Consider the following 230,686-nt stretch of genomic DNA (forward strand, 5'->3'; position numbering starts at 1 on the left):
GTGGTATCCAGGGCCAGCGACTGTATGCCGCAGGCGTCGTTGGACCCGTTGTCGATATCCGCCGTTGTGATTGAGGCATTTCCGGAAGCGTCGAGCTGTATGGTAATGTCCTGACAAATGGCAGTTGGGGCTTCATTGTCAGAAATAGTAATTGTGACTAAACATTGGGCAGTATTGCCATTTCCATCATCTACAGTCCATGTGATGGCAGTATCCCCAACGGATAGTACTTCACCAGCTATAGAGGCTGTACCATTTAAATCGTTCGTTAATGTGGCAGGACAATTATCATTGAAAGTTGGGTCAAATTCAGATCCTTGAACTGTATATTGACATACACCAGAATCAGTATTTCGAGTCGCATTTGAACACGAAATAGAAGGTGTAATATTATCCACAACGGTAACTTTTTGTTCACAAGTAGCGGTGTTTCCAGCACTATCAGTGACTGTCCAAGTCACTGTTGTTTCACCAACCGCAAAAGGCTCAGAAGCATCATTAGTTACATTAGCAACCCCGCAATTATCAGCGGTAGTCGGTGTTCCCAAGTTTACTCCAGAGGCAGTACATAATCCAGTATCAACATTTACAGTTACATCGGCAGGGCATGTAATGGTAGGATCTTCATTATCGTTTACTAAAATAATTGGGTTAGTGGATGAAGTTCTTTCACAATTGTTGGTATAGGTATCTCTGACTACTAAATTATAGGAGTTTGGACCTAATCCTGTAAAGTCAACACCCGATTGCCAGGTTGAGCCGCCATCAATGGAGTACTCGTACTGGTCTGGGTTTGTGCCAATAACATTTAATGGGCTTAAAACTGTTATGGTTTGGTTGTTGTTTCCCTGACTACAATCCGTATCAAATGTTGGCTCAGGGGGTAAAGCCACGTACATTAAAGTTACGCTACCAGTATCACAAACCGTAGTGTTAGGCGGAGGTAAACATAGTTCATAATCAAATGTAGCATCGCCAATAAAGCCAGATACAGGCACAAAAGTGTAAGTACCATCAGAGTTTAGCGTAAGGGTTCCTTCTGTGACAGGATTAGGTTCTGTTCCTGGAACAACACTATATGTAGAACCTGTTGGCTCATTATTTAAAATATTCAAATCACCCATATAGGTTTCATCTAAACATTCAATAAGTTGTTGGTCCACAGCATACTTCTGTAATAAGAAGAACTTTCCATCACCGTGGTCAGACGTGGCACCTGTGAACACAATTCTTGTAATACTTGAACCCGTAGGAGCCAATTCGTTTAAAAAGAAAAGGGCAATACCTATAGTTTGTCCATTATCGTTACATCTTCCAGATCTCCAATAGTCAGAACCGGCATTGGGCGCACCAAAAGTACACCCAGTATAGTTACCGCTATTTCTTACAAAAGTATCTCCAAGAATTTGTTCCGGGCCTCCTCCAACAGGTGTCCCCCAAACTTCAATGTAATAACAGTTGTTTCCACCGCGCTCTGTAACTGCCAAAACCCCATCGCTATTGGAGGGGATTGCAGGGCTATAAAATAGAGTTTGCTGTTGGGCATCCGTTGTTGATGTCTGGGTAAAGTCATTACAAAAACTTCTACCGTTTTGGTTTGAAGAGAAATAGTGATTCAAATTCTGATCCTGAAAAGCGTCAAGAGCGTCATTGGCCCAATTCGGGTCGTTTGAGGTTGTATGGTCCGGTGGCGGTCCTTGATTTTCAAAAATCCTATTAAAGGCATGGCCTGAGGGACCTAATCTGGTTAATTGGTAGCTGGAAGGGACAACGAACGTATTATAGTCCACCCCATTTATTTCCACCCTATCAATAGTAGCAGGGTCTGTATTAAAAGTTTGGGTATCAGACCAAAAAAATTGTACTCCTGTTTGAACTGATGGTTCCTGTACACCGATTTGAGCACTAAGCGCAAAAGGTAATACAGCAATAAGAGCAATAGCTAAAACCCTTATTTTTTTAACCGTTGAAGAAAAATTGTATTTATTTCTCATATCGTACAAAATAAATTGTGATGTATATTATTTTCAAATGCGTTACTAAATGATTTGGCATTGTAAGGTTGATCATCGAGTTTTTTAATCCATATAACCGATGATGTATTTACATATGTTAATTGTCCTTTCATGCTACATTTAGTTTGTTCATGGCCAAAACCAACAAATCCAGCAACTACAGCCTGTAGCGCTGATTCGGTAAAACAAAAAACTTTAAGCTTTTGAGGGAAAAACTGAGAGGGAAAGTAGTGGCTATAGAAGCCATTTTGTTCTGTGAAAGTTGATTTGGGGTCATTATTTTTAGGTTTATAGGTAAAACAAATAGACGTATATCTTGTATGTTTTTCAAAAAAAAATGTTAAACCACAAATATAATCGACGAAAAGAACTCATTTTTTCGATTACCGAAGTAATGTGCAATTCGTCGAACGAAGTGCGATAACTTGCTTTAAACTTGGTGGTTAGCATTCGTTTTATTTTAAAACTCTAGGTTTTTGGTTAATTTAACGTAATTTTATGAAGCAAATAAATTGAATTTTATCGATAAAAGCAACATTTTAACGATAAAAATTGCATTTAATCGAAAATTAATGAAAAAATTAATCCTCATACGGCATGCAAAATCTAGCTGGGAACACGATGTTATTGATCACAAACGACCTTTAAGCAAAAGAGGAATCAAAGATGCCAATTTAGTCGCAAAGCAACTGAAATCATTGGAGTTTACAGCTGACTTGGTTTTAATTAGTGATGCTACAAGAACGACACTTACAGCTAATATCATTCTACCAGAATTGAATATAGATAAAGAAAAAATTGTTTTAACCCATGATTTATACGATTTTTCGGGAATAAATTTAACTAAAGTGATTAAGAATTGTAAGGATCATTTAGAAACCTTGCTTGTATTTGGACATAACCATGCCGTTACTGGGTTTGTAAATGCTTACGGTAGCGCATATATTGATAATGTACCTACCTGTGGCGTAGTTGTTATCGAGTTCGATACGAATGAATGGCCCAATATTTCGTCAGGAAAAACTTTGACCTCTATTTTCCCAAGAGATTTAAGACCCTAAAAGGTTGATGAGATGAAGGTAGTTTTATTCCTTATTTCTTCCGAAAAAATTGCTAAAATATAGTTGATCGGGCTTACTATTCTCTTCGAAATAAAATATATTTGTTTGAGACTAAACAATTTTCAAAATGACGAAAGACGATAGTGTTGAAAACAGATATATTAATAGGGAAATAAGTTGGCTTCAGTTTAACGCTAGAGTACTTCAGGAAGCCGCAGATGAAAGAGTACCCTTGATAGAAAGGTTAAGGTTTCTGGGGATTTTTTCCAATAATTTGGATGAGTTTTTTAAGGTAAGATACGCCACGGTAAAGCGTATTGTTGAAGCGGGTAAAGGCGGTAAAAGCGAGCTGGGGGGCATAAAGGCAAAGGAACTTCTTGAGATTATCACAAAAATTGTTATTGACCAGCAGAATCATAGTATTGATGTACTGGATGACATTGACTCAGCCCTTAAAGACGAAAATATTTTTGTTATTGATGAAACCAAGGTGGATCGGAACCAACATGATTTTATCAAAAAATACTACAAGCAAAACATAAGTACTGGTTTGGTGACCATCATTTTAAATGATTTGGTGGTTTTGCCCAATTTAAAGGATAGTGCCGCGTATTTGGCCGTGAAAATGCAAATGGCAGATGGTTCCAAACAGTATGCATTAATCGAGATACCGCGGGCAGCAAAACGTTTTGTTGTATTGCCCAAGCAGGGCGATAAAAATTTTATCATTATGATCGATGACCTTTTGCGCTATTGTTTAGAAGATATCTTCAATATTTTCGATTACAAAACCATTTCGGCACACATGATTAAAATCACAAGGGATGGGGAACTGGACTTTGATAGTGATTTCAGTAAAAGTTTTGTCGAAAAATTATCCGATAGCGTCAAACATCGAGAAATCAGCGAACCGGTCCGTTTTGTTTATGATAAAACTATTGATAGCGACACCTTGGAATATCTTATGGAAAAAATGGGTATTGATAATACCGATAGTATCATTCCTGGAGGAAAATACCATAATAAGCGGGATTATATGGGGTTCCCAAGTTTGGGAAGAACAGAATTGCTGTATGATAAAATTGTCCCTCTTGAGGTTAAAGGCTTAAGTTTAGAGACCAGTATTTTCAAGGATATCAAGGAAAAGGACTATATGATCCATGCACCTTATCACACCTTCTCCTACGTGGTTAAATTTTTAAGGGAAGCCGCGTTGGATCCTAAAGTAACTACTATAAAGATCACCATTTACAGGCTGGCAGAGATTTCTCATGTAGCTAGTTCTCTAATCAACGCGGCAATTAACGGCAAAACGGTTACAGTTTCCATCGAGCTAAGGGCGCGATTTGACGAACAGGCCAATATTAAGTACGCTGAACAAATGAGAAAAGAGGGCGTAAACCTAATTTTTGGAGTTCCGGGTTTAAAAGTGCACAGTAAAATGTGTGTTATTGAGCGTGAGGAAAACAAAAAAATAAAGCGTTATGGATTTATTAGTACGGGCAACTTTAATGAGTCCACAGCAAAGATCTATACCGATTATACCTTGTTCACCTATAATCAGCCACTATTAAAAGAGGTCAACAAGATTTTTAATTTCTTTGAGGCAAACTATCGGGTGTATTCCTATAAGCACCTAATTGTTTCACCCCATTACACCGAAAGTACCATTTTTAAGTTGATCGATGAGCAGATACAGGAAAGTAAAAGGGGTAATGGTGGCTATATCCGGCTGAAAATGAATAGTATTTCAAATTACCCAATGGTGGATAAACTCTACGAAGCCAGTAATGCTGGCGTAAAAATTGAAATGATTGTTAGGGGTATTTGCTGTTTGGTGCCGGGGATAGAGGGTATGAGCAAGAACATAAAGGTTATCGGTATCGTTGATAAATTTTTGGAACACCCGCGTGTATATATGTTTGGAAAGGATGAAAATGTAAAAATCTATATTTCGTCGGCCGATTTGATGACGAGGAATATCCATAATAGGGTGGAGGTAAGTTGTCCTATTTACGATAATGATATCAAAAGGGAGATCATTGACAACTTCAATATTTGTTGGAACGATAATGTAAAGGCTCGATTGATAAATACAAAAACAGAAAATGAATACAGGGTTGACGATAAACCTGCATTAAGGTCGCAGATCGCTTTGTATGATTATTATTTAGACAAGCTAAAGAACTGAAATGCTATCGATTAAAAAGTATGCGGCCATTGATATTGGCTCCAACGCCGTTAGGTTGTTGATTTCAAATGTTATTGAAGAAAAGGGTAGGCCCGTTGTTTTTAAAAAGAACTCATTGGTCCGTGTTCCCGTAAGATTAGGAGCCGATGTTTTCATAAAAGGGCGTATTTCCAAAGAGAATTTCGAGAGGATGAAGGATACCATGCTGGCATTTAAATTGTTGATGCAAGCCCATAAAGTGTTGAAGTACAAGGCCTGTGCCACATCCGCCATGCGGGAATCCAAAAACGGAAAAGCGGTGGTGGACGGTATTTTAGAGCATTCTGGCATTAGTATTGATGTAATTGGTGGAGAGGAGGAAGCGGCAATTATTGCGGCCACGGACTTGAACTCATATATTGACCCAAGCAAAGTTTATCTATATGTTGACGTTGGGGGCGGAAGTACCGAATTTTCAGTTATCAATAATGGGAAGCAAATTGTATCCCGCTCCTTCAAGATTGGCACCGTTCGCTTACTTAATGATATGGTTAAAAATGAGGCCTGGATAGAGCTGGAGCAATGGATCAAGGAGCATACATGGCAGTATGAAAAGATTAACGTTTTAGGTTCCGGAGGAAACATCAATAAAATCTTTAAGATCTCTGGTAAGGCAGTAGGTAAACCTTTGACCTACTTCTATTTAACCACCTATTACAATACCCTACAAAGTTATTCCTATGAAGAAAGGATTACAGAGCTAAACCTAAATCAGGACAGGGCTGACGTGATTATTCCAGCGATGAGGATTTACCTTTCAGCCATGAAGTGGAGTAAGGCTAAACATATCTACGTTCCTAAAATTGGATTGGCAGATGGTATTATCAAAAGTATATACTATAATACCGTTTCGAGCAATACACAGTAAAATTCGGTATTTCGTCCTGTATCGGGGTGCTATTTCATTTTATCCTATATATTTGTTTCATATTTATATTTGTTTAAGCTCCAAATCTTACAAAATATGAAACTCTTATATGTTGTTAATCAGATCAATGGAACAACAGGATTAGAACGGATACTGGCCATTAAGGCCAATTATTTCATTAAGGAATTTAACTACGATATCGTGATGGTTACCCTTAATGAGGTTGAAGAAACCCCGTTTTTTGATCTTAATGAGAGTATCAAGATTATCCGACTTCCCAATAAGTCCAATCCCTTGAGCCACATTACCCAATTTGGCAAAATCAATAAAATTTTAAAGCAGGAATCTCCGGATACGGTGATTATTTGCATTGATAATATTTTCGGATTGTACCTTCCCGCTTTTCTGAAAAAGAAATACACTTATGTTTACGAACGCCATAATTCGAAACGTGTAAATTTAGGTCAGGGTGCAACATCTTTTAAAGCTAAGGTTTTAAATGGCATCAAAAAGAAATTGCTTGATAGAGGCGGTAAACATTATGATACTGTAGTTTTATTATCTGATGATCACCTAGCTGAATGGAGCCACCTGAAAAATCTGAAGGTCATCAACAACCCGCTTATTTTTTATCCCGAAACCTACGCCAAATTGGAAAATAAACGTGTTTTGGCTGTTGGAAGGCATACGCACCAGAAAGGGTTTGATATGCTGATGAAAAGTTGGGCAAAGGTTGTTGAGAAACATAAGGATTGGAAACTGGATGTTTATGGTAAAAAGGATCATGATTCAAGTTATATGGACCTGGCCAAAGCTTATGGTATTACGGATTACGTAACCTTTCACGACCCAGTCCCAAATATCATGGAGGTGTATTTGGAGTCATCCATTTATGCGCTTTCCTCAAGATATGAAGGGTTTCCGCTGGTGTTAATTGAGACCATGGCCTGCGGTGTACCTGCAGTGGCTTTTAACTGCCCATGCGGAGTAAAGGAGCTAATAACCCACGGGGAAGACGGGCTTCATGTGCCTGTGGACGATACGGATGAATTTGCTAAATCATTAATATATTTAATCGAAAATCAGGAAATTAGGACAAAAATGGGGGCTAAAGCTCGAAAAAATATTTTACGTTTGTCTCCAGAAAACATATTTCCGCAATGGAAAAATTTATTTGAACAACTGTCAGCTTAATAGAAACCCTCGCTATTACTCTGGCTTAAAAATTTTTTATTATGAAAAAATTAATACTCTTAGCTGTACTGCTTGGCTTATCAATCGAAGGGTTTTCGCAAACATATGGTGTGCGTGCAGGATATACGATTTCGAATTTGGATTTTAAGGATGCTCCGCCAATGGAGAACAAACATAGAAATAGTTTCTATCTTGGTTTTTATGGGGATTTCAGATTATCTAATTCAGTGTCTGTCGTTCCCGAGCTTCAGTTTTCTCCGGAAGGCGCAAAGGACGAAACACTACATTTGGATTTAATTCAAATGCCAGTATTGTTCAAGTTTAGGTTACACCAAAGATGGCGTTTTGGTATTGGCCCGCAGGTAGCCTTAAAATCTCATAAGGAAGGCGACATGATGCGTAATTTTCATTACTCTGCTATTGCAGGTGTGGAATTTAAACTGAATCAAATGTTTTACGTAGACGCCAGATACAGCTATGGTGTCACCAATATTTTTGACGATTTCGTGGCAGCGGAAGCAAGAAATACTAATATTCAATTAGGGGTAGGTTATCAGTTTTAACTATAAAAGTAGGAATACTGGGGTGCAAAACGTTTAACTTAGAGTTTTTTTCAGTTAGAAGTCATTATTTCTTAACAAATTTTATTGTATTTATTGTTGCGTTTCTTTCATCTGATAACTGCAAAAAATATACACCAGAATTGAGATCTTTTAGGTCAATTTGATTAAAATTTAAGGTTTTTTTCTTTGATATTAGTTTTCCGTTAAGCGTGCGGACGGTATAAGTTGGGCTTATAGAGTTTTTATGTTGAAACTCTAAAAACAGGAAGTCTTTAACTGGATTTGGGTATACTTTAACTATATTTTTTATATTGAATGTTTCAGTAGAAATAATACGTTCTGTTCCATAAACAATTCTATCTCCGTCAGAATTTGTTAGTGTTAATGTGTTTCCTTGGCTGGATAATTCAAAATTAAACGTATTTGTATCTGTATTCGATAACATCGAGTTATATAGCTCATGATAATTAGTGGTGCAATTATTTGAATTTGAGGAGTTTAATTGTAATATTGAAAGTTTGTTTTTATTTTCAACATACATATCATAGACACCGTCAAAAGTATTACATCCATCATTACCGGTAAACAAAGGTTCGTAAATAGCTAAATGTTCAGTTGTAGATAGGTTTATATATGGCGCATCAGTGGGAGGAACAAAAATTTCTTCACCCCCTGTCTCTATCTTAATCAAATACCAATCCTTATTGAATAATTGTTTATCTTCTGGCTTACTTTTTTTATAGTAGGCATAATTTCCATCTTCATCAATAAGTTTGAGTATTTGGTTGGGTCCTGAGCCAGAAACTTCAAAGAAAAAATCTTCAAGAATGATATTAAAATAAATACCTTCAAAGAATTTTGCTGGACCTTCACAGCCAGCTAAAGTCACAGATCCACTGGTAATACGTATTAAGTTATTATCAAGATTATAATTGCCCCAAAAACCTTCACATGCACCAGTACCAGAAAATTCGGTTAAATTTTCTTTGAACTCAAAATCAATCCAAATGTTAGCACTATTGTAGTAGTTGTCAAATTGTATACCCTCATAGTTGATATGATGCAAAAACCACCTGACATTAGTTGGTAAGTTTTGGCTTAGACCAGAGAAATAGACCAAGAACAAGAGTAATGTAGGGATTATGTATTTCATATGGAAAGAAATTATTCATAATTAAAGGTACGAAATTCTATCCATGTACAGTACTATTCTTACCCAATTTTTTCATTATTTCAGCCTCATATTCAAGAAGTTGTTGCCATTTTGTATCAACTTCTTTTTTATTGCCATACTTTCGGGCGAAGCCCAAAAACATGGTGTAATGATTGGCTTCGCTTACCATCAAATTTCTATAAAAAGTAGCTAACTCCTGATCTTCGAGCTCTTCCGAAAGCAATCTAAACCTTTCACAACTTCGCGCCTCGATTAATGCTGCGTATAATAATCGATGAACTAACTGTGTGGTTCTGCTACCTCCTTTTGGAAAAAACTTCATCAGTTCCACCACATATTCGTCTTTTCGGTCTCGACCCAAAGTCCAACCGCGTTCGATGATTTTATCGTGCACCATTTTAAAATGACTGATTTCCTCTTTTACAAGAGCCACCATTTCCTGAACCAATTCGGTATATTCCGGAAAGCCGACAATTAGGGATATTGCCGTACTAGTTGCTTTTTGCTCACAAAAGGCATGGTCGGTCAAAATTTCTTCGATGTTCTTTTCTACGATATTTACCCAACGCGGGTCTGTCGGTAATTTTAATCCTAGCATTGTTCAAATTCTTAAAGGTCCAAACCAAAGGTTTTCTTTAGTAGCTCAATCGAGGCGTTTTTCTCTTTTAGCTTTTCGTACTTCTCTCGGGTAGTGTAAGCATATTGAACGTTTTTTTCTTCATTGACCGTGATGGAAAGCGCTATATCATAATTATTTAGCGACTTTTTTAAATACATCATTAGCTCATATTGGGCACGTTCTAATTCTACTTTGTTGGTTTCGTTCGGGAATTCCAAATGTATCTCAGTACCCTTCAATTTAGGAGTGTCAATGGTCAAAATGGAAGCCAAATTGTGTCGGCCCTTTTCCTGAATTATTTTGGTATAGGCTTGCCAATGAGTGATTAATTCCTGTTCCGTAAAATCTTCCTTTGGGAGTTCCTCGTCATCAACAATGACTTCCATTTGGCGGATTTGGTGTTCTTTTTCTTTCTGAAGACTTTTAATGCTGATACCCGAAACATAATTCTTTTCACGGGTCAGGACTATTTTCTTAGGGGCTTTAACCTTGAATTGTTCTACAACCGCTGTATTGGATTCTTGAGGTTCATCGTAAGCCGTTTCCTTGTCGGCTGGTTCGGGTTGCTTTTCGTCTGTTTTGGGCTTGCGCTCAGCCACATTTACAGGAATAGGTTTGATACCTTTTTTCTGGAAATAGGAAGCCGGAATTATATAGTGCTTAGCCTTTTTTTTTTCGCCTTCAAACGTCAATGAGGCCAGTTGCATTAAACAGAGTTCCACCAACAAGCGTTGATTTTTGCTGGTTTTGTATTTGAGGTCGCACTCGTTGGCCAATTCGATTCCTGTGAGTAAGAATCCCTGTGAAGCTTTTTTGGATTGCTCCAAATATTTCTTTTTGATTTGATCGCCAACTTCAAGAAGCGCAATTGTACTTTGGGTTTTGCTCACCAATAAATCCCTAAAATGGGAAGCTAAACCGGCAATATAATGGTGACCGTCAAAACCTTTGGAAAGTGTTGTGTTGAATTGTAATAGCAAATCAGGAATATTGTTTTCCAAAATTAAATCCGTACTGGTAAAATAGGTCTCGTAGTCCAGCACGTTCAGGTTTTTCGTAACCGCTTGTCTGGTCAGGTTTTTTCCAGAAAAACTTACCACTCGATCAAAAATGGAAAGGGCGTCGCGCATGGCGCCATCTGCTTTTTGGGCAATGATATGCAATGCATCGTCTTCCGCAGAAACCCCTTGTTCCTCTGCAATATATTTAAGATATTCCTTAGCATCCTTAACAGTGATACGTTTAAAATCAAAGATTTGGCATCGCGATAAAATCGTTGGGATGATTTTATGCTTTTCGGTGGTAGCTAAAATAAAGATGCAGTGCTTTGGGGGCTCTTCTAAGGTTTTTAAAAAGGCATTGAAAGCGGCCTGAGACAGCATGTGTACCTCATCAATAATATATACTTTGTATTTGCCTACCTGCGGTGGAATCCGCACTTGATCGGTGAGGTTTCTAATATCGTCTACCGAGTTGTTAGAGGCTGCATCCAGTTCAAAAATGTTAAAGGCAAAATCCTCGTCATCGGTTTCCGTACCATCGCTGTTGATCATTTTAGCCAAAATACGGGCGCAAGTGGTTTTGCCCACGCCGCGTGGCCCAGTGAATAGCAGGGCCTGTGCCAAATGGTTGTTTTCAATGGCGTTGAGCAAGGTATTGGTAATAGCCTGTTGCCCCACCACATCCTTAAAGGTCTGTGGGCGGTATTTTCTGGCTGATACTACAAAATGCTCCATGGAAATTTACGTCAGTTTGAGTGATTTTCGATAGAAAATTGTATCGAAAACAAGTAAATTTTGTTCTATAATGTTTCTCGATACATTCCGAAACTTGTTTCGGAACACTCGAAATGACATCCGGAAACAAATTTAATTATCTCTTTTCAGAATTCAGAATTCAGACTTTAGAATTTGATAGGAGTTATTAACAAAGCATATTAAAACTTTTAGCTGGTTTATAATAAATTTGTAAGAAAAAATACCTATCTTCGTTTGCCGTTGGATATAAGTCATCAAAACGACGCATATCCTTAAGTTGTAGTGCACATAAATAAAACGAAATGGAAAATAAATTTAAAATATCTTTCGCAGTTATATTGATTTTAGTAATAATTGGATGTCAGAACATTGACAAAAAAGAAAAAGAGTCAGTACAAAAAAAAGTAGCCTTGATTCAATTGGAATTTGGAAAATGGAAAACACAAAATGACAGTCTTGGTGTTGAATTAGATGTTAATAATTTTGACAACTGGTTTGACTTAGTTAATAGGACTGAAAAAATTGTCTGTAATGATAGTTTGCCAAAAATAACTTTAACAACAGATAGCGAAATCAAAACCATTTATTTCAGAAACACTTGTCTAAAAGAAGGCTCAGCTAGAATTATAAAAGCTAAAAATGTAATAGGAATCTATAATAATACGATTAATAAAAATAAAGAACATGGTATTCCCTTGGATAGTTTGGCAAGTGTTTTAAGAAAAGATATTCAAAATAAAGGGAAAAACCCAGAATTGAGCGAAAGCCCGGAAAAGCTAACGATATGTATTCAATATGGCGATAAAAATGATTTTAAAAATCTACCTAACATCTTAAAACAACTTACTGCAACTTACTACCGAATCACAAATAGATCGGATTTGAAAATACTTTTAGTTGATGAAAACTACTTTAATCCACCGCCACCGGCAAAAGCTAAAATTTAAAAATACGCATCACGGCTCATACACAAAACCAGTAAACGAGCCATCCCAAAAATACAGGAAATTAATTTTAAGGTATTGAGCTAGCAAGTACCCCCGCGTTAAGGATTGAAGTGGCATCCTTTTTAAACTTTGAAAATCAAGCTTATGAGGAACGTAAATGATTGAGATTGCCACGTCGTAAACTCCTCGCAAAGACGAATTGTTTAAAAAGATATAGCGGAAAGCCTGACCCTCCCGATAGCTATCGGGAGGGTAACGCCCAAAATAAAAATTTCATTTACATCTTTAACCATCGTATTTTTGCATTTGAGTAAACCGCCCTATCGCGGTGACGATTAATGTTACCGAGGAAAGTCCGAACACCATAGTGCAGCATAGTGGTTAACAGCCACCGGCCGTGAGGTTAGGAAAAGTGCAACAGAAAGTATGTACGGGTAAGGCCGTAGTGAAATCAGGTAAACTCTATGTGGTGCAATGCCATGTATACCAGCGTTTAGGGTGGCACGCCCGATGCTGGAGGGTAGGCAGCTTGAGTGTACTGGCAACAGTGCGCCGAGATAAATGATGGGGATCGCGCCTTGGCGTGATACAGAATTCGGCTTATAGATTTGCTCGGGCATAAATAAACCCTTCTCGAATTTTCAAGAAGGGTTTATCGTTAAAATTGGTTGGTGACTAATTGAATAATTATTGCGTTTTTGGCGAATAGGACAAATCCCTTCTAATTTCACCTGTAACTTCTTCTACTTTTGTAGCGTAGTTCATGACTTTCATAAAGGTTTCCCAGCGATCTGGGCCAAGCACTTTTTTATTTTCTTCTTCCTTGGTTGCCGATTCAATGGCATCTTTGCTGGACATGGCTACCATGTAGTAATTGTCCGTGGTGCCAAACCCAGTGTGGTATATTCTGTAATAGCTTTTAGAACCTTTTGAAGCAAACATTTCTTTTACGGCTTTCATACCTTCCTTTATTTTGGCATGATCTTTTGGTAAATAGTGGATGAAGTAATAGTCCCGGTAGTCCTGGCCTTCCTGTGTTTGGGATATGCCATCTGGCATATAGCTCAGTTCTTCGTTCATTACAATGATGTAATCGTAATGGGAGTTATAACATTGGTCAAAACGATCAAACATATCTCCAAAATCTTTGCCCATGGCCTTGGCCATTTCAGCAAAGGGTCTGTCGTCCAAGTCAGCAAATTTCTCTACTGGTGAAACATAAAGATAGCGCATGTCGTCCATGGTGGCGCATAGCCAGGCCCCTGGGAAGTTGTGCTTGACGCAGGCTTCGTTAAATTCTTTAGCTATTTTCTCATACTCCATCAATTTTGAGGGCAAAACATTGTCCTGATGTACACGGTAGAATTTTTGAAATGCTTGAGAAACGTTTACAGTAAGGCAGCATAAAAATGCCAATACGATTGTCTTTTTGATAGTTTTCATAGTTTGTAATGTTTATGGTTAGTATTTCAATTTAAACCATAATCATATTACATAAAAAGAAACTGCTTTTTACGGTGAGAGAGAAGTGTCATTTGAGCGTGGGACGCTTAGGGAGATGTCTAAGGTACTAAAAAAAAGAGGGTACATCTATTAACAAATGTTAATAACCTATTCAAAAAATGAAAATACAGAACCACCATATTTTTTTTGGTAGGCAAAATTAGGAAATTGCGATAAGTCAGTGTGTTTGGAATGCTCGATGATTAAGGTGCCGTTTTCCTGCAGTAATTCATTTTGGAAAACCAGCTCGGGAATTTTGGCAAACTGTGCCTCATCAAAATTATAAGGTGGGTCGGCAAAAATCAAATTGCTTTTTATACGGGTTTGTTCCAAAAACTTGAAAACATCGCTTTTGATTGAGGAAATAGGCATTTCAAATTGTTCGGCTATTTGGTTTATGAATTTTATACAACCAAAATGTCGATCAACGCAGGTAATGCTTTCAGTACCCCTTGAGGCGAATTCATAACTGATATTTCCTGTTCCGGCAAACAAATCCAATACCGTAATCTCATCAAAATAGTACTGATTGTTTAAAATATTGAATAGGGATTCCTTAGCCATATCCGTCGTTGGACGTACAGGTAGATTTTTAGGTGCTAAAATTCTTCGGCCTTTATATTCCCCTGATATAATACGCATTAAAAGCTATTGATTAGAGTAAAATGAGAATAGTCTGTAGCAGGTTTCTTCGAATAGTTATAACCATCATTTCGTTTACCAAAACTTAAATGCCGGATATATTTGTGCGCAATTTCATAAAGTGAATCACCTTCCTCAATATTCCCCAAAAACACTAAGTCAAAAGTTTCGGGGTCGAGTTCCAGTTGCTCTGAGGTAAATAGGATATAGTAGATAAAATCTTCAGGGTTTTTGTAATCAAACGTGTTATAGAGTTTCAATTTTTCCTTGTCGAGAACAATAACTTCAAAATGGGAATCGCATACGTTTACATACATTCTTTTGGTGTCATTGCCCTTTTCCTGCTTTAGAATCTGCTCAATTAAAATAGTCGAAAAGTGCTTATAGGTAAACTCACCAAATTTGCTGTAGATATAATTGTTAATATTCACATAGGGTACGTAAACATTCATGCAATTGTTTACATCAACAGGGTCATAAGTTATAAAATCAGATTTTAATATTTTAGAATTGAACTTCAAGTAATCGGCCAAAAAATCTTCATTGAACAAAGGTTTAGGCACTAGAGTTGATAAATCATTTTCATGGATCAACTGGATATCGTCAAAAGTATTTTGAAGCGCTTCTTCACTTTCAAATAAAGCTTTCAATTGATCCAGCGCCTCAAAGGGATTCACTTTTTTGTCAAATTTGATTTCCTTTATTGAGGTAATGGTATTCGAAGTTGTGTGCAGGATACAAAAAGAAAGTCCACTCAAACTAATTTGAATGGACAGTTTATGATTGGATAGTGTGTTACTACTATTGCTCTTCTTTGGTGTCATAAAATTTAGCCCAATTCCCAGTGGTTTGTGCTTCTTCCATGGAGCCAATTCTAATGGCATCGCCTTGTACACCAACAACTGATGAGATTACCTCATTTTCAACATTGATAAGGTTTTTGTCTTGATCATGCAAAACAACTTCCTTTTTAACAAGAGCTTCAAATACTGGAATTCTAATATCGTTCTGCTCAATAAATCCTGCTTTCAGTTCAAACTTAGAACCAGGTTTTCCAACAGGAACATTCATCATTCTCTTGTATCTGTCAGAATCCTTGAAAATGGAATCTTTTACTGATTTTGTTCCTAAAGTATCAATAATAACTATGTCCTTAAAAGTCTCCACGCCTCCGTACCTTCTGGTTAATTCTTCGTCTACCACACTGGAATCCCTGCGCTGTGTCAATGTAAACTTGGCTGTGTCAATAAACTTTACTAGATTGTTAAAATCACCAGCAAATTTCCCTGTTACTTGCTTGTGTGCCAATTGTGCATCCCTGATATCCTTCAATTGATCGATGACGACTTGATAGCGCTTTTCTTTTAGCTTATTAAATTTAATTGGGCCGTAAACTGACATAAACGTGTTGTAAGCCAGAAGGCCAATCAAAGCCCAAAGAGCCAAAATTAAAACAGGTTTAAGTTTTTTCGGTAAGAACTTATCAACTAGCTTTACCAAGCCAATCGTTACCAAAATTGCACCAACGATTACTAAAATTATTTTTAACATGGTATCTTATTTCGTTAAAAGTTTATTAATGGTCTTTCGCAAATCTACAATTTTTTTTTAATGGTTAAAACCTATTCTGAACAAAAATCATTTCTATATTTGGATAATTTCTAACCTATTTTGTTGCTGAATGACATCTTCTGAATTTTATTCGCTTATAAAACAAGACTTTGCCTTTCAGCCTACCTTAAAACAAGATATTGTACTTCAACAACTTTCTGAATTTATTTTTGACAAAGCACCTGATTCACTTTATGTTTTAAAGGGTTACGCGGGTACTGGAAAAACCACTATTGTAAGCACTATTGTGACCAATTTGTGGAAAGCTAAAATGAGTGCTGTTTTATTGGCACCCACGGGAAGGGCCGCCAAAGTAATCGCAAATTATTCTAAAAAGGAAGCTTTCACTATCCATAAGAAAATATATTTTCCGAAGAAGAGCAGTGGCGGTGGTGTGAAATTCATATTGCAACCAAATAAGCATAAAAACACCATCTTTATAGTGGACGAAGCATCAATGATTCCCGATACACCGGGGGATTCAAAACTCTTTGAAAACGGTTCGCTTTTGGATGATCTGATGCAATATGTCTATTCTGGGCATCGCTGTAAACTTCTATTGATTGGGGATACTGCTCAATTGCCTCCTGTAAAACTGGATATCAGCCCGGCTTTAGATGAAAATAAATTGGCTTTGAATTACAATAAAGAAGTGAAACGCATGGAGCTGGATGAAGTAGTGAGACAGGAACATGATTCTGGTATTTTAGCCAATGCTACAGGTTTAAGGGAGGCCCTGTCCAATGAGTTTCTTGATAATTTTAGGTTTGAAATTCAAGGCTTCGAGGATATCGTTCGGTTGGTGGACGGCTATGAAATTATGGATGCCATTAATGATGCTTACGGTAATTTGGGCTACGAGGAAACTGCCATTATCGTGCGCAGTAATAAGCGGGCCAACATGTATAATCAACAGATTAGGAGCAGGATTTTATTTAATGAAAATGAACTGAGTGCGGGCGATTATTTAATGGTTGTTAAAAACAACTATTTTTGGATTAAACCAACTACAGAAGCCGGGTTTATCGCCAATGGGGATATTGTTGAAGTTCTTGAGATTTTTAGGATTGAAGAATTGTATGGTTTTCGCTTTGCGGAAGTAAAAATCCGAATGGTGGATTATCCACGTATGCGACCTTTTGAAACAGTATTGTTGTTGGATACCATTCATGCTGAAACGCCCTCGTTGTCTTATGATGATTCCAATAGGCTATATCAAGAGGTGATGAAGGATTTTGAAAATGAAACGAGCAATTATAAAAAATTTTTAAAAGTGAAGAACAACAAGCACTTTAATGCCCTACAGGTTAAATTTTCTTATGCCATTACATGCCATAAATCCCAAGGTGGGCAGTGGCATACCGTTTTTGTGGAGCAACCCTATTTGCCCAATGGTATTGATAGTGATTACTTAAGATGGCTCTATACTGCCGTAACCCGAGCCACGGAAAAATTGTATCTTATAGGTTTTAAGGATGATTTCTTTGAAAACTAGTTATTAATGATTGAAAGCGAAACTATTATCAGTATTTGTTTGGGCATTGGCTTGGCGGCCTCAGTTGGATTTAGGGTATTTTTGCCATTGTTTGCGCTAAGTTTGGCCTCCTATTTTAGTGTTTGGCAACTGAATGCTTCCTGGGAATGGTTGGTTAGTATACCTGCGTTGATAACACTTGGTGTTGCTACTTTGGTGGAAATTTTTGCTTATTTCATTCCCTATGTTGATAATCTTTTGGACAGCATTGCAGTGCCCTTAGCGGCTATTGCAGGTACCGCAGTTGTGCTATCCACAGCGGCCGATATGAGTCCTGTGGTGACTTGGGCATTGGCTATCATTGCTGGAGGAGGAACAGCAGCAGCAATTGCTGGAGGTTCGGGAACAACGCGCTTGGCATCCACCGCTACCACTGGCGGTTTGGCAAACCCAGTAGTAAGTACCGTTGAAACCGGCACCTCTGTTGTAATGTCAGTTATCTCCATCTTTTTACCCGTTGTTGCTATTATCCTTGTAGCTCTTATTTTATTTATAATTTTCAAATTATACCGCCGTTTGAAACCCAGACAAACTATAAATAATTAGTTATTTTTGAATCTGAAATTGAATACACATGAAAATAATTTCAATGATCCCCGCACGTTATAGTGCCTCAAGATTCCCCGGTAAATTGATGCAGGATTTACATGGTAAAACCGTTATTTTTCGCACATACGAGGCCACGGTAGCTACCGGTCTTTTTGATGATGTTATCGTGGTAACCGATAGCGATCTCATCTTTAATGAAATTGAAAGGAATGGAGGCAAGGTCATGATGAGTCAAAAAGAACATGCCAGTGGTAGCGACAGGATTGCAGAAGCTGTTGGACAATTGGATATAGATGTGGTAGTTAATGTACAGGGTGATGAGCCCTTCACGGACACACAGTCCTTGAGCAAATTGATTGAAGTGTTTAAGGAAGATGATAAAAAGGAAGTAGATCTGGCCTCTTTGATGGTTCATATTGAAGATGAGAAAGAGATAAATAATCCTAATACCGTTAAAGTGGTCATTGACCAATCCAATTTTGCCCTATACTTCTCCCGTAGCCCTATTCCGTATCCTAGAGATAAAGAAGTGGACGTTAAATATTACAAGCATAAAGGGGTGTATGCTTTTAGAAAACAAGCACTTTTGGACTTTTCTCGTTTACCAATGATGACTTTGGAGGCGTCAGAAAAACTGGAGCAATTACGGTATTTGGAATACGGAAAACGTATAAAAATGGTTGAAACTGATGTTCAAGGTGTTGAAATTGATACCCCTGAAGATTTAGAACGCGCCAAAAAATTATGGAAATAAACTACGACGATATAAAAGTTATCGGCTTTGATGCCGATGATACCTTATGGGTAAACGAAACCTATTTTCGCGAAGCTGAAGAAGCTTTTGCCAAATTACTTTCAGAATACGAAACGCCCAATAAGATTGATCAGGAATTGTTTAAAATGGAAATTGGGAATTTGGGACTGTATGGTTATGGCGTAAAAGCGTTTACCCTATCCATGGTGGAATGTGCCTTGGAACTTTCCAATTACAACCTACCGAGTAGAAAAATGAACAAGATTTTGGACATTGGCAAAACCATGCTGAACAAGCCAGTGGAACTTTTGGACGGGGTAGAAGAGGTCTTAAAATCGCTTTCCAAAAAATACAGGTTAATATTAGCCACAAAAGGTGACTTGCTAGACCAAGAACGGAAATTGGAAAAATCGGGGCTGACCTCGTATTTTCATCATATTGAGGTGCTTAGCGATAAGAAAGAAAACAACTATGAGAAGCTTTTAAAGCATTTGGATATCAACCCTAGTGAGTTTTTGATGATTGGGAATTCCCTGAAATCGGACGTGTTGCCTTTGGTAAATATTGGAGCAAAAGCGATTCATGTTCCGTTTCACACCACATGGGCGCATGAAGAGGTAACAGAAAAGGAGACTAATGGTAAGACTTATAAAACCCTAAATTCACTGCGGGATGTTTTGCGGATTTTACCCGAAAATCAAACCTAGATATGCGATGTAAGGAAACTTTCATTCTATTTCCACCTGTAGAATTAAAATAATATTATTTTTACCCCTTGTAAAGAAGACGGATTCATGAGCTATAAAAACTTTCCAATGGTGCCAAGAGTTGTTTTTGGCCGAGGTAGTTTCGATCAATTAGGTGAATTAATTGAACCTAAACGTTTAAATATTAATGCACCATTTATCTTCTTGGTAGATGATGTTTTTAAACTGGATGGAGAATTAACCTCAAGAATTCCTTTAGCTTATAACGACCGGATTATTTACGTTTCCGCAGATGAGGAACCGAAAACCTCACAGGTGGATGAATTGGTGGAAAGTATCATTGTAACCTCCAAAGAACGGCCATCAGGAATAATTGGTGTCGGAGGAGGTACCATTTTGGATTTGGCCAAGGCTGTTGCCATTATGTTGACTAATAACGGAAAATCTGAGGATTATCAAGGATGGGATTTGGTCAAAAATAAAGCCGTATATCACGTAGGTATTCCCACTATCTCAGGAACTGGATCGGAAGTCTCCCGAACAACTGTATTAACTGGTCCAAAACGAAAGTTGGGCATCAATTCAGATTATACACCTTTTGACCAGGTTGTGCTAGACCCAGAGCTGACTAACGGCGTACCGAAAGACCAATGGTTCTACACAGGTATGGACTGTTTTATCCATAGTGTCGAGTCTCTAAACGGGACCTATTTAAATGCATTTAGTAAAACCTATGGTGATATGGCCTATGGATTGTGCAAGGAAATCTATTTAAATGGAGGACTACCCACCAAGGAAGCACAGGATAAGTTGATGATGGCGTCATGGCACGGAGGCATGAGCATTGCCTATTCGCAGGTTGGTGTTGCCCATGCTGTGAGTTATGGGCTATCTTATTTATTGGGCACCAAACACGGTATAGGCAACTGTATTGTATTTAATCACCTAGAGGAGTTTTATCCAAAGGATGTTGCTCTTTTTAAAACTATGATGGCAAAACACGATATCCAATTACCACAGGGTATTTGTTCGGATTTAAGCGAATCTGATTTGAATATAATGATTGATGTTGCTTTGGGATTGGAGCCCTTATGGGAAAATGCGGTTGGTAAAAACTGGAAAAAAACAATAACGTCAAAAAAGCTCAAGGAACTTTATCTCAAGATGTAATATGAGGCGGAGGCTGGCTAAATTTATTTACTTCAAAATATTAGGCTGGCAAGTTGATGGGCATTACAAAACGCTTCAAAGCATTAAAAAAGCAGTAATTATTGCCGTTCCGCATACCAGCTGGCACGATTTTTATATTGGTATTTTAGTAAGAGGTGTATTGGGTATAAAGGTGAATTTTGTAGGCAAAAAAGAACTGTTTGTTTTTCCTTTTGGATTTTTTTTCAGAGCACTGGGGGGAAGGCCAATAGACAGACACAATAAGCAAAATAAAGTTCAGGCCATAGCGCAGGTGTTTGAGAGCAATGAAAACTTTAAGTTGGCCATGGCTCCAGAAGGCACGCGTAGAAAGGTTGAACAATGGAGAACAGGTTTTTACTACATTGCCAAAGAAGCCAATGTCCCCATTGTGATGTTCACCCTAGATTTTGAAAACAAAAAAAATACGTTTTCAAAACCATTTTATCCAACGAGTGATGTGGATGCCGATTTCAAATTTATGTATCGTTTTTTTAAAGGTGTTAAAGGAAAAATTCCGGAATATTCTTAAGATTATTTTGACTTATGGCATGGAGTTTGCGTTAAGTAGAATAGGTTTATGAAACATAAAGTAAACAATTCATTGTCCCTAAAAAGAAACATAGGCCGGCTAAAGAAAATTAAGCTACTACAAAACCCAAATTGAAGTAGCTTTTTTATTGCAATTACTTAGAATTATTTTAATTCTTCCAGGCCATTATCAATTAAAATTCGCAAGTGTTGTTTGTGGGCTCTTGAGGACAAGTTGCCTGACGGAGCCGCCATTGTACGAATTCGTTTTAAATTGTGTAGCGCCATAGATTTTGCCCGGTGCGTATACTTTGAGCTTTGTTTTCCATTTAGCATATCGAGAAGCATTCGCGTATATTCCAATTGAAGGTTTTGTCTAAAGGAATTCACATTACCATAAATATCTGCCTTGAAAATTGCATCGTTCAAATTACTCATCATAGTAGATAATTTATATTGATTGCCGTATAATTCAGAATCTGAAATTCTTTGCAAGGTGTTGGAGTGGAGCAGATGATTTAGAACATTCTTCTGACTTGTAAGGATTTGTTTGTGGATTTTCGGATCTTCAGGGTATGTACTGTTTAAAAAATTGGAGCCTCTTCTTTGAATGGCCAGATAATTCAGCAAGTCTTCAGCCGGTTTCAAAGCGTCTGGAGCAAAAACGTTTTGTTGCAAAAAGGTCATTGCCCGCTTTTGGTCTTCCAATTTAACAGGGATGTAGGGCTTTGTACCCCCTTCCTGACCAGCCACGGCTCTGTCCAAATAAATGCCTCCGATATATCTGCTAACCACACCCGCATAAATGCGTTTATAGATGTTGAGGATGTTATAAGCCCTGGTAAGTTCGTGATAAGATTGGCCTTCTGTGGTTAGTTTTGATTTTAAATTCTTGATCAGTCCATCAAATAATTCATATTGTATCTGTGCATAAAGAATAGGGTCATTTGATAAATCAAAAATATTGACTCGAGGGTCGATACCCTTGCCTGCGGAACGCATATCGTCACCATCATTACCAAAAACCAACTGAGGTTCTGTAGACCTATTCAATAATGTTTCACGTTCTTGGTCAGAATTAAAAGGGGTGTAACCTGCCTGAATTGCCCATATGTCATAAGGGCCAACGCTAACATCGAAAAAATGCCCTTGTTTACTAGGGTCTTTAGTCAAATTGATCATGGTATAATCCATCACGGAAGCTGTAAGGCATTTGCCTTGGATAAAGTTGGGGTCAGCCAATTCTTCGGGAGAAAACAAATGGCTTGCCTTCATGTTATGGTACAGCCCTAATGTATGCCCAATTTCATGCATCACGGTAGACGTCAGTCCTTCTTTGGTTAATCGGCTTAAATTTTCAGAATCGTTTTCGCTATGCTTGATATAGGCTTTACCAAGCAATATATTAGTGCTCATTTGCTGACCAACACTGCATGACAAGTGGTCGCTTTCAGAATTTAATGGATAGAATGAATGTTCAATTTGTACATCTGAGTGGGCTTCATCAAACAATTTACTGCTAAAATCTCTATTACTTATCATGCTGAATTCCAGCATAATGTCCGCTCCCAAAATCTCTCCGGTTTTTGGATTTACCATTCTAGGGCCATAGCCACCAAATGCAGGTTTGTGAGTTGAGGTCCATCTCAAAACATTGTATCGAATATCTCCGGCATCCCAGTCCGCATCATCTGGTTGTTGTTTAACGACTATGGCATTTTTGAAACCTGCTTTCTCAAAAGCTTTGTTCCATTCAAGCACAGCATTTGTTATAGTTTCCCGCCATTCAATTGGGGTGGTATTTTCAAGCCACCAAGTAATGGGCTTTACGGGTTCAGAAATTGCCAATTCTGGATGTTTCTTTTTGAGTTTCCAGCGATTAATTAAGTCCCTGTAAGGTGTGGGTGAAGTTGAAGTTTTATCATCGACCTCTGTAATGAAGAAACCCACTCTTGGATCGTCAAACCTAACCTCGTAGTCGTCCTCGGGCATAGAGATAAAGCAATGCAAGAACTCAATGCTTACATTCCTTGGGTCCGCAAGAGCTTTCGAGCCTTGCTGATATGTTGACGCTTTTGAGTATACATACTCCACAGCTACATTCAAGTTTTCCGGATAATTGTTAATGGCCTTTATTTTAGACTTGTTTTTGTCTAAGTTTCCTAATGTAAAAGGTTTTGGAGGGGCTTTAGGAGATTTTACAGGTTTTACTTGTTGAAAAGTCTCTGTTAAAAACAATTCATTCGGATTGATAAGATACTGTCCTTGCTTTTCATCAGAGGCTTCAATTTTTAAACTAGCAACGATTCCATGAGAAATATTAGCCCCTTTGGATTTTGATAACGCATTATTTGGGTCAAAATAAAAGGAAGTATTTTGTTTTATAAATTCAATTTTGTTGAAATGCTTCTGAATTTTGAAAACAGAGGTTGGTTGGTAGATGCCCCTGTTAAGTCGGCCAGCTTCGGTGCCGCCATTTGCAATCTGAGAAAAATAGATAAACTCCTTATCCAGTTGTTCTTTTTCAATTAGCATCTGTACAGCACCAGTTAGGGTATCTTGATAGATGGTAAATAGCCCATCAATTTTTGCACTTCCCTTAACTAAGTCCTGAATAGTTTTTTTTGAATTTTTCTTGGCCTGGGTGACAGGGGCCTCTATGTTTTGTTTCTTTTTTTTGTTCCTCCTTTGATTTTGAGCTGAAGATTTAAATGGTAAAATACTTAAAGCTAGGAGGATAGCAAAAGCAGAGCTGAGGGTTTTAAATTTGAAAGCAAGCATATTTGTATAACTAAAATTATGTCTTTATAAATGAATCCCACAAATTTAAGTATTAACCAAAAGAAGATTATAGTTTAAAATGTTAAATGAAGTTAAAATATACACATGGGAATAGAAATAGGGCAACAGATTCATATTTATAATCAATAGAAATATAAATGTTTCAATGTGTAAGTTTGGTGCTTTGTAAAATTTTCGATTACAAGGATTTGAAACTTTATTTTGAGCGATTCCAAGTTCTCGAGCTTGACTTAATGGTGTTGGGAAAATCTTTAGGAATGCTTTGTGTGACTTTACCTGTGGCAGCCCATTCCGCTCCACGCTGCAACGTTGTGATGAAACCAACACATTCCATGGAGTAGTCCATATGGCCTAGAGTGGTGTGAAAAATACGACCTTTGTGGTAGTCGATTGCCATGAGCATAGGCTCGTGTCTGCCAGTGCGCTTTTCACCGTTTTTTTTATCAGAGTAGGCAGTAGCCAAAATGGTCATGTTTTCAGCAGGCCCCCTTAGCTTTTCGTATAATTCGTCTTTGCCATGTAACCATTCATTGGGGAGCCCTTTCATTATTGGATGTTCTGGAGCCCTGGTAGTAATAACAAATTCACTTTGCTTACCGTGTTGCCCACAATTTCCTTTTGACGTATCGTATTCAATCTTGTTTTCTGAATTATAAAACACGTACGGTCCTGATTTTTCAGTTCTGCCTCCCCAGGCTCCAAGGCCTATCATTTTATTGTAGTCGTCCCAATCGCCCCATGCATTACTGGCAGCGTGAACAATAATTAGACCTCCACCACCTTTAATAAAGTTGACAAAATTCTTCTTGGTCTGCTCTGGCCAATGGGATGATTTCCAGCCTAAATTATTCACTACCACATCATATTTACTAAAATCGGGGTTAAATTTGGGATCAAATCTTGTGGAATCCAGTGAAGTCCTTTTTACGCCATCATCAAAAGGATATAATTCTAATAGCTGTTCAATGCTATCCAAGCCTTTAACGTTGTGATGAGGCCCAACCCAATTGTATAGTTTTCTGGCAATATCCACGTCAAAAAGTCCAGTCTGCTCTAAATAATCCTTCATCATAAAGGTGCTTTTTGGCCAAATACCATGATTGTTCTCACCATCGATAATCAGGGCTTTTAATTTTTCTTGTGTTTGTGTTTCTGCCGGTTTGGTGTTGTTTTTGCAACTATTTAACACAAGACAACACATCAAAAGCACTATAATCCGAAAAGGTTTCATTTAGTATGGTTTCAACAATTTCCGTTAAGATATAAAAAAGAGAAATAATTGTGCTAAGAAAAAATCCCATTCCACAGAAAAAAGTTAAACTTTTTTAGCGAACGTTTAGATTTTGCCTTGAATTTGCCCATAACCCAGCTAGGTTTGGCCACTTTTTATTTTGGTAACACTCCTGCGACCGATAAAACCCTGTTTGATGGTTTTCATATTTTGAAATAAACTAATAGCTCCTCAAATATATTTCACTTAAAACTGGATTTAAAACATTTGGTCATAAAAAAAGCACCACAAAAATGGTGCTTCGGTACTTTATATAAGTATGTCTAGAATTGGTATCTCACACCGATTCCAATATCAAAATCCAAATCATTATTGTCATAAGTGCTACTGCCAAATCCAATTTCTGGGCGAAAATCAATAGACACCAACAAAGGGAAGTCAAAGTTGTATTCAATACCCACGTTTCCAGCGGCAAACAAAAAGGTATCGGTAATATCGCCTGTCGGAAGATCAAATCTCCATGAAGACAAGCCTGCTCCCGGGCCGGCATACCAATTAAAACCGCCATCGATATTCCAAACCCATTGGTAAATACCGGTAAGTTTAACCCCTCTGAAATCAAAACCTCTTCTGGTGCCGTAGCGCCACCCAAAGTCAGCTTCCAAGCGGTTGTTTTCCTTCAAAGCTCTTTGATAGGAGATTTCTGCACCAAATGCATTACTGTCCCCTAAGCGAAGGCCAATGGCGTTTTCCGCTATTTCTTGTGCTCCTGATGTCAATGTAAACCCTAATAATACGGCTACTAATGCTATTAATTTTTTCATAAGTTTTTAGTTTTTTATCTTTCCTAATATACGTCCAATCCATACGAATAGATTATTGCGATATTGTAAAGCTTTAGCAAAAATAACGCCAAAAATGTCCCTATATTTACCCATATCCTAGAATTTTTAACGCGATGTCCTTAAAACTCTTAGAATCAAAACTTTCGGGTGAGCTATTGTATGATGACTTGATAAAAGCTTTGTATGCCACGGATGCATCAGTGTACAGAATGTTGCCACTTGCAGTAGCATACCCCAAGGATGAAGAAGATATCAAGTTGTTGATTCAATACGCCAAACAAGAGAGCACTTCTTTGATTCCGAGGACGGCCGGTACGTCTTTGGCAGGGCAATGTGTAGGAAAGGGTATTGTGGTTGATGTTTCTAAACACTTCACTAAAATTTTAAAGGTGAATGAAACCGCCAAAACCGTTACCGTGCAACCAGGGGTAGTTCGGGATGCCTTGAATAATTACCTTAAGCCCTATGGCTTATTTTTTGGGCCTAATACCTCAACCTCAAATCGGTGTATGATAGGGGGCATGGTAGGCAACAATTCCTCTGGTACAACCTCAATAAAATATGGGGTAACACGGGATAAGGTTTTAGGGCTTAAAACGATTTTGAGCGATGGGAGCGAGGTTGTTTTTGGTGAATTGTTGTCGGAGGAATTCATGAAGAAAACAAAGTTGGACACTTTGGAAGGTGAAATTTATCAATCTATTTATGATGAATTAAAGCCTAAATCTGTTCAAAAGGAAATAAATGAAAAGTTTCCAAAACCGGAAATCCATCGGAGGAATACGGGCTATGCAATAGATGCATTGATTGACACCGATATTTTTTCTGAAGGTGAGGAAAAATTCAATATGTGCAAACTGCTTTCGGGGAGCGAGGGTACTTTGGCGTTCACTACTGAAATTACTTTACAATTAGATGATTTGCCTCCTGAACATCGCATAATGGTAGCTGCACATTTTGAAAGCATTGAAAGTTGTTTGCTGGCTGTTGTGCCTGCAATGAAACACAATTTGTACACTTGCGAAATGATGGATAAAACCATTTTGGACTGTACAAAACGTAATAAAACCCAACAAGAAAACAGACGCTTTTTGGTAGGAGATCCCGAAGCTATTTTGATGTGTGAGGTAAAAGCAAATAATTTCGAGGACGTCAAAAATCAGGTCGATACATTGGTGAAGGCTTTAGAAAAATCAGGTTTAAGTTATGCCAATCCCATTCTGGTGGGTAATGACATTGATAAGGCTGTCCATTTGAGAAGTGCAGGACTTGGGCTGTTGGGCAATATTGTTGGCGATAAAAAGTCCGTAGCCTGTATCGAGGATACTGCCGTGGTTTTGGACGACTTGGCCGATTATATTGGGGAGTTCACTGCATTAATGGCAACATATAATCAAAATGCAGTGTATTATGCCCACGCCGGTGCAGGTGAGTTGCATTTGCGCCCCATTTTGGATTTAAAGCAAAAAGAGGACGTAAAATTGTTTCGAAAAATCACAAGGGATGTGGCGCATCTGGTCAAAAAATACAATGGTTCCTTTAGTGGGGAACATGGGGATGGGATAGTGCGGGCTGAGTTTATTCCGTTGATGATTGGGGAGGCCAACTACCAAATTATAAAACGAATAAAACAGGTATTTGACCCTGGGAATATCTTTAATCCTGGGAAAATCGTGGATGCCTTTCCTATGGATAAATCCTTAAGGTATGAACCTGATCGGGCAGAGCCTAAAATAGAAACCCTAATGGATTTTTCCCATTCCCAAGGAATTCTTCGTGAAGCGGAAAAATGCAATGGTTCGGGGGATTGCAGGAAGTTACCCCAATTTGGGGGTACGATGTGTCCAAGTTACAGAGCCACCAGAAACGAAAGGGACACGACCAGAGCAAGGGCTAATGCTTTGAGGGAATTTTTGACAAATTCCGAAAAGTCGAACAAATTCAACCATAAAGAATTAAAGGAGGTATTTGATTTGTGTTTGAGTTGCAAGGCCTGTGCTAGCGAGTGCCCCAGTAGTGTGGATGTGGCCAGTTTAAAGGCTGAGTTTCAGTATCAATTTCAAAAAGAAAACGGTGTTTCGTGGCGCACTAAATTGTTAGCCTATAATAATCGTTTGAATGGCACTTTAGGAAGGTTTCCAAGGTTTTCAAATTTCATATTTTCTAATGGTTTGACCTCTTCAGTTTTGAAAAAATCAATGGGAATTGCCAAAGAAAGAAGCTTACCTTTAATTTCTAACTCGAGTTTAGATAAACAGTTTAAAAGCTCTAAAATTCAATTAGTTGGAAGTGAAACAATCAAAGAAGTCTTTCTGTTTAATGATGAATTCACCAACTATTTGGATACTTCGATTGGAATTGATGCGATTCAATTATTAACTCGACTAAATTATAAAGTCACTTTAATAGAAAATGTAGAATCTGGACGTGCTTTTTTATCCAAAGGTTTGTTGGAACAGGCCAAAATAGTTGCAAATAAAAATATTTCAATTTTTAAGAATAAAGTTACCGAAAATACTCCTTTAATAGGCATCGAACCCTCCGCCATTTTAACTTTTAAGGACGAATATTTAAAATTGGCAGACGACAAAGCTTCAGCAGAAAAAATTGCCAAGCACACCTATTTAATCGAAGAATTTTTACAGAAAGAAATTGAATTGGGCAATATCGCTTCAGACCAATTCACTTCCGAACCAAAAACCATTAAATTCCATGGGCATTGCCATCAAAAGGCACTAAGTAATCAATTGTCCAGTTTTTCAGCTTTAAACCTTCCAAAGAATTATAAAGTTACCATTATCCCCAGTGGCTGTTGTGGTATGGCTGGAAGTTTTGGTTACGAAAAGGAACATTACGAGGTCAGCATGCAAATAGGTGAGCAAACCCTTTTTCCAGCCCTACGGAAATCCGGCAATGATGTCATTATTGCTGCCAATGGTACCAGTTGTAGGCATCAAATAAAAGATGGAACGGGAAGGGAGGCCAAGCACCCCATTACGATTTTAAAGGAGGCTTTGAAGTAATGTACCGTTTTTTACTTTACAGGCTACCAATAAAAGGATATGCTTTAGAGGCTAATACGGCTACCTCTTTGTTGCCCCTGTAAATCCCGGTATGTATTTCCATGCCTTTTTCTTTAAGAGTAGATTTTAGGGCCTTAAATGTTTGTTGCTCTCCTTTTCGTTGGTGGTCGTCAAAAATGATAATAAAGTCATCATCTTTATCAAAGGTTTTGGCAATTTCTACGATATCGTATCTTGAATAATTAGGACTGCCTAGGGGGCCATCAATAACATATAAATCATATTTTTTGTCAAGTAATTTTGTGATTTGTCCATAACTATTGACTTCATGGGTGTTCACCTTGGTTTTTGTTAGAGGGGCAATTTTGACCGTAGAACGTTTTGATAACGTAAATCGTTTTGAAAAGCTGTCTTTCCAATCTTCACTCTCCTCAACAATCGTATGGCTCGATAGCTTAAGTTGATTATCTAAGTATGCAGAAATAAATTTTGAGGATTCTCCAAGTCCAAACTCTACTATGGTTTTGGGTTGGTAATCGTTTAAAACCCTGTTTAATATGTAAAAAAAGGTATAGCTCCCTGCCCACCTTCCCACATTCAATGACAGGCCAGTAAGCCAATCTTTTCCTCTTATGCTGTCGTGATAAACATTTGCCCATTCAAGTTCCTCTAGGTGATAGATCATTCTATATAAGAGATCAATCACCGGAAGCTTTTTTAATTTAGTGAATTTGCTTTTTAACATTTAGATTGAAAAAAATGCATCATTAAGTACTTCAAAAATACCAGTATAAGAGGACTAATGTAGTTAATTTTCTTCAACAGGTCATGATAACCAGGGGTAAATAGACTTTCGTTATAAAAGTTAGGACGAAATTACTTTTGTGTCTTGTCAACAATAGTTATTGCCGCAATCAAATCCTTTACCTCCATTTCCTTCACATCTTCATCTGCAAAGAAAGGGGAGAGTTTGTCATGGCTGTAATTATAGATTTTCCAGCGTTTAAACTGATATTCTAAAGCGGTAAAATTTTCAACCCAATCCCCAGAGTTAAGATACATGGTTTTACCGTGTTTGTTTTCTTTGATTTCCATTTTGGGTTGGTGGATGTGACCACACACCACATAATCGTAGCCGTTTTCAATGGCGAGCTCAGCAATCACTTTTTCGTAATCTGAAATAAATTTGACGGCACCTTTCACGCCATTTTTAATTTTTTTGGAAAGGGAATACCGCTCTTTGCCCATCTTGGATAAAACCCAATTGGTCATTCGGTTTAGCAAAATCAGTAAGTCATAGCCATAACCTCCAAGTTTGGCTAACCATTTGGCATTTTGAATGGAAATATCGAACACGTCGCCATGAAAAAACCAACCCTTTTTACCATCAATGTCCAACACCAATTTATCTACAATCGAAATATTTCCAATGGTAGTATCACTGAATTTCCGCAACATTTCGTCGTGATTGCCTGTAATATAGATCACTTCAACACCATCCGCGGCAAAGTCCATAATTTTCTTAATCACCTTCAAGTGGGATTTAGGGAAATAGCGCTTGCTAAACTGCCATATATCTACAATATCGCCGTTTAAAATCAGTTTTTTGGGATTGATGCTGTTTAAGTAGGTTAATAATTGTTTTGCATGACAGCCGTAGGTTCCCAAATGCACATCGGAGATTACCGCAATTTCTACTTTACGTTTTGTTTTCAATGGGGTATAGGTGGTTGGTAAATTCGTATTTGTTCACAGTACAAATAACTATTTTTAGTATTATGTGAAGATTATCGGGCAATTAACTAATTATCAGGTTATTGTTACGCAAATGTTAAGATGAATCGTATTTTGCCTTTGTTGAAAATTAGTGTAATTCATGGCTAAAGTTTATTAAAGAAAATTCCTAGGAGCATTGCTCCTAGGTTACGGTTGAAATTGTCATTCCCATGAAAATGGGAGTCTAATTAAAGAATTTGCTCGTTTTTGTCTTGAACTGAAAATGGAAAATTGAATATATTTTTAGGTGATGCACTAGGAAGGTTCGGCAATAAATTCTTTATTTTAGCGGAAAATTTGGATTATGGCTGGAAATTCCTTTGGAAAACTGTTCAATTTGACAACTTATGGCGAATCACACGGGCCTGCTTTGGGTGGTGTTATCGATGGTTGCCCTCCGGGAATTGAGTTGGATACGGATGCCATTCAAAATGAACTCAACCGCAGGAAACCTGGCCAATCGGCAATTGTTACCCAACGCAAAGAACCCGACTCCGTAAAGTTCTATTCTGGTATTTTTGAGGGAGTAACAACTGGAACTCCAATAGGTTTCGTTATTGAAAACACCAATCAAAAATCCCATGATTACTCGCATATAAAAGATAGTTACAGGCCCAGCCATGCCGATTATACTTATGATAAAAAATACGGCATAAGGGATTATCGCGGTGGTGGGCGCAGTTCGGCGCGCGAAACGGCGTGTAGGGTAGTGGCCGGAGCTATTGCCAAGCAGGTGCTTAAGGATGTAGAAATCTACGCCTATGTATCAGGAGTCGGGACAATGAAATTGGATAAACCCTATTCGGAGTTGGATTTAACAAAGATTGAATCCAATATTGTGCGTTGTCCGGATGAAACCATGGCCTCAAAAATGGAGCAATATATCAAGGAAGTGCGTAGTAAAGGTGACACCGTAGGAGGTATTATTAGCTGTGTGGTTAAAAATGTACCGGTCGGTTTGGGCGAGCCGGTTTTCGATAAATTACATGCCGAATTGGGAAAAGCTATGCTATCCATAAACGCCGTAAAAGGTTTTGAATACGGCAGCGGTTTTCATGGCAGTACCATGTACGGTAGTGAGCATAACGATGCCTTTAATACCGATGGTAGTACAAAAACCAATTACTCTGGAGGGATACAAGGTGGTATTAGTAATGGGATGGATATTTATTTTAATGTGGCATTCAAACCTGTGGCCACATTAATTCAGAAATACGAGACTATCGACAAGGAAGGCAAAGTAGTCCAAATGCAGGGCAAAGGCCGTCACGATCCTTGTGTAGTGCCAAGAGCTGTTCCTATTGTTGAGGCTATGGCCGCTTTGGTGTTGGCTGATTTCTATTTGATCAATAAGATTTACTAGAAGTTTTGTTGAGCTCAACTTTCCTTTTGGGCATTCCAAAAAAAAAGTAATAACCTGGGTTCGATTAATATTTTCTATGTAGAGACAACCTTGACAATCTGTTGTCCGTTTAATAAGGAAAACTTTAGATCCTGCAAGGTCTCTTTTTTGACCTTGTAGGTATAAAATATTGATATCAAAATACCTACAAGGTGTTCAAAACCTTGCAGGACAAGGATAATTATTTTAAGGCCAGATTCTTAATAACCGAATCAGGGATAGTATTAACTTTAAACTCTTATCAATAGTGATATGGTTTACTACTGGCTTCACATGCTGTACATTTTTATTGGGTCCCGTCTGTTTTGGAAACCGGTTGATTTAGAAGCCGACATTAGCCGAACCAGAAGAGTAAGTCTTTTGGACTGTGAGGGATTTCGTTTTATGTCCAATGCCAAATACTTTTATTACATGGATTTAATCCGATTTGAGATCCTATTTCGATCGGATTTGTATAAAGCCACGATTAAAAAAGGGATGTTTCCGGTGTTGGGTTCACAAAAGATTATTTACAAAAAGCCGTTAAAACGGTGGCAAAAATTTAAAGTTACACTAGTGCTTGAAGGTTGGGAGGACAACTGGGCATACCATCGCCAAATATTTACAAGAAACGGGGAAGTGTATGCCATAGGCATTACGAAAGTGGGGTTTTGGAAAAATCGGGATACCCAAGATATGCGCGCCATTCTTGCAGAAAGCGGCATTACCATGAAGGACAAAGCGCCACCGACGGCTATTCTAAATCTTTTTAATAAGGATTATGATATTCTGAAAAACGCTTAAAATACTTATCTTGTTTCAAATTATATTGACTAAAGAAGTTAGAAGAGGCTTTATATGAAAAAACTAGCATTGCATTGGAAAATTATCATCGGAATGGTCCTCGGGATCATTTTTGGTTTTATTATGAACGGTATCGATGGAGGAAAAGGGTTTGTAACCGACTGGATTTCGCCATTTGGCACCATTTTTATCAATCTTTTGAAACTCATTGCGGTGCCATTAATTTTAGCTTCGCTGATAAAGGGTATTTCCGATTTAAAGGATATTTCGAAAATAAAGTCGATGGGCTTGCGTACAGTGAGTATTTACATTTGCACAACTTTGGTGGCCATCATCATTGGTTTGAGTATTGTAAATACGTTGCAACCGGGCAAGGGCATGCCACAGGATACCATCGAGAAAATCAAATTAAAATACGAAAATGATGCCGGCGTTGCTGATAAATTGATGAAAGCCTCGGCCCAAAAGGAAGCGGGGCCTTTACAAGCATTGGTAGACATTTTTCCGAGTAATATTTTTCAGTCTTTTGCCAATGCCTCAATGTTGCAAGTGATATTTTTTGCGCTATTTGTTGGGATTTCTTTATTGCTGATAGGGGAAGAAAAGGCGAAACCCTTAGTGAGATTTTTTGATTCCCTAAATGAAGTGGTCATGAAAATGGTGGACTTGATCATGTTGTTTGCGCCCTATGCCGTGTTTGCCCTTTTGGCCAATGTGATTATCGCTTTTGACGACACCGAAATTTTACTGAAACTGCTGTACTACGCACTGTGCGTGGTGGGTGGTTTGATACTTATGATTGTGTTCTATTTAATTATCCTAAGTGTTTACGCTAAAAAATCGCCCATTTGGTTTTTACAGGAAATTAGCCCCGCGCAACTTTTGGCGTTTTCTACCAGTAGTAGTGCGGCCACCCTGCCGGTAACCATGGAACGCGTGGAAGAACATTTAGGGGTAGATAAAGAAGTTTCGGGGTTTGTGCTTCCGGTTGGTGCCACGGTAAATATGGATGGTACCAGTTTATATCAGGGGATTGCGGCGGTTTTTATCATGCAAGTCATTTGGCCGGAAGGCCTAACGTTTACCAATCAATTGGTGATTATTTTAACGGCGCTGTTGGCGTCTATAGGAAGTGCAGCCGTGCCATCGGCAGGCATGGTAATGCTGGTTATTGTGCTGGAATCCATTGGTTTTCCAGCGGAATTATTGCCTATAGGATTGGCATTGATTTTTGCGGTGGACAGGCCTTTGGATATGTGCCGCACTGTAGTTAACGTTACTGGTGACGCGACAGTTTCCATGATGGTAGCCAAATCCTTGGGCAAGCTCCACGACCCACAACCAAAAGAGTGGGACGACCACTATGACGAAGTGAAGTAAATCTGAAGATGGCGGGTAGGCCCGCGTTAGGGATTGAAGAGGCATCCTTTTTAAAACTTTGGAAACCTAAATTTGTGAAGAACTTGAATGTTTGGGATTGCCACGTCGCATACTCCTCGCAATGACGGATTTTTTAAAAAGATATAGCGGAAAGCCCGACCCGCAGGGGAACGCCCAAAAAGAACTACTCTGTTGTGTTGTGATGTTTTGAAAAACTTATTAATTTTATCTCAAACCAAAAAAACGCCTTATGAATATTTGTTTTATTATGTATCCCTGGGAAAAGATCGACCCAGACAATGATACAACCTTGGCATTGATTAAAGAATGCGTTAAGCGAAAGCACGGTGTGGCCATGTGCATTCCAGCGGATTTGACGATTAGGAACAGTGTCACCACGGCCAATTGTAAGGTGATAAATAGGATGGATAAAACGCCGTCTTCCTTAAAGTCGTTTTACAACAAGGCCGAAATCAGGGAGGAGATGTTGCCCTTGGCTGGTTTTGACGTGATTTTTTTCAGGGCTAATCCTCCTTTGGACCCCATTATGCTTAATTTTTTGGATTCTGTTAAGGATGATGTGTTTATTATGAATTCCCTTGAGGGGATGCGGGAGGCGAATAACAAATTGTACACCGCGGCCTTCGGTGATGCGCACAGCAATATTATTCCGGCGACCCATGTTTCAAAAAGTAAGCGTTATTTGATTGAGCAAATAAAAGAATCTAAAGCGGATAAAATGATTTTGAAACCCTTGAACGGCTACGGTGGTTCAGGTGTGATTCTTATTGAAAAATCGGCGATGAGCAATATCAATTCGTTGTTGGATTTTTATATAAATAATAGCGACGGTACGTCTAGCTACGTGATTTTACAGGATTATATTGAAGGGGCAGATCAAGGCGATGTGCGTATTTTAATTTTAAATGGTGAGCCGGTGGGCGCTATGAAGCGGGTTCCGGGGAGTGATGACCACCGCTCGAATGTGTCGGCAGGAGGGAGCGTCCAGAAACATTCCTTGTCCAAGGAAGAAAAGGCACTTTGTAAACAAATTGGCCCTAAACTGGTTAACGATGGCCTTTATTTTGTGGGCATTGATGTGATTGGGGGCAAGTTGGTGGAAGTGAATGTGATGTCGCCCGGTGGCATTACTTACATCAATAAAGTGTACAAATTGAAAACAAAAATTGAAGAAAAGGTGATTGACTTTATTGAAATGAAAGTGATGGACAAATTGCAAGCGTTTGATAGACGAACACGATTGAGAAAAACGGTTCAGGATGCTTGATTTTGTTGGTGGCTTTCGATCAGTAGTGTTGCGAGATAGATATGAAGATTAATTTAACATCGCCAGTAGTATCGGCAGTATGGCTTTATGAGCATCAGGAGGGCGACAACCTTGTGGTGCTCGATGGTACTATTGCTAAAAGTTTTGACTCGCATACGCTCCAAATCTCTAACGCACGTTTTTTCGATATTAAGAAAAAATTTAGCGATACTTCGGATCCGTTTCCGAATGCCTTTCCTTCGGAGACACAATTTCAAAAAGAGGCGCGAAACCTAGGAATCAATAACGAAAGTGCTATTGTGGTTTATGACGACAAAGGTATGTATTCCAGCGCCAGGGTTTGGTGGATGTTCAAGGCTTTTGGATTTCATAATATTGCAGTTTTGGATGGTGGTTTCCCCAATTGGCAAAACGCTGGATATCCATCGAAATTCATGAAACCCTATGAAGGACCCAAAGGGAATTTTGAAGCTAAATTGCAATCCGGTTTCATGCAATTTTTTGATGATATTGAGTCTGCTTCAAAAACTAAAACCCATAAAATTATTGATGCAAGGTCTGCTGAACGATTTAATATGCAAGTGCCTGAACCAAGAGCTGGGTTGAGGCGGGGAACTATTCCTCATTCTGTCAATTTGCCATTTACCGATTTACTCAATAATGGCAAACTAAAGCCTAAAAAGGATTTAGAAAAAGCCTTTTACATGAGAGCCGAAAAGGACGAGAATATCATTTTTTCATGTGGTTCGGGCATTACAGCTTGTGTGCTTGCCTTGGGTGCGGAACTGTCGGGTTACAAAAATATTTCGGTGTATGACGGCTCTTGGACAGAATATGGGAGTTTGACTTCCGGAAACATGAATGACCCCAAAACTTGGACGAAGGAAGAGCTACTGGCGTACATCTTAATTTATGTGTCGCATTCCGATTTGAATGAAACTTGGAACGAAAAGGAGTATATGTTGTCTCGTGTGGATAAAAAGATTTATGAACGTATGCATAAACAATTCAAAAAGGATAACGACTATCAAAGCATTCAGAAGATTATTGAAGCGGTACAAACCCAAGATTATTTTCGAAATGACTTGGCAGATTTATTTGCGGATATCAAATTAATGGCCTTTGCGGATGGTAAATATGACCAAATGGAGCGTGCGACTTATGCCAACCTCAAAAAGATTTTGAAAGATGGATAGACTTTCAGTGGCAGAAGTCATTTCAAAAATTAAAAAGGAAGTTTGTTTTGAGGCCGTGGCTTCAGATTATTCCTTTACCATAAAAATTGAGGATTATGTGCCTTATATATGTGGGGCGGTACACGATGGTCACCAATTCCGAAAGGAACTTTGGACTAATTGTATCCATACCGAATACGAACGTTGGTACGAAGAAGATCCCGAGACCAAAAATATGGTACAGTCACACCCGATTGTAATAGCTGGTTGTGATTCACGATTTGAATATGACTTAAATCGTGCACCCGAAGATGCTGTTTTTGAAACGGCTTGGGGCAAGCAATTGTGGCATCAACCGCTTTCCGAAGACATGAAGGCCAAAAGCCTAAAAAAGCATACTAATTTTTACAAGGTAGTGCATGCCTTGGTGGAAACTGTGGAGTCTAGGTTTGGATATTGCATAGTATATGACATGCACAGTTATAATTGGAAACGTTGGGATAGGGATGTACCCACCTGGAATTTAGGAACTAGCAATGTGGACAATGACCGGTTTGGAGGAGTGATTAAAGACTGGCGTCAGAGCCTTGCCGAAATCAAATTGCCCCACGGCATTAAATCCACTTCAGGCATAAACGACACTTTTCAAGGCAATGGTTATTTTCTAAAATATGTTACCAAAAATTTTAAAAATACCCTAGTTTTGGCGACCGAAATTGCAAAGGTGTATTGTGATGAATACGAGCAGGTAATTTATCCCGAAGTGGTTAAGACTGTTGAAGAAGCGTTAAAGGTCCGTATTCCTGAACATGCGGACAAAGTATTTAAACTTTTTGATTAGTATTAACTTCTAAAAATAAAAAGTTCTGTCATTCCGCACAGCTCCGTTGAGCTTAGTCGAAGTGTGATGCGGAATCCTCACGCTCAAATTTATAGTAGATTCCTGCATTCGCAGGAATGACATGAAAAAAATATTAAATGATTGAACATAGTACAAATACAAAAATCCTACTGGAAATCGATAAGAATATCGATACTCTTGTAAAACAGATTGAGCTGTTAAGCTATGTAAACCCCATAAATATTGAAGAAGAAAAAGAACGCTTTTTTGCATCAAAGTATTTAACCGATCCTATTTTTAAATATCCAGAAATCAACTTTGATAGATTTGAATTGCACCGAAAACTGTTTACCCAACCTTTGGAACGGATAGATGACGAGGCCATTCGTAACTTATATCAGGATATCATTTATGCATATTCTGGGTTGATTCAATGTATTGAAAATGTTGGGGAGGGCAGGCCTTTTTATTTTGACAGCTTGCACTGTTTTGGAACACCGACTGAAAATGATGTCGAGAATGCCAAGTTTATCCTCCATTTTGAAGATGAAAATATGGATGAGGCCAAATTTCAGCCAAAATATAGTGCTAAGGCGTCGGAGGTGTTTTTTAAGGCATTTTCAAAACAGTATGATTTTAGTTATCAGATTGAGTTTTCAGACAAAATTTCGGCCATAGCCATGGTATTGAATAATGTGAAGACTTTGGTTCTTAATACCAATCACACCTATTCTGAAAATGAGATTGCGGTATTGACCAATCATGAAATTGGGGTGCACATGGTTACCACCATGAATGGCTTGTTGCATCCTTTAAAAATATTTTCCCATGGTTTACCGAATAACGAGGAAACGCAAGAAGGGCTTGCCGTTTTTGCCGAATATATGAGCGATAATTTAACCGTGACTCGCTTAAAGGAACTTGCTTATCGTGTGATTGCCGTGGATAGTTTGGCTAAAGGCTATCCCTTTTCCAGAACGTTTAGATTGTTGCACAACCAATACGATTTAGATAGGGAAAGAGCCTTTTATGTTACACTTCGCGCCCATAGAGGGGGCGGTTTTACCAAGGACTATTTATACCTTTCTGGCCTTAAAAAAATTTATGATTACTACCATTCCGGGAAGGACTTAAGTTTGCTTTTAACCGGAAAAGTGTCCTTGGAATATGCCGACGACATCCAATCCTTAATTGATAAAGGCTACGCTGTGCCACCAAAGCATATTACGGATGCTTATGCCGAAAATAAGAACACCAACAAAAAGGTGGATTTTATTTTACGGAGTTTGAAGTAATGGACGGCAAACATTTTGTCTGCATAGTAACAAATACATACCGTGCAACTCTGTAAATATGAGTTGCTAATAATATCCAAAGACGCTTATCCCAACACTATTTTGATAGTGAAAATGCTAAAAAGTTTTTTGCAGGTAAATATGGTTGTAACTATTTGATGTATTATGAAATTTTGATTTTTCAAATGAAGCCATTGCTCGCGAAAAAGAAATAAAAAAATGGAGAAGAGAAAAGAAGAACGTTTTGATTTCTAGCTTTAATCCGAAATGGGAAACTTTAAACAATCAACTGTTTTGGGGCTTCAGAAAATTGATTTTAAATATTCCCAGTCATTTCGACGATAGGAGAAATCACACTTCTTAGAATAATGTGATGTCTCAATCGTGCCTCATTTCGACATGACTAAGTGAAGCGGATTTTATTTTACAGAGTTTGAAGTAGGCTTAACCACGATTTTGTGATTTTTGCACATCAAAACGTTTTTCAATTCGCTCAACTGGATTCCTTTTTTTGCCAAATTCCTTATGGTAAGGTAGAGGTCCATCGAAAGGTTTGTCTACATCATCTAACATGAAATCCCTAATCCACTTATTGAGTTTTTTAAAAAAGTCTATCATTATTTTGAGGGTTTAAGACAAAATCACAAATTAACCTTTCGATACTGCGGATATTTCACCGAATACCCAAATTTATAAATTTTAGAATCCGTGGCATCAATTTTTGCTTTCCATTTCATGATGCCCTTTTTTGTATCGTATTCTGAAATGCCCGAATCGATATCATCTACTTTGATGTCCTTGTTTTGGCTAACGGGAATTCTATCCACAATCTGTACATCAATCGGTGTGTTTTTGTTGTTTTTGATTTCAATTTGATACGATCTTTCGAGGATTCTATTATTGCCGACAAAATTGGTTTTTTTGAAATTGTTGATCGGTTTTCTAGTCACCACAACATTGGGGTCAATTCCTAGGGATACTGTCAAACTATCTGTGGTGGCGTAGGGGTTTATTGCGGTAATCCCTGAATAGCTGTCCTCAAAATAGATATTGGCTTCACCTGGTAGCAAATTTAATTTTTGCCAATTGCCAATTTTCGCTGTAAGGAATACATTTTCATTGATAACCGGTGCCGTGTAATATGAAAAAGTTGCCGGTACACTGTAGTTTTCAATTTCAATCACGGTAACATCACCGTCCGAAGCAATAGTTGATAATTTTTTGATTTCGAAATTGGTATTGGTAATGCCTTCCGAAATAATATCCCCATTTGAGGTCGGGGTTCCTTTTTTGGTGGTGATTAGGATCACACCGTTTGAAGCGCTATTGCCATAAATACTTTTTGCAGATGCACCTTTCAAGACTTCAACGTTTGCAATCATATCTGGATGGATATTGCTATAGTTACTTGCGCTCGTAATTTTTCCATCAATTACATATAGTGGTTCTTCATAAGAATTTATGCTAGAGGCGCCTCTAATGTGTATTCCTGAAGCTCTTCCTTGCAGGCTTTCCGCTTTTACGGCGGAAATAGCTCCTGTTATGTTCTGCTTCTTTTTAGTTCCATATCCCACCACAACCACTTCATCCAATTGGGAAGCATCCTCTTGCAGGCTTAGATTTATAACGCTGGAATGAATAGGAATCGTTTCGGAAACAAATCCTATGTAAGATACTACCAATTCCTTGGCGCCTTTCGGATCAATTGTAAAATTTCCATCAAAATCAGATGTGGTCCCAATACTAGTGCCTTTTAGAAGAATATTTGCCCCCGGAAGTGGAATGCCCGAAGCATCGGTAATGGTTCCTGTAACGTGCCTTACAAATGGATTGTGTTTATAGTCATAGCGTTTTGTAGCATTATCTGATTTATAATTATGACTGACAAAATTCAAATATTTTGGATGCATTTCTGGTTTTAAATTGTTGGTATTTGGATCGTTGGTGGATAATGTCAATTTTATATTGTCCCAGCTTACACCGGTAGTTTGATATACGTGGGCTTTATAGTGTAGCTCCAAAGGCTTGCTAATGTCCTTAGCCTTTAAATCATAAATGGGAAACCAGCCAGCATTGGATACATTGTATTTTATTTTTAGTTGGAGCTGTTTTGAAGTATTGGAAGTCAGCTTCACCTTGATTTCACCCGTTTGGATTTTGTCGTCCACGTTCAGTTCGGTCAATTGTTTCTGTATGTCGTTGATATCTTTTTGAATGGCTTTTTTCTTTTTTAATGATTTATGCATCATATTGTTGAGTTCCGTAATACGTTGTCTGTAGTAGGATGCAAACTGTTTTAGTTTTTCCAAGTTAACCACTTCACTATTATTGCCCAACGACCTGTTTTCTTCAATGATTTTTATTTCCTGCTCAAAGCCCTCCATAAGATTGTCTTCAATTTGAATGGCATCTTTAAGCGACTCAATTTCACTTTGAAATTTTTCAACGGCTTCGGTTTTGTCTAATTTATTGATGTGATTAATCGCATAATTCAAGGATAGGATAGAGGACCCATTCAACCCCGAAATTTGAATGCTATTTTCCTTGATGTGTGGTGATAGCTTGGTGAAAGTGAATTCGGTGGTGCCTGCTGGAAGCGTAATCGTTGCGGAACGAGTAACTTCTGCGCCATCCACAAAAACAGTGACAGCTTTTACCGAAGATTTTGTTGGGTTTGTTGGGTTTCCAAAAATTATGGAAGGACCGAGCAACAATAAAAAGATAAGACATTTCATGATGGTGATATTTAAGTTTTAGGTAAAACTAGGTTCAACATCCAATGTTTAAAAACAGAAAAGAGTCAGTGAAAAGAAGTAATGAGTAAACGGTGTGTTACAACTAGGCTACTCCAAAAATTTACTCTTTAGCTCTGGGGTAGGAATCATACAGGCATCCTTTTTGCCATACCATTTGTAACGGTTTTTGGCAACAAAATCATACACCCAATTTCGAACGAAAGATGGGACAATTAAAAACACACTCAATAAATTGGTTGGAAAGCCTAGCTTTGAAGCTATTTTTAAAGCGGCAGTGCTTTTGTACGTGATGCCTTTTTCAGGAGTGTACAATAAAATGGAATCTACTTTTGAGGTGTCAATTTTGAAGTGGTCAATAATCTCTTGCCCAGCCTCACTTTGTAGGGCAGTGAACATAAACTGGTTGGTTTTGTCACGTTTGATAACGTAAAGTACAGAGGAATTACAAAGATTGCAAACCCCGTCAAATAGTATTAGTTTTTTATCTTTTGGCACACCAAATTTCATAGTGCAAAGATACGGCCTTTACAACTCACTTAAAAACTGGAATAGGTCGGTGTTTTTGTCCAAATTGAGTTTCTTTTTCAATCTGTACTTTGACTTTGAGACACTGTCAGGAAGTACATTTAGCATAGAAGCAATTTCCTTGGTGGATAAATTCATGCGTAAAAACGAGGCCAATCGCATTTCTTTTTCACTAATTTCCGGATAGATAGATTTTATCTTTTGATCAAAATTATTGTGTACCTCAATAAAATAGGATTTGAATACTTCCCAATCCTTATCCTCTGCATTTTCCTTTTTCAAGAGCATTGCCAGTCGCCTAAATACCATTTTGAACAATTCAGGTGATTCCTCAATTTTTTCAAGATTTTCCTTTAACTCCTGGATAAAAGTGTTTTTTTGAACCAAATGTAACGTTTGCGATGCAAGTTCCTTCTTCTTAAATTCCAATTTCTGTTTGTATATGGCTTCCTGTTTTTCGCGTTCTAATCTATTTTTCCGAATGTTTTGTTTGAATACCAAATAAAGTAAGATGGATAAGGCGATAAATGCAAACATACCGAAGGCATACAACCCTTTTTTAAGGGTTCCTATTTCTACCTTTTGATTCAGGTTTTGAATAGTCTTTTGTTGCAAATCTAAAGCGGCTTCCTTCTTCTCGATATCGAATAGTACCTGAAGTTCGTTTATCTTATTGGTTTTCTCAATATTGTAGATGCTGTCGCTAATGGATTTATGCTTTTCTAGATAATAAAGGGCTTTTTTGAAATCACCTGTTTCTTGATGAATTTTGTGTAGTGTCTTATAGGCCTCACTTATATCCTGATTTAGATTGTCCCTTGAAGCTATGTCAAGGGCTTGCTGTGCGTATGTTTTAGCTTTCTCATAACTCTTTTCATAGATACTAATATCGCTTAACCCCAATAGGATTGAGGCCACTGATATATGGTTATCTAAAGTGCTGGACCTTCTTAAGCCATTGATGTAATGTGTTTTAGCTTCGGTATATTTTCCAATATCAAACTTAAGGTCTCCTAGAAAACTAAGAGCGGCCACTTCCATCCCAGTATTGTTAATGGTTTTAGCCAATTTGACGGCATTTTCTAAATAAAAAGAGGCGCTATCTATATGTTTAGGAGCATTCTTGCCATAATCATAACCCAGTTCCCGGTAGGCTTTGCATAAAAAGTAATTGTCATTCTTGGTTCTATAAATTGCAATGCAGTTTCTAAAGGATTTTCGGGCTTCGGCAGATGAACCGGTTATGGATTGCACCATAGCAAGACTTAATAAAGCATCGGCATACCTCAGGGTGTCTTTGTTTTTATAGATAGATGCTTCTTTGAGTGTGTTTTTTAGCGATAACAAAAACTGCCCCTGCTCGGAGTAAATACTTCCCCTAAGACCATAAATATCTGCTATTCTCACAGTATCATTGGCCTCTATATATTTTTCATAGGCCAGATCGTTGTAGTACATGGCACTATCATATTGTACCAAATCCTTAAAATTTATGGCCTTGTTATGAAGTATCAAACCCATGGAATTGACATTGTTTGCCTTTTCAAAAAGCTTTAAGGATTGATCGTATGCAATATTGGAACTATCGTATTTGCTCATATTGGAATATGCAATTCCCAGCCTTTGGTACCCCCTAGCAATTCCGTATCCATAATTTAGTTCTTTTGATTCTGAAATGGCCATTTTGGCATAGTCCACAGCCTGCTTAGGCTCATTATAAGCGAATTGATACCAGAGGTTATCCAAAATTTCAACTCTTACCGTATCCTTTTTTGAGGATTTCAGACGTTGAAGTAAATAATCAATCTCAGTATCAGATTTATTCTGGGCAACGCTAGAAAGGCTGCATCCCATGAAAATCATTAGAAGAAATCTCAAGACCATAATCTAAAATTCTTATAAGGCATTAAGGAAATGATTCAAATCGGTATCCTTATCCAAAACCAGTTTCTTTTTCAATCGATACTTGCTTTTCAGTACACTTTCGGGCAATACATTGAGCATTGAAGCGATTTCCTTGGTGGACAAATTCATCCGTAAAAAAGAGGCCAAGCGCATTTCTTTTTCGGTAATATCTGGATACACCTCTTTAATTTTATGGTCAAAATTATTATGCACTTCCGTAAAATAGGATTTAAACACTTCCCAATCTTTATCCTCCGCACTTTCCTTTTTCAAAAGCATCACCAATCTTCTGAACTCAACTTTAAATAATTCAGGAGACCGTTTTATTTTTTCCAAATTATCCTTCAACTCTTGGATAAAAGTATTTTTTTGAACCAAATGCAGTGTTTGTGTGGCCAATTCTTTTTTCTTAAACTCGATTTCCTGTTTGTAAATAGCCTCCTGTTTTTCGCGCTCTGTCCGGTTCTTTTTTATTCTTTGTCTAAACCCAAAATATAGTAGTCCTGAAACGGCAATGAATGTAAACATGCCTCCTGCATATAGCCCATTTCTTAAATTACTGATTTCAACTTCCTGGTTCAGGTTTTCAATTGTTTTGGCCTTAAAAGCCAGCTCCGTTTCCTTTTTTTCAGTTTCGTAGCTTATTTGGAGTTTTTCGATCTGTTTGGATTTTTCAATGTTATAAATACTATCACTTAAACTGCCCACCCGTTTTCTGTCCGATAATGCCTTTACATAGTTCCCCATCTTTTCATAAACGAGGGACCTCTGCTCTAGGGCAGATTTCAGTTCATCGTTGATGTTGAGGGAGTCGCATAGTTTTATAGAAGTATTTAGTATTTTCAGGGCATTGGAGTAATCGCTCATGAGCCAGTAGGTTTCTCCAATTTGATTTAAACCTACCACCCGGTTGAGAAATGATTGGTCATAAACCAAATAGTCCTGCTGTTTGTTAAAATTTTCCAAGGCCAGCCGGTATCTCTTTTGGTCTTTGTATGTATCCGCTAAATTCCCATAGGCATTTACAAGATTATCTTTGATATCATGAACCTTGCTCAGTTGAATACTTTTCTCGTAATATTTGATGGCTTCTTCGTGGTTTTCCAAAAAATGGTAGGTGTTGCCAATATCATTCAAGGTATATGCTTCGAAAAGATTATCATCGGTTTTTTTATAAATATCCAGCGCTTTAAAAAGATATTCCAAAGCTTGTTCAAAACTGTTTTGTTTCGCATTAAGTTTACTAATATTTCGGTAAACATCTGCTCTTCTGTAAATATCCCTGTCAATGGTGTCCAAAACTCTGATGGCTTCCAAATAGCCCTCCATGGCTTTTAAATAATCGCCTTGTTCATAATAATGGTAAGCCCTGTTGTTGATAGTCACACCGTAATTAAGAAAATCGTTCTCTTTAAGATTGATTTTGGCAACGCTATCCATAAGCTTAATAGCCTTTATGTAATTGCCCTTTTCTCCTTCGATGACCGAAATATTTGCCATGGCACTCGCAACCATTAAGTTGCTGTTGTACTTTTTTGCATTTGCTAAGGTTTTCTCGTAGTAATATATTGCAGAATCGTTCTCTTTTGTGGTGAGATAATAATTTCCATTAAGAAAATTTCCAGTTATAATTCCTGTTTCATAATTTTCTTTTGTGGAAAGGGACAAAACCCTTTCGGCATATTGTTTTGACTTTTTTGTATTCCTATATAAATAGAAATCAAAAATATCGGACAACACAGAAACTTTACCTGATATGCTCTTCTGGTTTTCGAACAATGAATTTAAACTATCAACTTCTTTTTCGCTTTGAGCATATCCGGAAGAACAAAAGACGAAAATCATTAACAAAAAAAGTGGGTTAAGGTTCTTCATTTTCAAGAAAATTAGCTTCTGCTAAGTTAAATATTATATCAATCCATATAACGCGCGCCGATTTCGCCCAAAAAGCCCTTGTCCATAGCTTGTCCATACTTTTTGTGTCCATGTCTTTTCAATAAATATTTTTAAATAACTGAAAATCAATTAAATAAAAATAAATTCTGTGATTTTAAAAATGGCTTGTCCTATGCAAAATGAAGCCTCGTTTTGATGTGTTGTCCCCGTTTTGTCCACCCTTAAAATTATATTTTACTCGTTTTCATGGTTAGGTTTGGAGTGTTGAATCTAAAAAATATAACATTATGAAAACCCAGTTATTAACAATCAAACCCCTTTTTAAAGTGACCTGCTTTACCATTCTTCTACTATGTTTTGCATGTAGTAAGGATGAAATTACCGACCCGGGACCAAAAACAAACCCTGAGGCGATGGATATTAAGGATTACGTAGCCAATTTAAGCTACAATGCTAGTTCCATGCTAAACGTTCAAGATACAGGAGGACAACCCTCAGAACGCTCGCTTACAAGCAACAGAAACGCTTCGCCGACCAATAGTCTTGGTTATACTACAACCTGTAATACTAAAAAGTATAGCTTGGAAACTAATTTTGACGATGTGGCTATTTTGCGCCCTACCAATGGCATCATTTGGCCCGGAGCCTTAGTTGTAGGTAATCAAGGCATGTTGGACGGCATGCCAGACCCTATTACTTTGGACAGATCGCCTGTTACATTAAGATTGGACCTACCAGGAATGGGAGAGCAGGGGACTATAGTTGTGGAGGACCCAAGAAACTCAAACGTACAATCCAGCATTGACGGTGCCCTAGAGTGGTGGAACGCTAATGCCTATCAGGAAGGCTATGTCAATGCCGCCAACTCTACCTATCAAGCCAATACATCTTATTCTTCAAAACAGTTGAGTTTGGATGTAGGATTAAATGTGGAGTGGGCCAACGGCTCGGTAGCTTCCCAATTGGAGTACGAATCCAGCACAACAAAACGTGTTGCGGCCATGGTTTACAAACAAGTATTTTATACGGTTACTATGGATACTCCTGATTCATCAGATAGCGTATTTGGACCAGAAGTTACATTGGCCCAAGTTGAAGGCGCTATGGATTCTGATACCCCGCCAGCATATATCAATTCTGTGTCTTACGGCCGAATCATTATGTTCAGAATGGAAACCACCGATATGCGCAAGTCCATCGATTTGGATTTGGTCTTGGAATATGCCACCGGTGCTGCTAACGGCTCGGGTACAGTGAATTCAGAATATGACGAGGTATTGAAAAAATCGAGCATCACTGTGGTGACTATCGGAGGTAATGCTGAAGTGGCTTCCGAAGCCGTTACTGCCAATGGTTTTGCATCCTTAAAACATATCATTACAGGTGAAAATGCTGTGTATAGCCGAAACAACCCAGGTGTGCCCATCGCCTATACCATTAGATATTTAAAGGACAACACTTTTGCGAAAATGGGTTACACCACGGATTATAGCATTGTGGATTGCAGCACCAAAGCGTATTCCCATGCCAATGCCATTGTGGACAACAATTTTGGACAGGATGCCAGATTCCGTTTTCAATACAAGAAAAAGGGTTCACAAACTATTGCATATACCAATTGGATAAAAGTAAAGAAAAATGATCCGCCGGCTACTTCAAGACCGCCAAGCGGTGCGCATAACGTAAAAGTCCAATTTGAACTTTGGGATATCACCTGGAAATACCTCGGAGAGTTTAGTGAGGGCTATATGGAGAGCGACGAGAAATACGAAGTTTACTGTTCAAAGAAAAATGTAATCGGCATTTGCACGCAGGTGTCCGTAAGACGAAAGTAAACTCATAAATTATTTAAGTTAGTTTGTACGGCCGGTACCTAAAGTTGCGATTCAACAACTTGGTACTGGCTGTTTTTTAATTCCTGCGTGGTCGCTGAGCGGAGTCGAAGCGCAAGCAGGAATCTCAATAGGGTAATTATTAAGTTTTGGGCGCCTGCCTACCTGTGGTATCGCGGGCAGGTTACCCTTTATAAGTATTTGGGCGTCCCCCTCGATACCATTACCGAAAGTTGCAAGAAACAGTCGTCCTCGGGTCGGGCAAGGAGTTTATCTTGAGCACAGTCGAAAGGCTATATCTTTTTTGTTGGGTTACACCCAAGCCTCATTACGAACGTAGTGAAGCAATCTCTAAGCCCAAACAGATTACTTCGGTCATGCTTCCCTCGTAATGACGGCGTATTTGCTAAAAACAAAAAGGGATGCCACTTCAATCCCTAACGCACCACTCAAACGCACAGCCTCCCCCGAACCCCTCCATCCGCGTGTCGCCGAAGCTTTAGCGGAGGCACAGGAGGGGAACCTTACTCAAACTCAATACCTTTCAAGACCTGTCAGGTTTTTAAAACCTGATAGGTCTCCAATCTTGCCACAAGAGTAAGTATTCTTAAATCCGTCATTTTCTATCCCTCAGGATAGCCTCGTCAGTTCCTATTTTTTAGGAAACGAGTTTGTTGATAATTACGCATACGTACGTATTGATTTTTTGACATAAAATAACGAACTTCGCTTATCGAACAATTAAGTTCATTAAAATGCAACTATATCTAACCGTTAGCAAATATTTGATTTCATTATTTTCACAAAAATTTATAGATATTGAATAACATTACTGCTTATAAGACCGAACTCCTCGATACTGGAACTAAGAAGCTTCAATATCTTTTTGAAAGCAAAGGAAATCAATCAATAATTAAAGCCATTGAATATACACCAGTTACTAAAAGAGATGGTAGAACAGTATATAATTTGGGTTTCGGGGATTATGATGAAGAAACTGGTACAATTCTTGACGATATTAATAGTAATAATGGTGATATGTGGAAAGTTTTTAGTACGGTTTTAAATACTGTGCCAAAATTTTTTCAAGAAAATAAAAATTCAGCTATTTGGGTTCAGGGTAGTGATAGTGCTGAAGATTTTATGGCACTTTGTCAACCGACTTGTGCTAAAAATTGTGATGAGGAATGTCGTAACTTTAATAGAAGAATTAAGACATATAGATACTATGTCAATAAGAATTTTGTTGAATTAAGTAAAGAATATGTCTTTTTTGGATTAACGAATGGAGAAAAACCAGATTTTGTTCAATATATCCCTGAAAATGAGTATATTGGAATTTTGGTTTTTAAGAAAAAATAAGCTAACTTTGTGGTATACTTTAAAGTAAAACTTGTTTTACTTTAAAGTATACCACTAGCACAAATAAAAAATGGAACGAAAAAAACAAATATTAAAAGCAAAGAAAGTCCTCTCTATGTCAAAGTCGACAAAGAAGAGAATATCTGTTATTGCCAAAGATATTAAAGGAAAGGAATTGTTCCCTGAAAAAGTTGATTTGGCAAAAAAGTCACTAAGTAATCTTAAATCACTTCCGATTTAAGAACATTTGCTAACGACGTATATAAAAAATAACGAGATAAGCGCATTCCAGATGGTTTGCGTTTTTTTATTAACACTAATCAGAAAACCAGTATCACTGACAACGCTACTTTTCATATCCAAAACCAATAAGCGTACCCCAAAATTCTTCAACAAAAAATTCCCAATCCCCGTGTCATCATCATTTCAAAAACCAAATCATGCCCGCATACTTGAAAGGACAAAAAATAGAGTTGCCCGCCAGCGTCTGCTGATGCACTCAATCCAATTAATTCAAAAATAGTTTGGCTCATTTGTATTATGCCATGAAAGATATTGCAAGCAGAAGTGTTCGTCAGACGAAAAAAAAGCGTTGCACAAGTCCTTAACTCCTCTTTCTTTGAATTTTTTTAATGAAAATTGAAATTCATTCTCCTCTTTACATCCCGATAGCTATCGGGAGAGGAGAGCTAAATGAGGTAATAAATTCAGGAATCTTTAAAATTCTGCTAAATTTTATCAAATATGGGCTCCTCCCTTTTCAAAAGGGAGGAAAATTTCGATGACATCGAAATTAGGAGGGTTGCTATAAAACTCTTCCAAACATCTATGTATCACAACTGCGACTGAGACTGCCTACTTCTTAACAGCCTCGACCAACTCCAACTGTTCCAAACTCACATTGGTCGTAAACATCCCGTAATTCACAACCGCTTTAGTTTTTTCAATTTTGTCAATGGTGCCGATGGCTCGTCCGTCTTCCATACGTACCCTGTCTCCAATTTTTAGGATTGGTCTTGGCTTTGGCGGTGCCTCGGCGGCTTTTTTCTTTTCGGCCTTTTTCTTCTGTCGGATAACATTTACCTTTTTTTCAACCTCTTGCTTTACCTGTTTTTCCTTTGCCTTTTCTGCCTTTTTTTGACGAGCCGAAACCTTTTTACGTTTCGAGTTTTCAATTTGAACCAGTTTAAACAACTCATCCATTAATTCGCGTTTGCGTTTGTTGTTAAAGTATTTTTCGGCAATGTCGTTTACTTTTTGTCCCAAATAGATCAAACGTTGGTTGCTGTCGTAAAGCTCTTGGTAGCTTTCCAGTTTCTTTTGGATTTTCGCATTGATTTCCTCCAGTTTATCGGCTTCTTCTTCCTTTTTCTTTTCGTTTAGTTTTAAAGACTGCCCAGTTTTTTCCAACCGCGAACGTTCCTTTTGAAGCTTGGCAATCGTGGCATCAAAACGTACTTTGCTACGCTCAATTTTCTTTTTTGCCCGATTGATTAAAGAATAGGGAATCCCATTTTTCTGTGCCACTTCAAACGTAAAACTACTTCCGGCTTGACCAACAGCCAATTTAAACATCGGTTCCAAAGTCCGTTCGTTAAACAACATGTTGGCATTTATCATGTGTGGCAATTCCGTAGCTAGAATCTTTAAATTGGAATAGTGCGTGGTAATAATTCCAAAAGCCTCACGATGATAGAATTCCTCCAAAAAGGTTTCGGCCAGTGCGCCACCTAATTCCGGGTCGCTTCCCGTACCAAATTCATCAATTAAAAAAAGCGTGTTTTTATTGCACTTCCTCAAAAAATAGTTCATCTGTTTCAACCGATAACTATAGGTGCTCAAATGATTTTCAATAGATTGGTTGTCTCCAATATCACTCAAAACCCTATCGAATAAACACGCCTTACTACGTTCGTGCACAGGAATTAAAAGCCCACTTTGCAACATAACTTGGAGCAATCCAATGGTTTTCAAAGTGATACTTTTACCGCCTGCATTCGGCCCTGAAATCACAATAATCCGACTATTGTTATTCAATTCAATCGTCTGCGGAAAGGTTTTTTCACCTTTCTCCAAATTGTTTAAATAGAGCAGGGGATGGTAGGCATCGCGCAAAAACATGCTTTTGTCCTCTGAAAATTCTGGAAGAATTGCATTCATGGATTTGGCATATTTCGCCTTGGCCGAAATCACATCCATCGCAATCAGGAAGTTTTGATAATCTTTCAACAATGGTAAAAATGGACGAATAAAATCGGTAACCTCTTTCAGAATCCTAACAATTTCCTCCCGTTCTTCATATTCCAAATTATTCAGTTCCCGAGAATGCTGTAGCGTAGTTTCTGGTTCAATATAAACGATGCTTCCTGTTTTGCTGCCACCCATTACGCTACCCCTAACTTTACGTCGGTACATGGCTTTTACCGCAAGCACACGGCGGTTGTCTACCACTGACTCACGGATATCATCCAGATATTCTAAACCGTGATAAGTATTTAAAGCCGTGGCAAAACTTTGGTTGATTTTGCCCTTTACACGGTTGATGGACTGCCTGAGTTCCGAAAGTAGGGCAGAGGCATTATCCCGAATATCCCCAAACCGATCTACAATACTTTCGATTTTTTCAATCAATACTTTGGTTACTTCAATATGAGAAGCAAAATCATTCAAATTGGGGTAATATTCTTCAAACTTCTTCAGAAAGCGTACAATGTCATTCACTGTGGTTGATATCGCCACAATCTTCTTCAAACCGTGGACTTCCAAATAGGTGTTTTCAATCTTTAAAAGTTTCAATTCTTTTGAAATCGTATCAAAACCATGGTTCGGAATCCTATTGTCATTATAAAAGGACGACAGGTATTCATTGGTAAGATTCAGAGATTTTTTGAGTTCCTCCTTAGTTTTATAAGGTGCAATTTCAAGAGCCGAAGCATTGCCCAAAGGGGTTATGCAAAGCTCGCTCACCTGTTGCAAAACTGTGGGGAATTCTAAATCTTGTAATGTTTTTTCGTGGATGTGAATCATGCCTTTTCCAAACCAAAAAATGAAAACGCAAAGTTATAAATTCTTTACTTTAAGTTTTCTAGATTTGCAACATTGTATAAATCGCTAATAAAGTTTGAAAACTGTAACATTTATTGGTTTTTCAGACTAATGAGTAAATCTAAATTACTATGAAATTTTTAGGACGAGTTTTATCCACTGTTGTGGGCATTTTTGTGTTTTGTGCCATAGGCTTTTTTATGTTGGTTGTTTTGGGTGCATTGTTTGGCGGATCGTCAGAGGAAGTGGTTACCGTAAAACCCGATTCGGTGTTGGAGTTGAAACTGGATTTCCCAATAAATGATTATGCCGGAAAAACGGTTTTTAAGGATTACCCATTTTTAAATGAAGACGACAAAAATGGATTGTTCAACTTAATTGATGCCATTAATTATGCGGCTACTGACGACAAAATCAAGGGCATCACCATTGAAAACAACTTTATTGATGCGGGCATTTCGCAGACGAAAGCTTTGAGGGAGGCGCTGATTGATTTTAAGAAATCTGGGAAATTTATCACGGCTTATGCGGATGTTTTTTCCCAAAAGGATTATTATTTGAGTTCGGTTGCCGATACTATTATGCTCAATCCGGCGGGAGAATTGGAGTTCAAGGGGTTTTATACCGAGATGTTGTTTTTCAAGGATTTTCAGGAAAAATCGGGAATAAAACTTGAGGTGATACGGCACGGAAAGTATAAGAATGCTGCCGAGCCCTTTTTGGAAAATGAGATGAGCGATGCCAACCGCGAACAAATACAAGCCTATTTGAATGGTTTATGGATCGAAGTAAAAAAAGATATTTCTGAAGCCAGGGAAATTTCGGTTGCGGATTTAGATAGTATCGCAGATAACCTGTTGGTACGCACTCCTCAATTGGCTGTATCTACTAAGTTGATAGATAAGCTGGGGTATTATGATGACTATGAGAGCCAATTAAAAACAGCAGTGGCTGTTGCCAGCGATAAACCTTTAAATCGGGTTTGTATTGAGGATTATGCCCTATCTGTGGCTCCAAAATTGAGGGCTAAATCGAGCAAAAACAAAATCGCAGTGATTTATGCCGAGGGTGAAATTATTTATGGTACAGCCGAAAAAGGTTATGTAGGTCATCTTACAATTAATAAAGCCATTGAGGATGCTAGGGAAGACGAAAGAATAAAAGCCATCGTACTTCGAATTAATTCCCCCGGTGGAGGTGCCTTGGCTAGTGAATTAATATGGCGAGAAATTGAGTTGGCCAAAAAGAAGAAACCAGTTATCGTATCTATGGGGAATATGGCCACTTCAGGAGGGTATTACATTGCGGCCCATGCAGACAAAATAGTAGCCCAATCCACTACCATTACAGGAAGTATTGGTGTGATAGGGATGCTGCCTAATTTTAGCAAATTGGCTGATAACATGGGAATCAATGCTGAGCAAGTAAAGACCAATAAAAACGCTATCCCTTTCAGCCTTTTAGAGCCTTTGGACGATACGCAGCGTCAATTTATCAAAGAAGGTATCCGGGACACTTATACTTTATTTTCGAAGCGTGTGGCAGAGGGCCGGGATATGACTGCGGAAGATGTTGAAGCTATAGCCCAGGGAAGGGTTTGGACGGGAGTGGATGCTTTAGAAAGAGGATTGGTTGATGAATTGGGAGGATTGGATTTGGCTCTAAAACATGCCGCCGAAGCTGCGGAAATTGAAGATTATAAAATAAAGGAATTCCCTGTTTTTGAAAAGGACTTGGACGAAATGCTGGAGGCTTTTGGATTGGCGAAAGCTAAGGAAACGATTATGAAGGAAGAAATAGGGGAAACAAACTATAAATTGATGAAAGAAGTAAAGCGGTTATCAGAAAAAGAAGGGGTCCAACTAATGTTCCCATATAGTATGGAAATCAAATAGAACTTAAATCAAGATTATTTAAAGGCGGACTTCGGTTCGCCTTTTTTTATGCTTTACTCGCTCAAAGGTAGGCTTCACTCATTGTTGGTTTTTTGCTCCATTAGTTGATTATAGTTTTATGCTAAACTTTAAAATCAACTATTATGAAAGCACTATTAGCAATTGTTTTTGCGTTGGCTGTATCAGCTCAAATTCGGTCCCAAGAAAAACTTATTACAGGAAAGGTAACATCTGCAACTGACGGCATAGAATTACCAGGAGTAAACGTTATAGTCAAAGGGACAACAACCGGAGCAGTAACCGATTTTGATGGCTTGTATAAAATCAAGGCAAAATCTTCAGATATCTTAGTTTTCAACTATTTGGGGTATGCTACAAAAGAAGTAAAAGTAGGAAATCGAACTACCGTTTCTGTTGCCTTAGAGGAAGACATCGCCCATTTGGATGAAGTTGTAGTAATTGGTTATGGAACTACAAGAAAAATGTCATTAACAGGATCTGTATCCACAGTTTCTTCGCGAACACTATCCGCTTCCCAAATAAAGCGGAAGAAGCAAAAAGCATATCATCGGAAATTAGCCAATCAAATTCAGTCCAGTTCTATTGAAAATGCGTTACAGGGCAAGATGGCCGGTGTAGCAATTAAGACCGCAAATGGAAACCCAGGGAAAAGTACCCAAATCCGAATTAGAGGAATGGGTTCTTTGTCTTCTCAAAAAAGGCCCATGGTCGTTATTGATGGTGTTGTGAGGTACTATGATGCATTGGAACGTTTAAATCCAAACCAAATTCAATCGGTTGATGTTTTAAAGGATGCCACATCAACAGCAATTTATGGTAGCAGAGGTAAAAATGGGGTAATTTTAATTTCAACGAAAAACCATAGCGAGAGAAAGGCTCAAGCACCACTGTATATTGTTGATGGACAACCCGTAAAAAAGGAAAACAACTACATTATTGAAAGTATTCCCGAATCGGATATTGATAGCAAAGTGCAATATGGCAAAGGAGATGCAAAGGAAAAATTTGGTAAGATTGCAAAGCATGGATGCGTGGTGATCACCACTCACCAAGGCAATTTCAGAATTCAAAATAACGAGAGTTATGCAGTAATAGAAGAAAATAATTTTGAAAGAACCACCTTGTCGCCATTATCCACGTTTTCCATCGATGTTGATAAAGCTTCATATAGTAATATTCGAAGGATGATAAACAATGGGATGGCCATTGAGCCTGATGCAGTAAAAATTGAGGAGATGATTAACTATTTTGATTATGATTATCCGCAACCAAATGGAGAGCATCCATTTGCCATACATACCGAAGTAGCTCAAACGCCTTGGCATAAGGATACAAGAATTGTAAAAATTGGACTTCAGGGCAAGACATTTAGTTATGAAGAGTTGCCCCCGTCAAACCTAACGTTTTTGATTGATGTATCAGGTTCCATGAGTTCACAAAATAAATTGCCTCTGCTTAAATCGGCGTTCAAGCTTTTAGTAAATCAATTGAGGGATGAGGATAAAGTGTCCATTGTGGTTTACGCAGGTGCGGCTGGTGTCGTTTTGGAACCCACATCAGGAAAGCACAAAGAGAAAATTCTTAATGCTTTGAATGGACTGGAGTCTGGAGGTTCCACGGCTGGTGGCGCAGGGATTAAGCTAGCCTATAAATTAGCTGAGCAACATTTCAAAAAGAATGGGAATAATAGAGTAATTCTAGCAACGGATGGTGATTTTAATGTTGGCGCTTCTAGCGATAAGGCTATGGAAAAACTGATTGAAGCCAAACGGCAATCAGGAGTGTTTTTGTCCGTACTTGGCTTTGGTTACGGAAATTATAAAGATTCAAAATTGGAAACTTTGGCCGATAAGGGCAATGGTAATCATGCCTATATTGACAACATGCAGGAAGCTCAAAAAGTGTTTGGAAAGGAATTTGGAGGCACACTTTTTACCATTGCAAAGGACGTGAAAATCCAAGTAGAGTTTAATCCAAACAAGGTCCAAGCATACCGATTAATAGGTTATGAGAATAGAATGTTGGAAGACGAGGATTTTGTGGATGACACAAAAGATGCAGGCGAATTGGGTAGCGGTCATACCGTAACGGCACTTTACGAGGTCATTCCGGTTGGTGTGCAAACCGCCTATCTAAGAGATGTGGACGATTTAAAATACACGAAACCTCAAATAGTATCAGACTACAGCGATGAACTATTTACTGTGAAGTTTAGATATAAAAAGCCAGATGGGGACAAAAGCATAGAAATGGTGCATGTTCAGAAAGATAAGGTTTCGGAAGCTTCGGAAGACATGAAATTTGCATCGGCAGTGGCGCTTTTCGGTATGCAATTGAGGCAATCGAAATATCATAACAACTCAAAGCTTGAAGATGTTTTGGCGCTATCCAATGAAGGTAGAGGTGAAGATGAAAACGGATATAGAGCAGAATTCAGAAGGTTGGTCTCTTCTTATCAAAGTTTGTAGTATTTGCAAAGAGGCTGTCTAAAAAGCCCATTTTTTGTCAACCTGAACTTGTTTCAGGTTCTCATAATAAATGAAAATTAATATGCTGAGATTCTGAAACAAGTTCAGAATGACACATCGGCTTACTTTTTAGATAGCCTCTTTTAATTTTTACTGTTGCATTTTAAAATAATAGTCCAAAGAGCGTTTGCCCGAACCATACATCAGAAAGAAACCACACACCATCAATGTAACAATGGCCAAAACTAAGTTTCCGGTATTCATTTCACCAGCAAAATTGATAACGATGGCTCCTATTAAAATTGGGAGTTGAGCAATAATGGCCCATCGTGTCAAAAGTCCAAAGCCAATCAACAGCCCGCCAATAAAATGTGCCGGGGCTACATAATGTATTATAATCATACTACCGGCCATATTCTGAAACGGCTTAATCAGTTGCGCGAGCATTTCGCTATTGCCCATAAAGTCGATTCCCTTTATAAATAAAAAGGCACCTAGGGCAATGCGCAATAAATCCAAGGGCAAATAGGTGTGTCTATTCGCCCATTTGTTTAATGTTTTTATCGTTCCCATGATTTAAGTTTGTTGGTTTACAATCAATAAGTTACGAAAAAACAAAGAGATTTTAAAATTAAACTTGAAGTACCCCCAAATTAAAAGGTTTTTCAATTGGTGCGTGATTGGCGGCTTCAATGCCCATGGAAATCCATTTTCGTGTATCCAAAGGGTCTATAATAGCATCCGTCCATAATCGGGCGGCGGCATAGTAAGGAGAAACTTGATTGTCGTATCGTGCTTTTATTTTGTTGAACAGTGCTTCTTCTTTTTCATTGGTAATTTTTTCGCCCTGTTTTTCAAGGGAAGCCTTTTCAATCTGAAGTAATACTTTTGCAGCCGAATTACCGCTCATTACGGCAAGCTCGGCACTTGGCCATGCCACAATCAATCTGGGATCGTATGCTTTACCGCACATGGCGTAATTTCCAGCACCGTAGCTATTGCCAATTACAATAGTGAATTTAGGAACAACAGAATTACTAACGGCATTCACCATTTTTGCGCCATCTTTAATGATACCTGAATGCTCACTTTTACTACCAACCATAAAACCGGTAACGTCCTGTAAAAAGACCAAAGGGATTTTCTTTTGGTTGCAATTGGCTATAAACCTAGTGGCTTTATCGGCCGAATCGTTATAAATCACACCGCCAAACTGCATTTCTGTGGGTTTTGTTTTGGAGCCTTTGGTTTTTACAATTTGACGTTGATTAGCCACAATACCCACTGCCCAACCATCAATGCGGGCATAGCAGGTAATAATAGTTTGCCCGTAACCCGCTTTGTATTCCTCGTATTCTGAATTGTCCGCCAAACGTTTTATGATGTCGTACATGTCGTACTGGTCTGCACGGCTTTTGGGAAGAATTCCAAAAATATCCTCAGGATTTTCAGTTGGTTTTTGCGAAGCTATACGGTTAAATCCAGCTTTGTCGTAATCCCCAATTTTATCAACTATAGTTTTGATTTTGTCCAAAGCATCTTTGTCATTTTTAGCCTTGTAATCGGTAACCCCCGAAATTTCGCAGTGAGTTGTGGCGCCCCCTAAAGTTTCATTGTCAATACTTTCGCCAATGGCGGCCTTTACCAAATAACTTCCGGCCAAAAAAATACTTCCTGTTTTATCCACGATTAGGGCTTCGTCGCTCATAATAGGGAGGTAGGCACCACCGGCCACGCAACTGCCCATTACTGCTGAGATTTGAGTAATGCCCATACTGCTCATAATAGCGTTGTTCCTGAAAATACGACCGAAATGCTCTTTATCAGGGAAAATTTCATCTTGCATGGGCAGATAAACGCCTGCCGAATCTACCAAGTAAATAATGGGTAATCTGTTTTCAATAGCTATTTCTTGGGCGCGCAAATTCTTTTTACCGGTGATTGGAAACCATGCACCCGCTTTAACGGTAGCATCATTAGCCACAACAATACATTGCTTTCCTTTAATATATCCAATCTTTACAACCACCCCTCCAGAAGGGCAACCACCATGTTCTGGGTACATATCTTCACCAGCGAAAGCACCAATTTCAATGGACTTAGATTTGTCATCTAATAAATAATCAATACGCTCTCTAGCCGTCAGTTTTCCTTTTAAATGGTGTTTTTCAATACGTGATTTGCCACCGCCCAAGCTCACTTTTGCAAGTCTTTTATTGAGTTCGGAAACTAACAGCTTGTTGTGATCTTCATTTTTGTTGAAGTTGATATCCATATTCCGCCCAAATCCCTCCAAAGGAGGGACTTTTTTATTAAGATTAATAATTTTACGAATTTACGAAACCCATTTCTGTATAAAAAGTGAATAATTTGTTAAAATACATAACATGGAAATATATACCTTGGAAAATAAATTTATTTATTGTAGTTTTGTATCAAACAAAATTGACATATGAAATGAGCCATAAAAAATAAAATTGGTTTTTTAACCAAAATATTAGATGGCGATTTACATCTGACAATTGAAAAACAATAAATATAACAGATGAAACATATAATAGCATTTGCAGGAAGTAATAGTAAAAATTCTATAAATAAACATTTAGCAATATACGCATCAGGTCTTGTGGAGGGGGTTGCCATAGATATTTTAGATTTAAACGATTTTGATTTACCGTTATACGGTATTGATTTAGAAAATGAAAAGGGTATTCCAGAGGATGCACATAAATTTTTGAATTTGATCAAGACATCAAATGGCATTGTTTTATCTCTGGCGGAACATAATGGCGCATACTCAACGGCGTTTAAGAATCTGTTTGATTGGATGTCCAGAATTGAAGGTAAAACCTTTTTTGGGAAGCCTATGTTGTTGATGGCCACTTCGCCTGGAGGCAGAGGAGGAGCTTCGGTTTTACAAATTGCGGAAGATCGTTTTCCTAGACATAATGCTAACATAGTAGAGGTGTTCTCATTACCAAATTTTGGAACTAGTTTTTCAGAAGGAAAGATTGTTAATCCGGAATTGGATGCAGAATTAAAAAATAAAGTAGAAAGGTTTCAATCGGAGTTGTAAATTATGGAAATCAAACATGAAGTTTTAGGGAAAAAAGGATGTTTCTATGTTGAAATGGAGGGTGAGCAAAAAGCTGAAATGACCTATACTTTTGCTGGTGATAATAAGATAATCATAGACCATACTGAAGTAGATCCGTCTCTAAAAGGGCAGGGTGTTGGTTATAAATTAGTAGAAACCGCAGTAGCATATGCCCGCGAAAAAAACATTAAAATTTTACCATTATGTCCTTTTGCGAATGCTGTTTTTAAGAAAAGGAAAGAATATAGCGACGTATTATTTTAGAAGAGCATGGGAGATTTATCCAAAGACATCAACTCGACATTTGCAAATAATAGAGTGAAAGCTTTATTGAACATTATTTATACCGCAAACTGGATAACCAGCCATCAAAATGAGTTTTTTAAATCGTATGGTATTTCGCCACAGCAGTATAATATTTTGAGGATTTTAAGAGGAGCGGATGAACCATTAAATGTGCAAACGATAAAAGATAGAATGTTGGAACGTTCGCCAAATGCCACAAGATTGATGGATAAACTATGCGCCAAAAATTATATAGAACGTTGCCCTTCCGCACATGATAGGCGCGTGGTTAAAATTGCCATAACAGATGAAGGTAAAACGTTTTTAGAAAACATACCAAATGATTTCAATAAGGATTTATTGAATAATTTGAGTGAAGAAGAAGCAGAGCAATTAAGTAATCTGCTGGATAAAATGCGATAAAATTCCTGTGAAAACAGGAATCTCATAATCGATATATATCGCATATTTTTTTAACCAAATATTTTCCATGGAAAATAAAAATTAATTTTCCTGCAAGGTTTTCAAAACCTTGTAGGTCTTAAAGAAAGGAGTTTTAAAATGAAACTAAATAGTATGAAAACAGTTGGACGAAGTGATTTCGTCAACATGGGCCCAATTAGATTACGGCAACCCATACCCACCCAGGACATTGATAATATAGATCCGTTTATATTATTACATCATTACGGACCCTATGAAATCAATGCAAACAGCAACCCCTTTGATTTGGGGCCACATCCGCATCGCGGGTTTGAACCTGTAACGTTTTTGGTTCAAGGGGAGCAGTTGCATCGCGATTCCTTGGGAAACGAGAGTATAGTAAAAGCTGGAGACGTACAATGGACAACGGCCGGACGAGGTATTGTACATGCGGAAGGCCCGACTAAAGCATTTGTAGATAAAGGAGGCACCATCGAAGGGATTCAATTATGGCTGAATTTACCGGCTGAAAAGAAAATGATCGAAGCTAATTATCAACATGTTAAAAATGAAGATTTTAGGGTGGTGCGTTCGGATGATGGCAAAGTGGATGTTCAAATAATTGCAGGGGAGCTGGATGGTGTTTACGGACGTATTCAGACCCAAACTTCGGTAAATGCCTTTATTATTGATGTTGAAGCTGATGGAAATTTTGAGGTCAACGTGCCAAACTCCCATCAATCTTTACTGTATTTATTGAAAGGTGATGTTACCGTAAATAATTCTGAGACTTTAAAATTGAATGAAAATCAATTGATACAGTTTAATCAGGATGGAGAAGGTTTTTCGATTCAAGGCAATGCGGATAGTAAACTGTTATTCCTTTCGGGCGAGCCTTTTAATGAGCCAATATCAACTTATGGGCCTTATGTAATGAACACACAAACAGAAGTGCTTGAGGCCATGAGAGATTATCAAATGGGGAAGATGGGGTTTCTAGCCCCCTAAACCAAGCCCCCTAACCCCCGAAGGGGGAACTATAACCTGCGAGGCTTTGAAAACCTTGTAGGTTTAAACTAACAAGAGCAAGAGTTCCCCTCCTTGGAGGGGCTAGGGGTGGGTTATAGAGCATGAGTGGCGCGTTAGGGATTGCAGAGGAAAGCCCACAGCCCGACGATAGGAGGTGCGAGGACTTGGAACGGAAAGCCCGACCCCTTGTGGGTAACGCCCAAATAATAACAATAAAATTTAAACAGATGAAAACAGTAATTCACAAAGCGGATTCGAGAGGATTTGCAAATCACGGATGGTTAAAGTCGCACCACACGTTTAGTTTTGCGGGATATCAAGACCCCGAGCGCATGAATTTTGGAAAACTACGCGTGTTGAACGACGATGTGGTACAGCCAAAAATGGGGTTTGGCACGCATCCGCACCAGAATATGGAGATTATTTCTATTCCTTTGAAAGGGGCACTGTCCCACAAAGACAGTATGGGGAATAAACGCGCAATTGAAGTGGGCGAGGTGCAGGTGATGAGTGCGGGAACAGGATTGACGCATTCGGAGTTTAACGATAGTCAAACCGACGAAGTCAACTTTTTGCAACTTTGGATTATCCCTGAAGCCATGGGTGTGGAACCCAATTATGAGCAACGGAAGTTTGATGTGTCAAAGCGAAAAAACCAAATACAAACTGTTGTGGCACCTAAGGATAAATTGGAGGGCGATGCCTTGCCCATTAGCCAGCAGGCCTATATTTATAGGACGGAGTTGAATGGCGATAATTCCGTGATTTTAAAGCCTAAAAATGAAAACAATGGTTTTTATGTGTTTGTTGCCGAAGGGGATGTGAACGTTTCTGGGAACGCCTTGAATAAACGAGATGCCATTGGCGTTTGGGATACGAAAACCTTAGAGATTTCTGCCAACGATGATTCTGAAATTATTGTGATAGAAGTTCCAATGAGCTAATGGATTACAATGGTTAATAGCGAAAAAGCACCGTAACGGGTGCTTTTTTTGTTGAAAACTACGATATTTGCTTTTCAACTAACGATTAAAAGGTGAGATTATGGCGATGAATAAAAATACAGTTTTGGCTTGGGCCACGGTACTAATGATTATTATGGGCGTAGTATTGATTTTAATGGGCGCATACAGATATGACGATGTAGCCGGTTGGGGTTTTGCTACGGTTGGTATTGGTTTCTTTGCTATTGCGTGGGTGTTTAATGCTTTGAAGGGACGGGTGTAAAAAATTTGGTGACTGAGGCTCTCGAAGTCACATTTAATTTCGTTGGTGGTTTCGTGAGCCTCAACCACCACAAATCGAGAGCCTCAACCACCTAAAAAACATAAAAAATGAGTGACGATAAGAAAGTAATCTTCTCGATGTCTGGTGTAACAAAGACGTTTCAAAGTGCAAATACACCTGTTTTAAAAAATATTTATTTAAGTTTTTTCTACGGAGCCAAAATTGGAATTTTGGGTCTTAATGGATCTGGTAAATCAACACTTTTAAAGATTATTGCTGGGGTAGACAAGAATTATCAGGGGGATGTAGTGTTTTCACAAGATTATTCCGTGGGTTACTTGGAGCAGGAACCAAAATTGGATGATGAAAAAACCGTGATGGAAGTTGTCCGAGAAGGGGCTTCTGAAACTGTCGCCATTCTCGATGAATACAATAAAATCAATGAGCAATTTGGTTTAGAGGAAGTATATAGCGACCCAGACAAAATGGAAAAGCTGATGAACCGGCAAGCAGAACTTCAGGATCAAATTGATGCTTTAAACGCTTGGGAATTGGATACTAAGCTGGAAATTGCTATGGACGCTCTTAGGACTCCAGATGGTGATAAGAAAATTGGGGTGTTATCGGGTGGTGAACGTCGCCGTGTAGCACTGTGCCGGTTATTGTTGCAAGAACCGGATGTCTTGCTTTTAGATGAACCCACTAACCATTTGGATGCCGAATCCGTGCACTGGTTGGAGCATCATTTGGCTCAATATAAAGGAACTGTGATTGCCGTAACGCACGATAGATACTTTTTAGATAACGTTGCAGGATGGATTTTAGAATTGGATAGAGGTGAAGGTATTCCTTGGAAAGGCAACTATTCCTCATGGTTGGATCAAAAATCTAAGCGAATGGCTCAAGAAGGCAAACAAGCTTCCAAACGTCAAAAAACATTAGAACGTGAGTTGGAATGGGTACGTCAAGGTGCAAAAGGGCGTCAAACCAAGCAAAAGGCACGTTTAAAGAATTACGATAAGCTATTAAGCCAAGACCAAAAGCAATTAGATGAAAAGCTGGAAATATACATTCCCAATGGTCCTCGACTGGGCACCAATGTGATTGAAGCAAAAGGTGTTGCCAAAGGTTACGATGATAAATTGTTGTATGACGATTTAAATTTCAACCTGCCCCAAGCGGGGATCGTTGGTATTATTGGACCTAATGGAGCTGGTAAGACCACTATCTTTCGAATGATAATGGGTGATGAAACTCCTGATAAAGGTGAATTTGTAGTCGGTGATACCGCTAAAATAGCCTATGTTGACCAAAGCCATTCCAATATTGACCCAGAAAAGACTATTTGGCAAAACTTTAGTGATGAGCAGGAATTAGTGATGATGGGAGGAAAGCAGGTGAATTCTAGGGCGTATTTAAGTCGCTTTAATTTCTCAGGAAGCGAGCAAAACAAAAAGGTGAAGCTATTGTCTGGAGGTGAACGCAATCGACTCCATTTAGCAATGACCTTAAAAGAGGAAGGTAACGTATTACTTTTGGATGAGCCTACTAATGATCTTGATGTGAATACATTACGTGCGTTGGAAGAAGGTTTGGAGAATTTTGCAGGGTGTGCAGTTGTGATTAGTCACGACCGTTGGTTCTTGGATAGAATCTGTACTCATATTTTAGCTTTTGAAGGGGATTCACAAGTATATTTCTTCGAAGGTAGTTTTTCGGATTATGAGGAAAACAAGAAAAAACGGCTTGGTGGCGATATTATGCCTAAACGAATTAAATACAAGAGATTAGTGAGATAAAAAAAGCGCCCGCACTTCGAGGACATCAGTGACCGGGCGCTTTTTTAATTGTTGTCATATAAGTGTCCTTCTCGGAAATCTTTATACGTTTTGTTGTCGTCATCACTCTGCAGTGAGCCAGTTTCACTGAGTTTGTCGTTTTCCCTCTTTAGGATATACGATTTTCTTACACCCAAAATTAGTAGTATCAAAAAAAAGACTACCACAATAGATAGAATCGTCACGATTTGACTCTGACTAATTAATAAGGGAATTGGCTTTAGCAATAGGTAATTAATTAACATCATTCAATAAATTTGGGTTAATAGCATAAACAAATATACAGTTTTTTGTTTAGTAAATCACTACATAAATGGTTAAAATTATCGATGTCCGTTACTTTTTTATAGACAAAATGCTTTTATCTTATTCGAAATAAGGTTTTTGACTTACTTTAATAAATTAAAAATCCTACATATTTATTTGTGAGATTTTAAAATTTTGTAACGTTTACATGTCAAAATATACAGATAATTTAAAGGCAAATTAAATTTCAAAAGTCATCTTTTTTAACGAAATTGCTTACCCTTAAAAATGTTCAACTTAAAACACTGCATAAACCATGTCTGATGATTTTGATTTATTAGAAACCAATTCAAATGAAAAAACTGAAAAAGTAGATGTCAATTGGGGAAAGGCCATTGATACTATGAAATCCAAATTGGCGCAGGAAGATGACCCTGAAGTGCGCCAAAAAATATTAAATGCAACGTTGGACGATGTGGTCCATATGGCTGAAAAGGATAGGACAACCCTTTTGGATGCTATCAAGGACCTAACGGATTATCAGGATGAGGTTGGTATTTTATTCGAAAAGTTCTCTTCTTTGAATGCCGAAGAACAAAAGGTGATTGACGATGCCCAAAAAGCATTGGAGCGTGCCAAAGTAGAGTTGGAGGATGCACAAAGTAAACCAGATACTTGGTGGAATAACCTTTGGGGCCGTAAAAGCAAAATTAAAAAAGCCGAGGAAGCTTTAAAAGTGGCCGAAAAAACAAGGGCCTCCGCTGATAACAGGGCAAAGGCTATGTTCCAGGAACGCATTGAAAGTGCCGATGTACAAACGCTGTTAAAGGAACTATCTTATAAATCGCAAGCGGCGGTAACTCGGTTAAAGAACCGTGAAATAGAAATTAAAGAGGTTGAGGATAAATTGCAGGATGCCATTGTTGAGGCCACAAAAAACCACACCAAGGCCCTTGAAAAGAAAAAAGAAGTTGAGGCTAAATTGGAAGAGCAATATGCACTTTTAAAGCAGGCCAGACAGGAATTGGAGGATATTGCCGATAAGCAGTCCGCCGAATATGCCAAAGCCATTGGAAAAGTTACCGAGCTTGAGCAAAAAGTGGAAGAGCTTGAAGGCTTGAAAAATGCCTACACCACTTTAGCGGCCAGTAAGGACAGTTTTGTACACAAACATAATTTAACTATTAAAGTATTGACATCCTTAAGAAGTAATTTACAGACGCATCGTGCAAAACTTAAGAGTGATACGGAAGAGCGTTTGAAATATTATGATGGTTACGTTGTAGCCTTAAAAGCTAGAACGGACCAAGAGTTTGCCGCCATATTGGAACATTTAGGTGTAAAAACCGATGAGCATATCGGCGAAACCCTTGCGGCGATGCATACGGCAAGTGCCAAAGCGCGTCAGGATATGATGGATAATATCCCAGTGCACGAGAAGGTGATGCAGGGCGTTTACAGTAGCTATGCAGAAGCATTGCAGGAAATCCGGGAGAAGGATATCGATATCCAAAAGAATTTTGCCGAGCGCTACGGTATTGATATGAAGGAAATTTTTGAGGAGTATTATAAAGCTGAAGCTAATCAGCCTTCGGGTGATGATGGCGAACCGGCCGGAAAACCAAAACCTGAGGCTGGGGATGATGATTTATTGTCCTAATTTTTCAAAAAATATAACGGGAATTTTAAAAAAAGATTCGGACTGCGTTAGGGATTGAACGGCATGTTTGAAATCCCCGACGCAGGAGGGATTGAGTAGTGAAAGCCCGACCCTTGGGGTAACGCCCTAAATATTTTTCAAAAGATTTATTTTATTCTGTCAACTGCAACTGCTTACTGAACACTAATTAAATGTCTATAAACCAAATAGTTACACCTTTAGATTCTGCTACTTTAGATTCCAAGGCGCATTATACGTTTTACCATAAAATGGTGGATTTTGTGTTCAAGGAGCTGATTGTTGCCGTGCAACGGGAGCAGATTTGCAATGATGCTGAGGTGGCCATGTTTAAGCAATATTGCGATTTGCTGTTGTATTCCGTTGAGGCGATGCGTATTAAATACATGTATGACGAAGAGGATAATATGAAGGTGGATTTGACGGAATCGGGGTTTCCAAACTATTTGGAGTTTCGATATTTGTTTAACGATTTGGAGCTTCGGGACGATTATTTGGGGAGGTTAACACCTGTAGAGACACTGAAAGCTGAGTTTTTGGATACTTTGATGCGAAAAAAACAGCCGGTGAAGAAAAGCAGGTTGTTTCAGGCGGCTTCGATTGTGTATTACGCTTCGGTAAACAAAAAGTACATTTTTAATCGGTTTGTCCAGGGCAAAATTGTAAATGCTCCCCAGGAGGTGGATTCCAAATATATGACGAGCTGGAGTTTTTATGATGTGGTGCTGAACCGACCATTTATTTGCTTTATGTACTTTGATTACGGTGGTTCTGATGTGCAGGATGCCAAACAGGAGATTTACGGCATACTGAAACATGTGGCAGACCGGAATATGAATTTGGATACGATGGCCTATGGGATTGATAAAAAATTGTCCAAGGTACACCCCAAACTAATCAAACGCTTGGATTTGGGGCCGTTGCACAATATGTTCGCTAAGGACGAAAATACGTTAACCCACATCATTTTGGATGCTATTGGCAAAAAAACCATTCCGTTGGAATCCTATGCATTATCCCTAAAAGTAACGGAAGTGGCTTCTAAAAGTGAATTTAAGGAAGGCAGTTTTTTTAACAAACAAACGTTGCAACATTGGGGCGAGGTGTTTCAACACAGATACCTTTTTGCGCCACATAGGGTCATTCAATTATTGTACAACAAAACTCCGGACATTATGAATGGGTTGGCAAAACCGCCGATTGAGATTGCTGGAGTCGAAATTGACTTAAAGAAGTAGACAGTCACAGTCTCAGTTTGCAGAAATGCCGGTCAACTTTAAACTTTTAACTTAATACATGGAACACAACTCAACTTTCCCCATAAAACTATCAGAACTCGATGTGCTTCGGGACGAGGCTTCGTCTTATTTAAAAAGCGTACAATGGGAGCAAGGGGCTCGTGCCAAAAACAGAGATAAGGATGGCAAAGATGAATCTATTCTGTTGTATTTGTCCAGGGCGAATAACGGTTCTAGTGCTACTGAAATCACATCGGTATCAAAAACCATTTTGGCCTTAAAAAAGAGGTTGTTGCCCGATTCGGTTGCAATTCCTATTTATTTGAATCAAACACTTTATGCGGTTCAAGAAGGAATTACTTTGGGAATTTGGATAAAGGACAGTTACTATGATGCGTCTGGTTTATCGAGTCTGAATGAGAATAAATCCGCATTGGATAGAAACGGGATGCGGGAATTTGAGAGCAAAATGCACACGGCTACTGCGTTTATGTTGTTTGCTATGGCGTATAAAATTCTTCACGATTTAAAACCTCATGCCTCGGACGATTTGAGTGTGATGAAGCAGAAGTTTGCCGGTATCCCTGAGGTATCTTTACTATCGCCTATAAAGGGCATTTCTTGCGCACTGTTTTATTTCGACAAATATTTAGGGCATCCCGAAATTATTAAATCCGATAAGGATGTTGCTGATTTCACGGTGGTGTATTTTGAGGCCTTGATTGACGAAATCCAATTGCGAAAAAGTTCTTTGGAATATACCGAAACGATTGAGGACCGCACCTATAAATTGGAAAACTCCGAATTTGCAGTTTCAGGTTGGAATAATGTGTTTCAGGGTACTGCCAAAAGTGTGGAATTCAATAAAATTCAATTTGAACAAATTGTTGGGAATAGAGATGCCAAGCATTTTGCCCGACGATTGACGGAACGCTTGTTAAGTTATGATTTTACGGCCAAGAAAAACCCATTTCAGGAGCTCGGTGGTTTTATGCCCGTTTTTATGGGTTATGGTATTCCGGGAACTGGGAAAAGTATGTTGATTGCGGCCATTGCTACGCGACTAAAAGAACATTGCGATACTTTAGATATTCCTTTTTTGTTTCATCCCATGCCAGATACATTGATATCTACATTTCAAGGTGGTTCGGCTGAAAAAATGGTGGAATGGATGAAGCCTATGCAAGACCCAACAAAATTGATTTTTGCGCCGATTGATGATGCCGAAAACAATTTACAGGAACGTACGGCTCAAGGTGTTTCGGCAGGGGTTAAGGAAGTGATTGGTGTATTTTTGAGATATACCGAGGGGGCTTATGCGGTAAATTATGGGAATAGTTCCATTGGGTTATTTACGAATTTGCCCGAAATGCTGGATAAGGCTGTGATTTCACGTGTTCAGGGACGTTTTAAAATTGATGGGGCAAGAACCGAACATGACTTTTTAGATCAGGACCATTTATGGTGGCGCAAGCTGGAAGATACCATGCCCGATTTTATCAATATGCAGGGGCCAGAAAATTACAGCTATCTGCAGGACCAGGGCTTGGCTAAAAACATGGGCGAGATATTAAAATTGACCGATAAGCCTTCAGAAGAGCGCGTACATGAGATTTACAACCGAGTGGAGGAAAAATTCAAAACGAATCAGCATCTGTTTTATGCCAATTTGTATAAGGATATGCAGGAAGCGTTTCCTTTCTTTTCATCGCGTGATGTCAGGAATATTCAAAGTACAGTTTCCCTTCGCTTGACGGATTTTGATTTGGAAGAAGATTGGTTTCAAAATCCGGAAATCTATTTTAAACAGGAGTATGATACTAAGTTTAATATGCTTCAAGAATTGATGCGTGCCAATATGAAAGGCTTGGATTTCTCTGAAATTCGCCGACAGGAAGTGGTGCGTTACTTGGATAATGTGGCCACCATTGCGGATACCGACTTTAAGCGCAAAGTCGATGCAAGAGTGAATCAGCTAAACATTGAAATGGAGGCACGACAAACTTTTGAAAACAAAAACTAAGAGACTATCTGAGCGAGCATAGCAGAGACCTTTTCAAATTATAAAATGAGCAACAATAAAATCAAAAACATAGAAAACAGCCTACTTTCGGATAATTATTATATCCTAAAAAAGTACAACTTCGACTATTTGATGCCCAATGGCCAGTGGGTTAACCAAATGCGGGAAGTGTACGATAGGGGCGATGGTGCAGGTATCTTGCTGTATAATACCACCAAGAAAACCGTCATTTTAATAAGACAATTCAGAGTACCCACCTATTTAAATGACAATAAAGATGGCATGTTGGTTGAAATTTGTGCCGGTTTATTGGACAAGGATAACCCAGAGGAGTGCATTATAAGAGAAACCGAGGAAGAAACAGGCTATCGTGTAACATCGGTTAAAAAAGTATATGAAGGTTATTCTTCACCAGGGGTGATGACTGAAAAGATGCACTTTTTTATCGGGGAGTACACTGATGATATGAAAGTGAGCGAGGGTGGTGGACTGGATAGCGAAGCAGAAGACATCGAAGTGATGGAAATCCCTTTTAAAAAAGCCGTGAATATGTTGCATAATGGCGAAATTGTGGACACGCGCACTATTGTGTTGTTGCAGTATGCTATTATTCATAAGTTGATTGATTAAAGTAATAATGCATGTTTGAAGAGTTCGAAGTAGATAATAAACCAGAAATAGCTAAAATAAGATATAGAATTTGTGCTTTTCTAATTGACTTTTTTATCTATTGGTTAATAGGTGTTGTTATTGGTATTTTTTTTGGGGAACCTTTAGAACGTGAAATGGGTTTTAATTTAAACGGATTACCAGCATTGTTTATGTTTTTAATAGGTTTTTGTTTATGGCCATTAGCTCAAGGGATATTTGGGATGAAATTGGTAAAGGCTTATTAAACTTAAGAGTGGTTTCAGATGATTTTGAAAGGATAGGAATTGGTAAGGCTCTAATTAGATTTTTAATGGGCTTTATAGATTTCATTTTCTTTTTAGGAATTATAATATCAGCTACTAATAAACAAAAAAAACGTATTGGAGATTTTGTTGCCAAAACTATAGTTGTAAAAAGTAAGTAATGCAAAAACTGAAACAAGCAAACCTATACAGAAGTGAGTTGATTCCCGTAAGTGGGAAACTTGTGGAGCGTTACAACAAATGCTTGGTAAAACTGGGATTTACCGAAACAAAACTTAAAACCTTTCATATTGATGGTATTGGTTGGAGCCCAGAAGTAGCTGAGGAAAAGAAGGACATCAATTATTTGAACAACGGGGAGGCAAATCCACACGGCATTTTGATTTCACCACGCCAAAAAGGAAAACCAGTGTACTTGGCTTTTCACACGTTCGATAGGGATATGATGAAATTCGTCTTTAAAATTCACGGAGAAAAAATAAAGGATATTACTCGGGATTGTGCTATCTGTCTAGATTTTGACCAAGGCATTGACGCCTTTTATGAACCATTGGATGTATTGAAATATAAGAACGTCACCATTCATTTTCACCTCATTGATAACCTCGATAAAGTAAAGGAAGAACAATTGGAACTGGTTGCCGAATTCAACAGGAGCAATAATTTTATCAGTGAAACCATGCACCAAAAGCTCTTGGATTCAGCAAAAGCTCATGGCGACCTCCGGGATAGGGATTTGGATTTGCACGAACTGCAATACGCAACGGATTCTTTTTACACTCGCGCTTTTGGCGGGGTGTATTTGTTAAGGGATTTTATTGTGCCCATAGCCATTTTTGAAAATGAGGAGTGGCATAGTGAAGCTATCAAAGACACCACTCACGATGTGCTAATTTATCATATTGAACAACCTGAGTTGATTGAAAAACTCCAGAGCCATTCCATTATTGAATGCGATTTGGAAAAGGTCGTTAAAACCGAGCGTTTCCAAAGGGTGAAAAAATTTGAGATGTTTTCGCATTTAAAAAAAACGCAACATCCCGTTAAGAATATTTTAAATGACCCGATTCTTTTCAAAAGCTATTTGAACAAATTGGACATCAAATCCCGAAAAAAGATAATGAGTGTGGAGCGCTATCTGGAAAAACTGGAAGTGAGCAATGAATTTAAAATTGCCGATATGGTGGATGATAAATTGTATGTGGCATTGCACAAACCACATTCCTCTTTGGAGCCCAAACATCAGGATTTGATTTGGAAACTCTTGATGAATATTTCGCCAAAGGACGTGCTTTACTGGTATTGGTACGATAAACCGGATTTTTACGAGAAGTTTAAAGATTGGGACGAGTCCTTTAAGGATTGGGTTGTGGAAACGATTAGTAACAATATTTAAGTTTTTTAGACTAATTTTATAAACAAACTATAATGATTCCTTCCCTTTTGAAGGGAAGGTGGCTTTAATTCTTTTAAGGAATTAAAGACGGAAGGGTAAATAACCACCTCGTCTTATGATTTTCGAAAAATCATAAGACACTCCTCCTTCAAAAGGAGGAGAGCCAAAAAAACAAAAGAAATGACACTAGAATTAATAATTTTTATAGCATCAATTCTCTTCGGTGCACTAATCTATTGGCGGGAATCCCATGGTAACAAACTTTATCGATTTTTTAATAAACTGATGTATTCCAAAGAATTGCAAATGAAACCTACGGACAAAGCGGGTTTCGTATATCAGCAGAAATTTATCATTCGGCTGGTTTTTATCGGATTTTTATTTTTAATCGGTATTGTAGTCACACGTTTTTTAATACCTATCAATGTTGCTACAATTTCCATTTTTGCATCAATGATTGTTGGTACCTTAGTGGGGACTTATTTGGCGGGATTTATTTTCAAATCCAGCGAAGTTATTGATGAAAAAAGTGAATCGCTAGAAGACTTAGTACAGGATACTATCGAGAAAGGCAAGGATTTTATTGAAGATCTAAAAAAAGAAGATATTAAAGAAGAAATTGGGCCCCCAAAAGAAGAGTCAAAGGCAGATAAAAAGAGTGCCAGAGACCGTTTGAAGGATAAGGGCTATTTAAAGTAGACAGTTGGTAGTATTAAGTACTCAGTAGGCAAACAGGTTGGGTAATAAAAAATTTAAAGTACAGTTTCCCCGCTGTAGTTTCCTCCCCATGGGAGGATTAAGGAGGGCTTTTAATTATGATAAAAAATTATTGGAATAAAGGCGGCAAACAGAAGAGGATTACCGTCATCGTTGGGCTCATTTTATTGATTCTACTTTTTGTTTTGCGAGACGACTATCAACCTGCATTATTATTTATCCGCAAATATATTTTTGTCATTTTATTAAGTGGCTTGGTTTTGTTCTTTGGATTACGAAAGTTCAGAAAATCAGCAAGTACAGGTGGAAGATTTGGCACTCTAGGTATGCTCATATTGTTTTTTGGAATTTTATATTTTGTGGGTTGGCATTTCAAAATGTACGATTACATGAAAACCTACAACGTATTCAATCATCTTAATAAAGTCGAAATACATGAATTGCCTTTAACGCAAAATGAACGTATTCAACCTTTACGGAATATTTTCTCTATGGCGAACGAAAGTGTTGGAGAAACAAAAGACGTGTCTTTACCGCATTTGGTTAGAATCGGTGACGAAAATAAATGGACCATGGCCATTCAGCCCACTGAAAAATATGTATGGCAAGGCATGACGGATAATACCGAAGAAGTGTTTGCAGTATCCAGTACTACACCTTTTCCTAGGTTTTCAAGTGAGAACCGTATTCCTGTGACGTTTTCAATTGGTGAGTCCTTAAAATTTAGCAGGAACACCTATAATGCTGTGGTGCAGCGTTTTAATTTCTTTCAGCTATTCACAATGGAACCAAGCGATACCTATTACATGAAGAATGATGCTGGAAAATGGGTGCAGGTAGTAAGTTTAATTAAGTGGAAAGGCTTTTTGTTTCCTTATCCTACCTTCGGAGGTGTAATGGTAGTTGATAATGGCGAGCATGATTTCAAGGATTATCTCGAACGGATTTTAATCGGAAAAGGCACCTATGTTAGCGCCGAAAATATGAAAAACCATGAGTACTTGACCCGACAGAACACCTTAGCAGAAAAGGTTTCGCAGTTGCAAGCAGAGTCCCTAAAATTCTTGGGAGGGTTTAGTGACCCATTACCATGGAATATGGAAACTGCGGTTAAAATACCCGAAATGCCCAAGGACCAAAATCAGCAACCCTATGTTACAGATTTTGATTTTTCAAACACTGAAACCGGTGCTTACAGTGGCTTGTACCATTGGTTTGGCTTGGAGCCGGTAGGAGAGGAGCGTACTAGCTTAAGCTTTAGCGTATTTGTCCCCGCCGATGGGACTGATAAACTGTATTATTATAACCATGCATCAAAAAAACAGGGTTATGCCGGTGTTTCTGCAATGCCATTAAAAGTTCAGGAATCTCGAAAAGAGTACGACTGGACTGCTAATACACCTGTGGAATTTAGGCCTTACATCAAAGATATTGCTGGTAAAAAGCGTATGTTTTTTATGGGTACGGTGTCCTCCATCAGCGATACCAATTCCAAACAATTTGACGGTTCTGCTACCCCGGATTTGGTATTGATTGATAGCGAATATCGCGACGTGGTTTGGATCGATGTAAAGCATCCCAGCCAATGGGACAAAACGGTTTATGACCAATTAAACGAAGCCTGGCGTGCCAGTGAGGGTATAGGTTACTATTTTGTGGAGGAGACCAAAACGATTGATATGGTGCAAAAAACCGTAGATTCCCTTAAAGTGATTCCTGCTGTGGATGAAAATACCGAAAAAATTGAAATCCTACAGCGCCAGATTGATTCTTTAAAATCTTTGAGCAATTAAATAATTGTTGTGTTTTATTGAGTAACATTTTCCCAAAAACATATACCTATAGCATAAAGTAAATTATGTTTGGGTACATGGGTTTTGGAATGCAAAGTTACGTGTACAAAAGGAGACCAAAGAAGCCTTTTGTAAAGCATGGGAACGTGCCATCATTTACTCCACTGACCGAAGACCGCAGAGAATTTAAACTAAAATTCCATAAACCTGAAAATAGAATAGAGCGTGGTTTAATAAAGCTACTTTTTATTTTACTCATCGGTTTTATTAGTGTGATGTTTTGTTTGAGATTTAATCACTACCAAAAAAATCTTAATACAATGGTGGAGCATAATAATAGTATAGAGAATACTAAGGCTTTTGGTTTTTTATTGAATTCTGGTATAGACCGATTGGCTGTTGGAAATACGGAAGGTGCTTATTCGGAATTTTCATTGGCTCACCAAATTGATTAGAATAATCAACAACTAAATCAGCTTTTGATAGAAACATTAAGCGTTTTATGTTCTGAAAATAGAGATTACTGTGAAAAACTAGAGAACCATTTAGAAAACTCCAATTAAAACACGATTTCCATTTTAATATCGCACCTTTTGTAGTGACAATCTGGTTCCACAGGAATTTCAACAAAACCATATTTTCGATAAATGTAAATTGCATTTTCCAGTTTTCTGCTAGAGTATAGGATAAGGTTGGGCAGTCCCAGGTTTTTGGCAAAATCCAAACAGTATTGCATTAATTGTTGCCCGATTTTTTGGCCTCGATGTTTTGGGGATACGGCCATTTTCGTCAATTCAAATGTGTTTTGTTTTGGCAATGGCATTAACGCAACTGTGCCAACTATTTCGCCATTCAATTTTGTAAAAAATATGTGTCCGCCCTTGTCAATAATATATTTGTCCGGGTTGCTCAATACCTCTTCATCAAAAGGCTCGACATAAAAGAAGGTACGCAACCATTCTTCATTTAAATCATAAAAAGCGGTTTTTTCTGCTTCCGAATTTTGAAATGTTGAAATTTGAATGGAGTGGTGTCGATTTCCCAAGCTTTTAATTACGGATTTACTAAAAGAGTGGGTTTTCAGTTTATGTTCAAAACTGTTCAAATGTGAAATTAATGATGATGAGGTTTCCATACCGAACGATTTTATAACGGAATCGATACTTTTCCAAATTGGCTGAAGCTGTTTTAAGAGTGTTTTTCCTTTTGGTGATAGGTGGATTATTTTTCTGCGCTTATCACTGTCGTCGTCGATCAACTCAATCAAACCTTTTTTCGTCAGTTTGTGGATTGATTGCGTTACAGCTGGTTGGGTAAGGCCCACGGCATTAAAAATTTCGGTATTGGTGATGCCATCTTTCTGACTTATCAATTTAAAAACAGGGAAAAGGTAAGGGTCAAAGTCGATCTCGAAATGATCGTATATCAATTGCCCTTCCTTCATGAGGTGCTCGCTGATTCTTTTCAACCGCGAGCCTAAGCCCAATTCACCAAAACCTTGTAATGCATCCATTTTACATTCTCATTTATATAAGTGCTTATGCAAATATATTAATTTTATTTTACAAGCTATTGGAGCTACTTAACAAAAATTTAATTAACTAATTTATACTTTTAATCTATTGAAATTCAATTAATTAAAAATTTATCAATTAATACTTCTAACGTAAAGACATCTAAACGAGGCTGTTGCGCGTATATGCATTTGAAAGACACAAAGGAAATAGTTTTTCAGCCAAATAAACAGAAAGCAGGGCTAACAAATTGTTCTACTTAAAAACTAAAAACAATAATAATTATGGAAAACAGCAAAAGTAATACTGGGTTAAAGATAGCTTTAGGAGTTGCATTGGTTTTATTCTTAGCCACCGGTTTTTATACAATGAATCTGTATAAGGAAAGCAACGAAACTAAAAAAGAATTAACAGAAGAAAAACAACTGGTAATGAACGATTTGAACGCCATGGCAAAGCAATATGATGAAGCCATTGGTGAAAATGAAATTGCCAATAAGAATTTAATTGATGCCCGAGAGCGTATACAAGGGTTGATTGATTCTTTAAGAATTTCAGAAACAAATGTAAAAAGCTTATGGCGTTATAAAACCAAGTACAGATCACTTCAAAAGGAGATGGATGTATTGCTAGCTCAAAATGATTCTTTGAGAGTAGAGAATTCATATCTAGCTACTTCTTTGGATAGTACAAGAGTAAGATTGGAAGAGCGTACGATGTTCACTGACTCCCTATTGGTTCAAAATACCGCCCTTGCTGAAGTTGTTGAAAATGCTTCAATTTTGAACACTTTGGATTTAAAAGGTTTTGGAGTTATTGAAAGAACTTCGGGTAAATTGATCCCAACCGAACGTGCTGGCCGAGCAGATAAAATCAGGGTTTGCTTTACAGTTGCTAAAAACCCATTGGTACAGGCTGGAGACCAAGAGCTTTATGTTCAGGTAATCGATCCTAAAAACAATACTTTAGGAGCCAACGAACAGGTTGTTTTTGGAGAAAAAACTTTGAACTACAGTGTGGTAAGCAAGTTTAATTACGAAAATTCCAACTTAAATGTTTGTGAGTTTGTCGCCTCAAAAGGTGATGACAAATTTGAAAAAGGTCGTTATGTGGTGAACGTTTTCAATCAAAAGGACTTAGTTTCAACTTCTGAATTTACTTTGAAGTAGTTACCATATAAATTTCAATATAAGGTCCAAAAGTTATTGCTTTTGGGCTTTTTTTATGTTTCATTGGCAAATAATGACCAGTGGTAGATTATTTTTCTTAATTCTCAGAACATCGCCTATCTTGCATGGACCAAACCAACCCTAACCCGTGCAAAAGCAGTTTAACTTTTTAAACTCTTTTGGTGACATATCAAAAGAGACTTTCGCCAAACTTCAAAATATATCCAAGTTTAGGAAATTTGAAGCCGATATTCAAGTGGCCGAATTCGGAAAGGTACCCTCAAAAATTTATTTACTTACCTCTGGCGTAATGCGAGCCTATATTACCTCAGAGTCTGGAAAGGAACACAACAAAAGTTTTTTCTTTCAGATGAGTTTTGCTGGATCGTTAACCGCACTAATTAAAAAAGTGCCTTCGGAGATTGTTTACGAAACTATCACAGCCTGTGAGGTTTATGAAATAGACTATTACAAATTACAGGCCTTGTGCAAAACGGATATTGAGGTAAATAATCTGTACAGTAGAATTCTGGAGCAGGTATTTATGAGGTATGAAAAACGCCAATTGGAGCTAATTTCTCTTGATGCCACTCAAAGATATCAAAAATTGAAAAAAGATATTCCAAATATTGATGTTTTAGTCCCTCAATATCATATTGCCTCTTACTTAAGCATCACCCCTGTCCAGTTAAGTAGAATAAGAAAAAAGTTGAAAGAATTATAATATTAACAATTGTTAATTTTTAAAAGTCTGGTTAGTTATATCTTTGCCTAGATGTCTTCTTAGAAGTATGTGATTTAGGAGGATTAATAGCTAACCAGCCAAAAAAAAGCAGGTAATTTAATTACCTGCTTTTTATTTTTTTCTACTACTTTTATTTACTTCATACTTCCAACCATATCCTCAGGTTTTACCCACTCATCATAATCTTCAGCCGTGACGTAACCGAGGTTAATGGCTTCTTCTTTCAAGGTTGTGCCATTTTTGTGTGCCGTATTGGCAATTTCAGCAGCTTTATAGTATCCAATTTTCGTATTAAGAGCTGTTACCAACATTAGTGAATTATTCAATAACTGTTTAATCACGGCATGATTTGGTTCAATGCCAACTGCACAGTTTACATCAAAACTTACGCAAGCATCTCCAATAAGTTGAGCTGATTGCAGTATATTGGCTGCCATCACAGGTTTAAAAACATTCAACTCATAATGCCCTTGAGTTCCTCCCACAGTAACAGCGACATCGTTTCCTATAACCTGAGCACATACCATTGTCAATGCTTCGCATTGAGTGGGATTCACTTTTCCAGGCATGATGGAACTACCGGGTTCGTTGGCGGGAATAATAATTTCTCCAATACCTGAACGTGGGCCAGAAGCCATCATTCTGATATCGTTTGCAATTTTATTTAATGAAACGGCTAACTGTTTCAGCGCCCCATGGGTTTCAACTAAGGCATCGTGTGCCGCAAGTGCCTCAAATTTATTTGGGGCAGTTACAAATGGCAATCCAGTGAATTCGGCAATATATTCGGCCACGCGTTTACTATAGCCCTTTGGTGTGTTTAATCCTGTTCCTACGGCCGTACCCCCTAAGGCTAATTCGCTTAAGTGCCCCAAAGTATTTTCTAATGCCTTAATCCCGTGATCCAATTGAGCAACGTAACCAGATATTTCCTGACCCAAAGTTAGGGGCGTGGCATCCATTAAATGAGTTCTACCGATTTTTACGACGTCCTTAAAGGCTTCCGATTTTTTACTCAGTGTATTTCTAAGTTGCTTTACCCCGGGAATTGTAGTTTCAACTACCTTTTTATAGGCGGCAATGTGCATGCCTGTAGGGAAGGTGTCGTTTGAAGATTGAGATTTGTTAACATCATCATTAGGCTGAATAGTTTTTTCACCTTCACCAATTACTTTTCCTGCCAATTGGTGGGCCCTATTGGCGATTACCTCATTAACATTCATATTACTTTGAGTACCAGAACCCGTCTGCCATATCACCAAAGGAAATTGGTCATCATGTTTGCCGTCTAAAATTTCATCACATACCTTGGCAATCAAATCCCGTTTTTCAATTGGTAATACGCCCAATTCGCAATTGGTATATGCTGCTGCTTTTTTTAAGTATGCAAAACCGTAAACAACCTCCAAAGGCATGGATGCAGGTGGGCCAATTTTAAAATTATTTCTGGAACGTTCTGTTTGGGCTCCCCATAACTTATCGGCGGGCACTTTTACCTCGCCCATGGTGTCTTTTTCTATTCTGAAACTCATTATTTTGGATATTAAAAGTAAGCTACAAAGTTAGTTTTTTTGTACGGTTTTATCGAATGATTATTGTTAGTTTTTAAGGCTTCTTTTAACATTAAAATAACGAATTTAATTACTTCAAAACAGTAAAATCGATTAAATTAGTAGGATTAAAAATTATTTAAAAACGACTAAACAAAAAAATATCATGGCAACAATTAGATTAGGTGACGAAGCACCAAACTTTACAGCAAATTCCACGGAAGGACAAATTAATTTTCATGAATGGCTAGGGGATAGCTGGGGCATTTTATTTTCCCACCCTGCAGATTACACCCCCGTTTGTACTACGGAATTGGGAACCGTTGCAAAATATAAGAACGAATTTGCCAAACGCAACGTTAAGGTGGTAGCCTTAAGTGTGGACGGTATTGAAGACCACAAAGGTTGGATTAAGGATATCAACGAAACGCAAAATACTTCCGTTAATTTTCCGATAATTGCAGATGAGGACAGGAAAGTATCCCAACTATATGATATGATTCACCCCAATGCGGATAGTAAGCACACAGTGCGATCAGTATTCGTAATTGGTGCAGACAAAAAGGTGAAGCTGACCATTACCTATCCAGCGTCAACGGGAAGAAACTTTGAAGAGTTGCTTCGCGTTATCGACTCGTTACAATTAACTGCCTATCATAAAGTGGCAACACCTGCCAATTGGAAACATGGAGAGGATGTAGTTGTGGTGCCAACGGTGGCAACCGAGGATATTCCAAGTCTTTTCCCTAAGGGGCATAAGGAAGTAAAACCTTATTTGCGGATGACACCGCAGCCGAATTTAGACTAGTTGAAAAGCTTGTTAATAAATTTAATTTTGATATTGTATAAGAATAACCTTTGCACTATCTTTGCGAAAGATTTTTAAAAGGCACTGACAATTATGTTTGAATTTGACCAATATTTAGGGTTTTTAGCGTTTTTAACCATTTTGACCATTGGGTTTTGGCTAATGATTTTTTTATTGACTTTCGTGATTCCTTACTGGATCGGTGGTTCTTTAATTGAGCGTTTGAAAGAAAGAAGAGAGGAAAAGAAAGCGCAACGTTTAGAAAGTTAGAAACTTTTTCATTAAAAATATCAGAAAGGAAACCATTATGGTTTCCTTTTTTTGTGTCTCGATACTTACAAAAACAACCTGATATTCAGTGGATTTCAGCTTCTCGTCGAAATTATTTATCTAATCCACAGGTTAACGATATCTTGGCAAAAAAGATTGTATGCTCCTAAGTATTCTAATTCCAATGTACAATACTGAAAAGTATATTGGTAACTGCCTGGAAAGTTTAATCCAACAAGATGTCGACCCCAAGGACTATGAAATTATCGTTATCGATGATGGTTCTACAGATAATAGTGTTTCAGTAGTTCAATCTTATATCGAGAAAACTGAGAACGTAAAACTTCACAGGCAAAGTAATGCCGGTATTACGGTAACTAGTAACAGGCTTCTGGAGTTGGCAACAGGCAAGTACATCTACAAAATCGATAGTGATGACTACGTAGCCAATAACACTTTTGGTACACTTCTAAAAATCATGGATGAAAACAATTTAGAAGTATTGGGTTTTGATTCTTTTGAAACTGAACAATTGGATCTTCATGAATTAGATGATGAAATCGATGTGGAAAACATTGAAGTACAGACAGGTGTTGAATATTGGGCGCAAGCTAAAAACCCTCGCTCAGGTGCTAATTGGTACATTGTAAACCGAGAATTCTTGGTAAAGAATAATAGAACGTTTGAGCTGGAAGACAACCCAATGTGTGATACGCCATTTACGTTTCAATTGTTTGCCGTGGTAGAAAGATTTGCATATCTGCCCAATGTAATTCATAGGTATGTACAGGTGCCTTCTTCAGGGTCAAATAACAGGAATGTAAATCATTTGAAAAGAAGGATATTTAAGCGTCAGGCACTTGTTCATAAATTACGTGATATTTCCGATCAGCTCGAGGAAAAAAGGCGACCAAGATTTTCAGGAATGATCGAAAGTTTAAAGTTTTGGAGCGATGTTAATGTTTATTTTCTCTTTCAGAAGTTCCTCTACGTCAACATTTCCATACCAAAGATAAATCTTATACTAAAAGGACTAGAAGATGTGGATGCCTACCCTATGGTGAATTTTATCGGGGATAAGTGCTTTTCAAAAAGGCACGAACTGACCACCAAACTATTTAATAACAAGTATCTCTTTTTCTTGATGCTCTATCCACTAAGATTATTGGTGCGACTAAAATTTGTTGAACTAAATTTCAGGTAGATTTGTTTTAAATAATATCTAAAATATGCTCAGGGGGCCTACCTACAACAGCTTTTTTACCGTTAATAATAATTGGGCGCTCGATCAATTTGGGATACTGAACCATAGCCTCAATAATTTGATTGTCCGAAAGTTCCTTTCCTTTAAAATCGGATTTCCATATTGCCTCGTTTTTTCTAACAAGTTCAATAGGCTTTATACCCAACAGGGCTATAATATCCTTTAATTCAGCTTTAGAGGGAACATCTTCAAGGTATTTCACTATTTCAAATTTCTTCCCTGATTTTTCTAAAATTTCCAGACCATTTCGTGATTTACTGCAACGATTATTGTGGTAGATTTTTATCATGATAATTGAATTTTATAGTTTTCTAGTTCTGAAATGAGTTGTGCAGGGTTTTTAAAATGAATGCCCTTAATACCGAGTGCATTGGCAGCTTTAATATTGAGGATATTGTCATCAATAAAAATCGTTTTTTCAGGAACTAGGTTAAATCTTTGTATTGCGATTTGATAAATTTCCTTGAAGGGTTTCCGTGTTTTTTCTTCTCCAGAGACTACGATACCCTCAAACCAACTTAAAAACTCATATCGTTTTTTGGCAATTGGGAACGTTTCACTGCTCCAATTGGTCAGTGCAACAACTTTATAATCTTTATTGTCAGCCAATGATTTAAGAATAGAAACACATCCTACAATCGGACCACCTAGCATCTTTTCCCATTCACCATAGTACATTCTAATATACTTTTCGTGCTCCGGAAACTTTTCAACAAGGTCTTTAGTAGCTTTTTCCAACGGATAACCAGCATCTTGGTTCTCGTTCCAAGCCATGGTACAGATATTTTCCAAAAACCATTGCATTTTTTCCCTATCGCCTTTAAAAGCGTTAAGGAAAACATATTCAGGATTCCAATCAATCAAAACCCCTCCCAAATCAAAAATTATGGTATCTATTTTTGTCATAATTGGGAAGTATCTTCCTCTTTTTGCCCCATCATCATTAAATAGGCTTTTAAAAAGGCATCGATGTTGCCGTCCATAACAGCATCTACATTGCCAGTTTCGTGATTGGTTCTCACGTCTTTTACCAATTTATAAGGGTGCATCACATAGTTTCGGATTTGGCTTCCCCATTCAATCTTCATTTTACTGGCTTCAATATCATCCCTTTGAGACAGCTGTTTTTGAAGTTCAATTTCATACAATTGGGATTTCAACATTTGCATGGCCCTTGTCCTGTTGTCGTGTTGTGATCGTGTTTCGGAGCAGGAAATTTGAATGCCTGTTGGTTTGTGGGTCAACTGCACTTTGGTTTCAACTTTGTTGACGTTTTGCCCTCCGGCACCACTTGAACGTGCCGTGGTAATTTCAATATCGGCAGGATTGATATCAATTTCGATGGTATCATCCACTAAAGGGTAAACGTACACCGAAGCAAAACTGGTATGGCGTTTGGCATTGCTATCAAAAGGGGAGATGCGTACCAAACGGTGAACTCCATTTTCGCCTTTTAACCAACCGAAGGCAAAATCGCCTTCAATCTCCAAAGTTACAGTTTTTATACCTGCTACATCGCCTTCTTGAAAGTTGAGTTCCTTCACTTTAAAGCTGTTCTTTTCGGCATACATCAAATACATACGCATCAGCATACTGGCCCAGTCGCAACTTTCGGTACCACCGGCACCGGCCGTAATTTGGAGTACTGCACTTAAGCTATCGCCTTCTTCTGAAAGCATGTTTCGGAATTCTATATCCTCCAAAAGATTGGAAGCTTTGCTATAACGATTTTCAACGTCCTCTTGGGTAGATTCACCTTCTTTGAAGAACTCATAAATGACTTCAAGATCTTCGATTAAAGTTTTGACATCTTTATAATCCTGAACCCATTTTTTCTTTACCCTTAGGGATTTCATTACAACTTCCGCTGATTTTGGGTCGTTCCAGAAATTAGGGTCAAAGGTTTGTTCTTCTTCGTTTTGTATTTCTATCAGTTTGGCATCTATGTCAAAGATAGTGCCTTAGTTTGTCAAGGCGGGTATTAAGATTTTTTATTTGATCGGATGTTATCATGGATAAGATTTTTTGTCAAATTTAAAATTAAAATCCATCTGCCACAACAAAAAAAAGCTTGGGTTTAACACCCAAGCTTTTTCAATTTAAGTTTACGTTATTCTACCCGGCATCAGGGGTGCTGCCTCCGGTGCAAACACCACCAAAGTGGATAATCACATATATATCACCAGAAAGTCCAGTTCCAATGGAATATTGTCCAGGAGCCAAAGTAACTTTCCCTTTTTTATTAGTTGGATACTTATTTGTGCCAGCATAAAAATGTTCTTCGGTCAAGCTAGCTCCATCTGCCAGATTGTAATCAATACTAACGGTTCCATTTTCGTAAGTAGCCGTTGCTGTTCCGACAAAAGCTCCTTTTGAAACATCACATTGACCAGCACCAGCATAGATGTCAAAAGTCTTAACTGTTGCCCCTCCTACGGTTTCCTCCATTTTTATAGTCCATCCCCATCGGTTAGCATTTAGGGTTGGGTCGTCGGTAAAGCATGTGTATTCGTCGTCACTATTTCCGATTGCATATGCAGTTTCGCCACATCCACCGCCAGAAGGAGGAGGGCACTTTATACGGAAGTTAAAGTCGATTGGCCACACGCGTGCTCCTGTATTGTCGGTTAGCCAACCCCATCCTGCGAGCCCATATGCGCCGATATTTGAATCAAAATTAGCTCCACCAGGTCCTACATGGACTCCAAAATTAGGTGTGCTATCATCATTAGGGTCAGGGCGTTGCTCAACGCTATATGTGCCTGTGATATCATTATTTTGGTAGTCTACACAGTTTCCTTCGGCTATAATAGTACTTTTTTCACTGTCGATAATATAAAAGTACATCTCCTCAGAATTTGAGGCGTTACCGGCCGTACCTTCTTTTTTGTGACCACCACCGTCGGCAGACCACTCGGCCCATGATTTTTTGTCTTTAAGCCAAACATCAATGGTTACCTTACAGCCATTATTATTCATAGAAGTTCCGCTGATATGGGCAGTGCCATCATGACATTCCGTAAAAGTTAAGCCATCTCCATAAGAGGCAAAATAAGTTGAAGGTACGTTCCAATCGTTGGTGTTATCCAAGGACCACCAAAAATTGCCTGCAGGTTCAATAGCTCCCCAGGGGTCTCTATCAGCGTCAATTACGATACATGCCTTGCAGTCTGAATCGTCAGGAGTTTCGGCTTTTTCAGTCTTCGCTTTCTTTTTTTTGCTCAAAAGTTCACTTGAGGATGAAAGTTCCTCATGAACTTCTAGGTTTTCTTTATTACATGAAAGGATCATGAGGGTAACACAAAGAAAGCATAATAGTTTTGTTTTCATAATCTAAGATAGGTTTATTGTTAATAATAGTATTTAAGAGTAAATATTGTAATATTATTTCTTAGCGCAAAAGTTATCTGATGATTAGTAGATTAAGTCGATAAGCAGCTATGAATCAAATATGAAACAGTCATTTTATTCGTTCTAGAGTTCTGTTTTTCCGATTAAATTTTCAGTAAACGAAAAACTTTAGCTTTACAGTGAAATTTTTTGGAAATAGACACCTACTAATATAATTTAGGTGTAATTTTGATTTAGCAAATCATCCGTTTTAAATAATAAGGTGCCCAAATCCCAACTTAGAGTTAAATTATTCAAGCTATGAAACTAAGTGTTTTAATTCCATTGTACAACGCAGAAAAGTACATAGGGAACTGCCTAGACACCTTGATTCATCAGGACATTGATACTGATGACTATGAGATTATTGTTTTAGATGATGGTTCTTCAGACAAAGGCGCCGATGTTGTTCGGTCACTTTCCAGAAATTCGCCTAATATTGTGTTGCACCACCAAGAAAATGCTGGTTTTACTATTACTCGAAACAGGTTATTGAAACTTGCCAAGGGCGAATACATTTATAAAATAGATAGTGACGACTACGTTACCCATAACTCTTTGGGGGTGCTTTTAAAAATCGCTAAAGAAAGTGACCTTGACGTTTTGGGCTTTGAATCTTTTGACACCGAGAGAATGGATATTTACAATCCGAGGTGGGAAAAGAAAATTCCTGAGATAGAAATTTGCTCTGGTCCCAAGTATTGGGCCAGAGCTAACAATCCAAGGTTGGGAGTGAATTGGTATCTGTTGAAACGCAGTTTTATTGATAAGCACAATATTACTTTTGAAATGGGAAGCAATCCTTTTTCGGATACGCCATTTACCCTCAGAGTGTTTACGGCCGCTAAAAGATTTGCATTTGTACCAATGGACGTGCACCGTTATTTACAAGTGCCAACTTCAGTTATGCACAATAGCAGTTCTAGTCATTTGAGAAAGATGGTTGAGTACCACAAGGGCTTAGTGCATAAGTTACAAAACATGTCTTCAGAATTGTCAATGAAGAATGACCCCATTTATAATGGAATCATTGATAGCATGAAGTTTTGGAGTGATATTAATGTGTACTTCATGCTAAAAAAATATCTGAGTTTGAATGTTCCAATTGCTCGAATTGACAGTACTTTAAAAGACTTGAAATCTATAAAAGCCTATCCAATGACATCTTTTAAGGGAGATAAGTGCTTTTCAAAAAGTCATAGACTGGTGACTTTCATTTTCAATAATAAGTATTTGTACTTCCTCGCTTTGTATCCACTTCGATTTGTCTTGAACCTTAACTTAATTAGGTTTCAAGATTAATGCGTTTTGGCTCTTTTAGTTTAATGGCATAACGCACATATTTACATATCATTTTAGCGCCATTTAGGATTATCGAATCGTTATATTTTCTTATTTCTTGTATGTTTAGAGCGTTTATGTATTACTTTATTTTTTTACTCTTATTTTTGTAGCTAGAAAAAAAAAGTCTATGAAACTTAGTATACTGATCCCTATGTATAATTCTGAAGAGCATATAGGGAATTGTTTGGATAGCTTGCTTACGCAAAATCTTCCCAAGGAAGACTATGAAATTATTATCATAGACGACGAGTCTTCGGACAAAAGCGCAGAAATAGTTCGGGATTACGCAAATGAACATAATAATATATCGCTGGTGCCTCAAAAAAATGCCGGAACCTTTACTACAAGGAATAGGCTTTTGAAATTAGCCAAAGGCGACTATATTTATAACCTTGATGCCGATGATTACATTGTCCACCATTGTTTGGGCGATCTTCTGGCTTTAGCCGAAAATAATGATCTGGATATTATAGGGTTCAAATCTAATGATACCGTGGAACTAGATGAATTCGAGCTGAAGGAGATGATTGACCCTAAAAGTTCAACCGTTACTACTGGTACAGAATTTTTGGAAGCCAATCCTGACTATACATTTGCGATTTGGTGGTACTTTGTTAAGCGGGATCTTTTGGAGGAAAAAGGTATTACTTTTAACAACAATCAGTACAGTGCAGATGTCATGTTTACCACAACTTTGTTTTTGGGAGCAAAAAAAGTGATGGTATTGCCAAATGAGATTCATCGCTACGTATTGACGCCAGACTCTTTGATGAGAAGCGATGATTATGAAATCATCTCGAAAAGGGTAAATAACTTTCACGCAGCGGCTTTGAGCATGAACGATTTGATCAAAGACCTTAACAAACAGTCTTCAGAAAAGAATGAAGGTGTGATAAGGAATTTAAAATTAAGAAGGGATGTACTCAGCTTTTTCAATATTATAGACATGATCGCCAAGCATTTCCCGAAAAAGGATATAAAGGCAAAGATAGAGGCCTTAAAAAAAGAGGATGCTCACCCATTGTCGCATTTTTTGGGAGAAACCTATAATTCTTTAAAATTTAGAGTGCTTATTTTTTTGATTAATAATGAAAAGGTTCTCTATACTATTTTATCGGTAAAAAGTATATTCTTCAGGAGTAGATAAGAAGAATATTAATCTCCTATGTCCAAAAAACAGTTTAATTAAATTCAAAAACCGTTAATAAAAAAAGGCTGCACGTTAAAGTACAGCCTTTCATTATTTTGATTTATTATTTTAGTAACCGTATTTACAATACTTGTAATAGTAGTAGCAAACCCAGTGTCTGTAACATTTCGTATCAGGTTTCTCATACTCACACAATTTGCCTCCTTCCGTACTTGCTCCACCTTTTACTTTGAAAACACCTTTTTCATATCCAGGACCAATTTTTAGGTAACAATCGGTTCTAATTTTGGTATAATAGCACCCATCAATATAGATGTAAATATACTTTCCAAAACTACCATCGTGATTAGCTCCCTTTACAACAAACGTTTCATAAGGTTCTAAGGTTTGGTCAAAGATTTTGATGCCGTAGCAAGTATCCTCTTTTTTCTGGAAAATCTTTACACGCTTTGAATTGCACCAATCAAACTTAAGTCTCAATTTGCTAACATCCCCTGTACACTCTTTACATTCGTTAACAGGCTCACATTCCAGTCTGAAGTTGAAATCAATTAACCATAAGCGCTCGCAAGTCACTTTATCGATTAACCATCCCCATCCGGCCAATCCATGTGCACCAACATTTGAGTCATAGTTTGCACCACCTGGACCAATATGAACACCGTAGTTTGGCGTATTGTCATCGTTAGGGTCAGGTCTTTGTTCTACACCAAATGTACCTTCTTGCACACAATCGCCACCTTCTGCTTTAATCGTACTTCTTTTATGGTCAATAACATAAAAATGCATATCTTCAGAATTTGATGCGTTACCGGCAGTACCTTCTTTTTTGTGGCCACCTCCATCGGCAGACCAATCAGCCCAAGATTTTTTATCCTTAAGCCATACGTTAACAGTAACTAAACATGTACCATAAATTGTAGTGCCTATGATATTAGCAGTACCGTTGTCGTATTCCAAAAACTTCAAGCTATGGCTATCGGTAGTAGAAAAATAGGTGGATGGGTCAAAGTAGTCAGAACCATCGGCTGTCTTGGACCACCAAAAGTTCGCCGTTGGCTCCTGAGCACCCCAAGGATCCCTGTCGGCATCAATCACCTTACATTCTTTTATCAAGGTGCCTGATGTACCCATAGTTGAGTTGCTGGACATCCCAATGCTAAAAGTAGTGCCCATAGTATTGCTGGGTTGGGCCATTTCACTTTCATCATTGATAACCAAAGTGGCATCCACTTCACTTTCCGGTACTAAGATTTCCTCCTCTAAAGCCGCCTCGATTTCAGCTAAAGATTGTTCTTGTTCTTGTTCTTCTACGCTTTCACTTTTACACGCGAAGACTAAAAAAGTTACACATAGTAACAATAATAGATTTTTTTTCATAATTTAAGTTTGTGTTTGATTAGATTAATAGTAAACCATCTCAAAATTATGAAATCAACAATTCGTCCTACTAATTTTTTGTTAAAACCAATATATTTTCGATTAATAGATAAACGTCAACTTTTTCAGGTTCAATAGATTAAATGCCGTTTTGTCGGACAAATTGTGTCTTTCCGTAGGCAGAGGAAGGTGGTTTTTGGACAAGGTTCAACGTAAGAATTCTTAACAATAAGATTGCGTAAAAACAGTAAATATTTGTGTTTCAAGTATTTGTATTCGTTTACACTTTCCTTAAAAGGTTTTACAAAATGAATAATTGGCTTAGTTTGAATCTGACACCATTTTCATTAAAAACCAATAAAATGTCATGGGTTTGACCCATCCATAGGATAGCAGGAAAACCAAAACGGTTCAATCAAACGAATAGCAGGGCTTGTCGGTATGCTCATTAATTTTTTCGGGAACGTTTATTGTACTATATTCCAATAATTTTTCAGTTACCAATTCGGCAAAATAATTATTTGTGAAAATCGAAAGTTAACAGAGGGAAATATTCAGTTTTAAAAAGGCAATGATTTTTTTCATAGATAAGCAAGTTTGTACGTCTTAATAACTGATAATTTTAAGTCAAAATATAAAGAATTGCAAAACAAATGGTTATAGACTTAAGAAGCGATACGGTTACAAAACCATCCAAAGCCATGCTTGAAGCAATGTGGCAAGCCAGGGTAGGCGATGATGTTTTTAGGGAAGACCCTACAGTGAACCTTTTGGAAGAAAGAATTGCAAAAATGTTCGGAAAAGACAAAGCACTGTTTTTTCCTAGTGGCACTATGGCCAACCAAACTGCCATTAAACTGCATACCAATCCAGGTGATCAAATAGTATGTGATAAATATGCGCATATCTATAATTATGAATCAGGGGGCGCTTCCTTTAATAGTGGCGTGTCCTGTAAGTTAATCGATGGAGAAAAGGGAAGGTTCACCGCTCAACAGGTTGAAGAAGCTATAAACCCTGACGCATATTATTACAGTAAAACGAGCTTAGTAGAGATTGAAAACACAACAAATAAAGGAGGGGGAGCATGCTGGGATTTCCATGAAATTTTAAAGATCAGGAAGGTTTGTGATAACCATCAACTAGGATTGCATTTGGATGGCGCACGTTTGTGGAATGCCCTCATTGCAAAAAATGAAACAACGGAACCGTATGGCAAAGTATTCGATACTATTTCCCTGTGCTTTAGTAAGGGTCTTGGGTGCCCCGTCGGTTCTATTTTAGTTGGTGATGAGGCAATAATGAGAGATGCCATTAGAATTCGAAAGATATTTGGAGGAAATATGAGGCAGACAGGTTATTTGGCTGGAGCGGCTCTTTATGCTTTAGACCATAATTTTGAACGATTGGCGGAAGACCATCAAAAAGCCAAAGAAATTGGGGAAGTTCTGTCAAAACGATCAGCAGTAAAATCTGTTTACCCAGTTGAAACCAATATTGTCATTTTTGAACTAAATGCTGATGTGGAAGACAAAAGATTTGTTGAAAAACTAAAAGAAAAGAATATCTTAATTATCGAAATGGGAGAGAGAAAGCTAAGAATGGTTACGCATTTGGACTATACTGGCCCCATGCATAAAAAGCTCCTAAACGAGCTAAAAAATTTGTGAGCAAAGCATTTATTTAAATAAATCCATTCCAGGAATATTGGGCATACCTTCCTTAGCTACGGCCGCCAATTCAGTTTCATTCACTTTTGTCGCTTTTTCAATCGCTTTGTTCAAGGTCAAAATTAGATAGTCCTCCAACTGCTCTTTGTCTTCAAGTAATTCATCATCAATCTCGATAGATTTTATACTTCTGTTAGCCGTTAAAGTCACTTTCAATTTTCCGTCGTTACTGCTTTCATCCACCAAAACGGTATCCAAGCGTTTCTTTGCTTCCTCAACTCTTTTTTGGGTTTCCTTTAGTTTGCCCATCATATTCATCATATCTCCAAACATGCGTAAATTCGTTTTATGTTTCGCTATGCAAAACTATTAAAATTAGGAACAACTATCACCAATAAAACACTAAAGTGAAAAAATGGCTCGTTATTTTAATCTTAACCACTATTTTAGCCCATTGTTGCAAAGAAAAAACTGAAATGGCAGAAACAGCTACAAAAATCAAGCCTCCAAAGGCAAAGAAAATACCTAAGGAATCAAGTATTCACGGGGATATTCGAATTGATAATTATTATTGGCTAAACGATAGAGAAAACCAAGAGGTTATCGATTATTTAAAGGCCGAGAACGCCTACACAAAATCCAAAATGCTTCATACCGAGGATTTTCAAAAGCAATTGTTCGAGGAAATGAAGGGGAGGATAAAGGAAAATGACAGCTCGGTGCCTTATAAGCTTAACGGTTATTGGTACCAAACGCGTTTTGAGGAGAACAAAGGTTATCCTATTTATGCAAGAAAAAAAGAAACTTTAGAAGCTCCCGAAGACATCCTCTTCGATTGCAATGAAATGGCAAAGGAATTTGCATTTTTCAAGCTTGGGGGCATTTCAATCAGCAATGATAACAGTTTAGCAGCATATTCAACTGATACTTTAAGCAGAAGACAATATCGTATTCAAATTAAGAATCTTAAAAATGGATTGATGCTTCCGGATATCATTGAGAACACAACAGGAAGTATTGCTTGGGCCAATGACAACAAAACTTTTTTTTATGCGAAGAAGGATGAAGAGACCTTAAGGTCTTTCAAAATTTTTAGGCATGTTTTAGGTACGGACACAAAGGACGATGTGGAGGTATATTATGAAAAGGACGAAACTTTCAACACATTTGTTTACAAATCCAAATCCAAAAAGTATATAATAATCGGTTCCTCCAGTACCCTGAGTACGGAATATAGAATTTTGGATGCCGATACCCCAAATGGGGAATTCAAAATATTTCAGGAGCGGACAAAGGATTTGGAGTATTCCATTGCCCATTACAAGGATAGTTTTTACATCATTACAAATGCGGATGGCGCCACCAATTTCAAGGTTTGTAAAGTCTCCGAACATGCCACACATAAATCCAATTGGGAAGATTTGATATCCCATCGAGAAGCGGTTTTAGTGGAGGACATAGAGATTTTCAAGGATTATTTGGTAGTGGATGAGCGTGAAAATGGATTGAATAATATCAGGATTATGAGTTGGGATGGCAAAGAGGACTATTATTTGCCCTTTGAAAGCGAAACATATAATGCGTACATTGGCAACAATCCTGATTTTGACAGCGGTAAGTTGCGCTATAGTTATAATTCATTAACTACCCCAAGCTCGGTTGTTGATTACGATTTTAAAACCCGAAAGAGTGTTGTAAAAAAGGAGCAGGAAGTACTCGGAGGAAAGTTTAATAAGGAGAATTACGAATCCAAACGCATTTGGGCTACGGCAAGAGATGGAGTAAAAGTCCCAATTTCGTTGGTTTATCGAAAGGGCATTAAATTGAACGGAAAGAATCCATTGTTGCAGTACGCATATGGCTCCTATGGGCATACTATCGACCCATCTTTTTCCAGTATTCGCCTAAGTCTTTTGGACAGAGGTTTCGTTTATGCTATTGCTCATGTTCGCGGCGGCGAATATTTAGGGAGACACTGGTATGAAACGGGTAAATTACTGACCAAGAAAAACAGCTTTACAGATTTTATAGATTGTTCAAAGCATATGATATCAGAAGGCTACACTTCAAAAAAGCAACTGTATGCCTATGGAGGTTCAGCTGGGGGCATGCTTATGGGAGCAATTATCAACATTAACGCGGAATTGTATAACGGGGTAATTTCCGCGGTCCCATTTGTAGATGTTGTAACTACAATGTTGGACGATAGCATCCCATTGACAACAGGGGAGTACGACGAATGGGGAAACCCCAACGAGCCAGAGTATTATGAATACATGAAGTCCTATTCCCCATATGATAATGTGGAAGCAAAAGGATATCCCAATATGCTTGTAACCACTGGCTTGCACGACTCGCAGGTTCAGTATTGGGAACCAGCCAAGTGGGTGGCTAAACTCCGGGAGTTGAAGACCGATTCCAACCTTCTATTGTTGCACACGGATATGGACTCAGGGCATGGGGGCGCATCAGGAAGATTTGAGAGTTTAAAGGAGGTAGCGCGTGAATATGCCTTTTTATTAGATTTAGAAAAAAGATAATGCCTTCTAAAAAAAATTACGTACTTTTGCCAAGTTTTAAGGGACTTATTTTTTGACTAAATTTAAGACGCTTATAAATTACATTTATGAAACATCGAAGAAAGGTTTTTGAAAATGTATTAGATTTGGTAGGCAATACCCCGCTTATTAAGCTTAATAGAATAACTTCAAAACTAAAAGGGAATTTCTACGCCAAGGTAGAATCCTATAATCCTGGTCAATCTTCCAAAGACAGGATAGCACTCTATATCATTGAACAGGCCGAGAAGCAAGGCATTTTAAAACCTGGCGACACCATTATTGAAACTACATCTGGTAATACGGGTTTTAGCTTGGCTATGGTAAGTATCATAAAAGGCTATGAATGTATTTTGGCGGTAAGCTCTAAATCCTCGGCAGATAAGATTGATATGTTAAAAACCATGGGGGCTAAGGTATATGTTTGCCCAGCCCATGTTAGTGCTGACGACCCTCGTTCTTACTATGAAGTTGCAAAACGACTACATCAGGAAATTAAGGGTTCGGTCTACATTAACCAATATTTCAATCAATTGAATATTGATGCGCATTACCATTCGACAGGCCCCGAAATTTGGGAGCAAACGGAAGGAAAGTTAACTCATTTGGTAGCTTGTAGTGGTACTGGTGGAACGATTTCGGGTACTGCAAAATATTTGAAAGAAAAGAACCCAGATATAAAAGTTATTGGAGTTGACGCTTTTGGTTCCGTGATTAAGAAGTACCACGAAACTAGAGAGTTTGATGAAAAGGAAATTTACCCGTATCGTATTGAAGGATTAGGTAAAAACCTTATTCCTTCAGCAACGGATTTTGATTTGATAGATGAATTCGTAAAAGTTAATGATGAAGACAGTGCGCACACCGCGCGTGAAATTGCAAGAACCGAAGGCATGTTTGTTGGCTATACTTCTGGTGCAGTAACACAGGCTATCAAGCAATTAGGGGAGGAGAAAAGGTTTAAAAAAGACGATTACATAGTTGTTATCTTCCCGGATCACGGTTCCCGATACATGAGTAAAGTATATTGTGATAAATGGATGAGTGATCAAGGCTTTTTCGATAGTATTAATGAAGAATCTTCGCAAAAGATACAATACATAAAATAAGAATATTGAATGCGTTCTTGGAAGCGGTTTTTTGTAAAACATACAAAAAACCGCTTCTTTTTTTATTTTGTCAATAATTGAATCGCAAATATTATGGTGAAATCAGATAAATATTTAATTTTGCACCAACTAACTAAGAATTAAATTCCATACCTAAAATCAATGGTCTCATTTCGTTTGGAGTACAAATTGGTGACACTGGAGACCCTTTTTGGTTTTTTTTTGGGTATTCATTAATTGGATTAGATGAAAGATTTATTTGATAAGATTTACAAGGATAAAGGGCCATTGGGCAAATGGGCCTCTCAAGCCGAAGGTTATTTTGTGTTTCCAAAACTAGAAGGAGAGATTTCAAATAGAATGAAATTTCAGGGGAAAGAAGTCATAACATGGAGTATTAATGACTATTTGGGGCTTGCCAACCACCCCGAGGTAAGAAAGGTTGATGCGGCAGCCGCTGCACAATACGGTTCGGCTTACCCAATGGGTGCCCGTATGATGTCGGGTCATACAGATTTACACGAAAAACTTCAGGATGAACTTGCTGCCTTTGTGAATAAGGAAGCCGCTTATCTTTTAAATTTTGGATATCAGGGTATGGTTTCCACCATTGATGCTTTGGTAGCCAAGGATGATATTATCGTTTATGATGTCGATGCACACGCTTGTATTATTGACGGCGTACGTTTGCATATGGGAAAACGCTTCACCTATAAGCACAACGATGTGGATAGCCTGGAGAAAAACTTGGAACGTGCCACCAAACTAGCAGAACAAACAGGAGGAGGTATTTTGGTGATTTCTGAAGGTGTGTTTGGCATGAGAGGAGAGCAAGGCCGTTTAAAGGAAATCGTTGAGCTTAAGAAAAAATTTAAGTTTAGGTTTTTTGTAGATGATGCCCACGGATTTGGTACTTTAGGTAAAACTGGTGCTGGAGCAGGTGAGGAGCAAGGTGTACAGGATGGTATTGATGTGTATTTTGCGACTTTCGCAAAATCAATGGCAAGTACTGGCGCATTTATTGCTGGTGACCAAGAAATTATCGACTACCTTAAATACAACTTGCGCTCTCAGATGTTTGCCAAATCATTGCAAATGCAATTAGTTGTTGGGGCGTTAAAACGTTTAGAGATGTTAAAAACCATGCCGGAGTTAAAGCAAAACTTATGGAGAATTGTGGACGCATTGCAGTCTGGTTTAAAGGAAAGAGGTTTTGATATTGGTACAACGCAAAGTTGCGTAACCCCTGTTTATTTGAAGGGAAGTATTCCTGAAGCTATGGCTTTGGTGAAGGATTTACGTGAAAATTATGGTATATTCTGTTCTATCGTGGTGTATCCGGTGATTCCTAAAGGACTGATTCTTTTGAGAATGATTCCAACAGCTACTCACACTTTGGAAGATGTTAAGGAAACCTTGGATGCATTTGATGCCATAAGGGATAGACTTAGAAATGGAACATATAAGCGTCTATCAGCTGCTGTGATGGCGGCTATGGGAGACTAGCCTATAAAAAAGAGACATTTAAAGAGTCCGGTTTGTAATAAATCGGACTTTTTTATTTCAATTCTTTTCTATAGGTTTTTCTTTTTCTGAAAACCTCTGGGTTAAAGTGTTTCCATATTTGACGTATGGCAATATTGTCAGCTAATTCTGGAGTCCTGTAGCAGGTCTTTACCCCTTTTGCGGTTAATGTGTTATAATACTCGTTGAAAATAAGGGCATGCACCCCCTTGTTTTGGTAGTCTGGATGAATGCCAATCAAATAAAAAATTGCCTCCTTACTGTTTTTCCTTGCCTTTAATATGTGTATAAGTCCAAATGGGAAAAGCTTGCCTTTGGCTTTTTGTAACGCTTTAGCAAAGGACGGCATTACAACAGCAAATGCGATAGGCTTATCGTCTTTGTCCATAATAAACTTAATGTACTCAGGGTTTACAAAACTTATGAATTTCTTTTTAAAATAATCTTTTTGAATATCCGTAACTTCAACAAATGAAGATAAACCAGCGTAGGTTTCATTAAAAAGGTCGAACATTCCATCCACATAAGGCATTACCTCTTTGGTTTTGGTAAAATTCAAAGGTTTTAATTGATAGCGTTTTTTTATCAATTCGTTCGCCTTTAAAAATGTTTCTGGTTTTACATTCGAAAACTCAAATCTACTTTCTACATAAGCTTTTTCGATGTGGTATCCAGCGGCTTCATAATGTTTAATATAGTAGGGGTGATTGTACCAGGTTACCATTGGGCTCAAAGCCTCGTACCCTTCATCAATTACGCCTACTTTGTCAAGATTTGAAAACCCTAAAGGTCCTTCAGTAAACTCTAAATCATGAGCTTTTCCAATGCTTTCAACCTTGTCAAATAAAGCTTGAGACACTTCCAAATCATCTATAAAATCAAACCAGCCAAAGCGCATTCGCCTTTCATTTTGTTTTTTTACCTCCAGCCAATTAACGATGGCGGCCACGCGACCAACAATTTCGTTATTGCGATAGGCCAAAAACAACTGGGCATTGGCGTCCAAGAATACCGGATTCTCATCCTTATCAAAAGTTTTCATTTCTTGACTGATAATGGGCGGAGTCCAATACTTGGAGTCCTTATAGAGTTTAAATGGAAACTTTACAAATGCCTTTAGATCCTTTTTGGTGGTTACTTCTTTAATCGAAATCATTGAATACTTTTCAATTGGTTAGTCGAAATCTTCGTCTTCACGTTCTTGTTTTCGTTCTTTTTCCTTGGGCGGAGTGTCTTCTTTTTTGCGTTTTTTCTTTACTTTTTTTGGTTTGCCTCCGTTTCGTCTTGATTGACGTTTCGCTTCTTCCTCAGCGCTATTGCCGTTATCTATTTCTTTGTCTTTATGAAAATCAAATCGATATGAAGCTCCGAAGGTTACATTCAATACGGACGGCGTATCTTTTGTGTTAAATGTCAACGCCGTATCCAGTTGAAAATTCTTGTCCCATAAATAAGCTCCACCGACCCTAAAAAGGTTATCTGCATAAAAATCGCTTTGAATTCCTTGGGTTTCACCAAAAATAACCCATTGCGGACTAAAGGAGTGGGTTAGGGTCAATATGTAAGTGAAATCAGATTGGTCCGTTCCAATACGGTCTTTGCTTAAATTCATCACAAAAACCCAACCTCCGTTAAAATTGTTCTGTGTGGCAATCATTACTTTCGGGCTAAATCCTTCAATTCCCGGAGCTGTATAAGAATTAGGGCTATAGTCATAATGAGCACCCGCATAAATAGCAACTGCTGGTATTAGGGATTTCCAGCGAAAACTATGATTAGCCTTCCAGCTGTATAGATTAGGTTTGTTGGCTTCTTCATTTTTATAAGGGTCAAAAATCAAATATTTAGCACCGACTGTCAAATATTTAAAGTTGGAACGCTTGGTTTCGGAGGCAGAAGAAGAAAAAACTGTACGAGTATCATTCTGATAATTCCCTTCAATGTTAACCTCCAATTGTTCAAAAAACAATCCATAACGTGCCGAAAAATCAACGCCCAAACCGGAAACCTCTGTTTTTGGAAGCGGTGTGCGTTTCTCTTTCACATAGTAAGGGCCGACCTCAAACTGAAGCACATTTGTTCCCACGGAAAAAGCACTTCGGGACATTCCTGGTCTGTTGGAGTTAATCACTTCAGTATATTGCGCAAAAAGACTGTGGCCACTTAGGAATACGATAAGAGTAAGTAGGGGTTTAAGGATTTTCATGATCTGGATTTAGGGTGTGATAACTTCAATGGATAGTTTTTAGAGTGTTTCGTTGTTACCAAATATAGATATTTTATCTATTTTTTATGTTTTTAGAACGTTTTTTCAATGTTGAGAATTGTATTTTTGTGCCAAACAATCAGTTATGCTACAACAAGCGTCTTTGCCTGGATTGATCAAAATCATTCTTATCATAATGCTGGTATATTATGGTGTGAAGATATTGTCTCGATTATTTGCGCCATTCCTAGTGAAATATGTAGCCAAAAAAGCAGAGCAGCAATTTGGTGGTCAGTTTCAAAATCAGCACCGGGAGGCTCCAAAGAAGGAAGGCGAAGTATCCATAGATAAAATGCCCAAACAAAAAGCGTCAAATAAAGACGTGGGCGATTATGTGGATTACGAAGAAATTGACTAATTTCAGCCCTGAGTGTTTAAACCTTTTGCATGCAATCTTTATTTAAAAAAATCCTGCCCCACATACTTGTAGTGCTGGCCTTTATTGCTGTTTCCTTAGCTTATTTTTATCCCGTTCTACAGGGTAAGCAGATTTACCAAAGCGATATTGTGCAGTATATTGGCATGTCCAAACAGCAAAAGGATTTTAAGGCTGAGACAGGGGAGGAGACCTACTGGACCAATAGTGCTTTTGGTGGGATGCCCACCTATCAATTAGGGGCTAGGTATCCACACAATTATATCAAAAAACTGGATTCTGCCTTACGATTTTTACCAAGGCCTTCGGATTATTTGTTTTTATACTTGTTGAGTTTTTACGTACTACTTTTGGTTTTGAGGGTCGATTTTAAGTTGGCGGGGCTGGGAGCGTTGGCTTTTGGGTTTTCTACATATTTGATTATAATCTTAGGTGTTGGGCACAACAGCAAGGCCCATGCCATTGCCTATATGCCTTTGGTGCTCAGTGGGATTTTGCTCGTTTTTCAAAAGCGTTATATTGGCGGTTTTCTGCTCACAGCTATTGCCATGGGCTTAGAGTTGGTGGCCAATCATTTTCAAATGACCTATTATTTGTTGCTTTTGGTTATCGTACTGGGCATTGCGTATTTGATAGATGCCTATCGGAAAAAGCTGTTGCCTCATTATTTCAAATCGATTGGGATAATGGTTTTGGCAGTTGTATTGGCCATTGGTATGAATGCCACCAATGTAATGGCTACCCAGGAATACGTTAAGGAAAGCACCCGCGGGAAAAGCGAATTAACCATTAATCCTGACGGTTCGCCAAAAGAGGTGACTGCAGGGCTGGATAAGGATTATATCACTCAATTTAGCTATGGCTTTGCCGAGACCTTTAATCTGTTTATCCCGAGGTTTATGGGAGGGGGAAATGCCGAAAACGTGGGAAAGGATTCCAATACTTATGAAGCATTTAGAAAACTAGGAGCCTCTTCAAGCCAAGCTTTGGAGCAGGCTGAAAATGCGCCCATGTATTGGGGGGATCAGCCCATTGTAGAAGCCCCGGCATATATTGGTGCTGTGGTGCTGTTTCTTTTTGTGTTTGCCCTGTTTTTAGTAAAGGGGCGTTTAAAGTGGTGGTTGTTGGGAGGCATTATTTTGTCATTATTGCTTTCCTATGGAAAAAATTTAAGTTTTCTCACCAACTTTTTTATCGATCATGTGCCGCTTTACAACAAGTTCCGGGCAGTCACTTCCATTCAAGTGATTTTGGAATTGTGCATTCCCGTGCTTGCTGTTTTCGGGGTTGTAAGATTGTTTAATGAATTCAATAAAGATGAAGAAAAACTGAAGGCGCTAAAATTAGCCACAGGAATTACGGGAGGTTTAGCTCTCATTTTCTTATTGTTCGGTTCATCTTTATTCGATTTTGTAGGCCTAAGGGACGGACAATATATTCAGGCCTATGGCCAGGATTTTATAAGAGCTATTAAGGATGATAGAAAATCGATATTTAAAGCCGACACGATTCGCACGTTGATTTTGGTACTGCTTTCTGCAGCCATTATTTTCGGTTATTTAAAAGGCAAAATAAAAGAACAATGGGTCATTGGCGGATTGATGCTTTTAATTCTTTTTGATTTGGTGGGCGTTGGAAGACGTTATGTTAATGAAGATGATTTTGTGGCATCCATCAAAATGAGCAAACCGTTTTCTGCAAATGAAGTAGATCAACAAATTCTGCAAGATAAAAGCCATTTTAGGGTTTTTGATTTAGTTTCAGGACCATCAAAACCGTCTTATTTTCATAATTCATTAAACGGCTATAATGCCGCCGAATTAAAGCGATATCGGGAGGTCTTTGATTGGTACATTTCTCAAAATAATATTAATGTGATGAATATGCTAAATACCAAGTATATCATTGCGCAAGATGAAAAGGGTGGCTTGTTTTCTTTTAAAAATGAGGAGGCTAATGGCAATGCTTGGTTTGTGAAAAAGTTGCAAAAGGTTGATTCTGCAAATGAAGAAATTAAACTTTTGGATAGTTTGGATAATAAAACTATCGCTGTTTTTCAAAAGGAGAGATTTGGTTCGGAAAATTTGAAATCGAATTATACAGTGGATTCAATGGCTAAGATCCAACTTAAGAAAGTACTACCAAATTATCTAAAATACGAAGCCAAGAATTCAAATAATGGCTTCGCGGTGTTTTCAGAAATTTATTATCCCCATGGCTGGAAGGCGACTATTGATGGTAAAGAAGCGAATTTCATTCGCGTCAACTATATTTTAAGAGGTATGGCAATTCCCGCCGGAACGCATACAATCACATTCAAGTTTGACCCGGATGTGGTTAAAACGGGCAGTTCTATTTCCTTAGCCAGTTCGGTTGTATTGGGGCTACTGCTTTTGGCTGGATTATTTTACGAGTTTAAGCAAAGAAAGAGTGCGTAAAAAAGTGCTCATAATCACGTACTATTGGCCACCTGCCGGAGGGCCCGGGGTGCAACGTTGGCTAAAATTTGTTAAGTATTTACCTGATTTTAAGGCGGAGCCAATTGTTTTTGTTCCAGAGAATCCAAATTATCCAATTATTGATAAAAGCCTTGAAACCGAAGTCGCTTCAGATTTGAAGGTTATTAAATTTCCTATCAGTGAGCCCTATAAATTCGCCAGTTGGTTTTCAAAAGAAAAGTCAAGTACCATCAGTAAGGGCATCATCAGTGAAAACAAAAGGCAATCAATGGTTGAAAAACTGATGCTTTTCGTTCGTGGCAATTTTTTTATCCCAGATGCCCGGGTAGGCTGGGTCAAGCCTTCAACTAAATTTTTGCTAAAATACATCCTTGAAAACAACATTAAAACTGTTATTACTACAGGGCCACCGCATAGTGTGCATTTAATTGGGTTGCATTTGAGAAGGAAACTTGGCATAAAATGGCTGGCCGATTTTAGGGACCCGTGGACTACTATTGGTTACCACAAACAACTCAAATTGACCAAAGCCTCACAAAAGAAACATAAAAACCTTGAGAAACAGGTGCTTTCAAACGCCGATCAAATCATTGTTACAAGTACGGTCACCAAAAAGGAATTTCAGGGAATTACAGGGCAACCTATCGAAGTCATTACTAATGGCTACGACGACGAAGTTTCAGAAAAGGTTGAAATGGATTCAAAATTCACGCTCTCTCATATTGGCTCATTGTTATCCAAGCGAAATCCGGATATTTTATGGGGAATACTTTCTAAATTGATTGCGGATATCGACGGTTTTAAAGATGACTTTCAGCTGAATCTGGTTGGCTTTGTGAGTGAAAATGTGCTACAATCTTTAAATAATTATAATTTATCTAATTATGTAAATAAGGTAGGTTATGTGTCACATAAAGAATCTGTTACATATCAAAAAAAATCACAACTATTGTTGTTGATAGAAATAGATTCAGAGGACACCAAATGTATCATTCCGGGAAAACTGTTTGAGTATATGGTCTCTAATCGTCCAATTGTAGCCGTTGGCCCAAAAGGGTCGGACGTGGAGCGTATTTTGAAAGAAACCAACACCGGCAACTATTTTAATTATACCGAAAGCGATTCTTTAAAAAAAACTATCTTAGAGCATTATAAAGCCTATAAAAACAACACTTTAAAATCCCACCCCATAGGTTTGCAAAAGTATCACAGGAAAGCGCTAACACAATCATTATCTCAATTGCTGTAATGGGAATTGTAGCTTCACAATCGTTTAAAAATTTGGTTTCCACCTATATCGGTTTTGGTGTAGGAGCTATAAACACGCTCTTTTTGTACACTAATTTTATGAGTGATGCCTATTTTGGTATGGTAAGTTTTATGCTTTCGGCAGCTTTTGTGATGATGCCTTTGATGGCGTTTGGGGTGCACAATACCCTTGTGAAGTTTTACAGCGGGTTTAAAACCCGCTTGTCATTGCACAGCTTTCTTAATCTGATGCTATTGTTGCCTCTCTTATTTATCATTCCGATAAGTATTGCAGGGTATTTGGGTTATGAAACTATTGGGAGTTACCTGTCCACAAAGAATGCTATGATTAAGGATTATGTGTGGCATATTATCATAATAGCCATTGGACTGGCGTATTTTGAAGTGTTTTTTGCCTGGGTGAAAGTGCATTTGAGGACAGTATTTGGGAACTTTATGAAAGAAATATTTCATCGGGTGGGGGCGATGACTTTGTTGTTTGCATTGTATTTTGAAATTATTGATGTGGATCAGTTTATGGACTGTTTGGTGGTCGTTTACATCATAAGAATGCTATTGATGATGCTGTATGCATTTAGTGTAAAACTGCCCGTATTGGTGTTAAGAAGAATCGCCGGCCTCGGTAGTATTTTAAAGTATTCTCTTCTAATCATCATAGCCGGTTCTATAGCTAGTACAATATTGGATATTGATAAAGTGATGCTGGGAAAATACATCCCCATTGAGAATGTGGCGTATTACAATGTGGCCATTTTTATTGCGGCCGTTATCGCTGTACCACAACGGGCGATGCACCAGATTTTGTTGCCATTAAGCGCTAAATTTCTGAACGAGAAAGACATGGAAGCCCTTTCGGATTTGTACAAAAAAAGCTCATTGAATTTATTCATTGTCGCAGGATTTATTTTTCTCTTGATTGTGCTTAATATCAATCAAATGTACTGTCTTATCGATAAGGAATATAGTATAGGACTTTATGTGGTTTTGTTGATTAGTGTTTCCAAGCTGTACGATGCTGTTCTTGGGAGTAATAATGCCATTTTGTTTAATAGTGATTATTACAGGATGGTATTGTTGATAGGAGTGCTATTGGTAATTGCTATGGTTGTTTTGAATATGATTTTAATCCCAATTTATGGGTTGAACGGGGCTGCTCTTGCGACCTGCATTGCCATTTTGTTATACAACACCATTAAGGTAGTTTTTGTGCATAAGGTATTTAAGATGATACCGTTTTCAGGAAACACATTTAAGGTTGGCGTTTTGATAGCTATTATCGCTTTTGGGGGCTATTTTTGGGATTTCTCTTTCCATCCCATTTTAAACATTTTTCTAAAATCAATATTAATTACGGGAGTATATGGGGGAGTGGTTTATATGATGAATCTTTCCGAAGATATTAATTCAATGCTTAATAAATTCATCAAAAAGACATAAAAAAGAAACCCCACGATGTTGCTTTGAGGCAAACTTATCGCGGGGCTTCCAACTAACCAACCAAAAATTATAATCTTCGCCTTGATGAAGAATTTATGCTTTTGCTTCTGGAGTTGCTTCTGTTTTGTGCAACTCTAGTGCTTGTTTGTCTGGACCTTGAGGTTACCTGTCTGTTAACCCTGGGTTTGTTTTGAGAAGACCTGCTTACGGTCTGTCTACTAGAGCTTCTGTTTCCATTATATATACGAGAATTGTTTGTGGTTGGTTTTTTTACCGTTTTACTATTTCTCGTAATCTGAGTACTTCGAGTTCTATTTTGAACCTGCCTACTATTAGTGTTGGCATTTACCCTAGTGCGCTGATTGCTATTATTAACTCTAGTTTTAGTCTGAACTCTTTGGTTCGACATGGTTTCGCGCCTAACATTATTCGAATTTGCTCTTGTTTTGGGCTGAGTATTTCTAACATTATTATTTCGAGTACTTTCTCTTCTAATTACTTCCCTATTACCATTTGAGCTACGAGTTGTGGCAACCCTATTATTTCTCCTTACATCTGAATTTCTTTTGAAATTATTGTTATTGCGCAATTGACCTCTATCATTTGAAGATAATCTTCTGGATGATTTAAAATTGTTAACAGCCGTTCTGTTTCTTGAGCTTCTGTAGGCCGTTGCGTAATTTCTGTTTCTGTTTACGGCAAATCCTCTTCGTGTTGCCACAGCCGTTCTGGGTCTATAATTGTTGTAAAACGGTCTTGTATAAACATAGCGTACAGGGTTGTAAAAACGTCTGTAAGGCCTGTTGAAAACCACACAAAAATCAATTGGTGGTATCACATAGAAACGGTGCCATGGTCTGAGAATATAATTTCTGTTAAATACATTTATAAAACCGGTACAGTGCGAAAAACGATTAAACCTATTATAGTGCACATACAGCCCCCCAACACGTGATACATAACCAAAATTGTTGTAATAGATGTTTACGTTTCCAGCCTGGGCGATACGACCAAAATGGTCGTAAAAAATTGGAATATTTTCTATTTGAATAATGGCTCCAAACTCGTCGTACTGGACATAAGCATTATAATCAAAGCCTGAGTTAAAGCTGATATTGACGTTTGGTGAACCAAACGAAGCGCCAAATCTTGGATTGTTCCTTAAAATATTAAAATCGAATTGCCCATCGGGGAATACCGAAAACTCGATACCGCCTTCAACAAATATGAAAGAGTCTCCATAACCTCTGTAATAATTTGCCGTAAGGCTTGTTTCGGTAACATCCGGGGTAGCATTGACGGTGAATCCGCTAAGGATTAAACCTGCTAAAATAAATACTAACTTTTTCATCTGTTTAAATTTTATTGTTTCACAAACGTCAGATGTAATTCGCCATTAAACTTTTTTATTCTTTTCAACAAAAGTTAGCATGGCTCATTTCATAATTGTTCATTTTAAATCGTTGACGATTGATATAAAACAAACAGCGTGCCAAAAAAGGATATCAAAGCAAGTCAGGGGATGAATTGAAAAATTAGAATATTGGGTTTTTGCACGTAGGCCAATGATTCTGACGCGGGTTCAAAAGGAAATTTATTGATGATTAAGCTTGCTTAACATTAGGGTTTAAGCCTAAAGAATGCCCGTAGAAAAGAGATGTTGCTTGTGGACTAAAACATGTGGTTTTTTATTGCTTTATTCGTACATTTATCTCATGTAAAAATGACTCCAAAAACTGTATAACGTTTAATTTTTATCAGTAGCGTCGGATTTTGGTAGTTTCAGAATTGGTTCATAATTAAACTAACCCTTAATTTCTTATGGCACCAGCTAGAATGATAAAGTTTGTGGGTAGTGCGCTATTAATAACATTTGTTTAGTAGCATGAAAAGCAGATAAGTTTTTAATTGGCTAAAAATCATTAAAAAGTACTATATGGCTTCATTTCATTTCGCATTCAAAGTAAAAGACATTGATTCAACCCGGAGGTTTTACATTGGTGTATTGGGTTGCGAAGAAGGAAGGTCGACAACATCATGGATCGATTTTAATTTTTTCGACAATCAATTATCCGCACATGTAAGCGACAACTTCCCCTCCTTGGACTATTGTGGCCACGTTGATGGGGTTAATGTTCCTATTCCTCACTTCGGCTGTTTGCTTTCCATTGAGCAATTTATAGAAATACAGAAGAAACTGGAAGACGCTAAAGTTGAATTCGTAATTAGGCCACAACAAAGGTATCAGGGTAAAACAGGTGAACAGTTAACCATGTTCGTGTTTGATTATAGTGGCAACCCACTTGAATTTAAGGCATTCACTAATACAAATGAAATTTACAAATAATGAAAGCTTTTATTGAAAAAGAGTTCGGTTTTACTGTTGACAAGATAAAGCATCTAAACGGTTATGATAATGAGAATCACAAGGTTTTATGTAAATCTAGTAACTACGTTTTTAAGACTTATGCATTTTCGGACAGCCTTCACGATATCGTAAAAGCAGAAAATGAGGCGCTTGTATTTTTGGAAGAGAAAATGGATAAAGGTACACCTAGTATCGTTCCATTTAGGGATAATATGCACACCAAGGTCCTTGAAGTGGACAACGAAAAGAGGATTTGCAGAATGCTGTCCTTTTTAGAAGGCGAATTTATGGGAGATGTAGAACATACACCAAAGTTGTTTGAATCCTTCGGTTCTTTTTTGGCAAAAATGGATAAACATCTTGCGAATTTTAAAAGTCATACTATTCAAGCAAGGCAATGGGAATGGGATTTACAATATTTTGACTTAAATAAAAAGTTTATCGGTGATATATCCAATCCAAGAGATAGAAGCGTAATTATCTACTTCTTTGAACAATTTGAAGAAGTCGTCAGGCCGCTCATGCCCGATTTAAGAAAGCAAATCATACACAATGATGCTAACGAATGGAATGTATTGGTTCAGGGAGACGAAGTAGCGGGAATAATTGATTTTGGAGATCTTGCACATTCGTTTCTTATCAATGAACTAACTATTGCAATAACATATGCATGCTACGATAAGGAAGAGCCTTTAAAATGGGCGACAATTATATTGCAATCTTATAATGCTATTCTTCCATTGAGGCAAGAGGAGGTTAAAGTGCTTTACTACTTAATAGCAGCACGTTTATGTACGAGCCTCTGCAATTCCGCCCATGCAAAAAAGACCAACCCCGAAAACACTTATGCATCAGTAAGTGAAAAACACGCTTTAAAAATGCTACATAAGTGGTTGGCTATAAATCCAGTTCATGCCGAAAATGAGTTTAGAAAAGCAATTGGCTTGCCCGGGCTTAAGCCTGTTTCAGTACAACAGTTAATTGAAAGAAGATTACAGCACGCTAGTAAAAACTTATCCTTAAGCTACGATCAGCCTATACATATGGTGCGTTCTGCATTTCAGTACATGTACGATGCTTCCGGAAATACATTTCTGGATGCTTACAACAATATTCCACATGTGGGCCATTCCCACCCAAAAGTGGTGAAAGCTGGGCAAAAACAAATGGCTAGGCTGAATACAAACACACGTTATTTATATGATGAATTAAGTAACTATGCCGAGAAGCTTCTTAGCTATTTTCCAAAGTCCTTGAATAAAGTATTCTTTGTCAACTCCGGGAGTGCGGCAAGTGATTTGGCAATGCGTATGGCTCACCATCATACCAAGGCAAAACACATTATGGTAATGGAATCAGGTTACCATGGGAACACGCAAACGTCAATGGATATAAGTGATTATAAATTCAACAATCCTAAAGGGGAAGGGCAAAAAGCCCATGTTATAAAGACGCCCTTGCCGAATGTTTATAAAGGAAAATATGCTGAAGAACAAGATGCTGGGGTGTTTTACGGGAAAGATGCTGTGCGGCAAATACAGAATTGTGCTGTGCCTATTGCTGCCTTTATTAGCGAGCCAATTGTAGGTTGCGCAGGACAGGTGCCTCTTGCAGATGGTTATTTAAAACAAGTGTACCGTGCCATAAGAGCCCAAAACGGGGTGTGTATTAGTGATGAAGTTCAAACTGGTTTTGGACGGCTTGGTGAACACTTTTGGGGTTTTGAAGCGCAAGATGTGATTCCTGATATGGTTGTTTTGGGAAAGCCCATTGCCAACGGACACCCAATGGGTGCTGTAGTATGCACTGATGAAATAGCGTCGTCATTTGAACAAGGTGTGGAGTTTTTTAGTTCGTTTGGTGGTAATCCCGTATCGTGTGCAATTGCATCTGCAGTTTTAGATGTTATAGAGGAAGAAAACCTTCAAGAAAATGCCAGGGAAGTGGGCAATTACTACCAGGGTCTTTTAAAGAAGCTTTCTAAAAAGTATGGATGCATAGGTGATGTTAGGGGAGGAGGGTTATTTATAGGTGTTGAAATTGTAAAAGATGGAACAAAAGACCCTGACACTAAATTGGCGCAATACATTAAAAACGAAATGAAAAATAGTTACATTTTAGTTAGTACGGATGGGCCTTTTGATAATGTTATAAAAACAAAACCTCCTTTGTGTTTTACTAAAATAAATGTAGAAACGGTTATAAATATATTTGATGAAGTATTGAAAACGTACTACAAAAAGTTCAAATAGCCTTAAATCCGGTTTAGTCAAATCGTTACAATAAATCACAAAAAAACTTAAAGCTACTAACACAGCTTTAAGTTTTTTTGTGACTTTTAAGATTATACAAATTACCACCTATTCTTTTTGTGTTTCATTACTTTACCATTTTGCTTGTAATAATAGTAGTTGTCATCGTTTTGGTAAATACCGTCGTCTTCAAACCTATCGTCATCCCTGTTGTCAAACCATCGATCATCGTCCTCGTATCTATTGCCTTCTCTGTTGTTAAACCATCTTTCGTCATCATATTGGCTGTTTCTATTGCCAAATTGAGGCCCCGTTGTGGCGTTGCCAAAACCATTTAAATTACAATAGCCCCTAACCCGGTTTACCTGTCCATGGGTATTGACGATTTCTCCCCATCGGTTATAGTTTACTCGCAATCCCCCAACTTGAATTAAGGCAGCTTGGGGACGGCCAAAGGCATAATTCATATATACCGCACCCGCTCGCTTGATTCTCCCAAACCTATCATAGTTGAGGTACACATTACCAATGCGCCTTACCTTGCCATTCCTATCATGAGCGATAAATACGCCCCTATTTCTTTGGTAGGGTGAATTTGGTGCACCATAAGTGGTGCTGACGCCACGGCGACTGTTCCAATTGGGCCTGTTGTTATAAAAATCGCGATACGTATCGGTGTTAAAGTCAAAACTTCCGTCAGGGAAAATCAAAAACTCAACACCGCGCTCTATAAATAGGATAGGTTGTGCGTAGCGGAAAGTCTCGGACACATGTTTTCTATGCTTTGGTTTATGGTGATTAGCCTCAAATGCACTTACGGATGTTAAACTCATCAACATGGCCGTAAAAAATAGTACTGTCGTTCTCATCGTTTTTTGATTTAAATTTTACCTACTCTTTAGCTTTTCGGTTTACTCTATTGGAACTACAATTTTCAATTTGCGTGCCAAAAATGTCACTATTTCAAAAACAATATTTAGCAAAAGGTTTATTTCATAAATCTTTTTTTATTTTTAACTAAACAATGAAGTTTAATGTCGGACACATTAGAAACTTGCAAGAATTGTGAGCAGAAGTTTGCAGGGCATTTTAAATTCTGTCCCCATTGCGGGCAACAGGCTAAAGATGAGCTAACTGTAGGGGTGTTGTTTTATAATACGATTAGCAACTATTTTTCTTTTGACGCCCGATTTTTTAAAAGTTTTTTTCCGTTATTGTTTAAGCCTGGTTATTTAGCCAGTAAGTTTATAGAAGGTAAGCGCCTATTGTACCTGCACCCGGCGCAGATGTATCTTTTCATTACGGTTGTTTTTTTCTTTTTGTTTTCATTTGTGCAGCGGCAACAGGTGCAAGCAGTTGACAAAAGTTTTGCTAAGGCATTTAAGTCCAATAGGGGTAACATTGATTCAATTTTACAAAACCAACCCGACGATTTGCAGTATCTGCCAAAATCCTACAGTAAGCAAATCGATTCTTTAACTTCAGCAAAAAATTCAAAAAACAACAATGCGTCTGATTTCGGTTTTAGTTCAAAGAAGCTGGATTCCTTAATTGCCATTGATGCGCCAAAAGATGAAATGTATAAGGCTATAGGGATGCCTGATGACGCGGGCGTATTTACAAGACGGATATATACTCAAGGATTGAAGTTTTATAAATCTAGAAAAGGGGGTAATATACTACAGGCGTTTTATGATACCATACCCATAGCGTTATTTTTCCTATTGCCGATTTTTGCTTTAATATTAAAACTGTTGTATCGAAAAGGCATTTTTTATGCCCATCATTTGGTGTTTAGTTTTTATTACTTTTCCTTTCTTTTTCTAGTTTTCAGCATAATTTTAGCCATCAACTTCATTTTTGATTTGCCGGATTGGATAGACTTTTTGATTATGCTTTCCACTTTTGTTTATTTAAATATAGCGCTAAGTAAATTCTATGCCCAAGGAAAGCTGAAAAGTTTCTTGAAAGCCAGTATTATTTCTGTGTTGTTTTTATTAATAGTGGCACCCATAACTGCATTTATTTTGGGTGTTTACGCGTTTATGTTTTTCTAGCAAAGTAGAAAAATCTGCAAATTCTTGAAGTTGAAATCGAAGTTAAAGTTTTTCCTCAAGATACGCCCCGGTAACTGAGAATTTGTTTTTCACGATATCCTCGGGAGTGCCAAAAGCAACAAGATTGCCGCCCTCTTGTCCGCCGGTAGGGCCTAAGTCAATAATATGGTCGGCACATTTGATAAGTTCCAAATTATGCTCCACTACGATGATGGAGTGCCCTTTTTCGATTAAAGCATCGAAAGACTTCAATAACTTTTGAATGTCATGAAAATGCAGTCCAGTAGTGGGTTCATCAAAAATGAAAAGAGCTTTATCTTTTGAGTTGCCTTTGCCTAAAAATGAGGCAAGTTTTATGCGCTGTGCTTCTCCTCCTGATAGAGTAGACGAGCTTTGCCCCAAAGTAACATAACCCAATCCAACATCTTGCAGAGGTTGCAGTTTGCTTTTAATTTTAGTCTGTTCCGTGGCATCAAAAAAAGTGATTGCCTCGTCAATAGTCAAGTTAAGAATATCATCAATGCTTTTATCCGCAAAAGTCACTTCCAGTACCTCTTTTTTAAAGCGTTTGCCCTTACAGGTTTCACATTCCAGATGCACGTCTGCCATAAATTGCATCTCAATGGTTACTTCACCTTCACCCTTACAAGTCTCACAACGTCCGCTATCTACGTTAAAAGAAAAATGTTTCGCTTGGTAATTTCTAATCTTGCTCAATTTCTGTTTTGAAAACAGAGCGCGAATGTCGTCGTAAGCTTTGATGTAAGTAACAGGATTAGAACGTGAGGATCGTCCAATCGGGTTTTGATCCACAAATTCAATCTGTTTGATATTGCTGAAATTACCTTCCAAAGCAGAAAACTGACCAGGTTTATCCCCAAAGTCCGTCAATGCTTTTTGCAAAGCCGGAAATAGAATCTTTTTGACCAAGGTGCTTTTGCCGCTTCCGGAAACTCCGGTTACCACCGTAAGCATTCCCAATGGAAAACGCACATTTATATTTTTAAGGTTATTTTCCCTCGCACCTTTGATGTCCACAAAGTATTTTGAAGTTCTTCGGGTTTTCGGCACTTCAATTTTCAGGTTCTCATTAAGGTATTTTGCCGTTAAGGAGTCCGAGGCTAAAATATCGTCAAAACTTCCAGTTGCAACAACATTTCCTCCAAAGGTTCCTGCTTCGGGACCGATATCGATAATATGGTCGGCCATTTTCATAATATCCTCATCGTGTTCTACGACGATTACTGTATTACCTAAATCCCGTAGCGATTCTAATACTGAAATCAATCGTTCGGTGTCCTTTGGGTGCAAGCCAATACTGGGTTCATCTAAAATATACATGGAGCCGACCAAGCTACTGCCCAATGAAGTGGCCAAATTAATCCGTTGGCTTTCACCACCAGAAAGCGTATTGGATTTTCGGTTTAAAGTCAAGTAATCCAATCCAACATTAGATAAATAGGATAGCCTATTATTGATTTCTTTCAACAGGCGTGTTGCGATATTGGTATCATGGTCGCTCAATTCTAGCTCCTTAAAAAATTGAACCAGTTTCTTTATTGGCATTTCCACGAGATCCGTAATGGTAACTCCGTTTATTTTGACATAGTTGGCTTCGGGCCGTAATCGTTTACCGTTACAGACTTTGCATTTGGTTTTACCTCGATAGCGCGATAGCATTACCCGGTTTTGAATTTTATATGCTTTAGATTCCAATTCAGCAAAAAAGGAATTCAGGCCTTCAAAATATTGGTTTCCAGTCCAAATTAGTTCCTTTTGTTCCTCCGTCAATTCAAAATAAGGTTTGTGGACAGGAAAGTCGAATTTATGCGAATTGTTCACCAACTGGTCTTTATACCAGCTCATGCTTTCGCCACGCCATGGAAATATGGCACTTTCATAAACAGACAATCCTGTGTTCGGAATCACCAAATCCTCGTCAATTCCGATAATATCGCCGTAGCCCTCACATTTTGGGCAGGCACCATAAGGATTATTGAAGCTGAATAAATGCACGTTGGGCTCCAAAAAACTCATACCGTCCAATTCAAACTTATTGCTGAATTTAACAGCTTTATTGTCATTCAAAGTTTCAACTATACATTCCCCCTTACCTTCAAAAAAAGCCGTTTGTATTGCATCGGCCAATCGATTATAAAAATCGTCCTCGTTTTTCGTGATTACCCTGTCAACTACCAATAAAACCGTTTGGTTTTCAGAAATAGCATCGATTTCATCAATCCGCACCACCGCATCTTCAAGCTTCACCCTAGCATAGCCCTGCTGTTTCAAAGTCTTTAGCTTATCTTCCATGGAGCGTCCTTCTTCCAAATAAATGGGAGAGAGGAGTAAAAGTTTCTCGCCCTCCGAAAAGGATTTAACGTGCTTCAAAACATCAGAAACCCTATGTTTTTTAACCTCATTACCAGAAATGGGGGAGTAAGTTTTCCCGATTCGGGCAAACAATAATTTTAGATAATCATAGATTTCAGTAGTCGTCCCAACTGTTGAGCGTGGATTGGTAGAATTTACCTTTTGCTCAATCGCAATGGCCGGAGCAATCCCTTTGATGTAGTCTACCTTGGGCTTGTTCAATCGTCCTAAAAACTGGCGCGCATAGCTGGAAAGGCTTTCTACATAACGTCTTTGGCCTTCGGCGTAAAGCGTGTCAAAGGCCAAACTGGACTTCCCTGAGCCCGATAACCCTGTGATAACCACTAATTTATTCCGAGGGATTACCACATCAATATTTTTCAGGTTATGCAATTTCGCACCTTTAATGATAATGTGTTCTTTAGGGTTTACTTCAGAAATCGCAGTGTTCATAGGTGTTTTAAGGGAATAATTTTGCAAAGATAGTACAACTAAATGAGCCGAAAAAATGAGGTCTAACTAAACAATTTGTTAAAAAAACTTACGATTTTTTGCATTTTAGGAATGATTGTTGTTATATTTGGACTGTTGCTAACGTATTAAAACACTACTATATAGCGTAAAATTACTTTTAAACTAAAATAACCCCAAGCTACGAAGTACTGCTTCGAGCATTAAAAGTAATTACTATGCAACAACAACTTATCACGGATGCTGTATTGGTCAGCAACTACATCAAGGGACAGGAAAGTGCATTAGAAACTTTAATCACCCGACACAAGCACAAAATTTACAGTTTTATTTATTCAAAAGTATATGATAGGGATATCGCGGAGGATATTTTTCAGGATACTTTTATAAAAGTGATTCGTACCTTAAAACGAGGCGCCTATAATGAAGAAGGCAAATTTTTACCTTGGGTAATGCGCATTGCCCATAATTTGGTCATCGATTATTTTAGAAAAAGTAACCGAATGCCGAAGTTTGACAATGCTGGAGAATTCAGTATTTTTTCGGTGTTGAGTGATAGCTCCCTAAATGCTGAAAAAAGTATTATTAAAGAACAGGTCGAAAACGATGTGCGTCGTTTGGTAGATGAATTGCCGGAGGATCAAAAGGAAGTTTTGATGATGCGCATCTACAACGACATGAGCTTCAAGGAAATATCAGAAAGAACAGGTGTAAGTATCAATACCGCACTCGGCCGAATGCGCTACGCGCTGATTAATCTGAGAAAGATTATTGACAAGCATAATATTGTTTTAACGAATTAATTTCTCAATAGTATTTTGGGCATTCCCCTCGATGAAACTCCCGAAAGTTTAAAGAAAACAGCGTGCTCGGGTCGGGCTTTCCGTTAAAAGTTTTGGCTCGATGCGCGCCTCGCCAAAAGCCACCACTGCAATCCCTAATGCGGGTGCAGATGTTTTAAAGAAAACATTGGGTTTTAATAGGCAGGTCAAGCATCTTTAAAACCCACTTGGCTTTCAGTTTTTGACATTTTCAACATATCATAATTTCAAATGCAATATAAAAGGTTTTGTGGCGTTATTAATTTGAATTAACCCTTAAATTAGTAAAATGGCAAAACTTTACTCTGAACATTCGATTGAAAAAACAAACAATTTAAAGCCTAGGGATGAGACGGTTAAGTTTCTACTGGACTATTCAAAAGCTTTAAGTGTCATAACTGGTAAAAACGAGAAATACGAAACGTTTCTCAATTAAAATTAAGAATCCTGATTATTATATCAGGATTTTTTTTGCTTCAAATAGTCGTTTATCACGGACTTTCTGCCAATCGTTTTGGTAATCACATCCTTTTCCAAATCCCAACCGCGCGCTGGGGAATATTCCCGTCCGTACCATATAATTTGTAGGTGTAAATCGTTCCATAATTCCTTTGGGAACAAACGTTTGGCATCTTTTTCTGTCTGCACCACATTCTTACCATTGCTTAAATTCCAACGGTACATCAATCTGTGAATATGTGTGTCTACAGGAAAGGCAGGGACTCCAAAGGCTTGAGACATCACCACACTTGCTGTTTTATGCCCTACGGCGGGCAAAGCTTCCAAGGCTTCAAAACTCTGAGGCACTTTTCCGTTGTGTTCTTCAATAAGAATTTTGGACAATCCATGAATACCCTTGCTTTTCATTGGGGATAGCCCTACCGGTTTTATAATATCCCTAATTTCCTCAACCGATAGCCTTACCATATCATAGGGGTTGTCGGCCACCTCAAATAGCAAGGGGGTTATTTTATTCACTCGAACGTCCGTACTTTGCGCCGACATTAACACCGCAATCAACAGGGTGTAAGGGTCTTTATGGTCTAAAGGGATTGGGATATGAGGGTAAATCCTGTTTAACGTTTTAATAACAAAGTCAACGCTTTCTTGTTTGGTCATTCGGTCGTATTTTTGCAAAAACGAAGTTAGTAAATTCAAAAACAAAAAAATTGATATGAATACATTAAAAGTAGGGGACAAAGCACCAAATTTTGAAGCCTTTGATGAACAGGGAAACACAATAAAATTAACCGATTATGCAGGGAAAAAGTTAGTTGTTTTCTTTTACCCAAAAGCCAATACGCCAACTTGTACGGTTGAAGCTTGCAATTTGCGTGACGATTATGCTGAATTAAAGGAAAAGGGTTATGAGATTTTGGGTGTTAGCGCAGATTCTCAGCGTAAACAGTCTAACTTTAAGAAGAAGTTTAATTTTCCATACCCATTATTGGCTGATGTCGACAAAGAGGTGATTAAGGCCTTTGGCGTTTGGGGTGAAAAGAAATTTATGGGAAGGGTTTTTGATGGAATTCATCGTATCACCTTCGTGATTGATGAAAATGGCGTGATATCAAAAGTCATTGATAAGGTAAAAGCGAAAGAACACGCTTCGCAAATCTTGGAAGAAGTTTAAAAAAAAGAGCCTTTTGAAGGCTCTTTTTTTTCTATTTCTTTTTGGCAACAGCTCGCCTTTTCAAGGTTAAAGGCTTTAAAGGCCTTCTTGTGTATCCAAAAAGCCTGTAATCCTTTATTAGATCTGCTGTGCCCTCAGGAAGCATTTCTTCCCAGCCCGGTTCTCCTTTTTCGATCATTTCAAGAGCTCTTCTGGAAAATATATTCATAATGCTTTCGTCGTAATCCGCGATATCTATCACTTTTCCATTGTACTTAAAGAATTTGTACAATTCCTTCATACGGGGATATACTTTAAGGTTTTCACTGTTAATAAGCTCTCCAGTTTTTGGGTCTAGCATTGGGTACAGGTAAACTTTTAAGTCCTTAAAGAATAATTTCCCAAAGGCTTCCAAAATGCCCCCGCTTATATGGCGATAATACTTTTCATCAAAAATATCTACTAAATTACTGACGCCCATGGCAAGACCCATTCTGGCTTTGGTGTAATTTGAAAAGTACTCTACTACCTTATAGTACTCTTGGAAGTTGGATATCATAACAGACTGCCCTAAAGCACATAGCAGATCCGCTCTGTCAATAAAATCTTGTTCATCAATTTTTCCTTCGGCACGTAAATTTGATAATGTAATTTCAAAAACAACCACAGTTTTATCAGGGTCTACCTTATTTTCTTTGACAAACATTTCATATGATTTCTCATACATAGCCATGTTCACTTTGGTCACCGGTCTAAAACTTCCGCGTAGCGCCAAGATGTTTTTCTTATAAAAAACACGAGCAGGTAGTACATTGTTGCCATCGGGTCCGAACATCACCGCGTCAGTCATGCCGTTTTTAACCAGTTGAAGACTCATCAGTCTGTTATCCACATTCTTGAAAACAGGTCCAGAGAAGTTTATCGTGTCAATTTCCAATTGGTCTTTATCCAAATGGTCATAAAGGTACCTCAGTAACTTTTTCGGCTCATTATATTTGTAAAATGCCCCATAAATCAAGTTGGTACCCAGAACCCCCAAAGTTTCCTGCTGTAAACGGGCGTCGGTTTCCTTAAATCGGACGTGTAGGATGATTTCGTTATAACCTCCACCGGCCTCTACTTGGTATTTGATGCCAACCCAACCATGACCCTTAAATTGCTTTGCGAAGTCAATTGTAGCTACGGTATTCGCGTAAGTGAAAAATATTTTATTGGGGTTTTTATCTCGTGTAATGCGCTCCTCCATCAGAGCCATTTCGTGAATCAGCATTTTTCGCAATCGGGACTCCGTAACATAACGCCTGTCATCTTCAATTCCATAAATGGCATCACTAAAATCCTTGTCATATGCAGACATTGCCTTGGCAATAGTTCCGGAAGCACCTCCAGCCCTAAAAAAATGACGTGCGGTTTCTTGTCCCGCGCCTATTTCGGCAAAAGTGCCATAGATGTTTTCATTGAGGTTTATCTTGAGGGCCTTGGATTTTAATGAAGGAATATCATCAAATTCTCTATCTCCGTGAATGCTGATTTCCATAGGCAATATAGGTTAATAACATTTTTGTGTAAAGATATTAAATAAGGATAGCATACAAAAAAATAACCCTATTTTTGTCCGTGAAAAAACTAACATTTTGGAAGTTACTTTTCTTGGTACGGGGACATCCCAAGGGGTTCCAGTGATAGGGAGCAATCACCCCGTTTGCTTAAGTGAGGACAGCAGGGATAAACGCTTAAGATCTTCCGTTTTGATTGAGTGGGGCGGTTTCAGTTACGTTATTGATTGTGGCCCAGATTTTAGACAACAAATGTTGCGTAGCAATTGCGAAAAAATAGATGGCATTTTGTTTACTCATGAACACTCGGACCATGTGTTAGGGTTGGATGATATTCGCCCATTTTATTATAAACAAGGCGCAATTTCATTGTATGGCCACAAACGGGTTTTGAAATCTCTAAAACAGCGTTTCGATTACATTTTTAAAACCGAAAATAAGTATCCTGGCGCACCATCTGTTGATATACGCAGAGTAAAGAACAAAGCTTTTAGGTTAGGGAATTTGGATGTGGTCCCGGTGAAGGGGTCGCATTATGAGCTTGATGTTTTTGGTTTTCGCTTTAAGGATTTTGCATATTTGACAGATATGAAAACCGTAAAGGACAAGGAAGTTGAAAAAATTAAAAACGTTAAAGTTCTTGTGGTTAACGCGTTGCGTATTGAAACCCATTATTCCCATTTTAATTTGGAGGAAGCCCTTGATTTTATTGAAAAGGTGAACCCAGAACGGGCTTATTTAACACATATAGGCCATATGCTTGGTTTTCACTCGGAAGTAGAGAAACAATTGCCCTCTAACGTTTTTCTGGCTTATGATAATCTAAAAATCACGATATAACATATGAAACAGAAAATTTTCATGTATCTGTTTGTGTTTTCAATTCTATTGGTGCTATTCCAATATGTGAATTCCAAACGCATTTTTGAAGATCAGAATAAAAAATTGGAAAAGGCTAAAGCTAAAGTTGAAATGCTTAAAGATTCTCTAGCCACAATAAATGACTCGTTTTTGAACCAATCCCATTTTAATTTGGAGCGCAATGAAGACGCCATCAGTTACTTTGAGGAGGAGGGGCATAATGTTTCTGAACTAGCGCCTTTAATAAAAGATGAATTGTATAGCCTTAACACCGTAAAGGGCCAACATCCTGTTGTGCCGTATGCATCTTCAGATGGTAAAAAAATGCTCGTAAATACAGTTAAATTGCTCAATCACAAATGGATTATTGCAGATTTTTCGGATGGCCAATATTGGGGAGAAGTATTATTAGCTTACGAAGTTTCCAAAGACAAAAAAGTAACCTTCAATTTGTTAGAGTCCTTTCTGTACCCTTTTGATTAATTGATTTTTATAGCGGTACCCTTTTCCACACGGCGTTTTTCGCCTTCGTTTAACGAGGCCTTGGCGTATTCAAAAGTGTACGAACTGTCGGTTGTGCTCAATATTTTCATGTGTATGGGGTCTTTTTCCGATAACGATTTAGGGTTGATTTTATGTAGAACAAATTCGCAATCGTTGATCCAACGGATTTTTGAACTGTCCACTTTATTGTCGTAATAATTGATGTTTGTTGTTGGGGTCCGCCTAAATTGGGCGGTTTTAGTGAATCCGTCAACCGTGTATTCAAAACGAAACAGGCCTGTTTTAAAATCGGAGCAATTCCGTTCGCTTTGGTAGCACGAGGTTAGCAGGATAGATGCCGCAATAATGACTAATTTCCTCATTTAACTATTTTAAAGCAAAACTATAAAACCTAGGGCTATTTTTCGAAATTTTCAAAACTTCCATCGGAATAAAAGATGACAATACGCTCTATTTCTTTGGGTTTGTTGTCTTTATTCGAGATTTTTTGAATAGGAGTCTCCAACGATTTAGGTACTGATGATGTATCTGAAACAGTTTCGGATTTCGGAAATGTCCCTTTTCCATTCAAAAGCCAATACAATTCCACATCTGGATAGGAGGTGAGTACCTTTAGTACAAAATCTAAACTTGGTTTATTTCTGCCACTCAAAATGTGTGAAATACTAGAGCGTTGCACCCCTATTTTCTCAGCAAAGAAGGAGGCAGTTTCACCATAATAATCCATCACTTTTTGTAGGCGATTCGCAAAATCCGTACTGTTTATCATTGTAAAATAGATTTAAGGCAAAAATACGTTACAAAAGTAACAAATCAATCTGAAACTGTGGTTTAGAGTGTGTGATTAATTTATAAAAAACTGACTTTTCACTTTAAATAAAGTAATTTAAAATACTGAAAATGAACTTTTTATATTTAAATTATTGAATATAATGAGAATTTTTCAATAACATCGTTTAAGAAAGGTGTCACATGTTTACAATATTATACAAATTGGCTAAATTGAGACGTTTACAATTGTAAAATCATAAATGTTTACATTTGTGTCCTAAAGAAAATTCATGGATATCATCGGCATACAAACACTCTATAATTTGAATAAGGAAAAGTCACTTTTTCACCGTTATATTACCAATGAAAAAATTGCACCCCTTCTTAAAAAAATTAAGAGCAAAGTGGAAATTAGAGAAATTGGTAAGTCTGTTTTAAATGATTCTATTTATGCCATTACAATTGGAAAAGGACCAAAGAGAGTACTTATGTGGTCTCAAATGCATGGTAACGAATCCACTACCACAAAGGCGATTTTTGATTTTCTCAACACTTGTTTGGCTGAAAACACGTTGACAGATACCATTTTGAAATCCTGCACGCTTTGTATCATACCAATTTTAAACCCCGATGGAGCTAAGGCGTATACCAGGATTAATGCCAATGAAATTGACTTAAACAGGGATGCGCAACAGCGCTCCCAGCCTGAAAGTGTTGCTCTTAGAAATGTTTTTGTGGAGTTCAAACCTGATTATTGTTTCAATCTGCATGGGCAACGTACCATATTTAGTGCTGGTAAGGCTAAGAAGTCTGCAATAGTATCTTTTCTGTCTCCTGCACAGGACGAGGCCTGCTCAGTCACACCCAACCGGAAAATTGCCATGGAAATAATTGCTGAAATGAACAGGGCCTTACAGGAAATCATTCCCAATCATGTTGGTGTGTACGATGATGCTTTCAATTTAAACTGTGTTGGGGATACCTTTCAAAGTGAAAACATTCCGACTATATTATTTGAAGCAGGCCATTTTCCCGATGATTATCCACGGGATAAAACCCGTGAATTGATTTATTTATCTTATATGACAGCCTTGCACCATATTGCAGTTAATGATTTAAAAGGCGACCATTATGAGTCTTATTTTGATATTCCTGAAAATGAAAAATTGTTTTATGATGTGATTATCCGAAATGCAAAAATAGTTGAAAATGAAGAAATTAAGGATATTGGCATCCAATTTGAGGAACGATTGATGGTTTCAGAAGTGAAATTTGTTCCAATTGTGAAAAAGATCGAAAATTTATCTGGATTTCACGGACATAAAGAACTTGATGCTAATGGGGCAGTAGTGCTGGGTGAAAATGACGAAACGCTCAAAGTAGGTAACGAAAACGTTTGCGTAAAATTGAATAATGAGAAAATCGTATTTTTCTCAAAATAAAACGCACTAAAAATGCGTAATCTTTAAAGAGAATGTATTAATTTTGCCTTTTATCTAACAAAATTTCATTATGGGGAAAATTAAATTAGACGAAATAGACCATCAAATTCTTGACATGTTGATCGACAACACTAGGATTCCATTTACCGACATTGCAAAGAAATTATTGATCTCTGCTGGAACGGTACACGTTCGTGTAAAAAAAATGGAGGAATCGGGAATTATCAGGGGCTCTTCGTTGACTTTAGATTACAAAAAACTTGGTTATTCGTTTATTGCTTACGTAGGCGTTTATCTAAACAACACCTCTCAAACCCAGTTTGTGTTGGAGCGTATTAATGAAATCCCTTTTGTGACTGTTGCGCACATTACCACTGGAAAATTTAATATCTTCTGTAAAATAAGGGGGAGAAACACCGAGCATGCCAAGGAGGTGATTTTTAAATTAGATGAAATCGAAGGTGTTTATCGCACCGAAACAATGATTTCTTTAGAAGAGAGTATTAATGATAAAAAACGTTTGATGCATTCCATATTTAATGAAATGTAATTTGCTTTCAGAAGTATATCAAAAAGAGGCCTAATTAGGCCTCTTTTTTTTAAACGTGCTCTTTTAGTCTGTAGAGAGGAAAAAAGTCAGAATCAGTATTTGTAATATTGTTTCGTTTACAAATATTCTTGTAAGCGCCTTTTCTCGTAATAAGCTTCCAAACAAAAAATGGATGGAACTCGTCTGAAAAGGATGACTTAAATTTAAACAATGAATTGTTTTCATCGGCTCCCAAACCGCCACCGAGGTTAAAATTAAAATAGCCATCCTCGTGGGCTTTAACTCGCATTTGATCTATAAGGAACTTGGTGCCATTAAGGTGTAAATGCTCGTTTGAAGATCCGGAAAGATGGTATTGTACTGTCGACTTTGTTTTGATAAACATTGCTCCTGCAATGACTTCGCCAGAGGCTTCTTCAACAGCCAGTAGTATTTCTGTTTTAAAATCTTTGGCCGACCTTAAATTTTTAAAATAGTCGTCATCAAAGTAGTAAATGCTTTTCGCATTTAAGCGGTCCATATTTTGATAATATAACTGCTTGAATATTTGATGGTCTTCGTCAGTCTGGGCGTATTTAAGTTTTAGTAGCCTTTTTGCTTTATTAACATAAGTTTTTAACCTCCTTTGGTAAAGTCGCCTTTGTTTCTCCAAGCTTAAAGTGAGATTAATGTTTACAACTCGACCTAAATAAGATAAGTCGCCAAAACCATAAAGGATAATATTTTGGAATGGCATAAAGGGGTGAAGCCTTACGAATACACTAATAATGTTGTTTTCTACGAAAAAACGCCTTAATCGCTTTTGAAAATTGATTGGATTAAAGTTAAGGGGGATTCTATTTGAAATAGGTCCAGAATAGCCATAAACAGAAGTGGCGTCAAAGTACGCCGTACCATTTATTTTTCTTATCAACAATGGCAATCCAATAAGCACGGCATCTTGCTCGTACTTGATCAAAACAGCCGAATCGGAAGATTCTTTGGCAATTTGATGATAATCATAGGTATGATATACATCGTAATCATCTACCGAATCCAAAAACTGATTCCATTCAGTTTTGGACGTAATTATCTCTATGTTTGACTTTGAAATAGCTATTTTTTTCTTTTTCTGGATAACTAATTTATAACAATAATATAATTAGTCCAAATAAAATAAGCCTATTGGATGTAAGTGTATATTAAGTCTTTTAAAGTTGACGTACTTTGCTTATAGGTAGGAAATTATGTCTTGTAGTAAAGACGGATTATTAATTGTTGTTGCCTTTCCATTCTGGCATTATTACCTCTTTTTCGCCTTCAGAACCACTATTAATGCCTTCTCTCTGCAACACTTTTTGGACTGTTTTGATAAGTATTTTAACGTCCAATGCAAATGAAAGATTTTCAACATAGTATACATCCAATTCAAATTTTTGACCCCAGCTAATAGCATTTCTGCCATTAACTTGTGCCCATCCCGTTACCCCTGGTTTTACACCCAACCTTTTGCGTTGCCTTTCGTTATAAAGGGGCACATATTGCGTTAGTAAGGGTCTTGGCCCTATAATACTCATGTCGCCATTTAAAACATTAAACAATTGTGGGATCTCGTCAACGGAGTATTTTCTGAGGAAGCCGCCAACTTTGGTTACTCTGGCCATGTTATGCAGGTCATCTGATTTGGTAGATTTAATGTCCCGCATGGTTTTGAATTTAACTATTCTAAAAGGATTTCCATCTTTCCCTGGTCTTTCCTGAAAGAAAAATGGGGAACCATTATTGACAACAATCAATATCAATATAACGACTATAAGAACTGGAGAAAACAGTAATATTCCAAAAGCGGATAGCAGTATGTCCAAAATTCTTTTCAATAGGTTTTTATACATGTCTTATCTCAGTTAGATTACAATTGATTGTATTCTTCCAAAATGGATTTCCAAACAAACTTTTGCTCGTACTTTTTTATTACAATCTCCCTTGACCTTTGGCCCATATTTTTCAAGCCTTCTTGGTTCAATACTATGTGTTCCATGGCATTGTAAAGCGCCTCCCTATCTTTTTTTGGGATGATAAATCCATTTTCATCTTGAGTGATTACTTCATTACATCCATTAATATCTGTAACTATACTCGCCAGTTCCATGGCACAGGCTTGCATCACCACATTAGGAAATCCTTCACGATAACTTGGAAAGGCCAGTGCATTGGAAATTGTATAATACGGCCTCACATCATCTGCCCAACCAGTTTCAATAATATTTGGGTTCGATTCAATAATTGTAGTGGTTTCGGGAAGTAGCGGGTCTAATTGTTTTTCGTAGCCCCCTACAAGTAATAATTTCAGATTATCATGTTTTTTGTTCAGAGCATCAAAAGCCGAAATAAGCTCGTTTATGCCCTTGTCCTTTACCAATCTACCAACAAACACAAAAACGAAATCATTTTTATTAATGTTGTATTTTTTTCTGAGGACATCTCGTTCTGTTTCACTAAAGTGTTTGCGGTCAAAATGCGTCGTATCAATTCCGTTCGAGCTGCCGTTACCAATAATCTTAAGTTTTGAAGGCTTCGCGATTTTTTCTTCTAAAATTATGTCCTTCAATCCATAGGAATTTGGATATATTTTGGTGGCACAGGCGTAAGTTATTTTTTCCACAAAAATCAACAACTTTCTTTTGAAGCCTTCTGCTTCCACAAGCGGAAGCCCGGCAATAGTATGCAATCTGTTAGGGACTCTGGCGATCCATGCGGCCAGCATACCCAAGGTACCAGCTTTTGGTGTATGGGAATGCACGATATGGGGCTTTTCCCTTCTCATGATTTTATACAGACGATAAACCGCAATCAAATCTTTAAGCGGAGTAATCTTTCTTGTCATTGGAACCACCATGGATTTTACTCCTTCTGATTTTTCCAGCTTCTCCAATCGCCCAAAGGAATCTGGGGAGGAAATCGTAATCACATCAAAATGGGGCGAAACATAGCCCATCTGACCTTTTAACAATGTTGTTAAAGAGCCTGAAACCGTCGTAATTCTGATGATTTTCTTCTTAGTCATTCAAATAAGTGTTGAAGTACCATTTCTGGAAACAATAGTAGGACCACACCTTAAATGTATTGTCCATTGTGCCGTTTAAATGGTTTTGCACAAGTTTGATAATATCATCAATTTTAAATATGCCTTGGGCTTCCAATTTTTTTCTATCTATAAAGCTTTCTAGTTCATCTTTAAGTACTGTTCTAAGCCAATTGCCAACAGGAACTCCAAAACCGCTTTTGCCCAAATCTAAAAACTTTTCGGGGAATTGATCTCTAAACGCATCTTTAAGGATTCGTTTCTTGTCCCATCGGTTTAACAGATAATCATCAGGCAAAGTCCTGGTGTAGTCCCATAGTTTTTTATTCAGAAATGGAGCCCTGCATTCCAGGGAATTAAACATACTTGTTCGGTCTACTTTTACCAAAAGATCCCCTTCCAAACTGATGAGTCTGTCCACCTTCCTAAAGTCGTTTAAAGTTTTAGGCCGTTCTAGGTTGAACAAATCTTGATAAGCTTTGAAAATATTTTTAATGTGCCAGTTTGGCTTAATAATAGCTGAAACTTCGTTGCTAGTATTGGCAAGGGAAATGATATCCCAGTAAAATCCACCATCATAGTCAATACTGTTCAAAAGTCGCCGAATCTTATACTTCCTACCTCTGTCATCGTTGCTAGTTTTAAAAAGATTATCGGAGGCGCTGCGTAATATGCTATGCGCAAACTTCGGCATGTAAGTTGTATACATTTTATTGAGCCTTCCGATATAATGTTTGTTGTAGCCACCAAAAACCTCATCTCCACCATCCCCGGTTAAAGCTACTTTTACGTGTTCGCTTGTTTTTTTAGACACCAAATAAGTGGGAAGGGCAGAGGAGTCTGCAAAAGGCTCATCAAAATTCAATACAATTTCTGAAATGTTATCCTTGAGATCGTTTTCGTCAATTATGAATTCATGATGTTTGCTATTGATCATTTTTGCCACCAGTCTTGACTTTTCCGATTCGTCATAACCCGCTTCTTTGAAGCCAATAGAGAAGGTATTTATTTTTGATTCCACACCTTGGGAAAGGCAAAGAGACACAACGGATGAATCTACGCCACCGGATAAAAAGGTTCCTAGGGGCACATCCGCAACAGATCGGCTTTGAACACTGTTATATACCATGTCCTTTACCGCCTTAGTCGCCTCCTCATATGGAATATCAATTTTTTCAGTAGCTTCAAAAGGATTGATGCATTTGATATCGAAACTGTTTTTGGCAATATCAAACTCAATATAGTTGTTGGCCTCTAGCTTTTTTACGCCATCATAGATGGTGTGGGGTGCAGGAATATAGGTTAGCCTAAAAAACAGGTTCAGTCCTTCTTTGCTGATTTCTGGTTTATGCCCAATGGCTTTAACAAGTGATTTTAGCTCTGAAGCCCAAACGAATTTTTCATCTGATCTGTAATAATATAAAGGCTTTTCGCCAAAATAGTCCCGTGCTATAAACAGTTTGTTTTTATTTTTATCGTAGATGCTAAATCCAAACATACCGTCCAAATCCTTAAAGGATTCTGACCCGTATTTTTCATAAAGCTTAAGAATTACCTCGGTATCGCTTGTGGTATTGAATGTTACACCTTCACTCTGCAACTTGGATTTTAGTTCACGGTAGTTATATATTTCACCATTAAAAACGATGACTATACTTTTATCGTCTGTAAAAATAGGCTGTTTGCCCGAGCTTAAATCGATAATTGAAAGCCGCCTCATTCCCATGCCAACGGAATGTGTTTTATTGGATTCGCAGAATACGCCGTCCTCATCGGGTCCACGATGGAAGATCAGGTCGTTCATGCTTTGCATATCTGCCTGAAGCTGTTTTTTATCTAATGTATTTGATGCTATATATCCGTTAATGCCGCACATGAGAGTTTGTCTTTAAGTAAAAATCTTGAAGGTTTTTTGCGTTTTGGTAAATGTCATACCCGCCTTTTTTGATTTGGTCAGTTGTGTTTGTTCGAATGTAATTTAACTTTTCAATCACCATATCTGCCCATTTTTCTATAGGGGCCTTTAGGTTTAGAAAAACAATTTGATTGGTAATATTGACTTCAGGGGTCACGGTATCCGAAGTCACAATATTTAAACCTGAGGCCTGGGCTTCAACTAAGGTTACTGGGAGTCCCTCATATAATGATGGAAACAGGAACAAATCAAATGCTTGTAAGAGTTCAGGAATATTCTTTTTAACACCTAGGAATAAAATACTTTCAGAAATACCTAGTTTTTCTGCTTCTTTTTCTATGGCACTTTTAAGATTGCCATCTCCAATTAGCATGAGTACACAGTCTTTGTCCTTTTTCAATACTTCATTAAATACCTTAATCAAGAAAAAATGATTCTTCTGTTCATTAAACCTTCCTACATGGCCTATTATTTTTTTGTCCTCTAACTTATACTGTTTTCTAATTTCCTTAGACCTGGAAACATCATAGCTAAAAAGTTCAGAATTAATGGCATTGTTTATTACGGTTACCCTTTCTTGATTGTTTTTTCCAAAAAGCCACTGTCCGGCTTTTACACCACACGCGAAATAATGCGTTGCTACTTTTGGAACTTTAGTCCTAATTAGGGATTGAATTGAATCTTTTACCGTTGCTTTTATGTCAGTATTCTTTTTGAATATCTTTTTAAGGATAAAAGGCTCAACTGCCAGATGGCTATGTGCCACCCGAATAGGGATATTGTTGTTTTTTGCAATTTTAAGAATAATGCAACTCAAAGCATTTAAATGCGAATGTACAATCTTATATTCCGGATGGGATTTAAAAAAGTTAGTCAGCTTTTTTTTATAATCGGAATAGTTCTTTGGATTAATTGCTGGCATCCTATAGATTTTACCTCCAAGATTTTCAATCTCGTCGTCGAAAAATCCTCGTTCTGGTCTGTGTAACAGAAAGTCAAACTGTACCTTGGCCTTGTCCACATTTCGATAATAATTCATTATCATAGTTTCTGCTCCACCAAGATTCATTATCGTCAGTACTTGTAAAACTCTTGTAGGTTGTTCCATATTGGTTGTCAGTTAAATAGGGCTTCAAATTGTCTAAGTATTTTGCTTTTGTTGAACCTGTCCTCAACTGATTTTCTGATTTGTTCAGGAGCTAAATTAAGCCTATTATTTAAATAATGTAAATATTCCTTCTCGGTTTCTACCAAATACCCATTTTCCCCGTGAGTGATGATTTCTTTGGTACCGCCAGGTACGTTAAACGCCAAAACCGGCGTTCCAACGAGACAGCTTTCAAGAACAGTATTAGGAAAACCTTCCACATATGAGCCCTGCAAAAACAAATCGTGTTGTGATATATGCTTAAGCACTTCCTCTGTATATGGAATGTAATTTACCTTTTCCGATAGTCCAAGCTTTTCCATTCTCTCGAAAATCGAGTCTTTTTCAGGCCCTGTCCCTATTATGGTATATCTAAAGTCAAAGTTTAGTTTAGTAAGAAGATTTAGTATTCTTAGGTGTCCTTTTTCCTTGCTCAAGCGCCCCACAGTAATAAACCTTGGTATATCGGTCTTATCTGTTTCCGTTTTCAGGGGATAAATTTGAGTGATGGGGTTGTTAATAATGACTACTTTCTCTTCAGGTAAATTGAAAATATTGATAAAATCAGAGGCCATGTCCTTGGATTGGCATATCACAACGTCAATCCACTTTAAACTTAAATCTCCCAGCTTCGCCCTTAATGATGCCAAAAAATTTAAGAAATACTTCTTTTTAGGGATTTCCTTGTTTTCTTTTTTCGCATCGCTCATCGCTGAAATTACACTAGCCTCCCTAACTATCAATTTTGTTTTTGGAAAAAAACCGGACAGCAGTCCCATTAAAGTATTGAGGTGTCCAATGGAGCTCAAAACTACGTCCGGACGATATTTTAAAAGAAACCAGAAAATATTTGTAGTGGCATTTAAAACCCTTGATTTTTCTAGAAAAATAAGAGGAATTTCCTCAACGCTATATACGGCATCTTCTTTGTGTCCGACAATTAAAAGTGTACTTTCAAATTTGCTTTTATCAATGTTCTGGGCAACAAAAGAAATGACCCTTTCGGCACCGCCAGCAGTTAAAGTAGGTAGGATAAAAAGTATTTTTTTTCTTTTTGGGTTCACGATTTGGGCGTTATTTTGGCATATTTACATATCAAATATGCCGGATAATTCTTTTTATGTCGATGCTTTTTATTTTTTTCGCCGGGTTGCCTGCAATCATAATTCCGTCTTCCTCAAAAGATTTATGAACCACTGCATTTGCTCCAATAGCAATATTGTTGCCAATTCTAATATCTCCGTATATTTTAGCCCCAGGGCCAATGTAAACATTGTCTCCTATTTGTGGGGCTTTGCTACTACCGCCAGATGCTCCAATATTGGTACAAGCATGTATCCTACAATTTTTGCCAACTTTTGAGGCGCTATTCACTACAATGGTCCCATAATGCACAATCGAGAGCCCTGGCCCAAAGACGTTTATGGGAATGGATACTCCAATTTTTAGTGCTCTTTTCCGCAACTTTATTTTGTAATAAGTCAGGAATAATTTTCCTAAGACACTGTTGCATTTGCAGTTGGTGTAATACTCAACTTTTCTGAGTGTTTTTTGAAAAGCCCCAATGTAATTAGGGAAAAGAAACTCTTTGAGTCTAAAGCCAAAACTATGGCCTTCCAGTCCCAATGCAACTTTATCCATTTTAAGATAGTGGTGATATGCTTGTTTGGAATCAATCATATAACTTCTTCTTGTAAATTAAACTGTCAAAAAATGCCAGACATATTAACAAAGTTCTTGTGTACCAAATATTATTGGCAATAAACCCTTCAAATACAATAAGTACTAAAAATATGAGATAATAGAATTGAGGTGAGTCTAGAGAAAGTTTCATGCCATATCCTAGGTAGAATAGATAAACTAATAAGGTTATAAAACCAAAATTCACAGCCAAGAACAAAAAGTAATTATGTGTGTCCAGAAAATTATATCTTCTATCTGAGGTATAGCCAGTGCCGTACCCAATAGGGTTCTTTTGAAAATCATCCCAGTATTTAAATAATAACAAGGCTCGACCCCCAGCAGCACCACCTTCGTCTATTGTTACCTTGCTTTTTCCCAAAAACATGTCCATTCGTTCTCCTGCCGCACCCCTTGAAAGCTCTGGGGAACTTTCTCTGATTACCTCAGAAAAAGTAATCAAAGACATGAAAAACACGATTAACAACAGTGTTAATTTAATGGAATTTAGAAAAAAAGTTCGCGGTTTAATCAAAAACTCTGAACTCCAACTGTTCATAGTCCCGATAACCAAAATTAAGATTACCGAAGCCATACCGCTTCTGGACAGTGTAAGAAAAACAGTAACCAACATGAAGGTAACCGTAATGTAAAGCCATGTTTTGTTTTTATTGATTAAAGCCAAAACGGCCAAGGATAAAAACTTTATCCCTGAAGCAGCTTGGTTAGGATTCTCTCCAAATCCACCTTTTCTTACTGCTTCCGATAAGTTTTTATTATATTCCGGTAAACCAATAAAAAAGTCGTAAAGCAAACTACCTCCTAAAACGCATAAAGCAGAGGCCATAACAAAAAGTACAGTCTTTTTGTTTTCAACAGTGAAGAAATGTAAAGCAAAGCAATATAAAATTATTGTTATCACATTTAATCCGATTTCTGTCGAAATCACGTCCATAGGTGCATCGCTAAAAGCTGAATATACCACTGAAACTATAAAAATAAAAACCAAAAATTTAAAGGTATGACTCTTGAAAGTATTTGAGAAATCCTTAATGGAATAGTTTAATAAAAATAGCCCCAGAAATATTGGGATAGGCCCGGAAGAAGGGGATACCGGTATAATATGAATACGATGAAGAAAAATATCCGCATATGATGCAAACAAAATGAGTAGTATGCCTAAGATATATTTCATTTCAAAAACGGATAATTAACTTTACAATTTATTTTTCACAAGGGAATATAACCTATTGATTAAATCTTTAAAACCTTGGCTTATTAGCCTCAAAACTATGAAATAAATGCATAGAAAGGCACTCCCAAGAATCGTCAATTTAACAATTAGCTCAATGATGTTATTACTTCTTGATGTGTCAAACAAATGGAAAAATAAGTAAAATAGTCCACTTGCCAACGACAGATATATCAAATGTAAAGTGAATCCTTTCCAATAGACCATTGAATTAAGATTGAAACCTTTGGAAAAAAGATAGTAAGGTCTCCACAACATAACCACAATAATCTGGCTAATGATAGTTCCTATAAAAACACCTATAATCCCATATTCCAACACAAAAATGATTGATACCAGTAAATTAATAACACTTTGTATTACAGGAGCCCAGATGTCATCATACAACCCATGAGCTTGAACAAAACTGTCAACAGGTTGCCTTACTTGCAAAATAAAAAATATCAGTGCCAAGGCCACTAGGATGTCTTGGGATAATAAATATTTTTCGCCCAACCATAAAATTATAAAATCATCAAGTCCGACATAAATCAGGAGGGAAGTAGTTCCTGCAAAGAAAAAGCGCAGAGCCATCATTTCCCAAAATACTTTTAACATATTGTTAATGTCCTTTTCTGCCACCAAATTGCCTACACTAGCGTTAGTGCCGCTAAAAAGTTTACTTACCAAAATATTAACATTGCCCATAACCATTTGATAATTGCCAACATAAGCAACTGTAGCAGGGTTGATCAATGCGAATATTAAAATGTTGTCCGTTCCTGTGGACACAAAACTTCCTAGTTTGTGGAAACTTACCTGTTTTATCTTTTTAAGAATGTATTTATTTCTTGTTTTTATATCATCGTTCACCTTATAATTAAATACTAGCCATGGATAAATCTGCTTGATTTTTATCCTTAGCACAATTACCTGAAGCACAGCAACCAGTAATTCAGCACTAATCCACAAAATTACGCTTTCAAAGTATATAAGGACGATACACTGTATTACCAACTTTAAAATATAAGACGAAGTGCCAATGGTAATATTTACGTATGATTTTTGATCCGCTTCAAGCAGAAACATATGATAGGTAAAGAAGTAGTTGATCAAATTTCCTACCAGTAAAGAGAAAAACAGGAATATGATTATTCCAATGTTCATTTCGGTATTCTTAAAAAAAAGAGGAAAGAAAAGTGCCAGGGTTACCCCTCCAATCAAAATAAATAGGCCTATCTTCTTATAAAGGTACCCTAGATACCCGATGATTTCATTTATTTTATCACGGTCATTATTGAAAATAGGGGTGTATAGAGAGAACCCAATTGCGGTGCCTATTCCAAGTTCGGATAAATTTAAAAACATTAGCATGCTTTTTAATGTCCCCTCGGAACCGATAAATTCGTCACCTAAGTTTTCCAAAAATATGTCTCGGGAAAAAAACTGAACGACTATATAGCCCAATTGAAAGACAAGGGCTATCCATCCATTTTTAAGAGTTAAGTTTAACCTAGACATTTTTAAGTTTTTACTTTTTTAAGAGATTCACCGAATCGCGAAATCACTTCCATAACTCCAATTGGGAGCATTTTCACCATGGTAGTCCGTAAGTTTTTATTGGTGCTACCTGATGTTCTGGAAATTTCTTTTTTGAGCTTTCTTCGATAGCTTCGATCCGGATCCACATGTGTGTTTCGACTCAATAGGAAAAAATGGTCTGTATAATAATACGTTACGTAATTATTAATCACCTGATCCAATTCAGGGCTTTTCGGAATATTTTCTATTATATATTCAGTAGCCCGAATGCCTGCTTTAATCTTCTCAGTGGTGTACTTGCTCCGTATCACACTTACATTGGCTGTATTGTAGTAGTAAAGCGGATTTTTTATGTATCCAAGTTTAGAGGTCCGGTTTAGTACATCAATGGTATAAAACACATCCTGATGTATTATTCCTGGAATAAAGCGTAGCCCATCAATTAAGTCTCTTTTGTATATCCTTCTCCAAACAGAGAACCCCGTCGAGGTAATGATTCTTTTAGTTGCGGAGAGTACATCTTCTATACGGTGTTCAGCATCTAGAGCTCTAGTTTTTTTGGCCCTAGGTTCAATTTCAACAATATCTAAATCATTTTTTAGCATAAAATGAACCATCTCGTCCAGCATTGAGACGTCTATATGGTCATCACTATCTACAAAGCTTATAATACCTCCTTTAGCTATATCAAGGCCTTTATTTCTCGCAATACTTGAACCGCTGTTTTTTTGATCTATAAGAATGATTCGTGAATCATTAGAAGCATATTCCTGACATATAATTTTGCTTTTGTCAGTTGATCCGTCATTTACTAAAATAATTTCCAGATTCCCATAAGTTTGGTTTGTCATGGAATCTAGACATCTTCGTAGGTAGCGTTCTACGTTATAAACGGGTACAATAATGCTAACTAAAGGTTTCATTTTTTGTGTTTACGGAATTTGGGGAAATAAAAAAAAGTACCTTGTAGGTTATAGGCGTCCGTGATGGTCCTTTATAATGCCTTTTACATCATAAATAATTCCGTTTGGTTTAATATAATCACTTAAATTTAGATCCAAATATTCCTTATGGGCCACAGTTAGAACTATTGCGTCATATTTTTCAGCAGGGAATTCTTTCACGGTTGATAGGTTATATTCGTGCATTACTTCCTCTGGATTTGCCCAAGGGTCGTAAACGGTTATATCCGTATCGTAACCTTTAAGTTCATTAATGACATCCACGGCTTTAGTGTTTCTGACGTCAGGGCAGTTTTCTTTAAAGGTAATCCCTAAAGCTAAAATTTTAGCCCCCTTAATTCTGATATCGTTTTTCACCATAAGTTTGATGATCTCAGAAGCCACATATTCTCCCATACCATCGTTAACACGTCTTCCAGCTAATATTATTTCTGGATGGTAGCCAACTTCTTGAGCCTTTTGAGCCAAATAATAAGGGTCAACACCGATACAGTGTCCGCCAACTAAACCAGGTTTAAATGGTAAAAAATTCCATTTGGTGCCCGCAGCCTCCAATACGGAGTGGGTATCAATATCCAATAAATTGAATATTTTAGCCAATTCGTTTACAAAGGCGATATTGATATCTCTTTGAGAATTTTCGATCACTTTTGCGGCTTCTGCTACTTTTATGGTAGGAGCCAAATGAGTGCCAGCACTAATAACGCTTGCATAAAGCGCATCTACCTTTTTCCCAATTTCAGGGGTGGAACCTGCCGTAACCTTCAAAATTTTATCTACAGTATGTAGTTTGTCTCCAGGATTAATTCGTTCTGGCGAGTAACCAGCATAGAAATCTTCATTGAATTTCAGTCCACTGATTTTTTCTAGTACCGGGATGCATTCGTCTTCGGTTACTCCGGGGTAAACTGTGGATTCATAAATAACGATATCACCTCTTTTTAGCACTTTGCCCACTGTTTCGCTGGACTTGTATAAAGGGGTTAAATCCGGTCTGTTGTTTTTGTCTATAGGAGTAGGCACCGTTACAACATAATAGTTACAATCCTTAATATCGTCCAGGTTTGCAGAGCAATATAGTCCGACTTTATCGTCCGGACTTGCCTTTAAAACTGATTTCAAGACTGAGGATTCAACCTCCAATGTGGCGTCTTCGCCTTTTGAAAGTTCGTTTACCCTGCTTTTATTGATGTCAAACCCTATAACCGAATATTTTGTAGCAAAAAGTCGGGCTAATGGAAGGCCTACGTATCCTAATCCTATAACTGCAATTTTATCTGTTTTCATAATAGTTCTATTGTCCGATCGAATAATATTCAAATCCAATCTTATTCATTTTTTCTTTATCTAGTAAACTTCTCCCGTCAAAAACGAAGGCAGGCTTTTTCATATTATCGTATATTCTTTGCCAGTCGTAATCTTTAAATTCATCCCATTCAGTCATTATGGCTATGGCATGGGCGCCCTTCATGGCTTCATAAGGTGTAGAGGCAGAGTAAATTCCCTCTGCGTTTTCCCTCTCAGTTCTAGTATTTAAATAGTTAAGATCGTTTAGAACTTTTTGCTCGAAAACCTGCGGGTCATAAACAGCAATATTAGCTTGTTCGTTTAACAAATGATCTGCAACATATATGGCAGCAGACTCTCGTGTATCATTTGTATCCTTTTTAAATGCCCATCCCAGCATAGCTATTTTTTTGCCCGAAACGGTATTGTATAGCGTTTTGATCAGATTGTCTGAAAAGCGCCTTTTTTGGTGGTCGTTCATTATAACCACTTGTTCCCAATAGTCGGCGACCTCCTTAAGCCCATAGCTTTTAGCGATATATACCAGGTTTAGAATATCCTTCTGAAAGCAGGAGCCTCCAAAACCTACAGAGGCTTTTAAAAACTTAGGCCCAATTCTGGAATCCATTCCAATGGCCTTTGCCACTTCATTGACATTGGCCTCAGTATGTTCACAAAGTTCAGAAATAGCATTTATAGAGGACACACGTTGAGCTAGGAAGGCGTTGGCCGTTAATTTGGATAGTTCTGAAGACCACAGATTGGTGGTCAATATTCTGTCTTCCGAAACCCAGCTTCCATAAACCTTCGATAAGCTTTCAATGGCCTCCTTTGATTCACCGCCAATCAATACCCTGTCTGGGTTCAATAAATCTTGTACCGCTGTACCTTCGGCTAAAAATTCGGGGTTAGAAAGTATATGAAAATTTATTCCGTTTCCGGTGTTATGTAATATGCTTTTAATAGCTTCCGCTGTTCTTACAGGTAATGTGGATTTCTCCACTACAATCTTATCCGTTTTAGCAACTTCAGCAATTTTTCTGGAACATAGTTCAACGTATTTTAGATCGGCAGCCATTCCCTTTCCTTTTCCATAGGTCTTGGTAGGAGTGTTTACCGAAATAAAGATCATTTCAGCAGTATTAATTGCTTCATCGATTTTCGTTGAAAAAAATAAATTTATTCCTCGGCAGTCTCGCACAATATCTGCTAAACCAGGCTCATAAACAGGAAGCTTGGAAAGATCTTTACTATTCCAAGCATCAATTCTTTCTTGATTAATGTCAACAATATTAACATTAATCTGTGGGTTCTTTTTTGCAATAACTGCCATAGTGGGACCACCTACGTAGCCTGCACCAATGCAGCAAATATTCTTTACAGTCATAATTAAGATAAATTAGCCCAATACCATTCAACGGCTTCTTCCAAACCTTCTTTTATGCTGAATTTGGGGTCGTAGTTCAAAAGGGTTTTTGCCTTTTCGATGGAGGCTAAAGAGTGAGGGATATCACCTGCTCTGTTTTCCCGATATTTCACTTCCACGTCTTTAATATTAGCATCAAAATCAGAAAGGTATTCTTTTAGTAAAGATGTTAGTTCTGTCAAGGTAGTGCGTTCTCCGTAGGCAACATTATATACCGTATTAAGAGCATCTTTGTTTTGCGTAGTTATTGCCCTAAGGTTCATTTGAATTACATTATCAATATATGTAAAATCTCTTGAATAAGAACCGTCTCCATTAATATATGGGGATTCATACTTTATATACTGTTGGACAAACTTAGGGATTACCGCCGCGTATGCGCCATTCGGATCCTGCCTTCTTCCAAAAACATTGAAATATCTCAACCCGATAGTGTCTAGTCCATAAGTTTTATGGAAAATGTCGGCATATAGTTCATTAACATATTTGGTTATGGCGTAGGGAGAAAGAGGTTTTCCAATCGTATCTTCTATTTTAGGTAAAGATTCTGAATCTCCATAAGTTGAGGAACTTGCGGCGTAAACAAAACGTTTTACGTCAGAATCTCTTGATGCAACAAGCATATTTAAGAAACCAGAAATATTCACGTCGTTAGTTGTTATCGGATCATTTATCGAACGTGGCACTGAGCCTAAAGCGGCCTGGTGCAGTACGTAGTCAACATCCTGGCAAGCCGTTTTACAAACCTCCAGGTTTCTGATATCTCCTTCTATTAATGTAAATAGGGGGTTCTCTAGAAAAGGTTCAACATTCTTTTGCTTTCCAGTGGCAAAATTATCTAAACAAATGGTTTTTATGTTATTGGATAAGAGAGTTTCGCAAAGGTTTGATCCAATAAATCCTGCTCCACCAGTAACCAATACGGTTTTTTCGCGTAGTGTTTCTATCATTCGATTTGGGTTATTTATTAAGGTTGCGCAAATATGTAAAAAAATATCTAAACAAAATATATTATTATACTAAGTCAATGCTTTTCCCGATAAAAATCATTTTAAACAAAATTATTGACCTTAAATCGATTAAATGTGAATTATATCCGAGGTCGAAATTGTCATTTTTAAATTACTTTTTTCTAACAGAAGACGCTAAATATTAAACTGTTAGCTTTTAGATTAGATCTTCGTATAGTTTCAATAAAGTATTCAATATCATTTTGTCCGGCCTCATGAAATTATGGTAATATTGATAATTAGCCCTCATAGTCTGGTTTAGTAAATCCCTATTCTTTAAAAGAGAATGTGTTTGTGCCAAAAGTTCCTCTTTGTTCTTAAAGGTAAAATAGTTCTTATTATTTTTGAATTCACCAGGTGCGGCATATTCAAGAGGTTCCGAAATTATTGCTCTGGAGGCGGCCACATATTCTCCAAATTTCCAACCTATAGAACCGTGTAATCCAGCCGTTGCTATACAAATATTATGTTCTCTTATAGTTTTTAGAAAAATCTGTCTATTTGTCAGTGTATTAGGTATTATAAGTTCTTTAGCATACTTTAAGGTGAATGGGTTTTCCTGAAGTCCACCGGTAAATCTATCCCCGAATTCTTTTTTGCATACATTTATGCAATCCACCCTATCCTTATTAATTTGTTCCCTCTCTGATTTTAAATGTTCTAATGAAACGTTTTCAGAATCCCACAAACGGGTTATAAATAGGACTTTATTATTCTTGTTTGCTATGGGATAGAATTCAAAATCATTACTATAAAATGCAGTTTTCTTATAGAATTTTGAAACTAAGTAATTTCCCTTAATAAAATCCTTAAAGGATTCTTTGAACCCTTTTTTAAAGCTACTTTCCGGTTGTAGTCCAATATTAAGCCCCAGTGGGTATATATTGCAGTCCTTCGGAGCAAATTCTAAAAGGCTTTCATTAAAACTTCTTTTGAAATAATAATCTGCTCGGATTTGGCTTTTGAAATAATTTAGATTCTCCGGAATCGAATCACTAATCCAATTGAACCCATCCAAGGTATCATAAATTACAGTGTACTTATTGTCGATGATAACCTTGGCTACTGGAATTGTGGCATCTCCTGAAGCTTGAACTACCTTTAGATCAATAATCCCTAACTTTCGAAGCTTTTCAAATCCATCATACACTTGGCACAAATGTAAAGAAGGAAAATAATGCAATTCGCATTTAAATAATGCTTTCATATATTAAATTGATTCAATCTTATAAAGTATTGGACCTTACCCAATAGTTATCTTTACTATGTTCAATTATTGAATGCCAAAGATGTAAAATGTATTTAGAAATAACTAAGAGTTTGATGAAAATGTTCCCCTCCATTTCGGAGAATGATTCTGTAAGTGGATCTGCTTCACGTTTTTATGCGTCTTTTTATAGATAAAAAGTAGGGGGCTTAACAAAAGCATGTAGGTTAACCTAAAAGAGTTTGTTTTCATCTTTTTTTTCTTGTAGGTATAGATTATATTTCTATTTTAGTCGCCGTTTGACCCCTAATTTACTATAAAAGCGCTACTATGATTTTTAATTCCTTAGCCTTTTTGACCTTTTTTCCTATAGTATTTATACTATATTGGAGCATAAACAAAAAAGCCTATAAAGTCCAGAATATTTTATTGCTGATTGCCAGTTATGTGTTCTACGGATGGTGGGACTGGAGATTTCTTTCCTTAATCGCGTTTTCCACCATAATTGATTATACTTTAGGCCTTAAGATTGAAAGTAGCAAAACACGTAAAAAGACCTTTTTGATATTGAGCCTTGTTTCCAACTTAGGGCTTCTGGCTGTTTTTAAATATTTTAATTTCTTTATTGATTCATTTGTTGGCCTGTGGACAATGTTTGGTTATGAAATGTCTGTTTCTACACTAAATATCATTTTACCGGTAGGTATAAGCTTTTATACCTTTCAGACTATGTCATACTCCATAGATATTTATAGGGGAGAACTAAAGCCAACGAAGAATTTTATAGACTTCGCAACCTTTGTTAGTTTTTTTCCGCAATTGGTAGCTGGCCCTATTGAGCGGGCCTCAAATTTGTTGCCTCAATTGCAAAGCTCAAGGGAGTGGAGCCATACGCGCTTTAAGAATGGCCTGTTTCAAATAGGAGTAGGGTTTTTTAGAAAAGTTGTAGTGGCCGACGCCATTGGATCCGCTATAGATGGTATCTATAATGCTCCCGAAATATATAATGCCTCAAGTATTGTAATGGCGGTCGTTTTATATTCCTTTCAGATATATTTTGACTTTAGTGGCTATTCCGATATTGCCATCGGTACGGCAAAACTTTTAGGTTTTGATTTTAAGCGAAACTTCAACCTTCCGTATTTTTCCGTTTCAATTACGGAGTTTTGGAGGAGGTGGCACATGTCACTTTCCACATGGTTAAGGGACTACTTATATATTCCTTTAGGAGGTAATCGCAAGGGTATAAAGATGCAATATCGAAATCTTTTTCTGACGATGCTTCTTGGAGGGCTTTGGCATGGTAGTTCTTGGAATTTTGTGGTTTGGGGGGCTATTCACGGGATTCTTCTCGGTATTGAAAAAAGATTTAAGCTTATCCCTGAAAAGTATAATTTCCTTAAGAATATTTTTATTTTCAGTGTGGTGAGCCTTATATGGATATTTTTCAGGTCGCTTAGTTTTGGAGACTCTAAGTTGATCTTTTCAAAATTGATAACTGGTTCCTACGGTATGCCATTTATTGGAAATACAAATGCATTTGTGGCACTGTTATATGGATTGATTTTGGCTCTGTCTTTTGATATTGTATTATTTAGAAAGAATATCGCACTGGAAAACTTTGGCTCAACTTTAAAGCAAAGCCATTATATATTAATGTTCAATTTTATTTTGATAAATATTGTGCTGTTTTTCTCTAGTGCAAGTAACTTTATATATTTTCAATTTTAGATGAAAAAGTCACTTAAACTATTTCTGATTGTTGCTGTCGTTTTCGTTGCCGTAGACAGAATTGTAAGCTATGGACTTAGGCGCATGGAAGATAAAGTAGTAACTGGCCAAGGGGTAGGAAAGGTGAACCAGTTTTTGAAAATTAAGGATTCTGCAAACCTTCTAGTTTTTGGAAGCTCTAGGGCCAATCATCATGTAGAAAACAAAATGCTGGATAGCGCCTCATTTAATATGGGGGTAGATGGTACAAAACTAGGGCAGAGCGCAGGTTTAATCTCTACCCTAAACAAAAAAGAACAGATTATTTTGGTACACGTAGACCAGAGTACTGTTTTTGATGAGGCATATACTGCATCTGATATGCTCAACCTAATCAATATATCGGCTAACCATAAGTCGGTAAAAGATTTGATACTTAATTTTTTTCCCGAGGAAATTTATATAACTAATACAGTTAGCTCCTATGCATATAACGGAAAAGTACTTTCCATTTTTAAAAATTACTTTTTGCCTGATGCAGGTTATATGAAGTACGGTGGATACGACCCTTTAGTGCCTACTAGTGCACAAAAGGATATATTTGCCGCTTTATTGAAGGACAATGATTTTGTTTCGGATAAAAGAACTGAATTTAATGTCAATAGCACCGTGGATATTTTAATAGATTACATAAATAAAAAAAGTGAAGAGTTGAATTCAAGGGTGATTTTCTTCACATCTCCCTCTTTAAGACCAATCTCAGATGAGATTCGAAGCGCCACTAAAAATTATTTCGGATCAAAGCAGTTAGAGTACTACGATTATTCTGAATTTGATGACGGTAGCAAAATAGATTTTTGGAAAGATTTTACCCATATGTCAGCAAAAGGAGCACGCGCTTTTACGAAAGAGCTGGAGGTCGTCCTAAAAAGGCAATAGAGTTGGAGCAAGGGTGATTTTTGTAATTCTTTCTCGAAAAATTTAAATCTACTAAGTGTTTTTTTAATTTTTAATTAAAAAAGTAAACAGAAGTATGCTTTCAACACTTTAATATTCAAAGGAATAAAAATGTATAATTTTTATTTCTATTAAAGTTCTATAGAATGGGTTGGATTTTTATTAATTTCTCAACATCCAAAATTAAACTTCATACGTAACTATAAGCAATTGATTAAAACTGATATTTATTTAATCGATGAATTTTGTGTTTAATCGATGAAATTGCTAACAAATTTTGCGTTTCATCGAAAAAAGAGTACAGAATGTTATGTATTTCATCGAAAAAATAAGTGTTTTATCGATAATTGTTAATTTGTGCCGTAGATTTGCATCAATTAATAATGCCCAAAAAAATTGTTAAACCCAAATTACAAAGCCTACGACATTGTTATGAAATCTACTTTGCCTACTTTTAACCCAATGATTATATTTTCGTGTTTAATTATTTTGTTAACTTCTTGCAATAAGGAAGAACTTTATATTGAAAAAGAATTGCTCCAGGAAGAAGAAATTACTACTGAGGAAGAGGAAATTGGTGAGAATGAGTTTTCCGTTACCTTAAATGAAGACTTTTATGAAACTTTTGAAAACACAGGAATTACAATAGACCCTTCTGAAAACGATGGTGAGATTACAACGGATATTATCCTATCCTACACCGACCCATCTAATGGGGTTTTATCCATAGAAAATGAGTCGGTGATTTACACACCCAATGACGGTTTTACAGGTGAAGATTCTTTTGTTTATAAGGTTTGTGACGGAGAGACTGGATTAATTTGTTTTGAAGCCACTGTGACTATTTCAGTTCTCCCTGTTGAAGAAGATGATTTTGCGACTGAACTGAAGGCTTTCCCATCCGCTTACGGAGAAGTTTATAATATCTCAGGAGGTAGAGGAGGTCATGTTTATCATGTCACTTCCTTAGCCGATGATGGAAGTGTTGGTACCCTTAGATGGGCAGTAAATCAACCTAGACCGGCAACCATTGTTTTTGATGTTTCGGGTGTTATTCAGCTTAACTATAATTTAGAATTAGGAGGCAAGTGGAACCAAACCGATGATAGGCATGACAACCTTACTATTGCGGGGCAGACCGCTCCAGAAGGAGGAATTACTTTAACAACAGCAAATAATCGCACGCATGTTACTCTTAAGGATGCCAATAACGTTATTATTAGATACATTAGGCTAAGGATGCAGAAGGATAACGAAATGGTGGCTTTTGTTATCCGCGGGGATTGGCATACGGCCAACAATATCATTTTAGACCATGTTTCCATAAGCTATGGAGGTTTGATGGCCATTGGTATGGGAGGTAAGGGCAATTACAATTGCGTGATCCAAAACAGTTTGATAGCCGAATCAAAAACCGGTGTTCTTTTTGGTGATAGTGACCCTAACTTCCAAAACTTTGGAAACAATAACTCGTTTAACGGTAATTTATTCTACAATGTATCACATCGCCACCCAAACCCTAATGGTAATGGTAGAATTGATGTTATAAATAATATAATTCACAACCCATTTTACAGGCTTAATAGCAACACATTTTCGCCTAAGCTTAATCATATCAATAATTATGTTTCTGCTGGCGCATGGACAGGTATTAATTTCAGAAGAATGAATCGTGCTTTTTCAGATCACTCGACCTATAGTCAGCATGGCCCAACACAGATTTATACTTCCGGAAATATAATAGACAATGGCATATTTACAGATGCCGATGCTGATAATAAGTTAATCTGGAGTAAATGGAATGCAGGTCTTGAGGACCAATATGCGCCAACTAAAGAGTTTGTTAATTCTATGCATCCACTACTAGGTTCACCATGGCCAATTAAAACCGCACGGGATGCTTATAACGATGCGGTAAGAGATAAGGATAAGGGAGCATCAAAATCGTTGAATGCCGATGGTACAGTAACACATTACAATGATCGCCATGATGCAGAATATTTTTCTAAAATGGCGGAGGGCGAAGGTGCTTATGAAGGATATAGCACATATAATATTGGAGGAGATTTCTTCAACACCGCCAGATATAGTAGCTTTATTGCTTCAATTACCGGGACGCCTATAAATACAAGACCCGCAGATTATGATACGGATAGGGATGGTATGGCAGATGTATGGGAAACTGCTAAGTTTGGAGATTTATCCAGAGATGGTAAGGGTGATGAAGATGGCGATGGTTATACTGACCTTGAAGAGTTCTTAAATATGGTAGATAAATAATTTGAGAGAATCGAATAACTCAAAAAAAGAGCCCTGAATAACATTTCGGGCTCTTTTTTTTGCTTTATTAATTTTTCATTTCAACCCCAAACTCGTCGTACCATTTTCTCAATACGTATAGCTTCCAAATATTAGCAGTATGGTCTTCCATTACATTCATGTGCTCCCTCAGAAGTATTTTGAATTTTTGAACATTAAGGTTCGGAACTTTATTTAGAAAGTCATCCTCCAAGGCCTCAAGGAACTCAGTCTTCAATTCATTTCGCATCCATTCACCAATAGGTACCGAAAACCCTTTCTTAGGTAGATTAAATAGCTCTTCAGGGATATAATCCTTGAGTAAATCTTTTAATATTTTTTTTTGTTTACCGTCATCATACCTAAACGATAATGGAAGCGTCCTGGCAAACTCTACCACCCTGTAATCTAAAAACGGACTTCTTACTTCAACAGAATAGGCCATACTCGCACGGTCAACCTTGACATTACTATCATTTTCAAGCCATAATTTGATGTTTAAGTCGGCCGCTTTTTGTAAAAATATGTTTGACCATTTTTTATAACCTTGATAATGTTTCATATAGTCCTGCCTTTTCTCGTTTAAAAGAAAGCCTTTTCTAGAAAAAATATTTTCAATAAAATCATTTTTAGTCTTTGTGTTTAGTGCGTTCCTAACCCGATGGGAATTCATTCCAAACAGTTTTAATAAAATGGGCTGCGATAGTATTTTTCTTATGAAAAATGGAATTTCCATGATAGATTTGTTCTTGACAAGCGAGTCAAAATAACTGTAACCAATAAAGCTCTCGTCACCTCCGTCTCCCGATAGCGCAACTGTTACGTGTTCCTTGGTAACGGAGTTCAATAACAAGGAAGGTAGGGCCGAACTGTCCGCAAACGGTTCATCATAAACTTCAGTGAGTTTTGGTACCAACTTTAGGATATCGTCGGCACTACAAATAGTAGTTTTATGTTTAGAACCGATAATCTCGGCATACTGTTCGGCAATCTTGCTTTCGTCAAACTTTGGGTTTTCAAAACCGATGGAAAAGGTATTTATTTTTTCTTTTGAAGCTTCGGCAGCCAATGCCGATACAAGGGCAGAGTCAATGCCGCCCGAAAGGAAGGAGCCAATGGGTACATCAGATTGTAACCTTATTTTAACAGCATCCAGAAGTAAATCATGAAGTTCTTTCTTGGCATCCTCATAGCTAATATCACGAATTTCAACATCTTTTAGATTCCAATATTCCTGAATGTCCAATTTACCAGTATCCAAGTTAATGGTCATGTAATAACCCGGAGGCAATTTCATAATATCTTCCGCAATTGTATATGGACTTGGGATGAACATACAGTCAAGGTAAATGGAAATAGCCTCTTCATTAATTTTTTTGCCCTTAAGCATTGGTCTTATTTGGCTACATATTTCAATTTCCCCATCTTTAAAATAATAGTAAAACGGCTTTACGCCTAGCCGGTCTCTCGCTGAGAAAATTTCGTTGGTGTCTTCATTATAAATACTAAAGGCAAACATCCCGTTGGCTCTTTTAAGCAAATCCTTGCCCCATTCATGATAGCCTATTAGAAGTACCTCGGTATCGCTTTCGGTTTTAAAGGTGTAGCCTAATTGTAAAAGCTCCTCCTTCAGGTCTAAATAATTATATATTTCACCATTAAAAACAATATGAAGGTTTTTGTAGGTCATCGGCTGGTTGGACCGTGGGTCTAGGTCCAAAATGGCCAGTCTTAAATGGCCCAGAGTCACATCGTTTACCTTGTTTATTCCTGTAAAGTCGGGGCCTCTAAAAGAAATGGAATCGAGTTTTGATTTTACTTCCTTTTCCTCAAAAGGTATATTGGTTAAGTATATGCCGCACATGGTAGTTTCATTTTGCTGTAAAGCACGCACTTATTTTTAATAAATACAATATTAAGGCCTAAAATTCTATAAAACGACCAAAAGTCTAGTTGTTTTATACAGTGCTGTGTTCATCATGGAATTAGTCTAAGAAATGGATCTTTTTGGGAGGATGAATATGAAACAAATTCAGTATTATCAGGGGTTATTGACAATTCTGTTCTTTTGGAATTTTTAAATATTGGACTACCAAAACTGTTAGGGCAAAGGCTACCCCAAAATTTAATTGCTTTACTATAGATTTGATACCCTGATCTTGAATTTTATTTTTCGAGAAAGTGTTTAAAAATTTTCTAATAGGATAACGCTCCTATCGACTATCTACAAAGATTTCCCATGTAAAATGTTAGGGCGTGCATTTAGCCGATTTTAATGAATGTTTTAGCGAAATAAGCAATATCTTTTATTATCGCTTTAAAACAATTGCTAAATTTACCCCATCAAACACAAAATTAAATTGATTAATAGCAAAATGTTGATTTAATGTGTGAATGTCAAATTATAAAAAATTGCATCCTACTTCCCTCAATAGGTTTTGAATTTTAGGTAGTGACATGAACATTTTTGAATTTTTGAAATTTTGAAATTAATTATTGATTTTGACATCTTCATCTCTTGGGGGAGGTTCAATACAATACTTAATATAATTTGATTATTATCACAGCCTTTATTGGCTTTAATTGATAATGGATTTATGTTGACAAAAACTAGAATATATTTATCATCACCTCACATGGGAGGGCGAGAGCAAGATTTTGTTGCTGAGGCTTTCAGTACAAATTGGATAGCGCCCTTGGGACCAAATGTTGATGGGTTTGAAAATGACCTGAATGGTTATTTAGGGGGTGAAAAGTACGTAGCCGCCTTAAGCTCGGGAACGGCTTCAATACATTTGGCTTTAGAACTGCTTGATGTCTCAAAAGGTGATGAGGTATTGTGTCAAAGTTTTACATTTTCAGCTTCGGCAAATCCTATAGTATATCAAGGAGCCACTCCTGTTTTTATTGATAGTGAGCCCGATACCTGGAATATGTCTCCAGAACTTTTGGAAATAGCCATAAAGGATAGAATTGAGAAATATAAAAAGCCTAAGGCGATAATTGCGGTACATTTATATGGAATGCCGTACAAGGCAGATGAAATTAATGCAATTGCCGAAAAGTATGATATTCCCGTAGTTGAGGATAGTGCAGAAGCATTAGGAAGTACATATTATGGACGTCCATGTAGTACCTTGGGAACCTTAGGTATTTTGTCTTTTAACGGCAATAAAATAATTACAACTTCTGGTGGAGGTGCTTTAATTGCCTCTAACGAAGCTCATAAAAAGCGAGCCATTCACCTGTCAACTCAGGCAAGAGATAATGCGCCACACTACGAACATTCTACAATAGGTTTTAATTATAGGCTGAGCAATGTTTTGGCCGGTATTGGTCGCGGACAGATGCTGGTATTGGATGAAAGAGTCGAGGCCAGAAGAAAGAATTATGAATTTTATAAGGAAAGATTGTCTGGTCATGGCAGAATAGAGTTTTTGGAAGAGCCCAACGGCTTATTCTGCAATCGCTGGATTACCTGTATTCTTACTAAATCTTATGAAACAAGAGAAAGGATACGTCTTGAGTTATTGAAAGATGATATAGAATCACGACCACTATGGAAACCAATGCATATCCAGCCTGTGTTCAAAGATAGTTTGCATTTTAGCAATGGAGTTTCCGAAGATTTATTTGAAAGAGGCCTTTGCTTGCCAAGTGGTTCAAATTTAACAATTAATGAATTAGAAAGAATCGTAAATATTATTTTAAAGACCCCCAACTTATGATAAAGAACTACTTTACTTACTACTCCCAGAAATATGCCTCCAAATGGCTTGTTTTTGGTATTGATTTATCCATCGTATTATTAACGTTTGTTATTGCCTACTACGTAAGGTTTAATTTCACCTTTGGTTTTGACCTAAGCCAACTGAAAATCCAAATGCCGTTGTTGCTCATAATTGCGTCGTTCAGTTTTCTATTGGTAGGGTCTTTTAAAAGTGTTATCCGACATACAGGATTTACAGATGTAATGAATGTGTTCAAGTCAGTGGTGCTCATGTCCATTATATCAATACTTTTTGTGTTGGTTAACAGGGTTACCGGTCTTTTAGGTAGTTTTACAATCCCGCTTTCCATAATAGTGGTACACGCATTGTTTAGTTTTGTAACGTTGTCTGGTTGCCGATTGCTCTTCAAACTAGCTTACAAACAGTTAAAAGTGCAACTATTGTCCTCAAGAAACATAATTATATATGGAGCAGGAGATTCGGGTATTTTAACCTACAATGCCTTATTGAATAATACAAGCATAAGCTATAATGTCATTTGCTTTGTAGATGATAATGAGAAAAAACAGGGTAAGCTTATTAATGGTACGCCCATTTATACCCTAGATAAGTTGAGCCATGACTTCGTAAACACTAATGGTATTGAGGAGATAATCATAGCTTCGCAGAGCATAGACTCCAGGCGACTGATTTCCTTGGTTGATAGCTTCATGAATTTTGATATAGAAATTAAGAAAGTTCCTCCTTTTGAGACATGGATAGATGGCGAGCTTAATGCAAACCAGATCAAGCAATTTGAAATTGAGGATCTTTTGGGAAGAGCACCAATTGAGATCGACAATCCAAACCTACTGAATGAGTTTAATGGAGAGGTTATTGTTGTTACTGGTGCAGCAGGTTCTATAGGAAGCGAATTGGTGAAGCAATTAGCAAATTTCCAAGCGCGCAAACTTATATTAATAGATCAGGCAGAATCCGCACTTTACGACTTGCAGCAGGAACTTATAAGAAACGGCAAAAATAATTTTGTGGCCATTGTGGCAGATATCAGGGACGGTGTGAGAATTGATAGCATATTTCAGGCACACAGACCATCCATGGTTTTTCATGCCGCGGCATACAAGCACGTGCCATTAATGGAGAAGTCTCCCTATGAAGCTATAAAAATTAACGTAAACGGTACGAAGTTATTAGCGGATACTGCTTCTAGATATAACATAAAAAAGTTTGTTTTTGTTTCAACCGATAAGGCTGTTAACCCAACCAGTGTGATGGGAGCTACCAAGCGAATGGCAGAAATGTATATAAGCTGTTTGCAGAAGGAAAGCAAGACCAAGTTTATTACAACACGATTTGGAAATGTTTTAGGGTCTAATGGATCAGTAATTCCCTTATTTAAAAAACAAATAGAAAAAGGAGGGCCTTTAACATTGACGCATAAGGAAATCACAAGATATTTCATGACAATTCCCGAAGCCTCTCGTCTGGTTTTAGAGGCTGGTACTATGGGGAAAGGCGGTGAGATTTTTATCTTCGATATGGGAGAGTCAGTTAAAATTTATGACTTGGCAAAAAATATGATTAAGCTTTCCGGGCTAAGATATCCTGAAGATATTGATATTGAAATCACTGGATTGCGTCCAGGAGAAAAGCTTTATGAAGAGTTGTTGGCAAATGGCGAAAATACACTCTCCACTTACCATAAAAAGATTATGATAAGTAAAACGAGAGAGCTAGAGCATAATAAGGTTAAATCCGAAATAGAAGAGCTTTGCATCACTAATCGTTTCCAGAGCAACAATATTGTTATGAAAATGAAAAGTTTGATCCCAGAGTACAAATCGAACAACTCAGAATATGAGAAATTCGATACAAGAGTTAAAATTTATAAAAAAGCTAAAGGAATTTTAGATACCAATTCAGAAAATCAGGTAGAATATAAATCTATATGATTTTAAGCATATTATGACTACATTTGAAGTTTGAATGTAGTCATAATTATGTTTTTGAATCCTTAAGCTTGCCCCAAATTGAATAATAATGAGTGAATTTGTAAGATTTCGACGAATAATAATTGTTTGCGTTTTATTATCAACAATTTTCGTCACCACTTCATGTAGTTCCAGAAAGAGAGTAGTTTACTTTCAAAACGCAAAAGATTTTGAAACCGTTGTTAATACGGAAACATTTACCCCAAGGCTTAAGGTAAATGATATCGTGACTGTTTACGTATCTACATTTGATCTGGAAGCGGCCAAACCATTCAACTTGGTCAAAAGCCAGACCACATCAGCCTTAGAACTTGTTGACTACATTGTTGATATTGATGGAAATATTGATTACCCTGTACTTGGTAAGGTAAAGCTTCTAGGGCTAACGGTAGAAGAGGCTAAAGAATTATTCAAAAAAAAACTGGAAGATTATCTCAAGGATCCTATTGTGAACATAAGGATTTTAAACTTTAGGATATCGGTTTTAGGATCGGTGAATCGACCAGGTATCTATGAAGTTTCAGGAGAACGCATTACACTATTAGAGGCCATTGCTCTTGCTGGGGACTTAAATATCAAAGGTAAAAGGGAAAATGTGATGGTTATCAGGGATTTTAACGGTACAAAGACCTATACAAGGGTCAACCTTTTAAACAAGGAACTATTCAACTCGCCTGTTTATTATTTGACCCAGAACGATATTGTTTATGTTGAGCCCAATAAGTCAGGATCATCGGAGTCCTTTTTTGATGGCAGGATTGGAGTTATACTTTCTATAGCCTCTATCATAATTCCTGCAACCTTAATACTAGTAACCAGAAATTAGATTTTAAATGGATAAAGGAGGTAAAAACACGTCAAAAAGCAACACTGTTAGTTCCAAGGAGGATCTTGATTTAAAGAAACTGGTTTTAAAATATACCAAGCATTGGAAGTGGTTCGCACTTAGTGGCATTTTATTTTTAGTATTGGCTTACTTTCATTTGAGATATGCGCAGCCGAAATATAATGCCTACGGTAAAATTATGTTAGTTCAAAGTCAAGGGGCAAATCCTGCAGCAGGTCTTCTAGCAGATTTAGGTCAAAATACACCTGAAATGAAAGGTATTGAGGATGAAATAGAAGTCCTCAAGTCAAGAAAATTGATGACAGGGGTTATTGAGAAGTTGAATTTAAACTTGAGAATTTTTGCAAAGGGTAGACTGCACGATACACAATACTTTCCCAATAGCAAAGCTCCTATTAATATAAATTTTATTGAATCTGATTCTATTATTAGGAGATCTTATTTCGGTTTTAGTTTGATAATTAAATCCGAAACGTCTTTTGATTTTATTTACCACCCGGCCGGTGCTGAGGAGCCGTTAACTCAAAAAGTAGACTTTGGAAATAATATTGCAACGCCCATTGGAGATATAGTTATCACTCCAAACTTTAAAAATCTTTCATATATAAAAGATCAACTAGTTTATGTAAGTATTAATCCGGTTGAAAGTCTTGCTGAGCAGTACAAAGGTGCTATTTTAGTTTCGGCGGCAGGTGAATTTTCCAATGTCATAAATCTTTCATTGGACGACACTTCTGCCGAGAGGGCTAAAGCGGTTATTAATACTTTGGTTGATGAGTATAATAGAAGATCAGTTGAAGAAAAGAGTAGTATTTCTAATAATACTGCGGAGTTTATAAATAAACGGATTGACCTTATTGCTACCGATTTGTCCAAAGTGGACGATGAAATTGAACGATTTAAGACAGGAAATAAATTAACAGATATTACCTCTGAAGCTCAGATATACTTGGATAACAATGCTATGACCGAACAGGAGTTGGCTAGGGCAAGAACCCAATATAGTACAATTAATTTCATGAAAGGGCAAGTAAATGATGAAAGTTTTGACCGTATTCCAACCAATCTCGGCCTTGAAGATGGAGCAATAAATTCTTTGGCATCTCGATACAACGAGTTATTAGATCAAAGACAGAAGCTACTACAGAGCTCTAATGAAAAAAACCCAATAGTGGTTAACTTGGATGAGCAAATACGCAACATAAAAACCAGTTTGCGACAAAGTTTGAACAATTCCTCAAGCGCAATAGATTTGAAAATTAGGAGTTTGCAGAATCAGACATCAAAATTAAGTCAAAAAATATACGCTGTACCAGGTCAAGTTAGAAAGTCCAGAGATATTGAAAGAGAGCAAACCATTAAGGAATCACTCTACTTATATCTTCTTCAAAAGCGTGAGGAAGCGACTATTTCGCTTATTTCGGCTTCTCCAAATGCAAAAATCATTGACGAAGCACATTCGGACGGAATGGCCGTTTCACCAAAGGTACCAATGGTTTATTTATCCGCACTTTTTTTGGGTATGTTAATACCTTTTGGGTTTATCTATGTTAAAGATTTATTGGATAATAAAATCCATAACAAAGAGGATCTTGAAAAAGTTATAGATAACATAACTGTATTAGGAGAAATCCCAAGGATTTCTGGAAGCGATAAAGATTTAATCCAGCGTAATGATCGCTCCATTTTATCCGAATCTTTCAGGATTATTCGAACCAATCTAGACTATGTAAGAAAACGTGATGATGCTAAGCCCTATAGTAATGTTGTATTCGTTACGTCAACTATTAACGGTGAGGGAAAATCGTTTTTTAGCTTGAACATGGCACTTACAGTGGCCAATACAGGAAAAAGGGTATTACTGATTGGTGCTGATATTAGGAACCCTAAGACTCAAACTATATTAAAAGGTCAGAAATCTAAAGCCTTGGATATAGGCCTGACTGAATTTCTTGCAGATAAATCTGTAACTATTGGAGATGTTACCAATACGCACGAAGTTAACAGTATTAGTTTGGATTTATTAGTTTCTGGAAAAGTACCACCAAACCCAGCTGAATTATTGATGAGTGACAGGATGAAACAATTATTTGACAAAGTTTCAAACGACTATGATTATATTATCGTTGACACTGCACCATCAATGTTGGTAACAGATACTTTATTGTTTAGTCAATATGCAGGTTATACTATTTACATGACCAGAGCTGGTTATACTGAAAAAGAAGTACTGAATTTTGCTAAAGAATTACATGCCGATAAGAAATTAAATGGTATGATGCTAGTGGTTAACGATGTAAATCAGTCCAATTTCGGATATGGTGCTAAATATGGATACTATGGTGCTCCAAAAAAGAAAGGATTGTTTAGATGGAAGAAGGCATCCGCATAAAGTTGCCAAAATAATAAAAGTTTAATCCTCTTAATATTCATTATATTAAGAGGATTTTTTATTTAGTTTTTGTAATATTCAAAAGCATTGGTGATAAGCTGTTCCTGGACCCTGCAATCTATTTTGGTGGTGCCGATATCTTCAAGAAGCACAAAATTGATGTTCCCATGTGAGTTCTTCTTATCGTATTTTAGCAGATCAATTATCGGAGCGTAATCATTGGCTTCGATATTTACCATTCCATAATATTTGATAAAAAGTGCTTTGATTAACTCCAACTTGTAGTGAGGAAACCCTAGAATTTTGGACGATAAATAAGTTTCCAAAATCATCCCGATGGCTATGGCTTCACCATGTAATAAATCAGATTTATTTGGATTGCTCAAAAAGTAGGATTCTATAGCATGACCAAGAGTGTGGCCAAAATTCAGTGTTTTCCGAAGTCCGCTCTCAAAAGGGTCTTCGTCCACAACAGCCTTTTTAATGAGCACGGATTCATAAATCAAGCTGTCCAAATCTTTAAGGGTCAATTTAGATAAGTCATTGAATTTATTCCAGTAGGTTTCGCTAGTAATCAATCCATGTTTTAGCATTTCTGCCATTCCAGAGCGCATTTGGTCGGAAGGCAAAGTGTTTAAATACTGGGTGTCTATCAATACCATATCGGGGGTGCTAATTACGCCTATCTGATTTTTTAGGGTGCCCAAATCTACTCCTGTTTTGCCTCCAACAGAGGCATCAACCATCGCCAGCAAAGAGGTTGGAACATTAACGTATGCGATACCTCTTTTAAAGGTGGACGCCACGAAACCTCCCAAATCCGTTACTACGCCCCCGCCTATATTTATCATCAGACTTTTTCGATCGCCATCCAATTCGGAAAGGGTATCCCAGACACCAACACAAGTACCTATAGTTTTATGTATTTCCCCGGCTTCGATTTCAATGATTTCAATTAGTACTTCGGTATCCAAATTAGATAAAAATAAAGGCAGACAGTGCTTATGCGTATTACTGTCAACAAGGATAAAAATCTTAGAAAAATTGTGGCTTCTTATATGATCGTTCAAGGAAGGGTAACACCTGTCATTAAAGTGAATAATACCGTTATTGGCCGTAATGGAGTCCATATAGGTTCGATAGATTGATTTGGCTGCCAAATTAAGGAGTTTTTAACTAAAATGGTAGTTTAGCAATAATTATCTTTGTTAGAAATAATTTGAAATGACGAACAGAAATACGTTTGACAATACCGCTGTAGCATTTGAGCTGAAAAGCGATTCTGAATTGGAACGTGCCTATTTCTTATTCAAAATGATATCAGTTGAACCTTTAGTTAGAATCGGCACGGCGGCTACAAATTTTGCCTTAAAAGCTAATTTGCCTATTGAAGGTTTGATTCGCTCAACCGTATTTGATCATTTTTGTGGAGGCGTAAACGAGGAGGATTGCTTACCTGTAATTGATAAGATGTTTAAAAAAGGAGTGTGTTCCGTTTTGGACTATTCGGTTGAAGGTAAGGAAAGCGAGAAGGAGTTTGATAATGCTCTAGATACCGTTTTAAAAATTATTGATTTTGCCACTGAAATTGATGCTATTCCTATAGCGGTGTTTAAACCTTCCGGTTTTGGAAGGTTTAAGCTCTTTGAAAAGGTGAATCAAGGGTTGACGCTTAATGATATTGAAGAACAGGAATGGCAAAAAGTTGAAAATAGGTTTGACCAAGTTTGCAGAAAAGCCAAGGAAAGTGATGTTGCGGTTTTAGTGGATGCCGAAGAAAGCTGGTATCAGGATGCTGCCGATGGCTTGGTAACCAAAATGATGCAAAAATATAATACCGAAAAGCCAATTGTTTACAATACACTTCAGATGTATAGACACGACCGAATGGATTTCATGAAGCATCAGCATGATTTAGCCAAATCCGGGAATTATTATTTGGGGTTTAAATTAGTACGTGGTGCCTACATGGAAAAAGAGAATGAAAGGGCGGAGGATAGGGATTACCTATCTCCAATATGTCCTAATAAACGGGCAACAGATGAAAATTTCAATGATGCTTTGCACTATGTGATAGATAATCTGGATTGCATGTCGATATTTGCCGGCACCCACAACGAAGAGAGTACTTATTTATTGATGGATTTAATGCTAGAAAAATGTATTTCAAATAACGACCCAAGGGTTTGGTTTGGACAACTCTATGGCATGAGCGATCACATAAGTTATAATTTGGCACATTTGGGTTATAATGTTGCAAAATATATGCCTTTTGGACCTGTAAAGGACGTTATGCCATACCTTACAAGAAGGGCGGAGGAGAACACATCAGTAGCAGGCCAAACGGGAAGGGAACTGACCCTTCTTAAGAAGGAAAGGCAACGCAGAAAACTTGCCTAAAATTGACATAGATTGCTTAAAATAACCTTTACTTCTTTAGCATCCATTAAAGGGGAAATAGCTTCCAGTTTATAAAGATCAACTATGGTTTTTGTTTTTTTATTTTGAATAAGATAAATGGCTTCAGATTTACTTGGGATTAGGATTTCATTTTCTGATATCATTTCTTCTACAAGTTTCTCTCCTTCTTGTAATTGCGTGATTGATATGCTTGGAGAAAGATTGCATTTATGGATAGTATTGTAATTATCTATTAGTACTTTGGCTAAGTCTGAAATTTTAATTGGCTTTCCCATATCAAAGGACACTTTTATGTTTTCGGAGGGTTCAAACATCGAAGTCTGCAAAATGAAATCGCAGGCCTCGTCCTTATCGATAAACAATCTCGAAATATTTGAATCCGTCAGGCTTAAATCATCTCCTTGTTCAAGTTGCTTTAAAAATAAAGGCACGACTGAGCCATTAGATCCAAAAATATTTCCAAAACGGGCTGTAATAAATACAGTGTTATCGGTGTCTACCAGATTAGTTAAATAGTTTTCGGCAATATTCTTGGTCATGCCCATGACTCCCAGTGGATTAACCGCTTTGTCGGTTGAGATGAAAATAAATTTTCTCGCATTATACTGGACGGCCAATCCTGCCAAATAAATTGTGGCGTTAATATTTACTTTAACCGCTTCATAGGGATGAAGCTCCATTAAAGAGACATGTTTGTAGGCGGCTGCATGAAAAATTAGGGTAGGCCTGTATGTTTCAAACAGTGCCTGCATGGCCTTTTTGTCATTTATATCGCCTAGAATAAATTTAATCGAGTGGTGTTGCTTTAAACCAAATTCCTTTTCAAGGTAGTACAGGGGTGTTTCAGCATTGTCCAAAAGGATAAGTTTTTTGTAATTAGAATTCACCAAGCTTTGTACCAAACCACTTCCAATGGAGCCCACTGCTCCCGTAACCAAAATTGTTTCTTTTGAAAAGTCATAGGACGGATAGCTTCTTTTGGGCTTTGTTCCAAAAAAAAGGCCGGAATTATCCAGTAGTTTTTGAATTTGGAGTAAAGAAGCTTTATCCATTATTGAACGATCAGAATTTATAATGCGTTATGAAAAATATGGACTTTGCGGTGGTATTCCAAATTTACTTTGTAATGACCCGTATAATTGTCAATAAAATCAATTTCAAATCAAAGAAAAAGTTTCGATTTTTGATATACAGCTTATTATATTTCAACTTGTCAGGGATAATGGTATTGATAAAATATGCTTCTGGGTTTTCAGCTTTTTTCAGAAGTTCAACCTCATTGCGATATTTCAGTGATGCCAAACCAGTTATGCCAGGGCGCACCTTAAAAATTTCCAGATCTTCGTCTTTATAATAATTGACATAATGCCTTAATTCGGGCCTTGGGCCAACAAAGCTCATGTCGCCTTTGATAATATTCAAAAGCTGTGGGAATTCGTCAATTTTATATCGCCTAAGAAAATAACCCACTTTAGTTACGCGGGAGTCGTTGTTTCCAATAGTTAGCAACCCTTTTTTATCGGACTGAGTCCGCATGGTTCGGAATTTGTAGATTTTAAAATCTTTATTCCCTTTTCCTACCCTGCCTTGAACAAAAAGTACCGGTCCCGGAGAATCCAGTTTAATTAAAAGTGCAATCAATATTAGAATAGGAAAGAGCAACACTAAGCCTATGAAAGCAAAAATAAAATCAAAACCGCGCTTAGTCATTGGACTTGGATAAGGCTATAATTTTGGCAATGTTTTCACAATTTTCAACAGATAGTTCTACATGTTCTTCGTTCATTTCACCTTTTACAATATAAATACCGCAAGGCTCGCGACGGGTATCGCTTTTGGAAAAATCCACTTTTCCAGTTTTCAATAATTCCTTTACCAAAGATGTATCAATTTCTATAGTGGAATTTTCTATTTGAAATTTCAACGGCTTTGAATTTATATTTTTCAAAACTCTGGCTTCTGGTCCATAAGCGCACGATGTTTTTTTACCACTGAAGAAGAATGCTAAAACTATTAAACCAATAGAAAAACCACCTAGGTAATACCCGATTCGTTGTATTAATCTCATTTAGTTGTATTAATCTCATTTAAAGGATTTTGCAAATCAAAGCTTGCGGTCCGAACTAAAATATCAGAAGGTTGACATCGCTGTACTTTAAATCGAACCATTCACCCACAGATTTGCTTGTTAAAATGCCGTGGTAAAAGTACAATCCATTTTTTAAACCTTTGTCAAATCTTAAGGAATTTTCTATGCCGCCATCTTCTGCAATTTTCATCAAGTAGGGCGTAAAAATATTACTAATGGATACCGAAGCGGTTCTGGAATACCTAGCGGGAATATTGGGAACGCAATAATGTATTACTCCATGTTTGACAAATGTTGGTTGTTTAAGAGAAGTGACTTCGCTGGTTTCGAAACAGCCACCCATATCGATACTCACATCAATGATAACGGCTCCCTTTTTCATATGGTGCACCATGGTTTCAGAGACAACCACTGGAGCACGATTGACGCCCCGAACGGCTCCGATGATAACATCGCAACGTTTTAGAGCCTTTACCAAGTTTTTAGGTTGAATGGTGGAGGTAAACAAAGGCCTGCCCACACTTTTTTGAATTCGCCTTAATTTAGTAATAGAATTGTCAAACACTTTAATTCCCGCACCCAAACCAATTGCGCTTCGAGCAGCATATTCACCTACGGTTCCTGCACCAAGAATTACAACTTCGATAGGAGGGACACCACTGATATTCCCTAACATCAATCCCGTACTGTATTTATCATTAGACAGTAATTCCGCGGCAATTAAAACAGAAGCCGTTCCGGCAATTTCGCTTAATGAGCGCACGGCCGGATAAGTGCCGTCCTCGTCTTTAATAAACTCAAAGGCCAAAGCCGTAATTCGTTTTGATGCCAATGCCTCAAAGTATTTTTTAGACTGCGTTTTTAGTTGAAGCGCTGAAATCAGGATAGCTTGAGGATTCAATAATTTTATCTGCTCTAAACTTGGCGGTTCAACCTTCAACACCATCGGACAGGAAAACACCTTAGCCGTATCATTTGAAATTTCGGCTCCAGCTTCACTATAATCCTTATCACTAAATCTGGCCCCTTTACCAGCTCCCGATTCCATTAATACTCTGTGCCCATTGCTTACAAGGGCAGAGACAGCATCTGGTGTTAAACAAATCCGGTTTTCCTGATAGGAAGTCTCTTTGGGAACGCCAATAAATAGTTGTTTCTTGTGCTTTAAAATCTCAAGGGTTTCTTCCTGGGGCAACAATTGTTGCTTGGTAAAGGGCGACAAGGATTTTGACATAGATGGTAAGTTTATTAAGTTTGAAATTACAACTATTTTTTCGGTTTTAAAATGAAGGCTGCGATTTTTATTTTCGGGGCGTGCCCAAAGAATCAAAAATTTGTAGGCAAAATCTTTTAATTAGATGTGGTCAGGCCTCATATTTCTTTAGATTTATTGTTCTAATTTTGTATTTAGAAGTCCACTCATGTTGCTAAAATATTTTCTCTTATTTTTCTTCTTCTGTTCACTATCGTTTTACGCTCAAAACTTTACCCTAATTGGTGCCATAAATGACGAGAGCAATATGCCCGTAGCGTTTGCCAATGTGGTTTTAAAACCTCAACAGGCTAACGGTCCGGTATTAGGTACTATTACCGATAGTGGGGGAGGTTTTTCCTTTGAAAATTTAGAGAGCGGTCTTTATGTTGTTGAAATAAGCTTTCTCGGTTTTGAGTTCTATACCAAGGAAGTAAACCTTACGTTGAGTACAAATCTTGGAGTGATAATTTTAAAACAAAAGGCGGAAAGCCTTGATGGAGTTACCGTAACTGCTAAAAGACCAACCGTGAAACGGCTAGTAGATAGATTGGTTTTTAACGTTGAAAACTCCACACTTTCTAACAACAATGCTCTTGATGTTTTAAAGCATACACCTGGAGTTATGGTCCAAAATGGTGCAATATCTGTTAAAAGTTCAACCCCGATAGTTTACATAAATGATAGACGTATTCATTTATCCATCGAGGAAGTACAGCAACTTTTGGAGGCCACACCTGCAAATAATATTAAATCCATAGAAGTTATAACAAATCCACCGGCAAATTATGATGCAGAAGGAGGCGCAGTACTAAACATTGTTACAAGTAAAAATCTTATTTCTGGATACCATGGGAGCGTATTTGGTAATTATAAACAAGGCTCCGAATTCCCGAAATACAGTTTAGGAACCAGCCATTTCTTTAAGGCCAAAAGGCTTAGTGCCTATTTAAATTATAATGTTAGTCCAAGGAAGGATTATCGTAATAATATTGAGTTTATAAACTTCATTGAAAATAATAACGTTACTTCAAACTGGGATACGGATTACAGGCGAACACGTGAGTCAGCAAATCATAATATTAATGCCAATCTTATTTATGCTTTTGATGATTCTAATAGCTTGAACTTTTCGGCCAACACGCTTATTGTGCCTCGAGAGAATTCTAAAACAAGGATAAATTCCCTAACTGAAATTTTTAACTCGAATAAGCAGTTGGATTCTACCTTCCAGACGTTTAACAATTCAGTTTTGGAAACTTTCAATCTTGCATTTTCTCTGGGCTACACACACAAATTTAAAAAGGAGGGGGAACAGCTTTCCGTAGATGTTCATCATACAAATTATGATTTTTCAGAGTTTCAAGATGTGAATACTGGCTATTTTCTTCCAAATGCTACAGATTCCTTTAGGGATAATAAATTCCAAACCTTTACAAGTCAGGAAATAGAATTAATTACTGGGCAGATTGATTACTCACTACCAGTTGCTAGTTCCGCTCTTTTTGAAGCAGGATTAAAAACATCCATAATTAATTCTGACAATATTTTGACGCAATACGTTTTTGAGAGGGATGAAAGAATACAAGACTTGCAAAATTCGGATGTGTTTTTATATAACGAAACAAATTATGCTGGTTATTTAAGTTATGAGAAAGATTGGGACAACTGGACCTTAAAATCTGGGATAAGGCTAGAGCATACTGATATAGAGAGTATATCGCAATCTACTGGCTCCACAAATAACAACAGCTACACGAATATATTTCCATCGCTGTACATATTAAACAGACTGGGTAATAAAGATCAAATTTATTTTAGCTATAACAAACGTATTTACAGGCCAAGATATAGAGAGCTAAATCCGTTCAGATATTTTTTGAACGATAACAAATTTGTTACAGGCGACCCGAATCTACAGCCTGAAATAGATGATAGCTTTGTATTGGGTTATACGATAAAGGATACCTATACTTTTGAGCTGTATTATCGCTTTGAGGAAAACCCAACTTTAGAGATAACTTTTCAAGACAACAATTCTAGGCTTATTAAGAACACATATACAAACATTGATAATAATGTGTCCTATGGGCTAGATTTTACAATGTACAATCAGGTTGTGAAAAATTGGAATTTATATGTATTGTCCTCCATCTTTTATTATGAAAACAATTTTTTTGCCTTGGAGAGCAATAATGAACTATTAAAAAATGACATGTGGTCTGTTTACGCCCAAGTAATAAATTATTTTAATTTACTAAATGATGGTAGCCTAAACGCCAATTTATCTATTGATTATATTTCGAAGGTTGTAATAGGCCCTAGCGACGTTAGTGATAGGTTAGGGGTAGATGTCAACTTTAATAAAACATTTTGGAAAGATAGAGCTTCATTAAGCATAGGTGTTCAAGATATATTTAATACTAGAAATTTTACACAAATCACAAAATATCTAAATCAAGATGTCACTTTCGACTCCAATATGGAAAACAGGCTCTTTACCATTGGCTTCAATTATAAATTTGGAAATTTCAGTCTAAAGGAGACCAAAAAAGATATTGACATCAATGAACGAGAGAGACTAAAAACGAATAGTAATAATTAAAAATATTGCTTAACCTTACCCCAAAAGTTTTTTGGGCTCATTTTAAGTTCATCTTCCAGTTCCTGCATGCTCTTCGAGGCGTCATTAATTTTGTTAAAGATTCTTGCTCTTATTAGATAGATGGACGGGATCACTATAGCCATAATTGGAACCATATAGATTAACTGAAATTCATCTAAGTGCCTCTCATCGTAAAACAGATGAGTAATTTGATACATGTACATTACTATTGGGACTAATAATACATGATACCACCAATGCCTATTCGTAAAAAACCAAATAATGATTAGCATCAAAGGTATTATTTTTCCTGAAAACACCCACATTGCAGTTTGAGCACTACCAAGGTATCCGCTATCATAAGTAAAGAAAAAAGTGTCCCAAACTTTTACATCAGGAACACTTTCATGTAATGTGAAAAAATAAGGTGTAAGAGCCAATATCGTGGCAATTACACTACCAAGAATTATACTTTTATTAGTTAGCCCTTGGTACTTTGATTTTTGTTCTGTCAACTTTCGTTGTTTGTTCTCCATCTTGGCTTAATGCATTTGCAGCCTGCGCCGTAAACAGCACGCCTCCGAAAATTGCTAATGCAATTACATACTTTTTAGTTTTCATTTTAAAGGGATTTAATTAATTAATTATATCCCCAAAAGTAGATAAACATTAAGGCTAAGCTCTTAGATAAATGTTAAAATTATGTTAAAAACATTGTTTTTTCATTTTTCCGCTGTGGCTTTCCCGTAATCCATGTTCAATCGAAGGTAAAACTGTTGCTAGGTGCAGGTTTGGCTACATATTTTATAGGTTAATATTCATTATTCTAAGCTCAAAATTCTAACATCTTTTGCATCCACATCAAGATGTATTTTGTTAAAATTTTCTGGTAAAATGGGTTCAATCAATTCCGGCCATTCAATCAGAATCCAATGATTCGAAAACAAATAATCTTCAATGCCAAAATTGAAAGCTTCTTCTAAATCATTTATCCGATATAAATCAAAATGATAAATGACATCGTTGTCAGCTTCATACTCATTAACTATTGAGAATGTTGGGCTACTGGCTTCGTCCGTGCTACCTAAAGCTTTTGTTAAGCTTTTTACCAAGGTTGTCTTTCCAGTACCCATGGTGCCGTATAGCAGTACAATTTTTGAGGACAGTTGCTCGAGTAACTTCAGCGCAACATCGTCAACTTCATGTAACTCATACGTAATTTTCAAATCAACTCAATAATTTACTGCAATTATAAGCATATAATCTGAAAAAAACTAATAAAAAGTGTATTTCGTCGATGTTTTGTGTATTACATGGAGTTATTTTGGCGTGAAAACGGTAAAAGGAATAATCATTTCCTCCAATGAAACTCCGCCGTGTTGATAGGTATTTCTGTAATAGCTCACGTAGTGATTATAGTTGTTTGGATAGGCAAAAAACAGGTCTCCCTTTGCGAAAATAAAGGAACTGCTCATGGTAATAGATGGTAGATGGATCTGTTGTGGATCCTTGGCTACAAGGACGTCCTTGTCATCAAAGGTTAAGCTTCTGCCCGTTTTATAGCGTAGATTCAAACTGGTATCTCTGTCGCCAATAACTTTAGACGGATTCTTCACGTTTATGGTGCCGTGATCGGTAGTTAAAATTAATTTGAACCCAAGATGATGTGCTTGTTGTATCATTTCCAAAAGTGGGGAGTTTTTAAACCAACTTAGGGTTAAGGAACGATAGGCTTTGTCATTGGAGGCAAGTTCTTTTACAACTTCCATTTCGGTTTTGGCGTGAGACAGCATATCCACAAAGTTGTAAACTATTACGGATAAATCATTGTTTCTTAAGGATTTGAAATTGTCGACTAATTTCTTTCCGGTTCTTAAGTTAGTAATCTTATGATATTCGAAGGTTAAATGGTTTAGGCCCAAACGTTTCATCTGTGCTTCTAAAAACTCGGCCTCATAAAGGTTTTTACCACCATCGTCGGTGTCATTTTTCCAGTATTTTGGGTACAATTTTTCCATTTCACTTGGCATCAACCCAGAGAAAATGGCATTTCGGGCATATTGCGTGGCAGTGGGCAGAATACTAAAAAAGGCTTCTTCCTGCTCTTTTTTGTAATAATTATTGATGATAGGCTCAAAAACCTTCCATTGGTCATAGCGCAAGTTATCAACAACCACCAACAGAGTAGGTTGTTCCTTGCTCAGTTCAGGGACTATTTTTTCCTTAAAAAGTGTGTGACTCATCACAGGCGCATCTGCCCCTTGGTCAAACCATCCCGAATACCTTTTGTCAATAAATTTTCCAAACTGTATGTTGGCTTCTGTCTTTTGGGATTCCAAAATCTCGAACATACCGGCGTCTTCGATTTCCTCCAGTTGTATTTCCCAGTAAATTAGCTTTTGGTATAGGTTTACCCAATCTTCATAGGAATTCACCATTGCCAAATCCATCGCTATCTTCCTAAATTCCTGCTGATAATTTGATGTGGTTTTCTCAGACACCAATCTTGAATGATCCAAATTCTTTTTCAGGCTTAACAAAATCTGATTAGGATTAACGGGCTTAATTAGGTAATCTGCTATTTTGTTTCCAATGGCCTCTTCCATGATATATTCCTCTTCACTTTTGGTGATCATTACCACGGGAAGACTGTCCTTTTTTTCCTTGATTTCGTTTAGGGTTTCCAAACCAGTTAGCCCGGGCATGTTTTCATCCAAAAATACAATGTCAAAATTGTTGTCCTCAATAATATCGATGGCCTCGGTACCGCTATTACAGGTGGTTACCTGATAATTCTTTTTCTCAAGAAAAAGGATATGTGGCTTCAACATGTCTATTTCATCGTCAACCCAAAGTATGTTTATCATAATGTATTCGATTTTGAAGGGAATGTCCGCAGTATGGACTTCTAATAATTATATTTGTAAAAATTTAAAGAAAATTCAAAGTTTGAACAAACTTAAAATCTTAAACGACCCAATTTACGGATTTATTACAATTCCCAATTCGTTAATTTTCGATCTTATTCAGCACAAATACTTTCAGCGTTTGAGAAGAATAACCCAAATGGGGATGTCTTATTTGGTATACCCCGGTGCCCACCACACGCGTTTTCATCATGCCATAGGCTGCGTGCATTTAATGCAGAAGGCCGTTAATGTGCTTCGTTATAAAGGAGTTACAATTTCGAAGGCGGAGGAAGAAGCATTGTATTCGGCTATTTTGTTACACGATATTGGGCATGGACCATTTTCGCATGCGATGGAGCACAGCATCGTTAATGGAGTCTCCCATGAGCAGATTTCATTGCTTTTTATGCAACAATTAAATGAAGAATTTAACGGAAGTTTAACGCTTGCAATCCAAATTTTTAAAGGTGAATATGAAAGGCCTTTTTTATGTCAGCTGATATCGAGTCAACTGGATATTGACAGGGCGGATTATTTGAAGCGGGATAGCTTTTACACGGGCGTGGCAGAAGGAAATGTAAATAGCGAACGCTTGATTACCATGCTTAATGTAAAGAATGAAGAGTTGGTGGTTGAAGAAAAAGGGATTTACAGCGTTGAAAAGTTCATCATTGCTAGGCGGTTTATGTACTGGCAAGTGTATTTGCATAAAACCGGATTGGTTGCAGAGCAGTTGCTGATAAGAGTATTGAAAAGAGCTAAGGAATTGACAAAATCTGGTGGAATGCTGACGGGGAGCGAACCATTATTGTTCTTTTTGAAAAACGATATTTCCATCGGAGATTTTGACCAAGATACCTTGGGGATTTTCAGTGAGCTAGATGATTACGACATTATATCAGCAATGAAAATATGGAAAAACCACGACGATTTTGTTTTGAGCAATTTATGTAAAATGATTATAGATCGCGAGCTGTTAAAAGTGAAAATAAAATCTAAAATAATCAAAGAGAAAAGTTTAGAGAAGCACAGGAAAGAGTTGAAATCTAACCATAATATTAGTGATACCGAAGCTGACTATTTTGTGTTCTCTGGCAGTGTGTTCAATCAGGCATATCAGATTAAAAAACAGAATATTAACATTCTTTATAAATCGGGAAAAACTGAAGACATTGCCAAAGCATCTGATCATTTAAATCTAAAGGCACTTTCAAAGCCAGTAACAAAATATTACATCTGCTATCCAAAATGATTCTGAAGCTAACAAAACTTGGTCAAAACAATGCCGATTATTCCATAGCCGACTTTAGCACTTTTTTCCTATTTTTGCTGAAATTAAGTAAAAACTAGACTAAGGCAAACTTTTGTGAAGTTCACAGCACAGCAAATAGCAGAGATTTTAGAGGGGGATGTTGTTGGCGATTCTAACGTTAAGGTTTCAAAACTTTCAAAAATAGAGGAAGGTGTTGAAGAATCCCTTACGTTTCTCGCAAATCCAAAATACACACCGTATATATATAGTACCAAGGCATCCATTACGATTGTTAATAAATCATTTGAACCCGAGGATGCACTGTCCACCACTCTTATTAAGGTAGACGATGCTTACAAATCCTTTTCAAAATTACTAGAGTATTACAATCAGGTTAAGCTAAATAAACTTGGGGTTGAGCAACCGTCTTTCATTGCAGAATCTTCCAGCTATGGAGAAAACGTTTACATAGGTGCTTTTTCATACATAGGCGAAAATGTGGTCATAGGGGACAATGTTAAGATATTCCCTAATGCGTTCATTGGAGACAATGTGAAAATAGGGGATAACACCGTGGTATTTGCGGGTTCCAAAATTTACTCCGAATGTGTGATTGGGAAGTATTGCGTGATTAATTCTGGTGCTATCATCGGTGCAGACGGTTTTGGGTTCACGCCCAATGAAAATGGGGAGTACAAAAAAGTCCCTCAAACCGGTAATGTAATTCTAGAAGATTTTGTCGATATAGGTGCTGCTACCACCATTGATAGGGCGACATTGGGTTCTACAATTATTCGCAGGGGCGTTAAATTGGATAATCAAATACAGATTGCGCACAATGTTGAAATTGGAAAGAACACTGTGATTGCCGCACAAACAGGTATTGCGGGCTCAACCAAAATTGGTGAAAACTGCCAGATAGGAGGGCAAGTAGGCATTGTTGGACACATAACCATAGGTAACAATGTGCGGATCCAAGCACAATCTGGAATTGGAAGGAATGTAAAGGACAATGAAGTACTTCAAGGTTCGCCGGCATTGGCGTATGCGGATTACAACAAATCCTATGTGCATTTTAAGAACTTACCAAAGATTGTTAATCAAATTAATGATATAGAAAAAAATAATGGCAATAGTTAATACTGAGGATAAACAAAAAACCATAAAAAAAGAGGTGTCCTTAACCGGTGTGGGATTGCATACCGGTAAAAAAGTAACACTTACTTTTAAGCCTGCTGAACCCAATTCTGGTTTAGCCTTTAAGCGTGTGGATTTAGAAGGAGCTCCTTTAATAGAAGCAGATGCCAACTATGTTACCAATACGCAACGCGGCACTTGCTTGGAGAAAAATGGAGTCAAAATCCAAACTTCAGAGCATGTTTTAGCAGCTTTGGTTGGGTTGGATATCGATAATGCGGTGATTGAACTTAACGCCTCAGAGCCACCGATAATGGATGGCTCATCAAAGTTTTTTGTTGAAGCGCTTGAAGAAGCCGAAGTTATTGAACTGGATGCGGCAAGGGAGGTATTTGAAGTCACGGATGTTATTTCTTATACTGATGAAGAAAGTGGTAGTGAGATTTTGGTAATGCCTTCGAAAGAATACCAGATTACTACAATGGTAGATTTTGGCACTAAAGTTTTGGGGACCCAAAATGCTACTTTGAATCAAGTTTCCGACTTTAAAAAAGATATAGCCAATTCCAGGACTTTTAGTTTTTTGCATGAAATTGAAATGCTTTTGGAGCATGGACTAATAAAAGGTGGTGACCTCAATAATGCCATTGTTTATGTGGATAAACCGCTTTCTCCTGAAACTATGGAAAAGCTAAGGGTAGCCTTTAAAAAGGACAACATTGCGGTAAAGCCAAATGGTATTTTGGACAATTTGACCTTGCATCACCCAAATGAAGCGGCCAGGCACAAGCTCTTGGATGTTTTAGGAGATCTTGCGCTGGTGGGAACGAGAATCCGCGGAAAGATAATTGCTAATAAGCCTGGTCATTTTGTAAATACACAGTTTGCAAAGAAGCTATCCAAAATAATTAAAAATGATAGGCGTAACAATGTTCCAAATGTAGACCTGAATCAAGAGCCTTTAATGGACGTTACCCAAATCATGAAAATGTTGCCACATAGGCAGCCATTTTTATTATTAGACAAGGTTTATGAACTGACCGATCAACATGTGGTCGGTATGAAGAATGTCACCATGAATGAGGACTTTTTCAGAGGCCACTTCCCTGGTGCCCCAGTGATGCCAGGGGTTTTAATTGTTGAAGCTATGGCACAAACGGGTGGGATTTTAGTTTTAAGTACTGTTCCCGATCCTGAAAACTACTTGACGTTTTTCATGAAAATGGACAAAGTAAAGTTCAAAAGAAAAGTGAGCCCAGGAGATACTTTAATATTCAAATGTTCTTTGATAACCCCGATACGAAGAGGAATTTGCCATATGCAGGGGTATGCTTATGCCAATGGCATGTTGGCCGCAGAAGCAGAATTGATGGCGCAGATTTCAAAAGTAAAATAACTAAAAATTAGGAGATGAATCAGCCGTTAGCATACGTTCACCCGGGAGCGAAAATTGCCAAAAATGTGGTGATTGAACCCTTTACTACTATTAATAACAATGTTGTAATTGGTGAAGGTACATGGATTGGGAGCAACGTAACCATTATGGAAGGTGCCAGAATTGGAAAGAACTGTAATATTTTCCCGGGTTCAGTGATTTCGGCTGTACCCCAAGACCTTAAGTACAATGATGAGGATACTACGGTTGAGATTGGAGATAATGTTACCATACGCGAGTGTGTTACAATAAATAGAGGGACGGCTGATAGAATGAAAACAGTAATAGGTAACAATTGCCTCATCATGGCATATTGCCATGTTGCTCACGATTGTATTGTTGGGAACAACTGTATTTTCTCGAATAACAGTACCTTAGCTGGGCACATAACAGTAGGAGACTATGTGGTATTGGCCGGTATGACTGCTGTTCATCAATTTGTTTCAGTTGGCAATCATGCTTTCGTAACAGGGGGGTCTCTTGTTAGAAAAGATGTGCCGCCCTTTGTAAAAGCTGCGCGAGAACCTCTGTCTTACGTGGGTATTAATTCCGTTGGATTAAGAAGAAGAGGCTTCTCTACCGAAAAAATCAGGGAAATTCAGGACATCTATAGGATACTTTACCAAAAAACATATAACAACTCTCAGGCTGCTGATATTATTGAGGCCGAAATGCAAGCCACTCCGGAGCGAGATGAAATACTTCAATTTATCAAGAACTCGCACAGAGGAATTATGAAAGGCTATTTTAAATCTAATTAAAAAATATGGTTACCACTAGTGATATTAGAAATGGATTATGTATTAGATACAACAATGATATTTATAAAATTGTTGAGTTTTTGCACGTGAAACCGGGAAAAGGTCCTGCTTTCGTGAGAACAAAACTCAAGAGTGTCACTAACGGAAAAGTTATTGATAATACCTTTTCAGCCGGGCATAAGTTGGACGACGTTCGTGTAGAAACCCATAAGTTTCAATATTTATATAATGACAGTGAGTGGTATCACTTTATGAACGAAGCGGATTACACGCAAATTAGATTGTTGGAGGCGGCCTTGGATAATCCTGGGCTTATGAAAGAAGGAGAAGTTGTGACGGTCTTAATCAATACGGAGGACAATATGCCTCTTTCTGTTGAAATGCCGGCGAGTGTAATTTTGGAAGTGACGCATACCGAGCCTGGCGTAAAAGGAAATACGGCTACGAACGCCACAAAACCAGCTACTGTTGAAACAGGTGCTACGGTTAATGTACCTTTATTCATCAACGAAGGCGACAAAATTAAGGTTGAAACCGAAAAGGGCACGTATAAAGAACGAATTAAAGAATAGTTTTCCTTGAAATTTCCTAAAGCTCAAACCTTAGAAGGCATATCACAATTAATTGATTGTAAGTATGTCGGAGATGCTGATTTTCCTGTTTTGGGGATGAACGAAATTCATGTTGTGGAACAGGGTGATATCGTTTTTGTGGATCATCCCAAATACTACGACAAGGCGCTTCAGTCTGCCGCAACTATCGTTTTAATAAATAAAGAAGTAGATTGTCCGGAGGGGAAGGCACTTTTAATAAGTGATGACCCTTTTAGGGATTTTAATAAGTTGTCTAATCATTTTAGACCATTTCAGCCTTCAAATGCTTCAATTTCTGATTCGGCGATTATTGGGGAGGGAACCGTAATTCAACCAAATTCATTTATCGGGAATAATGTTACTATTGGTAAAAACTGCGTCATCCATTCCAATGTCAGTATTTATGACGATGCTATACTTGGTGATGACGTAACCATCCACGCTGGAACTGTTTTGGGAGCCAATGCGTTTTATTACAAAAAGAGACCAGAGGGCTTTGATAGGCTTTTATCCTGCGGAAGGGTTGTTATCGAAAATAATGTGGATATCGGAGCATCATGCACCATTGACAAGGGCGTTACGGGAGATACAACTATTAAGGAGGGTACTAAAATTGACAATTTGGTTCAAATTGGTCATGATACTGTTATTGGAGAGAAATGTTTGATCGCTTCGCAAGTAGGGATAGCTGGCTGTGTTGTTATTGAAGATGAAGTCACTATTTGGGGGCAAGTTGGGATTACAAGCGGTATTACCATAGGCAAAAGAGCTATAATCTCGGCCAAAGCTGGGGTGAGCAAATCTCTTGAAGGCGGTAAGGGGTATTTTGGAATTCCAGCAGATGATTTCCGTTCAAAATACAAGGAAATTGCTTCCATAAAAAAAATCCCGGAAATTCTTGACTTCATAAAAAAAACAAGGGAATAAGTAGTTTCTTTTTCAAGCAAAATCAATTACATTTGCTAGAGTTTTTAATAATCAGAAAAAATCTTCTATGAGTGTTTTAGTAAACAAAGATTCAAAAATAATAGTACAAGGTTTTACGGGTAGTGAAGGTACGTTTCACGCCAGTCAAATGATAGAATATGGCACCAATGTTGTGGGTGGTGTTACCCCAGGTAAAGGAGGGCAAACCCATTTGGATAAGCCTGTTTTTAATACAGTAGAAGAGGCTGTTGAAAAAGTTGGAGCGGATACCACAATTATTTTTGTACCACCTGCTTTTGCGGCAGACGCTATAATGGAAGCGGCAGATGCCGGTATCAAAGTTATTATTACAATTACCGAAGGGATTCCGGTTGCAGATATGATTACTGCTTCAAACTATATTAAAGGAAAGGATTGTCGTTTAATTGGTCCTAACTGCCCGGGTGTGATTACTCCAGAAGAAGCCAAAGTAGGTATCATGCCGGGCTTTGTGTTTAAAAAAGGAAAAGTTGGAATTGTTTCAAAATCTGGAACATTAACTTATGAAGCAGCGGATCAAGTTGTAAAACAAGGTTTAGGGATTACAACAGCTATAGGAATTGGAGGTGACCCAATTATTGGAACTACAACCAAGGAGGCTGTTGAACTTTTAATTAACGACCCCGAAACCGAAGCAGTCGTGATGATAGGTGAAATTGGTGGTCAGTTGGAGGCAGATGCGGCAAACTGGTATAAAGCTAGTGGTAGTAAAAAACCAATTGTAGGTTTTATTGCTGGAGAAACGGCTCCTGCTGGACGAACCATGGGTCATGCTGGGGCAATTGTGGGGGGAAGTGATGACACAGCTCAAGCCAAAAAGAAAATTATGAGAGCTTCTGGTATCCATGTAGTGGATTCACCTGCCGAAATTGGCAAAAAAGTTGCTGAAGTACTCGGCTAAATAGATATTTTGAAATTTTAGAATCCGTTAATCTTTTTAAGGTTAACGGATTTTTTTTGTTCTTTTCTCAAAAAGGAGGTAACAAAATAGGACTTGGGTGTATATAAGGTTGTAACAATAAAAACTATAAATTATGAAACCATTTAAATTATTTTTTATCGCGCTAGTCGCCCTAACTTTATTCAGTAGTTGTTCTAAAAATGACGATGACACTCAGCCTGTTGAGGCAGAGCCACAATTCCCAATGAAAACGTTATTAGAAATCGGCCCAATGGAGCTTACAGATACCGTTACCGATTTGGACTCTTTTATTGAATTGGGATATGAATTCAAAGCCTTCAAAAATGGAAAAATTACTGCTTTGGGGGTTAGAATTCCTAATAACGGTGAATTTCGGGTAACCCTTTGGAATTCGGTTACCGAGGAAATTCTGGCTACGCAAATGGTCACCTCCACATCAGGTTTGCTGTCTTTTGAGGATATTGCTCCAATTCATATTAATTCCGGTACTCGATATCTTGTCTCTGTCAATACTAATAGTTATTATTTTTTTTATGATTCTGGTGAAATTGTTTTTCCGGCTGAAGCTGATGACTTTATTATTACTACCTGCGCCTACACCTATGGGGCAGATCAAAATTTTCCGTCTGTAACTGTTTCGGATCAATACGCTGGGATGGTAGATATAAAATTTGTTCCGGAAAATTAGTCGCCTTTAAAACTTACGTCCATTTTAAGCCTCACGATTTTGTGAGGTTTTTTATTTTGAAACACTCAGTATTTCTTATATTTGATTGAAATTGAAAATCTATAAAAGACTTATAAAATTAACCACAACTATATGAAACTATTAGAAGGTAAAACGGCAATAATTACAGGTGCTAGTCGGGGTATTGGGAGAGGGATTGCTCAGGTTTTTGCAGAGCAAGGCGCAAATGTAGCCTTTACTTACAGTTCCTCAGTGGAAGCTGCAAATGCTTTGGAAAAAGAATTGAAGGACGCAGGCGTAAATGCCAAAGGCTACCAAAGTAATGCGGCAAGTTTTGAAGAGGCACAAAAACTGGCCGAAGATGTTCTCAATGATTTTGGAAGCATTGATATACTAGTGAATAATGCTGGAATCACAAAGGACAACCTTTTGATGCGTATTTCAGAGGAAGACTTTGATACTGTTATTGAGGTCAATTTGAAATCTGTATTCAATATGACCAAGGCTGTGCAACGTACTATGTTAAAACAGCGCAAAGGTTCTATAATCAATATGAGTTCGGTGGTTGGCGTAAAAGGTAATGCAGGGCAAACCAATTATGCAGCGTCAAAAGCAGGGATTATTGGCTTTTCAAAGTCCGTAGCATTGGAATTGGGCTCAAGAAATATCCGGAGTAACGTGATTGCTCCAGGATTTATTGAAACTGAAATGACAGCTAAATTGGATGAAGCAACCGTAAAGGGATGGCGTGAAGGAATTCCATTAAAACGTGGTGGCACTCCAGAGGATGTGGCCAATGCCTGTGTATTTTTGGCAAGTGATTTGAGCGCATATGTTACTGGGCAAACCTTAAATGTTGATGGCGGTATGCTGACATAATTTATGAATTTAGATTTTCGATATACGTTTTTCCGAGAATCGTAAATCCAAAATGGTAAGTCTAAAATCTCTCAATGCAAACAGAGACACTTTTGTATATTATATCATCTGGAATATTAGCGCTATTTATAGCGCTTTTTCAGTACAGGTATAAGTCGAAACACAAATCTAGCTTATCGATTGTTTTTACGTTTTTGAGATTTTTGACGCTTTTCGCACTATTACTCTTAATAATCAATCCGAAATTCGATCAAATAAAAGTTTTCACTGAAAAGCCAAAATTAGTTTTGGCGGTGGACAATTCAAGTTCCGTAAAGCATTTGAAACAGAATGTAAAAGCTTTGGATTTTGTCAATGCCATTCAAAATAATGAAGAACTAAAAAACAAGTTTGATCTTGAGGTGTTTACTTTCGATAGGCAATTGATCAATTCGGATTCCGTTAGCTTCAGTGCTAACGAAACGAATATCAATAGTGCGCTAAACCAGCTTTCTGAAATCTATAAAAATGAGGTCGCGCCAATGGTTTTGCTTTCCGATGGTAATCAAACCTTTGGTAGCAACTACGGAATTTCAAATCAATATAAGCACCCCGTATATCCTATTATACTTGGAGATACCATCACTTACACTGACTTAAAAATCCAGCAACTCAATGTTAATAAATATGCCTTTTCTAAAAATAGATTTCCTGTTGAGGCTATTTTGGTGTATCAAGGCAACGAAGCCGTTCAGGCTAATTTTTTTATTAAACAAGGGGCCAGAACGGTGTATTCCAAGAGGATTAGTTTTTCTAAAATAGATAATTCAAAAGTGATTAATACCACTTTACCTGCCAATCGAGTGGGAGTGAATAGTTATAAGGCTATTTTAGAGCCTTTGGCAAACGAAAAAAATACAGTAAATAACGCCAAGAATTTTGCTGTTGAAGTTATTGACCAAAAGATAAAAATTGCATTGGTGAGCGATTTTCCGCATCCAGATTTAGGTGCATTCAAAAAGAGCATAGAAAGCAATGAGCAACGTTCCGTCAATATCTTGAGTCCAGTCGAGGCTGTAAGTAAAGTAAATGATTTTCAATTATTTATAATTTATCAGCCCAATAATAAGTTTAGGCCTTTTTATGAAACTCTAAATAAGGAAAATAAGAACAGGTTTACCATAATTGGGGCCAAATCAAATCTCAGTTTCATAAACAACATTGGTAATAGTTTCACCCATGAAATTACTGGACAGGATGAAGACTATCAGTCTAAACTAAACTTAAACTTTTCGCCTTTTATGGTGGAGGATATCAACTTTGAATCTTTTCCTCCTTTGAAATCTCACTTTGGAGAGGTTTCATTTTCCGTGCCGTATGAAACCATTTTAGAAAAAACAGTGCTTGGAATTTCAAATAGCGAGCCTTTGCTCGCTACATTTGAAACTAACGGAAGGAGGGAAGCGGTGCTGTTTGGTGAAAACATCTGGCAATGGCGTGCCCAAAGTTATTTGAATGAAAAGTCGTTTCAGCCTTTTGATGATTTCATTGGCAAATTGATGCAATATTTGGCTTCAGACAAGAAAAAAAGCAGGTTAAATTTGGAATACGAGTCCTTTTATAATGGCAATGTAAATCTCGTTATTAAGGCTCAGGTATTTGACAAAAGCTACGTTTTTGATGCCCGACAGTCTCTGGAAATCGTTTTAAAGGATAATGTCTCGGAAAAGGCGCAAACTTTGCCTTTAGTGCTAAAAAACAACAACTATCAAGTAGATTTAAGCGGTTTGCCTGCTTCCAGCTATAGCTTTACCGTAAAAACAAAAGATGGTAGTGTTTCTCGATCTGGTACTTTTGAAGTACTGGAATATAATATTGAACAGCAATTTTTGAATGCTGATGTAACAAACCTGCAACAATTGGCTACCAATACAAAAGGGAAGGCATTTTTTATAGACGGCGCAAGTGGATTAATTTCTGAGCTTTCCAACGATAATCGTTTCAAGCCTATTCAGAAAAGTAGCAAAAATACCATACCTTTGATAGATTGGAAATTTCTGTTGGCTGTTATCGCTTTTACGTTATCTGCCGAATGGTTTTTAAGAAAATATAATGGATTAATTTAAATAAAAAATAATGGAAAGATTACCAAAAATTGCATTGCCTATCATCATTACAGTTGTCGTACTTTTTGTTTTACTGGCAAAATCTGCCATAACTATAGGCTCCGGTGAGGCAGGGGTATTATATAAAACATTTGGCGGAGGCGTAGTAACAGATGAAGCCCCTATGGGAGAAGGGTTTCATATCGTAGCACCCTGGAATAAAGTTTATGTTTATGAAGTGCGTCAGCAGGAACTATTCGAAAAAATGAGAGTACTGTCATCAAATGGTTTGGAAATCCAAATTGACGGTTCAGCTTGGTATCAACCTGTATATGAAGATTTAGGTAAGTTACACCAAACATTAGGCGAGAATTATTTACAAAGGGTAATACAACCGGCCATCCGAAGTGCTGCAAGAAGTGTTGTAGGCCGTTATACCCCTGAACAATTGTATTCTACCAAAAGGGATGCGATTCAGGACGAAATTTTTGTTGAAACAAAGAAAATTTTAGAAAAACAATACGTGCAACTTAATGAGGTTTTAGTGCGTGATGTAACATTGCCACCAACTATTAAAGAGGCAATTGAACGTAAACTAAAACAAGAGCAGGAGTCTTTAGAATATGAATTTAGATTGGTAACTGCAGAAAAAGAGGCCGAAAAGCAACGTATTGAAGCCCAAGGTAAGGCAGACGCTAACAAAATTTTGAGTGCTTCTTTAACTGATAAAATTTTACAGGACAAAGGTATTGAAGCTACGATGAAATTATCAGAATCTCCAAACAGTAAAGTGATTGTAATCGGTTCTGGAGATAGCGGATTGCCAATTATTTTAGGGAATCAGTAGTCGTAAATAGTATTTAAACTAAAGTTCGGACTGCAAAAGTGTGCCTTCAAACCTTACTCTAGCGATTTGCTTATAGAGGTATAAGTTTGTTTTTCCTTAATTTTCTTTGCGCTTAGAAAACACTGACCTAGCTCTAAGCTTTTGCCGTATCCAAAACAGACGTTGCCTCAAAGTGGGGTTTACAAAGAATACGGTGCCGCCGCCTACCCATCTTTCCCATGTGGCTTGATCAGTTCCGCCGTATTGTCTAAACTTGAAATCGCCCGGGATAAAAACACTTAATTGTTTTGGAAAGATATTCTTTATGATTGCAACTTGGGAAGATCTATCGCCCTCAATAAATACGATGCCATTTTTGGAAATATATTGTTTAACAATAGAAAGGCTGTTGTCCGTCCCATCAACAATAATAAGATCAAAAAGTTCATTTTCTCCAATTTCGTCAATATCGTATAACAATGTGAAGTTATCTTTTATGTGCGCTAAATTAGTTGCTATTGCTTTTCTACAAAAATCATTCGCTTCTGTGCCAGTATAATTGAGTTGACCTTCAAAGGACAATACAGTATCAGCAATTGTGCCTATACCGACGCCTAATTCTAGAATCTTTTTGGTATTGAATGAGGAAATTAATTGAAGTATGATGTACAGTGCAAATTCACTTGCTATTAATTCACTGCCTTCTTTATGGCAATATAATTCATACTTTTTTGAGGCAAATTCCTGTAGATCCATTTTGGTTTATTATGGCTTTATAAATTGGGCGCAAAATAACTAAATTAATCTATCGATTACTGGATCAATAAAAAAAACGTCTGTTTTTTGCACCGATGCGTAACGAATTATTGAAACCTCTGGTATCATTAACTTAGGTATAATTTTGCGCTTAAAAAGAATAAATTTTGCAATACTAAATATTGGATATTTTAAGATTTAATCCTCAATTATTGACAGGATTTATCAATCTAAACCGCTTAATATCTAAATGTTTAAAAAATTGCCGGCATTATTTGGAGTTTTAGCTAGAAATTTTTGATATTTGCACCAAATAAACGAAATGAACATTACTCAAACACATCATCATTTTTACATTTGCTCTCAAGCGAAGTAAAAATGTATTGAGTAATATCAACATATATTTTAAACCCGTTTGAGACTCATCAAGCGGGTTTTTTAATTAAAAAGAAATTCCTCGAAACTTTGGTTCGAGGTATCCGTTGAAATTGTCATTCCCATGAAAATGGGAATCTTTTGAGTTGAATGGATAGAAATAAAAGTAGTTATAAAAATGAGTAAATTAAGAATTGCAGTGCAAAAATCGGGTCGCTTAAACGAAGATTCGATGCGAATTTTAAAAGATATCGGAATTTCAATTGACAACGGGAAAGACCAATTAAAGGCTTCGGCTAAAGGATTTCCTGTAGAAGTTTTTTATTTACGAAACGGTGATATTCCTCAGTATTTAAAGGATGGCGTTGTGGATGCGGCCATTATTGGTGAAAATGTATTGATTGAAAAAGGAGAGGGTATTGACGTAGTTGAAAAACTAGGCTTCTCTTCTTGTCGTGTTTGTATCGCTGTGCCTAAATCGGGCAAGTATGAAAGCATTAAAGATTTAGAGGGCAAACGTATTGCGACATCTTATCCAAATACCGTAAAAATGTATTTGGATAAAAATGGCGTAAATGCAAATCTGCACATCATTAATGGTTCAGTTGAAATTGCTCCAAATATTGGTTTAGCGGATGCTATTTGCGATATCGTATCCAGCGGAAGCACACTTTTTAAAAACAATTTAAAAGAGGTAGACACCATTTTAAAGTCTGAAGCGGTTTTAGCGGTTTCGCCTAAAATGGATGAAGAACGAAAGGCAATTTTAGAAACGATTCAATTCAGGATTCAATCGGTTTTAAAAGGGAGACAATCAAAATATATTTTGTTGAATGCCCCAAATGATAAGGTACAGGATATCATCAATATTTTACCAGGAATGAAAAGCCCAACGGTATTGCCTTTAGCAGAAAAAGGTTGGAGTTCGATACACTCTGTTATTAGCAAGAATGAATTCTGGGAAGTCATCGATGAATTAAAGGTAAAAGGGGCTCAAGGTATTTTAGTATGTCCAATAGAGAAAATGGTATTGTAGTGTCATTCAGAGCGAAGCGAAGAATCTCACTAAAAGTAAAAGAAAATGCAAATTATAAAAAACCCAAATAAAAGCGACTGGTCTAAAATTTTAAAAAGACCCACACAAACCGTTGGAGATATTGAGGGTACTGTTAATGCTATTTTCCAAGATGTTTCTGTAAATGGCGATAGTGCTATTCAGCAATATACCAGCAAGTTTGATGGCGTTTATTTGGAATCCAATGTGGTGACTTCTGAAGAAATTGATGAGGCAATTCAGAAAGTACCTCAAAAATTACAGGATGCAATTAAACACGCCAAAGAAAATATTGAAGTCTTTCACAAAGCACAAAAAACACCAAAAGTTGAAATTGAAACTACAAACGGTGTTCAGTGTTGGCAGGAAAAAAGACCAATTCAAAAGGTTGGACTTTATATTCCTGGGGGTACAGCGCCGTTGTTTTCAACAGTATTGATGTTGGCTGTTCCTGCTCAAATCGCAGGTTGTAAGGAAGTTGTATTGTGCTCTCCTCCAAATAAAGAAGGCAAATTGGCATCTGAAATTTTGTTTACGGCTAAATTATGCGGTGTTACCAAAATTATCAAGGTTGGAGGTATTCAAGCCATAGCAGGATTAACTTTTGGAACTGATACTATACCTAAAGTTTATAAAATTTTCGGACCCGGAAATCAATACGTAACGGTTGCAAAACAGTTGGCAACAAAATATGGCGTCGCCATTGACATGCCTGCAGGCCCTAGTGAATTATTAGTGGTAGCAGATGAGTCGGCTAACGCATCATATATCGCTTCAGATTTATTGAGTCAAGCAGAACATGGAACCGATAGTCAAGTAATTTTGGTTTCAACTTCTGAAAGTATTATCGAAGCCGTTGCGCACCAAGTTGAACAGCAATTAGATGTATTACCACGTAAAGCTATTGCAGAAAAAGCTATTTCGAATTCTAAACTGATTTATGTTGAAAATGACACCATAGCTTTGGAGATGATTGACGAATATGGGCCTGAGCACTTCATTATTTGTTGTGAAAATGAAGAACTATATGTTGAGGGCATTAGTAATGCAGGCTCCGTATTTATAGGAGATTACACACCTGAAAGTGCAGGAGATTATGCTTCTGGAACCAATCATACGTTGCCAACTAATGGGTTTTCAAAAGCCTATTCTGGCGTGAATTTGGATAGCTTTATGAAGAGTATGACCTTTCAAAAAATATCAAAAGAAGGTATTTTAAATATTGGTGAAACCATAGAGTTGATGGCTGAAGCTGAGGGCTTACAAGCGCACAAAAATGCGGTAAGCATTCGATTAAAGGATTTGAAATAAAAGTATTGTCAGTTCGAGTGATTTTGATTTTTCATCAAAATTGTATCGAGAACCAATTAATAAACTCAAGATTTAAGAAGTCTAAAGATAAAATGAATATTCAAGACTTAATAAGACCAACCGTTAAGGCGCTTAAACCTTATTCATCCGCAAGAGATGAATACCAAGGTAATAGTGACGATATGGTATTTTTGGATGCGAATGAAAGTCCGTTTGAGAATGGTGTCAATCGTTATCCAGATCCACAACAACGCACGGTGAAATCTTTGCTTTCTGAAATTAAATCCATTCCACAGAAAAAAATTTTGTTAGGTAATGGAAGCGATGAAGTTTTAGATTTGATTTTTAGGGCATTTTGCGAACCCAATCAGGACAACATTATCACGTTGCCACCAACGTATGGGATGTATAGTGTTTTGGCTAATATCAATGCGGTGGCCATTAAAAGTGTGCAACTGGATGATAGGTTCCAACCTAAAGTAGATGAGATTTTAAAAATAGCAGATTCAAATTCAAAATTGTTGTTTTTATGCTCACCAAATAACCCAACAGGTAATAGTTTTGAAGCGAATTCTATTGAAAAATTAATCAAAACATTTAAAGGAATAGTTGTGATTGATGAAGCATATATTGATTTTTCAAATGAAGAAAGTTGGGCTAGTAGATTGAATGAATTTCCAAATTTGATTGTTACGCAAACCTTGTCTAAAGCATACGGAATGGCAGGAATCAGACTAGGTATTTGTTATGCTTCCGAAGAAATAATTTCGGTTTTAAATCGTATTAAACCGCCATATAATGTCAATGAGTTAACGCAACAAAAAGCCATTGCTCAGTTGGAGCAAAATGAATTAACCCAAAAACAGGTTGATGAAATTTTGAAGGAGAGGGACGCCTTGGTAAAGCAATTGCAAAACGTTGACTTTGTATCAAAAATTTATCCAACTGATGCCAATTTTGTTTTGGCTAAAGTCGATGATGCCACAAAACGTTACAATGAGTTGATAAAAAAAGGCATTGTAATTAGAAACAGAACGACTCAACCTGGATGTGAAAATTGTTTACGCTTTACGGTTGGAACGAAGCAAGAGAATGAAATATTGATAAAGGCGTTAAAAGAATTAAAATGATTTGTCATTCCGCACTTGATGCGGAATCCATATAAATTTGAATAACATTAAATAGATTCCTGCTTTCGCAGGAATGACAAAAGATGAAAAAAGTACTATTTATAGACAGAGACGGCACTTTGGTTTTGGAGCCACCAGTAGATTATCAATTGGATAGTTTGGAAAAATTAGAATTTTACCCTAGAGTATTTCAATACATGGCTAAAATTGCTAGTGAATTGGATTATGAATTGGTTATGGTTACGAATCAAGATGGTTTGGGCACCGATTCCTTTCCGGAAGACACCTTTTGGCCTGCTCAGAATAAAATTATTGACGCATTTAAGAAAGAAGGAGTTGAGTTTTCTGCGATTCATATTGATAAAACCTTTCCGCACGAAAATGCTGAAACCCGAAAACCAAGAACAGGTTTGTTAACTCAGTATTTTTCAGAAGACTATGATTTGGAGAATTCGTTAGTGTTAGGCGATAGAATTACGGATATGGAGTTGGCTAAAAACCTTGGCGCAAAGGGTATTTATTTATCTGAAGATCCAGAATTAGGTGCTGACGAAATTGAAAGTTCAAAACAAGATATTTTAGATTGTATAGCCCTGGTCAGCACAGATTGGAAAGAAATATATGAGTTTTTAAAACTTAAAGATAGGGTCGCGGAAATTACTAGAAACACAAACGAAACTCAGATTTATATTAAACTGAATTTGGATGGTTCTGGCAAAAATGACATTGATACAGGTTTGTCGTTTTTCGATCATATGTTGGATCAAATTGGACGTCATGGCGCTATGGATTTAACTATTAAAGTGAATGGCGATTTAGAAGTTGACGAACACCATACTATTGAAGATACTATGATTGCTTTAGGTGAATTATTCAATAAAACGCTAGGGAATAAATTAGGTATTGAACGTTACGGTTTTTGTTTACCAATGGATGATTGTTTAGCACAAGTAGCTGTAGATTTTGGCGGAAGAAATTGGCTGGAGTGGGATGCAGAATTTAAACGTGAAAAAATAGGCGATATGCCCACAGAAATGTTTTTTCACTTGTTTAAATCATTTACCGATGGTGCCAAATGTAATTTGAATGTAAAAGCAGAAGGTGCCAATGAACACCATAAAATTGAAGGCATCTTTAAAGCCTTTGCCAAAGCGATAAAAATGGCAGTAAAAAGAGATGCTAACAAGATGTTTTTACCGAGTACAAAAGGAATGTTATAGCCCCAGCTAAACTCCTCAAAAGGGTAGGAAAAAAATAAATTAATGAATAACGATATAGATAAGAGTAAGAGTTCCTCTCCTTCGGGGAGGCTAGGAGGGGCTTCTGTTGTGATAATAGATTATGGTGCTGGAAACATTAAAAGTATTCAATTTGCCTTTAATCGTTTAGGGTATGATGCGATTTTATCTAATAACCCTGAAGAAATTCAATCAGCAGATAAAGTCATTTTTCCAGGGGTTGGAGAGGCAAGCTCTGCAATGAAAATGTTAAAGGAAAGTGGATTAGATAAATTAATTCCAAGTTTAAAGCAACCAGTTTTAGGCATCTGTTTAGGCATGCAGTTGATGTGTTTACATACCGAAGAAAATGATACCGAAGGTTTGGGTATTTTCCAAACGAATGTAAAACGCTTTTCAAATGAAGTGAAAGTGCCTCAAATGGGTTGGAACGTCATTAAGAATTTGAAATCTGATTTGTTTAAAGGTATTAAAGAGAACGAACACATGTATCTCGTTCATAGCTATTATGCTGAGCACTGTAATGAAACCATTGCAAAAACGGATTATGGGATTAATTATGCTTCGGCCTTACAACACGAAAATTTTTATGGCACACAATTTCATCCCGAGAAGAGTGGAAATGAAGGAGCCAAAATATTGAAGAACTTTATAAATATGTAGGTGTTGGCCTTTGGCCTTTAGCTTTTAGCTAATGGCCAACTGCTAATAGCTAAAAGCTAGAAAAATGAGAATCATACCAGCTATAGACATCATAGAAGGAAAATGCGTCCGCCTCACCAAAGGCGATTACGACACTAAAAAAGTATATAACGAAAACCCTTTGGAGGTTGCCAAGATGTTTGAAGGTGCAGGCATTGAATATTTACATTTGGTGGATTTGGACGGCGCAAAGGCCAAGCACATAGTCAACTATAAAGTTTTAGAGCAAATTGCCTCAAAGACAATGTTAAAAATTGATTTCGGCGGTGGCTTAAAAGCGGACGAAGATCTGCACATTGCCTTTAATTCTGGTGCCAAACAGATTACAGGTGGGAGTATTGCAGTGAAAGACCCCAAAACGTTTAGCGGTTGGATCGAAAAATATGGCAGTGAAAAAATCATTTTGGGAGCGGATAGCAATGCCGGAAAGATAGCCATTAGTGGATGGCAGGAAGATAGCAATGAAGATTTGATTCCGTTTATTAAAGGTTATCAAAAAAAAGGCATCAAATATGTCATTTGTACGGATATTTCGAAAGATGGTATGTTGGAAGGACCTGCTGTGGAATTGTACAAGGACATCATTGCCGAATGCAGTAATAAAAGCGGACAATCCATCAAATTAATTGCGTCTGGAGGAATTTCAACGATTGAGGAATTGCCGATATTGAAGGAAATAGGTTGCGAGGGTGTGATTATCGGAAAGGCTATTTATGAAAATAGAATTAGCCTTTATCAACTGGAAAAATTTTTATAGGACATGTTGACAAAGCGAATTATTCCATGTTTAGATATCAAAAACGGACGCACCGTTAAGGGCGTCAATTTCGTGGATTTACGAGATGCTGGAGACCCAGTGGAATTGGCAAAGCAGTACGCCGATTATGGTGCAGATGAATTGGTGTTTTTGGATATCACCGCAACACTTGAAGCTCGGGCAACAACTCTTGAAATGGTATTGCATGTGGCGGAGCAGGTGAATATCCCATTCACAGTTGGGGGCGGGATTTCTTCTGTAGAACATGTGGATGCCTTATTGAAAAATGGAGCGGATAAGGTTTCGATTAATTCCTCCGCCGTTAAACGACCGGAACTGGTAAATGAATTGGCGGATAAATTCGGGAGCCAATGTGTTGTTGTGGCCATTGATGCCAAGCAGGTAGATGGTAATTGGAAAGTGCATTTAGCTGGAGGTACCATCCCAACGGAGATTGATTTGTTCGAATGGGCCAAAGAAGTTGAAGAACGCGGTGCTGGCGAGATTTTGTTCACTTCAATGAACCATGATGGTACAAAAGCAGGTTTTGCAAATAAAGCTTTAGCCAAACTATCGGAAATATTGAACATTCCAATTATTGCCTCGGGTGGTGCGGGGAATGTACAGCATTTTGTGGACACTTTTAAAGAAGGGAAATCGGATGCCGCATTGGCCGCAAGCGTATTTCACTTTGGTGAGATTCCGATTCCAGATTTAAAGAAAGAATTAAAAGAACATAATATTGAAGTACGTATTTAGTCAAATGCGTTCTGTCATTCCGCACCTGATGCGGAATCCATGTAAATCTAAATAACAATAATTAGATTCCGCGTCAGGCGCGGAATGACAAGAAAATATGAATAACGAAACATATCCGGGTTTAATTTCTCCCCCTTGGGGGGAGTTAGAGGGGGCTTTAGTCCCAGCCATCATTCAAGATGCCACAACAAAGAACGTATTGATGTTGGGCTACATGAACGAAGAAGCATATCAAAAAACATTAGAAACCAATAAAGTGACTTTTTTCAGTAGAAGCAAACAACGCCTTTGGACAAAAGGTGAGGAAAGTGGTAACTTTTTAAATCTGGTTGACATCAAGAATGACTGCGACAAGGATACCCTGTTAATCCAAGTTAATCCAGTTGGCCCAACCTGCCATACGGGTACGGATACCTGCTGGAAAGAAGAAAACACCTCTAATTTTGGGTTCTTTTCAACCTTAGAGAATGTAATTGCAGAACGTGTTGCCTATAAGGACACTGCCAAATCTTACGTAGCGAGTTTGTTTTCAAAAGGCATCAATAAAGTGGCCCAAAAAGTAGGAGAGGAGGCTGTGGAAACCGTTATTGAGGCGATGGACAACAACGACGAATTGTTCCTATACGAATCCGCAGATTTATTGTTCCACTATTTGATGTTGCTTCAGGCCAAAGGTTTTACTTTAAAAGATATCGAGGCCGAATTAAAAGGTAGGCATAAATAAAATGCAATTTCAACCCAAAAAGTATTACTATCTCATACACTTCCAATATTTAGGCTATCGCTTTCACGGGTGGCAAAAGCAACCTAATTTAAAAACCCTGCACTTGATGGTGGACCGCACCTTAAATTATATCCTCGAAGGGAAATATTTTAAGACATTGGTTTCAGGAAGAACAGATGCCATGGTGTCTGCCGAAAGCGCCACGTTCGAATTGTTTTTACAGCATGAGTTGGAAGATGAGAGTGCGTTTTTAGAGTTGTTCAATTACAACTTACCACAGGATATTCGAGCCTTAAGCATCAAAGAAGTAGATGCGGAATTCAATATTATCCAGCATTCCAAAATCAAGGAATATCTCTATCTATTTACTTTTGGTGAGAAGTGCCATCCGTTTTGTGCACCCATTATGACGACCATTTTGGATGACTTGGATATCGATATCATGAAACAAGGCGCCAAACTATTTGAGGGCGAAAATTATTTATGGAGTTACTGTTACAAACCCACCGAAAATGGTATTTACACCCGAAACATCCAAAAATGTGAATTGGTGGAAAATGATGTTTACAAAGCCAACTATTTTCCCGAAAAATCCTATTTGCTAAGAGTAAAAGGCAAAGGCTTTATGCGCAATCAAATCCGTTTGATGATGGGAACGTTGATTGATTTGGGAAAAGGAAAACTAACACTTCAAGACATCAAAAACAGTCTCGTACCAGATAGTAAAATCAAGATGGATTATATTGCGCCCGCTTCTGGGTTGATTTTGAATTCAATTGAGTTTACAGGTCCATCTTAATCTCCCCAAAGGGGAGAAACACATTCCTAGAAAATAATTTAGAGTTAGAGTGGAATTCCTCCCCTTTGGGGAGGCTAGGAGGGGCTTCCGTTTGAGTGGGTTGCGTTAGGGATAGAAGTGGCATCCTTTTGCTTTTTGAAATCGGGGATTGGAATTTTGCAAATTGTAACGATTCCTTCCCAATAGCTATCGGGATTCGCAGGAATGACAGAAAGCAAAAGATATAACGGATAGCCCGACCCTTGTGGTAACGCCCAAGTTATTCTTAAAATCCTTTAACATTTTATTGGCGTATTAACTTAAAATTATGTTAATGCCCGCGCTTAATGGTTAAACCCTGTTAAAGGGCTTGACAAAACTGCTATTTCCTATAAGTTGTTAGTGAGTTTAATTAATAAAAAACACAAGAAATGAGCTATTTAAACATGAATGATGAAGAGTTAATACCTGTGGTGGTTGAATTGAATGTTTTATTAGCGGACTACCACGTGTATTATCAAAAATTAAGAAGTAAACATTGGAACATCATCGGGAAGAATTTTTTCGATCTGCATGAGCAATTTGAAGATATGTACAATGATGCAAAAGTTAAAATCGACGAAATTGCCGAACGTGTTTTAACATTGCGTTACCACCCGATGAGTAAGTTGGAAGATTACTTAAAAACCTCGAGTATTTTAGAGGATGCACCGATGAAAACCGATGAGGATATGGTGATTGAAACCCTAAAAGACCACAAGCTACTGTTGGTGCAAATGGGGAAAGTGATCGAAAAGGCCGAGGCGATTTCTGATGAAGGTACTATCGATTTGATGGGAGCATACATACGAGAACTTGAAAAGACAAGTTGGATGCTAAATGCCTGGACGAAAAAGACTTCGGGGAGTTTAAAGGAAACTGTTGTTGAGGCTTAATTGCTGTATAGATTGAACCTAAGAAAACAATATTAACCTTTAAAATCGAATGAAAATGAAAGAAACAATGTCTACGGCATTTAACAATTTAATAGAAAAACTTCAAGGTTGGGTAAGTGCCATAATAGAAAATATACCAAATTTAATTCTAGCCGTAGTGGTGATGGTAGCATCCTACTTTGTGGCAAGATATACCAGAAAGCTAATTTTAAAGCTAGTTGAAAAACGGGTACCCCAAAAATCCATTGCTAACATAATTGCCAAAATTTCGGCAGTAGTTGTTGTTGTGGCGGGACTGTTTTTGGCCTTGGGAATTATGAACCTAAGTAAAATGCTAACCTCCTTATTGGCAGGTGCTGGTGTTGCAGGTTTAGCTATTGGTTTAGCATTGCAAGGTACATTATCTAACACTTTTGCTGGTGTAGTAATTTCGTTTAGAAAACGTATACAATTAGGCAATTGGGTAGAAACCAATGGCTATTCTGGAGAGGTAATTGATGTGAATTTGAAAGAATTTGTTTTAAAAGAAGCCGATAATAATATTGTGGTGATTCCTAATAAAATGATTCTTGAAAACCCATTGAAGAACTATTCCTTGACCACACGAATGCGAGTGTTTTTAGAGTGTGGCGTGGGCTACGAATCTGATTTGGAAGAAGTGGAGCGTTTAACCAAAGAGGTGATTGCCAATACTTTCAATCAGGTGGAAAGCCCCGAAAATGTCGAGTTTTATTATACCGAATTTGGTGATAGTTCCATTAATTATCTATGTAGATTTTGGATTGATGCCGAAAGTATGCTAGAGAAGTTAAAGGCCAAAACCAAGGCTATCATTGAGATTAAAAAAGCTTACGATAAAGCAGGAATCAATATTCCGTTCCCAATCCGCACATTGGAATTTAACAACAAGTTATCTTTTGATGATGCCGTTATGGAAAACCAATTCTCTAATAACTAGAGTAGATGTATCGATTCCGATAGATCATTAAGTTCAATTATTTAATACCAAAAACTATGTTACGCTGGACGATAACATTTGTAATCATTGCATTAATTGCGGGAGTACTAGGTTTTGGTGGCATTGCAGGAGCATCTGCAGGCATTGCAAAAATATGTTTCTACATATTCATCATACTATTTGTATTCTCACTTTTGAAAGGATTACTGAAAAAATAGAAAACCATTAATTAACCATTAAAATTTAAAATCATGAAAAAAGTCATATTAGCATTAGCCTTATTATTTACAGTATCAACTGCATTTACAAGCTGTAGAGAGAAGAAACCTAAAGATAAAATTGAAGAGGCAGTGGAAGAAGTAAAAGATGAAGTTGGCGATGCTGTTGAAGAAGTTGAAGATGAAATTGATGACGCTACCCACTAATATTAAGTCAGTCAGTTTAAAGATTAAGATAGAAGTTTAACCATTAAAAATGAAAACAATGAAAAATTACATATATATGTTGGCCATATTAATTTGTGGACCAGCAATGGCTCAAGAAAAGCCAACGGAAATTATGAAAGAAACCACCGTAAAAGAAGTCAAATATAAAGACGGCGATACTACCAAAGAAGGTAAAATAAAAGTGGTTACCAAGGAAACGGCAAACGTAAAATTAGATGCGGACGATAAGCATAAGTTAAATCAAGACAGGGTGCCTGCCACCAAAAAGGTGCAGACAACAATTATGATTGACAATGATGCAGATACTGCTTACGATGTGTTGACCAAGGAAACCTACTTTATAAGCGAGGAAAAAGACTATAAGTTCAGTCCGAATAAATCAGGGTTTATGATAGCCTTAACGGATGATAAAAACGAGTTTGTTGAAATTGGAAAAGCTTGGAATACACACACTCCTGGAAGCTATATTGTAAGGGGTGAAACCTATAACGGTATTGGCTACTTTGAAGGTGATACTTTTGTGGTGGAGTACTACGATGAAACGTCTGAAAGTATTAAAACCATCAAGTATAATAAAAAGCAAGTGGAAATGTAATACATATTTCGTGTTAAGATAATTACAAAGTCTCGGGGTAACCCGGGACTTTTTGTATTTTAGAAGATATTTAATTTTAAGATTCAAAAATGAGCGTCACTGTACCAAAATCCGTTTTCCCATTTTTCAAAAAACTAGAGAAAAATAACAACCGCGATTGGTTTAATGAAAACAAACCAGAGTTTAAGGCCATTGAAGCCGAAGTAAAACAGTTTTACAATGCCATTTTTGAAAATCTGAATAAGCACGACGAGATTGATAAGTTGAAAATTTTTAGAATTTATCGCGATGTGCGTTTTTCTAAAAACAAGTTGCCTTATAAAACCCATTTCGGAGGGTCGTTTCACCGTACCAAACCACGATTAAGAGGCGGTTACTATTTGCACATTCAGCCAAATAATGAAAGTTTTATTGCCACGGGATTTTGGGAACCTGCACCTGCGGATTTGTTGCGAATCCGAAAAGAATTTGAAATGGACGATGCTGAAATACGGGATATTTTAGCGGATAAAAAGTTCAACTCGATTTGGGGAGAGACCTTTGTGGGAGACGAAGTGAAAACCGCGCCCAAAGGTTTTAGTAAAGAACATAAAGCGATTGATCTCATTAAAAAGAAGCAATACATCTTCACAAAAAAATATACGGATAAAGAAGTGTTGGATGCTGGTTTTTTACAAGAAGTGGATAGCTCATTTAAAGCCATCCGCCCATTTTTTGATTATATGAGCGATGTGTTAACTACGGATTTGAATGGGGTGTCTTTGATTGATTAATATTTTTGTCTTTGACACCAATTTCGCGAATTTACGCGAATAGCTAAGACATAACAATTAGTGCTAATTAGTGAAATTCGTGTCTTATCAAACCACCGCCAACAATTCAGGCCTCTCAAACATCTGAATATGACTAATCAAACGTTGCTTTACGATATTCATCATGCGTTTGTTTAATGCCGAAGAGTTTTGGATGTAAATCTCGTAATCCTCAACCGTAAACAAGCCAATAATCATTCCTTTCATGGAGTTACGCAATTTCATATCTTTTTGAACAGCGTTTTCAATATAATCTATCCGCTTTTCAATGGATAAATCATAAAATACCAATTTGTGTTTTTGGATGTAATTTTTAAACACAGCAACTAACAAATCGTTTTGAAATTTGATGATGGGGCGCAATACCAAATTCTGAAAACGCTCGTCAGCACTCATGCTGTCATTGATGGTTGTGCTTAAAATTTCAGGTCTGATACTTTTTAGGTGGGATTGTCTTGAGTCCATGTGAAGTAGATTTCGACTTAAAATTATCGAAATATAAACTTGGAGTATTAACAATCCCGTTGGAGTTATTAACTGTGTTATTAACAAATGGTTAAAAAGCCTTTTGGATAAATTAGGTTAACTTGTAAGCAACTTGAAAATAAACGACGAAACACGAAAATAGAACCAACATAAAAATCTAACACAATGAAACGTACCTTAAAATTTTCTTTCTCAATCAGTTTGATAACATTACTTTTCACGGGCAATTCAGACTTAAATGCGCAAGTATATGCCGATGAAACCTCTAAGTCATTAATAGACGCCATGGTCGAAGTCAATGGAGGCTATCAAAAATTGGCCAGCAAAAAGGACATCCAATTCAAATATGTTTACGATAATTACGACGCCGGAAAAGACGTATCCTTAGAGCGCCATATTATTGATGGTGAACACTCTTGGGCGCAGTATAATACACACCAAAGGAATGTTCTGCCAAAGCAAAAAGGTGTTGCTCAACAGGCTTTGGTAGACGGAAAACCCATGCTGACATTTGATGGAAAGTCAATAACCGATGAGAAAGCCTTGGGCGGTACCGTATTCCTAAGAAAGGTAAATTTTTATTGGTTCACGATGATGTACAAATTGCAGGACCCTGGCACTAACTATAAATATTTAGGCACAGAAGAGGCCAATGGCATTACCTACGACAAAGTGAGTTTAACCTACGACGCGGATATCACCAAAAAAGAAAAGAACGACGAATATATTTTGTACTTCAATCCCGAAACCCATTTGGTGGATTGGTTTTATTTTTCCCTCCCGGATTGGGGCATTAACGACCCCATTCTTAAAATGACATTGGAATACGAGATTATCGACGGCTTGCATGTTTCAACAGTAAGGAAATCTTTTGTACCCAACGAAAAAGGGGAATATCACGATAACGGTACCTATACGTTTAGCGAAATCAAGTTTAATAATGGTTTTAGAAAGGAAGATTTTATTTTAAAATAATCTTTGAGCCTTACTAAAATGAAAAGACTCTTTTTTTAAGAGTCTTTTTTTATGAATTAATATCTTTACTTAAAAAATTAAAAACATGAAATTCGGAAGCGTCGATAACCCTGAAGGCATCGATTTTAACTTACCAGCAGATCCACCAAAAACAAAAGACGTTTTAAACAAAGTGAAGGGCGACAATGTGCCAGAAATCTATGTGGGGTGTGCCAAATGGAATAGGGCAGACCTCAAAGGGTTTTACCCCAGAGGCACAAAAGATGAGTTGGGGTATTATTCCTCGCAATTCAATTCTATTGAGCTAAACGCCACTTTTTACCGTATTTTTCCTGCGGAACAATTTTCAACTTGGTACGATAAAACACCTGACGGTTTTAAGTTCTTTCCAAAATTAAATCAGGAAATCAGTCATTGGAAACGTTTGAATGACACCAATGAAGTTGTTCAGCATTATCTTTACAACGCTTCAAACTTGAAAGAAAAATTGGGAACCGTATTCCTGCAAATGCACAATAATTTTGCGCCCAAGGATTTTGATAGAGTGGTCAACTTCGTTGAAAATTGGCCTAAAGAAGTGCCTTTGGCAGTGGAGTTTAGGCATACTAATTGGTATAACGACGAGGCTATTGCTAAGGATTTGTATCAATTATTGGAAGACAACAATATTTCCAACGTGATTGTGGATACGGCTGGAAGACGGGATTTAATGCACATGCGGTTGACCAATTCTACAGCTTTTGTACGCTACGTTGGTGCAAATCATGCAACGGATTATACGAGATTGGACGATTGGGTGGAACGCTTAAAAAGTTGGATGGAGCAAGGTATTAAGGAAATAGATTTCTTTATCCACCAAAATATTGAAAAAGAGTCGCCCCTGCTATCCGCCTATTTCATTAAAAAACTCAATTCAGAATTGGGCTATTCACTTAAGGTTCCTAATGAAGAGGACGAGCAAAACTTACTATTTTAAAACGCAAAAATTATTTAAATGAGATTTCATACACGCAAATGGATTAAACCAGAAGATTTAAACGCAAACGGCACCCTTTTTGGAGGGAGGCTTTTGGAATGGATTGATGAAGAAGCCGCTCTTTACAGCATTGTTCAGTTAGAAAACCAAAAGGTGGTTACAAAATATATTAGCGAAATCGATTTTAAGGCTTCAGCAAAACAAGGAGATGTCATAGAAATTGGGATAAAAGCCGTGAAATTCGGTAAAGCCTCCCTTACTTTGAGTTGTGAGGTGAGAAATATGATGACAAGGGAAACGATTATCACTATTTCCAATATAGTAATGGTAAATGTTGGGCAAGACGGTAAGCCTTTGCCTCATGGCAAAACTGAGGTGGAATTTGTGAAAGATAGATTATAACAGAGCACTTTGATTTTGCATTGAAAATTATAACTAAATTTTCTGTTTTTTTGCATTAAATTCAATTAATATGGACTTACTTGTATTTTTTGTAAAAATAAAATAACAATACGGTCTAAACTTTCGATTAAATGTAATTAAGTATAACTTTGTAGCCCGCTATAACTTTTGGGGCTACATTGTATTCACTTTTTGTTGGTTATAGCATCATAAAACCTTTATTAATTATGAGTAAGACATTGTTTGACAAGGTGTGGGATTCTCACGTTGTTAGAAAAATAGAAGATGGACCGGACGTGTTTTTTATAGACCGTCATTTTATACACGAAGTAACGAGTCCAGTTGCTTTTGTTGGATTAAAAAGTCGTGGAATTGGGGTAATGTATCCGGAGCGTACGTTCGCTACTGCCGACCATAACACTCCGACTTGGAATCAGCATTTGCCTGTTGCAGATCCTTTATCTGCAAACCAGTTGGAAGCATTGGCCAATAACGCAGCTGAATATGGTATTTCGCACTGGGGATTAGGCCACAGAAACAATGGTATTGTTCATATCGTAGGCCCTGAAAATGGGATTACGTTACCAGGTTCAACTATTGTTTGTGGAGATTCGCATACGTCAACGCATGGTGCTTTTGGTGCTATTGCATTTGGTATCGGTACCTCAGAGGTTGAAATGGTGCTATCTACACAGTGTATCATGCAACCCAAGCCAAAGAAAATGAGAATAAATGTCAACGGGAAATTAGGGTTTGGTGTCACTCCTAAAGACGTGGCATTATATATTATTTCTCAACAAACTACCTCAGGAGCAACAGGCTATTTTGTAGAATATGCAGGTGAAGTTTTTGAAAATATGTCCATGGAAGGCCGTATGACAGTGTGCAACCTTTCTATTGAAATGGGAGCCCGTGGCGGTATGGTTGCGCCAGATGCAAAGACTTTTGAATACATCAAAGGTAGAAAGCATACGCCAAAAGGTGCTGATTGGGATAAGGCCATGGAATATTGGAAGACGCTTAAAACTGATGATGATGCCGTATTTGATTTAGAATTCAACTATGACGCTGCCGATATTGAACCGATGATTACCTATGGTACCAATCCTGGAATGGGTATTGGTGTTACCGAATCGATTCCAATGGCCGAAAACGTACAAGGTGCGGTAGCTACTTACAAAAAGTCATTAGGCTACATGAAGTTTGAAGAGGGTGATGACATGATTGGCAAGCAAGTGGACTATGTATTCTTGGGATCTTGTACTAACGGACGAATTGAGGATTTCAGAGCATTTTGTTCTATTGTTGAAGGCCGTCAAAAAGCAGATAACATTACGGCTTGGTTAGTACCTGGGTCGCATAAAGTTGTGGATCAGATCAAAGAAGAAGGTTTAGATAAAATTTTAGAAGCTTCTGGATTTGTGTTAAGAGAACCTGGTTGTTCAGCGTGTTTGGCAATGAACGATGATAAAGTACCTGCTGGGAAATTGGCTGTATCTACATCAAATAGAAACTTTGAGGGACGTCAAGGTCCAGGATCAAGAACTTTATTGGCATCACCGCTTGTGGCCGCTGCCACAGCAGTTTCAGGTGTTGTTACAGACCCAAGAACTTTGTTAGAAGTAACTGCCTAAATAGGCTATTCGCTTTTGGCGTTTGGCCATTAGCACAAAAAGTATAATTATTAGTTGCCAATAGCCAATAGCTAAAGGCCAAAAGCATAAAAAACATGGCTTACGATAAATTTGAAGTATTAACAAGTACAGCATATCCACTACCAATTGAGAACGTAGATACGGATCAAATCATACCAGCACGTTTCTTAAAAGCAACTGAGCGTAAAGGTTTTGGAGATAACTTTTTTCGTGATTGGAGATATGATTCAGAAGGAAATCCGATTGCTGATTTTCCTTTGAATGATGCGAAATACGCAGGTTCTAAGATTTTAGTAGGAGGAAAGAACTTTGGTTCTGGGTCTTCTAGAGAGCACGCGGCCTGGTCCGTTTATGATTTTGGATTACGTTGTGTGATTTCATCTTTCTTTGCAGATATTTTTAGAAATAACTGCTTAAATATTGGCGTATTGCCTGTGCAGGTTTCGGCTGATTTTGCTCAAAAATTGTTTGATGCTATTGAAGCGGATCCGAAGACGGAAATAAAAGTAGACTTACCTAGTCAGACCGTAACATTATTGTCAACTGGTGAATCTGAATCCTTTGATATCAATGGATACAAAAAAGGTAATATGTTGAATGGTTTTGATGATATAGATTACCTTCAAAATATGAAGGATGAGGTAAAGGCTTTTGCCGAAACAAGACCATTTTAGTCATAAAAAAATATAAGCATAAAAACCTGAATTGTCAGACTGAGCGCAGTCGAAGTCTAGTTTCAGGTTCTTTTGTTTAAAGTTAATAGATTTGTGAGATTTTGAAATAAGACTTCGGTTGACTTTTCAGAATTGGAGATAAAGGATACGATTTAACCTTTGATGGCTACGAAACGAATAGAAATAATGGATACGACATTGCGTGACGGGGAGCAAACCTCTTCCGTGTCGTTTTCTGCTTCTGAAAAATTGACCATTGCCAAACTTTTATTGGAAGAATTAAAGGTAGACCGCATTGAAGTAGCTTCTGCCAGAGTTTCGGAGGGGGAGTTTCAGGCAGTAAAGGATATCACCGATTGGGCTTCCGAATATGGCTATTTAGACAAAGTTGAGGTATTAACATTTGTGGATGATGGTGTTTCTATTTCATGGATGGAAGAAGCTGGAGCAAAAGCTCAAAATCTGTTAACCAAAGGCTCATTAAACCATTTGACTCACCAACTTAAAAAGACTCCTAATCAGCACTTTAAGGAGGTTGAGGGGGTTATAAAATTGGCGACAGAAAAAGGGTTTATTACCAATGTGTATTTGGAGGACTGGAGCAATGGCATGCGAAATTCCAAAGCCTATGTGTATGAGTTTTTAGAGTTTTTGAGTAAGCAAAAGGTTGCAAGAATTATGTTGCCTGACACCTTGGGTGTGCTTACACCAAAGGAGTCGTTTGATTTTGTTAAGGAGATTAAGGAAAAATATCCAGATTTACATTTTGACTTTCACGCCCACAACGATTATGATCTTGGAGTCGCTAATGCTGTTGAGGGTTTGAAAGCTGGTGCGGATGGTTTGCACCTTACTGTGAATGGGATGGGAGAACGTGCTGGAAATGCGCCAATGTCCAGTACAATAGCTGTTATTAATGACTTTATGCCCGATATTAATATAGGGGTGAATGAAAAAGTATTGTACACCGTAAGCAAACTCGTTGAAAACTTTTCAGGGGTCATGATTCCAGCTAATAAACCAATTATCGGGGCAAATGTATTCACCCAAACTGCGGGAATCCACGCTGATGGTGATAATAAAAAAAACCTGTATTTCAGTGATTTAATGCCCGAGCGTTTTGGAAGAAAACGACAGTACGCGTTAGGGAAGGCCTCGGGTAAAGCCAATATTCAAAAGAACTTGCACCAATTGGGATTACAATTGAATGACGAGGATCTGAAAAAAGTAACCCAGCGTATTATTGAACTTGGTGATAAAAAGCAGGTGGTGACCAAGGAGGATTTGCCATATATCATTTCGGATGTTTTGGACCAAACCTATGAGGAAAAGGTTAGGGTAAACTCCTATGTTTTGACGCATTCCAAAGGACTGAAACCTTCTACGACGGTATCGATTACTATTGAAGAAGATACATTTGAGGAGAATGCGCAAGGAGATGGTCAGTTTGATGCCTTTATGAATGCCATACGTACGGTGTTTAAAAAGAAAAAAACCGTATTGCCGGATTTGATCGATTATGCAGTTCGGATTCCACCAGGTAGCCGTTCTGATGCATTGTGTGAAACGATTATTACTTGGAAGTATCCCGAAAAGGAATTTAAAACCCGTGGCCTGGATAGTGACCAAACGGTTTCGGCCATCAAGGCCACGGAAAAGATGCTGAACATTATAGTAGGTTAGAAGCAGGAAGTAGGAAGTGGTAAGCATGAAGTAAGGAGTTTGAAGTGTATTAGTGTTCCCCTCCTTGGAGGGGCTAGGGGTGGGTCAAGAAACACTTTAGCAAATAATAATTTTGTGTATTGAAAAGCAGTTAGGTAGCGGACGTGCCCGCGTTAGGGATTGAACGGCCTGTTGAAGCTCCTCAAAGAGAGCGACTAGTGAAAGCCCGACCCTATGGGGAACGCCTAAAAGAGATAAATTAGAAACTAAAATAAACAGAATGAAATTAAACATTGCACTTTTAGCAGGAGATGGTATTGGACCAGAAGTTATAGATCAAGCAGTGAAAGTAAGTGATGCTGTTGCTTCAAAATTTGGTCATGAGCTAACTTGGAAACCAGCTTTAACAGGAGCAGCGGCGATTGATGCCGTTGGAGAGCCTTATCCGGATGAAACACATGAAATCTGTAAAAGTTCTGACGCGGTATTGTTTGGTGCGATTGGCCACCCTAAGTTTGATAACGATCCTTCGGCTAAGGTGCGTCCTGAGCAGGGCTTGTTAAAAATGAGAAAGGCCTTGGGCTTATTTGCGAATGTTCGTCCAACATTTACATTTCCTTCATTATTAGATAAATCACCTTTAAAGAAAGAACGTATTGAAGGTACGGATTTGGTGTTTTTGCGTGAGCTAACCGGTGGCATTTATTTTGGTGAAAAAGGCAGAAGAGAAGAAGGGGAAACGGCTTATGACAACTGTGTTTATACCAGGGAAGAGGTGCAACGTTTGGCTAAAAAGGGTTTTGAATTGGCGATGACTCGAGGCAAAAAGTTATGTTGTGTGGACAAAGCCAACGTTTTGGAAACTTCAAGACTTTGGAGAGAGACTGTTCAAGCGATGGAGAAAGATTATCCAGAGGTAGAGGTAAGCTATGAGTTTGTGGATGCCGTAGCAATGCGATTGGTACAATGGCCAAACAGTTACGATGTTTTGATTACCGAAAACCTTTTTGGAGATATTTTGACGGATGAAGCTTCTGTAATTTCGGGATCTATGGGATTAATGCCATCGGCCTCATTGGGCTCTGATATAGGTTTGTTTGAACCCATTCATGGGTCTTATCCTCAGGCAGCAGGGAAGAATATTGCGAACCCGATGGCAACTGTATTATCTGCTGCCATGATGTTTGAGAATTTTGGTTTACATGCTGAAGGGAAGGCTATCAGAGAGGTGGTGAATAAAGCCCTAAATGAAGGAATGGTAACTGAGGATTTAGCTGATGGAGGTAAATCTTATGGTACCAGTGAAGTCGGAGATTGGTTGGCATCCAATATTTAGAGGTTTGTTGAAAATAGAATATGGCCTGTTGGTTTTAATACCAACAGGTTTTTTTTGTTCATAATTTTTTAATGGGTTCTTAAAGTCAAAATGGATAATAATTGTTAACTTTCTGGTAACCTTTAACTTAAAGATTATGAAAACAACTTTACAATTATTTTTAGTGGCCTCATTTTTGGGGTTTTCTAATGTATATGGGCAGATTGGGAGTTTTACTTCGGTTACTCCAGCCGCTCAAACGGATCAATTTATTATTCCTTCGACGCATACCTTTCAAGTATTGGCTGAATCTGGAGACGCCATAACTAGTGGCACTTTGCCAAATACACCTGATTTTACGGCCTATGTACCAATTGGAGGTAGTAGCACTAATGGATACCTTAGCTTGAACCATGAAAAAGTTCCTGGGGCAGTGACCATTTTCGATATTAACTTTAATGGTACAACAAAACTCTGGGAAAAAACCAGTGCGATCCCAATAGATTTTACGTCCGTTTTTGCGACTGCCGCAAATTGTTCAGGAACCGTGACTTCCTGGGGCAATGTTATCAGTTGTGAGGAGACTTCAGTTGCTACAGATTTTAATTTCGATGGATACAATGATGTAGGCTGGAACGTTGAAATTAATCCAGCAACAAGATCAGTAGTTGGGAGTAAACTTTATGCCATGGGGCACTTTAAGCACGAAAATGTGGCAATTCATTATAATGGTAGGACAGTTTACCAAGGAGCAGATGACACCAGTGGGTTTGGTTTCTTGTATAAATTCGTGGCTACTAATGTAAATGATTTAAGTGCAGGAGACCTCTATGTGTTCTCAGGTTCTAAAAGTGGTACGGGGTCTTGGGTTTTAATAAATGACAGCTCTAATCCAGCGCATCAACTAGCATCGCATCAAAACAACACCAATGCTCTGAGCCAGAGTGCGGGAGCTACCGAATTTAGAGGGATTGAAGATGTTGAAATCGGACCGGATGGAATGGTTTATTTTTCGGTGAAAAATGCTCCTGACAACAGGGTTTATCGCTTTTCTGATTCCGATGTTCTGGAAACAAGCCCTTCAACAATCACTATGGAAACGTTTGTCGGAAATATGAGTTATGATATTAATGATGGTTCTTCAACTACACCTGTGCCTTGGGGAGTAGGGAATGATAATATGGCTTTTGATGGGGACGGCAACTTATGGGTACTGCAGGATAATGACAACCATTACATTTGGGTGGTTAAAAGCGGACATACCCAAGCAAGCCCTGATGTAGAAATTTTTGGAATCACACCTTCTGGAGCTGAACCAACCGGCATAACTTTCACACCTGATTACAAATACTTGTTCATGTCTATTCAGCATCCAAGCGGCACTAATACGGCTGGACAAGTAGATGTTGCTGGTAACACTTATGATTTTGAATTGGGGACAACATTGGTTGTGGCGCTTAATTCTGATTTAGGAACATCCTTATCTATTGCTGAAATAGGAGATACGAATGAATTTAAATTCTATCCAAACCCCTTAGATTCGTCTCAAAAACTTAAGATTGAGGGCTATGCTATCAAGACTGTTGAAATATATACCATTCAGGGAAAAAAGGTTTTTGAAAATACATTCAATGGGTTATCAGAGGTGGAATTGGACTTGAAAACTATTACGATTGGTACCTATCTTTTAACAGTAAATCAGAAGGAAGTAGCTAAGTTAGTGGTTAAGTAGACAACTATTTTTTTGGCACAAAGACATGGCTTGTGGGCAGTTCAAATATATCCAAATCGAAATAAGGAACTGCAGACAATACATGGTCAAAAATATCGGCCATTATGTATTCGTAATTTACCCATCTTTTATCACTACTGAACGCATATATTTCAATTGGCAAGCCTTCTGAAGTTGGCGCTAGTTGGCGAACCATAATGGTCATGTCCTTGTTTATGCCTGAATGCTTTTCAATATAGGTTTGGATATATTTTCTGAATACCCCAATATTGGTAAGGTTTCTGCCATTTAAAAGAAGTGCCTTGTCAACGTTATTGGTAGTATTGTATTTATCAATGTCGTTTTTTCGTTTATCTAAATATTGGGCTATCAACTGTATTTTTTTTAGCCTTTCCACATCGGCATCTGTCAAACATTTGATGCTGTCCTGTTTAATGTTTAGGGCACGCTTAATGCGTCTGCCATCTGCATCCATCATACCCCTCCAGTTTTTGAAGGAGTCCGAAATCAACGCATACGTGGGAATGGTGGTGATGGTCTTGTCCCAATTTTGAACTTTTACGGTGGCCAAATTGATTTCAATCACATCTCCATCGGCTCCGTATTTTTCAAAGGTAATCCAATCCCCAATCCGCACCATATCATTTATGGATACCTGAATGCTGGCCACAAACCCAAGAATAGTGTCTTTAAAGACCAAAATAATAACGGCAGAAATGGCACCCATCCCGGTAAGGAACTTCAAAAATGGAATATTGGTAATAATAGCAATGGCCGACATGATACCGCCCAGCCACGCAAAAATCATAAATACCTGAATATAGCTATCGATAGGCTTATCCCTAAAACGCGGTAAGGTTTTTAGAAAGTCCTTTATGGTGTTGAGCAGGCTCCTTGCAATCCATAGGGTGAGAACAATGGCGAATACTTTCAGGCCTTTTTCAATTAGGATTTCGAAATTGTAAAAATCCGCAAAAACATCAGGCACAAATTCCAGAGCTATCAATAATGGAATGATGTGCGCTATGTTTCGGGGTACTTTATTAGAAATCAAAAGGTCGTCAAAATTGGTTTTGGAACGTTTTGCGAATTGGGTAAATGCTCCAATCAATATCCTTCGAATAATGACATCGATTATAGCGATAACAATTATTAACCCTATTAATAAAACCAACATATTTAGGTAGGCTGCAGACGATTCCGAAACGCCTAAATTTAAAAGATAATCATAAATCCAATGTTTTAGATTCGATACTTGGTCAACAGTAGTTTCAGAAATAGTTTCACTTTGAACCATTATGCAGTTTTTAAATATTTTCTATCAATATAAAATGTGCCGAAAGGAATGATGGCGGCCAACAAAACTGCTCCAAATTGTTTATTGTTCCATTTCATTTCAGGTTTCAGCATGAAGGCGAAAACGATATAAAGTATGAATAAAATGCCGTGGGGCATCCCCAAAAGTTTCACATACTGAGGGTCATCGGCTAAGTATTTTATGGGCGTTGCAATAAATAATAACAAACTATAAGAGACGCCTTCTAATAGCGCCACGACCCTAAAAATATTCAAAAAGGAAAACATACGATTTTATTTTGTGCAAAAGTAGAACACAACTGCAATAAAACCGCAGGATTTAAGACTTTTTTATAAAACGTTAAAGATGATAAGTCCGTAACCTACAAAACGCAACAAACGCAATGAACCGTACAGGACCACATTTTTAAATGGAAATATAATAACGCCAGCAGCTATACAAGAAATGGAAAAGGGCAGGGGCAATAATGCACCGGCAATAATCAAAAACCCTCCCCATTTTCTAGAGTTTTTCAATTGTTTCTCCATTTTCATTTCCAAATAATCATGTACCGATGGCATTTTAGTAATAGAACGCCCCATCCAATAAGACAGCAGTCCACCACCGTAGGACAGTATAGCCAATAGGCCTAAGTATAGCCAAGGATTGTGCATTTTTCCAGCCCAAGCTATAAAAATTTCTGGCGGAACAAGCCCCAGTATGGTTTCGGAGACAAAAAAGAAACTCAACACGCCATACGTTGGCAATATTTCGGTAAGTCGCGTAAGAGCTCCGCTAATATCAAAAAAATGATTTATAGCATAAATAGCCAGTATAATTGCAACAATATAAGGAAGAGCTTTTCTAACAGCCTGCCAAACAAATGCGTAAAACCCCGTATAAGCATAATACTGATGCAATAATTGCAAACGGGATTTTCCGGATTTTGTCCTGGTTCTAGACTTCAAGGTCGTGAATTTAGAGAAAGGCAAAGATAACCCTGAATCTTCAATCGAACCCTAAATAAAACATTATTTATAAATTCTTTAACTACTTTTCGACGAAGTGTTAGATTGAGAAAAAACCAGCAAGTTGGTTAAAGCAAAAAATCTTTCAACTCTTCGTAGTTGGAAATCACGGTAGCTATTTTTTCCTTGCCCATCACAGATTGAATCTGTTTCGGTAAAGGTTGATCTTCTTTGATGACTTCTTCAACCACATCCAAAAACTTGGTTGGGTGGGCCGTTTCTAAAAAGACACAATGTGAATTGGGATTATCCTTAAGGTATGATTTACAGCCCAAATAGCCTACAGCTCCATGAGGGTCTGCTACATACCCATAGTTGTTATACATTTCTAGCATGGCCTCACGCGTTTCTTCATCTGTAAAACTATATGAGGATACATTGTCTTTTAGGGTGTTGAACTTATTCTTGTAGATTTCTTGAATGCGGATAAAGTTGCTCGGTGCGCCAACATCCATGGCGTTACTGATAGTTTGTATTGACGGACGGGGTTCGTATAATTGTGATTGTAGGTATCTTGTAACAACATTGTTCACGTTGTTTGACGCCACAAAATGCTTTATAGGCAAACCTAATTGTTGGGCCATCATACCAGCACAGATATTTCCGAAATTCCCGCTTGGTACTGAGAATATGATGTCATTATATTGCTTATGCAATTGCTTATAGGCAAACATAAAATAGAACAACTGAGGTAACCAACGTGCCACGTTAATAGAATTAGCCGAAGTCAATTGCATTTTGCTGGTCAGACTTTCATCAAGAAAAGCCCGTTTTACCATGGCTTGACAATCATCGAATGTGCCGTTAACTTCTAATGCCGTAATGTTTTGACCAAGTGTAGTCAATTGTTTTTCCTGAATATCGCTTACTTTTCCACTAGGATAAAGTATCACCACATTAACTCCTTTCACACCTAAAAATCCATTGGCAACAGCGCCACCGGTATCGCCAGAAGTGGCTACCAAAACAGTAACTTCCCTGTCATTATCGCGATTAAAATATCCAAGACAACGTGCCATAAATCTCGCCCCCACATCTTTAAACGCCATGGTTGGCCCATGGAACAATTCTAATGTAGAAATATCCTCATTCAACTTCACCACTGGAAAGTCAAACGACAATGTTTCTTCCACAATGGTTCTTAAAACATCCTCAGGGATTTCAGGCAACACAAATTGCTTGATGGCTTCAAAAGCTATTTCATTATAAGACAAACTATCGAAGTTATCCCAAAACGATTTTGGTAATGGGGTAATGCTTTCCGGAAAGTACAATCCCTTGTCTGGTGCTAAACCTTTAATAACAGCATTTTTGAAGGTCGAATCTGGTGCTATATGGTTGAGTGAATAGTAATTCATTTTTAATTTACCGATTACGAAAGGCACAAGACCGAAGCTGAAACCGGGTTTTATTTACATGATGTTATTTCTCCAATAGTCGAAATGGCATCGTCTCATTAATTTATAATTTTTATGCCTGTGGTATTTATTTTCGAAACGTGGATATCAAAATCTATATCAGAGTCAGCATAAATACTTTGCATCGCTTCTTTAACGGTATTTGCCTGCTCTAAACCTTTACTTAAGGTAAAAATAGATGGTCCTGACCCTGAAATTCCAGCACCTAAAGCACCTGCATTCAAAGATGCTCCTTTTACTTCGTTAAATAATGGGATGAGCTTGCTTCTGTGAGGTTCCACAACTACATCTGTCAATGCGCTTTTTATCAAATCGAAATCGCTAGTATGCAAGGCATGTACTAGGCTTCCGAGATTTGCCCATTGGGTAATGGCGTCGTTCAACGGGACTTCATTCGGCAGCAAACCTCGGGATTCTGAAGTTTTAATTTCAATTTGAGGATGAATGATTGTTGCATATAAATCACTGGGGGTTGGCAATTCCAGTATCTTTAAAGGCGATACACTTTTTACCAACGTAAAACCACCAAAAAGAGCAGGGGCAAGGTTATCTGCATGTTCACATTTACTGGCCAAAGCTTCACCTTTGATCGCGAATTCGGTCAATTGTGTTTTGTTGAATGGTCGTCCAATTAATTCGTTCATCGCAAAAACACTCCCTACAGCACTAGCAGCACTACTTCCGATACCACTGCCAGGCTTTATGTTTTTGTAGATTTCAATCTCGAATCCAAAATCTACATCCAAAGCCTCGTACATGGCCAAAGCTGAAACGCCAGCAACATTTTTCTCTGTTTCATAAGGCAAATCAAACCCTTCTATGTGCGATATATAGATACCTTTTTTCTCAATTTTCCGAACCACCATTTCGTCACCAACGCTGTCCAAACAAAAGCCCAAAACATCAAAGCCACAGGAAACGTTGGCCACGGTAGCAGGTGAAAATATCTTTATTTCGTTCATTTTATCTATTAAATAGTTTTCGGCCGCACTGGAACAATAGCTGGATTTTTTTTTGTGTAACATTCTTCTTTTTTTTCGCTTTTCAATGCATTCATTCTTAACAATGAGATTTCTCTCTAACGTCCGAAACGACTGCCTACTGCCACTGTAAACTGCGACTGTTTTTAGTCGTTAGCTAACCTTATAATATCCGCAAACAATCCAGAGGCTGTAACATCAGCTCCGGCTCCGGCTCCCTTTATAATCATAGGCTGTTTTGGGTAACGCTCTGTATAAAACATGACGATATTATCGCTGCCTTCCAAATTGTAAAATGGATGCCCTTCAGGAATTTCCTGTAAACCCACACTTGCCTTGCCATTATCAAATTTTGCCACATACTTCAATTGGCAATTATTTGCTTTCGCGGAAGCATATAGAGCCTGATAATGTGATTCATCAGCAATCAGCGTTTCATAAAACTCGTCCACCGAACCACTTTTTAGTCCGGCCGGGGATAGGAAAGATTTGTTTTCAATATCCTCTAAATTCATTTCAACTCCACTTTCCCTGGCTAAAATCAAAATCTTACGAGCAACATCTACACCGCTTAAATCAATCCTTGGGTCGGGTTCCGTATAACCTTCGGCACCTGCCTGTTTTACCACGTCATAAAACTTCGTGGAATCGTCAAAGTTGTTAAAGACGAAATTTAAACTTCCCGACAATACGGCTTGTATGGAATTGACTTTATCTCCCGAAGCCATCAAATTCCCTAATGTATCAATAATCGGCAAACCTGCGCCTACATTGGTTTCAAACAAGAAAGGCGCATTGTATTTTAAGGACAGTCTTTTCAAGTCCTTGTATTTTTCAAAGTCACTGGAACAGGCAATTTTGTTACAAGCTACTACCGCAATACTTTCTCTTAAATACTTCTCGTATAAATCGGCAACGTCAGCGTTTGCGGTAACATCCACAAAAATACTATTTCGTAAATTCATGGATTTTGCTTTTTCAAAAAAGCCAAACAAAGAGGCTTCTTCGCCATTGGCCAATTGCTCTTTCCAATTTTTCAAATCAATGCCTCCGTCATCAAATAGCATCTTTCTTGAGTTGGAAAGACCCGCCACGCGAAGGTTGATTTTCAAGTTTTCCTTCAGGTATTTTTTTTGTTGTTTGATTTGCTCCACCAAACGTTCACCCACATTTCCAACGCCAGTGATAAATACATTCAACTGTTTTGTAATGGTTTCAAAAAAGGCTTCATGTAATGTATTCAGAGCTTTTTTCACATCACTTTCTTCAATGACGATAGAGATATTCTTTTCTGACGCACCCTGGGCTATGGCTCTCACATTAACATTATTCTTGCCCAATGCGCTGAACATTTTGCCACTGATGCCCTGATGGTTTTTCATATTGTCGCCAACCAAAGCAACGATTGCCAAGTCAGTTTCAACAATTAATGGGTCAATCTTATGCAATGCGATTTCATTTTCAAAAGTAATGTCGATAGCGGTTTTGGCGATTTCAACATCTTTTTTCTCAATACCCAAGCAAATGGAATGTTCCGAAGATGCCTGAGTGATTAAAATGACATTGATTTTTTCATTTGAAAGGGTTTCAAACAAACGTTTGGAAAACCCTGGAATACCCACCATGCCACTACCTTGAAGCGTCAGCAATGCGATATTGGAAATGTTGCTGATGCCCTTTACAGGTGATGCCGAACCGTTTGCGTTTTTTGAAACTATAGTACCCATATCTTCAGGCTCCATAGTGTTCTTAATATGAATTGGAATTTCCAAATCCAATACGGGTTGTACCGTTGGGGGGTACAATACTTTAGCTCCAAAGTGGGAAAGTTCCATGGCTTCCTGATAGGAAATGGTTTTTATAGGGTAAGCCTGTTTTACCAATTTTGGGTTGGTTGTAAACATCCCGCTCACATCTGTCCAGATTTCCAATTGCTCCACTTTTAAAGCTGCCGCAACGATAGCTGCAGTAAAATCCGAGCCTCCGCGACCCAAAGTAGTTTGCTCGCCACTGGCAGAACTTGAAATAAACCCGGGGAGTATGGTAATCTGCTCTTCTGCAGTTTCGAAATATTCGATAATATTTGTGTTCGTTACTTCAAAATCTACTTCAGCTTTAGTGAAATTAGAATTGGTGATTACCAGTTTTCTGGAGTTTTTCCTTTTTGCGGAAAGTCCTCTAGCTTTCATTGTTTCGGCTATTATGAAAGATGACAAAGCTTCCCCAAAACTTACCAGTTTGTCCGAAGTTTTAGGAGAAAGTTCATTGATCAGGAATATACCTTCCAAAAGACTTTTTAAGGCCTCCAATTTATCCTCAACATAATTAACAATCGCTTTGTTACCATTAGGATTAAGCTCGTTGACGATGCTAAAATGTATGTCCCTTATAATATTGAATGTTTCAAGATATTCCTTGTCCTTATTTTGTGCCTGTTTTCCGGCTAAAAGCAACTTATCTGTAATGCCTCCAACTGCGGATACCACGCAAATAACTTTACTGCTTTTGGAATAATCATCTAAAATATCGATGACTCTATTTATATTTTTTGGAGAACCTACAGAAGTCCCTCCGAATTTTAAAACCTTCATGTTTTAATCAATTGATTGAAATGATAAATACTTAAAAACTTGTAATTTTTGAAATTACAACGACAGTCCGAAGTTAATGTAATTAGCAACCCCAAGGGGTTGTAGTATTTGTGGTGCATCCAAAAATAAGAGTAGCTCCTCCAAGAATGGAAGCTCTATAAATACCCGTATTTTGATACATTGGATGCATAATGTTGAATAATAAAATCCAAAAGTATTACATTTAGCCTAATAAAAAAACTAAAGTTTATTTTTTGCTGAATTCTCAAGAGGAGGCATTTTTCTTTTGATATTACAAATGATTTTGAAAAGGCATTAAAAATTTAATAATGAAGATATTTTCTAAGGAACAGATTTACGCAGGGGATAAATTGACAGCCGAAAGGCAAAATATAAGCTCCACAGATTTAATGGAGCGCGCTGGCACACAGATTTTTAATTGGATGCACCGACGCATGCAGGGGGCACAGGTACCCATTCATATTTTTTGTGGCATTGGTAATAACGGTGGTGACGGTTTGGTTTTAGGGCGTCATTTGATTCTGGATGGCTATAATGTGAACGTTTACGTGGTCAACTGCAGTGATAAAAGGTCAAAAGATTTTTTGGTGAATTACGATCGCATAAAGAATGTCACAAAAAAATGGCCAACGCTATTGGGTTGCAGTGAAGATTTTCCTGAGATTCACCCCAATGATATTATTGTTGATGCCGTTTTTGGCATAGGATTGAACAGGCCCGTTGATGATTGGGTAAAGGGGCTTTTTATCCATTTTAGAAAAAGCAAGGCATTTACATTATCCATTGATATACCCTCTGGATTGTTTGTGGATAAACCAGTTCAAGATGAAGACAATGTAGTTTGGGCCGGATTTACCTTGAGTTTTGCTTCACCGAAGCTGGTGTTTTTCCTTCCAGATACAGCAAAGTATACCGTTCAATGGGAAGTTTTGGATATTGGTTTGGACCCAGAGTATTTGCATACCACGGAAACCGAGGCACAATTAATTAGTAAATATGAAGTGTTGCCCAATTATATCCCAAGGGATAAATACTCGCATAAGGGGCAATTTGGTCATTCCTTGATTATAGGAGGCAGTTATGGCAAGATTGGAGCAGTGACGTTGGCTTGTCGTGGAGCACTTTCGGCGGGATCAGGATTAGTATCCGCCTATGTGCCAAAATGTGGTTATACCCCTTTGCAATCGGGTTTTCCAGAAGCTATGGTAATTACTGATACAGATGAAAACAAGATCACTTCAATAAAATATGATATAGCACCTACTGTTATTGGTTTTGGCGTTGGAGCGGGCACGGATACCAAAACTATTTCTGCTTTTGAGGAATTTTTGAAAGTAAATAAGGCTCCATTGGTAATTGATGCCGATGGACTCAATATGCTTTCCAAAAAGAAATCGCTATTGAAGATGTTGCCAGAATTAACCATATTAACACCACATCCTAAGGAATTGGAACGTTTAGTTGGAGCGTGGAATGATGATTTTGAAAAATTGGGTAAAGTAAAAGCCTTTTCAAAAAAATATAGACTTATCGTAGTGGTTAAAGGAGCCAATACCATAACTGTTTTTAACGAAAAATTTTATATTAATACCACCGGAAATCCCGGGTTGGCAACGGCAGGCAGTGGAGACGTGCTCACAGGAATTATTACTGGATTGATTGCGCAAGGCTATCACCCATCCGTTGGGGCTATTTTCGGAGTGTATCTACACGGAAAGTCGGCAGATATAGCTGTTGAGGATTTTGGCTATCAAAGCTTGATTGCCAGCCATATTGTGGAGTATTTGGGTGAAGCGTTTATTGATTTGTTCAAACAGCCAGAACAGCCTCAACCTGAGGAGGAATACACAAAAAAAGCCACTGAATAGTGGCTTTAAATCTTTTATAAAGGAAGGTTCTTTAGATACTCAACCCATTAAACACTTCTACCAATTTAGGGTCAGAAGGTCTCGGCGCATTGGCATCCAAGATGTTCCCTTGCGGATCGATTAAAATAAATCTTGGGATACCTTTGATTTCGTATTCCTGAACAAATTGGGATTTCCAGTCGCTATCCGCAAAAAGTTGTGTGCCTCCCAATTCCCTATCCTGCACCATGGTTTTCCATTTTTCAAAGTCTTTTTCTTTGTCGATTGAAATACTTACAAATTCAATATTTTTGTCATGGAACTGCTTTTCCACTTTTTTCAACGATGGAATCTCCCTGACACATGGCCCGCACCATGTTGCCCAAACATCAATATAAACGTATTTCCCTTTGAAATCTTCCAACGACGTAGTACTGCCATCAAAATTTTTGTAATCCGTAAATTTCGGGGAAGGTTTGCCAACTGCCAATCCAGTTAATTTCTTGTAAACTTTTTCAATAGCTTCATTGTTTTCAGCATTTGTAGAATTGTCCATGTATAATTGGTAAAACTCCTCTACATCCTTAGAGTATCCCATGCTACTTTCCGCAAAACTGAATAACAATCCGTTTTTGATAGTTTCATTTTCAATACCGCTCAACGTTTTTAAATAGGCAATATCATAAGCAATGGACTCGTCTTCTGATTTTTCCTTGGCCTTTTTGCTGTAATGGTTAGATACTAAATTCTTGTAATCCTGTGAAAACGTAAAATCCTCTTCATTACCATAATCCACATCATCCATTTCGGAAAGGAAATCTTCAGAAACCGTAAAGCTTTCGTCTTTTGTGAAGTATTTATAGGCATTTTCATAATTGAAGAGGTAGCCTAAATAGGAGTATTGCAAACTTCTTTTTTCCTTTTCGATAAAGTCCTTTGGAATGCCATCCATAGAAGTCAATAACGAATCTTGAGAATCCCTTATGCCACGGAATTTATTCTTAAAATCCTCTTCGCTCAAAGTGAAAGTCTGCTTTGGGTCACCAAAAATATCTCGCTCATTTTTCCTTTTGGCTATTACATATCTGTTGATTTCGGCACCTTTTCCCGTAACTTTTATAGAATTGCTATAATCGTTTACATCATAGGAAATATTTAAATCAAAACCGGGTTCTACATGAATAAATACAGGGTTTTTACCATCGAAAATAACATATGAATTTCTGTCGGCATTCAACGTATCCGCAAAGGTACCATCAGCATTAAAATTCAAAGGTTCGCTAAACGTTCTGTCCATGCTATTGACGGTTACTACGCCGTTCTTGTTTTCGATTTTCCCCGAAATTAGGGCGTAGTCCACAGCAGTTTTGGCTTCTTTTTTATCGCAAGCAAAAATTGTTGCTAATATTAGGGGCAGTAAAATTCTTTTCATGTTGAAATTTTTAATTTTTGCAAAAGTATATAAACGGCGATTAGTCTGAAACTAATTAACAATAGTTTATGTCCGTAGGATTCAACTATAATTTGAAGGTGAGTTCTGAATAGTCGATAATTTTTGGTATGATATCTAGGGCCTTTAGTTGCTTTTGCACATTCATGATTGTGGGTTCGTCTATCAATTCTTGAGACCATTCAGTAATAGTCAACCAGTCTTGCACATCTTCAAGTTGCTGTTTGTAACGATTGGCGATCATCCTGTCAATACTTGGAATATACTTAAACTCCGTAGTGGTGGCATTGATAATTTCCAATATCGTTTGGAGTTCCTCATAATGATTCTTGATAAAATCTTCCCGAACGGCAATCACAAAGCAGGGCCAAGGCGATGGACAATCATCAATACGTCGAAATACACCTTCATCTACCAGAGGCTTGGTCGTATATTTTTCCCATAGAAAATAGTCTGCTTGGTTGTTTGTTAAACCTTCCACGGCGCCTTCCAGGGTTTTTATCACTTCAAAATCAAGATCCTTATCCATATCCCAACCATTATTTTGGGCATTGATATAGGCCATTAAGTGAGAACCTGAACCATACCGGCTAATAGCTGCCTTTGTACCTTTTAGATCGTTATTTGTCTGATATGTTGAATGATGAGCTACATGTACGCCCCAAACCAAAGGGGTTTGTACAAAAGTTTGTACAATTTTACTCGGGTTGCCAGCTATGATATCCTTTATGATGCCCTCCGTGAGAATAACTGCGATATCGATATCCTGATTCCTCAAGCCTTGGCACATTGCGCCGGTGCCCCCGGGGTAATCATGCCATCTCAGGTTGATGCCTTTTTCTTTGTATTCGCCATTTTTCAAAGTGAGATACCAAGCCAAATTAAAGTGCTCCGGTACGCCACCAATATTTACTTTCTTCATTAAATTCTTTCTAAAGTATATGTTATCAATTTTTCAACGGTTGCTTTGGGGTTTGAACTGAATGTTCCGTTAGGACGATTGGCAATTATTGCATTTAAGGATATGGCGCGATGTCCAAATAATTTTGCCAGACCATAAATACCCGAAGTTTCCATTTCCAAATTGGTAATTCTGGTATTGTCGAAGCTAAAACTTTCCATGTTTTTATTTAAACTTCTATTGCTAATTGGCAATCGCAATGTGCGTCCTTGGGGTCCATAAAAACCTGATGCTGTTGCTGTTAAACCCTGATAAGTTTGAGCACTCTTGAATTTATCAATCAGAGTGTTAGAGCCTTCAATGACAATAGGCCTTGCACGGTTTTTGTCCCAATTCGTATGCGCTATGAAAGTGTCTTCCAAAGATGAGTTGGAAATGGTTTCAATATGATAGGCGTGGAGCATTCCGACCAAATCCAACGCGTGTGTACTTATCAAAAATGAATCCAAAGGAATATCGTTTTGTATAGCTCCAGTTGTTCCAATTCTAATGATATCGAGGGTTTTCAGTTTCTTTTTTACAGTTCTTGTTCCAAAATCAATATTCACCAATGCGTCCAGTTCATTTAAAACAATATCAATATTATCGGTGCCAATACCTGTCGAAATTACTGTGATGCGTTTGCCCTTAAAAAGACCAGTTTGCGTTTTGAACTCCCGTTTTTGGGTTTCAAAATCGATACTATCAAAATGTTTGGTAACCTGAGAAACTCTATCCTGGTCACCCACAAAAATGATGATATTCCCAATATCCTGAGGCTTTAAATTGAGATGATAAATACTGCCATCGGGATTTAAAATAAGCTCGGAGGGTTTAATTGGCATTGAAAGCGGATTTAATCAATCTGTTTTCTGATTTACTGAATAGAAAACCCAATTTCTTAACGCCACCGTAAACCATATCATTTTTGAATTCTCTGGCAAAATTATGTTGTCCAAGCAAGGCTTCATGTCCTGTTCTATTGAGTCGGATCTCTTCATCGGAAATGGTATAAAAGGGACTCAAATCATTAATCATACGTTCTAACTGTAAATCCCCGTAGCCATAATACCCCTGATAGTTAAGCGCATAACCCAATAAATGATGTTTGGATTTAATATCGTTTTCCTTAATGAGTTTTAAAATATTAGTTTCCAAAATATTCAAGCCAGTTATGGAATCTGGAAAACGCTCTAGGTGAGCCTTTAAACAGTTGCTCATATATTTAAAGGAAGAGGGTTGTACAATGTAGGGCTTGAATAAATTGTGGTCTTTACCACAGTAAATTTGCCAAAGGGTAATGGCCAAACTCATGTCTTCTTTAGTAAGTTTCACTTTATTTTTATAGTGCTTCAGTAATTGGCCAGAATTCAATTCCGTCAGCCCTTTTAAAGTAGTGCTACCCGGAATCATCCCGCTACTTACCAAAGAAATGGGAAGGTTGATTTTTTTCTCGTTCAATAAGTTCAACACTGCCAGCATGTTGATATGGCAAAACAAATCGTATTCAAACCATAGTACAATTTCGGAGTACCTTTCGTTGGCTTTGTCCATTTGGTGCAAGGCAAACTCAACTTTAGTTAAATCCAGCTCTACATTATAAAACTCTTGAAGAAAGGCAGTGCGTTCCTCAATAAACTCCTGGGTATGCACAATTTCTTGGGTAGGGCCTTCGCATAGCATTTCCTGCCATGTTATTATTTCGCCCTCAATTTCCAATTCTTTTAGGTACCCCGTAAGGCTACCACCATTAGTAATATTTAATATTGGTTTTTTCATGCTTTATCCTCCAACACGTTTTACTTTAAACCCCTTGTCTTTCAAGATTTGCATGATTTTATCTCGATAGTCGCCTTGTATAATTATTTTGTCGTCTTTAAAACTCCCGCCAACGCTTAAGGTAGTTTTAATGTCTTTTGCTAATTTTTTAAAATCCTCAGCAGCTCCTGTGTAGCCTTCCAAAACCGTGGTAGGCTTCCCTTTTCGTTTTTCATATTTACAGATGATGGGGTCGTCCTGCATCCAAATATCTGGTGTTTCCTCAGGATTATCAGTGGTTTCCTCAGATACATGGTCCGGAAATAAGTTCTTTAATTGGTCTTGTAAATCCATATTCAGTAGTCAGTCTCAGTCATCAGTCATCAGTCATCAGTTTACAGGCAACATACTGTAAACTGCGACTGCGACTGAAAACTATTTTTTTATCAACCCTAATTCAATTAAACGTTCATTTAAAAACTCTCCCGCGGTAATATCCTCAAATTGTTTTGGATTTTTTTCATCAATGCAATTATCCAAGACATCAAGCTTCATATCACTTACTGGATGCATAAAAAAAGGAATAGAGTACCTTGAAGTACCCCAAAGTTCCTTTGGAGGATTCACAACACGATGGATGGTGGATTTCAATTTATTATTAGTGTGACGGGATAACATGTCGCCCACATTGATCATCAACTCATCGGGCTGAGCCACGGCATCAATCCATTGGCCCTTGTGATTTTGTACCTGTAGTCCTCGGCCTTGGGCGCCCATAAGCAATGTAATCAAATTGATATCACCGTGGGCGGCCGCTCGAACCGCTTCTTTGGGCTCTTCCTTAATGGGAGGGTAGTGTATAGGGCGCAAAATAGAGTTGCCGTTATGAATGTATTTGTCAAAATAAGTTTCTTCCAACCCTAAATGTAAAGCTAGAGCACGAAGTACATATTTTGCTGTTTTTTCAAGCATGCGATACGTTTGCTTTCCTACTTCATTAAACTCAGGAAGTTCTTCAACTTTCACATTCTCGGGGTATTCCGATTTTAGCTTTTCATTATCCTCCACATATTGACCAAAATGCCAAAACTCCTTTAAATCCCCTTCTTTTTTGCCTTTGGCACTTTCCTTCCCAAAAGATACATAGCCACGTTGCCCAGCAATTTCGGGGATTTCATATTTTTGCTTCACATCAACGGGCAAATCGAAAAATCGCTTTACTTCCTGGTATAATTTTTCGACCAAAGCATCGTCTAAAAAATGCCCCCTTAAAGCTACAAACCCAATCTCCTCATAGGCTGTTCCGAGCGCGTCTACAAATTTTTGTTTCCGTTCCACATCTTCTGAAATAAAATCTCTTAAATCTACGCTGGGTATACTTTTCATATAGAATTCAGTATAGGTGTTACGAGGTAAAAATACGAAAACATTCAAACTATAATTATTGAATTATATTCAATTTATTCATTAATACAACTAATTTAAAGTATATTTGATAATTATTTAAGTACTTTTTTATGAAAACCTCAAAAATACCACTTAACATCACTTTTGATATAGAAGGCTTTAACAGCGATATCCTATTGGAAATGTATCAAAACATGTTGTTGCCCAGAATGATCGAGGAAAAAATGTTGGTGTTGTTGCGACAAGGCAAAATTAGCAAGTGGTTTTCTGGTATTGGGCAAGAGGCCATTGCTGTTGGTGTAACGATGGCTATGGATTCTGAGGAATATATTTTACCGATGCACCGAAATCTAGGGGTGTTTACAACGCGACAAATTCCACTTTATAGACTTTTTGCACAATGGCAAGGTAAAGCTTCGGGGTTTACCAAAGGGCGTGACCGTTCGTTTCATTTTGGCACACAGGGATATAAAATTGTTGGGATGATTTCACATTTGGGGCCGCAACTGGGAGTGGCGGATGGCATTGCATTGGCTTCAAAGTTGAAATCGAAAAACCATGTAACGGCTGTTTTTACAGGTGAAGGCGGTACAAGCGAGGGTGATTTTCACGAGGCACTGAATGTGGCTTCGGTATGGCAGTTGCCCGTTTTATTCTGTATTGAAAATAATGGCTATGGCTTATCAACTCCAACAAATGAGCAGTATAATTGTGAAAGTCTAGCGGATAGAGGATTGGGATACGGTATGGAATCCCATATAATTGACGGCAACAATATTGTTGAAGTTTTTTCTAAAATCAGCGGAATTACCGAAAGCATAAGGCAAAACCCGCGTCCGGTCTTGGTTGAATTCAAAACCTTTAGAATGCGTGGGCACGAAGAGGCCAGCGGTACTAAATATGTTCCAAAAGAATTATTGGAAGCTTGGGAAGCTAAAGATCCTATTTCAAATTTTGAATCATTTTTGATGCAGGAAGGCATTCTGGATGAGGCTGAAAAGGACGAAATCGTTTCAAATATTTCAGATGAAATCAATGCGAATTTAGCTAAAGCTTTTTCAGAAGATGCTATTGTTCCAGATGAAACAGATGAATTAAAAGGTGTTTTTAAACCATTTGATTTTAAAGAGGTTAATTCAAATCCAAACTCGAAAGAACTGCGGTTTATTGATGCCATTTCCGAAGGGTTAAAACAAAGTATGGAACACCATGACGATTTGGTTATCATGGGCCAAGACATTGCCGAATACGGAGGCGTTTTTAAAATTACTGAAGGCTTTGTGGAGCAGTTTGGTAAGGACCGAGTGAGAAACACACCCATTTGCGAATCTGCTATTATTGAAACGGCTATGGGGCTGTCCATTGCCGGGATGAAAAGTGTGGTGGAAATGCAGTTTGCTGATTTTGTTTCATCGGGGTTTAATCCCATCGTTAACTATTTGGCAAAATCCCATTATCGATGGGGCCAGAATGCAGATGTGGTAATCAGGATGCCCTGTGGTGGTGGTGTTGGAGCAGGACCGTTTCATTCCCAGACCAATGAGGCGTGGTTTACCAAAACCCCTGGTTTGAAGGTGGTGTACCCAGCCTTTCCTTTTGATGCCAAGGGACTATTGTCCACAGCGTTAAACGATCCAAATCCAGTGTTGTTCTTTGAGCATAAGGGGTTATATCGTAGTATTCGGCAAGAAGTCCCGACCGATTATTATACCCTGCCTTTTGGTAAGGCTTCCATTTTGAAGTCAGGCAATGATATGACCATAATAAGTTATGGTGCCTCCGTGCATTGGGCGCTAGAAACATTAGAAATACATCCCAATATTTCAGCGGATTTGATTGATTTGAGAACGCTTCAGCCTTTAGATATTAGCTCTATTTTTGATTCTGTCAAGAAAACCGGCAAAGCCATCATTTTTCATGAAGATTCTCTTTTTGGCGGTATTGCCAGTGATATTTCTGCAATGATTATGGAAAATTGTTTTGAGTATCTAGATGCTCCTGTAAAACGTGTGGCTAGTATGGAAACACCAATTCCTTTCGCGAGTCAATTGGAGCAACAGTATTTACCCAGACAGAGATTTGAGGAAGCCCTAGTGGCATTGCATAACTACTAATTTTATGCGTATATTTATAAAGAATACGTTTTTGTCGTGCGCTATTTTTATTTTGTTTTTATGCTTATTGCGATTGGTTGTAAAAAACCAGAACCTGCCTTTGAGGACCAATACACTTGGTAGTCCAAAGAAGTAACGGCTACGGCTTACAACTCACTGTCTAGTCAAACAGACTCGGACCCTAATATCACGCCTTTGGAGATCGCCTAAATCCAGGGGATAAATGTATCGCTGTGTCTCGGGATTTGTTGAAGCTGGGTCTAAAGCATAATACCCCAGTAAAAATTAATGGCCTCGAAGGCATTTATTTTGTAAAAGATAAAATGCATTCCCGATGGAAAAATCGAATCGATATTTATATGGGGGAGGACGTAAAGGTGGCTAGGCAATGGGGCAGAAAAATGGTAAGTATTGAATATGGGATTCCAAAAAATTGAAAAAGTTGTTTGTTGTTTAATTGTAAAGTTGTTTAGTCGAGAAAAGACGCACCGCTAAACAACTTCGCAATTAAACGAATACACATTCATACTACTTCGTTGACGCTTCTGAAAGTATAAATGGATAAGCGCTTTTAACTTGTTGCAACTCTGCTTTGCTCAGGATATCAATTGATTTTTTCAAAACAGTTTCGCAATAGGTTTTTCGCAACTCCAAATAAGCTTTGGTTAGTTCATCCTGTACTTGGATAAACTGATTGTAATTTGCGTTTCTATCCGTTTGCAAGGAAATAACAGCTTTTGATGGATTGTCCGACGCCGATTCTATTTTATTGCCGTTGCAAAAGGTGCAGCTGTTATCGCCATTGTTATCAATAAAGGCAATAGCAAGATTTTTTACCTCATCAATAGTCACGATGGCATCATCCACCATAATTTCGTTTTTCGCGTTGACGGCGATTTTCAAAATGTTTCTGTCAGGAATCGGGGAGGTGCAATCTACTCCTGGAGGGCATTCAGCAGCTAATTTTCGATAAATACCCTGGTCTTTCGGAATTGCGGCCGTAACTAGAAAAAAGATCAATAATAAAAATGCGATGTCTGCCATAGACCCCGCATTTACCTGTGGACTAGATGTTGTTCGTCTCATAATGTATTATAGTTAAATGTTAATGCTATGAAAAACACAAAAACAATACCATAGATGACGAGTCTTTTTTACCTCATATGATGATGAATGCCCTTAAGAACCGGTTGGTGGGGCGCCATAGGCATAATCCGTTTGTTCATGAAAAGGTTTTCTTCTGTTAGCCCTTTTATATGTTTTGATATTCTAGTAATTGTTCTCATTTTTTGATTGATGAAAGATTTTTTTGAAAGACGCTACTATCTGTAGCGTCTTTTATTGTTCCATTGGTTGGATTTAGTTCCGTTTAAAGTGTCTGTTAATTGGTTGCTGTTTAAAGTTCTCATGATTGTTGTTTTTTGATTGATGAAAGATGATTTTTTTAAGACATTATTATCTGTAACGTCTTTTGCTATTCCACTGATTGGTTTTAGTAGCTTCTAAAGTGTTTGATAATTGATTAGTGTTTAAAGTTCTCATAATTGTTATTTTTTAATTGATTATACTAAACAGACGACGACGTTTCAATTTTGTTACAGTACTATGCATAACATAATAGTAAATTAACAAATTTTAACATTTTTAAAAGGAATAGAAGGAGGCAGTATCACTATTTGAATTAAATAGGAACGGTTATTGTTAAACATATACAAAATAAGCCAGGGAATAAGAAATCTTGAAAGAAAAGAAATATCTTTGACCCATTGTAATGTCCCTTTTCAATCTAATACTAAAGGACTTATGAGATTAATATTGATATGTATCGTTTTATTTGCCTTTGCCTCAAAGGCCAATGCACAGATTGATACCAAAAAGGAATCCAATCGCTCTATCCCTGCTATAATTTCCCCGAAGGACTCTATCGATACCAAAAAAATAGTTCCTGTGAAGCCAGAGGAAAATGATGATTTTAAGGAACTTAACGCCCCAAAAGTGGTTTCAAAATTAGAATTTCCTAAAAAAGAGTTTTCCATGTTTCCGGACGAGGAGTTTGGCAATCCTGGAGAGTTGCATGAAAAAAAATTGAAAAAATTGAACAAAGAAGTGTTGCCCGAATATTATGGTGAAACTGCTGGATTAAAGGAGGATGCCTTTTGGGGAGATTACAAAACTACAGCTGATTATATAAATATATTAGTTCGGGATTATTCTGCAATTGATGGGGATTTATTGCACATTATGGTAAACGATGATATTATTGCTTCCAATATTTATTTACAAGGCGGCTACAAAGGATTGAAGTTGGATTTGGTGGAAGGGCTTAATAGAATTGACTTTATTGCTGTAAATACCGGGGCATCGGGTCCAAATACGGCAGAATATAAAATTGTAGATGACAAACTCAAAGTGATTTCGAGAAAAGTCTGGGCTCTTGAAAAGGGCATTAAGGTGACGATTATAATTTTGAAGGAATAATCTAACCGATAATTTCATCAATCAACTGCATTTCCTCACCTGTAAAACTCAAATTATCCAACGCCTTTACATTCTCCTTTAATTGTTTTGCAGAACTTGCACCTATCAGTACCGAAGCTACTTGGGGTTGCCTTAAAATCCAGGCAATGGCCATTTGGGATAATTTTTGCCCTCGTTTTTGGGCCATATCATTCAGACTTTGAATTTTTTTGATATTGCTTTCTACCGTATCCTTATCCAAATAGGTCATGTTTTTAGCGGCTCTTGAACCTTCGGGAATCCCATTCAAATATTTATCGGTAAGCATTCCCTGTGCCAATGGTGAAAACGCGATACATCCCACCCCGTTGTTTTCCAGCGTTTCCAATAAGCCGTCTTCTACCCAGCGATCAAACATCGAATATCTGGCTTGGTGCAGTATAAAAGGCGTATTCAGTGCCTTCAGAATTTCAGCAGCTTTTTCGGTTTCTTTGGGCTTGTAATTTGAAATGGCAACGTACAAAGCCTTTCCTTGGCGAACAATATCCGCTAAGGCGCCCATGGTTTCTTCCAAAGGCGTATCAGGATCTGGGCGATGGTGATAAAATACATCCACGTAGTCCAGCCCCATACGTTTTAAACTTTGGTCTAAACTAGATATCAAATATTTACGGGAGCCCAAATTGCCATAAGGGCCGGGCCACATATCAAAACCTGCTTTTGTGGCAATAAATAGTTCATCGCGATAGGATTTAAAATCGGCTTTTAAAATCGTACCAAAATTTTCCTCTGCTGAACCATACGGTGGGCCATAGTTATTGGCCAAATCAAAATGGGTAATACCCAAGTCAAAAGCACATCGTAACACTTCCCTCGCATTTTGAATGCTGTCCACAAAACCAAAATTGTGCCATAAACCCAATGAAATTGCAGGCAATAGCACACCGCTTTTGCCAGTTCTTTTGTAAGTCATGAAGTTATAGCGTTCGGCAGATGCCTTATAAGATTCGATTCCGGATTTGTCGTTGATGTGCATGGTGTTTCAGTTGTTTCATGCAAATGTAAAAATACTTTGGGAACCGAAGCTAATTTTAAAAATGGCTAGTTTCTTATTTCAGTAAGTTTTGAAGCCAATTCATTTTTAATGCTTTCATCGGTATCATTTAAAGGCAATTGATTCGGGTTTAGTAAATTCGGATTTTCAAGTGGATTGCTACCAAGATTGTAAAGGGCCTCAGAACCATTATCAAAAACTATGTATTTATGGGTATTATTACGTATGGTTAAATCCTCTGTTTCAGCATAGGTATAGTCGCGGAAATTCAGCATAGAACTGTTAAATAAAGTTTTAAAGCTTCTGCTGTCATGTACTTCGGTGATTCCTGTTCCGGCAATATCGGCAATGGTCGCAAATAGGTCCGTAGTATTAATCAATGCATTTTCTGTAGCATTTATTCGTTCAACCCCTTTGCCCGAAACTATCATGGGCACATTTACGCCACCTTGATACACACTGCCTTTTACCCGTCTTGAGTTATATTGCTGAGCCACTTGGCCTGGTGTGCCATTATCACCAATAAAAATGATAATGGTATTTTCTCTTTCCTCTTCGGAAAGCGAGTTTATCAAACGCCCCATTTCGGTATCCAAAGCCTCAAGCATGGCGAGATAGTAGGGTAGTGGGTTGTTATTGATACTTGTTTCGTCCGAAGGTAAAGCACCTTTGCTGTGCAAATTATTTGGTGGCAAGTGAAAAGGCGTGTGAGGAGCATTGTAGGCTAGCCATAAAAACCAGGGCTTTGATTGTTGGTCTACCCAATCAATGGCTAAATCCGTGAATTTAGAAGTGGTATATTCCGTTGAAGCTGTTCTTGTTCCATTTACATTTAGCATCCAATCCGAATATGACGACATGCCACCACCGGTAAAGCCGGCATAATACCCCACACCCATATCATTGGGGTGGCTTGCGCTTCGAGACAAGTGCCATTTGCCTATTACGGCATGGGCATAAGCATTGTCTGTGTTCAAATCCAAATACTTTTGAAGTGATGTTTCCGAAGTGGACAAAGGATCATCAACAGCCAAAACATTGGTCCTAAACCCATATTTGCCGGTAAGAATTGTACCTCTCGTTGGAGTGCATGTTGGATTTGACCAAAGGTTATTGAATCGAATGCCAGTATCCATCAATTTTTGAAGATGGGGCATGTTCGGTTTTTCAGTGCCAATGTTGTATCCTGGTGTGGCATCAAGGCCCATGTCGTCTGCAATGACAAGTAAAATATTGGGAAGCTTGTCCGCCTGATTTTCCATTTCCATAGTGTCCTCTTCACTATTCGTATCGATTTCAGAATTGGAACTACAGGAAAACAATCCAATAAAGGCAAGGGCAAAAACAAACCATTTCATACTTTTAAGATTAAGGTGAATGAATTTAGATGCACATATTAGATAAAACTTGCGCCTAAAGGTTTAATCTATTCAAAAAAAAGTTAATATCCTCCTTAATAACTTTCATCTGATATTAGGCATAAAACCCAAGAAAGATGCTATTTTTGCAACTTATTAATTCCTATTTATGTCTATTTCGAAAAGCGAAATTCTAGAAAGAAAAACCGGCAAGGACCTTTATAATTATCAGAAAAGCGCTATCAACAAGATTTTTAACAGTTTTGAAGAATCGCCTGCAGATTACCATTTGCTATATCAGTTGCCTACTGGTGGAGGTAAAACGGTTATCTTTTCCGAAATCGTAAGGCAGTACCTCAATACCAAAAAGAAAAAGGTACTGGTGATGACCCATAGGATTGAATTGTGCAAGCAAACTTCCAATATGTTGACGGAGTTTGGCGTGCTTAATAAAGTGGTGGACAGCAAAGCCGATTTGAGCGACCAGGCAGAATACAGCTGTTTTGTTGCTATGGTTGAAACCTTGAATAATAGGCTGAATGACGATAAATTGGATATATCTGATATTGGATTGGTAATTATTGACGAGGCACATTATAATTCTTTTACAAAATTATTCAAATTCTTTAGCCAATCGTTTATTCTTGGGGTTACCGCAACGCCCTTAAGTTCTAGCATGGAATTACCAATGACGGATAATTACGATGAACTTATTGTTGGCGAATCTATAGAATCTTTGATAGAACACGGTTTTCTGTCCCGTGCCGAAATGTTCAGTTATAATGTAGGGTTGACCTCTTTGGTAGTGGGAGCAAACGGCGATTATACCGTGAAATCTTCCGAAGATTTGTACACGGACGACAATATGTTGGGCAAGCTTTTAAGAGCTTATGAAGAGCGTTCCAAAGGCAAAAAAACATTAATTTTCAACAACGGTATCAATACCTCGCTTCATGTTTACGATACCTTCAGAAGAGCTGGTTACCCAATAGCCCATTTGGACAATACGAATACGAAGAAAGAACGGGCAATGATTTTAAAGTGGTTTAAAAAGACTCCTGATGCTATTTTGACATCAGTAAGCATTTTGACCACAGGTTTCGATGAGCCTACGGTGGAAAGTATTATTTTAAATCGAGCTACAAAATCGTTAACACTGTATTACCAGATGATAGGACGAGGCTCTCGTGTATTGGAAAATAAGGATACATTCTCCGTAATCGACCTTGGAAATAACTTCCACAGGTTTGGTCCTTGGGGCGACAACCTGGATTGGCAACGTATTTTTAAATCGCCAAATTATTATTTAGATTCTTTATTGAGTGATGAGGAGTTAGAGAGCAATTTCAGATACGAGATGCCCGATGATTTACGTGCCGAATTTAAAAACTCCCAGGATGTCCATTTTGATATCCAAAAAACTTATGTAGATGCCATTAGGGCAGGGGAGTCCACCAAAGTGGTATTAGAACGTTCCATTGCGCAGCATGCAAAAATTTGTATTGAAAATAGTGAGGATGTTTACGATGCACTGGCCTTGGCAAAACAATTGGGTGATGATATCGACTTTAGGATTCAGCGTTATACAAAGTGCATCAGCAAAAGTACGCACAACTTTGTGGAGTGGTTAAGGGGCGAATACCGCAAAAAATTGAATTCTTACTTACGTGTGAATTTTGATGAAGTTTTTGAAGAGATTCATGGCTTTGCACCAAAGGAATAATTTTTAAATTTTGTGGTTAGTTCCCTTTTTTGAACCTTATTTCTTTAAAAAAGATTGGATTTCAATTCTTTTTATTGCAATTATTTTATTGATTTTTGAGTATTGCTAGACTATTTGTAAAAGTGCATTACATTTAAAAAGTGCGTCGCATTTTGCTTTATATTTACCGTTTGTTTTTCTATCCTTTAGTAGGATTATGAACAGCATCAATCAATCCGAAGGAGGTATTTGTTTTCTTCAGTATAGAAATATTAAATTTTAAACCAACAACCAATCAAATGAAAATTGGTATTCTAAAGGAGACCCAAAAAGGGGAAAAACGGGTTTCATTATCACCAAACATTACAAAACAATTAATTTCTAAAGGTTTCAAGGTCTTTATAGAGGAAGGGGCAGGGGCTAATTCTTCCTATCTTGATATTGATTTTGAAGATGCCGGCGCCCAAATTGAAAAAAGGGGCGTGGTATATAAAGAAGCAGAGATACTTATCAAAATAAACCCGTTTGATGATGAGGATTTAAAATTGGTGGATGCAGGTCAAGTTTTAATCAGCCAACTCTATCACAAATCCAATCCAAAGTTGATTGAAGCTATTTCCAAAAAAGGAGCGACGGCATTTTCCATGGACGCCATCCCTCGGATTTCTAGGGCACAGGATATGGACGTGTTGAGTTCCCAAAATAATTTGGCGGGCTATAAGGCTGTTATTCTTGGAGCTTATGAAATGACAAAAATCTTTCCTTTGATGATGACTGCTGCAGGAACGATCACACCATCAAAAGTTCTTATTTATGGAGTTGGAGTTGCTGGATTACAGGCCATCGCCACAGCAAAGCGCTTGGGTGCAGTTGTTGAAGCTACGGATATTCGAAGCGAAACCAAAGAACAGGCCGAATCCTTAGGTGCTAAATTTATTTCGGTGGACAATGAAGGCGAGGAGTCCGCAGGGGGCTATGCCAAGGAAGCTTCTGAAGACTATAAAAAGAAACAGCAGGAAGCCGTGAACAAATCCTTATTTCAGGCGGATTTGGTGATTACAACAGCCAATGTTCCCGGCAGAAAGGCACCAGTTTTGATTACTAAAGAACAAGTGGCTCAAATGAAGAATGGTGCCGTTATTATTGATTTGGCGGCTGCTCAGGGCGGTAACTGTGAATTGAGCAAACTTAATGAAAAAGTAATTGTAAATCGTGTAAAAGTCATTGGTACCAACATCGCTCCTGAAAGTGTTGCCACTAACGCAAGCGAGCTCTACGCCAAAAACATATTTAATTTCTTGGTTCATCTGACGGATGATGAGGCCAAATTCAAATGGGATATGGAAGAAGAAATCACGGATGAAACTTTAATTGTTAAAAACGGGACCATCCGAAAATCATAACATTTATGGACAGTATAATTCAATTTATAAGCGACAATCTACAAATGGTCTATATCTTAATTTTAGCCATTTTTGTGGGAATAGAAGTCATAAAAAGCATCCCGGCAGTACTGCATACGCCTTTAATGTCTGGAGCCAACGCCCTTAGTGGCGTGGTAATTGTTGGCGCTATTTTAGTGCTATTACACTCAAGTCCGGATGATTATTTGGCTTTGGCCTTAGGATTTATAGCGGTTGTACTCGGAATATTGAATGTTGTTGGAGGATTTGCAGTCACCAACAGAATGTTGCAAATGTTTAAAAAGAAAAAGTAATGAGCGTACTATTAAGTGTTATTTATCTGATTGCAACTGTAACGTTTATTGTTGGCCTAAAACGATTGGGGCATCCCGATACGGCAAAAAGTGGCAACATGATTGCAGCCATAGGAATGGGGCTGGCCATCGTAGGTACGATTTTTATTCACGATCTTGAAGTAGCACCAATCATCTATATTTTGATAGGCGCTGCAATTGTAGTTGGGGCGATTATAGGCTATTTAATCGCCATTAAAGTTGAAATGACCAAAATGCCGGAACTGGTATCTCTTTTCAACGGTTTTGGTGGAGCCAGCGCCGCCTTGATTGGGCTTGTAGAGTTTAGCAAACAGGTAGATGATTCGCTTCAGGCAATAACTATTGTTTCGGGAATTATTATTGGTGCCATTACCTTTTCAGGGAGTTTGGTAGCCTGGGGGAAATTAAACGGCACTTTTAAAAGTGTTGTAAAACTGCCTCAATACAATTTAGTCAACAATCTTTTCTTTTTGGGCGTTATAGCATTGGCTGTATTTATGATTGCTACTGGTAATCATGAGCCACTATTTACCTACGGTATTCTCTTGGGAGGCTTGATTTATGGAATTTTGTTCGTGCTACCTATCGGAGGTGCGGATATGCCGGTTGTAATTTCGTTATTGAACTCTTTAACGGGTATTGCGGCCGCTATCACCGGTATTTTATACGACAATATGGTAATGTTGGTCGGCGGTATTTTAGTTGGTTCTGCGGGAATTATTTTGACGGTAGCCATGTGTAAGGCGATGAATCGTACTTTGTTATCCGTTATCTTTGGGGCCTTTGGTGGCACTGATGAAGTTGAAGGTGGCAACAAAGAACAAGGTTCTATAAAGAAAACTACCGCAAGTGATGCCGCTATCATGATGAATTATGCTACCAATGTGATAATCGTACCGGGTTATGGTTTGGCTGTTGCACAAGCACAGCATGTTATCCACGAGTTGGAGGAATTGTTGACATCAAAAGGGGTTAATGTAAAGTATGCGGTGCATCCTGTTGCGGGAAGAATGCCCGGGCACATGAATGTATTATTAGCAGAATCTAATGTAGATTATAGCCTTTTAGTAGATATGGACGATATCAACCCCCAATTTATAAATGCAGACGTCGTGCTAGTTGTCGGTGCCAATGATGTGGTGAACCCCGCCGCACATAACGATCCTTCCAGCCCAATTTATGGCATGCCGATTCTCGATGTTGAAAATGCAAAGCACATCGTGGTGAACAAGCGAAGCATGAATGCTGGATATGCTGGCATTCAAAACGAATTGTTTTTCAATTCAAAAACATCAATGCTTTTCGGTGATGCGAAAGCGGCCTTAACGGAATTGGTAAGCGAATTAAAAGGTATGTAAATACAGCATTGGCTATATTTGCCCAATGGGTTTTTTGAAAATAATTAACGACATCCGTCACACGGTGATGACTTCTATCACCAGAGGTATTGGCGCATCAAAGCACCAACCAAAATTTCAAGACGGGGAGATACCCAAAATTGAGAAAATCCTAATTATTAGGCCGAATCATAAACTTGGTAATCAATTGTTGTTGACCCCCTTGGTTCAATACCTTGAAACCATCTTTCCGCATAGTCAGATTGATATTTTTGCAAAAGGGACAGTGGCAAACATTGTATTCAAAAATTATTCTTCTGTAAAAAAGATATATCAGTTACCTCGAAAACCTTTCAGTCATCTTCTGAAATATGCTTGGTGTTGGGTTTCCATTAAGGGAAAACGTTACGATTTGGTTATCAATGGTGACAAGAATTCTTCATCTGGAAGACTGTTGACTAAATTTTCAAGAGGAAGGTTTAAGATTTTTGGTGATGTTCCAGAGGAGGTGCAAACTCGATATTCGGATTATACTCATATTTCAAAATACCCGATTTACAACACCAGATGGTTTTTAAGTCAAATTGGTCATAAGGCTTATGCGCAGAACATACCTACTTTAAGCATAAAACTTAGGGAAACAGATATACAAAACGGCAAGAAAATTTTACAGGGTTTGATGAAAAACGATAAAAAGACGATTTGTATTTATACCAATGCCACTGGCAATAAATGTTATTCAGAAAGTTGGTGGGAAGCCTTATATCAGGAGCTTCTGAAAGCTTATGGCGAGCAATACAATATCATCGAAATGCTACCTGTAGAAAATATTTCAAGAATCAATTTTAAAGCTCCACATTTTTACAGCAAAAACATCCACGAAATGGGTGGTGTTATGGCCAATACTTCAATATTCATCACTGCTGACAACGGTGTAATGCACCTTGCCAGTGCTTCAGAAACGCCTGTCCTTGGTTTTTTTAAAACCACGGATTTGGACATTTACGCACCCTACGGAAATAAAAGCATAGCTTTGGACACCAAAGAAACCTCAATGGAGGATTGGATGGGGGAAATTAAAAGGATACTTTCTAAATAACAAGTAGTTGCTATCAGCGCCTACCAGAAAACTCCATGGCCTCGCCCTTGCCAAAGCCATAACTAATTCCGAAGGATACAAAGCGTCCGCGTTGACGGCTGTTAAGCAAATAGAACTCAGGTTGGGAGGTAATGCTTTTGTTGATTCTTGAAGCAAAAACGTCTCGGATACTCAAATTCAAAATGGTTTTCCCTTTGAATATTTTCTTTCTCAGGCCGAAATCCATAAATACGTTCTCAACGATTTCCTGTTGCAAGGTTATAAATCGAGATCGATAATTGCCAGTTATTTCCGTTTCAAAGTCAGCAGGAAGCTTGAATTTTGAAGTTAATCTGGAAGACCAACGATCTCCCTTAAAATCGAATGAGGTATTTTCGAAAACACCTTTTCTGATGAAAAAATTAATATTGAAGTCACCATTAATCGTCAGCCAATTGGAAGGGGAGTATTTCCCGTTCATCTCAAAACCTGTGGTGCTATTTGTTCCGATATTCTCTGGTTGAGAAAGGCTCACATTATCCTCAAACCTCGTAATACGCTCAATGACATCTCGGGTATATCTGTGGTAGATGCTAAAACTGAAAGATGCTTTGTCCAATTTTTGAATGCCAGTAAACTCATAGGAATTTGTAAATTCTGGTTGCAGTTTTGGGTTTCCGGTAGAAATACTAAAATTATTGCGAATACTGGAAAATGGATTCAAACTTCTAAGGCCTGGGCGATTAATCCGTCTGGAATACCCTAGTTGCAATGAAAAATTATCCGTAAGGTTGTAGGAGGTATGGGCGCTTGGAAATAAATTGACATAATCTTGGTCATTCTCTTCGTTGGTGGTTTCCAACAAGGTATCAATATCTGTCTGTTCCATCCGCAAACCAATCTTTAGTCCCCAAACATCACCTTCATAAGCTGTTGTGGCATAAAGCCCGAACACCTTTTGCGTAAAATCAAATAGATTGGTAAATTCTGGAATACTCACCCAATCTCCGTTCTCAAAATCGCTAACTTCAAAGTCATTCCCTACAATATTTATAACATACTGCGCTCCAGTTTCAAACGCGTATTTCTCTAAAAACGGATGCGTGTAATCTAACTTAAAAGTGAATTCCTCCAATTTGTAGTCTGTTCTGGAGCGTTGCCTCAAGTCGTTACTATTTCCTGCTAAAGTGGTATTTTGAAATTCTGAAGACTGGTCTTTTCTAAAGGAACTTCCCAGTGCGCTGAAAAGCAATGTTTGGTCTTTGTGCCGTTTAAAATCTTTTTTGTATTGAAGTTCGTAGCGTAATTTGGGATTCGTTGCCTCCGTAGTTTCATTGCGCCTCCAAACACCCATGTCGTTTTGGGTTTCTTGCGTAAAAAAGGAAGTGACGCCTTGGTCTTCTGTTTCAAAAGCATAAGAGCCCGAGAGCGTAACCACATTTCTGCTATTGATATAATAATCCGCACCAATCAGGATGTTATTGAACTTTTCATCGAATGCACTTTCACCGCTACTCGATATGATCGTGTCATTGGATAAATTTCTGTTGATGGATTCCGTTTCGTTAGGAAAGGTCCTCAGCCCAATACCCATTTGGCTGAAAAAATTAAACTTTTCCGTACGGCGGTTAAGACTGAGCCCAAAACTATTGCTGTTGGGAACGCCCATATTTAAAGTAGCCGATCCATTTAAGCCCCTCTTATCCGATTTTTTGATTACAATATTGATGATTCCCGACGTCCCCTGCGCATCATATTTTGCAGATGGATTGGTAATGACTTCAATTTTTTCAATCATATCGGCGGTAATTGTTCCCAATGCATTGCCATCATTACCTGCTATAACCGAGGGTTTCCCATCAATCAAAATCTGAACGCCTTGGTTTCCCCGAAGGCTGACCTCGCCTTCAATATTTACATTAACCGACGGGACATTATTCAAAACCTCAAAAACACTTGCCCCAGTAGTGCTCAGGTCCCTCCCTACATTAAATACACGCTTGTCTAACTTAAATTCGGTTTGTGATTTTTCTGCACGTATAAAAACTTCATCCAGCGCCTCTTGGTTTTCCTCGAGAACAACAGTCTTCAGGTCAATCATTTGGTTTTTAATTTCAAATGAAGGGAATGACTTGGTTGTGTAGCCCATAAAACTGATTTCAATGTAAAAATCTGAAGCCTTGGTTGTAATTGAAAATGAGCCGTCGTCCTTGGTGATGCCCCCGGTTATGGGTTTCATTTCAGAGTTGCTCAATATCGAAATTGTTGCGTAGGCAATAGGTTGATTGCTGTTGGCCTCTACCACTTTTCCAACAACTCTGATGTCATGGTTTTGCGCCTTCAAAACTGCACATTGAAATATCAAAACAATAATTGAAATATAACGTAAATGGGAGTGAAGCATTGATGTTCTGATTGTTGATACAACAAATATACGTTTATAGTTTTGGCTCAGAAATATAAACCCGGGGTATTAACTAAGGTTTGTAACCAATGGATTCAATGACATATTGACATCGCAAAGAGGTTAAAATAAGACATTTTGTCGTTAAACTTAAAGGATTGGGAATCTAAAGGTGCTTCAACTGTCAAAATTCCCGAAAAATTCGTTTGGCATTTCATTTGTCTATTACGAAAGTGAAAATTAAAATATTAAAGTTTAATCTAAAATTTAAAATACAATGAGTGCACTAATGAATATTCCAAGAAACGGACAGGCGCATAAAAATTCTGGTTTAACTAATAGAGGATGGTCAAACTGGATAGACGATTTATTTAATACGGATACCATTCCTTCTGTATTCGGTAACGAATTTAGTACTGGTTTTTCCATACCGAAAGTGAATATAATGGAGACCAAGGATGATTACTTCATAGAGTTAGCGGTACCAGGATTTAAAAAAGACGATTTTAATATCGATTTGGACAACGACGTATTATCAATTTCGACGGAGCATAAAGAAGAAACCGAAACTTCCAAGGGCAACTATACGCGCAAAGAGTTTGGTTATTCCTCTTTCAAGAGAACATTTTCCTTGCCCGAGTCCATTGACGAAAGCAAAATTAAAGCAACTTATGAAGAAGGCATTTTGAGCGTGAAACTTCCAAAAAGGGAAGAGGCTAAACCAAAGCCTGCGAGAACAATAGAAATTTCTTAATTATTAGTTTTTTAAATGTTTTTAGAAAAAGGGGCGCACTGTGCCTCTTTTTTTGTTAGCTACAAAAAATGAGATTTATAGGCGTTTATTGAGGTGTTACGAAATGGGTCTTGACACTTAAAAATCCTGTTTCTACCTAAAATGCGAGTATTTTAAATACACTTTTTTGCCAATAATTTTTTTGACTCTTCTATTGAGTAAAATATAGTAGTAAATCGGTGAGGTGGGGATATACAACAGTCTGTTCTTTTTGTACAGCGATAATTTGGAACGCATGATGTATTTCACCATCTCCTCAGGGGAAATCAAATACTTTTTAATTGTGGGCAGATTATTTTTAAGTCCCTGAAGAATACTCATCTTGTATGAATCCGCCCCAACAGCATTGTTCCCAATATTGGAATAAAAGCCTTCTGAAATAGCCTGTACCCATTTCAATTTGCGTTTAGGAATGTGGGTGCCAATTTTTAACGCATACTTTGTAACAATGCTCTGAGCCATTTCCGGCTCGTAACAAATGGTGTTAGTGCGTTTACAATATTCTTGAAATAAACCGAACATAACATCTTGGCTTTCCGCTATATATTTGTCGTAAACTGCCTTTTCATGTGGTTCGTGGTATTCAATGGTATATTGGCTGGCATCGTCTTGATAGCCCATTGTACTGCCATGAGGGGCTTGGGCTAATTGTTCGTACAATTCGGTGTTGGCCATCATAATTTGATCAGCATAGTTTAAATATGGGCTGATTTCAAAATTAAGACCCCAACGAGCGGTATCCGCGTTGATGGATGAGCGGAATTCCTTTAGTCCTAAATAGTACCCCTTTACGGGTATGGTTTTATCAAAAAACTTATATAATTCGTCCTGCATGGTGCCTCCCCAGCCAATGTCCACCAAATAAACACCTTCTTTTTCAAAGGCTACCTCAAACGATTTTAGATAATTGGAAAAAGCAGTTTTTTGTTCAATCTGATGTTTTTTGTATATGGCTTTGAACTTAGTATTGGACAGTAGTTCGTCAAAAGCCTTTGAAGTAAAAAAGCCTTCAATTTTGGACTCTGTATCTGAATCTAAACTATGCAGAATATCGTGTTTGTCTTTGTCACTAAATGTAAAATTTTCGATAAAATTTTTAATTGACATATTAGCATAATTCGCTTTCAAATAACTAAATGTCTCCTCTTCAAGAGGCTTTAGACTAATTTGTAAAGACGACTGACGGGACATTTTGAGATAATGCGTATCAACAAATTGTCCCCCTTCCAAGGCATTGTGATCTTGGTAATAATCAAAGAGCTTTTTGAAAAACAGTCCTTCGCGTGCCAAGAAAAACAAATTTTGGATATTGTTTTTACGGCACTCTGCGTATAATTTTTCAATAAAAAGACTAAAGAAAATGACATAATCGCTATAAGGCGATACCTTTTTAGAATTGCCTCTTTTGTACAAGTGTCTAATGATGTTTTTGTAGTCCTTAAAATCATTGCCAAAACGCAGTTTTTTCTGCTTCTTTATTTGATCGGCATTCGGTATATGAAAGGCCTTCAAACCTGATTTTTTGGCATTGGACACATCGCTTCGGTGGTTATCGCCAATCATCACAACCTCTTCTGCGTTAATGCTCAATTTATTGATGAGATAGTCATAAAATGTGGCCTCGTGCTTACTACAACCATGCTCAGACGAAATAAAAACACCGTCAAATAGATCTTCCAGATCATGATGGGAAATTAACCTTTTTAT

Annotated in this window: 199 protein-coding genes, 1 other RNA gene and 1 pseudogene (1 of these 201 only partly in view); 120 read left to right on the forward strand and 81 right to left on the reverse strand. The window is 37.7% G+C overall.

Translation table 11 applies throughout. From position 1 onward, the window contains the following. Positions 1-1,994, reverse strand: a 1,994-nt coding sequence (locus ACFSR8_RS06465; protein WP_380290237.1) for an HYR domain-containing protein, incomplete at its 3' end; no start/stop codon positions are given. Between the two features lie 593 nt (positions 1,995-2,587). On the opposite strand from ACFSR8_RS06465, the gene ACFSR8_RS06470 reads away from it, so the two are divergent. The 5 genes from ACFSR8_RS06470 (at position 2,588) to ACFSR8_RS06490 (ending at position 7,931) form a co-directional block, all read left to right on the forward strand. Then, positions 2,588-3,076 (forward strand): SixA phosphatase family protein, encoded by a 489-nt coding sequence (locus tag ACFSR8_RS06470; RefSeq protein WP_380290239.1) that lies wholly within the window; start codon positions 2,588-2,590, stop codon positions 3,074-3,076. 127 nt (positions 3,077-3,203) lie between these two features. Next, the gene (gene ppk1 / locus ACFSR8_RS06475) at positions 3,204-5,267 is read left to right on the forward strand and encodes a polyphosphate kinase 1 (protein WP_380290241.1); all 2,064 of its coding nucleotides are present in this window, start codon (positions 3,204-3,206) and stop codon (positions 5,265-5,267) included. A 1-nt stretch (position 5,268) separates the two neighbouring features. After that, complete coding sequence (locus ACFSR8_RS06480) at positions 5,269-6,174, forward strand: Ppx/GppA phosphatase family protein (protein WP_380290243.1); 906 nt, start codon at positions 5,269-5,271, stop codon at positions 6,172-6,174. Between the two features lie 96 nt (positions 6,175-6,270). Further along, on the forward strand, positions 6,271-7,368 hold the full coding sequence (locus ACFSR8_RS06485; RefSeq protein WP_380290245.1) for a glycosyltransferase family 4 protein: 1,098 nt from the start codon (positions 6,271-6,273) through the stop codon (positions 7,366-7,368). Between the two features lie 41 nt (positions 7,369-7,409). Then, on the forward strand, positions 7,410-7,931 hold the full coding sequence (locus tag ACFSR8_RS06490) for a porin family protein (protein WP_380290247.1): 522 nt from the start codon (positions 7,410-7,412) through the stop codon (positions 7,929-7,931). A gap of 64 nt (positions 7,932-7,995) precedes the next feature. Here the strand turns inward: ACFSR8_RS06490 and ACFSR8_RS06495 are convergent, their stop codons facing one another. The 3 genes from ACFSR8_RS06495 to ACFSR8_RS06505 are packed head-to-tail and all read right to left on the reverse strand — an operon-like array spanning position 7,996 to position 11,460. Continuing rightward, positions 7,996-9,084: an META domain-containing protein gene (locus ACFSR8_RS06495; RefSeq protein ID WP_380290249.1), complete on the reverse strand. Its 1,089-nt coding sequence runs from the start codon at positions 9,082-9,084 to the stop codon at positions 7,996-7,998. A 37-nt stretch (positions 9,085-9,121) separates the two neighbouring features. After that, entirely contained in the window at positions 9,122-9,703 is a 582-nt protein-coding gene (gene miaE, locus ACFSR8_RS06500) for a tRNA-(ms[2]io[6]A)-hydroxylase (RefSeq protein WP_380290251.1), read from the reverse strand. Between the two features lie 11 nt (positions 9,704-9,714). Beyond that, positions 9,715-11,460 (reverse strand): DNA polymerase III subunit gamma/tau, encoded by a 1,746-nt coding sequence (locus ACFSR8_RS06505; protein ID WP_380290253.1) that lies wholly within the window; start codon positions 11,458-11,460, stop codon positions 9,715-9,717. Between the two features lie 323 nt (positions 11,461-11,783). Between ACFSR8_RS06505 and ACFSR8_RS06510 the strand changes: the two genes are divergently transcribed. Both ACFSR8_RS06510 and rnpB read left to right on the forward strand, forming a co-directional pair. Further along, positions 11,784-12,428: a hypothetical protein gene (locus ACFSR8_RS06510; RefSeq protein WP_380290255.1), complete on the forward strand. Its 645-nt coding sequence runs from the start codon at positions 11,784-11,786 to the stop codon at positions 12,426-12,428. A gap of 307 nt (positions 12,429-12,735) precedes the next feature. After that, an RNA gene (gene rnpB / locus ACFSR8_RS06515) (RNase P RNA component class A) lies at positions 12,736-13,047 on the forward strand. Between the two features lie 68 nt (positions 13,048-13,115). Here rnpB and ACFSR8_RS06520 read toward each other — a convergent pair. From ACFSR8_RS06520 to ACFSR8_RS06535, 4 genes are all read right to left on the reverse strand, one after another. Next, on the reverse strand, positions 13,116-13,871 hold the full coding sequence (locus tag ACFSR8_RS06520) for a hypothetical protein (protein ID WP_380290257.1): 756 nt from the start codon (positions 13,869-13,871) through the stop codon (positions 13,116-13,118). Between the two features lie 168 nt (positions 13,872-14,039). Beyond that, on the reverse strand, positions 14,040-14,573 hold the full coding sequence (gene rsmD, locus ACFSR8_RS06525) for a 16S rRNA (guanine(966)-N(2))-methyltransferase RsmD (RefSeq protein ID WP_380290259.1): 534 nt from the start codon (positions 14,571-14,573) through the stop codon (positions 14,040-14,042). Beyond that, positions 14,573-15,397, reverse strand: coding sequence for a DUF3822 family protein (locus ACFSR8_RS06530; RefSeq protein ID WP_380290261.1), 825 nt, complete (start codon positions 15,395-15,397; stop codon positions 14,573-14,575). Before ACFSR8_RS06530 ends, rsmD begins: the two co-directional genes overlap by 1 nt. Beyond that, positions 15,375-16,124 carry a hypothetical protein gene (locus tag ACFSR8_RS06535; protein WP_380290263.1) on the reverse strand — a complete coding sequence of 250 codons (750 nt, stop codon included), beginning with the start codon at positions 16,122-16,124 and terminating at the stop codon, positions 15,375-15,377. The genes ACFSR8_RS06530 and ACFSR8_RS06535 overlap by 23 nt, the downstream gene beginning before the upstream one ends. 130 nt (positions 16,125-16,254) lie before the next feature. Here ACFSR8_RS06535 and ACFSR8_RS06540 point away from each other — a divergent pair, with 130 nt between their 5' ends. The 6 genes from ACFSR8_RS06540 (at position 16,255) to ACFSR8_RS06565 (ending at position 21,448) form a co-directional block, all read left to right on the forward strand. Continuing rightward, the gene (locus ACFSR8_RS06540; protein ID WP_380290265.1) at positions 16,255-17,679 is read left to right on the forward strand and encodes an ATP-dependent DNA helicase; all 1,425 of its coding nucleotides are present in this window, start codon (positions 16,255-16,257) and stop codon (positions 17,677-17,679) included. Positions 17,680-17,688: 9 nt separating this feature from the next. Beyond that, positions 17,689-18,264, forward strand: coding sequence for a DUF4126 domain-containing protein (locus ACFSR8_RS06545; RefSeq protein WP_380290630.1), 576 nt, complete (start codon positions 17,689-17,691; stop codon positions 18,262-18,264). Positions 18,265-18,292: 28 nt separating this feature from the next. After that, positions 18,293-19,021 carry a 3-deoxy-manno-octulosonate cytidylyltransferase gene (gene kdsB, locus ACFSR8_RS06550; RefSeq protein WP_380290267.1) on the forward strand — a complete coding sequence of 243 codons (729 nt, stop codon included), beginning with the start codon at positions 18,293-18,295 and terminating at the stop codon, positions 19,019-19,021. Continuing rightward, the gene (locus ACFSR8_RS06555; RefSeq protein ID WP_380290269.1) at positions 19,012-19,728 is read left to right on the forward strand and encodes an HAD family hydrolase; all 717 of its coding nucleotides are present in this window, start codon (positions 19,012-19,014) and stop codon (positions 19,726-19,728) included. The genes kdsB and ACFSR8_RS06555 overlap by 10 nt, the downstream gene beginning before the upstream one ends. 108 nt (positions 19,729-19,836) lie before the next feature. Further along, positions 19,837-20,898 carry an iron-containing alcohol dehydrogenase family protein gene (locus ACFSR8_RS06560; RefSeq protein ID WP_380290271.1) on the forward strand — a complete coding sequence of 354 codons (1,062 nt, stop codon included), beginning with the start codon at positions 19,837-19,839 and terminating at the stop codon, positions 20,896-20,898. A 1-nt stretch (position 20,899) separates the two neighbouring features. Then, on the forward strand, positions 20,900-21,448 hold the full coding sequence (locus ACFSR8_RS06565) for a 1-acyl-sn-glycerol-3-phosphate acyltransferase (protein ID WP_380290273.1): 549 nt from the start codon (positions 20,900-20,902) through the stop codon (positions 21,446-21,448). Positions 21,449-21,612: 164 nt separating this feature from the next. On the opposite strand, the gene ACFSR8_RS06570 is transcribed toward ACFSR8_RS06565, so the two are convergent. From ACFSR8_RS06570 to ACFSR8_RS06580, 3 genes are all read right to left on the reverse strand, one after another. After that, the gene (locus tag ACFSR8_RS06570) at positions 21,613-24,228 is read right to left on the reverse strand and encodes a zinc-dependent metalloprotease (RefSeq protein ID WP_380290275.1); all 2,616 of its coding nucleotides are present in this window, start codon (positions 24,226-24,228) and stop codon (positions 21,613-21,615) included. Between the two features lie 217 nt (positions 24,229-24,445). Then, positions 24,446-25,480 (reverse strand): ThuA domain-containing protein, encoded by a 1,035-nt coding sequence (locus tag ACFSR8_RS06575; RefSeq protein ID WP_380290277.1) that lies wholly within the window; start codon positions 25,478-25,480, stop codon positions 24,446-24,448. A 323-nt stretch (positions 25,481-25,803) separates the two neighbouring features. Next, positions 25,804-26,304 carry a hypothetical protein gene (locus tag ACFSR8_RS06580; protein ID WP_380290279.1) on the reverse strand — a complete coding sequence of 167 codons (501 nt, stop codon included), beginning with the start codon at positions 26,302-26,304 and terminating at the stop codon, positions 25,804-25,806. Between the two features lie 134 nt (positions 26,305-26,438). On the opposite strand from ACFSR8_RS06580, the gene ACFSR8_RS06585 reads away from it, so the two are divergent. Further along, the gene (locus ACFSR8_RS06585) at positions 26,439-29,348 is read left to right on the forward strand and encodes an FAD-binding and (Fe-S)-binding domain-containing protein (protein WP_380290281.1); all 2,910 of its coding nucleotides are present in this window, start codon (positions 26,439-26,441) and stop codon (positions 29,346-29,348) included. Between the two features lie 16 nt (positions 29,349-29,364). Here the strand turns inward: ACFSR8_RS06585 and ACFSR8_RS06590 are convergent, their stop codons facing one another. Together ACFSR8_RS06590 and ACFSR8_RS06595 are read right to left on the reverse strand one after the other, a co-directional pair. Further along, positions 29,365-30,054 (reverse strand): hypothetical protein, encoded by a 690-nt coding sequence (locus tag ACFSR8_RS06590; RefSeq protein WP_380290283.1) that lies wholly within the window; start codon positions 30,052-30,054, stop codon positions 29,365-29,367. Positions 30,055-30,224: 170 nt separating this feature from the next. Further along, on the reverse strand, positions 30,225-31,064 hold the full coding sequence (locus ACFSR8_RS06595; RefSeq protein WP_380290285.1) for a UDP-2,3-diacylglucosamine diphosphatase: 840 nt from the start codon (positions 31,062-31,064) through the stop codon (positions 30,225-30,227). A gap of 364 nt (positions 31,065-31,428) precedes the next feature. On the opposite strand from ACFSR8_RS06595, the gene aroC reads away from it, so the two are divergent. The 7 genes from aroC (at position 31,429) to ACFSR8_RS06630 (ending at position 39,288) form a co-directional block, all read left to right on the forward strand. Continuing rightward, positions 31,429-32,487 (forward strand): chorismate synthase, encoded by a 1,059-nt coding sequence (gene aroC / locus ACFSR8_RS06600; protein ID WP_380290287.1) that lies wholly within the window; start codon positions 31,429-31,431, stop codon positions 32,485-32,487. A gap of 312 nt (positions 32,488-32,799) precedes the next feature. Beyond that, positions 32,800-33,309, forward strand: a complete 510-nt coding sequence (locus ACFSR8_RS06605; protein WP_380290289.1) for an acyl-CoA thioesterase — start codon at positions 32,800-32,802, stop codon at positions 33,307-33,309. A gap of 54 nt (positions 33,310-33,363) precedes the next feature. Beyond that, a complete protein-coding gene (locus tag ACFSR8_RS06610; protein WP_380290291.1) occupies positions 33,364-34,689 on the forward strand; it encodes a dicarboxylate/amino acid:cation symporter in 1,326 nt (441 codons plus the stop codon). A gap of 250 nt (positions 34,690-34,939) precedes the next feature. Then, positions 34,940-35,977, forward strand: a complete 1,038-nt coding sequence (gene gshB / locus ACFSR8_RS06615) for a glutathione synthase (protein ID WP_380290293.1) — start codon at positions 34,940-34,942, stop codon at positions 35,975-35,977. Between the two features lie 41 nt (positions 35,978-36,018). Next, positions 36,019-37,173, forward strand: coding sequence for a sulfurtransferase (locus ACFSR8_RS06620; RefSeq protein WP_380290295.1), 1,155 nt, complete (start codon positions 36,019-36,021; stop codon positions 37,171-37,173). Next, positions 37,166-37,993, forward strand: coding sequence for an N-formylglutamate amidohydrolase (locus tag ACFSR8_RS06625; protein WP_380290297.1), 828 nt, complete (start codon positions 37,166-37,168; stop codon positions 37,991-37,993). Before ACFSR8_RS06620 ends, ACFSR8_RS06625 begins: the two co-directional genes overlap by 8 nt. 137 nt (positions 37,994-38,130) lie before the next feature. After that, a complete protein-coding gene (locus tag ACFSR8_RS06630; RefSeq protein ID WP_380290299.1) occupies positions 38,131-39,288 on the forward strand; it encodes a flavohemoglobin expression-modulating QEGLA motif protein in 1,158 nt (385 codons plus the stop codon). 444 nt (positions 39,289-39,732) lie between these two features. Here ACFSR8_RS06630 and ACFSR8_RS06635 read toward each other — a convergent pair whose 3' ends face one another. From ACFSR8_RS06635 to ACFSR8_RS06655, 5 genes are all read right to left on the reverse strand, one after another. Beyond that, complete coding sequence (locus ACFSR8_RS06635) at positions 39,733-39,906, reverse strand: hypothetical protein (RefSeq protein ID WP_380290301.1); 174 nt, start codon at positions 39,904-39,906, stop codon at positions 39,733-39,735. A gap of 23 nt (positions 39,907-39,929) precedes the next feature. Beyond that, complete coding sequence (locus tag ACFSR8_RS06640; RefSeq protein WP_380290303.1) at positions 39,930-42,023, reverse strand: DUF4139 domain-containing protein; 2,094 nt, start codon at positions 42,021-42,023, stop codon at positions 39,930-39,932. A gap of 108 nt (positions 42,024-42,131) precedes the next feature. Beyond that, positions 42,132-42,551 carry a thiol-disulfide oxidoreductase DCC family protein gene (locus ACFSR8_RS06645; protein WP_380290305.1) on the reverse strand — a complete coding sequence of 140 codons (420 nt, stop codon included), beginning with the start codon at positions 42,549-42,551 and terminating at the stop codon, positions 42,132-42,134. Positions 42,552-42,569: 18 nt separating this feature from the next. After that, a complete protein-coding gene (locus tag ACFSR8_RS06650) occupies positions 42,570-44,423 on the reverse strand; it encodes a tetratricopeptide repeat protein (protein WP_380290306.1) in 1,854 nt (617 codons plus the stop codon). A 42-nt stretch (positions 44,424-44,465) separates the two neighbouring features. Further along, positions 44,466-46,349, reverse strand: a complete 1,884-nt coding sequence (locus ACFSR8_RS06655) for a tetratricopeptide repeat protein (protein WP_380290308.1) — start codon at positions 46,347-46,349, stop codon at positions 44,466-44,468. A 308-nt stretch (positions 46,350-46,657) separates the two neighbouring features. Between ACFSR8_RS06655 and ACFSR8_RS06660 the strand changes: the two genes are divergently transcribed. From ACFSR8_RS06660 to ACFSR8_RS06670, 3 genes are all read left to right on the forward strand, one after another. Beyond that, a complete protein-coding gene (locus ACFSR8_RS06660; RefSeq protein ID WP_380290310.1) occupies positions 46,658-48,205 on the forward strand; it encodes a thiol-activated cytolysin family protein in 1,548 nt (515 codons plus the stop codon). An 816-nt stretch (positions 48,206-49,021) separates the two neighbouring features. Continuing rightward, on the forward strand, positions 49,022-49,564 hold the full coding sequence (locus tag ACFSR8_RS06665) for a DUF6934 family protein (RefSeq protein ID WP_380290312.1): 543 nt from the start codon (positions 49,022-49,024) through the stop codon (positions 49,562-49,564). 70 nt (positions 49,565-49,634) lie between these two features. Further along, positions 49,635-49,805 carry a hypothetical protein gene (locus ACFSR8_RS06670; RefSeq protein WP_186562514.1) on the forward strand — a complete coding sequence of 57 codons (171 nt, stop codon included), beginning with the start codon at positions 49,635-49,637 and terminating at the stop codon, positions 49,803-49,805. 614 nt (positions 49,806-50,419) lie between these two features. Here the strand turns inward: ACFSR8_RS06670 and ACFSR8_RS06675 are convergent. Continuing rightward, the gene (locus ACFSR8_RS06675) at positions 50,420-52,591 is read right to left on the reverse strand and encodes an endonuclease MutS2 (RefSeq protein WP_380290315.1); all 2,172 of its coding nucleotides are present in this window, start codon (positions 52,589-52,591) and stop codon (positions 50,420-50,422) included. A 149-nt stretch (positions 52,592-52,740) separates the two neighbouring features. Here ACFSR8_RS06675 and sppA point away from each other — a divergent pair, with 149 nt between their 5' ends. Next, complete coding sequence (sppA, locus tag ACFSR8_RS06680) at positions 52,741-54,504, forward strand: signal peptide peptidase SppA (protein WP_380290317.1); 1,764 nt, start codon at positions 52,741-52,743, stop codon at positions 54,502-54,504. Between the two features lie 143 nt (positions 54,505-54,647). Beyond that, positions 54,648-56,993 carry a YfbK domain-containing protein gene (locus ACFSR8_RS06685; protein ID WP_380290319.1) on the forward strand — a complete coding sequence of 782 codons (2,346 nt, stop codon included), beginning with the start codon at positions 54,648-54,650 and terminating at the stop codon, positions 56,991-56,993. Positions 56,994-57,143: 150 nt separating this feature from the next. Here the strand turns inward: ACFSR8_RS06685 and ACFSR8_RS06690 are convergent, their stop codons facing one another. Beyond that, entirely contained in the window at positions 57,144-57,566 is a 423-nt protein-coding gene (locus tag ACFSR8_RS06690) for a DoxX family membrane protein (RefSeq protein WP_380290321.1), read from the reverse strand. A 58-nt stretch (positions 57,567-57,624) separates the two neighbouring features. After that, positions 57,625-59,268 carry an acyl-CoA carboxylase subunit beta gene (locus ACFSR8_RS06695; protein ID WP_380290632.1) on the reverse strand — a complete coding sequence of 548 codons (1,644 nt, stop codon included), beginning with the start codon at positions 59,266-59,268 and terminating at the stop codon, positions 57,625-57,627. 270 nt (positions 59,269-59,538) lie between these two features. Between ACFSR8_RS06695 and ACFSR8_RS06700 the strand changes: the two genes are divergently transcribed. The 16 genes and pseudogenes from ACFSR8_RS06700 to ACFSR8_RS06775 all read left to right on the forward strand — a co-directional run bounded on the left by ACFSR8_RS06700 (position 59,539) and on the right by ACFSR8_RS06775 (position 75,352). Further along, positions 59,539-60,069 carry an NADPH-dependent FMN reductase gene (locus ACFSR8_RS06700; protein WP_380290323.1) on the forward strand — a complete coding sequence of 177 codons (531 nt, stop codon included), beginning with the start codon at positions 59,539-59,541 and terminating at the stop codon, positions 60,067-60,069. A gap of 3 nt (positions 60,070-60,072) precedes the next feature. Beyond that, complete coding sequence (locus ACFSR8_RS06705; protein ID WP_380290325.1) at positions 60,073-60,354, forward strand: GNAT family N-acetyltransferase; 282 nt, start codon at positions 60,073-60,075, stop codon at positions 60,352-60,354. Positions 60,355-60,360: 6 nt separating this feature from the next. Further along, complete coding sequence (locus ACFSR8_RS06710; RefSeq protein WP_380290327.1) at positions 60,361-60,798, forward strand: MarR family winged helix-turn-helix transcriptional regulator; 438 nt, start codon at positions 60,361-60,363, stop codon at positions 60,796-60,798. Positions 60,799-60,951: 153 nt separating this feature from the next. Then, on the forward strand, positions 60,952-61,806 hold the full coding sequence (locus ACFSR8_RS06715; protein WP_380290329.1) for a pirin family protein: 855 nt from the start codon (positions 60,952-60,954) through the stop codon (positions 61,804-61,806). Between the two features lie 248 nt (positions 61,807-62,054). Beyond that, a complete protein-coding gene (locus tag ACFSR8_RS06720) occupies positions 62,055-62,771 on the forward strand; it encodes a pirin family protein (RefSeq protein WP_380290331.1) in 717 nt (238 codons plus the stop codon). 100 nt (positions 62,772-62,871) lie between these two features. After that, positions 62,872-63,054, forward strand: coding sequence for a CAL67264 family membrane protein (locus ACFSR8_RS06725; RefSeq protein WP_019387444.1), 183 nt, complete (start codon positions 62,872-62,874; stop codon positions 63,052-63,054). Positions 63,055-63,161: 107 nt separating this feature from the next. Continuing rightward, positions 63,162-64,853, forward strand: coding sequence for an energy-dependent translational throttle protein EttA (ettA, locus tag ACFSR8_RS06730; RefSeq protein WP_380290334.1), 1,692 nt, complete (start codon positions 63,162-63,164; stop codon positions 64,851-64,853). A gap of 601 nt (positions 64,854-65,454) precedes the next feature. Then, positions 65,455-66,798, forward strand: a complete 1,344-nt coding sequence (locus tag ACFSR8_RS06735; RefSeq protein ID WP_380290336.1) for a coiled-coil domain-containing protein — start codon at positions 65,455-65,457, stop codon at positions 66,796-66,798. Between the two features lie 191 nt (positions 66,799-66,989). After that, positions 66,990-68,054, forward strand: coding sequence for a hypothetical protein (locus ACFSR8_RS06740; protein WP_380290338.1), 1,065 nt, complete (start codon positions 66,990-66,992; stop codon positions 68,052-68,054). 58 nt (positions 68,055-68,112) lie between these two features. Further along, positions 68,113-70,077: an AAA family ATPase gene (locus tag ACFSR8_RS06745; protein ID WP_380290340.1), complete on the forward strand. Its 1,965-nt coding sequence runs from the start codon at positions 68,113-68,115 to the stop codon at positions 70,075-70,077. A 45-nt stretch (positions 70,078-70,122) separates the two neighbouring features. Then, complete coding sequence (nudK, locus tag ACFSR8_RS06750; protein WP_380290342.1) at positions 70,123-70,707, forward strand: GDP-mannose pyrophosphatase NudK; 585 nt, start codon at positions 70,123-70,125, stop codon at positions 70,705-70,707. Positions 70,708-70,718: 11 nt separating this feature from the next. Further along, positions 70,719-71,152, forward strand: a pseudogene (locus tag ACFSR8_RS06755) (RDD family protein). Further along, positions 71,152-72,387: a DUF6638 family protein gene (locus ACFSR8_RS06760; protein ID WP_380290344.1), complete on the forward strand. Its 1,236-nt coding sequence runs from the start codon at positions 71,152-71,154 to the stop codon at positions 72,385-72,387. Before ACFSR8_RS06755 ends, ACFSR8_RS06760 begins: the two are co-directional and overlap by 1 nt. A 180-nt stretch (positions 72,388-72,567) precedes the next feature. Continuing rightward, the gene (locus ACFSR8_RS06765; protein WP_380290346.1) at positions 72,568-73,086 is read left to right on the forward strand and encodes a hypothetical protein; all 519 of its coding nucleotides are present in this window, start codon (positions 72,568-72,570) and stop codon (positions 73,084-73,086) included. A gap of 116 nt (positions 73,087-73,202) precedes the next feature. Then, positions 73,203-74,897, forward strand: a complete 1,695-nt coding sequence (locus ACFSR8_RS06770) for a hypothetical protein (protein ID WP_380290348.1) — start codon at positions 73,203-73,205, stop codon at positions 74,895-74,897. A 65-nt stretch (positions 74,898-74,962) separates the two neighbouring features. Next, a complete protein-coding gene (locus ACFSR8_RS06775; protein ID WP_380290350.1) occupies positions 74,963-75,352 on the forward strand; it encodes a hypothetical protein in 390 nt (129 codons plus the stop codon). A gap of 104 nt (positions 75,353-75,456) precedes the next feature. Here the strand turns inward: ACFSR8_RS06775 and ACFSR8_RS06780 are convergent, their stop codons facing one another. Further along, positions 75,457-76,410 (reverse strand): bifunctional helix-turn-helix transcriptional regulator/GNAT family N-acetyltransferase, encoded by a 954-nt coding sequence (locus ACFSR8_RS06780; protein ID WP_380290352.1) that lies wholly within the window; start codon positions 76,408-76,410, stop codon positions 75,457-75,459. A 285-nt stretch (positions 76,411-76,695) separates the two neighbouring features. On the opposite strand from ACFSR8_RS06780, the gene ACFSR8_RS06785 reads away from it, so the two are divergent. Both ACFSR8_RS06785 and ACFSR8_RS06790 read left to right on the forward strand, forming a co-directional pair. Beyond that, the gene (locus ACFSR8_RS06785; protein ID WP_380290354.1) at positions 76,696-77,580 is read left to right on the forward strand and encodes a chromosome partitioning protein ParA; all 885 of its coding nucleotides are present in this window, start codon (positions 76,696-76,698) and stop codon (positions 77,578-77,580) included. Between the two features lie 148 nt (positions 77,581-77,728). Further along, entirely contained in the window at positions 77,729-78,304 is a 576-nt protein-coding gene (locus ACFSR8_RS06790; protein ID WP_380290356.1) for a Crp/Fnr family transcriptional regulator, read from the forward strand. A 155-nt stretch (positions 78,305-78,459) separates the two neighbouring features. Here the strand turns inward: ACFSR8_RS06790 and fumC are convergent, their stop codons facing one another. Further along, positions 78,460-79,857 (reverse strand): class II fumarate hydratase, encoded by a 1,398-nt coding sequence (gene fumC, locus ACFSR8_RS06795; RefSeq protein WP_380290358.1) that lies wholly within the window; start codon positions 79,855-79,857, stop codon positions 78,460-78,462. 184 nt (positions 79,858-80,041) lie between these two features. On the opposite strand from fumC, the gene ACFSR8_RS06800 reads away from it, so the two are divergent. The 3 genes from ACFSR8_RS06800 to ACFSR8_RS06810 all read left to right on the forward strand — a co-directional run bounded on the left by ACFSR8_RS06800 (position 80,042) and on the right by ACFSR8_RS06810 (position 82,157). Beyond that, a complete protein-coding gene (locus ACFSR8_RS06800) occupies positions 80,042-80,683 on the forward strand; it encodes a peroxiredoxin (protein WP_380290360.1) in 642 nt (213 codons plus the stop codon). 93 nt (positions 80,684-80,776) lie between these two features. After that, on the forward strand, positions 80,777-80,953 hold the full coding sequence (locus ACFSR8_RS06805; RefSeq protein ID WP_380290362.1) for a hypothetical protein: 177 nt from the start codon (positions 80,777-80,779) through the stop codon (positions 80,951-80,953). Positions 80,954-81,113: 160 nt separating this feature from the next. Next, on the forward strand, positions 81,114-82,157 hold the full coding sequence (locus ACFSR8_RS06810) for a glycosyltransferase (protein WP_380290364.1): 1,044 nt from the start codon (positions 81,114-81,116) through the stop codon (positions 82,155-82,157). Between the two features lie 7 nt (positions 82,158-82,164). Here ACFSR8_RS06810 and arsC read toward each other — a convergent pair whose 3' ends face one another. The 4 genes from arsC to ACFSR8_RS06830 all read right to left on the reverse strand — a co-directional run bounded on the left by arsC (position 82,165) and on the right by ACFSR8_RS06830 (position 85,547). Continuing rightward, complete coding sequence (arsC, locus tag ACFSR8_RS06815) at positions 82,165-82,506, reverse strand: arsenate reductase (glutaredoxin) (RefSeq protein WP_380290366.1); 342 nt, start codon at positions 82,504-82,506, stop codon at positions 82,165-82,167. Further along, complete coding sequence (locus ACFSR8_RS06820; protein WP_380290368.1) at positions 82,503-83,123, reverse strand: HAD family hydrolase; 621 nt, start codon at positions 83,121-83,123, stop codon at positions 82,503-82,505. Before ACFSR8_RS06820 ends, arsC begins: the two co-directional genes overlap by 4 nt. Continuing rightward, a protein-coding gene (prfB, locus tag ACFSR8_RS06825; protein WP_380290370.1) for a peptide chain release factor 2 occupies positions 83,120-84,230 on the reverse strand; the annotation gives its coding sequence in 2 pieces (ribosomal slippage) (positions 83,120-84,166 and positions 84,168-84,230; 1,110 coding nt in all). Before prfB ends, ACFSR8_RS06820 begins: the two co-directional genes overlap by 4 nt. 102 nt (positions 84,231-84,332) lie before the next feature. Then, positions 84,333-85,547: a hypothetical protein gene (locus ACFSR8_RS06830; RefSeq protein WP_380290372.1), complete on the reverse strand. Its 1,215-nt coding sequence runs from the start codon at positions 85,545-85,547 to the stop codon at positions 84,333-84,335. Positions 85,548-85,868: 321 nt separating this feature from the next. Here ACFSR8_RS06830 and ACFSR8_RS06835 point away from each other — a divergent pair, with 321 nt between their 5' ends. Continuing rightward, entirely contained in the window at positions 85,869-86,909 is a 1,041-nt protein-coding gene (locus ACFSR8_RS06835; protein ID WP_380290374.1) for a glycosyltransferase, read from the forward strand. Between the two features lie 169 nt (positions 86,910-87,078). Beyond that, positions 87,079-88,098, forward strand: coding sequence for a glycosyltransferase (locus ACFSR8_RS06840; RefSeq protein WP_380290376.1), 1,020 nt, complete (start codon positions 87,079-87,081; stop codon positions 88,096-88,098). Between the two features lie 111 nt (positions 88,099-88,209). Here the strand turns inward: ACFSR8_RS06840 and ACFSR8_RS06845 are convergent, their stop codons facing one another. Further along, positions 88,210-89,481 carry a hypothetical protein gene (locus tag ACFSR8_RS06845; protein ID WP_380290377.1) on the reverse strand — a complete coding sequence of 424 codons (1,272 nt, stop codon included), beginning with the start codon at positions 89,479-89,481 and terminating at the stop codon, positions 88,210-88,212. A 653-nt stretch (positions 89,482-90,134) separates the two neighbouring features. On the opposite strand from ACFSR8_RS06845, the gene ACFSR8_RS06850 reads away from it, so the two are divergent. Further along, the gene (locus ACFSR8_RS06850) at positions 90,135-91,151 is read left to right on the forward strand and encodes a threonine aldolase family protein (protein WP_380290379.1); all 1,017 of its coding nucleotides are present in this window, start codon (positions 90,135-90,137) and stop codon (positions 91,149-91,151) included. 9 nt (positions 91,152-91,160) lie between these two features. Here the strand turns inward: ACFSR8_RS06850 and ACFSR8_RS06855 are convergent, their stop codons facing one another. Further along, positions 91,161-91,484, reverse strand: coding sequence for a YbaB/EbfC family nucleoid-associated protein (locus tag ACFSR8_RS06855; RefSeq protein WP_380290381.1), 324 nt, complete (start codon positions 91,482-91,484; stop codon positions 91,161-91,163). Positions 91,485-91,627: 143 nt separating this feature from the next. On the opposite strand from ACFSR8_RS06855, the gene ACFSR8_RS06860 reads away from it, so the two are divergent. From ACFSR8_RS06860 to ACFSR8_RS06870, 3 genes are all read left to right on the forward strand, one after another. Continuing rightward, on the forward strand, positions 91,628-93,691 hold the full coding sequence (locus ACFSR8_RS06860) for a S9 family peptidase (RefSeq protein WP_380290383.1): 2,064 nt from the start codon (positions 91,628-91,630) through the stop codon (positions 93,689-93,691). 86 nt (positions 93,692-93,777) lie between these two features. Beyond that, positions 93,778-94,818: a PLP-dependent cysteine synthase family protein gene (locus ACFSR8_RS06865; protein ID WP_380290385.1), complete on the forward strand. Its 1,041-nt coding sequence runs from the start codon at positions 93,778-93,780 to the stop codon at positions 94,816-94,818. Between the two features lie 246 nt (positions 94,819-95,064). Beyond that, on the forward strand, positions 95,065-96,324 hold the full coding sequence (locus tag ACFSR8_RS06870) for an aminotransferase class I/II-fold pyridoxal phosphate-dependent enzyme (RefSeq protein WP_380290387.1): 1,260 nt from the start codon (positions 95,065-95,067) through the stop codon (positions 96,322-96,324). A gap of 52 nt (positions 96,325-96,376) precedes the next feature. Here ACFSR8_RS06870 and ACFSR8_RS06875 read toward each other — a convergent pair whose 3' ends face one another. Beyond that, positions 96,377-97,498, reverse strand: a complete 1,122-nt coding sequence (locus ACFSR8_RS06875) for a GTP cyclohydrolase (protein ID WP_380290389.1) — start codon at positions 97,496-97,498, stop codon at positions 96,377-96,379. A gap of 18 nt (positions 97,499-97,516) precedes the next feature. Continuing rightward, positions 97,517-98,548: a transporter gene (locus ACFSR8_RS06880; RefSeq protein WP_380290391.1), complete on the reverse strand. Its 1,032-nt coding sequence runs from the start codon at positions 98,546-98,548 to the stop codon at positions 97,517-97,519. Between the two features lie 145 nt (positions 98,549-98,693). On the opposite strand from ACFSR8_RS06880, the gene ACFSR8_RS06885 reads away from it, so the two are divergent. The 4 genes from ACFSR8_RS06885 to ACFSR8_RS06900 are packed head-to-tail and all read left to right on the forward strand — an operon-like array spanning position 98,694 to position 104,149. Continuing rightward, on the forward strand, positions 98,694-98,966 hold the full coding sequence (locus ACFSR8_RS06885; RefSeq protein WP_380290393.1) for a DUF4834 family protein: 273 nt from the start codon (positions 98,694-98,696) through the stop codon (positions 98,964-98,966). A gap of 29 nt (positions 98,967-98,995) precedes the next feature. Continuing rightward, on the forward strand, positions 98,996-101,422 hold the full coding sequence (locus ACFSR8_RS06890; RefSeq protein WP_380290395.1) for a YfhO family protein: 2,427 nt from the start codon (positions 98,996-98,998) through the stop codon (positions 101,420-101,422). Continuing rightward, positions 101,415-102,692 (forward strand): glycosyltransferase family 4 protein, encoded by a 1,278-nt coding sequence (locus ACFSR8_RS06895; protein ID WP_380290397.1) that lies wholly within the window; start codon positions 101,415-101,417, stop codon positions 102,690-102,692. Before ACFSR8_RS06890 ends, ACFSR8_RS06895 begins: the two co-directional genes overlap by 8 nt. Next, positions 102,692-104,149 (forward strand): polysaccharide biosynthesis C-terminal domain-containing protein, encoded by a 1,458-nt coding sequence (locus ACFSR8_RS06900; RefSeq protein ID WP_380290399.1) that lies wholly within the window; start codon positions 102,692-102,694, stop codon positions 104,147-104,149. Before ACFSR8_RS06895 ends, ACFSR8_RS06900 begins: the two co-directional genes overlap by 1 nt. A 67-nt stretch (positions 104,150-104,216) precedes the next feature. Here the strand turns inward: ACFSR8_RS06900 and ACFSR8_RS06905 are convergent, their stop codons facing one another. Beyond that, entirely contained in the window at positions 104,217-105,500 is a 1,284-nt protein-coding gene (locus ACFSR8_RS06905) for a hypothetical protein (protein WP_380290401.1), read from the reverse strand. 585 nt (positions 105,501-106,085) lie between these two features. Here ACFSR8_RS06905 and ACFSR8_RS06910 point away from each other — a divergent pair. Continuing rightward, positions 106,086-106,496: a VOC family protein gene (locus ACFSR8_RS06910; RefSeq protein WP_380290403.1), complete on the forward strand. Its 411-nt coding sequence runs from the start codon at positions 106,086-106,088 to the stop codon at positions 106,494-106,496. Beyond that, entirely contained in the window at positions 106,496-108,769 is a 2,274-nt protein-coding gene (locus tag ACFSR8_RS06915; RefSeq protein WP_380290405.1) for an aminotransferase class III-fold pyridoxal phosphate-dependent enzyme, read from the forward strand. The genes ACFSR8_RS06910 and ACFSR8_RS06915 overlap by 1 nt, the downstream gene beginning before the upstream one ends. Before the next feature lie 101 nt (positions 108,770-108,870). Here the strand turns inward: ACFSR8_RS06915 and ACFSR8_RS06920 are convergent, their stop codons facing one another. Further along, positions 108,871-109,638 carry a hypothetical protein gene (locus ACFSR8_RS06920; RefSeq protein WP_380290407.1) on the reverse strand — a complete coding sequence of 256 codons (768 nt, stop codon included), beginning with the start codon at positions 109,636-109,638 and terminating at the stop codon, positions 108,871-108,873. 165 nt (positions 109,639-109,803) lie between these two features. Between ACFSR8_RS06920 and ACFSR8_RS06925 the strand changes: the two genes are divergently transcribed. Beyond that, a complete protein-coding gene (locus tag ACFSR8_RS06925; protein WP_380290409.1) occupies positions 109,804-110,826 on the forward strand; it encodes a DUF3667 domain-containing protein in 1,023 nt (340 codons plus the stop codon). A gap of 42 nt (positions 110,827-110,868) precedes the next feature. Here the strand turns inward: ACFSR8_RS06925 and uvrA are convergent, their stop codons facing one another. Then, positions 110,869-113,652, reverse strand: coding sequence for an excinuclease ABC subunit UvrA (gene uvrA / locus ACFSR8_RS06930; protein WP_380290411.1), 2,784 nt, complete (start codon positions 113,650-113,652; stop codon positions 110,869-110,871). Between the two features lie 236 nt (positions 113,653-113,888). Between uvrA and ACFSR8_RS06935 the strand changes: the two genes are divergently transcribed. Together ACFSR8_RS06935 and ACFSR8_RS06940 are read left to right on the forward strand one after the other, a co-directional pair. Continuing rightward, positions 113,889-114,473, forward strand: a complete 585-nt coding sequence (locus ACFSR8_RS06935; RefSeq protein ID WP_380290413.1) for an RNA polymerase sigma factor — start codon at positions 113,889-113,891, stop codon at positions 114,471-114,473. A 307-nt stretch (positions 114,474-114,780) separates the two neighbouring features. Next, the gene (locus ACFSR8_RS06940; protein ID WP_380290415.1) at positions 114,781-114,927 is read left to right on the forward strand and encodes a hypothetical protein; all 147 of its coding nucleotides are present in this window, start codon (positions 114,781-114,783) and stop codon (positions 114,925-114,927) included. 23 nt (positions 114,928-114,950) lie between these two features. On the opposite strand, the gene ACFSR8_RS06945 is transcribed toward ACFSR8_RS06940, so the two are convergent. Beyond that, positions 114,951-115,610, reverse strand: coding sequence for an endonuclease III domain-containing protein (locus tag ACFSR8_RS06945; protein WP_380290417.1), 660 nt, complete (start codon positions 115,608-115,610; stop codon positions 114,951-114,953). A gap of 55 nt (positions 115,611-115,665) precedes the next feature. Here ACFSR8_RS06945 and bcp point away from each other — a divergent pair, with 55 nt between their 5' ends. Beyond that, positions 115,666-116,124, forward strand: a complete 459-nt coding sequence (gene bcp, locus ACFSR8_RS06950) for a thioredoxin-dependent thiol peroxidase (protein ID WP_380290419.1) — start codon at positions 115,666-115,668, stop codon at positions 116,122-116,124. Positions 116,125-116,155: 31 nt separating this feature from the next. On the opposite strand, the gene ACFSR8_RS06955 is transcribed toward bcp, so the two are convergent. Then, positions 116,156-117,640 (reverse strand): TonB-dependent receptor, encoded by a 1,485-nt coding sequence (locus tag ACFSR8_RS06955; RefSeq protein WP_380290421.1) that lies wholly within the window; start codon positions 117,638-117,640, stop codon positions 116,156-116,158. A 97-nt stretch (positions 117,641-117,737) separates the two neighbouring features. Between ACFSR8_RS06955 and ACFSR8_RS06960 the strand changes: the two genes are divergently transcribed. Further along, a complete protein-coding gene (locus tag ACFSR8_RS06960; protein ID WP_380290423.1) occupies positions 117,738-118,499 on the forward strand; it encodes an MBL fold metallo-hydrolase in 762 nt (253 codons plus the stop codon). 3 nt (positions 118,500-118,502) lie between these two features. Then, positions 118,503-119,003, forward strand: coding sequence for a hydrolase (locus ACFSR8_RS06965; protein ID WP_380290425.1), 501 nt, complete (start codon positions 118,503-118,505; stop codon positions 119,001-119,003). Here ACFSR8_RS06965 and ACFSR8_RS06970 read toward each other — a convergent pair. Beyond that, entirely contained in the window at positions 119,000-119,386 is a 387-nt protein-coding gene (locus ACFSR8_RS06970) for a hypothetical protein (RefSeq protein ID WP_380290427.1), read from the reverse strand. The two genes, ACFSR8_RS06965 and ACFSR8_RS06970, sit on opposite strands and share 4 nt — an antisense overlap. Positions 119,387-119,421: 35 nt before the next feature. Beyond that, entirely contained in the window at positions 119,422-119,793 is a 372-nt protein-coding gene (locus tag ACFSR8_RS06975; RefSeq protein ID WP_380290429.1) for a helix-turn-helix domain-containing protein, read from the reverse strand. A gap of 292 nt (positions 119,794-120,085) precedes the next feature. On the opposite strand from ACFSR8_RS06975, the gene ACFSR8_RS06980 reads away from it, so the two are divergent. Then, on the forward strand, positions 120,086-121,237 hold the full coding sequence (locus ACFSR8_RS06980) for a M14 family zinc carboxypeptidase (protein ID WP_380290431.1): 1,152 nt from the start codon (positions 120,086-120,088) through the stop codon (positions 121,235-121,237). Between the two features lie 70 nt (positions 121,238-121,307). Continuing rightward, entirely contained in the window at positions 121,308-121,787 is a 480-nt protein-coding gene (locus ACFSR8_RS06985; protein WP_186562392.1) for an Lrp/AsnC family transcriptional regulator, read from the forward strand. Positions 121,788-121,836: 49 nt separating this feature from the next. Here ACFSR8_RS06985 and ACFSR8_RS06990 read toward each other — a convergent pair whose 3' ends face one another. The 14 genes from ACFSR8_RS06990 to ACFSR8_RS07055 all read right to left on the reverse strand — a co-directional run bounded on the left by ACFSR8_RS06990 (position 121,837) and on the right by ACFSR8_RS07055 (position 138,255). Continuing rightward, positions 121,837-122,826, reverse strand: coding sequence for a peptidoglycan bridge formation glycyltransferase FemA/FemB family protein (locus tag ACFSR8_RS06990; RefSeq protein ID WP_380290434.1), 990 nt, complete (start codon positions 122,824-122,826; stop codon positions 121,837-121,839). A 211-nt stretch (positions 122,827-123,037) separates the two neighbouring features. After that, entirely contained in the window at positions 123,038-123,658 is a 621-nt protein-coding gene (locus tag ACFSR8_RS06995; protein ID WP_380290436.1) for a sugar transferase, read from the reverse strand. Positions 123,659-123,675: 17 nt separating this feature from the next. Further along, complete coding sequence (locus ACFSR8_RS07000; protein WP_380290438.1) at positions 123,676-124,830, reverse strand: glycosyltransferase family 4 protein; 1,155 nt, start codon at positions 124,828-124,830, stop codon at positions 123,676-123,678. Next, positions 124,823-126,724 carry an asparagine synthase (glutamine-hydrolyzing) gene (gene asnB, locus ACFSR8_RS07005; protein WP_380290440.1) on the reverse strand — a complete coding sequence of 634 codons (1,902 nt, stop codon included), beginning with the start codon at positions 126,722-126,724 and terminating at the stop codon, positions 124,823-124,825. Before asnB (ACFSR8_RS07005) ends, ACFSR8_RS07000 begins: the two co-directional genes overlap by 8 nt. Beyond that, positions 126,711-127,871, reverse strand: a complete 1,161-nt coding sequence (locus ACFSR8_RS07010; protein WP_380290442.1) for a glycosyltransferase family 1 protein — start codon at positions 127,869-127,871, stop codon at positions 126,711-126,713. Before ACFSR8_RS07010 ends, asnB (ACFSR8_RS07005) begins: the two co-directional genes overlap by 14 nt. A gap of 8 nt (positions 127,872-127,879) precedes the next feature. Next, positions 127,880-128,974: a glycosyltransferase gene (locus ACFSR8_RS07015; protein ID WP_380290444.1), complete on the reverse strand. Its 1,095-nt coding sequence runs from the start codon at positions 128,972-128,974 to the stop codon at positions 127,880-127,882. Positions 128,975-129,005: 31 nt separating this feature from the next. After that, the gene (locus tag ACFSR8_RS07020; protein WP_380290446.1) at positions 129,006-129,590 is read right to left on the reverse strand and encodes a serine O-acetyltransferase; all 585 of its coding nucleotides are present in this window, start codon (positions 129,588-129,590) and stop codon (positions 129,006-129,008) included. Then, entirely contained in the window at positions 129,583-130,785 is a 1,203-nt protein-coding gene (locus tag ACFSR8_RS07025; RefSeq protein WP_380290448.1) for an O-antigen ligase family protein, read from the reverse strand. Before ACFSR8_RS07025 ends, ACFSR8_RS07020 begins: the two co-directional genes overlap by 8 nt. Before the next feature lie 21 nt (positions 130,786-130,806). Beyond that, positions 130,807-132,342, reverse strand: a complete 1,536-nt coding sequence (locus tag ACFSR8_RS07030; RefSeq protein ID WP_380290450.1) for a hypothetical protein — start codon at positions 132,340-132,342, stop codon at positions 130,807-130,809. A 2-nt stretch (positions 132,343-132,344) separates the two neighbouring features. Then, the gene (locus ACFSR8_RS07035) at positions 132,345-133,286 is read right to left on the reverse strand and encodes a glycosyltransferase (protein ID WP_380290452.1); all 942 of its coding nucleotides are present in this window, start codon (positions 133,284-133,286) and stop codon (positions 132,345-132,347) included. Between the two features lie 48 nt (positions 133,287-133,334). Next, positions 133,335-134,612: a nucleotide sugar dehydrogenase gene (locus tag ACFSR8_RS07040; RefSeq protein ID WP_380290454.1), complete on the reverse strand. Its 1,278-nt coding sequence runs from the start codon at positions 134,610-134,612 to the stop codon at positions 133,335-133,337. A 7-nt stretch (positions 134,613-134,619) separates the two neighbouring features. Beyond that, positions 134,620-135,999: a nucleotide sugar dehydrogenase gene (locus ACFSR8_RS07045; protein WP_380290456.1), complete on the reverse strand. Its 1,380-nt coding sequence runs from the start codon at positions 135,997-135,999 to the stop codon at positions 134,620-134,622. A 2-nt stretch (positions 136,000-136,001) separates the two neighbouring features. Beyond that, the gene (locus ACFSR8_RS07050) at positions 136,002-136,988 is read right to left on the reverse strand and encodes an SDR family oxidoreductase (protein ID WP_380290458.1); all 987 of its coding nucleotides are present in this window, start codon (positions 136,986-136,988) and stop codon (positions 136,002-136,004) included. Between the two features lie 217 nt (positions 136,989-137,205). Continuing rightward, a complete protein-coding gene (locus tag ACFSR8_RS07055; protein WP_380290460.1) occupies positions 137,206-138,255 on the reverse strand; it encodes a hypothetical protein in 1,050 nt (349 codons plus the stop codon). Positions 138,256-138,585: 330 nt separating this feature from the next. On the opposite strand from ACFSR8_RS07055, the gene ACFSR8_RS07060 reads away from it, so the two are divergent. The 3 genes from ACFSR8_RS07060 (at position 138,586) to ACFSR8_RS07070 (ending at position 143,202) form a co-directional block, all read left to right on the forward strand. After that, on the forward strand, positions 138,586-139,986 hold the full coding sequence (locus ACFSR8_RS07060; RefSeq protein WP_380290462.1) for an MBOAT family O-acyltransferase: 1,401 nt from the start codon (positions 138,586-138,588) through the stop codon (positions 139,984-139,986). Next, a complete protein-coding gene (locus ACFSR8_RS07065; protein WP_380290464.1) occupies positions 139,987-140,904 on the forward strand; it encodes a hypothetical protein in 918 nt (305 codons plus the stop codon). A gap of 507 nt (positions 140,905-141,411) precedes the next feature. Further along, positions 141,412-143,202, forward strand: a complete 1,791-nt coding sequence (locus tag ACFSR8_RS07070) for an Ig-like domain-containing protein (protein WP_380290466.1) — start codon at positions 141,412-141,414, stop codon at positions 143,200-143,202. Positions 143,203-143,269: 67 nt separating this feature from the next. On the opposite strand, the gene asnB (ACFSR8_RS07075) is transcribed toward ACFSR8_RS07070, so the two are convergent. After that, a complete protein-coding gene (gene asnB / locus ACFSR8_RS07075; protein WP_380290468.1) occupies positions 143,270-145,084 on the reverse strand; it encodes an asparagine synthase (glutamine-hydrolyzing) in 1,815 nt (604 codons plus the stop codon). A 733-nt stretch (positions 145,085-145,817) separates the two neighbouring features. Between asnB (ACFSR8_RS07075) and ACFSR8_RS07080 the strand changes: the two genes are divergently transcribed. The 4 genes from ACFSR8_RS07080 (at position 145,818) to ACFSR8_RS07095 (ending at position 152,181) form a co-directional block, all read left to right on the forward strand. Next, entirely contained in the window at positions 145,818-146,948 is a 1,131-nt protein-coding gene (locus ACFSR8_RS07080) for a DegT/DnrJ/EryC1/StrS family aminotransferase (RefSeq protein WP_380290470.1), read from the forward strand. Next, the gene (locus tag ACFSR8_RS07085; RefSeq protein WP_380290472.1) at positions 146,945-148,903 is read left to right on the forward strand and encodes a polysaccharide biosynthesis protein; all 1,959 of its coding nucleotides are present in this window, start codon (positions 146,945-146,947) and stop codon (positions 148,901-148,903) included. The genes ACFSR8_RS07080 and ACFSR8_RS07085 overlap by 4 nt, the downstream gene beginning before the upstream one ends. 88 nt (positions 148,904-148,991) lie before the next feature. Further along, positions 148,992-149,768, forward strand: coding sequence for a polysaccharide biosynthesis/export family protein (locus ACFSR8_RS07090; RefSeq protein ID WP_380290474.1), 777 nt, complete (start codon positions 148,992-148,994; stop codon positions 149,766-149,768). 7 nt (positions 149,769-149,775) lie between these two features. Then, entirely contained in the window at positions 149,776-152,181 is a 2,406-nt protein-coding gene (locus ACFSR8_RS07095; protein ID WP_380290476.1) for a GumC family protein, read from the forward strand. Between the two features lie 62 nt (positions 152,182-152,243). Here ACFSR8_RS07095 and aroB read toward each other — a convergent pair whose 3' ends face one another. Continuing rightward, a complete protein-coding gene (gene aroB / locus ACFSR8_RS07100; RefSeq protein ID WP_380290634.1) occupies positions 152,244-153,311 on the reverse strand; it encodes a 3-dehydroquinate synthase in 1,068 nt (355 codons plus the stop codon). Between the two features lie 94 nt (positions 153,312-153,405). Here aroB and ACFSR8_RS07105 point away from each other — a divergent pair, with 94 nt between their 5' ends. Continuing rightward, the gene (locus ACFSR8_RS07105; RefSeq protein ID WP_380290478.1) at positions 153,406-154,581 is read left to right on the forward strand and encodes a proline dehydrogenase family protein; all 1,176 of its coding nucleotides are present in this window, start codon (positions 153,406-153,408) and stop codon (positions 154,579-154,581) included. Here the strand turns inward: ACFSR8_RS07105 and ACFSR8_RS07110 are convergent. The 4 genes from ACFSR8_RS07110 to ACFSR8_RS07125 all read right to left on the reverse strand — a co-directional run bounded on the left by ACFSR8_RS07110 (position 154,578) and on the right by ACFSR8_RS07125 (position 157,925). After that, the gene (locus tag ACFSR8_RS07110) at positions 154,578-155,654 is read right to left on the reverse strand and encodes an SDR family NAD(P)-dependent oxidoreductase (RefSeq protein ID WP_380290480.1); all 1,077 of its coding nucleotides are present in this window, start codon (positions 155,652-155,654) and stop codon (positions 154,578-154,580) included. The genes ACFSR8_RS07105 and ACFSR8_RS07110 overlap by 4 nt on opposite strands. Before the next feature lie 64 nt (positions 155,655-155,718). Continuing rightward, positions 155,719-156,312, reverse strand: a complete 594-nt coding sequence (locus ACFSR8_RS07115) for a sugar transferase (protein ID WP_380290482.1) — start codon at positions 156,310-156,312, stop codon at positions 155,719-155,721. Further along, positions 156,305-156,670: a hypothetical protein gene (locus tag ACFSR8_RS07120; RefSeq protein ID WP_380290484.1), complete on the reverse strand. Its 366-nt coding sequence runs from the start codon at positions 156,668-156,670 to the stop codon at positions 156,305-156,307. The genes ACFSR8_RS07115 and ACFSR8_RS07120 overlap by 8 nt, the downstream gene beginning before the upstream one ends. A gap of 55 nt (positions 156,671-156,725) precedes the next feature. After that, a complete protein-coding gene (locus ACFSR8_RS07125; protein ID WP_380290486.1) occupies positions 156,726-157,925 on the reverse strand; it encodes an alanine dehydrogenase in 1,200 nt (399 codons plus the stop codon). Positions 157,926-158,112: 187 nt separating this feature from the next. Between ACFSR8_RS07125 and ACFSR8_RS07130 the strand changes: the two genes are divergently transcribed. Next, a complete protein-coding gene (locus ACFSR8_RS07130) occupies positions 158,113-160,548 on the forward strand; it encodes an outer membrane beta-barrel protein (RefSeq protein ID WP_380290488.1) in 2,436 nt (811 codons plus the stop codon). Here the strand turns inward: ACFSR8_RS07130 and ACFSR8_RS07135 are convergent. The 4 genes from ACFSR8_RS07135 to porX all read right to left on the reverse strand — a co-directional run bounded on the left by ACFSR8_RS07135 (position 160,545) and on the right by porX (position 163,415). Then, positions 160,545-160,988 carry a hypothetical protein gene (locus ACFSR8_RS07135; RefSeq protein ID WP_380290490.1) on the reverse strand — a complete coding sequence of 148 codons (444 nt, stop codon included), beginning with the start codon at positions 160,986-160,988 and terminating at the stop codon, positions 160,545-160,547. The genes ACFSR8_RS07130 and ACFSR8_RS07135 overlap by 4 nt on opposite strands. A gap of 37 nt (positions 160,989-161,025) precedes the next feature. Further along, a complete protein-coding gene (locus ACFSR8_RS07140) occupies positions 161,026-161,169 on the reverse strand; it encodes a hypothetical protein (protein WP_380290492.1) in 144 nt (47 codons plus the stop codon). Positions 161,170-161,369: 200 nt separating this feature from the next. Then, a complete protein-coding gene (gene tsaE, locus ACFSR8_RS07145) occupies positions 161,370-161,774 on the reverse strand; it encodes a tRNA (adenosine(37)-N6)-threonylcarbamoyltransferase complex ATPase subunit type 1 TsaE (RefSeq protein ID WP_380290494.1) in 405 nt (134 codons plus the stop codon). Between the two features lie 93 nt (positions 161,775-161,867). Further along, the gene (porX, locus tag ACFSR8_RS07150; RefSeq protein ID WP_380290496.1) at positions 161,868-163,415 is read right to left on the reverse strand and encodes a T9SS response regulator signal transducer PorX; all 1,548 of its coding nucleotides are present in this window, start codon (positions 163,413-163,415) and stop codon (positions 161,868-161,870) included. 73 nt (positions 163,416-163,488) lie between these two features. Between porX and ACFSR8_RS07155 the strand changes: the two genes are divergently transcribed. The 11 genes from ACFSR8_RS07155 to ACFSR8_RS07205 all read left to right on the forward strand — a co-directional run bounded on the left by ACFSR8_RS07155 (position 163,489) and on the right by ACFSR8_RS07205 (position 175,021). Beyond that, positions 163,489-164,709, forward strand: a complete 1,221-nt coding sequence (locus tag ACFSR8_RS07155) for an HD domain-containing protein (RefSeq protein WP_380290636.1) — start codon at positions 163,489-163,491, stop codon at positions 164,707-164,709. Between the two features lie 114 nt (positions 164,710-164,823). Continuing rightward, positions 164,824-165,849, forward strand: coding sequence for a UDP-3-O-(3-hydroxymyristoyl)glucosamine N-acyltransferase (gene lpxD / locus ACFSR8_RS07160; RefSeq protein ID WP_380290498.1), 1,026 nt, complete (start codon positions 164,824-164,826; stop codon positions 165,847-165,849). Next, positions 165,836-167,242, forward strand: coding sequence for a bifunctional UDP-3-O-[3-hydroxymyristoyl] N-acetylglucosamine deacetylase/3-hydroxyacyl-ACP dehydratase (locus ACFSR8_RS07165; protein WP_380290500.1), 1,407 nt, complete (start codon positions 165,836-165,838; stop codon positions 167,240-167,242). The genes lpxD and ACFSR8_RS07165 overlap by 14 nt, the downstream gene beginning before the upstream one ends. 14 nt (positions 167,243-167,256) lie before the next feature. Beyond that, the gene (gene lpxA, locus ACFSR8_RS07170; RefSeq protein WP_380290502.1) at positions 167,257-168,042 is read left to right on the forward strand and encodes an acyl-ACP--UDP-N-acetylglucosamine O-acyltransferase; all 786 of its coding nucleotides are present in this window, start codon (positions 167,257-167,259) and stop codon (positions 168,040-168,042) included. Positions 168,043-168,047: 5 nt separating this feature from the next. Beyond that, positions 168,048-168,614, forward strand: a complete 567-nt coding sequence (efp, locus tag ACFSR8_RS07175; RefSeq protein ID WP_186562324.1) for an elongation factor P — start codon at positions 168,048-168,050, stop codon at positions 168,612-168,614. Positions 168,615-168,620: 6 nt separating this feature from the next. Further along, positions 168,621-169,562, forward strand: a complete 942-nt coding sequence (locus ACFSR8_RS07180; protein ID WP_380290504.1) for a UDP-3-O-(3-hydroxymyristoyl)glucosamine N-acyltransferase — start codon at positions 168,621-168,623, stop codon at positions 169,560-169,562. Between the two features lie 67 nt (positions 169,563-169,629). Continuing rightward, positions 169,630-170,502 (forward strand): succinate--CoA ligase subunit alpha, encoded by an 873-nt coding sequence (gene sucD, locus ACFSR8_RS07185; RefSeq protein WP_380290505.1) that lies wholly within the window; start codon positions 169,630-169,632, stop codon positions 170,500-170,502. Between the two features lie 133 nt (positions 170,503-170,635). Beyond that, complete coding sequence (locus ACFSR8_RS07190) at positions 170,636-171,211, forward strand: DUF4082 domain-containing protein (protein WP_380290507.1); 576 nt, start codon at positions 170,636-170,638, stop codon at positions 171,209-171,211. Positions 171,212-171,343: 132 nt separating this feature from the next. Then, positions 171,344-172,090 (forward strand): 3-oxoacyl-[acyl-carrier-protein] reductase, encoded by a 747-nt coding sequence (gene fabG / locus ACFSR8_RS07195; protein WP_380290509.1) that lies wholly within the window; start codon positions 171,344-171,346, stop codon positions 172,088-172,090. A 293-nt stretch (positions 172,091-172,383) separates the two neighbouring features. Then, entirely contained in the window at positions 172,384-174,195 is a 1,812-nt protein-coding gene (locus ACFSR8_RS07200) for a VWA domain-containing protein (RefSeq protein ID WP_380290511.1), read from the forward strand. Positions 174,196-174,205: 10 nt separating this feature from the next. After that, positions 174,206-175,021 carry a prohibitin family protein gene (locus tag ACFSR8_RS07205; protein WP_380290513.1) on the forward strand — a complete coding sequence of 272 codons (816 nt, stop codon included), beginning with the start codon at positions 174,206-174,208 and terminating at the stop codon, positions 175,019-175,021. A gap of 96 nt (positions 175,022-175,117) precedes the next feature. Here ACFSR8_RS07205 and ACFSR8_RS07210 read toward each other — a convergent pair whose 3' ends face one another. Next, entirely contained in the window at positions 175,118-175,756 is a 639-nt protein-coding gene (locus ACFSR8_RS07210; protein WP_380290515.1) for a class I SAM-dependent methyltransferase, read from the reverse strand. A gap of 553 nt (positions 175,757-176,309) precedes the next feature. Between ACFSR8_RS07210 and hisG the strand changes: the two genes are divergently transcribed. From hisG to ACFSR8_RS07285, 15 genes are all read left to right on the forward strand, one after another. Continuing rightward, a complete protein-coding gene (gene hisG, locus ACFSR8_RS07215) occupies positions 176,310-177,167 on the forward strand; it encodes an ATP phosphoribosyltransferase (RefSeq protein WP_380290517.1) in 858 nt (285 codons plus the stop codon). Positions 177,168-177,212: 45 nt separating this feature from the next. Further along, positions 177,213-178,496 carry a histidinol dehydrogenase gene (gene hisD / locus ACFSR8_RS07220; protein WP_380290519.1) on the forward strand — a complete coding sequence of 428 codons (1,284 nt, stop codon included), beginning with the start codon at positions 177,213-177,215 and terminating at the stop codon, positions 178,494-178,496. Positions 178,497-178,588: 92 nt separating this feature from the next. Next, positions 178,589-179,626, forward strand: coding sequence for a histidinol-phosphate transaminase (gene hisC, locus ACFSR8_RS07225; RefSeq protein ID WP_380290521.1), 1,038 nt, complete (start codon positions 178,589-178,591; stop codon positions 179,624-179,626). Positions 179,627-179,709: 83 nt separating this feature from the next. Continuing rightward, the gene (gene hisB / locus ACFSR8_RS07230) at positions 179,710-180,846 is read left to right on the forward strand and encodes a bifunctional histidinol-phosphatase/imidazoleglycerol-phosphate dehydratase HisB (RefSeq protein WP_380290523.1); all 1,137 of its coding nucleotides are present in this window, start codon (positions 179,710-179,712) and stop codon (positions 180,844-180,846) included. Positions 180,847-180,888: 42 nt separating this feature from the next. Next, positions 180,889-181,527 (forward strand): imidazole glycerol phosphate synthase subunit HisH, encoded by a 639-nt coding sequence (hisH, locus tag ACFSR8_RS07235; RefSeq protein WP_380290525.1) that lies wholly within the window; start codon positions 180,889-180,891, stop codon positions 181,525-181,527. Between the two features lie 64 nt (positions 181,528-181,591). After that, positions 181,592-182,323 (forward strand): 1-(5-phosphoribosyl)-5-[(5-phosphoribosylamino)methylideneamino]imidazole-4-carboxamide isomerase, encoded by a 732-nt coding sequence (hisA, locus tag ACFSR8_RS07240; protein WP_380290527.1) that lies wholly within the window; start codon positions 181,592-181,594, stop codon positions 182,321-182,323. 3 nt (positions 182,324-182,326) lie between these two features. After that, positions 182,327-183,082 (forward strand): imidazole glycerol phosphate synthase subunit HisF, encoded by a 756-nt coding sequence (gene hisF, locus ACFSR8_RS07245; RefSeq protein ID WP_380290529.1) that lies wholly within the window; start codon positions 182,327-182,329, stop codon positions 183,080-183,082. Positions 183,083-183,179: 97 nt separating this feature from the next. Further along, positions 183,180-183,806, forward strand: coding sequence for a bifunctional phosphoribosyl-AMP cyclohydrolase/phosphoribosyl-ATP diphosphatase HisIE (gene hisIE / locus ACFSR8_RS07250; RefSeq protein ID WP_380290531.1), 627 nt, complete (start codon positions 183,180-183,182; stop codon positions 183,804-183,806). 1 nt (position 183,807) lies between these two features. Continuing rightward, positions 183,808-184,605, forward strand: a complete 798-nt coding sequence (locus ACFSR8_RS07255; RefSeq protein WP_380290533.1) for a tRNA pseudouridine(38-40) synthase TruA — start codon at positions 183,808-183,810, stop codon at positions 184,603-184,605. 410 nt (positions 184,606-185,015) lie between these two features. Beyond that, the gene (locus ACFSR8_RS07260) at positions 185,016-185,519 is read left to right on the forward strand and encodes a Dps family protein (RefSeq protein WP_380290535.1); all 504 of its coding nucleotides are present in this window, start codon (positions 185,016-185,018) and stop codon (positions 185,517-185,519) included. 55 nt (positions 185,520-185,574) lie between these two features. Further along, entirely contained in the window at positions 185,575-186,477 is a 903-nt protein-coding gene (locus ACFSR8_RS07265) for a mechanosensitive ion channel family protein (protein WP_380290537.1), read from the forward strand. Between the two features lie 56 nt (positions 186,478-186,533). After that, on the forward strand, positions 186,534-186,695 hold the full coding sequence (locus tag ACFSR8_RS07270) for a DUF1328 domain-containing protein (RefSeq protein ID WP_380290539.1): 162 nt from the start codon (positions 186,534-186,536) through the stop codon (positions 186,693-186,695). Between the two features lie 33 nt (positions 186,696-186,728). Beyond that, a complete protein-coding gene (locus ACFSR8_RS07275; protein ID WP_186562285.1) occupies positions 186,729-186,902 on the forward strand; it encodes a hypothetical protein in 174 nt (57 codons plus the stop codon). A gap of 58 nt (positions 186,903-186,960) precedes the next feature. Next, complete coding sequence (locus tag ACFSR8_RS07280; RefSeq protein WP_380290541.1) at positions 186,961-187,518, forward strand: hypothetical protein; 558 nt, start codon at positions 186,961-186,963, stop codon at positions 187,516-187,518. An 89-nt stretch (positions 187,519-187,607) separates the two neighbouring features. Continuing rightward, entirely contained in the window at positions 187,608-188,291 is a 684-nt protein-coding gene (locus ACFSR8_RS07285; RefSeq protein WP_380290543.1) for a DUF2461 domain-containing protein, read from the forward strand. 87 nt (positions 188,292-188,378) lie between these two features. Here ACFSR8_RS07285 and ACFSR8_RS07290 read toward each other — a convergent pair whose 3' ends face one another. After that, entirely contained in the window at positions 188,379-188,795 is a 417-nt protein-coding gene (locus ACFSR8_RS07290; RefSeq protein WP_380290545.1) for a glyoxalase, read from the reverse strand. Positions 188,796-188,981: 186 nt separating this feature from the next. Between ACFSR8_RS07290 and ACFSR8_RS07295 the strand changes: the two genes are divergently transcribed. From ACFSR8_RS07295 to ACFSR8_RS07330, 8 genes are all read left to right on the forward strand, one after another. Continuing rightward, complete coding sequence (locus ACFSR8_RS07295) at positions 188,982-189,791, forward strand: hypothetical protein (protein WP_380290547.1); 810 nt, start codon at positions 188,982-188,984, stop codon at positions 189,789-189,791. A gap of 85 nt (positions 189,792-189,876) precedes the next feature. After that, on the forward strand, positions 189,877-190,767 hold the full coding sequence (locus tag ACFSR8_RS07300) for a DUF72 domain-containing protein (RefSeq protein WP_380290549.1): 891 nt from the start codon (positions 189,877-189,879) through the stop codon (positions 190,765-190,767). An 18-nt stretch (positions 190,768-190,785) separates the two neighbouring features. Continuing rightward, entirely contained in the window at positions 190,786-191,169 is a 384-nt protein-coding gene (locus tag ACFSR8_RS07305; protein ID WP_186562272.1) for an acyl-CoA thioesterase, read from the forward strand. A gap of 227 nt (positions 191,170-191,396) precedes the next feature. Then, positions 191,397-192,803 (forward strand): 3-isopropylmalate dehydratase large subunit, encoded by a 1,407-nt coding sequence (gene leuC / locus ACFSR8_RS07310; protein ID WP_380290551.1) that lies wholly within the window; start codon positions 191,397-191,399, stop codon positions 192,801-192,803. Between the two features lie 95 nt (positions 192,804-192,898). Next, positions 192,899-193,498 (forward strand): 3-isopropylmalate dehydratase small subunit, encoded by a 600-nt coding sequence (gene leuD / locus ACFSR8_RS07315; protein WP_380290553.1) that lies wholly within the window; start codon positions 192,899-192,901, stop codon positions 193,496-193,498. Between the two features lie 162 nt (positions 193,499-193,660). Further along, entirely contained in the window at positions 193,661-195,181 is a 1,521-nt protein-coding gene (locus tag ACFSR8_RS07320) for an alpha-isopropylmalate synthase regulatory domain-containing protein (RefSeq protein WP_380290554.1), read from the forward strand. A gap of 259 nt (positions 195,182-195,440) precedes the next feature. Next, a complete protein-coding gene (gene leuB, locus ACFSR8_RS07325; protein ID WP_380290556.1) occupies positions 195,441-196,496 on the forward strand; it encodes a 3-isopropylmalate dehydrogenase in 1,056 nt (351 codons plus the stop codon). Positions 196,497-196,632: 136 nt separating this feature from the next. After that, positions 196,633-198,207, forward strand: coding sequence for an alkaline phosphatase PhoX (locus tag ACFSR8_RS07330; protein ID WP_380290558.1), 1,575 nt, complete (start codon positions 196,633-196,635; stop codon positions 198,205-198,207). Between the two features lie 4 nt (positions 198,208-198,211). Here the strand turns inward: ACFSR8_RS07330 and ACFSR8_RS07335 are convergent, their stop codons facing one another. The 6 genes from ACFSR8_RS07335 to thrA all read right to left on the reverse strand — a co-directional run bounded on the left by ACFSR8_RS07335 (position 198,212) and on the right by thrA (position 205,521). Continuing rightward, positions 198,212-199,504, reverse strand: a complete 1,293-nt coding sequence (locus ACFSR8_RS07335) for a mechanosensitive ion channel family protein (RefSeq protein ID WP_380290560.1) — start codon at positions 199,502-199,504, stop codon at positions 198,212-198,214. After that, complete coding sequence (locus ACFSR8_RS07340; RefSeq protein WP_380290562.1) at positions 199,504-199,791, reverse strand: DUF3817 domain-containing protein; 288 nt, start codon at positions 199,789-199,791, stop codon at positions 199,504-199,506. Before ACFSR8_RS07340 ends, ACFSR8_RS07335 begins: the two co-directional genes overlap by 1 nt. A 63-nt stretch (positions 199,792-199,854) precedes the next feature. Continuing rightward, on the reverse strand, positions 199,855-200,472 hold the full coding sequence (locus ACFSR8_RS07345; RefSeq protein ID WP_380290564.1) for a YqaA family protein: 618 nt from the start codon (positions 200,470-200,472) through the stop codon (positions 199,855-199,857). Positions 200,473-200,600: 128 nt separating this feature from the next. Beyond that, the gene (thrC, locus tag ACFSR8_RS07350; RefSeq protein WP_380290566.1) at positions 200,601-201,890 is read right to left on the reverse strand and encodes a threonine synthase; all 1,290 of its coding nucleotides are present in this window, start codon (positions 201,888-201,890) and stop codon (positions 200,601-200,603) included. A 98-nt stretch (positions 201,891-201,988) separates the two neighbouring features. Beyond that, on the reverse strand, positions 201,989-202,912 hold the full coding sequence (locus tag ACFSR8_RS07355; protein WP_380290638.1) for a homoserine kinase: 924 nt from the start codon (positions 202,910-202,912) through the stop codon (positions 201,989-201,991). A 164-nt stretch (positions 202,913-203,076) separates the two neighbouring features. Then, on the reverse strand, positions 203,077-205,521 hold the full coding sequence (thrA, locus tag ACFSR8_RS07360; RefSeq protein WP_380290567.1) for a bifunctional aspartate kinase/homoserine dehydrogenase I: 2,445 nt from the start codon (positions 205,519-205,521) through the stop codon (positions 203,077-203,079). A gap of 329 nt (positions 205,522-205,850) precedes the next feature. On the opposite strand from thrA, the gene ACFSR8_RS07365 reads away from it, so the two are divergent. Further along, positions 205,851-207,410, forward strand: a complete 1,560-nt coding sequence (locus tag ACFSR8_RS07365) for an NAD(P)H-hydrate dehydratase (RefSeq protein WP_380290569.1) — start codon at positions 205,851-205,853, stop codon at positions 207,408-207,410. 31 nt (positions 207,411-207,441) lie between these two features. Here the strand turns inward: ACFSR8_RS07365 and ACFSR8_RS07370 are convergent, their stop codons facing one another. The 6 genes from ACFSR8_RS07370 to ACFSR8_RS07395 all read right to left on the reverse strand — a co-directional run bounded on the left by ACFSR8_RS07370 (position 207,442) and on the right by ACFSR8_RS07395 (position 212,923). Further along, positions 207,442-208,821 (reverse strand): TlpA family protein disulfide reductase, encoded by a 1,380-nt coding sequence (locus ACFSR8_RS07370; RefSeq protein WP_380290571.1) that lies wholly within the window; start codon positions 208,819-208,821, stop codon positions 207,442-207,444. An 85-nt stretch (positions 208,822-208,906) separates the two neighbouring features. Then, positions 208,907-209,761: a substrate-binding domain-containing protein gene (locus tag ACFSR8_RS07375; protein ID WP_380290573.1), complete on the reverse strand. Its 855-nt coding sequence runs from the start codon at positions 209,759-209,761 to the stop codon at positions 208,907-208,909. Then, positions 209,761-210,624, reverse strand: a complete 864-nt coding sequence (locus ACFSR8_RS07380; RefSeq protein WP_380290575.1) for a nucleoside phosphorylase — start codon at positions 210,622-210,624, stop codon at positions 209,761-209,763. Before ACFSR8_RS07380 ends, ACFSR8_RS07375 begins: the two co-directional genes overlap by 1 nt. Next, positions 210,614-211,558 carry a DUF1835 domain-containing protein gene (locus ACFSR8_RS07385; RefSeq protein WP_380290577.1) on the reverse strand — a complete coding sequence of 315 codons (945 nt, stop codon included), beginning with the start codon at positions 211,556-211,558 and terminating at the stop codon, positions 210,614-210,616. The genes ACFSR8_RS07380 and ACFSR8_RS07385 overlap by 11 nt, the downstream gene beginning before the upstream one ends. Positions 211,559-211,561: 3 nt before the next feature. Beyond that, entirely contained in the window at positions 211,562-211,891 is a 330-nt protein-coding gene (locus ACFSR8_RS07390; protein WP_380290579.1) for a translation initiation factor, read from the reverse strand. An 81-nt stretch (positions 211,892-211,972) separates the two neighbouring features. Next, entirely contained in the window at positions 211,973-212,923 is a 951-nt protein-coding gene (locus ACFSR8_RS07395; protein ID WP_380290581.1) for an isopenicillin N synthase family dioxygenase, read from the reverse strand. Positions 212,924-213,126: 203 nt separating this feature from the next. Here ACFSR8_RS07395 and ACFSR8_RS07400 point away from each other — a divergent pair, with 203 nt between their 5' ends. Then, complete coding sequence (locus ACFSR8_RS07400; RefSeq protein ID WP_380290640.1) at positions 213,127-215,058, forward strand: alpha-ketoacid dehydrogenase subunit alpha/beta; 1,932 nt, start codon at positions 213,127-213,129, stop codon at positions 215,056-215,058. Positions 215,059-215,291: 233 nt separating this feature from the next. Then, positions 215,292-215,495, forward strand: coding sequence for a hypothetical protein (locus ACFSR8_RS07405; RefSeq protein ID WP_380290583.1), 204 nt, complete (start codon positions 215,292-215,294; stop codon positions 215,493-215,495). Between the two features lie 91 nt (positions 215,496-215,586). Here ACFSR8_RS07405 and ACFSR8_RS07410 read toward each other — a convergent pair whose 3' ends face one another. Then, positions 215,587-216,144 carry an ExbD/TolR family protein gene (locus ACFSR8_RS07410; protein WP_380290585.1) on the reverse strand — a complete coding sequence of 186 codons (558 nt, stop codon included), beginning with the start codon at positions 216,142-216,144 and terminating at the stop codon, positions 215,587-215,589. A 717-nt stretch (positions 216,145-216,861) separates the two neighbouring features. Here ACFSR8_RS07410 and ACFSR8_RS07415 point away from each other — a divergent pair. Then, complete coding sequence (locus ACFSR8_RS07415) at positions 216,862-217,536, forward strand: hypothetical protein (RefSeq protein WP_380290587.1); 675 nt, start codon at positions 216,862-216,864, stop codon at positions 217,534-217,536. A gap of 1 nt (position 217,537) precedes the next feature. On the opposite strand, the gene mgrA is transcribed toward ACFSR8_RS07415, so the two are convergent. Together mgrA and ACFSR8_RS07425 are read right to left on the reverse strand one after the other, a co-directional pair. Continuing rightward, positions 217,538-218,551: an L-glyceraldehyde 3-phosphate reductase gene (gene mgrA, locus ACFSR8_RS07420; RefSeq protein ID WP_380290589.1), complete on the reverse strand. Its 1,014-nt coding sequence runs from the start codon at positions 218,549-218,551 to the stop codon at positions 217,538-217,540. A gap of 65 nt (positions 218,552-218,616) precedes the next feature. Beyond that, on the reverse strand, positions 218,617-219,927 hold the full coding sequence (locus ACFSR8_RS07425; protein WP_380290591.1) for a sulfatase-like hydrolase/transferase: 1,311 nt from the start codon (positions 219,925-219,927) through the stop codon (positions 218,617-218,619). Between the two features lie 169 nt (positions 219,928-220,096). On the opposite strand from ACFSR8_RS07425, the gene ACFSR8_RS07430 reads away from it, so the two are divergent. The 5 genes from ACFSR8_RS07430 (at position 220,097) to ACFSR8_RS07450 (ending at position 225,803) form a co-directional block, all read left to right on the forward strand. Next, a complete protein-coding gene (locus ACFSR8_RS07430; protein WP_380290593.1) occupies positions 220,097-221,650 on the forward strand; it encodes a DEAD/DEAH box helicase in 1,554 nt (517 codons plus the stop codon). A 278-nt stretch (positions 221,651-221,928) separates the two neighbouring features. Continuing rightward, positions 221,929-223,032 carry a Re/Si-specific NAD(P)(+) transhydrogenase subunit alpha gene (locus tag ACFSR8_RS07435; protein ID WP_380290595.1) on the forward strand — a complete coding sequence of 368 codons (1,104 nt, stop codon included), beginning with the start codon at positions 221,929-221,931 and terminating at the stop codon, positions 223,030-223,032. A 5-nt stretch (positions 223,033-223,037) separates the two neighbouring features. Further along, positions 223,038-223,346 (forward strand): NAD(P) transhydrogenase subunit alpha, encoded by a 309-nt coding sequence (locus ACFSR8_RS07440; RefSeq protein ID WP_186562221.1) that lies wholly within the window; start codon positions 223,038-223,040, stop codon positions 223,344-223,346. Further along, positions 223,346-224,725, forward strand: a complete 1,380-nt coding sequence (locus ACFSR8_RS07445; RefSeq protein ID WP_380290597.1) for an NAD(P)(+) transhydrogenase (Re/Si-specific) subunit beta — start codon at positions 223,346-223,348, stop codon at positions 224,723-224,725. The genes ACFSR8_RS07440 and ACFSR8_RS07445 overlap by 1 nt, the downstream gene beginning before the upstream one ends. A gap of 25 nt (positions 224,726-224,750) precedes the next feature. Next, positions 224,751-225,803, forward strand: coding sequence for a glycosyltransferase family 9 protein (locus tag ACFSR8_RS07450; RefSeq protein WP_380290599.1), 1,053 nt, complete (start codon positions 224,751-224,753; stop codon positions 225,801-225,803). Between the two features lie 13 nt (positions 225,804-225,816). Here ACFSR8_RS07450 and ACFSR8_RS07455 read toward each other — a convergent pair whose 3' ends face one another. Beyond that, the gene (locus ACFSR8_RS07455) at positions 225,817-228,186 is read right to left on the reverse strand and encodes a TonB-dependent receptor domain-containing protein (protein ID WP_380290601.1); all 2,370 of its coding nucleotides are present in this window, start codon (positions 228,184-228,186) and stop codon (positions 225,817-225,819) included. Positions 228,187-228,463: 277 nt separating this feature from the next. Here ACFSR8_RS07455 and ACFSR8_RS07460 point away from each other — a divergent pair, with 277 nt between their 5' ends. Further along, entirely contained in the window at positions 228,464-228,940 is a 477-nt protein-coding gene (locus ACFSR8_RS07460) for an Hsp20/alpha crystallin family protein (RefSeq protein WP_380290603.1), read from the forward strand. A gap of 132 nt (positions 228,941-229,072) precedes the next feature. Here ACFSR8_RS07460 and ACFSR8_RS07465 read toward each other — a convergent pair whose 3' ends face one another. Then, positions 229,073-230,686: the 3' portion of an HAD-IA family hydrolase gene (locus tag ACFSR8_RS07465; RefSeq protein WP_380290605.1), read on the reverse strand. Its footprint extends 465 nt past the window's final position; only the last 1,614 of its 2,079 coding nucleotides appear in the window; its start codon lies beyond the right edge, outside the window; it ends in the stop codon at positions 229,073-229,075.

This window comes from Hyunsoonleella rubra (assembly GCF_042684665.1).
GTDB lineage: Bacteria > Bacteroidota > Bacteroidia > Flavobacteriales > Flavobacteriaceae > Jejuia > Jejuia rubra.

Bases quoted from the DNA above. Each gene is read 5' to 3' on its own strand.
- ACFSR8_RS06620 (WP_380290295.1), top strand. From the start codon at position 36,019: ATGAAGATTAATTTAACATCGCCAGTAGTATCGGCAGTATGGCTTTAT.
- ACFSR8_RS07460 (WP_380290603.1), top strand. From the start codon at position 228,464: ATGAGTGCACTAATGAATATTCCAAGAAACGGACAGGCGCATAAAAAT.
- ACFSR8_RS06800 (WP_380290360.1), top strand. From the start codon at position 80,042: ATGGCAACAATTAGATTAGGTGACGAAGCACCAAACTTTACAGCAAAT.
- ACFSR8_RS06660 (WP_380290310.1), top strand. From the start codon at position 46,658: ATGAAAACCCAGTTATTAACAATCAAACCCCTTTTTAAAGTGACCTGC.
- ACFSR8_RS07010 (WP_380290442.1), bottom strand. From the start codon at position 127,871: ATGGAACAACCTACAAGAGTTTTACAAGTACTGACGATAATGAATCTT.
- sppA (WP_380290317.1), top strand. From the start codon at position 52,741: ATGAAATTTTTAGGACGAGTTTTATCCACTGTTGTGGGCATTTTTGTG.
- ACFSR8_RS06975 (WP_380290429.1), bottom strand. From the start codon at position 119,793: ATGATAAACAGTACGGATTTTGCGAATCGCCTACAAAAAGTGATGGAT.
- ACFSR8_RS07270 (WP_380290539.1), top strand. From the start codon at position 186,534: ATGTTACGCTGGACGATAACATTTGTAATCATTGCATTAATTGCGGGA.
- ACFSR8_RS06785 (WP_380290354.1), top strand. From the start codon at position 76,696: ATGGAAAACAGCAAAAGTAATACTGGGTTAAAGATAGCTTTAGGAGTT.
- ACFSR8_RS06630 (WP_380290299.1), top strand. From the start codon at position 38,131: ATGATTGAACATAGTACAAATACAAAAATCCTACTGGAAATCGATAAG.
- ACFSR8_RS06540 (WP_380290265.1), top strand. From the start codon at position 16,255: ATGACATCTTCTGAATTTTATTCGCTTATAAAACAAGACTTTGCCTTT.
- ACFSR8_RS06670 (WP_186562514.1), top strand. From the start codon at position 49,635: ATGGAACGAAAAAAACAAATATTAAAAGCAAAGAAAGTCCTCTCTATG.
- fabG (WP_380290509.1), top strand. From the start codon at position 171,344: ATGAAACTATTAGAAGGTAAAACGGCAATAATTACAGGTGCTAGTCGG.
- ACFSR8_RS07115 (WP_380290482.1), bottom strand. From the start codon at position 156,312: ATGACTAAGCGCGGTTTTGATTTTATTTTTGCTTTCATAGGCTTAGTG.
- ACFSR8_RS07275 (WP_186562285.1), top strand. From the start codon at position 186,729: ATGAAAAAAGTCATATTAGCATTAGCCTTATTATTTACAGTATCAACT.
- ACFSR8_RS06700 (WP_380290323.1), top strand. From the start codon at position 59,539: ATGAAACATATAATAGCATTTGCAGGAAGTAATAGTAAAAATTCTATA.
- ACFSR8_RS06535 (WP_380290263.1), bottom strand. From the start codon at position 16,124: ATGTTAAAAATAATTTTAGTAATCGTTGGTGCAATTTTGGTAACGATT.
- ACFSR8_RS07035 (WP_380290452.1), bottom strand. From the start codon at position 133,286: ATGAAACCTTTAGTTAGCATTATTGTACCCGTTTATAACGTAGAACGC.
- ACFSR8_RS07400 (WP_380290640.1), top strand. From the start codon at position 213,127: ATGTATCAAAACATGTTGTTGCCCAGAATGATCGAGGAAAAAATGTTG.
- hisG (WP_380290517.1), top strand. From the start codon at position 176,310: ATGAGTAAATTAAGAATTGCAGTGCAAAAATCGGGTCGCTTAAACGAA.
- ACFSR8_RS06735 (WP_380290336.1), top strand. From the start codon at position 65,455: ATGTCTGATGATTTTGATTTATTAGAAACCAATTCAAATGAAAAAACT.
- thrA (WP_380290567.1), bottom strand. From the start codon at position 205,521: ATGAAGGTTTTAAAATTCGGAGGGACTTCTGTAGGTTCTCCAAAAAAT.
- ACFSR8_RS06560 (WP_380290271.1), top strand. From the start codon at position 19,837: ATGGTGCCAAGAGTTGTTTTTGGCCGAGGTAGTTTCGATCAATTAGGT.
- ACFSR8_RS07055 (WP_380290460.1), bottom strand. From the start codon at position 138,255: ATGAAAGCATTATTTAAATGCGAATTGCATTATTTTCCTTCTTTACAT.
- ACFSR8_RS07295 (WP_380290547.1), top strand. From the start codon at position 188,982: ATGAAACGTACCTTAAAATTTTCTTTCTCAATCAGTTTGATAACATTA.
- ACFSR8_RS07380 (WP_380290575.1), bottom strand. From the start codon at position 210,624: ATGCCAATTAAACCCTCCGAGCTTATTTTAAATCCCGATGGCAGTATT.
- ACFSR8_RS06775 (WP_380290350.1), top strand. From the start codon at position 74,963: ATGTTTGGGTACATGGGTTTTGGAATGCAAAGTTACGTGTACAAAAGG.
- ACFSR8_RS06980 (WP_380290431.1), top strand. From the start codon at position 120,086: ATGGATATCATCGGCATACAAACACTCTATAATTTGAATAAGGAAAAG.
- ACFSR8_RS07415 (WP_380290587.1), top strand. From the start codon at position 216,862: ATGAGATTAATATTGATATGTATCGTTTTATTTGCCTTTGCCTCAAAG.
- ACFSR8_RS07280 (WP_380290541.1), top strand. From the start codon at position 186,961: ATGAAAAATTACATATATATGTTGGCCATATTAATTTGTGGACCAGCA.
- ACFSR8_RS06575 (WP_380290277.1), bottom strand. From the start codon at position 25,480: ATGAAACCTTTTCGGATTATAGTGCTTTTGATGTGTTGTCTTGTGTTA.
- ACFSR8_RS06635 (WP_380290301.1), bottom strand. From the start codon at position 39,906: ATGATAGACTTTTTTAAAAAACTCAATAAGTGGATTAGGGATTTCATG.
- ACFSR8_RS06765 (WP_380290346.1), top strand. From the start codon at position 72,568: ATGACACTAGAATTAATAATTTTTATAGCATCAATTCTCTTCGGTGCA.
- ACFSR8_RS07365 (WP_380290569.1), top strand. From the start codon at position 205,851: ATGAAGATATTTTCTAAGGAACAGATTTACGCAGGGGATAAATTGACA.
- ACFSR8_RS06745 (WP_380290340.1), top strand. From the start codon at position 68,113: ATGGAACACAACTCAACTTTCCCCATAAAACTATCAGAACTCGATGTG.
- ACFSR8_RS06780 (WP_380290352.1), bottom strand. From the start codon at position 76,410: ATGGATGCATTACAAGGTTTTGGTGAATTGGGCTTAGGCTCGCGGTTG.
- ACFSR8_RS07040 (WP_380290454.1), bottom strand. From the start codon at position 134,612: ATGAAAACAGATAAAATTGCAGTTATAGGATTAGGATACGTAGGCCTT.
- ACFSR8_RS07060 (WP_380290462.1), top strand. From the start codon at position 138,586: ATGATTTTTAATTCCTTAGCCTTTTTGACCTTTTTTCCTATAGTATTT.
- ACFSR8_RS06820 (WP_380290368.1), bottom strand. From the start codon at position 83,123: ATGACAAAAATAGATACCATAATTTTTGATTTGGGAGGGGTTTTGATT.
- ACFSR8_RS07105 (WP_380290478.1), top strand. From the start codon at position 153,406: ATGACGAACAGAAATACGTTTGACAATACCGCTGTAGCATTTGAGCTG.
- ACFSR8_RS07335 (WP_380290560.1), bottom strand. From the start codon at position 199,504: ATGGTTCAAAGTGAAACTATTTCTGAAACTACTGTTGACCAAGTATCG.
- thrC (WP_380290566.1), bottom strand. From the start codon at position 201,890: ATGAATTACTATTCACTCAACCATATAGCACCAGATTCGACCTTCAAA.
- efp (WP_186562324.1), top strand. From the start codon at position 168,048: ATGGTTACCACTAGTGATATTAGAAATGGATTATGTATTAGATACAAC.
- aroB (WP_380290634.1), bottom strand. From the start codon at position 153,311: ATGGACTCCATTACGGCCAATAACGGTATTATTCACTTTAATGACAGG.
- leuB (WP_380290556.1), top strand. From the start codon at position 195,441: ATGAAATTAAACATTGCACTTTTAGCAGGAGATGGTATTGGACCAGAA.
- ACFSR8_RS06690 (WP_380290321.1), bottom strand. From the start codon at position 57,566: ATGGGAACGATAAAAACATTAAACAAATGGGCGAATAGACACACCTAT.
- ACFSR8_RS07000 (WP_380290438.1), bottom strand. From the start codon at position 124,830: ATGACTAAGAAGAAAATCATCAGAATTACGACGGTTTCAGGCTCTTTA.
- ACFSR8_RS06625 (WP_380290297.1), top strand. From the start codon at position 37,166: ATGGATAGACTTTCAGTGGCAGAAGTCATTTCAAAAATTAAAAAGGAA.
- ACFSR8_RS07340 (WP_380290562.1), bottom strand. From the start codon at position 199,791: ATGTTTTCCTTTTTGAATATTTTTAGGGTCGTGGCGCTATTAGAAGGC.
- ACFSR8_RS06585 (WP_380290281.1), top strand. From the start codon at position 26,439: ATGTCCTTAAAACTCTTAGAATCAAAACTTTCGGGTGAGCTATTGTAT.
- hisC (WP_380290521.1), top strand. From the start codon at position 178,589: ATGAATATTCAAGACTTAATAAGACCAACCGTTAAGGCGCTTAAACCT.
- ACFSR8_RS06905 (WP_380290401.1), bottom strand. From the start codon at position 105,500: ATGAAAAAGTTAGTATTTATTTTAGCAGGTTTAATCCTTAGCGGATTC.
- ACFSR8_RS06610 (WP_380290291.1), top strand. From the start codon at position 33,364: ATGAAAAAACTAGCATTGCATTGGAAAATTATCATCGGAATGGTCCTC.
- ACFSR8_RS07045 (WP_380290456.1), bottom strand. From the start codon at position 135,999: ATGACTGTAAAGAATATTTGCTGCATTGGTGCAGGCTACGTAGGTGGT.
- ACFSR8_RS06830 (WP_380290372.1), bottom strand. From the start codon at position 85,547: ATGAAAACAAAACTATTATGCTTTCTTTGTGTTACCCTCATGATCCTT.
- gshB (WP_380290293.1), top strand. From the start codon at position 34,940: ATGAATATTTGTTTTATTATGTATCCCTGGGAAAAGATCGACCCAGAC.
- ACFSR8_RS06645 (WP_380290305.1), bottom strand. From the start codon at position 42,551: ATGAAATTTGGTGTGCCAAAAGATAAAAAACTAATACTATTTGACGGG.
- ACFSR8_RS06565 (WP_380290273.1), top strand. From the start codon at position 20,900: ATGAGGCGGAGGCTGGCTAAATTTATTTACTTCAAAATATTAGGCTGG.
- asnB (WP_380290468.1), bottom strand. From the start codon at position 145,084: ATGTGCGGCATATACTTAACCAATATACCTTTTGAGGAAAAGGAAGTA.
- ACFSR8_RS06875 (WP_380290389.1), bottom strand. From the start codon at position 97,498: ATGATTTCGATTAAAGAAGTAACCACCAAAAAGGATCTAAAGGCATTT.
- rsmD (WP_380290259.1), bottom strand. From the start codon at position 14,573: ATGCGTATTATATCAGGGGAATATAAAGGCCGAAGAATTTTAGCACCT.
- arsC (WP_380290366.1), bottom strand. From the start codon at position 82,506: ATGATAAAAATCTACCACAATAATCGTTGCAGTAAATCACGAAATGGT.
- ACFSR8_RS07285 (WP_380290543.1), top strand. From the start codon at position 187,608: ATGAGCGTCACTGTACCAAAATCCGTTTTCCCATTTTTCAAAAAACTA.
- ACFSR8_RS07370 (WP_380290571.1), bottom strand. From the start codon at position 208,821: ATGAAAAGAATTTTACTGCCCCTAATATTAGCAACAATTTTTGCTTGC.
- ACFSR8_RS06850 (WP_380290379.1), top strand. From the start codon at position 90,135: ATGGTTATAGACTTAAGAAGCGATACGGTTACAAAACCATCCAAAGCC.
- ACFSR8_RS06900 (WP_380290399.1), top strand. From the start codon at position 102,692: ATGGGAATTGTAGCTTCACAATCGTTTAAAAATTTGGTTTCCACCTAT.
- bcp (WP_380290419.1), top strand. From the start codon at position 115,666: ATGAATACATTAAAAGTAGGGGACAAAGCACCAAATTTTGAAGCCTTT.
- ACFSR8_RS07025 (WP_380290448.1), bottom strand. From the start codon at position 130,785: ATGAAATATATCTTAGGCATACTACTCATTTTGTTTGCATCATATGCG.
- ACFSR8_RS07300 (WP_380290549.1), top strand. From the start codon at position 189,877: ATGAAATTCGGAAGCGTCGATAACCCTGAAGGCATCGATTTTAACTTA.
- ettA (WP_380290334.1), top strand. From the start codon at position 63,162: ATGAGTGACGATAAGAAAGTAATCTTCTCGATGTCTGGTGTAACAAAG.
- ACFSR8_RS06965 (WP_380290425.1), top strand. From the start codon at position 118,503: ATGAAACAGAAAATTTTCATGTATCTGTTTGTGTTTTCAATTCTATTG.
- asnB (WP_380290440.1), bottom strand. From the start codon at position 126,724: ATGTGCGGCATTAACGGATATATAGCATCAAATACATTAGATAAAAAA.
- kdsB (WP_380290267.1), top strand. From the start codon at position 18,293: ATGAAAATAATTTCAATGATCCCCGCACGTTATAGTGCCTCAAGATTC.
- hisH (WP_380290525.1), top strand. From the start codon at position 180,889: ATGAATAACGATATAGATAAGAGTAAGAGTTCCTCTCCTTCGGGGAGG.
- uvrA (WP_380290411.1), bottom strand. From the start codon at position 113,652: ATGAACACTGCGATTTCTGAAGTAAACCCTAAAGAACACATTATCATT.
- ACFSR8_RS06945 (WP_380290417.1), bottom strand. From the start codon at position 115,610: ATGACCAAACAAGAAAGCGTTGACTTTGTTATTAAAACGTTAAACAGG.
- leuD (WP_380290553.1), top strand. From the start codon at position 192,899: ATGGCTTACGATAAATTTGAAGTATTAACAAGTACAGCATATCCACTA.
- ACFSR8_RS07190 (WP_380290507.1), top strand. From the start codon at position 170,636: ATGAAACCATTTAAATTATTTTTTATCGCGCTAGTCGCCCTAACTTTA.
- hisA (WP_380290527.1), top strand. From the start codon at position 181,592: ATGAGAATCATACCAGCTATAGACATCATAGAAGGAAAATGCGTCCGC.
- ACFSR8_RS06995 (WP_380290436.1), bottom strand. From the start codon at position 123,658: ATGTATAAAAACCTATTGAAAAGAATTTTGGACATACTGCTATCCGCT.
- hisD (WP_380290519.1), top strand. From the start codon at position 177,213: ATGCAAATTATAAAAAACCCAAATAAAAGCGACTGGTCTAAAATTTTA.
- ACFSR8_RS06770 (WP_380290348.1), top strand. From the start codon at position 73,203: ATGATAAAAAATTATTGGAATAAAGGCGGCAAACAGAAGAGGATTACC.
- ACFSR8_RS06520 (WP_380290257.1), bottom strand. From the start codon at position 13,871: ATGAAAACTATCAAAAAGACAATCGTATTGGCATTTTTATGCTGCCTT.
- ACFSR8_RS06810 (WP_380290364.1), top strand. From the start codon at position 81,114: ATGCTCCTAAGTATTCTAATTCCAATGTACAATACTGAAAAGTATATT.
- fumC (WP_380290358.1), bottom strand. From the start codon at position 79,857: ATGAGTTTCAGAATAGAAAAAGACACCATGGGCGAGGTAAAAGTGCCC.
- ACFSR8_RS06890 (WP_380290395.1), top strand. From the start codon at position 98,996: ATGCAATCTTTATTTAAAAAAATCCTGCCCCACATACTTGTAGTGCTG.
- sucD (WP_380290505.1), top strand. From the start codon at position 169,630: ATGAGTGTTTTAGTAAACAAAGATTCAAAAATAATAGTACAAGGTTTT.
- ACFSR8_RS06650 (WP_380290306.1), bottom strand. From the start codon at position 44,423: ATGGGATGCAGCCTTTCTAGCGTTGCCCAGAATAAATCTGATACTGAG.
- ACFSR8_RS06495 (WP_380290249.1), bottom strand. From the start codon at position 9,084: ATGAAATACATAATCCCTACATTACTCTTGTTCTTGGTCTATTTCTCT.
- ACFSR8_RS07080 (WP_380290470.1), top strand. From the start codon at position 145,818: ATGTTGACAAAAACTAGAATATATTTATCATCACCTCACATGGGAGGG.
- ACFSR8_RS06605 (WP_380290289.1), top strand. From the start codon at position 32,800: ATGCTGTACATTTTTATTGGGTCCCGTCTGTTTTGGAAACCGGTTGAT.
- ACFSR8_RS07435 (WP_380290595.1), top strand. From the start codon at position 221,929: ATGAAAATTGGTATTCTAAAGGAGACCCAAAAAGGGGAAAAACGGGTT.
- ACFSR8_RS07425 (WP_380290591.1), bottom strand. From the start codon at position 219,927: ATGAAATGGTTTGTTTTTGCCCTTGCCTTTATTGGATTGTTTTCCTGT.
- ACFSR8_RS07065 (WP_380290464.1), top strand. From the start codon at position 139,987: ATGAAAAAGTCACTTAAACTATTTCTGATTGTTGCTGTCGTTTTCGTT.
- ACFSR8_RS06470 (WP_380290239.1), top strand. From the start codon at position 2,588: ATGAAAAAATTAATCCTCATACGGCATGCAAAATCTAGCTGGGAACAC.
- ACFSR8_RS07210 (WP_380290515.1), bottom strand. From the start codon at position 175,756: ATGGATCTACAGGAATTTGCCTCAAAAAAGTATGAATTATATTGCCAT.
- hisF (WP_380290529.1), top strand. From the start codon at position 182,327: ATGTTGACAAAGCGAATTATTCCATGTTTAGATATCAAAAACGGACGC.
- ACFSR8_RS07140 (WP_380290492.1), bottom strand. From the start codon at position 161,169: ATGAAAACTAAAAAGTATGTAATTGCATTAGCAATTTTCGGAGGCGTG.
- ACFSR8_RS07305 (WP_186562272.1), top strand. From the start codon at position 190,786: ATGAGATTTCATACACGCAAATGGATTAAACCAGAAGATTTAAACGCA.
- ACFSR8_RS06985 (WP_186562392.1), top strand. From the start codon at position 121,308: ATGGGGAAAATTAAATTAGACGAAATAGACCATCAAATTCTTGACATG.
- ACFSR8_RS06740 (WP_380290338.1), top strand. From the start codon at position 66,990: ATGTCTATAAACCAAATAGTTACACCTTTAGATTCTGCTACTTTAGAT.
- ACFSR8_RS07265 (WP_380290537.1), top strand. From the start codon at position 185,575: ATGAAAGAAACAATGTCTACGGCATTTAACAATTTAATAGAAAAACTT.
- ACFSR8_RS07375 (WP_380290573.1), bottom strand. From the start codon at position 209,761: ATGAAGAAAGTAAATATTGGTGGCGTACCGGAGCACTTTAATTTGGCT.
- ACFSR8_RS06840 (WP_380290376.1), top strand. From the start codon at position 87,079: ATGAAACTTAGTATACTGATCCCTATGTATAATTCTGAAGAGCATATA.
- ACFSR8_RS07130 (WP_380290488.1), top strand. From the start codon at position 158,113: ATGTTGCTAAAATATTTTCTCTTATTTTTCTTCTTCTGTTCACTATCG.
- lpxA (WP_380290502.1), top strand. From the start codon at position 167,257: ATGAATCAGCCGTTAGCATACGTTCACCCGGGAGCGAAAATTGCCAAA.
- ACFSR8_RS06920 (WP_380290407.1), bottom strand. From the start codon at position 109,638: ATGAGAACGACAGTACTATTTTTTACGGCCATGTTGATGAGTTTAACA.
- ACFSR8_RS06880 (WP_380290391.1), bottom strand. From the start codon at position 98,548: ATGAAAATCCTTAAACCCCTACTTACTCTTATCGTATTCCTAAGTGGC.
- ACFSR8_RS06695 (WP_380290632.1), bottom strand. From the start codon at position 59,268: ATGGATATCAACTTCAACAAAAATGAAGATCACAACAAGCTGTTAGTT.
- ACFSR8_RS07440 (WP_186562221.1), top strand. From the start codon at position 223,038: ATGGACAGTATAATTCAATTTATAAGCGACAATCTACAAATGGTCTAT.
- mgrA (WP_380290589.1), bottom strand. From the start codon at position 218,551: ATGCACATCAACGACAAATCCGGAATCGAATCTTATAAGGCATCTGCC.
- ACFSR8_RS06805 (WP_380290362.1), top strand. From the start codon at position 80,777: ATGTTTGAATTTGACCAATATTTAGGGTTTTTAGCGTTTTTAACCATT.
- ACFSR8_RS06685 (WP_380290319.1), top strand. From the start codon at position 54,648: ATGAAAGCACTATTAGCAATTGTTTTTGCGTTGGCTGTATCAGCTCAA.
- ACFSR8_RS07205 (WP_380290513.1), top strand. From the start codon at position 174,206: ATGGAAAGATTACCAAAAATTGCATTGCCTATCATCATTACAGTTGTC.
- ACFSR8_RS06490 (WP_380290247.1), top strand. From the start codon at position 7,410: ATGAAAAAATTAATACTCTTAGCTGTACTGCTTGGCTTATCAATCGAA.
- ACFSR8_RS06885 (WP_380290393.1), top strand. From the start codon at position 98,694: ATGCTACAACAAGCGTCTTTGCCTGGATTGATCAAAATCATTCTTATC.
- ACFSR8_RS06760 (WP_380290344.1), top strand. From the start codon at position 71,152: ATGCAAAAACTGAAACAAGCAAACCTATACAGAAGTGAGTTGATTCCC.
- ACFSR8_RS07085 (WP_380290472.1), top strand. From the start codon at position 146,945: ATGATAAAGAACTACTTTACTTACTACTCCCAGAAATATGCCTCCAAA.
- ACFSR8_RS07320 (WP_380290554.1), top strand. From the start codon at position 193,661: ATGGCTACGAAACGAATAGAAATAATGGATACGACATTGCGTGACGGG.
- hisIE (WP_380290531.1), top strand. From the start codon at position 183,180: ATGAATAACGAAACATATCCGGGTTTAATTTCTCCCCCTTGGGGGGAG.
- porX (WP_380290496.1), bottom strand. From the start codon at position 163,415: ATGATAAACATACTTTGGGTTGACGATGAAATAGACATGTTGAAGCCA.
- ACFSR8_RS07410 (WP_380290585.1), bottom strand. From the start codon at position 216,144: ATGAGACGAACAACATCTAGTCCACAGGTAAATGCGGGGTCTATGGCA.
- ACFSR8_RS06655 (WP_380290308.1), bottom strand. From the start codon at position 46,349: ATGAAGAACCTTAACCCACTTTTTTTGTTAATGATTTTCGTCTTTTGT.
- ACFSR8_RS07430 (WP_380290593.1), top strand. From the start codon at position 220,097: ATGTCTATTTCGAAAAGCGAAATTCTAGAAAGAAAAACCGGCAAGGAC.
- ACFSR8_RS06835 (WP_380290374.1), top strand. From the start codon at position 85,869: ATGAAACTAAGTGTTTTAATTCCATTGTACAACGCAGAAAAGTACATA.
- ACFSR8_RS06510 (WP_380290255.1), top strand. From the start codon at position 11,784: ATGGAAAATAAATTTAAAATATCTTTCGCAGTTATATTGATTTTAGTA.
- ACFSR8_RS06640 (WP_380290303.1), bottom strand. From the start codon at position 42,023: ATGAAATGTCTTATCTTTTTATTGTTGCTCGGTCCTTCCATAATTTTT.
- ACFSR8_RS06940 (WP_380290415.1), top strand. From the start codon at position 114,781: ATGGCAAAACTTTACTCTGAACATTCGATTGAAAAAACAAACAATTTA.
- ACFSR8_RS06865 (WP_380290385.1), top strand. From the start codon at position 93,778: ATGAAACATCGAAGAAAGGTTTTTGAAAATGTATTAGATTTGGTAGGC.
- ACFSR8_RS07255 (WP_380290533.1), top strand. From the start codon at position 183,808: ATGCAATTTCAACCCAAAAAGTATTACTATCTCATACACTTCCAATAT.
- aroC (WP_380290287.1), top strand. From the start codon at position 31,429: ATGGCTGGAAATTCCTTTGGAAAACTGTTCAATTTGACAACTTATGGC.
- leuC (WP_380290551.1), top strand. From the start codon at position 191,397: ATGAGTAAGACATTGTTTGACAAGGTGTGGGATTCTCACGTTGTTAGA.
- ACFSR8_RS06955 (WP_380290421.1), bottom strand. From the start codon at position 117,640: ATGGAAATCAGCATTCACGGAGATAGAGAATTTGATGATATTCCTTCA.
- ACFSR8_RS06910 (WP_380290403.1), top strand. From the start codon at position 106,086: ATGGCTTCATTTCATTTCGCATTCAAAGTAAAAGACATTGATTCAACC.
- ACFSR8_RS07120 (WP_380290484.1), bottom strand. From the start codon at position 156,670: ATGAGATTAATACAACGAATCGGGTATTACCTAGGTGGTTTTTCTATT.
- ACFSR8_RS07260 (WP_380290535.1), top strand. From the start codon at position 185,016: ATGAGCTATTTAAACATGAATGATGAAGAGTTAATACCTGTGGTGGTT.
- ACFSR8_RS06705 (WP_380290325.1), top strand. From the start codon at position 60,073: ATGGAAATCAAACATGAAGTTTTAGGGAAAAAAGGATGTTTCTATGTT.
- ACFSR8_RS07050 (WP_380290458.1), bottom strand. From the start codon at position 136,988: ATGATAGAAACACTACGCGAAAAAACCGTATTGGTTACTGGTGGAGCA.
- ACFSR8_RS06580 (WP_380290279.1), bottom strand. From the start codon at position 26,304: ATGAAAAAATTAATAGCATTAGTAGCCGTATTATTAGGGTTTACATTG.
- ACFSR8_RS07455 (WP_380290601.1), bottom strand. From the start codon at position 228,186: ATGCTTCACTCCCATTTACGTTATATTTCAATTATTGTTTTGATATTT.
- ACFSR8_RS06480 (WP_380290243.1), top strand. From the start codon at position 5,269: ATGCTATCGATTAAAAAGTATGCGGCCATTGATATTGGCTCCAACGCC.
- ACFSR8_RS06970 (WP_380290427.1), bottom strand. From the start codon at position 119,386: ATGAGGAAATTAGTCATTATTGCGGCATCTATCCTGCTAACCTCGTGC.
- ACFSR8_RS07450 (WP_380290599.1), top strand. From the start codon at position 224,751: ATGGGTTTTTTGAAAATAATTAACGACATCCGTCACACGGTGATGACT.
- ACFSR8_RS06570 (WP_380290275.1), bottom strand. From the start codon at position 24,228: ATGCTTGCTTTCAAATTTAAAACCCTCAGCTCTGCTTTTGCTATCCTC.
- hisB (WP_380290523.1), top strand. From the start codon at position 179,710: ATGAAAAAAGTACTATTTATAGACAGAGACGGCACTTTGGTTTTGGAG.
- ACFSR8_RS07090 (WP_380290474.1), top strand. From the start codon at position 148,992: ATGAGTGAATTTGTAAGATTTCGACGAATAATAATTGTTTGCGTTTTA.
- ppk1 (WP_380290241.1), top strand. From the start codon at position 3,204: ATGACGAAAGACGATAGTGTTGAAAACAGATATATTAATAGGGAAATA.
- ACFSR8_RS06925 (WP_380290409.1), top strand. From the start codon at position 109,804: ATGTCGGACACATTAGAAACTTGCAAGAATTGTGAGCAGAAGTTTGCA.
- ACFSR8_RS06710 (WP_380290327.1), top strand. From the start codon at position 60,361: ATGGGAGATTTATCCAAAGACATCAACTCGACATTTGCAAATAATAGA.
- ACFSR8_RS07095 (WP_380290476.1), top strand. From the start codon at position 149,776: ATGGATAAAGGAGGTAAAAACACGTCAAAAAGCAACACTGTTAGTTCC.
- ACFSR8_RS06485 (WP_380290245.1), top strand. From the start codon at position 6,271: ATGAAACTCTTATATGTTGTTAATCAGATCAATGGAACAACAGGATTA.
- ACFSR8_RS06530 (WP_380290261.1), bottom strand. From the start codon at position 15,397: ATGACACCAAAGAAGAGCAATAGTAGTAACACACTATCCAATCATAAA.
- nudK (WP_380290342.1), top strand. From the start codon at position 70,123: ATGAGCAACAATAAAATCAAAAACATAGAAAACAGCCTACTTTCGGAT.
- ACFSR8_RS07355 (WP_380290638.1), bottom strand. From the start codon at position 202,912: ATGAACGAAATAAAGATATTTTCACCTGCTACCGTGGCCAACGTTTCC.
- ACFSR8_RS07290 (WP_380290545.1), bottom strand. From the start codon at position 188,795: ATGGACTCAAGACAATCCCACCTAAAAAGTATCAGACCTGAAATTTTA.
- ACFSR8_RS06935 (WP_380290413.1), top strand. From the start codon at position 113,889: ATGCAACAACAACTTATCACGGATGCTGTATTGGTCAGCAACTACATC.
- ACFSR8_RS06555 (WP_380290269.1), top strand. From the start codon at position 19,012: ATGGAAATAAACTACGACGATATAAAAGTTATCGGCTTTGATGCCGAT.
- ACFSR8_RS06675 (WP_380290315.1), bottom strand. From the start codon at position 52,591: ATGATTCACATCCACGAAAAAACATTACAAGATTTAGAATTCCCCACA.
- ACFSR8_RS07110 (WP_380290480.1), bottom strand. From the start codon at position 155,654: ATGGATAAAGCTTCTTTACTCCAAATTCAAAAACTACTGGATAATTCC.
- ACFSR8_RS06860 (WP_380290383.1), top strand. From the start codon at position 91,628: ATGGCAGAAACAGCTACAAAAATCAAGCCTCCAAAGGCAAAGAAAATA.
- ACFSR8_RS06870 (WP_380290387.1), top strand. From the start codon at position 95,065: ATGAAAGATTTATTTGATAAGATTTACAAGGATAAAGGGCCATTGGGC.
- ACFSR8_RS07395 (WP_380290581.1), bottom strand. From the start codon at position 212,923: ATGAAAAGTATACCCAGCGTAGATTTAAGAGATTTTATTTCAGAAGAT.
- ACFSR8_RS07385 (WP_380290577.1), bottom strand. From the start codon at position 211,558: ATGAAAAAACCAATATTAAATATTACTAATGGTGGTAGCCTTACGGGG.
- ACFSR8_RS06845 (WP_380290377.1), bottom strand. From the start codon at position 89,481: ATGAAAAAAAATCTATTATTGTTACTATGTGTAACTTTTTTAGTCTTC.
- ACFSR8_RS07125 (WP_380290486.1), bottom strand. From the start codon at position 157,925: ATGTCAAAATCCTTGTCGCCCTTTACCAAGCAACAATTGTTGCCCCAG.
- ACFSR8_RS06725 (WP_019387444.1), top strand. From the start codon at position 62,872: ATGGCGATGAATAAAAATACAGTTTTGGCTTGGGCCACGGTACTAATG.
- ACFSR8_RS07020 (WP_380290446.1), bottom strand. From the start codon at position 129,590: ATGATTGATTCCAAACAAGCATATCACCACTATCTTAAAATGGATAAA.
- ACFSR8_RS06505 (WP_380290253.1), bottom strand. From the start codon at position 11,460: ATGGAGCATTTTGTAGTATCAGCCAGAAAATACCGCCCACAGACCTTT.
- ACFSR8_RS06720 (WP_380290331.1), top strand. From the start codon at position 62,055: ATGAAAACAGTAATTCACAAAGCGGATTCGAGAGGATTTGCAAATCAC.
- ACFSR8_RS06855 (WP_380290381.1), bottom strand. From the start codon at position 91,484: ATGTTTGGAGATATGATGAATATGATGGGCAAACTAAAGGAAACCCAA.
- miaE (WP_380290251.1), bottom strand. From the start codon at position 9,703: ATGCTAGGATTAAAATTACCGACAGACCCGCGTTGGGTAAATATCGTA.
- ACFSR8_RS06915 (WP_380290405.1), top strand. From the start codon at position 106,496: ATGAAAGCTTTTATTGAAAAAGAGTTCGGTTTTACTGTTGACAAGATA.
- ACFSR8_RS07030 (WP_380290450.1), bottom strand. From the start codon at position 132,342: ATGTCTAGGTTAAACTTAACTCTTAAAAATGGATGGATAGCCCTTGTC.
- ACFSR8_RS07165 (WP_380290500.1), top strand. From the start codon at position 165,836: ATGGCAATAGTTAATACTGAGGATAAACAAAAAACCATAAAAAAAGAG.
- ACFSR8_RS07390 (WP_380290579.1), bottom strand. From the start codon at position 211,891: ATGGATTTACAAGACCAATTAAAGAACTTATTTCCGGACCATGTATCT.
- ACFSR8_RS07330 (WP_380290558.1), top strand. From the start codon at position 196,633: ATGAAAACAACTTTACAATTATTTTTAGTGGCCTCATTTTTGGGGTTT.
- ACFSR8_RS07445 (WP_380290597.1), top strand. From the start codon at position 223,346: ATGAGCGTACTATTAAGTGTTATTTATCTGATTGCAACTGTAACGTTT.
- ACFSR8_RS06715 (WP_380290329.1), top strand. From the start codon at position 60,952: ATGAAAACAGTTGGACGAAGTGATTTCGTCAACATGGGCCCAATTAGA.